At 52.3% G+C, this 230,686-nt stretch carries 202 protein-coding genes, 2 tRNA genes, 2 other RNA genes, 11 pseudogenes and 1 other annotated feature (2 of these 218 cut by a window edge); of the genes and pseudogenes, 78 read left to right on the forward strand and 139 right to left on the reverse strand.

Annotated features, from left to right (window positions below):
- The 9 genes from SBG_RS16660 to bcsR all read right to left on the reverse strand — a co-directional run.
- Window positions 1-1,478 carry the 5' portion of a M16 family metallopeptidase gene (locus SBG_RS16660; RefSeq protein WP_001163192.1) on the reverse strand. It extends 10 nt beyond the left edge of the window, so 1,478 of the gene's 1,488 nt are visible here — the first part of the coding sequence; the start codon lies at window positions 1,476-1,478; its stop codon lies beyond the left edge, outside the window.
- 219 nt (window positions 1,479-1,697) lie between these two features.
- Complete coding sequence (dctA, locus tag SBG_RS16665; RefSeq protein ID WP_000858224.1) at window positions 1,698-2,984, reverse strand: C4-dicarboxylate transporter DctC; 1,287 nt, start codon at window positions 2,982-2,984, stop codon at window positions 1,698-1,700.
- Between the two features lie 157 nt (window positions 2,985-3,141).
- Window positions 3,142-5,148: a biofilm formation regulator HmsP gene (gene hmsP, locus SBG_RS16670; RefSeq protein WP_001266345.1), complete on the reverse strand. Its 2,007-nt coding sequence runs from the start codon at window positions 5,146-5,148 to the stop codon at window positions 3,142-3,144.
- 173 nt (window positions 5,149-5,321) lie between these two features.
- Window positions 5,322-8,864, reverse strand: coding sequence for a cellulose synthase complex outer membrane protein BcsC (gene bcsC, locus SBG_RS16675; protein ID WP_001225177.1), 3,543 nt, complete (start codon window positions 8,862-8,864; stop codon window positions 5,322-5,324).
- Window positions 8,846-9,955: a cellulose synthase complex periplasmic endoglucanase BcsZ gene (gene bcsZ, locus SBG_RS16680; protein ID WP_000988795.1), complete on the reverse strand. Its 1,110-nt coding sequence runs from the start codon at window positions 9,953-9,955 to the stop codon at window positions 8,846-8,848. The genes bcsC and bcsZ overlap by 19 nt, the downstream gene beginning before the upstream one ends.
- Before the next feature lie 3 nt (window positions 9,956-9,958).
- On the reverse strand, window positions 9,959-12,289 hold the full coding sequence (gene bcsB / locus SBG_RS16685) for a cellulose biosynthesis cyclic di-GMP-binding regulatory protein BcsB (protein WP_001080434.1): 2,331 nt from the start codon (window positions 12,287-12,289) through the stop codon (window positions 9,959-9,961).
- Window positions 12,290-12,299: 10 nt separating this feature from the next.
- Window positions 12,300-14,924, reverse strand: coding sequence for a UDP-forming cellulose synthase catalytic subunit (gene bcsA, locus SBG_RS16690; RefSeq protein ID WP_000115101.1), 2,625 nt, complete (start codon window positions 14,922-14,924; stop codon window positions 12,300-12,302).
- Window positions 14,921-15,673, reverse strand: a complete 753-nt coding sequence (bcsQ, locus tag SBG_RS16695) for a cellulose biosynthesis protein BcsQ (protein ID WP_000986111.1) — start codon at window positions 15,671-15,673, stop codon at window positions 14,921-14,923. The genes bcsA and bcsQ overlap by 4 nt, the downstream gene beginning before the upstream one ends.
- Window positions 15,674-15,684: 11 nt before the next feature.
- Window positions 15,685-15,873 carry a cellulose biosynthesis protein BcsR gene (gene bcsR, locus SBG_RS16700; RefSeq protein WP_000282142.1) on the reverse strand — a complete coding sequence of 63 codons (189 nt, stop codon included), beginning with the start codon at window positions 15,871-15,873 and terminating at the stop codon, window positions 15,685-15,687.
- Between the two features lie 244 nt (window positions 15,874-16,117).
- Here bcsR and bcsE point away from each other — a divergent pair, with 244 nt between their 5' ends.
- The 5 genes from bcsE (at window position 16,118) to SBG_RS16725 (ending at window position 21,304) form a co-directional block, all read left to right on the forward strand.
- Window positions 16,118-17,689, forward strand: coding sequence for a cellulose biosynthesis c-di-GMP-binding protein BcsE (gene bcsE, locus SBG_RS16705; RefSeq protein WP_001205755.1), 1,572 nt, complete (start codon window positions 16,118-16,120; stop codon window positions 17,687-17,689).
- Window positions 17,686-17,877 carry a cellulose biosynthesis protein BcsF gene (gene bcsF, locus SBG_RS16710; protein WP_000628706.1) on the forward strand — a complete coding sequence of 64 codons (192 nt, stop codon included), beginning with the start codon at window positions 17,686-17,688 and terminating at the stop codon, window positions 17,875-17,877. The genes bcsE and bcsF overlap by 4 nt, the downstream gene beginning before the upstream one ends.
- Window positions 17,874-19,553 carry a cellulose biosynthesis protein BcsG gene (bcsG, locus tag SBG_RS16715; RefSeq protein WP_000192032.1) on the forward strand — a complete coding sequence of 560 codons (1,680 nt, stop codon included), beginning with the start codon at window positions 17,874-17,876 and terminating at the stop codon, window positions 19,551-19,553. The genes bcsF and bcsG overlap by 4 nt, the downstream gene beginning before the upstream one ends.
- Before the next feature lie 255 nt (window positions 19,554-19,808).
- On the forward strand, window positions 19,809-19,889 hold the full coding sequence (locus tag SBG_RS23495; RefSeq protein WP_231845630.1) for a hypothetical protein: 81 nt from the start codon (window positions 19,809-19,811) through the stop codon (window positions 19,887-19,889).
- Window positions 19,890-20,005: 116 nt separating this feature from the next.
- A complete protein-coding gene (locus tag SBG_RS16725; RefSeq protein ID WP_001154824.1) occupies window positions 20,006-21,304 on the forward strand; it encodes an aromatic amino acid transport family protein in 1,299 nt (432 codons plus the stop codon).
- Between the two features lie 110 nt (window positions 21,305-21,414).
- Here the strand turns inward: SBG_RS16725 and dppF are convergent, their stop codons facing one another.
- The 7 genes from dppF to SBG_RS16760 all read right to left on the reverse strand — a co-directional run bounded on the left by dppF (window position 21,415) and on the right by SBG_RS16760 (window position 30,183).
- Window positions 21,415-22,428 (reverse strand): dipeptide ABC transporter ATP-binding subunit DppF, encoded by a 1,014-nt coding sequence (dppF, locus tag SBG_RS16730; RefSeq protein WP_000103557.1) that lies wholly within the window; start codon window positions 22,426-22,428, stop codon window positions 21,415-21,417.
- On the reverse strand, window positions 22,425-23,408 hold the full coding sequence (gene dppD / locus SBG_RS16735) for a dipeptide ABC transporter ATP-binding protein (RefSeq protein ID WP_001196501.1): 984 nt from the start codon (window positions 23,406-23,408) through the stop codon (window positions 22,425-22,427). The genes dppF and dppD overlap by 4 nt, the downstream gene beginning before the upstream one ends.
- A gap of 10 nt (window positions 23,409-23,418) precedes the next feature.
- Window positions 23,419-24,321, reverse strand: a complete 903-nt coding sequence (gene dppC, locus SBG_RS16740) for a dipeptide ABC transporter permease DppC (RefSeq protein ID WP_000084620.1) — start codon at window positions 24,319-24,321, stop codon at window positions 23,419-23,421.
- Window positions 24,322-24,330: 9 nt separating this feature from the next.
- Complete coding sequence (dppB, locus tag SBG_RS16745) at window positions 24,331-25,350, reverse strand: dipeptide ABC transporter permease DppB (RefSeq protein ID WP_000938840.1); 1,020 nt, start codon at window positions 25,348-25,350, stop codon at window positions 24,331-24,333.
- Between the two features lie 167 nt (window positions 25,351-25,517).
- The gene (dppA, locus tag SBG_RS16750) at window positions 25,518-27,125 is read right to left on the reverse strand and encodes a dipeptide ABC transporter periplasmic-binding protein DppA (protein ID WP_000028042.1); all 1,608 of its coding nucleotides are present in this window, start codon (window positions 27,123-27,125) and stop codon (window positions 25,518-25,520) included.
- Between the two features lie 542 nt (window positions 27,126-27,667).
- The gene (locus SBG_RS16755; RefSeq protein ID WP_001135577.1) at window positions 27,668-29,002 is read right to left on the reverse strand and encodes a uracil-xanthine permease family protein; all 1,335 of its coding nucleotides are present in this window, start codon (window positions 29,000-29,002) and stop codon (window positions 27,668-27,670) included.
- A gap of 56 nt (window positions 29,003-29,058) precedes the next feature.
- Window positions 29,059-30,183: an aryl-sulfate sulfotransferase gene (locus SBG_RS16760; RefSeq protein ID WP_000940801.1), complete on the reverse strand. Its 1,125-nt coding sequence runs from the start codon at window positions 30,181-30,183 to the stop codon at window positions 29,059-29,061.
- 149 nt (window positions 30,184-30,332) lie between these two features.
- Between SBG_RS16760 and SBG_RS23500 the strand changes: the two are divergent.
- Window positions 30,333-30,437 (forward strand): annotated as a pseudogene (locus SBG_RS23500) (LacI family DNA-binding transcriptional regulator); the annotation flags it as partial.
- Window positions 30,438-30,484: 47 nt separating this feature from the next.
- Here SBG_RS23500 and SBG_RS23220 read toward each other — a convergent pair.
- The gene (locus tag SBG_RS23220; protein WP_231845613.1) at window positions 30,485-30,859 is read right to left on the reverse strand and encodes a hypothetical protein; all 375 of its coding nucleotides are present in this window, start codon (window positions 30,857-30,859) and stop codon (window positions 30,485-30,487) included.
- Between SBG_RS23220 and SBG_RS23505 the strand changes: the two are divergent.
- Window positions 30,750-31,271 (forward strand): annotated as a pseudogene (locus SBG_RS23505) (substrate-binding domain-containing protein); the annotation flags it as partial. The gene SBG_RS23220 and the pseudogene SBG_RS23505 sit on opposite strands and share 110 nt — an antisense overlap.
- Before the next feature lie 40 nt (window positions 31,272-31,311).
- On the opposite strand, the gene SBG_RS22150 reads toward SBG_RS23505, so the two are convergent.
- The 11 genes and pseudogenes from SBG_RS22150 to SBG_RS16815 form a co-directional block, all read right to left on the reverse strand.
- Window positions 31,312-31,440, reverse strand: a non-coding RNA gene (locus SBG_RS22150) — RtT sRNA.
- 36 nt (window positions 31,441-31,476) lie between these two features.
- Window positions 31,477-31,610: non-coding RNA, RtT sRNA (locus tag SBG_RS22155), on the reverse strand.
- 33 nt (window positions 31,611-31,643) lie between these two features.
- Window positions 31,644-31,720 (reverse strand) — tRNA-Pro (locus tag SBG_RS16775).
- Between the two features lie 90 nt (window positions 31,721-31,810).
- The gene (gene eptB, locus SBG_RS16780; protein ID WP_001269267.1) at window positions 31,811-33,502 is read right to left on the reverse strand and encodes a kdo(2)-lipid A phosphoethanolamine 7''-transferase; all 1,692 of its coding nucleotides are present in this window, start codon (window positions 33,500-33,502) and stop codon (window positions 31,811-31,813) included.
- 217 nt (window positions 33,503-33,719) lie between these two features.
- A complete protein-coding gene (gene lpfE, locus SBG_RS16785; RefSeq protein WP_000853794.1) occupies window positions 33,720-34,247 on the reverse strand; it encodes a long polar fimbrial protein LpfE in 528 nt (175 codons plus the stop codon).
- 5 nt (window positions 34,248-34,252) lie between these two features.
- A complete protein-coding gene (gene lpfD / locus SBG_RS16790; protein WP_000914406.1) occupies window positions 34,253-35,317 on the reverse strand; it encodes a long polar fimbrial protein LpfD in 1,065 nt (354 codons plus the stop codon).
- A gap of 16 nt (window positions 35,318-35,333) precedes the next feature.
- On the reverse strand, window positions 35,334-37,862 hold the full coding sequence (lpfC, locus tag SBG_RS16795) for an outer membrane usher protein LpfC (RefSeq protein ID WP_000220318.1): 2,529 nt from the start codon (window positions 37,860-37,862) through the stop codon (window positions 35,334-35,336).
- Between the two features lie 22 nt (window positions 37,863-37,884).
- Window positions 37,885-38,583 (reverse strand): long polar fimbrial chaperone LpfB, encoded by a 699-nt coding sequence (lpfB, locus tag SBG_RS16800; protein WP_001082120.1) that lies wholly within the window; start codon window positions 38,581-38,583, stop codon window positions 37,885-37,887.
- An 83-nt stretch (window positions 38,584-38,666) separates the two neighbouring features.
- Window positions 38,667-39,191, reverse strand: coding sequence for a long polar fimbria major subunit LpfA (lpfA, locus tag SBG_RS16805; protein ID WP_024135138.1), 525 nt, complete (start codon window positions 39,189-39,191; stop codon window positions 38,667-38,669).
- A 325-nt stretch (window positions 39,192-39,516) separates the two neighbouring features.
- Window positions 39,517-39,928: pseudogene (locus SBG_RS16810) on the reverse strand (oxalate/formate antiport family MFS transporter); the annotation flags it as partial.
- A gap of 229 nt (window positions 39,929-40,157) precedes the next feature.
- On the reverse strand, window positions 40,158-40,862 hold the full coding sequence (locus SBG_RS16815) for an autotransporter outer membrane beta-barrel domain-containing protein (RefSeq protein WP_000635897.1): 705 nt from the start codon (window positions 40,860-40,862) through the stop codon (window positions 40,158-40,160).
- A gap of 153 nt (window positions 40,863-41,015) precedes the next feature.
- On the opposite strand from SBG_RS16815, the gene tag reads away from it, so the two are divergent.
- Both tag and SBG_RS16825 read left to right on the forward strand, forming a co-directional pair.
- The gene (gene tag / locus SBG_RS16820) at window positions 41,016-41,597 is read left to right on the forward strand and encodes a DNA-3-methyladenine glycosylase I (protein WP_001188433.1); all 582 of its coding nucleotides are present in this window, start codon (window positions 41,016-41,018) and stop codon (window positions 41,595-41,597) included.
- Window positions 41,575-42,015, forward strand: coding sequence for an N-acetyltransferase (locus tag SBG_RS16825; RefSeq protein WP_000619907.1), 441 nt, complete (start codon window positions 41,575-41,577; stop codon window positions 42,013-42,015). The genes tag and SBG_RS16825 overlap by 23 nt, the downstream gene beginning before the upstream one ends.
- On the opposite strand, the gene SBG_RS16830 is transcribed toward SBG_RS16825, so the two are convergent.
- Window positions 41,984-44,317 (reverse strand): molybdopterin guanine dinucleotide-containing S/N-oxide reductase, encoded by a 2,334-nt coding sequence (locus SBG_RS16830; RefSeq protein WP_000180210.1) that lies wholly within the window; start codon window positions 44,315-44,317, stop codon window positions 41,984-41,986. The genes SBG_RS16825 and SBG_RS16830 overlap by 32 nt on opposite strands.
- A gap of 153 nt (window positions 44,318-44,470) precedes the next feature.
- On the opposite strand from SBG_RS16830, the gene SBG_RS16835 reads away from it, so the two are divergent.
- Both SBG_RS16835 and ghrB read left to right on the forward strand, forming a co-directional pair.
- Complete coding sequence (locus tag SBG_RS16835; protein ID WP_000747611.1) at window positions 44,471-45,133, forward strand: OmpA family lipoprotein; 663 nt, start codon at window positions 44,471-44,473, stop codon at window positions 45,131-45,133.
- A 208-nt stretch (window positions 45,134-45,341) separates the two neighbouring features.
- The gene (gene ghrB, locus SBG_RS16840; RefSeq protein ID WP_000804668.1) at window positions 45,342-46,316 is read left to right on the forward strand and encodes a glyoxylate/hydroxypyruvate reductase GhrB; all 975 of its coding nucleotides are present in this window, start codon (window positions 45,342-45,344) and stop codon (window positions 46,314-46,316) included.
- A 49-nt stretch (window positions 46,317-46,365) separates the two neighbouring features.
- Here the strand turns inward: ghrB and SBG_RS16845 are convergent, their stop codons facing one another.
- Window positions 46,366-47,076: a DUF3053 domain-containing protein gene (locus SBG_RS16845; RefSeq protein ID WP_000190519.1), complete on the reverse strand. Its 711-nt coding sequence runs from the start codon at window positions 47,074-47,076 to the stop codon at window positions 46,366-46,368.
- A 437-nt stretch (window positions 47,077-47,513) separates the two neighbouring features.
- Between SBG_RS16845 and SBG_RS16850 the strand changes: the two genes are divergently transcribed.
- The 3 genes from SBG_RS16850 to cueP all read left to right on the forward strand — a co-directional run bounded on the left by SBG_RS16850 (window position 47,514) and on the right by cueP (window position 49,023).
- Window positions 47,514-47,804 carry an HTH-type transcriptional regulator gene (locus tag SBG_RS16850; protein ID WP_000455789.1) on the forward strand — a complete coding sequence of 97 codons (291 nt, stop codon included), beginning with the start codon at window positions 47,514-47,516 and terminating at the stop codon, window positions 47,802-47,804.
- Between the two features lie 286 nt (window positions 47,805-48,090).
- Window positions 48,091-48,303 carry a transcription antiterminator/RNA stability regulator CspE gene (cspE, locus tag SBG_RS16855; RefSeq protein ID WP_000014594.1) on the forward strand — a complete coding sequence of 71 codons (213 nt, stop codon included), beginning with the start codon at window positions 48,091-48,093 and terminating at the stop codon, window positions 48,301-48,303.
- Window positions 48,304-48,483: 180 nt separating this feature from the next.
- Window positions 48,484-49,023, forward strand: a complete 540-nt coding sequence (cueP, locus tag SBG_RS16860) for a copper-binding periplasmic metallochaperone CueP (protein WP_000047151.1) — start codon at window positions 48,484-48,486, stop codon at window positions 49,021-49,023.
- 196 nt (window positions 49,024-49,219) lie between these two features.
- Here cueP and glyS read toward each other — a convergent pair whose 3' ends face one another.
- The 3 genes from glyS to SBG_RS16875 all read right to left on the reverse strand — a co-directional run bounded on the left by glyS (window position 49,220) and on the right by SBG_RS16875 (window position 52,651).
- Window positions 49,220-51,289: a glycine--tRNA ligase subunit beta gene (glyS, locus tag SBG_RS16865; protein WP_001291752.1), complete on the reverse strand. Its 2,070-nt coding sequence runs from the start codon at window positions 51,287-51,289 to the stop codon at window positions 49,220-49,222.
- A gap of 9 nt (window positions 51,290-51,298) precedes the next feature.
- Window positions 51,299-52,210: a glycine--tRNA ligase subunit alpha gene (gene glyQ, locus SBG_RS16870; protein ID WP_001168554.1), complete on the reverse strand. Its 912-nt coding sequence runs from the start codon at window positions 52,208-52,210 to the stop codon at window positions 51,299-51,301.
- A gap of 138 nt (window positions 52,211-52,348) precedes the next feature.
- Window positions 52,349-52,651 (reverse strand): YsaB family lipoprotein, encoded by a 303-nt coding sequence (locus SBG_RS16875; protein ID WP_001241014.1) that lies wholly within the window; start codon window positions 52,649-52,651, stop codon window positions 52,349-52,351.
- A 168-nt stretch (window positions 52,652-52,819) separates the two neighbouring features.
- On the opposite strand from SBG_RS16875, the gene SBG_RS16880 reads away from it, so the two are divergent.
- Window positions 52,820-53,815: an acyltransferase gene (locus tag SBG_RS16880; protein ID WP_001182626.1), complete on the forward strand. Its 996-nt coding sequence runs from the start codon at window positions 52,820-52,822 to the stop codon at window positions 53,813-53,815.
- Window positions 53,816-53,837: 22 nt separating this feature from the next.
- Here the strand turns inward: SBG_RS16880 and SBG_RS16885 are convergent, their stop codons facing one another.
- The 3 genes from SBG_RS16885 to xylA all read right to left on the reverse strand — a co-directional run bounded on the left by SBG_RS16885 (window position 53,838) and on the right by xylA (window position 57,216).
- Window positions 53,838-54,191, reverse strand: a complete 354-nt coding sequence (locus tag SBG_RS16885; RefSeq protein ID WP_000342540.1) for a YiaA/YiaB family protein — start codon at window positions 54,189-54,191, stop codon at window positions 53,838-53,840.
- A gap of 174 nt (window positions 54,192-54,365) precedes the next feature.
- Window positions 54,366-55,820, reverse strand: a complete 1,455-nt coding sequence (gene xylB, locus SBG_RS16890) for a xylulokinase (protein WP_000275405.1) — start codon at window positions 55,818-55,820, stop codon at window positions 54,366-54,368.
- Between the two features lie 73 nt (window positions 55,821-55,893).
- The gene (gene xylA / locus SBG_RS16895) at window positions 55,894-57,216 is read right to left on the reverse strand and encodes a xylose isomerase (RefSeq protein ID WP_001149555.1); all 1,323 of its coding nucleotides are present in this window, start codon (window positions 57,214-57,216) and stop codon (window positions 55,894-55,896) included.
- A gap of 362 nt (window positions 57,217-57,578) precedes the next feature.
- On the opposite strand from xylA, the gene xylR reads away from it, so the two are divergent.
- Window positions 57,579-58,757, forward strand: coding sequence for a D-xylose utilization transcriptional activator XylR (xylR, locus tag SBG_RS16900; RefSeq protein WP_000459828.1), 1,179 nt, complete (start codon window positions 57,579-57,581; stop codon window positions 58,755-58,757).
- A gap of 65 nt (window positions 58,758-58,822) precedes the next feature.
- Here the strand turns inward: xylR and SBG_RS16905 are convergent, their stop codons facing one another.
- A complete protein-coding gene (locus SBG_RS16905) occupies window positions 58,823-59,647 on the reverse strand; it encodes a protein bax (protein WP_015703050.1) in 825 nt (274 codons plus the stop codon).
- Between the two features lie 314 nt (window positions 59,648-59,961).
- Here SBG_RS16905 and SBG_RS16910 point away from each other — a divergent pair, with 314 nt between their 5' ends.
- A complete protein-coding gene (locus SBG_RS16910; protein ID WP_000761328.1) occupies window positions 59,962-61,989 on the forward strand; it encodes an alpha-amylase in 2,028 nt (675 codons plus the stop codon).
- Window positions 61,990-62,162: 173 nt separating this feature from the next.
- Window positions 62,163-63,413 (forward strand): valine--pyruvate transaminase, encoded by a 1,251-nt coding sequence (avtA, locus tag SBG_RS16915; RefSeq protein WP_000144392.1) that lies wholly within the window; start codon window positions 62,163-62,165, stop codon window positions 63,411-63,413.
- Between the two features lie 9 nt (window positions 63,414-63,422).
- Here avtA and SBG_RS16920 read toward each other — a convergent pair whose 3' ends face one another.
- Complete coding sequence (locus SBG_RS16920; protein ID WP_001078826.1) at window positions 63,423-63,896, reverse strand: 4Fe-4S dicluster domain-containing protein; 474 nt, start codon at window positions 63,894-63,896, stop codon at window positions 63,423-63,425.
- 318 nt (window positions 63,897-64,214) lie between these two features.
- On the opposite strand from SBG_RS16920, the gene SBG_RS16925 reads away from it, so the two are divergent.
- A complete protein-coding gene (locus SBG_RS16925) occupies window positions 64,215-64,529 on the forward strand; it encodes a hypothetical protein (RefSeq protein ID WP_015703051.1) in 315 nt (104 codons plus the stop codon).
- 43 nt (window positions 64,530-64,572) lie between these two features.
- Here the strand turns inward: SBG_RS16925 and aldB are convergent, their stop codons facing one another.
- Window positions 64,573-66,111, reverse strand: a complete 1,539-nt coding sequence (gene aldB, locus SBG_RS16930) for an aldehyde dehydrogenase AldB (protein WP_000183982.1) — start codon at window positions 66,109-66,111, stop codon at window positions 64,573-64,575.
- Between the two features lie 168 nt (window positions 66,112-66,279).
- On the opposite strand from aldB, the gene SBG_RS16935 reads away from it, so the two are divergent.
- Window positions 66,280-67,161: an ROK family protein gene (locus SBG_RS16935; RefSeq protein ID WP_001188278.1), complete on the forward strand. Its 882-nt coding sequence runs from the start codon at window positions 66,280-66,282 to the stop codon at window positions 67,159-67,161.
- A gap of 89 nt (window positions 67,162-67,250) precedes the next feature.
- Here the strand turns inward: SBG_RS16935 and yiaY are convergent, their stop codons facing one another.
- From yiaY to SBG_RS16985, 10 genes are all read right to left on the reverse strand, one after another.
- Complete coding sequence (yiaY, locus tag SBG_RS16940) at window positions 67,251-68,402, reverse strand: L-threonine dehydrogenase (protein WP_000741488.1); 1,152 nt, start codon at window positions 68,400-68,402, stop codon at window positions 67,251-67,253.
- Window positions 68,403-68,589: 187 nt separating this feature from the next.
- Window positions 68,590-70,437, reverse strand: coding sequence for a selenocysteine-specific translation elongation factor (gene selB, locus SBG_RS16945; RefSeq protein ID WP_000582408.1), 1,848 nt, complete (start codon window positions 70,435-70,437; stop codon window positions 68,590-68,592).
- Window positions 70,434-71,825, reverse strand: coding sequence for an L-seryl-tRNA(Sec) selenium transferase (gene selA / locus SBG_RS16950; RefSeq protein WP_000206288.1), 1,392 nt, complete (start codon window positions 71,823-71,825; stop codon window positions 70,434-70,436). The genes selB and selA overlap by 4 nt, the downstream gene beginning before the upstream one ends.
- A gap of 96 nt (window positions 71,826-71,921) precedes the next feature.
- Window positions 71,922-72,530, reverse strand: coding sequence for a glutathione S-transferase (locus SBG_RS16955; RefSeq protein ID WP_000766692.1), 609 nt, complete (start codon window positions 72,528-72,530; stop codon window positions 71,922-71,924).
- A gap of 76 nt (window positions 72,531-72,606) precedes the next feature.
- On the reverse strand, window positions 72,607-72,900 hold the full coding sequence (locus tag SBG_RS16960) for a DUF202 domain-containing protein (protein WP_000522068.1): 294 nt from the start codon (window positions 72,898-72,900) through the stop codon (window positions 72,607-72,609).
- Window positions 72,891-73,271: a YidH family protein gene (locus tag SBG_RS16965; protein ID WP_000056964.1), complete on the reverse strand. Its 381-nt coding sequence runs from the start codon at window positions 73,269-73,271 to the stop codon at window positions 72,891-72,893. The genes SBG_RS16960 and SBG_RS16965 overlap by 10 nt, the downstream gene beginning before the upstream one ends.
- The gene (locus tag SBG_RS16970) at window positions 73,255-74,136 is read right to left on the reverse strand and encodes a MurR/RpiR family transcriptional regulator (protein ID WP_000115715.1); all 882 of its coding nucleotides are present in this window, start codon (window positions 74,134-74,136) and stop codon (window positions 73,255-73,257) included. The genes SBG_RS16965 and SBG_RS16970 overlap by 17 nt, the downstream gene beginning before the upstream one ends.
- A gap of 45 nt (window positions 74,137-74,181) precedes the next feature.
- Window positions 74,182-75,045 (reverse strand): aldose epimerase family protein, encoded by an 864-nt coding sequence (locus SBG_RS16975; RefSeq protein WP_000454650.1) that lies wholly within the window; start codon window positions 75,043-75,045, stop codon window positions 74,182-74,184.
- A gap of 9 nt (window positions 75,046-75,054) precedes the next feature.
- The gene (locus SBG_RS16980) at window positions 75,055-76,782 is read right to left on the reverse strand and encodes a sulfatase (RefSeq protein ID WP_015703053.1); all 1,728 of its coding nucleotides are present in this window, start codon (window positions 76,780-76,782) and stop codon (window positions 75,055-75,057) included.
- Window positions 76,783-76,795: 13 nt separating this feature from the next.
- Complete coding sequence (locus SBG_RS16985; protein WP_000088635.1) at window positions 76,796-78,334, reverse strand: PTS transporter subunit EIIC; 1,539 nt, start codon at window positions 78,332-78,334, stop codon at window positions 76,796-76,798.
- 156 nt (window positions 78,335-78,490) lie between these two features.
- Here SBG_RS16985 and SBG_RS16990 point away from each other — a divergent pair, with 156 nt between their 5' ends.
- Window positions 78,491-79,699 carry an anaerobic sulfatase maturase gene (locus SBG_RS16990; RefSeq protein WP_001189517.1) on the forward strand — a complete coding sequence of 403 codons (1,209 nt, stop codon included), beginning with the start codon at window positions 78,491-78,493 and terminating at the stop codon, window positions 79,697-79,699.
- Window positions 79,700-79,741: 42 nt separating this feature from the next.
- Here the strand turns inward: SBG_RS16990 and SBG_RS16995 are convergent.
- A pseudogene (locus tag SBG_RS16995) lies at window positions 79,742-80,113 on the reverse strand (HlyD family secretion protein); the annotation flags it as partial.
- A gap of 519 nt (window positions 80,114-80,632) precedes the next feature.
- On the opposite strand from SBG_RS16995, the gene mtlA reads away from it, so the two are divergent.
- The 3 genes from mtlA to mtlR all read left to right on the forward strand — a co-directional run bounded on the left by mtlA (window position 80,633) and on the right by mtlR (window position 84,453).
- Window positions 80,633-82,546, forward strand: coding sequence for a PTS mannitol transporter subunit IICBA (gene mtlA / locus SBG_RS17000; RefSeq protein WP_000093296.1), 1,914 nt, complete (start codon window positions 80,633-80,635; stop codon window positions 82,544-82,546).
- 171 nt (window positions 82,547-82,717) lie between these two features.
- A complete protein-coding gene (gene mtlD / locus SBG_RS17005; protein WP_000645376.1) occupies window positions 82,718-83,866 on the forward strand; it encodes a mannitol-1-phosphate 5-dehydrogenase in 1,149 nt (382 codons plus the stop codon).
- Window positions 83,863-84,453, forward strand: coding sequence for a mannitol operon repressor MtlR (gene mtlR, locus SBG_RS17010; RefSeq protein ID WP_000983810.1), 591 nt, complete (start codon window positions 83,863-83,865; stop codon window positions 84,451-84,453). The genes mtlD and mtlR overlap by 4 nt, the downstream gene beginning before the upstream one ends.
- 9 nt (window positions 84,454-84,462) lie before the next feature.
- Here mtlR and SBG_RS17015 read toward each other — a convergent pair whose 3' ends face one another.
- Window positions 84,463-84,672, reverse strand: coding sequence for a hypothetical protein (locus tag SBG_RS17015; protein WP_000161230.1), 210 nt, complete (start codon window positions 84,670-84,672; stop codon window positions 84,463-84,465).
- A 290-nt stretch (window positions 84,673-84,962) separates the two neighbouring features.
- On the opposite strand from SBG_RS17015, the gene SBG_RS17020 reads away from it, so the two are divergent.
- The 5 genes from SBG_RS17020 (at window position 84,963) to trmL (ending at window position 89,738) form a co-directional block, all read left to right on the forward strand.
- Window positions 84,963-85,325, forward strand: coding sequence for a YibL family ribosome-associated protein (locus tag SBG_RS17020; RefSeq protein WP_000665690.1), 363 nt, complete (start codon window positions 84,963-84,965; stop codon window positions 85,323-85,325).
- A gap of 260 nt (window positions 85,326-85,585) precedes the next feature.
- Complete coding sequence (gene lldP, locus SBG_RS17025; protein ID WP_001055310.1) at window positions 85,586-87,241, forward strand: L-lactate permease; 1,656 nt, start codon at window positions 85,586-85,588, stop codon at window positions 87,239-87,241.
- On the forward strand, window positions 87,238-88,014 hold the full coding sequence (gene lldR, locus SBG_RS17030; RefSeq protein WP_000636692.1) for a transcriptional regulator LldR: 777 nt from the start codon (window positions 87,238-87,240) through the stop codon (window positions 88,012-88,014). Before lldP ends, lldR begins: the two co-directional genes overlap by 4 nt.
- Entirely contained in the window at window positions 88,011-89,201 is a 1,191-nt protein-coding gene (gene lldD / locus SBG_RS17035) for a quinone-dependent L-lactate dehydrogenase (protein ID WP_000587004.1), read from the forward strand. Before lldR ends, lldD begins: the two co-directional genes overlap by 4 nt.
- Before the next feature lie 63 nt (window positions 89,202-89,264).
- The gene (gene trmL, locus SBG_RS17040) at window positions 89,265-89,738 is read left to right on the forward strand and encodes a tRNA (uridine(34)/cytosine(34)/5-carboxymethylaminomethyluridine(34)-2'-O)-methyltransferase TrmL (protein WP_000932333.1); all 474 of its coding nucleotides are present in this window, start codon (window positions 89,265-89,267) and stop codon (window positions 89,736-89,738) included.
- Between the two features lie 78 nt (window positions 89,739-89,816).
- Here trmL and cysE read toward each other — a convergent pair whose 3' ends face one another.
- The 5 genes from cysE to SBG_RS17065 all read right to left on the reverse strand — a co-directional run bounded on the left by cysE (window position 89,817) and on the right by SBG_RS17065 (window position 93,016).
- A complete protein-coding gene (cysE, locus tag SBG_RS17045) occupies window positions 89,817-90,638 on the reverse strand; it encodes a serine O-acetyltransferase (protein ID WP_001112115.1) in 822 nt (273 codons plus the stop codon).
- A 78-nt stretch (window positions 90,639-90,716) separates the two neighbouring features.
- Window positions 90,717-91,736 (reverse strand): NAD(P)H-dependent glycerol-3-phosphate dehydrogenase, encoded by a 1,020-nt coding sequence (gene gpsA, locus SBG_RS17050; RefSeq protein ID WP_001005876.1) that lies wholly within the window; start codon window positions 91,734-91,736, stop codon window positions 90,717-90,719.
- Window positions 91,736-92,203, reverse strand: a complete 468-nt coding sequence (secB, locus tag SBG_RS17055; RefSeq protein WP_000003372.1) for a protein-export chaperone SecB — start codon at window positions 92,201-92,203, stop codon at window positions 91,736-91,738. The genes gpsA and secB overlap by 1 nt, the downstream gene beginning before the upstream one ends.
- Window positions 92,204-92,246: 43 nt before the next feature.
- Window positions 92,247-92,498 (reverse strand): glutaredoxin 3, encoded by a 252-nt coding sequence (gene grxC / locus SBG_RS17060; protein WP_001273795.1) that lies wholly within the window; start codon window positions 92,496-92,498, stop codon window positions 92,247-92,249.
- Window positions 92,499-92,584: 86 nt separating this feature from the next.
- Window positions 92,585-93,016 (reverse strand): rhodanese-like domain-containing protein, encoded by a 432-nt coding sequence (locus SBG_RS17065; protein ID WP_001156176.1) that lies wholly within the window; start codon window positions 93,014-93,016, stop codon window positions 92,585-92,587.
- A gap of 249 nt (window positions 93,017-93,265) precedes the next feature.
- Between SBG_RS17065 and gpmM the strand changes: the two genes are divergently transcribed.
- The 3 genes from gpmM to SBG_RS17080 are packed head-to-tail and all read left to right on the forward strand — an operon-like array spanning window position 93,266 to window position 97,069.
- The gene (gene gpmM, locus SBG_RS17070) at window positions 93,266-94,810 is read left to right on the forward strand and encodes a 2,3-bisphosphoglycerate-independent phosphoglycerate mutase (protein ID WP_000116586.1); all 1,545 of its coding nucleotides are present in this window, start codon (window positions 93,266-93,268) and stop codon (window positions 94,808-94,810) included.
- A gap of 33 nt (window positions 94,811-94,843) precedes the next feature.
- Window positions 94,844-96,103 carry a murein hydrolase activator EnvC gene (gene envC / locus SBG_RS17075; RefSeq protein ID WP_231845631.1) on the forward strand — a complete coding sequence of 420 codons (1,260 nt, stop codon included), beginning with the start codon at window positions 94,844-94,846 and terminating at the stop codon, window positions 96,101-96,103.
- Window positions 96,104-96,106: 3 nt separating this feature from the next.
- A complete protein-coding gene (locus tag SBG_RS17080; protein WP_001135526.1) occupies window positions 96,107-97,069 on the forward strand; it encodes a divergent polysaccharide deacetylase family protein in 963 nt (320 codons plus the stop codon).
- On the opposite strand, the gene SBG_RS17085 is transcribed toward SBG_RS17080, so the two are convergent.
- From SBG_RS17085 to kbl, 3 genes are all read right to left on the reverse strand, one after another.
- Entirely contained in the window at window positions 97,056-98,090 is a 1,035-nt protein-coding gene (locus SBG_RS17085) for a glycosyltransferase (protein ID WP_000798184.1), read from the reverse strand. The two genes, SBG_RS17080 and SBG_RS17085, sit on opposite strands and share 14 nt — an antisense overlap.
- 295 nt (window positions 98,091-98,385) lie before the next feature.
- Window positions 98,386-99,411, reverse strand: coding sequence for an L-threonine 3-dehydrogenase (tdh, locus tag SBG_RS17090; RefSeq protein ID WP_000645998.1), 1,026 nt, complete (start codon window positions 99,409-99,411; stop codon window positions 98,386-98,388).
- Between the two features lie 9 nt (window positions 99,412-99,420).
- Window positions 99,421-100,617 carry a glycine C-acetyltransferase gene (gene kbl / locus SBG_RS17095; protein ID WP_001213797.1) on the reverse strand — a complete coding sequence of 399 codons (1,197 nt, stop codon included), beginning with the start codon at window positions 100,615-100,617 and terminating at the stop codon, window positions 99,421-99,423.
- Window positions 100,618-100,819: 202 nt separating this feature from the next.
- Here kbl and rfaD point away from each other — a divergent pair, with 202 nt between their 5' ends.
- Genes rfaD through rfaL form a run of 4 tightly spaced genes read left to right on the forward strand, consistent with a single transcriptional unit; the run spans window position 100,820 to window position 105,011 of the window.
- The gene (gene rfaD / locus SBG_RS17100) at window positions 100,820-101,752 is read left to right on the forward strand and encodes an ADP-glyceromanno-heptose 6-epimerase (RefSeq protein ID WP_000587776.1); all 933 of its coding nucleotides are present in this window, start codon (window positions 100,820-100,822) and stop codon (window positions 101,750-101,752) included.
- A gap of 2 nt (window positions 101,753-101,754) precedes the next feature.
- A complete protein-coding gene (rfaF, locus tag SBG_RS17105) occupies window positions 101,755-102,801 on the forward strand; it encodes an ADP-heptose--LPS heptosyltransferase RfaF (RefSeq protein ID WP_000699188.1) in 1,047 nt (348 codons plus the stop codon).
- Window positions 102,801-103,754, forward strand: coding sequence for a lipopolysaccharide heptosyltransferase RfaC (rfaC, locus tag SBG_RS17110; protein WP_001264543.1), 954 nt, complete (start codon window positions 102,801-102,803; stop codon window positions 103,752-103,754). The genes rfaF and rfaC overlap by 1 nt, the downstream gene beginning before the upstream one ends.
- A 39-nt stretch (window positions 103,755-103,793) precedes the next feature.
- Window positions 103,794-105,011: an O-antigen ligase RfaL gene (rfaL, locus tag SBG_RS17115; RefSeq protein ID WP_000958476.1), complete on the forward strand. Its 1,218-nt coding sequence runs from the start codon at window positions 103,794-103,796 to the stop codon at window positions 105,009-105,011.
- 61 nt (window positions 105,012-105,072) lie between these two features.
- On the opposite strand, the gene SBG_RS17120 is transcribed toward rfaL, so the two are convergent.
- The 10 genes from SBG_RS17120 to rfaQ form a co-directional block, all read right to left on the reverse strand.
- Window positions 105,073-106,218: a lipopolysaccharide N-acetylglucosaminyltransferase gene (locus tag SBG_RS17120; RefSeq protein ID WP_000591838.1), complete on the reverse strand. Its 1,146-nt coding sequence runs from the start codon at window positions 106,216-106,218 to the stop codon at window positions 105,073-105,075.
- An 82-nt stretch (window positions 106,219-106,300) separates the two neighbouring features.
- Window positions 106,301-107,110, reverse strand: coding sequence for a 3-deoxy-D-manno-oct-2-ulosonate III transferase WaaZ (gene waaZ / locus SBG_RS17125; protein ID WP_000536024.1), 810 nt, complete (start codon window positions 107,108-107,110; stop codon window positions 106,301-106,303).
- 149 nt (window positions 107,111-107,259) lie between these two features.
- The gene (gene rfaY / locus SBG_RS17130; RefSeq protein ID WP_000582807.1) at window positions 107,260-107,958 is read right to left on the reverse strand and encodes a lipopolysaccharide core heptose(II) kinase RfaY; all 699 of its coding nucleotides are present in this window, start codon (window positions 107,956-107,958) and stop codon (window positions 107,260-107,262) included.
- Window positions 107,959-107,978: 20 nt separating this feature from the next.
- Window positions 107,979-108,989 carry a lipopolysaccharide 1,2-glucosyltransferase RfaJ gene (gene rfaJ / locus SBG_RS17135; protein ID WP_000376881.1) on the reverse strand — a complete coding sequence of 337 codons (1,011 nt, stop codon included), beginning with the start codon at window positions 108,987-108,989 and terminating at the stop codon, window positions 107,979-107,981.
- 17 nt (window positions 108,990-109,006) lie between these two features.
- On the reverse strand, window positions 109,007-110,020 hold the full coding sequence (gene waaO / locus SBG_RS17140) for a lipopolysaccharide 3-alpha-galactosyltransferase (protein WP_000039672.1): 1,014 nt from the start codon (window positions 110,018-110,020) through the stop codon (window positions 109,007-109,009).
- A gap of 11 nt (window positions 110,021-110,031) precedes the next feature.
- The gene (gene waaB / locus SBG_RS17145; RefSeq protein WP_015703056.1) at window positions 110,032-111,105 is read right to left on the reverse strand and encodes a lipopolysaccharide 1,6-galactosyltransferase; all 1,074 of its coding nucleotides are present in this window, start codon (window positions 111,103-111,105) and stop codon (window positions 110,032-110,034) included.
- A gap of 83 nt (window positions 111,106-111,188) precedes the next feature.
- Window positions 111,189-112,112: a glycosyltransferase family 52 gene (locus SBG_RS17150; protein WP_000183406.1), complete on the reverse strand. Its 924-nt coding sequence runs from the start codon at window positions 112,110-112,112 to the stop codon at window positions 111,189-111,191.
- A 54-nt stretch (window positions 112,113-112,166) separates the two neighbouring features.
- A complete protein-coding gene (rfaP, locus tag SBG_RS17155) occupies window positions 112,167-112,964 on the reverse strand; it encodes a lipopolysaccharide core heptose(I) kinase RfaP (RefSeq protein WP_000229816.1) in 798 nt (265 codons plus the stop codon).
- Between the two features lies 1 nt (window position 112,965).
- On the reverse strand, window positions 112,966-114,081 hold the full coding sequence (locus SBG_RS17160; RefSeq protein ID WP_000634271.1) for a glycosyltransferase family 4 protein: 1,116 nt from the start codon (window positions 114,079-114,081) through the stop codon (window positions 112,966-112,968).
- Window positions 114,078-115,148, reverse strand: coding sequence for a lipopolysaccharide core heptosyltransferase RfaQ (gene rfaQ, locus SBG_RS17165; protein WP_071826003.1), 1,071 nt, complete (start codon window positions 115,146-115,148; stop codon window positions 114,078-114,080). Before rfaQ ends, SBG_RS17160 begins: the two co-directional genes overlap by 4 nt.
- A gap of 409 nt (window positions 115,149-115,557) precedes the next feature.
- On the opposite strand from rfaQ, the gene waaA reads away from it, so the two are divergent.
- Together waaA and coaD are read left to right on the forward strand one after the other, a co-directional pair.
- Window positions 115,558-116,835 carry a lipid IV(A) 3-deoxy-D-manno-octulosonic acid transferase gene (waaA, locus tag SBG_RS17170; RefSeq protein WP_000891586.1) on the forward strand — a complete coding sequence of 426 codons (1,278 nt, stop codon included), beginning with the start codon at window positions 115,558-115,560 and terminating at the stop codon, window positions 116,833-116,835.
- A gap of 8 nt (window positions 116,836-116,843) precedes the next feature.
- Window positions 116,844-117,323: a pantetheine-phosphate adenylyltransferase gene (gene coaD / locus SBG_RS17175; RefSeq protein ID WP_001171857.1), complete on the forward strand. Its 480-nt coding sequence runs from the start codon at window positions 116,844-116,846 to the stop codon at window positions 117,321-117,323.
- Between the two features lie 40 nt (window positions 117,324-117,363).
- Here coaD and mutM read toward each other — a convergent pair whose 3' ends face one another.
- From mutM to radC, 4 genes are all read right to left on the reverse strand, one after another.
- Window positions 117,364-118,173 carry a bifunctional DNA-formamidopyrimidine glycosylase/DNA-(apurinic or apyrimidinic site) lyase gene (gene mutM, locus SBG_RS17180; RefSeq protein WP_001114522.1) on the reverse strand — a complete coding sequence of 270 codons (810 nt, stop codon included), beginning with the start codon at window positions 118,171-118,173 and terminating at the stop codon, window positions 117,364-117,366.
- 97 nt (window positions 118,174-118,270) lie between these two features.
- Complete coding sequence (rpmG, locus tag SBG_RS17185) at window positions 118,271-118,438, reverse strand: 50S ribosomal protein L33 (RefSeq protein WP_001051798.1); 168 nt, start codon at window positions 118,436-118,438, stop codon at window positions 118,271-118,273.
- A gap of 20 nt (window positions 118,439-118,458) precedes the next feature.
- Window positions 118,459-118,695, reverse strand: a complete 237-nt coding sequence (rpmB, locus tag SBG_RS17190; RefSeq protein WP_003024071.1) for a 50S ribosomal protein L28 — start codon at window positions 118,693-118,695, stop codon at window positions 118,459-118,461.
- A gap of 216 nt (window positions 118,696-118,911) precedes the next feature.
- A complete protein-coding gene (gene radC, locus SBG_RS17195; protein WP_000447198.1) occupies window positions 118,912-119,577 on the reverse strand; it encodes a RadC family protein in 666 nt (221 codons plus the stop codon).
- Between the two features lie 175 nt (window positions 119,578-119,752).
- On the opposite strand from radC, the gene coaBC reads away from it, so the two are divergent.
- The 3 genes from coaBC to slmA all read left to right on the forward strand — a co-directional run bounded on the left by coaBC (window position 119,753) and on the right by slmA (window position 122,114).
- Window positions 119,753-120,973 (forward strand): bifunctional phosphopantothenoylcysteine decarboxylase/phosphopantothenate--cysteine ligase CoaBC, encoded by a 1,221-nt coding sequence (gene coaBC, locus SBG_RS17200; protein WP_000060542.1) that lies wholly within the window; start codon window positions 119,753-119,755, stop codon window positions 120,971-120,973.
- On the forward strand, window positions 120,951-121,409 hold the full coding sequence (dut, locus tag SBG_RS17205; RefSeq protein WP_000976075.1) for a dUTP diphosphatase: 459 nt from the start codon (window positions 120,951-120,953) through the stop codon (window positions 121,407-121,409). The genes coaBC and dut overlap by 23 nt, the downstream gene beginning before the upstream one ends.
- A gap of 108 nt (window positions 121,410-121,517) precedes the next feature.
- Window positions 121,518-122,114 carry a nucleoid occlusion factor SlmA gene (gene slmA, locus SBG_RS17210; RefSeq protein WP_000818593.1) on the forward strand — a complete coding sequence of 199 codons (597 nt, stop codon included), beginning with the start codon at window positions 121,518-121,520 and terminating at the stop codon, window positions 122,112-122,114.
- Window positions 122,115-122,205: 91 nt separating this feature from the next.
- Here the strand turns inward: slmA and pyrE are convergent, their stop codons facing one another.
- Window positions 122,206-122,847 carry an orotate phosphoribosyltransferase gene (gene pyrE / locus SBG_RS17215; RefSeq protein ID WP_000806166.1) on the reverse strand — a complete coding sequence of 214 codons (642 nt, stop codon included), beginning with the start codon at window positions 122,845-122,847 and terminating at the stop codon, window positions 122,206-122,208.
- A 78-nt stretch (window positions 122,848-122,925) separates the two neighbouring features.
- Window positions 122,926-123,642, reverse strand: a complete 717-nt coding sequence (gene rph / locus SBG_RS17220; RefSeq protein WP_001247076.1) for a ribonuclease PH — start codon at window positions 123,640-123,642, stop codon at window positions 122,926-122,928.
- A gap of 125 nt (window positions 123,643-123,767) precedes the next feature.
- Between rph and SBG_RS17225 the strand changes: the two genes are divergently transcribed.
- Window positions 123,768-124,631, forward strand: a complete 864-nt coding sequence (locus SBG_RS17225; protein ID WP_000621355.1) for a YicC/YloC family endoribonuclease — start codon at window positions 123,768-123,770, stop codon at window positions 124,629-124,631.
- A gap of 66 nt (window positions 124,632-124,697) precedes the next feature.
- On the opposite strand, the gene SBG_RS17230 is transcribed toward SBG_RS17225, so the two are convergent.
- Window positions 124,698-125,600 (reverse strand): LysR family transcriptional regulator, encoded by a 903-nt coding sequence (locus tag SBG_RS17230; protein WP_001050830.1) that lies wholly within the window; start codon window positions 125,598-125,600, stop codon window positions 124,698-124,700.
- A gap of 73 nt (window positions 125,601-125,673) precedes the next feature.
- Between SBG_RS17230 and SBG_RS17235 the strand changes: the two genes are divergently transcribed.
- Both SBG_RS17235 and SBG_RS17240 read left to right on the forward strand, forming a co-directional pair.
- Complete coding sequence (locus SBG_RS17235) at window positions 125,674-126,558, forward strand: HARLDQ motif MBL-fold protein (RefSeq protein WP_001082956.1); 885 nt, start codon at window positions 125,674-125,676, stop codon at window positions 126,556-126,558.
- Window positions 126,559-126,807: 249 nt separating this feature from the next.
- The gene (locus SBG_RS17240; protein ID WP_000924336.1) at window positions 126,808-127,425 is read left to right on the forward strand and encodes a trimeric intracellular cation channel family protein; all 618 of its coding nucleotides are present in this window, start codon (window positions 126,808-126,810) and stop codon (window positions 127,423-127,425) included.
- Here the strand turns inward: SBG_RS17240 and ligB are convergent.
- Complete coding sequence (ligB, locus tag SBG_RS17245; protein WP_000780528.1) at window positions 127,422-129,107, reverse strand: NAD-dependent DNA ligase LigB; 1,686 nt, start codon at window positions 129,105-129,107, stop codon at window positions 127,422-127,424. The genes SBG_RS17240 and ligB overlap by 4 nt on opposite strands.
- 255 nt (window positions 129,108-129,362) lie before the next feature.
- On the opposite strand from ligB, the gene gmk reads away from it, so the two are divergent.
- The 5 genes from gmk (at window position 129,363) to recG (ending at window position 135,387) form a co-directional block, all read left to right on the forward strand.
- Window positions 129,363-129,986 (forward strand): guanylate kinase, encoded by a 624-nt coding sequence (gene gmk, locus SBG_RS17250; RefSeq protein WP_000046963.1) that lies wholly within the window; start codon window positions 129,363-129,365, stop codon window positions 129,984-129,986.
- Window positions 129,987-130,040: 54 nt separating this feature from the next.
- Window positions 130,041-130,316 (forward strand): DNA-directed RNA polymerase subunit omega, encoded by a 276-nt coding sequence (rpoZ, locus tag SBG_RS17255; protein WP_000135058.1) that lies wholly within the window; start codon window positions 130,041-130,043, stop codon window positions 130,314-130,316.
- 18 nt (window positions 130,317-130,334) lie between these two features.
- Window positions 130,335-132,446, forward strand: coding sequence for a bifunctional GTP diphosphokinase/guanosine-3',5'-bis pyrophosphate 3'-pyrophosphohydrolase (spoT, locus tag SBG_RS17260; protein ID WP_000280461.1), 2,112 nt, complete (start codon window positions 130,335-130,337; stop codon window positions 132,444-132,446).
- Between the two features lie 164 nt (window positions 132,447-132,610).
- Window positions 132,611-133,300, forward strand: a complete 690-nt coding sequence (trmH, locus tag SBG_RS17265; RefSeq protein WP_000993817.1) for a tRNA (guanosine(18)-2'-O)-methyltransferase TrmH — start codon at window positions 132,611-132,613, stop codon at window positions 133,298-133,300.
- A 5-nt stretch (window positions 133,301-133,305) separates the two neighbouring features.
- Entirely contained in the window at window positions 133,306-135,387 is a 2,082-nt protein-coding gene (recG, locus tag SBG_RS17270; RefSeq protein ID WP_000016762.1) for an ATP-dependent DNA helicase RecG, read from the forward strand.
- A 35-nt stretch (window positions 135,388-135,422) separates the two neighbouring features.
- On the opposite strand, the gene gltS is transcribed toward recG, so the two are convergent.
- Window positions 135,423-136,628 (reverse strand): sodium/glutamate symporter, encoded by a 1,206-nt coding sequence (gene gltS, locus SBG_RS17275; protein WP_000462244.1) that lies wholly within the window; start codon window positions 136,626-136,628, stop codon window positions 135,423-135,425.
- 226 nt (window positions 136,629-136,854) lie between these two features.
- Between gltS and xanP the strand changes: the two genes are divergently transcribed.
- Together xanP and SBG_RS17285 are read left to right on the forward strand one after the other, a co-directional pair.
- Window positions 136,855-138,246 (forward strand): xanthine/proton symporter XanP, encoded by a 1,392-nt coding sequence (xanP, locus tag SBG_RS17280; protein WP_000115432.1) that lies wholly within the window; start codon window positions 136,855-136,857, stop codon window positions 138,244-138,246.
- A gap of 120 nt (window positions 138,247-138,366) precedes the next feature.
- Window positions 138,367-140,073, forward strand: coding sequence for an AsmA family protein (locus tag SBG_RS17285; RefSeq protein ID WP_000766634.1), 1,707 nt, complete (start codon window positions 138,367-138,369; stop codon window positions 140,071-140,073).
- Between the two features lie 80 nt (window positions 140,074-140,153).
- Here SBG_RS17285 and yicI read toward each other — a convergent pair whose 3' ends face one another.
- Entirely contained in the window at window positions 140,154-142,472 is a 2,319-nt protein-coding gene (yicI, locus tag SBG_RS17290) for an alpha-xylosidase (protein ID WP_000703016.1), read from the reverse strand.
- Between the two features lie 11 nt (window positions 142,473-142,483).
- Complete coding sequence (locus tag SBG_RS17295) at window positions 142,484-143,866, reverse strand: glycoside-pentoside-hexuronide family transporter (RefSeq protein ID WP_000834248.1); 1,383 nt, start codon at window positions 143,864-143,866, stop codon at window positions 142,484-142,486.
- Between the two features lie 287 nt (window positions 143,867-144,153).
- On the opposite strand from SBG_RS17295, the gene SBG_RS17300 reads away from it, so the two are divergent.
- From SBG_RS17300 to SBG_RS17310, 4 genes and pseudogenes are all read left to right on the forward strand, one after another.
- Window positions 144,154-144,248: transfer RNA gene (locus tag SBG_RS17300), tRNA-Sec, on the forward strand.
- A gap of 691 nt (window positions 144,249-144,939) precedes the next feature.
- Window positions 144,940-145,062 carry a hypothetical protein gene (locus tag SBG_RS23415; protein ID WP_306292047.1) on the forward strand — a complete coding sequence of 41 codons (123 nt, stop codon included), beginning with the start codon at window positions 144,940-144,942 and terminating at the stop codon, window positions 145,060-145,062.
- A gap of 118 nt (window positions 145,063-145,180) precedes the next feature.
- A pseudogene (locus SBG_RS23235) lies at window positions 145,181-145,365 on the forward strand (hydroxyacid dehydrogenase); the annotation flags it as partial.
- Between the two features lie 463 nt (window positions 145,366-145,828).
- Window positions 145,829-146,509: a hydrolase gene (locus tag SBG_RS17310; protein ID WP_000106455.1), complete on the forward strand. Its 681-nt coding sequence runs from the start codon at window positions 145,829-145,831 to the stop codon at window positions 146,507-146,509.
- A 112-nt stretch (window positions 146,510-146,621) separates the two neighbouring features.
- Here the strand turns inward: SBG_RS17310 and cigR are convergent, their stop codons facing one another.
- From cigR to SBG_RS17325, 5 genes are all read right to left on the reverse strand, one after another.
- The gene (gene cigR / locus SBG_RS17315; RefSeq protein ID WP_001065342.1) at window positions 146,622-147,101 is read right to left on the reverse strand and encodes an anti-virulence regulatory inner membrane protein CigR; all 480 of its coding nucleotides are present in this window, start codon (window positions 147,099-147,101) and stop codon (window positions 146,622-146,624) included.
- A 100-nt stretch (window positions 147,102-147,201) separates the two neighbouring features.
- Entirely contained in the window at window positions 147,202-147,288 is an 87-nt protein-coding gene (gene mgtU / locus SBG_RS23370) for a magnesium transporter protection protein MgtU (protein ID WP_252997328.1), read from the reverse strand.
- A gap of 12 nt (window positions 147,289-147,300) precedes the next feature.
- Entirely contained in the window at window positions 147,301-147,393 is a 93-nt protein-coding gene (gene mgtR / locus SBG_RS22695) for a protein MgtR (protein WP_001081007.1), read from the reverse strand.
- Window positions 147,394-147,414: 21 nt separating this feature from the next.
- Window positions 147,415-150,141: a magnesium-translocating P-type ATPase gene (gene mgtA / locus SBG_RS17320; protein WP_000131308.1), complete on the reverse strand. Its 2,727-nt coding sequence runs from the start codon at window positions 150,139-150,141 to the stop codon at window positions 147,415-147,417.
- 220 nt (window positions 150,142-150,361) lie between these two features.
- Window positions 150,362-151,057, reverse strand: coding sequence for an MgtC family protein (locus SBG_RS17325; RefSeq protein ID WP_000392692.1), 696 nt, complete (start codon window positions 151,055-151,057; stop codon window positions 150,362-150,364).
- Between the two features lie 510 nt (window positions 151,058-151,567).
- Between SBG_RS17325 and SBG_RS17330 the strand changes: the two genes are divergently transcribed.
- The gene (locus tag SBG_RS17330) at window positions 151,568-152,479 is read left to right on the forward strand and encodes an EamA family transporter (protein WP_000535969.1); all 912 of its coding nucleotides are present in this window, start codon (window positions 151,568-151,570) and stop codon (window positions 152,477-152,479) included.
- Window positions 152,480-152,510: 31 nt separating this feature from the next.
- Here the strand turns inward: SBG_RS17330 and SBG_RS17335 are convergent.
- The 9 genes and pseudogenes from SBG_RS17335 to dagR all read right to left on the reverse strand — a co-directional run.
- Window positions 152,511-153,209: pseudogene (locus tag SBG_RS17335) on the reverse strand (Rpn family recombination-promoting nuclease/putative transposase); the annotation flags it as partial.
- A 125-nt stretch (window positions 153,210-153,334) separates the two neighbouring features.
- A pseudogene (locus SBG_RS23510) lies at window positions 153,335-153,565 on the reverse strand (Rpn family recombination-promoting nuclease/putative transposase); the annotation flags it as partial.
- A gap of 235 nt (window positions 153,566-153,800) precedes the next feature.
- Window positions 153,801-154,544, reverse strand: coding sequence for a 2-dehydro-3-deoxy-phosphogluconate aldolase (gene dagF / locus SBG_RS17345; RefSeq protein ID WP_001186138.1), 744 nt, complete (start codon window positions 154,542-154,544; stop codon window positions 153,801-153,803).
- Complete coding sequence (gene dgaE, locus SBG_RS17350; protein ID WP_000193117.1) at window positions 154,531-155,640, reverse strand: D-glucosaminate-6-phosphate ammonia lyase; 1,110 nt, start codon at window positions 155,638-155,640, stop codon at window positions 154,531-154,533. Before dgaE ends, dagF begins: the two co-directional genes overlap by 14 nt.
- Window positions 155,641-155,643: 3 nt before the next feature.
- Window positions 155,644-156,504 carry a PTS system mannose/fructose/sorbose family transporter subunit IID gene (locus SBG_RS17355; RefSeq protein ID WP_162007803.1) on the reverse strand — a complete coding sequence of 287 codons (861 nt, stop codon included), beginning with the start codon at window positions 156,502-156,504 and terminating at the stop codon, window positions 155,644-155,646.
- Entirely contained in the window at window positions 156,501-157,250 is a 750-nt protein-coding gene (locus tag SBG_RS17360) for a PTS mannose/fructose/sorbose/N-acetylgalactosamine transporter subunit IIC (RefSeq protein WP_000380259.1), read from the reverse strand. Before SBG_RS17360 ends, SBG_RS17355 begins: the two co-directional genes overlap by 4 nt.
- 145 nt (window positions 157,251-157,395) lie before the next feature.
- Window positions 157,396-157,881, reverse strand: a complete 486-nt coding sequence (locus SBG_RS17365; protein ID WP_001284304.1) for a PTS system mannose/fructose/N-acetylgalactosamine-transporter subunit IIB — start codon at window positions 157,879-157,881, stop codon at window positions 157,396-157,398.
- Window positions 157,882-157,891: 10 nt separating this feature from the next.
- Window positions 157,892-158,317 carry a PTS sugar transporter subunit IIA gene (locus tag SBG_RS17370; protein ID WP_000214110.1) on the reverse strand — a complete coding sequence of 142 codons (426 nt, stop codon included), beginning with the start codon at window positions 158,315-158,317 and terminating at the stop codon, window positions 157,892-157,894.
- Window positions 158,318-158,535: 218 nt separating this feature from the next.
- Entirely contained in the window at window positions 158,536-161,334 is a 2,799-nt protein-coding gene (dagR, locus tag SBG_RS17375; RefSeq protein ID WP_001252679.1) for a transcriptional regulator DagR, read from the reverse strand.
- Between the two features lie 195 nt (window positions 161,335-161,529).
- On the opposite strand from dagR, the gene SBG_RS17380 reads away from it, so the two are divergent.
- Together SBG_RS17380 and SBG_RS17385 are read left to right on the forward strand one after the other, a co-directional pair.
- Complete coding sequence (locus SBG_RS17380) at window positions 161,530-161,823, forward strand: YicS family protein (RefSeq protein ID WP_000823308.1); 294 nt, start codon at window positions 161,530-161,532, stop codon at window positions 161,821-161,823.
- 105 nt (window positions 161,824-161,928) lie between these two features.
- Window positions 161,929-163,311, forward strand: a complete 1,383-nt coding sequence (locus SBG_RS17385; RefSeq protein WP_001270492.1) for a glycoside hydrolase family 1 protein — start codon at window positions 161,929-161,931, stop codon at window positions 163,309-163,311.
- A gap of 59 nt (window positions 163,312-163,370) precedes the next feature.
- Here SBG_RS17385 and nepI read toward each other — a convergent pair whose 3' ends face one another.
- The 13 genes and pseudogenes from nepI to ivbL form a co-directional block, all read right to left on the reverse strand.
- Window positions 163,371-164,564, reverse strand: a complete 1,194-nt coding sequence (nepI, locus tag SBG_RS17390) for a purine ribonucleoside efflux pump NepI (RefSeq protein ID WP_001004933.1) — start codon at window positions 164,562-164,564, stop codon at window positions 163,371-163,373.
- A 128-nt stretch (window positions 164,565-164,692) separates the two neighbouring features.
- Window positions 164,693-165,145 carry a DUF1198 domain-containing protein gene (locus SBG_RS17395; RefSeq protein WP_020845598.1) on the reverse strand — a complete coding sequence of 151 codons (453 nt, stop codon included), beginning with the start codon at window positions 165,143-165,145 and terminating at the stop codon, window positions 164,693-164,695.
- A 354-nt stretch (window positions 165,146-165,499) separates the two neighbouring features.
- Window positions 165,500-165,814: a hypothetical protein gene (locus SBG_RS23245; protein ID WP_000147116.1), complete on the reverse strand. Its 315-nt coding sequence runs from the start codon at window positions 165,812-165,814 to the stop codon at window positions 165,500-165,502.
- A gap of 30 nt (window positions 165,815-165,844) precedes the next feature.
- Window positions 165,845-166,501: pseudogene (locus tag SBG_RS23250) on the reverse strand (RHS repeat-associated core domain-containing protein); the annotation flags it as partial.
- A 57-nt stretch (window positions 166,502-166,558) separates the two neighbouring features.
- The gene (locus SBG_RS17405) at window positions 166,559-166,861 is read right to left on the reverse strand and encodes a hypothetical protein (protein ID WP_001030597.1); all 303 of its coding nucleotides are present in this window, start codon (window positions 166,859-166,861) and stop codon (window positions 166,559-166,561) included.
- 10 nt (window positions 166,862-166,871) lie between these two features.
- Window positions 166,872-170,986: pseudogene (locus SBG_RS21150) on the reverse strand (RHS element core protein).
- A gap of 162 nt (window positions 170,987-171,148) precedes the next feature.
- Window positions 171,149-172,540 carry a hexose-6-phosphate:phosphate antiporter gene (uhpT, locus tag SBG_RS17420; protein ID WP_000879178.1) on the reverse strand — a complete coding sequence of 464 codons (1,392 nt, stop codon included), beginning with the start codon at window positions 172,538-172,540 and terminating at the stop codon, window positions 171,149-171,151.
- A gap of 142 nt (window positions 172,541-172,682) precedes the next feature.
- On the reverse strand, window positions 172,683-174,011 hold the full coding sequence (uhpC, locus tag SBG_RS17425) for an MFS transporter (protein WP_000948160.1): 1,329 nt from the start codon (window positions 174,009-174,011) through the stop codon (window positions 172,683-172,685).
- Between the two features lie 9 nt (window positions 174,012-174,020).
- Window positions 174,021-175,523 (reverse strand): signal transduction histidine-protein kinase/phosphatase UhpB, encoded by a 1,503-nt coding sequence (gene uhpB / locus SBG_RS17430; protein ID WP_001091271.1) that lies wholly within the window; start codon window positions 175,521-175,523, stop codon window positions 174,021-174,023.
- Window positions 175,523-176,113, reverse strand: coding sequence for a transcriptional regulator UhpA (gene uhpA / locus SBG_RS17435; RefSeq protein ID WP_000633661.1), 591 nt, complete (start codon window positions 176,111-176,113; stop codon window positions 175,523-175,525). Before uhpA ends, uhpB begins: the two co-directional genes overlap by 1 nt.
- A gap of 205 nt (window positions 176,114-176,318) precedes the next feature.
- The gene (ilvN, locus tag SBG_RS17440) at window positions 176,319-176,609 is read right to left on the reverse strand and encodes an acetolactate synthase small subunit (protein ID WP_001171830.1); all 291 of its coding nucleotides are present in this window, start codon (window positions 176,607-176,609) and stop codon (window positions 176,319-176,321) included.
- A 3-nt stretch (window positions 176,610-176,612) separates the two neighbouring features.
- Complete coding sequence (gene ilvB / locus SBG_RS17445; RefSeq protein ID WP_000168509.1) at window positions 176,613-178,301, reverse strand: acetolactate synthase large subunit; 1,689 nt, start codon at window positions 178,299-178,301, stop codon at window positions 176,613-176,615.
- A gap of 107 nt (window positions 178,302-178,408) precedes the next feature.
- Window positions 178,409-178,507 (reverse strand): ilvB operon leader peptide IvbL, encoded by a 99-nt coding sequence (ivbL, locus tag SBG_RS17450; protein ID WP_024135144.1) that lies wholly within the window; start codon window positions 178,505-178,507, stop codon window positions 178,409-178,411.
- A 521-nt stretch (window positions 178,508-179,028) separates the two neighbouring features.
- Between ivbL and SBG_RS22925 the strand changes: the two are divergent.
- The 4 genes and pseudogenes from SBG_RS22925 (at window position 179,029) to emrD (ending at window position 181,569) form a co-directional block, all read left to right on the forward strand.
- A pseudogene (locus SBG_RS22925) lies at window positions 179,029-179,143 on the forward strand (hypothetical protein).
- A complete protein-coding gene (gene tisB, locus SBG_RS17460; protein WP_000117642.1) occupies window positions 179,140-179,229 on the forward strand; it encodes a type I toxin-antitoxin system toxin TisB in 90 nt (29 codons plus the stop codon). The pseudogene SBG_RS22925 and the gene tisB overlap by 4 nt, the downstream one beginning before the upstream one ends.
- 92 nt (window positions 179,230-179,321) lie before the next feature.
- Window positions 179,322-180,182 (forward strand): DMT family transporter, encoded by an 861-nt coding sequence (locus SBG_RS17465; protein ID WP_077909594.1) that lies wholly within the window; start codon window positions 179,322-179,324, stop codon window positions 180,180-180,182.
- 202 nt (window positions 180,183-180,384) lie between these two features.
- Window positions 180,385-181,569, forward strand: coding sequence for a multidrug efflux MFS transporter EmrD (gene emrD, locus SBG_RS17470; protein WP_000828748.1), 1,185 nt, complete (start codon window positions 180,385-180,387; stop codon window positions 181,567-181,569).
- Here emrD and SBG_RS17475 read toward each other — a convergent pair.
- A complete protein-coding gene (locus SBG_RS17475) occupies window positions 181,511-182,530 on the reverse strand; it encodes a cellulase family glycosylhydrolase (protein WP_043942454.1) in 1,020 nt (339 codons plus the stop codon). The genes emrD and SBG_RS17475 overlap by 59 nt on opposite strands.
- A gap of 256 nt (window positions 182,531-182,786) precedes the next feature.
- Here SBG_RS17475 and SBG_RS23255 point away from each other — a divergent pair.
- Window positions 182,787-182,888 (forward strand): annotated as a pseudogene (locus SBG_RS23255) (D-serine ammonia-lyase); the annotation flags it as partial.
- A gap of 176 nt (window positions 182,889-183,064) precedes the next feature.
- Here SBG_RS23255 and SBG_RS17480 read toward each other — a convergent pair.
- Genes SBG_RS17480 through SBG_RS17490 form a run of 3 tightly spaced genes read right to left on the reverse strand, consistent with a single transcriptional unit; the run spans window position 183,065 to window position 184,291 of the window.
- Window positions 183,065-183,595: a radical SAM protein gene (locus SBG_RS17480; RefSeq protein WP_000147844.1), complete on the reverse strand. Its 531-nt coding sequence runs from the start codon at window positions 183,593-183,595 to the stop codon at window positions 183,065-183,067.
- The gene (locus SBG_RS17485) at window positions 183,592-183,954 is read right to left on the reverse strand and encodes a DUF202 domain-containing protein (RefSeq protein ID WP_001111757.1); all 363 of its coding nucleotides are present in this window, start codon (window positions 183,952-183,954) and stop codon (window positions 183,592-183,594) included. The genes SBG_RS17480 and SBG_RS17485 overlap by 4 nt, the downstream gene beginning before the upstream one ends.
- The gene (locus tag SBG_RS17490) at window positions 183,944-184,291 is read right to left on the reverse strand and encodes a YidH family protein (protein WP_000703172.1); all 348 of its coding nucleotides are present in this window, start codon (window positions 184,289-184,291) and stop codon (window positions 183,944-183,946) included. Before SBG_RS17490 ends, SBG_RS17485 begins: the two co-directional genes overlap by 11 nt.
- 100 nt (window positions 184,292-184,391) lie before the next feature.
- On the opposite strand from SBG_RS17490, the gene SBG_RS17495 reads away from it, so the two are divergent.
- A complete protein-coding gene (locus SBG_RS17495) occupies window positions 184,392-184,841 on the forward strand; it encodes a hypothetical protein (protein ID WP_000402872.1) in 450 nt (149 codons plus the stop codon).
- 71 nt (window positions 184,842-184,912) lie between these two features.
- On the opposite strand, the gene SBG_RS17500 is transcribed toward SBG_RS17495, so the two are convergent.
- From SBG_RS17500 to ibpA, 3 genes are all read right to left on the reverse strand, one after another.
- Window positions 184,913-186,574: a putative transporter gene (locus SBG_RS17500; protein ID WP_001279796.1), complete on the reverse strand. Its 1,662-nt coding sequence runs from the start codon at window positions 186,572-186,574 to the stop codon at window positions 184,913-184,915.
- A gap of 285 nt (window positions 186,575-186,859) precedes the next feature.
- The gene (ibpB, locus tag SBG_RS17505) at window positions 186,860-187,288 is read right to left on the reverse strand and encodes a small heat shock chaperone IbpB (protein WP_001246917.1); all 429 of its coding nucleotides are present in this window, start codon (window positions 187,286-187,288) and stop codon (window positions 186,860-186,862) included.
- 108 nt (window positions 187,289-187,396) lie between these two features.
- Window positions 187,397-187,810, reverse strand: coding sequence for a small heat shock chaperone IbpA (ibpA, locus tag SBG_RS17510; RefSeq protein ID WP_015703064.1), 414 nt, complete (start codon window positions 187,808-187,810; stop codon window positions 187,397-187,399).
- Window positions 187,804-187,877 (reverse strand) — a sequence feature (ROSE (Repression Of Heat Shock gene Expression) occurs in the 5'-region of heat shock genes and acts as an RNA thermometer to modulate expression.). Its footprint overlaps the gene before it by 7 nt.
- 242 nt (window positions 187,878-188,119) lie before the next feature.
- Between ibpA and SBG_RS17515 the strand changes: the two genes are divergently transcribed.
- Window positions 188,120-188,452 carry a YceK/YidQ family lipoprotein gene (locus SBG_RS17515; protein WP_000594824.1) on the forward strand — a complete coding sequence of 111 codons (333 nt, stop codon included), beginning with the start codon at window positions 188,120-188,122 and terminating at the stop codon, window positions 188,450-188,452.
- Between the two features lies 1 nt (window position 188,453).
- On the opposite strand, the gene SBG_RS17520 is transcribed toward SBG_RS17515, so the two are convergent.
- The gene (locus SBG_RS17520; protein ID WP_000809960.1) at window positions 188,454-189,680 is read right to left on the reverse strand and encodes a DUF3748 domain-containing protein; all 1,227 of its coding nucleotides are present in this window, start codon (window positions 189,678-189,680) and stop codon (window positions 188,454-188,456) included.
- Between the two features lie 98 nt (window positions 189,681-189,778).
- Here SBG_RS17520 and cbrA point away from each other — a divergent pair, with 98 nt between their 5' ends.
- Entirely contained in the window at window positions 189,779-190,849 is a 1,071-nt protein-coding gene (gene cbrA / locus SBG_RS17525; protein WP_000399740.1) for a colicin M resistance lipid reductase CbrA, read from the forward strand.
- 75 nt (window positions 190,850-190,924) lie between these two features.
- On the opposite strand, the gene SBG_RS17530 is transcribed toward cbrA, so the two are convergent.
- The 12 genes from SBG_RS17530 to torC form a co-directional block, all read right to left on the reverse strand.
- Window positions 190,925-191,965: a cytochrome c-type biogenesis protein CcmH gene (locus SBG_RS17530; RefSeq protein ID WP_001211604.1), complete on the reverse strand. Its 1,041-nt coding sequence runs from the start codon at window positions 191,963-191,965 to the stop codon at window positions 190,925-190,927.
- Entirely contained in the window at window positions 191,962-192,519 is a 558-nt protein-coding gene (dsbE, locus tag SBG_RS17535; RefSeq protein WP_000828282.1) for a thiol:disulfide interchange protein DsbE, read from the reverse strand. The genes SBG_RS17530 and dsbE overlap by 4 nt, the downstream gene beginning before the upstream one ends.
- The gene (locus tag SBG_RS17540; protein ID WP_000982402.1) at window positions 192,516-194,447 is read right to left on the reverse strand and encodes a heme lyase CcmF/NrfE family subunit; all 1,932 of its coding nucleotides are present in this window, start codon (window positions 194,445-194,447) and stop codon (window positions 192,516-192,518) included. Before SBG_RS17540 ends, dsbE begins: the two co-directional genes overlap by 4 nt.
- Window positions 194,444-194,923, reverse strand: a complete 480-nt coding sequence (ccmE, locus tag SBG_RS17545) for a cytochrome c maturation protein CcmE (RefSeq protein ID WP_001026423.1) — start codon at window positions 194,921-194,923, stop codon at window positions 194,444-194,446. Before ccmE ends, SBG_RS17540 begins: the two co-directional genes overlap by 4 nt.
- Entirely contained in the window at window positions 194,920-195,132 is a 213-nt protein-coding gene (gene ccmD / locus SBG_RS17550) for a heme exporter protein CcmD (RefSeq protein ID WP_000074115.1), read from the reverse strand. Before ccmD ends, ccmE begins: the two co-directional genes overlap by 4 nt.
- Entirely contained in the window at window positions 195,129-195,866 is a 738-nt protein-coding gene (locus tag SBG_RS17555) for a heme ABC transporter permease (RefSeq protein ID WP_000266014.1), read from the reverse strand. The genes ccmD and SBG_RS17555 overlap by 4 nt, the downstream gene beginning before the upstream one ends.
- An 83-nt stretch (window positions 195,867-195,949) precedes the next feature.
- Complete coding sequence (gene ccmB / locus SBG_RS17560) at window positions 195,950-196,609, reverse strand: heme exporter protein CcmB (protein WP_000990021.1); 660 nt, start codon at window positions 196,607-196,609, stop codon at window positions 195,950-195,952.
- Window positions 196,606-197,226 carry a cytochrome c biogenesis heme-transporting ATPase CcmA gene (gene ccmA / locus SBG_RS17565; protein ID WP_000888553.1) on the reverse strand — a complete coding sequence of 207 codons (621 nt, stop codon included), beginning with the start codon at window positions 197,224-197,226 and terminating at the stop codon, window positions 196,606-196,608. Before ccmA ends, ccmB begins: the two co-directional genes overlap by 4 nt.
- 5 nt (window positions 197,227-197,231) lie before the next feature.
- Complete coding sequence (locus tag SBG_RS17570) at window positions 197,232-198,632, reverse strand: cytochrome-c peroxidase (RefSeq protein WP_000724479.1); 1,401 nt, start codon at window positions 198,630-198,632, stop codon at window positions 197,232-197,234.
- A gap of 189 nt (window positions 198,633-198,821) precedes the next feature.
- Window positions 198,822-199,454, reverse strand: a complete 633-nt coding sequence (gene torD / locus SBG_RS17575; RefSeq protein ID WP_000240622.1) for a molecular chaperone TorD — start codon at window positions 199,452-199,454, stop codon at window positions 198,822-198,824.
- On the reverse strand, window positions 199,447-201,999 hold the full coding sequence (torA, locus tag SBG_RS17580; RefSeq protein WP_000790695.1) for a trimethylamine-N-oxide reductase TorA: 2,553 nt from the start codon (window positions 201,997-201,999) through the stop codon (window positions 199,447-199,449). Before torA ends, torD begins: the two co-directional genes overlap by 8 nt.
- On the reverse strand, window positions 201,989-203,173 hold the full coding sequence (gene torC, locus SBG_RS17585) for a pentaheme c-type cytochrome TorC (RefSeq protein ID WP_001230250.1): 1,185 nt from the start codon (window positions 203,171-203,173) through the stop codon (window positions 201,989-201,991). Before torC ends, torA begins: the two co-directional genes overlap by 11 nt.
- 129 nt (window positions 203,174-203,302) lie before the next feature.
- Between torC and torR the strand changes: the two genes are divergently transcribed.
- Window positions 203,303-203,995 carry a two-component system response regulator TorR gene (gene torR / locus SBG_RS17590; protein ID WP_024135146.1) on the forward strand — a complete coding sequence of 231 codons (693 nt, stop codon included), beginning with the start codon at window positions 203,303-203,305 and terminating at the stop codon, window positions 203,993-203,995.
- Here torR and torT read toward each other — a convergent pair.
- The gene (torT, locus tag SBG_RS17595) at window positions 203,968-205,008 is read right to left on the reverse strand and encodes a TMAO reductase system periplasmic protein TorT (RefSeq protein WP_001259559.1); all 1,041 of its coding nucleotides are present in this window, start codon (window positions 205,006-205,008) and stop codon (window positions 203,968-203,970) included. The genes torR and torT overlap by 28 nt on opposite strands.
- A 79-nt stretch (window positions 205,009-205,087) precedes the next feature.
- Between torT and torS the strand changes: the two genes are divergently transcribed.
- Complete coding sequence (gene torS / locus SBG_RS17600; RefSeq protein WP_000106934.1) at window positions 205,088-207,832, forward strand: TMAO reductase system sensor histidine kinase/response regulator TorS; 2,745 nt, start codon at window positions 205,088-205,090, stop codon at window positions 207,830-207,832.
- Between the two features lie 110 nt (window positions 207,833-207,942).
- Here torS and SBG_RS17605 read toward each other — a convergent pair whose 3' ends face one another.
- The 8 genes from SBG_RS17605 to dnaA form a co-directional block, all read right to left on the reverse strand.
- A complete protein-coding gene (locus SBG_RS17605) occupies window positions 207,943-209,070 on the reverse strand; it encodes a DUF4056 domain-containing protein (RefSeq protein ID WP_001259272.1) in 1,128 nt (375 codons plus the stop codon).
- On the reverse strand, window positions 209,067-210,206 hold the full coding sequence (locus SBG_RS17610) for a BamA/TamA family outer membrane protein (RefSeq protein WP_001078026.1): 1,140 nt from the start codon (window positions 210,204-210,206) through the stop codon (window positions 209,067-209,069). The genes SBG_RS17605 and SBG_RS17610 overlap by 4 nt, the downstream gene beginning before the upstream one ends.
- Window positions 210,203-211,225 carry a hypothetical protein gene (locus SBG_RS17615; RefSeq protein ID WP_000747402.1) on the reverse strand — a complete coding sequence of 341 codons (1,023 nt, stop codon included), beginning with the start codon at window positions 211,223-211,225 and terminating at the stop codon, window positions 210,203-210,205. Before SBG_RS17615 ends, SBG_RS17610 begins: the two co-directional genes overlap by 4 nt.
- Window positions 211,226-211,426: 201 nt before the next feature.
- Entirely contained in the window at window positions 211,427-212,239 is an 813-nt protein-coding gene (yidA, locus tag SBG_RS17620; RefSeq protein WP_000985569.1) for a sugar-phosphatase, read from the reverse strand.
- Window positions 212,240-212,401: 162 nt separating this feature from the next.
- Window positions 212,402-214,816 carry a DNA topoisomerase (ATP-hydrolyzing) subunit B gene (gyrB, locus tag SBG_RS17625; protein ID WP_000072048.1) on the reverse strand — a complete coding sequence of 805 codons (2,415 nt, stop codon included), beginning with the start codon at window positions 214,814-214,816 and terminating at the stop codon, window positions 212,402-212,404.
- Between the two features lie 28 nt (window positions 214,817-214,844).
- Entirely contained in the window at window positions 214,845-215,918 is a 1,074-nt protein-coding gene (gene recF, locus SBG_RS17630; protein ID WP_000060087.1) for a DNA replication/repair protein RecF, read from the reverse strand.
- Window positions 215,919-216,065: 147 nt separating this feature from the next.
- Window positions 216,066-217,166 carry a DNA polymerase III subunit beta gene (gene dnaN, locus SBG_RS17635; RefSeq protein WP_000673474.1) on the reverse strand — a complete coding sequence of 367 codons (1,101 nt, stop codon included), beginning with the start codon at window positions 217,164-217,166 and terminating at the stop codon, window positions 216,066-216,068.
- Window positions 217,167-217,170: 4 nt separating this feature from the next.
- Window positions 217,171-218,571: a chromosomal replication initiator protein DnaA gene (dnaA, locus tag SBG_RS17640; RefSeq protein ID WP_000059091.1), complete on the reverse strand. Its 1,401-nt coding sequence runs from the start codon at window positions 218,569-218,571 to the stop codon at window positions 217,171-217,173.
- A 661-nt stretch (window positions 218,572-219,232) separates the two neighbouring features.
- On the opposite strand from dnaA, the gene rpmH reads away from it, so the two are divergent.
- The 9 genes from rpmH (at window position 219,233) to SBG_RS17685 (ending at window position 226,903) form a co-directional block, all read left to right on the forward strand.
- Window positions 219,233-219,373, forward strand: a complete 141-nt coding sequence (gene rpmH / locus SBG_RS17645) for a 50S ribosomal protein L34 (protein WP_000831330.1) — start codon at window positions 219,233-219,235, stop codon at window positions 219,371-219,373.
- Between the two features lie 16 nt (window positions 219,374-219,389).
- Window positions 219,390-219,749: a ribonuclease P protein component gene (gene rnpA, locus SBG_RS17650; RefSeq protein ID WP_000239724.1), complete on the forward strand. Its 360-nt coding sequence runs from the start codon at window positions 219,390-219,392 to the stop codon at window positions 219,747-219,749.
- The gene (gene yidD, locus SBG_RS17655; protein ID WP_001307474.1) at window positions 219,713-219,970 is read left to right on the forward strand and encodes a membrane protein insertion efficiency factor YidD; all 258 of its coding nucleotides are present in this window, start codon (window positions 219,713-219,715) and stop codon (window positions 219,968-219,970) included. The genes rnpA and yidD overlap by 37 nt, the downstream gene beginning before the upstream one ends.
- 2 nt (window positions 219,971-219,972) lie before the next feature.
- Window positions 219,973-221,619 carry a membrane protein insertase YidC gene (yidC, locus tag SBG_RS17660; protein WP_000378273.1) on the forward strand — a complete coding sequence of 549 codons (1,647 nt, stop codon included), beginning with the start codon at window positions 219,973-219,975 and terminating at the stop codon, window positions 221,617-221,619.
- Window positions 221,620-221,760: 141 nt separating this feature from the next.
- On the forward strand, window positions 221,761-223,125 hold the full coding sequence (gene mnmE / locus SBG_RS17665) for a tRNA uridine-5-carboxymethylaminomethyl(34) synthesis GTPase MnmE (protein ID WP_000019087.1): 1,365 nt from the start codon (window positions 221,761-221,763) through the stop codon (window positions 223,123-223,125).
- A 182-nt stretch (window positions 223,126-223,307) separates the two neighbouring features.
- The gene (locus SBG_RS17670; protein WP_000617808.1) at window positions 223,308-224,489 is read left to right on the forward strand and encodes an MFS transporter; all 1,182 of its coding nucleotides are present in this window, start codon (window positions 223,308-223,310) and stop codon (window positions 224,487-224,489) included.
- On the forward strand, window positions 224,458-225,417 hold the full coding sequence (gene yidZ, locus SBG_RS17675; protein WP_000748492.1) for an HTH-type transcriptional regulator YidZ: 960 nt from the start codon (window positions 224,458-224,460) through the stop codon (window positions 225,415-225,417). The genes SBG_RS17670 and yidZ overlap by 32 nt, the downstream gene beginning before the upstream one ends.
- Before the next feature lie 146 nt (window positions 225,418-225,563).
- On the forward strand, window positions 225,564-226,319 hold the full coding sequence (locus tag SBG_RS17680; RefSeq protein WP_000190674.1) for a 4'-phosphopantetheinyl transferase family protein: 756 nt from the start codon (window positions 225,564-225,566) through the stop codon (window positions 226,317-226,319).
- Window positions 226,319-226,903 carry an NADPH-dependent FMN reductase gene (locus SBG_RS17685; RefSeq protein WP_015703068.1) on the forward strand — a complete coding sequence of 195 codons (585 nt, stop codon included), beginning with the start codon at window positions 226,319-226,321 and terminating at the stop codon, window positions 226,901-226,903. The genes SBG_RS17680 and SBG_RS17685 overlap by 1 nt, the downstream gene beginning before the upstream one ends.
- 79 nt (window positions 226,904-226,982) lie before the next feature.
- Here SBG_RS17685 and adeP read toward each other — a convergent pair whose 3' ends face one another.
- Window positions 226,983-228,320, reverse strand: a complete 1,338-nt coding sequence (gene adeP, locus SBG_RS17690) for an adenine permease AdeP (RefSeq protein ID WP_020845639.1) — start codon at window positions 228,318-228,320, stop codon at window positions 226,983-226,985.
- Window positions 228,321-228,488: 168 nt separating this feature from the next.
- On the opposite strand from adeP, the gene yieH reads away from it, so the two are divergent.
- A complete protein-coding gene (yieH, locus tag SBG_RS17695) occupies window positions 228,489-229,154 on the forward strand; it encodes a 6-phosphogluconate phosphatase (protein ID WP_000018126.1) in 666 nt (221 codons plus the stop codon).
- Window positions 229,155-229,248: 94 nt separating this feature from the next.
- On the opposite strand, the gene phoU is transcribed toward yieH, so the two are convergent.
- Window positions 229,249-229,974, reverse strand: coding sequence for a phosphate signaling complex protein PhoU (gene phoU, locus SBG_RS17700; RefSeq protein WP_000377780.1), 726 nt, complete (start codon window positions 229,972-229,974; stop codon window positions 229,249-229,251).
- A gap of 14 nt (window positions 229,975-229,988) precedes the next feature.
- Window positions 229,989-230,686 carry the 3' portion of a phosphate ABC transporter ATP-binding protein PstB gene (gene pstB / locus SBG_RS17705; RefSeq protein WP_000063118.1) on the reverse strand. 76 nt of this gene lie beyond the right edge of the window, so 698 of the gene's 774 nt are visible here — the last part of the coding sequence; the start codon falls outside the window, past its right edge; it ends in the stop codon at window positions 229,989-229,991.

Below are 230,686 nucleotides of genomic sequence, written 5' to 3' on the forward strand. Positions count from 1 at the left end.
GCCGGAATATCCGTCACTTCCGGATGTGCCTCATCCGTTTCAACAGCGGTGGCAGGCGCCGGAGCCATGATGTCATCCCACGTCGCCTTTAGCGCCTTCATATTGAACTCCGGCTCGCCCTGCGGCTGTAGCAAAATTAACGCCATATCCTGCGATAGCTGCTGGCGCAGATTCTGATTGAGCATATCGACGGTCAGGTTATTGAGAAAGCTCTGGCGCAGCTTTTGATATTGTTCTGGCGCGATATCCACCACCTGATTCTGTAGCGAACGCATACGCTGCCCAATCAAAATGTCGGTATCGGTACGGGCATAGGTCGCAAACAGCTTTTGTAGTTCGAGATTCTTCTGCGCTATCAGCGCAGTAAACTCCTCTTCCGGCAGCCCCTTGTCGCGTACCTTTGCCAGCTCATTCGCCACCAGGCTCAAATTAGTATTGAGCTTATCATTAGGCGATTCAATATTGATGGCACACTGCGCGCGTAGAAACAGCACCCGGCAGTCAAACCCCAGGCCAATATCTTTCGCGTTATTTTTGGTTAATGCCTGCTGGATATGCCAGAAGAGCGCTTCGCGCGCCAGATCCGCCTGCCAGTAGCGTAACAGCGCAGCCGATTCGCGAATCGGCTGCCACGGCGTATCCCACATAATGGAGAGACGGTCCTGGCGTACTGCATCGGTCATAATACTTACCGATTCCGCCCGCAGCGGCGACAGCGTTGGCACCGGGGCGGGTATTTCACGTTTACCTTTTAGCGCACCAAACGTTTTATTAATCTGCTCGGCAACGGAACGCGCATCAATGTTGCCGACAACAATCAGCGTCATCGCGTCCGGGGTGTACCATTTTTCATAGAAAGCGTGAATTTTGGCCGCGTCTACTGGCTGCTTTAACGGTTCCGCGGGATCGTGCCCTAATAATGCCGACCCTTTCAGGCGGTAACGCCACCAGCCCTCTTTAGTATCTGCTGGCCACGTCGCGACCATATCTTCGCTGCTTAACGCATGATTCACCGTCTCTGGCGTAATGGTTAATTTACCAGAAACATTCGCCAGATAGGTCAGCGCTTCTTTTAACAAATCATTGCGGTTATTGGGTAGGCTGAGGTTATAGAGTGTGGAATCATAAGAAACGATAACAGGCGGCATGGGACGTTTAGGGTCCATTCCCTGCTGCCATAAAGAACGTGCCTGCGCAGCGTCCAGACCGCCGCTTTGCGTCAGCGCGATACGGGGAATCGCATGGCTGAAACCGCTCTGTTGCGTACTTTCGGTGAGCGAACCGGTATTAACTTGCAGACGAATTTCAATACGATCGCTGGGTCGCTGCGGCGTGGCCAATACTTGCCACTGTAGACCATTGGCCAGCGTCCCCTGTTGCCATGCCGGATCGGGCTGGAGCGCATCTGCCTGCACATAGCCGGCAGTGGCCAACATCAACAGACTGCCTGCTAAGAGTCGAATTTTTGTGCCCTGCATGTAAACCCCTGATCAACAATCCTGGTAATAAAAAGACAGCCCCGGCAGGGATGCCTGAATATGACGTAAAAACACTTCGTGTTAGACCGCAAGAACCTAAAAATGTCACGGAAGAAGTGAAATAATCCCTAAGCATCATGCTGTATGCTTTGGGCGCAGGGGTCAATTATGCGCAAACACCCGCAGTCCTGGAAGGGACTACGGGCATAAGTGGCGAGATTAGGAGGAAATTTCGTGCGTTTTGCCATCCGGCGCACGATTATTAAGCACATCATCCAGCTTTTGGTGATCCAACTCTTTCACCCATTTGGCGACAACTACCGTCGCTACACCATTACCCACCAGGTTAGTCAGCGCACGCGCTTCAGACATAAAGCGGTCGATACCGAGGATTAACGCCAGCCCCGCCACCGGCAAATGACCTACGGCGGAAATCGTAGCCGCCAGCACGATAAAGCCGCTGCCTGTCACGCCCGCAGCACCTTTCGAGGAGAGCAGCAGGACGACCAGCAAGGTTATCTGGTGGAAGATATCCATATGGCTGTTCGTCGCCTGGGCGATAAATACTGCCGCCATTGTCAGGTAGATAGAGGTTCCATCAAGGTTGAACGAATACCCGGTCGGGATCACCAGTCCCACCACCGACTTACGGCACCCCAGTTTTTCCATCTTATCGAGCATACGTGGCAGTGCTGATTCGGAAGAGGAGGTGCCGAGTACAATCAGTAATTCTTCCCGGATATAGCGAATAAATTTAAAAATGCTAAAGCCCGTTATCCGTGCAATCGTCCCCAACACGACCACGACGAAGAGAATACAGGTGATATAGAAGCAGATGATGAGCTGCCCCAGTTGCACCAGTGAACCGACGCCATATTTACCGATAGTAAAGGCCATCGCGCCAAACGCGCCAATCGGGGCCAGACGCATGATCATATTGATAATACCGAAAATGACCTGCGAAAAACTCTCGATGACATTGAAAATCAACTGGCCTTTACTGCCCAAACGATGCAGCGCAAAACCAAATAGCACAGCAAACAGTAAGACCTGCAGGATGTTACCGCTGGCGAACGCGCCAATCACACTGCCCGGAATGACATCCATCAAAAAGGCGATGATGCCCTGCTCCTTGGCCTGTGCAGCATAAACGGCCACGGCCTGGGCATCCAGCGTGGCCGGATCAACGTTCATCCCGGCGCCGGGTTGTACGAGGTTGACGATGATAAGACCGATAATCAGTGCAATCGTACTGACAATCTCAAAGTAAAGCAGCGCAACCGCGCCGGTACGGCCCACCGCTTTCATGCTTTCCATGCCTGCAATGCCCGTCACAACAGTACAGAAGATGACAGGAGCGATGATCATTTTAATGAGCTTAACGAACGCGTCGCCAAGCGGTTTCATTTGTGCGCCCAGTTCAGGATAGTAATGGCCAAGGAGAATACCAATGGCGATTGCTGTCAGGACCTGAAAATAGAGACTTTTGAATAGAGAGGTTTTCATAGGGTGTCCTTGAAGTAAAAACCACAGGTCTTGTAAGGTTATGAGTAACCTGCGGCCTTAAAATAACACCCACACAACATGACAGAAATGCACCAAGATCATAATTGAAACAAAAATGTTAAAAAGTTTGAACTGGCTCGCACAAGCGCGACCTTTTTTAACTTTTGTAATCAGGATTTACGTGCGGCAAATACCGTTCTTCAAAGATATCCGCCGGGACGGGGCGAGCAAACAGGAAGCCTTGCGCCACGTTGACGCCAGCTTGCTCCAGCCACTCACGTTGTGCATCGTTCTCCACGCCTTCCGCAACCAATTGCAAATTCAGGCTGCGGGCCATCAGAATAATTGCCGTCACCATACTGTTATCTTCTGGTAACGCATCGACAAACATTTTATCAATTTTAAGGATATCGATCGGTAACGACTTCATGTGCTGTAGCTGGCGCAGTCCCGCGTAGCCCATGCCAAAATCATCCAGTGCGATACGCACACCTGCGTTTCGTAACGGACGCAGTATGGCGACAGCAGCGTGCGGATCGTCGATACGGCGACTTTCAGTGACTTCAAGAATCAGCGTACCTGGCTGAATACGATAACGGTTTAACAATTCCAGCAGCTCTGACACCATGCCAGGGTGCATCAGTTGTAACGCGGAAAGATTGACGGAGAGCGGCAGCGTTACGCCGCGCTCCTGCCAGGCGGCAAGCTGACGGCAGGACTCTTCCAGCACCCAATGGCCTACCGTGACCATCAGACCACAGGACTCAATGCGCTCAATTAGCCCTTCCGGCAATTCCCAGCTACCGTCCGGCTGCTGCATACGTAATAAGGCTTCGGCGCTTAACACTTTGCCGCTACTCATCTCAACCTGTGGCTGTAGCCACACTGCGAATTGATGATTATCCAGCGCGGTAAGAATATCGCTCTCTTCGGTAAGACGCTGTTGAGCAGCCTCCATCTGCGCCGGATCAAAGAACTGGATCTGATTTTTACCTTTTCGGCGCGCGGTAAATGCAGCGGAAACCGCGCGGCCATAAAGCAGCTCAGCCGTCAGATCGCCATAATACATCGCGATGCCAATACTGCAGCTTGGGCGCAACTGAATACTTTGGATGGGAAGCCGTTCATTAATGATAGTGAGTATTTGCTGACCTAATGTGATGGCGTGCCACGGCTCTTTAACGCCGTGGGCGATAATAGCAAAGTCATAACCGCTGATCTGGGTAAGCACCATGCGCGGCGACAGCACCGATTTCAGTTTTTCCACCAGCGTAAGCAAGAGAATCTCCCGCTGCGTCTCTTTCAGCACACCCGCCGTATCACGCAAAGTTTCACAGGTGACAACGATCAGCGCCGTTGTCTGTTGGCGGGTGACCACCTGCTCAAGTAGCCCCATTAAAAAGGCTTTATTAGGCAGATCGGAAACCGGAAAACGCATCGCGTTATCTGTTTGCTCTTCGCTTTGACGCTGCATCAGTTGCTGGTTGAGGTTATAGCTGCGCACCAGCATCCCGATCTCATCATCCTGGTGCAGGCGCGGCAACGCCAGCTGATGCCCGATAAGTTCCTGCTGCGGTATGTCGTTCAGCTCCCGAGCGATTTTGCGCAACGGATGCACGATCAGGCGATTTACACACCAGGCGATCGCCACCGTCAGCATCAGCGATAAAAGTAAGTAAATGGTCACTAACGTAGACAGCGCGTTCATAACGAACTTGTACATGCGGTACGAATCCGCCTGCAATACAAGGTAGGCCAGAGGCTGCGGGTTAGCCGGTCGCTCCAGCGAATAGACCGGCAGAGAAATTTGTACCGGCAATTCGAAGAGCCGCGTCACCATAACCGGCACGGGACGTTCAGGAATAAAGCGCTTACGTAGCGCCTGGAACTGATTCGGTAACACCACATCGGCGCGACTCACCACCCCCGCCGGTTTTATGCTTTCCAGAATGGTCTCCGCGCCAGGAAGATCCGCTTTTAAAATAGCGGAAGAAAGGGGTTCCCGGACAGATCGCGCGATGCTTTCCAGTTGCGTAGCCGTGTTGTAGCGGTTCTGCTGTACCAAATGGAACAGCAGAACGGTGCAAAAGACAAAAACAAACACCATGACAACGGCCGCAACCATTGCCATCTGTTTAATTGTTAACGAGCGGCTGACGCGCAAATTGACTCTCCCTGGATATCCCGGACTGCCGCCTGAGTATACCCGATTGCAGCGGCATTAAGAGAGGCTGTATCTGAAAAGGACTTTTCTGAATAATAGTTAATTATAGCGCCTGATGGCGCTGCGCTTATCAGGCCTACGGCGCCTGTCAATACACAGGCGGAACTCCATAATTACCAGTCGGCGTAAGGCACTAATGGCTGCGGCGGTAAATCCATATCACCCTGCCAGCCTGCCGCGGAATAACGCACATACAGCAGCAGATGGCTTGGGGTATAGTCTTTCGCCTGCTGAATATCTACCGCTGTACCAATAAACCAGTTGGAAGTCACCCGGCGTTCAACCAGCGCCCGCGCGGTATAACCAAACCCCTGGCTGCTGCCGCCGCCATTGGTCTGGTCACGCGCCTCCTCCTGATAATCCGCCGGAATTAAATTCATCAGTGGATAACGCGGCATGGTCCTGTTACGGGAGTGCGACCAGGATACCGAGCCACCTAACTCCCACGACCAGTTTTCCGTACGCTGCCGCCACATCACCGGCACCGCAAACGACAGATATTCCTGTGGGCTATAATAACCGCCCTGACCCAGCGAATAACCGCTCAAGTCCTTGTCGTAGTGCCAAATCATGTTATTCAGTCCAACGGTAACACGGCGGTTATTCTCATTAATAATCTTATAGTAATAACCCGTCATCCAGCGTACACGCCAGTTATCTTCCACATTTTTACCGCTCAACTGGTCGCCACTAAGCGAGGCCCAGACACCGTTTGCTTCGCCTTTATCATAGCTGAGACTGACGCCACCGCCGTTGGCCCGAACACCGCCCCATTTGGTGCCGGTATTACTGGTGGCATCCTTTTGGCCGCCAAATGCCAGCAGCGAGCTGGAGATCGGACGACGATGCGCGTTCAGGGTATAACCCAACGGCCCAATATCGTCGCTATAGCTGATGCCGCCAACCACATCAACGACATTAAAGCCCATCGGCGTCGTGCCAATATCCCAGCGCCAGGTCTCATTCTGCCAACCGACCGCCACGCTCGCGCCCGTATCAGCCTGGCTGCGGTGTCCGCTACATTTTTCCAGCGTACAGGTGCCCCAGTTGTTATCGTATTTCCCGTCAGCATCCGTTGAGAAGCGGCCAACATCCATATTGACAACATCGGTACGAAAGAACGCCCGGCCGTCCAGCCAGGGCGCATCCACCTGAAACATGGTGGTATGCGCTTTCAGATCGGAGTAACCACCAGTACCGCTCGATCCCCAATAATCATGTTCCAGAGTAACATTCAGATCCTGCTGACGGTACAAATCTGCCGCATCGCTACGTACACCGCGTTTCAGCCAGTCGTCTTTTTCATCGTTACGCGTCAGACGGGTAAAGGTATCGTTATCCTGTGGACGAACCGGCGTAATCGCCGCGGCGACCATCGCCTCTTTGTAGGTTTCCAGCGCCTGCTGCGGCTCGCCCGTTTGCGCCTGAAAACCGGCGGCGTCACGCAATACCATCGCGCTTTCCATTGATGGCGGCTGTGCTTTTGCTTGCGGAACAATGCGGTTAAACATCCGCGCCGCCGCCGCGATATCGCCAAGCTGCAACTGCGCCAGCGCGACACGGCGTTGCATATTAATGGAAGTGATGTGCGCCGCAGGCAAAGCCGCCAGTTGAGTGCGCGCCGCGGCGTTATCGCCCTGCGCGATATCAATTTCTACCCGCCCCAATACGGCATCAACATTACCCGGCTCGCGCGCCAGAACGGCGTCATAGGCGGCGCGAGCCGCCGCATAATCGCCGCGCTGCTGCGCCCAGTCTGCCAGCGTTAATGTAATGCGCGTAGAAGGCGGCTGCTGACGTAACAAGGCTTCCGCTTCGCGTTCTTTACCGCTATCGCGCAGACGGTTGGCACTGTCCAATACTTGATTATTTTGCAGTCGGTCCGCCAGTTCCTGAATATTGCTATTCCACTGGCTGTGCGGCAGAGCATTAAGATGCGCCAGCGCCGCCCGTTCCCGATCGCTGCCGGAAAGATAAAGTCCATAAGCATAGACCTGTTCCGGGTCGTGTGGCTTCTGCTGCGCCAAAGCGCGCATGTACGTGTCAGCCAGGGCGTGCTGTCCGGCCTGCCACAAATCGCGTGATAGCCGGTACGTCACCCACACGCTGCCCGGATCTAATGCCAGACGACGACGGTGCAGTTCTGCAGCCTGGGTCCATTTCCCCTCGCTTTCCAGCGTTTCAGCCTGCTGCGCCAGACGGTCATTTTCCAGACTACGTTCGATATCATCAATACTGCGCCGCTGGCTGGCAGAAAGAGACGCTATAAACGTAGCGGCTTTTTCCGGTGACTGCTGGCGATAGAGGTTCGCCAGCCCGCGCACAGCATTGGTATTGCCGCTATCCATACGCAGCGTCTGCTGGTAATAACGTTCTGCGGCGGCGCTATCTTTACGCGCCATCGCGACATCCCCCAGCCCCAGCACCGCATAGCTGTCGGTGTTGTCCACCGCGCGCGCCTGCTGATAGAAGCGCTCCGCCTGAGCCAGATTATTGGCCTTTAAGGCAGCGTCGCCCTGCTGAATTAACAGCCAGTAGCGATTGACCTTCAGTAGGCTCTCCCACTTATCGCGGCTGCTACTGTGCGGCGCCATGGCCAACGCTTTTTCAAACTGTGCCACGGCGCGGGCGCGATCGCCACGCTGTGAATATGCCTGCCCCAGCGCGCCGACCGCTTCGCTGTCGTCCTGCCTGGCGTTTACCGCCTGCTGTAATTGCGCAATGGCTTTGCCGCCTTCTCCGGCATTCACCGCTGCGATGCCCTGCGATCTGGCGCGAAACGCCGGATCGGCCAACTGTTTTTGCTGTTCGCTAAGCTGGTCGCGGGCGGCAGACACGCTATCGCCTTCGCTAAACTGCGTCAGATAGTCTTGTAACGCGTTTACGCTGGCGTCGCTAACCGGGAGATCTTTTATCTGCTGATACCAGATAGCGGAGGCCGCGCCGCGTCCCGAACTGGATTTCGCCATCTGTTTTAGCACCGCGAATCCCTCATCACGTCGTCCGCTGGCGAACAACAGTTGCGCCAGCGCATTTTGTAGGGTGTTATTACCCGGGCTAACAGCATTGAGCTTCTGTAGCTGATTAATCGCTTCATCACGGCGAGCGGGCAATTTCGCCACGGTCGTCCAGTATTCGACCGCCGGCTCGCCTTCCGGCGGATGGCCTTTAAATAGCTTATCGTAACTGGCGATCGCTTGTTCAGTATGCCCGGTTGTCGCCAGTAAACGCGCCTCCTGCAAAGCCTGGCGTCCTTGCGGCGTGGAGAGCAGCATTGCGGTGCGGGAAGATTGATACGCCGTTGAATCCGGCGCCAGCTGCGCCAGCCGATCAAGCAGCTTCTGCGCCCCGTCGCTATCTCCCTGTCGCAGCAGATAACGAAAACGAGCGGCAATCACCTGCGGATCATTCGGGTCGATCAGCTCCAGCCGATAAAGTGACTGACGGACCAGGTCCTCACGGTGCGTGGCCTCTCCCAACCGAACCTGCTCCAGCAGTTGTTGCTGCGCGGAGGTCGCCGCATCGGCAAGCGGAGTTAGCGCAATACCCAGCGATAATCCTAATAACGCCCGATGAGCCCCCCTTCTGCCGGGTAAAGCCTTTCGACCGCTATCCGGCAAAAAAGAGTGTATGAGACTTAACGTGAACTTACGCATTCCTGGCCCCAGTCAGGTAATAATTCACCTTTGACGGTGAAGCGAAAACGGTGCTGATCCCAGCCTTGTCCAAAGAGAGTCAGTACATAGTTGTAATAGGCGTCGTTGCCAGGAAAATGGTCTGCGACCCGTTGCCGTTGTACGGCCTGGGCATCACGGTTTTGCAGGAAGGGCAGTAAAGCAGCGGAAAACCCGACCGGCCCCGTCCCTTGTGCGTTACCGTTGGCGACATCCACTTTCTCCGGCGGAACGCCGTTTTTCATCGTTAACGTTGCCATCGGTTTAAATCGCGCCAGTAAACGCGCTTTTTGCGGATCACCGTCATGCATCATTCCCGCCCATAAATAGACGCGAATCGCATCGTAGCTACTGATAAGCGTTTTTTCCGGTTTCAACTGCCAGCCTTGCTTTTTTTCATAACGCACCCAGTCCGGCGAGAAACCTTTCGGTGCAGTTTCCAGCAAAAGCCGCAAATTGGTTTCCCGTAGCGTCGACCACGGCGCGCCAAAACGACTGAAGTATTGCGCTAACTGTGGCGGCAGATAACTTGGGTTAAAGCGCCAGCTATTCGCCTCGGCAAAGCCGATTTTGCCAGGCAGCAGCATCGAACCCAACCCCGGTACATTCACAACCTCTTCACGGGCGATGCGTTTTAACAGCGCCGTACCTGCCTCGGTGTAACGTGTCTCTTTCCACAGACGACCGGCTTCCAACAACGACCATGCCATCCAGATATCGCCGTCGGACGCAGAGTTGCTGTCCAGTACCTCCCAGGTGTCGGGATCTTTTTGTCCCCACAGCCAGGCGGGCAGATGTTCATGCAGCGCTCCCTGCGCCAGATTGTTTTGCGTCCAGTTAAACAGTTGCGCAAACGCCGGTCGATCGTTTGCCGCCAGGGCAAAGAACATCGCGTAGCTTTGCCCTTCGGACGTGGTGATTTTTCGCGCGTCGCCCGGATCGATAACACGTCCCTGTTGACTCATGTAATCTTTTTTGAACTGTTCCCAGGCAGGCCATGTACAGGCCGCCTGTGCATTCATTGCCGTCAGCATGACGACAATCGTTATCCATCCGCGCAGCATAGTCATCATGTATCACTCATGGTCAGGGTCGAGACGACGGCGGCTGAGAATACGTAGCAGGCGCCACAATACCCAGGCCAGTAATACCACGCTGATGGCCGCCAGCACCGCTAACAACACCGGATGATTCGCCAGCGCATACCATAGCCGCTCAAACCACGGCAGATGCCCAACGTAATAAACCTCACCTACCCGCAGGCTGTGAACGCCGGATTCGCGGATCACCGAAACGGAACCAAACATCGCAGCGCGTTTACCGCTGTCGTTCATGGCATCGTTCAATAACTGGTAGCCGCGCGGACTGTCAGCCAGCAGAGCAATTACGCTGCGCTGGTCATTAAACGGTGACTGAAAACCTACCACCGCCGCCATCGGCCCACTGGCGGTGACCGTAGCTTGCGCATCTGCCGCGCGATCGGTGTTATCAGGGATAACTGGCGGGAAAGCCGTCTGGCGCGTCGGGGTTTTCACCCAGCTTTGGGTCGCCTGCACCAGCAGATCAATACGCTTATCGTCTTTTAACGTGTCCGGAATAACGCCAATCATCAGCAGATCAGCGTCTTTATCCGCAATCTGAGCGCCATCATCGGTCATTGTCAGATTAATCGCCGGAAAACCGGTCTGCCCGCCGATAGCGCCAGCCGTATTTAGCAATGTTTCTATTTGCGCTTCGGTCGGGTTTTTCGGCATCACCGCCAGTGTGTCAGACAGATCGGCCATCCGGCTGAACGGGAAGCCGGCATTGGCGAACGCGCGTAAATCCGGCATTGCAATAAAGTGATAGTATTTTGAAAAATCGATCGTGGAGTCATCCCCTATCACCACATGATTCGGTACCGGCTGGAAGGTAATACAGTTGTCCACCGAACCGCCCGGCATCGGGTTCATGTACTGGAAGTCAAACCGCAATTGGTTCATCGCCCCCAGTTTTAGCGCCGGAATCGAGACATCCGTTTTACCATCCAACAACCCCTGAAGGACCGGTAAGCGCAGCAAGAGCCGATTGGTTTCCTGCGTACTGCTAAGGCTAAAAGCTTGCAGGAACTGGTTGTTCAGACTGATATCCAGCCGCGAGCTGTCTTTGGTTGGCGGCGAGGTATAACGATAGTTGAGATCCATATCAATACCGTTGCTGCGCAATAAATAGAGATCCGGCGGCAGATTCAACGACACGTTGATTGGCGCGGGCTCCAGCCCGCTCGACTGAAGCTGTTCTTCGTAGGTTTTCAGTTCGCCAAAGGTGACAGGGCGATCGGTACGAACCCAGTTCGGCGCATCGTACGGTTTGCGCGCCAGCAATGGTTTTACATCGTTAACCACGACTCTGGAACCGCGAAAGAGAATATTCCCTTGCGCAATGCCTTTTGCCGCCTGCACCAGATCTTTATCATCGCGGCCTAATACCACCAACAACTTCACATACGGGTTATCCGGATGGTTTATCATCTCGATAACCGGCGCGTTGACCGCAGGATGATTGCGCAGGAAATCAGGGCGTTGATCGTTGGTGGCGAAGACGATCGCATTGCGATCCGGCAAGTGGTTATACAACACCGGGAAGCGCTGGCCGCGCCAGCCCGCCCGTGACCCAAACCAGGACGCGACGATAGAGGCCGCCTGCTGCTGCGCCAGATCCGGCGTGCCGGCAAATACCACTGGCAACGTCACCGGACGGTTATCTCGCGGATCGAAGAACGGTACCGGGAAGTGTGACAGATCGTTGTTTACCGCCAGCGTGTTATAAGTCAGATCCAGGGTACTATTTCGCCCGATGTCCAGCCACAGGGTGCTGCTGGCCGGGTTTTCGCACACATCACGATAATGGCCGACAAACTCCAGACGCACCCGGTTAAAGTCGGTGATAAACAGCGGATTGATAGGCACTTGCGCCAGAGTCTTTTTCCCCAATTGCTCTTTCGTGACTGGCAGTACGCCCATCAGTTCATCATTGAGATAGACCTTAAGCTGCGACTGAACCGGCAGGAGTGACGGCGATGGCGTATATTCCAGATTCAACATCGCTTTTGCCGCCACTTCATCGCTGCGCATACCAAATTCAAAGCCACCGTTAGGGTTAACGCCGCGCAACACCATACTGCCCGGCGGCGGCGCAATTTGCGCAAAAGTCAGTTTTACCTCGCGGGAAGGCATAGCTTGCGCGACGATTGGCGTATCGACGCCAGAGTTCGCCTGTCCTGGCAGCGGAGTTACTGGCGGCTGCGCAGGCTCAGTGGGTTCAGCATTTATCAATGGCGGCGTAGCTGGCGCCGCCACCGTCATGAAAGCAGGAAACGCGCTTAATCCTATTACCGCTGCACAAATCCAGGACAATTTTCTGTTCATCGCATTATCATCATTGTTGAGCCTGAGCCATAACCCGATCCGACGGTAGTATCGCCGCTTGCCGCTCCGGGCGACGCGGAATAAACGATACAATCCAGGCAATTAACGCCGTCAACGACCGGAAAATTACTTTTACTGAAGGCGGTGCGAACTCCGCGAGGTGACGATAGCCACGAAAACCCAGCTTCAGAATATCCAGCAAGCTTTCCAGCGGTTTATCTTCCGGGAAGCTATCTTGCCAAAGCGCCCACGTATCGGCGCGGGCGAAGGTACACTGCACAAAATCAATATGTTGTTTGGTGGTGAGCGGCATCAGTTGCAGCCCAACCTCATTGCCCGTTACGCGCACCACCTGCGTCGGAAAGACGTATTCCTGCTGTCCGCGCTTAAGCAACAGGTTCACTTTCTGCCCTTCCAGCACCTGCGCCTGGCCGTTGATCTTGATTCCCAGCCCGCCGTCGGAAAAGTCATGTACGGTACAGGAGAACAGATGACCATCTTCGCGGGCGATGGCCCCCGGCATGGCAATCTCTACCCGGTGCGCACGCCTGACCTGTTTACTTTCTACCGAAACCGCAACCGCGCCGCCGAGAATCACCAGGTTGTAAAAGACCCATACCAGGCTAACAATGACGGTCAGCATTTCATTCTCCGGACCGTAATAGTACCGCCATATACCTACCACCACGCCGAGTAGGTTAAGCAAGACAAGAAAGATATATGGACGCGAAATCACCCAGTCGACGTACTTCTCTTCCACCAGCCCGCCTTTCGCCGTGACGTTAAATTTCCCTTTGTGCGGATTGATCAAGGCGACCAGAGTCGGCGGCGCGATATACCATGCCAGCACCGTTTCATAAATTTCGCTCCAGAAAGAGTGGCGATATTTGCCCTGAATCTTCGAGTTAGTCAGGCTGGCGTGGATCATGTGCGGTAAGACGAATAGCGCAATCATTAGCGCTGGCGCATAAATGATATAGGCATGGAGCAGCAGAAAGGCCAGCGGCGCGGTCAAAAAGATTAGCCGTGGTATGCCTGACAAGAAATGAAACATCGCATTGAGATAGCACAGCCGCTGCGCCAGTTTTAAGCCTTTACCGAACAGCGGGTTATCGAGGCGGAAAATTTGCACCATGCCTCGCGCCCAACGGATACGCTGCCCGATATGCGCCGACAGGCTTTCCGTCGCCAGCCCCGCCGCCTGCGGAATACGCATATAGGCAGAGGTATAACCGCGTCGGTGGAGCCGTAGCGAAGTATGCGCATCTTCTGTTACCGTTTCGACAGCGATACCGCCAATCTCATCCAGCGGCTTGCGGCGGATAACCGCACACGATCCGCAAAAGAAAGTGGCGTCCCACATATCGTTACCGTCCTGCACCAGTCCGTAAAACAGAGTGCCTTCGTTAGGCGTTTTACGAAAACGTCCCAGGTTGCGCTCAAACGGGTCCGGAGAGAAGAAGTGGTGCGGCGTCTGCATCATTGCCAGCTGTTTCTCTTTCAGGAACCAGCCCATCGTCATTTGTAGAAACGAACGTGTGGGGACATGGTCGCAGTCGAAGATTGCCACAAATTCGCCTTTCGCATGTTTTAGCGCATTGTTGATGTTGCCGGCTTTGGCGTGTTCATGCGTGGTGCGGGCAATGTAATGCACGCCAACGTGCCGGGCAAAATGACGAAATGATTCGCGTCCGCCGTCATCAAGAAGCCAGATATTCAGTTTGTCCTTTGGCCAGTCAATGCCAAGCGAGGCATAAATGGTATTTTTGACAACATTAAGATCTTCATTATAAGTCGGAACAAAAATATCCACCGTCGGCCACTGCGACATCTCCTTCGGCAACGGCACAGGTTGACGATTCAACGGCCACACCACCTGGAAGTATCCCAGTACCAGCACAATCCAGGCGTAAGTTTCCGCAAACAGCAAAATCAACCCGCACACCAGACTAACCGGGTCATCCCAGTTGAGCGTCGAGGTATAGCGCCACCAGATATAACGGCAGGAGACCGTCAGCGACAACACGATGAGCATCAGCGCGGAAAACCGTCCCGGCATACGTCGTACCAGCAGCGCGACACCCCACAGCAATAGCAAAAAGATAAATTGTGACAGCGGGTTAAACGGCTGCGTAATACAGATCAACGCCAGTACCAGCGAAAAAGTCACGATCACGCCCAGAATAATACGTCGGGCGCCTTGACTAACATGTCCCAGCTCTTTTTCGTTTTCCAGGTGCGTTGTCTTTTGACGCACCCGCTCCGGTAAGGTATCCATCCATTGATGATAACGTCCACGAACGCCCTGCAAGCGCGCAAATGACCGCCATCGCGGTTTATGCTGTTCTTTTCCCGACGTTATCATCACCAGCCAAAGGGTCTGAATAAGGTAGCGGGCAGGGTCAAGCGGGCGCGGTCGGGCGGCATTAATATGCGGATAAAGGGCTTTATGCGCGACGCGAATACGCTGCCAGCGCGGGTGCTCAAGCGGGATCATTATCCACGCCAGAATCACCCACAGGCAGCCGAGCGCAGCGCTAAATGGCGACGCGCCGTGACGGCGATACCCTTGATAACGCTCGCTCAAACGCGCACTGACCGGCGGGATAAGCAACCACCGGGAGAGGACGCTCATAGAGCGCTCCCGGCGAACGTTTTGTCGCCCGCATCATGCAGTAAACACCAGTTCGCCAGCGTTAACACTTCTTCGGCGGCCAATGAATCGCTGCGATACTCGCCTAACGGTTGTTTCGACGCCATGCACTCCGCCATCGCTTCATCACGATGGATCGCCATCGGCAACAAACGGCGCTGGCTTTGCAGCCACACCTGATAGAGATCGTCCTGTAACTGGCTGCCGATGCGTAAGTCGTTAATCAGGATATGCGCGCCAGCAGGCAGCGCCTGTTGATGCAGGCGGATATGGCAATTGGCGTCAACGTTAGCGATGACCAGCATATGGTCGCACAATGTGACTAACCGCCGCGTCAGCGTCGACGCGCCATAGGGCAAATCCAGTAAAATCCAGGTGTAACGTCCGCTCGCTTTCAGCGCCTGGATACCAGAGCCGATCCCGTTCAACCTCTCCTGCCAGGTCTGCGGATTTTCCTGCTCTTCCACAGTGAGTTGTCCAAACGGCAGCAGATCGAGCTGTGAGGTATAACGTAACCCGGCATCGCGCCAGTCCTGACCATCCAGCAACGAACGCGCCCATCCCCCCTGATGGACGAAGTCGACGTTAAACGACATGCGCAGCAGGTTATCGGGGCTGGCGTCAATCACCAGCACATTTTCCCCTAAGATTTGTAACGCCCAGGCAAGTGCTGAGGTGATAGATGTGGTTCCCACCCCACCGCGCACGCCCTGCAATCCCAGAATCGCCATTTATGGCTTCCTTAATGTTGTTGCGCAAATTCAGCCAGGAGCGGCCATCTTTTAATCGCCGCCGCCAACTGTTCGCGTTGGGAAATATCGGTATAATCTATTTCGGGTAGTGAAAACGCCTGGCTTAACGCCAGAAAATCATTTTGAAAAGTGTAGCCCAACGTTGGATCGGACTGAGCGCCAGGTTCATCGTTATACATTCTGGTTGCTCCCTTTTAAATATTTCTAACTGGCAGCATTGCGCCCCGTCGTCAATACGGGAGAACGCTCATTTTTCGTCTTTCCGTGGCATCATTTATAATGTGTAAAAATGCAAAGCGCAGAGTTACAGGGCATCCTGCCGGCCAAATTGATTCACATGCTAAATCTGATGCGTTTTAATTTCAATGTTAGGTTTATTTCTGTGCTTTCGCTAGTAAACTGATAAACAGTTAAAATAGTGACATGAGGGACACTGTGGACCCCGTATTTTCTCTCGGCATCTCATCATTATGGGATGAACTGCGCCATATGCCAGCCGGCGGTGTCTGGTGGATTAACACCGATCGCCAGCAAGATGCTATCAGCCTGGTGAATCAAACGATTGCGTCGCAAACAGAAAAGGCAAACGTCGCCGTCATCAGCATGGAGGGCGTTCCTGGCAACGCCATCAAATTAGATGAATCTCACGGACCGGAGAAAATCCGCTTATTTACCATGCCGGATTCAGAAAAAGGGCTATACTTTTTGCCTCACGATTTGCTTTGTTCTGTTAACCCCACTTATTACTTTTTCATTCTTATTTGCGCAAATAACACATGGCGGAATATAACGTCAGAAAGCCTACATAAATGGCTAGAAAAAATGAATAAATGGACGCGCTTTCATCATTGCACGGTGTTGGTTATTAACCCTTGTAATAATAGTGATAAGCAGTCCTCGCTGTTGATGGGTCAGTATCGCTCGCTGTCCGGCCTCGCCAGTTTACGTTTTCAGGGCGACCAACATTTGTTCGATATTGCCTTCTGGTGTAGTGAAAAAGGCGTCAGCGCCCGGCAACAGCTCTTGCTGTGTCAACAGAACGAGCGCTGGACGTTATCCCATCAGGAGGAGACGGCCATTCAGCCGCGTAGCGACGAAAAACGTATTCTCAGCCACGTTGCTGTCCTTGAAGGCGCACCGCCGCTTTCGGAACACTGGGCGCTTTTCGACAATAACGAAGCGCTCTTCAACGACGCGCGCACGGCACAGGCCGCAACGATTATTTTTTCTCTGACGCAAAATAACCAGATAGAACCGCTTGCCCGCCGTATTCATACTTTGCGGCGCCAGCGGGGAAGCGCGCTAAAAATTGTCGTGCGCGAAAATATCGCCAGTTTGCGCGCCACCGATGAACGCCTGCTACTGGGGTGCGGCGCCAATATGGTTATTCCCTGGAACGCCCCGCTTTCACGTTGCCTGACGCTGATTGAAAGCGTGCAGGGACAGCAGTTCAACCGTTACGTTCCGGAAGATATCACCACATTGCTGTCAATGACGCAGCCCTTAAAGCTGCGCGGTTTTCAGCCATGGGATACCTTCTGTGATGCCGTGCATACAATGATGGGCAACACACTACTGCCCGCCGATGGTAAAGGCGTTCTGGTCGCGCTACGTCCGGTGCCGGGTATTCGAATCGAGCAGGCGCTGACGTTGTGTCGTCCAAACCGAACCGGCGATATTATGACCATTGGCGGCAACCGCCTGGTGCTGTTTTTATCCTTCTGCCGGGTAAACGATCTGGATACCGCGTTAAACCATATTTTCCCTTTACCCACGGGCGATATTTTCTCTAATCGCATGGTCTGGTTTGAAGATAAACAAATCAGCGCGGAGCTGGTGCAGATGCGTTTATTATCACCGGAACTGTGGGGAACGCCGCTACCGCTGGCGAAACGCGCCGACCCGGTCATTAATGCCGAACACGATGGCCGCATCTGGCGTCGTATTCCAGAACCGCTACGATTGCTGGATGACACTGCGGAGCGTATATCATGATAACTATCAGCGATATCGTGCAAATTATTCTTTTTTGCGCGTTGATTTTCTTTCCACTGGGTTACCTGGCGCGTCATTCTTTACGCCGTATCAGTGACACGACCCGGCTGTTATTTGCCAAACCTCGCTATGTAAAACCCGCCGGAACTCTGCGCCGCGCAACGAAAGTCAAGGCCGACAAAAAATGACTCAGCATACTCAAACTCCCTCTATGCCTTCTCCGCTCTGGCAATACTGGCGCGGTCTTTCCGGCTGGAACTTCTATTTTCTGGTGAAGTTTGGCCTGCTGTGGGCGGGCTACCTGAATTTTCATCCTTTGTTGAATCTGGTGTTTATGGCATTCCTGCTGATGCCAATACCGAATTATCGCCTCCATCGACTGCGCCACTGGGTAGCCATTCCGATTGGCTTCGCGCTGTTCTGGCATGATACCTGGCTGCCCGGTCCGCAAAGTATTATGAGTCAGGGTACGCAGGTGGCGGAATTCAGCTCCGGCTATATGCTTGATCTGATTACCCGTTTTATTAACTGGCAAATGATCGGCGCTGTCTTCGTACTGCTGGTCGCCTGGCTATTTTTATCACAGTGGATTCGGGTCACGGTGTTTGTGGTCGCCATCATGGTGTGGCTGAACGTTCTGACGTTAACAGGCCCGGTTTTTACGCTGTGGCCTGCCGGTCAGCCAACCAATACGGTAACGACGACCGGCGGTAATGCGGCTGCTACCGTCGCGACCGCGGGCGATAAACCCGTCATCGGCGATATGCCTGCGCAAACCGCGCCGCCGACGACCGCGAATCTGAACGCCTGGCTGAACACGTTCTATACTGCAGAAGAAAAGCGGAAAACGACCTTCCCGGCACAGCTTCCGCCTGACGCACAGCCGTTTGACCTATTGGTGATCAATATTTGCTCACTCTCCTGGTCAGATGTCGAAGCGGCAGGCTTAATGTCGCATCCGCTATGGTCGCATTTTGACATTTTGTTTAAGCACTTTAATTCCGGTACGTCATACAGCGGCCCGGCGGCCATTCGTCTGCTGCGTGCCAGCTGTGGCCAGCCGTCGCATACCCGGCTTTACCAGCCAGCCGATAACGAATGTTATCTGTTTGATAATCTGGCGAAACTGGGCTTTACGCAACATCTGATGATGGATCATAACGGTGAATTTGGCGGCTTCCTGAAAGAAGTTCGTGAAAACGGTGGTATGCAGAGCGAACTGATGAATCAGTCTGGCCTGCCCACCGCTCTGCTGTCATTCGACGGCTCGCCGGTCTATGACGATCTGGCGGTCCTGAATCGCTGGTTGGCAGGGGAAGAACGTGAAACTAATCCCCGTTCCGCCACCTTCTTTAACCTGCTGCCATTACACGACGGCAACCACTTCCCCGGCGTCAGCAAAACGGCAGATTATAAAATCCGCGCACAAAAATTGTTTGATGAACTGGACGCCTTCTTTACCGAACTGGAGAAATCCGGGCGTAAGGTGATGGTGGTCGTCGTACCGGAGCACGGCGGCGCGCTGAAGGGCGACAGAATGCAGATCTCAGGCCTGCGCGATATTCCCAGTCCCTCCATCACCAATGTCCCGGCGGGCGTGAAATTTTTTGGCATGAAAGCCCCGCATGAGGGCGCGCCGATTGATATTAACCAGCCGAGCAGCTACCTGGCGATTTCCGAACTGGTCGTACGCGCCGTGGACGGTAAGCTCTTTACCGAAGACAGTGTGAACTGGAACAAGCTGACCAGCAATCTGCCGCAAACCGCGCCGGTTTCAGAAAACGCTAATGCGGTGGTGATTCAGTATCAGGGTAAGCCCTACGTTCGTCTGAATGGCGGCGACTGGGTGCCCTACCCGCAGTAAACCGAGAAAAGGCCGCAGGTTTCCCCTGCGGCCTGTTTCGGACGCAGGTTGCTATTACGGCGGGCAGACGCTTAACGCGCAGTGCTTCGCAAACGAATATTTTTATTTGTAATAATAAGATTCCGCCTTCCTGAGGCTGGCAGTCAGCCGGGCAATTCTGTAAATTATGCCTCCTCGCGATCGGTCCCGGTGATACCGTAACTCTCATTGAATGTGCCAGAGGAATGGCGATAAGCAGGTATTACCGACGACCTCATCCGTCTTTCAGCGGGACTTGAAGATCCCGACGATATTATTCATGACCTTGAGCGCGCCATCAGAAAAGCAGCATTCTGATGATGTCGTGGTGAACTGCTGTCATCAGTTTCCCGCACCGGGTATCAAGGCACTATAGCCTGGTGATATGCCGCCTTCTTGATGAGAAGTTGTGCATATTTTGGGCAGGGGGCTCTATGCAGGAAGAAACATTACCATTAAATAACAGTAAGGCAACAACCACACCGTTCCCAACGAAATTACCGTTTACAAAATATGACTTTGGTTGGGTACTTTTGTGTATCGGTATGGCGATCGGCGCTGGCACCGTATTAATGCCGGTACAAATTGGCCTGAAAGGTATTTGGGTATTTATTACCGCTTTTATTATCGCTTATCCGGCAACTTATATCGTTCAGGATATTTATCTAAAAACGTTATCAGAAAGCGAAACCTGTGATGATTATACGGATATTATCAGTCATTATCTTGGCAAAAACTGGGGGATTTTTCTCGGCGTAATCTATTTTCTGATGATTATCCATGGGGTATTTATTTATTCCCTGTCAGTGGTGTTTGATAGCGCCTCCTATATAAAGACTTTCGGTCTGACTGAGGCCGATCTGTCACAGTCTATTGTCTATAAAGTCGCGATTTTCGCCGTCCTGGTCGCAATTGCCTCCGGAGGGGAAAAGCTGCTATTTAAAATTTCCGGCCCAATGGTGGTGGTGAAAGTCGGGATCATTCTGGTGTTTGGTTTTGCGATGATCCCACACTGGAATTTTGGCAATATTTCCGCCTTTCCCGCCGCATCGGTTTTCTTTCGCGACGTATTTCTTACTATCCCATTCTGCTTCTTTTCCGCGGTATTTATTCAGGTATTAAACCCAATGAACATCGCTTATCGTAAGCGCGAGGCAGACCGTGTGTTAGCAACCCGCATGGCAATTCGTACCCACCGGATTAGTTATATCACCCTGATTGCGGTGATTCTGTTTTTCTCCTTCTCGTTCACCTTTTCCATCAGCCATGAAGAAGCGGTATCCGCCTTTGAACAGAACATTTCAGCGCTGGCGCTGGCCGCTCAGGTGATTCCTGGCGAAATTATACATATCACCTCAACAGTGTTAAATATTTTTGCCGTTCTCACCGCTTTTTTTGGTATTTATTTAGGTTTTCACGAAGCGCTTAAAGGTATTGTTCTGAATTTATTGGGTCGCGTTATGGATATCAAAAACGTCAACCCACTATTACTGACGTCAGGAATCTGTATCTTTATTGTTGTTACCCTCGTCATTTGGGTCTCGTTCCGCGTCTCAGTATTGGTCTTTTTCCAGTTGGGCAGTCCGCTTTATGGTATTGTCGCGTGTATCATTCCCTTTTTCCTGATTTATAAAGTAACGAAACTGGAAAAATTACGTGGTCTGAAAACCTGGTTGATTTTGTTATATGGGATATTGTTGTGCCTGTCGCCACTATTAAAATTGATTGAATAAGCCGTGCCGCAGATCATTGCCCTGCGTAATACCCGATGGCGCTACGCTTACCGGACCTACATCGTACTTGTAGGCCGATAAGGCGCAGCCGCCATCCGGCATAAATGCCATTAACTTACCGACGTCTGCGGATTCTCGTCCTGGTCGACGGCAAAGCAGGCCACCCGTTGACCGCCGTACTCTTTCAGTTGCGGCTGTAACTGCGTACAGGGTCCGAAACGACGTCGACAACGGGCGTTAAAGGCGCAGCCCGGCGGCGGATTGAGCGGGCTTGGCAGTTCGCCGGTCAGCTTGATACGCTCACGACGATCGTCCGGATTCAGGCGCGGCGTCGCAGAGAGCAGCGCCTGGGTATACGGATGGCGCGGATGACTAAAAATCTGCTCCTTCGTCCCTTTCTCTACACAGCGACCTAAGTACATCACCATTACCTCATCGGCGATATGCTCGACCACAGACAGATCGTGAGAGATAAAGACGTAGGACAGCCCCAGTTCCTGCTGCAGATCCATCATCAGGTTCAGTACCTGCGCGCGTACCGAGACATCCAGCGCGGAGACCGGTTCGTCAGCAATGACCACATCCGGGTCAAGCATCAGCCCACGGGCGATGGCGATACGCTGGCGCTGACCACCGGAGAACATATGTGGATAGCGGTCGTAATGCTCGGTTTTCAGCCCCACCTTCGCCATCATTGCCAGAGCTTTTTCCCGACGCTGCGCTTTACTGAGCGAGGTGTTAATCAGCAGCGGCTCTTCCAGGATCTGCCCTACTTTTTTACGCGGATTGAGTGACCCATACGGGTTCTGAAACACAATCTGGATTTTCTGCCGCCGCAACTTCTGCGCCTGCGGATCATGCTTGAGCAAATCCTGTCCCTGATAATAGAGCTCACCGCCGGTAGGTGTTTCAATCATCGTCAGCAGGCGGCCCAGTGTGGATTTACCGCAGCCGGATTCCCCCACCACAGCCAGAGTTTTACCGCGCTCCAGGGTAAAAGAGACACCGTCGAGCGCCTTTACCAGACGTTCCGGCGAAAAAATCCCCTTTTTCACCGGATAATGTTTTTTCAGATCAATGGCCTGCAACAGCGGCTGTTGCAAGGTGGCCTCATGCGTACTCATCGTGTCGGCCTCCCGGCATCATCAAGGGGGTAATGGCATTTTGATTGACGTCCGCCTGCCAACAGATTCAGGTCAGGCTCTTCAACGCGACATTTGTCCGTCGCATAGGGGCAGCGCGGATTAAGCAGACAACCGTTCGGACGGTCATATTTCCCTGGCACCACACCCGATAACGAGGCCAGGCGTGCTTTGTCCTGGGCAAATTCCGGCAGCGCGCGCAGCAGCGCCTGCGTATAGGGATGGCGCGGCGCACGGAAAATATCGTGTGCATCGCCGGTTTCGACGACCTGACCGGCATACATGACGATAATTTTGTGCGCCGCTTCCGCCACCAGCGCCAGGTCATGGGTGATCAACACCAGCGCCATGTTCTCTTTCTGCTGCAACTCCAGCAGCAGCTCGATAATTTGCGCCTGAATAGTGACGTCCAGCGCGGTGGTCGGTTCATCGGCAATCAACAGCTTTGGTCGACAGGCTATTGCCATCGCAATCATCACGCGCTGACTCATACCGCCGGAAAGCTGGTGCGGATAGACATCCAGACGCGAGGCAGGATCGGGAATGCCCACCTGATTCAACAGGTCAATCGCTCGCTGACGACGGGTTTTCTTGTTCCCGCCCTGATGCACCTTGATGGCTTCCATAATCTGAAAGCCAACGGTATAGCAAGGATTGAGGCTGGTCATCGGGTCCTGGAAAATCATCGCCACTTCAGCGCCCACCAGATTGCGACGTTCCTTCTCGGAAATACGTTTCAGATCCTGTCCGTTAAAGAGCAGGTTTTCCGCCATCACACGGCCTGGGTAATCAATCAATCCCATAATCGCCAGCGAACTGACCGATTTGCCCGAGCCAGACTCGCCGACAATGCCGACCACTTCGCCCTGCTTCACGCTGTAGCTGATGCGGTCGACGGCTTTAAACGGCATACCTTCGTCGCCGAAGTGTACTGATAATTGATCTACATTTAATAACGCCATCTCGAACCTCTTACTGCTTCAGTTTGGGATCGAGCGCGTCACGCAGACCGTCACCCATCAGGTTAAATGCCAGCACCGTCAGCAGGATCGCCAGCCCCGGGAAGGTCACGACCCACCAGGCGCTTTGCGCGAACTGCAGCACGTCAGAGAGCATGGTGCCCCACTCTGGCGTCGGCGGTTGCGCGCCCATGCCAAGAAAGCCCAGGGCGGCCATATCGAGAATGGCGTTAGAGAAACCGAGCGACGCCTGAACAATCAGCGGCGCAAGGCAGTTGGGAAAAATATTGACGAACATCTGACGCATCGCGCCAGCGCCCGCCACACGGGAAGCGGTGACGTAATCGCGGTTTACCTCTACCAGCACGGCGGCGCGGGTCAAACGTACGTAGTGCGGCAGTGCCACAAACGTTAACGCCAGCGCGGCGTTACCAATGGAGGGGCCAAAAATAGCCACCAGTACCAGCGCCAGCAACAGGCTTGGCAGGGCCAGCATGATATCGACAATACGCATGATGATGTTATCGACCAGACCGCCGAAGTAGCCGGCGATAAGACCAAGGACAATCCCCATCACCAGCGACAGGACAACCACCAGACAGCCAACCAGCAGCGACAGACGCGCGCCGTACATCAGGCGCGAGAGAACATCACGGCCAACATCATCGGTGCCCAGAATGTGCGCCCAACTGCCGCCTTCCTGCCAGACAGGCGGCGCCAGCAGCGCATCGCGGAACTGTTCCGCCGGGTTATGCGGCGCAATAAAGTTGGCAAACACTGCAATCAGGATCACAATGACGACATACGCCAGTCCGACAACCGCACCTTTATTGCGTTTGAAATAGTGCCAGAACTCTCGCAACGGCGTCATTGGCACCGGCGCGGCAGTAACGTTATTTTCACTAACCTGTGACATGATGGCCCCTTACTTCTTATGCCGAATACGCGGGTTCACCACGCCGTACAGCAGGTCTACCAGCAGATTGACGAGAATGATCATCGTCGCTACCAGTAACACTCCACCCTGCACCACCGGATAGTCACGGCGTTGCAGCGCATCGATCAGCCAGCGCCCCAGCCCCGGCCATGAGAAGATGGTTTCCGTCAAAATCGCCCCGGCCAGTAGCGTCCCCACCTGTAAACCAATGACGGTAACCACCGGCAGCATGGCATTACGCAACGCGTGCACGATGATGACGCGCATGCGGGTTAGCCCTTTCGCGCGGGCGGTACGGATATAATCTTCGCCCAGCACTTCCAGCATCGACGAGCGGGTCATACGTACAATTACCGCCAGGGGAATGGTGCCGAGAACCATCGCAGGTAGGATCATATGCGCCAGCGCATCGATAAAGTTACCCTCTTCGCCCCAAATAGCGGTATCAATCAGCATGAAACCGGTCAACGGATTGGTATCGTCAAGGAACACCATATCGCTAACACGCCCGGAAACCGGCGTCAGATTCCAGTGTACGGAAACCAGCATAATCAACATCATGCCCCACCAGAAAATCGGCATAGAGTAACCCGTCAGCGCCAGGCCAACGGCAGTATGATCGAAAATAGAACCGCGTTTTACGGCAGCGAGTACGCCAACCGGGATCCCTACGGCGGTGGCGAAAATCATCGCGCAGACACCAAGTTCCAGTGTCGCTTTAAAGCGCGGCACAAACTCGTCCCATACAGGAATACGGCTTTTCAGCGAGATGCCTAAATCGCCATGCATCACTCCCCAGATATAATGGAGATACTGCTGCCACATCGGTTTATCAAGACCGAGTTCAGCCAGCAGTTGCGCATGGCGCTCAGGGGAAATGCCTCGCTCACCCGCCATGATCATCACCGGATCGCCGGGGATCATATGGACAAACGCAAAGGTGAGAAGGGTAATACCGATAAACGTCGGGATGACGAGTCCCAAACGTCGGAGAATGAACTGCAACATAACCCGGATTCTCTCTCAGGACGCACGGCCTGGAACCGTGAGTCGCTATTGCTCACAAATATTATCCCGCTCAAAATGCGTTGCGGAATAAAGCATTACGCCGGGTGGCGCTACGCTTATCCGGCCTACAGAAGGCCGGGGCGTAGCGCTTCCTGCGATGCTTTTAATTATTCGATAGAGACGTTGTCGAAGTGGTGTTTGCCTAATGGATCAACTACATAACCTTTGACTTCTTTACGCACTGGCTCATACACGGTGGAGTGCGCGATGATCAGCGCTGGCGCCTGCTCATTCATCACAACCTGGGCCTGTTTATAAAGTTCAATACGCTTGTTGTGGTCATCGGTCGCACGCGCAGGCTGGATTAAGTCTTCAAACGGCTTGTAGCACCATTTAGAATAGTTGGAGCCTTGTTGCGCAGCATCGCAGCTAAACAGAGTGGCAAAGAAGTTATCCGGGTCGCCGTTGTCGCCGGTCCACCCCATCATCACCGTCTGGTGCTCGCCATCTTTAGCACGTTTGAGGTACTCACCCCATTCGTAGGTGACGATTTTGGCCTGTACGCCAATTTTCGCCCAGTCTGCCTGGATCATTTCCGCCATACGGCGCGCGTTCGGGTTATATGGACGCTGTACTGGCATCGCCCACAGATCGATGGTGAAGCCTTTTTCCAGCCCCGCTTCTTTCAACAGCGCTTTGGCTTTTTCCGGATCGTAGGTGTAATCCTTGATGTCGTCGTTATAGCCCCACATTGTCGGCGGGATCAGGTTTTTCGCGGCAACGCCTGCCCCCTGATAAACCGCTTTGATAATCGCTTCTTTATTCACCGCATAGGTCAACGCCTGGCGAACTTTTACGTTATCCAACGGTTTTTTCTGCACGTTATACGAGAGATAGCCGACGTTCAGCCCAGGTTGCTCCATCAACGTAATATTTTTATCTTCCTTCATTCGGGCGATATCAGCTGGGTTCGGGTACGGCATCACCTGACACTCATTTTTCTGCAATTTGGCGTAACGCACGGAGGCGTCAGGCGTAATGGAGAAAACCAGGCGATCGATTTTCGGCTTCTGGCCCCAGTAGCCGTCAAACGCTTTGTAGAGAATGCGGGAGTCTTTCTGATATTGCATCAGCTGGAATGGCCCAGTACCAACCGGGTTCAGATCCACTTTTTCTGGCGTACCCGCTTTCAGCATGTTGTCGGCGTATTCTTTGGAAAGAATAGAGGCAAAGTCCATGGCTAAATCAGCCAGGAAAGGCGCTTCCGGACGCGTCAGTACAAACTGTACGGTGTGGTCGTCTACCTTCTTCACTTCGCTAATCAGATCCGGCAGGCCCATCCCCTCAAAGTATTCATAGCTGCCGCCAGACACTTTATGGTACGGATTCTGTTCATTTTTCTGTCTGTCGAAAGAGAACACGACATCATCAGCGTTCAGCTCGCGTGTGGGTTTGAATTCTTTACTGGATTGCCATTTCACCCCTTTACGCAGGTGGAACGTATAGATTTTGCCATCCTCACTGATATCCCATTTCTCAGCCAGACCCGGAATGACTTCTGTGGTACCGGTTTTAAATTCAACCAGACGGTTATAAATAGGTACAGAGCTGGCGTCATAGGTAGTACCAGACGTAAAAAGCTGTGGGTTAAAACCTTCCGGCGAGCCTTCTGAACAATAAACCAGGGTTTTGGCCTGTACGCTTGCTGCAACCGTCATTGCCACCAGGCTCAGACCAAGCTTCAGCATCCCTGACTTCTTCAAGGAAATACTCATTCTTCTGCTCCAATTGTGATGTATGTTGTTTTGCCCTTTGCAGTGGCTTTACCGCCCAGCCTTTTTTGTTTTTTACCTGGTCAGGTCAGTAGTGAGAGGGGGATTCCGTTCGCATAAACGACTGAGTTGCAGTGCGGATTCTCCATAAAATGCCCCTCATTCCCTACAATCTGTCAATAGAATGTCAAAACGTCAATACAGGTAACCAGCTTTTACAACAACGGTGAGAATTAACAAACAAAGATTAAAAAAAGTTCAGAAGGGTATTTTCAGCAGAGAAATTTGTGCTACGGGCAGGAAGGCAGAGTTATTCACTTAATACTTTGCAACAATTAGTGATTAACAATTAGTCTTTATTTGCAAAATTTCTTTCGATATGTTGATTATCTGAGCGATTAATGCCACGAACGTTAAAACGCACAGGCGAAAATGCTGAGGTTCTCTGTAAGCAGGGCGAAAAAAAGACGCATCCGGAGAGATAAAAGACAATGGAATATGTCACAGAACGATGAATGAGCAGGCCGTCATGCGGCCTGCTGCGATCACAAAAACGTGTTTTTCACCCTGTTCCGGGTACGTTTTTCACTCCAGTTGAATAATGAGTTCACCAGAATAGCCGTCAACGTCCCTGCCGCCATGCCGTTACCAAAGACCATCTGTACGCCCGCCGGGAAATTCTGATACAGGCCAGGAACCAGAATCGGCAACATGCCCATTGCCAGCCCCATCGCCAGAGCATAGGTTTTACCCGGTGTATGCAACGACTCACGTGCGATCATGTCAATGCCGATCACCCCAATAATACTGAAGACAATGACCGCCGTACCGCACACAACCGAACCTGGCAGACAGGTCGCCAGCCGTACTAACGGCGCAAATACCGCAATCAGAATAAGCATTCCGCCGGCAGCCGCCGTCACGAAGCGTGACTTCACGTTGGTGGTGCGCACTACCCCAATATTTTCACCAGAGGTAATAATCAATGACGTACCAAAAATACCGCCCAGCAGCGACATCACTGCATCACCGCGAATGGTACGTGGAATCGCCTGCTGAACATTCTGCGTGGAATTGACAATTTCTGCCGTCGCAATCGTTTGCCCGGTAGCTTCAGCCATAGAGATCACCGCGTAAATAAGTAACGGCAATGAAGCTGAAAAGTCAAAAATCGGCCACCCGAACGGAAAAAGCTGCGGGAAGCTAAATAACGGGCCGTGATGAATACCGCTAAAATTGGCCTCGCCTAACCCCATCGCCAGCAGGGTTCCTGCCAGGAGGCCGAACATCACCGCCAACTGACGCAAGATACCGCTAAACGCCAACGCGAAGATCAGCGTTATCAGAATAGTCCCCAGCGATAAAATGATACTGGTTGGATGTGCAAATTCAGAGCTACCCGGCTGACCAATAATCAACCCACCGTACAGGCGAATAAGGTTAATTGACACCATCAGCAGCATAATGCCGATAATAAAAGGCGGGAAGTGGTGCAGGCAGCGACGAAAAATCGGCAGAGCCAGAAAATAGAAGAGTGACGTTAAAATCACCGCGCCAATTGCCGTCTGGATATTGGTCTGTAAAGCGATCGCGACAAAAATCGCAATCGGCGCGCCCCCCGGTACCATGATGAACGGCAGGCGTGCGCCCACACCTTTTACACCAAGGCTTTGCAGGATAGCGCCCAACCCGCACATCAGAAAGGTCGCGCTAAGTACCGAGGCGGTCACCGTATCGGTAAAGTGCAGTGCTTTCGCTACCAGAAACACGGAAGTAATAGGGGTGGCGGCCACGACCAGCACATGCTGGAGCGCCAGAAGAAGTGTCGTTTGCCAGGGTAAAGCATCGTTATCCGGCTCAACAAGACCATGTTGCGGCATGATTAGCTCCCATTAAACATCAAAAAATGACCGCCAGCATGTGCTGGCGATCTGCATTATTTCAACCAGCTTATGGCTTCAGCGGCATAGCGATGCGCGCGGAAAGCGCTATTCTGTTTTCCGGGAATAATGCCTTTACTCAAATGCTCCGGATATTCATTAAAGAACGGAATGATATATTCCCACACCGTTTCGCCTTCCGGCGTCACTTCAAACAGACGCCCAAAAGCCGATTCACAGATAAACGTGTTGCCGTTCGCCAGCCGCTGCGCGCTACCCATATAGGGGGAGAAGAAGGCCGGGGGGAAGATATCGCGATATTGCCAGGTGATGGCTTTGGTCTGCGGATCAAACTCCAGCACCGTCGAATGCGGCGAGGTGACGCCAGGGCGCAGATTGCCATTATCAAAGACCAGAATGGCACCATTTTCCATCTCAACCGGCGTATGCTGCTGCGCGACAACGTCCGGTCCCACGTGCCAGACAACCTTTCCACTCTCTTTGTCCACAGCGATAACACCAGAAGTGGTACGCAGGCTCATCAGTACCAGGCCATTACGCGTCACAGATAAGCCGTTGATCATCGGCCAATGACGGCGGTCAAAAATAGCATGTATTGGGAACACTTCCGGGTTCAGGTGTTCCCAGGCATGCCATTCCCATACGACTTCCCCGTTGCGATTGACCTCTTTAACCACATCGCTCTGAATGACGCCATCCGGCGCATCGCGACGCGGATCACCACCAGTAACACGGGCTGCAATATCAGCAGGCAGCGGTGACGCGGCGGTATACAGCAGGTTGCCATTTGTCAGCCATTGCGCATCATGGTGATGGAAGATGTCTTCATAGCGCCACACCACTTCATTATCCGGCGTCACTTCATAAAAATCACCGCCATGCCAAAGATCCCATGCCGGATAGAGATTTGCCGAGGTGCGGTGGCTACCGTTATACCCCAGATTACCGTTCGGCAGCAGTACCGCATCACGCCCGGCGCGAACCGGGAGCTGCCACTGATGCGCCACTTCGCCTTGTTCATCCACCAGGTAGACCCGCCCTTCTGCGGTTTGTGGCGCAAAAAGCGTATAACCGCCGAAGCTCTTTGCTTTATCAGCATACGTAAGGCCAGCCAGACGGCGTCCAAGGGTGAAAGTTGGGTCCTGAGTTAAATGTGCCACATCGCCTCCTGAGGAATAAATTTGCGTCAAAATACTCTATTAAAACGTTTTAATGAAGGTTTTTTTGCAATCTTCAGACAGAAAAGGCAAACGTTATCGTTTGGTAAATATGTTACCCTGTGCAAAAATCCCCGAAGGCCAGGAAACCGATGACTGCTCAAAATAAAAAACGTGCAAAGTTGATTGATGTTGCCCGTTATGCAGGCGTGTCGCCAGGTACGGTATCCAATGCGCTACATAACACCCGCTTTGTCGAGCCGCAGACACGACGACGTATTGAAGAGGCTATTGCTGCGCTCAACTACACGCCGAATATTCGCGCCCGCCAGCTACGAACCGGAAAAACCAATACCATTGCCCTGCTCTCTTCGGTGCCGCTGACGATTGCCTCCGGCGCATCACGGCTGGGATTTATGATGGAGGTTGCGTTAACGTCTGCGATGATGGCACTGGAAAAACAACATGCGCTGATTCTGGTGCCGCCGGGCGCAAATCCGCTGGATGCGGTCAGCTTCGACGCCGCGATCCTGATTGAACCGGCAGAAAACGATCCGCAACTCCAGACGCTGGCGCAAGCGGGCATTCCCTGTGTCACGATTGGCCGCACACCAGGTGCCGGCGTACCTGTACCGTGGGTTGAACTACACTCCGCGGCAACAGCACAGCTTCTGCTCACCCATCTGGAGACATCCGGCGCCAACAAATGTGCGCTATTTGTTAGCAATACGCGACGAACCTCGGTTCTGGAGAGCGAAGCGACTTATCAGCACTGGTGTGAAGGGCGCCAGCAACCCGTCATCTATTACCTTAATGAAAGCGATGGTGAAAATGCTGGCTACCAGGCAGCGCATCAGTTACGGCAGGCACATCCCGACATCGACGGCGTGCTGGTACTGATCGATACCTTTGCCAGCGGCGCGGTGCGTGCTTTTCAGGAGCAGGCCGTGGCCATACCCGGGCAGATGCGCGTGGTCACACGCTACGATGGCATCCGGGCACGCGAATCCCTGCCGCCACTGACGGCGGTGAATATGCATCTTGATGAGGTGGCGCGGCAGGCAATCACACTATTATTTGATGTACTGGCGGGTAAGAAAGTCAGCCACAGCGACGGGATCATGCCGGAACTGGTCGTGCGGGCATCAACCTCCCGGTGACAGGCTCGCCCTGCGGGCCGTTGCTGCCGCAACGTTCTCTCGCTTCGCTCGGGTCGAACCTCTTGCCCCCGGAGGTTCTCATCCTCTTCAGGCTTCAAATGCAAAAAACCCTGCTCGTTGAGCAGGGTTTTGAATTTGGTCGGTGATAGAGGATGACTCGCCACTCCGTGGCTCGCCCTGCGGGCCGTTGCTGCCGCAACGTTCTCTCGCTGCGCTCGGGTCGAACCTCTTGCCCCCGGAGGTTCTCATCCTCTTCAGGCTTCAAATGCAAAAAACCCTGCTCGTTGAGCAGGGTTTTGAATTTGGTCGGTGATAGAGGATTCGAACCTCCGACCCCTTCGTCCCGAACGAAGTGCGCTACCAGGCTGCGCCAATCACCGAATGCGGGCGCATCTTACTGCTCAGCCGAACGCCCGTCAATCCCTTAGTAAAAAAATGACGATCAATCGGCGAGAAAGTCGGCATCCCCCTTACTTCCCGGCGATTTTCTGCCCATCGGGAATATGGCACCAGTTATTGTTCTCGTTAATCCCGCCGTCTGGCGAGGTATACCCCAGACACCCCATTATCGTATCGTACAGTTCCACATGACGACGCGGCACTTTGATCTCCGCCTGCTGTTTCAGGTGAGCAAACATCTGCGCATGTTGCGGATTGGCAAGATATTTATCCGACATCCAGACCAACATCGGAACGCGGAACTGCTCCGGCGGCGCCATGTTGCGCGGCGTACCGTGTAAATGCTCGCGTTCGTTAATCGATTCACCGTGGTCAGCCGCGTAGAACACAATCGCTTTTTTATCCCGTAGTTGATCAAACACGTTGGTAATAAAGTGATCAACATAGGTCACGGAGTTGTCATAGGAGTTGATCATCTGTGCTTTCGTGCAGTTGCTATCTACCCCAATACACTCAGGTTTCCACTGGGCGTAGCTACGTGGATAACGCTGGGTATAGTTAAAATGCGACCCTTTGGTATGCAGGATAATCAGGTGCTTACCTTCCGGATTTTGGGTTAGAGAATTCTGCATCTCATTAATCAACAGCATGTCGTCAACCGTTTTACCGCGATTACGCGGCTCCGCGCCAATCTGCTCGCGGTAAGCGATATTGTCAGCCATAGTGTTGCTGTAGAACCACATCTCGCTCTGCATCGCATACAGATCGGAACTAAAGCCCAGTTGTTTTAATACCGCAAAGACATTCTGTTCTTTTAGCGTGCGCTGTGGATTATCTTCCGCGCCGTCTTCCCGCACAAACATACAGCGTAATGAAAGTTTGGTTGCGGTATCGCACGAATAGCCGCGAAACGCCGCCAGATTTTTTTCCTGCGCCAGCTTCGGCGTGGTGTTACGTTCGTAACCAAAAATACCCATATGGTCCCAGCGCGTCGTCTCGCCAATAATGAACACCACATAGGTATCATCGATATCCTTCGGCGCTACGTAGGTAAACTTCTTCGCCGGGTCGATCAATGAATGATAGTCAGACGACTCATCCACCTGCGCCCAGGCATACAGTCCTAACGCAGATAACCAGTTTGAAGGCAGATAAGAGTTCGCTACCACGCCGCCATAGCTGGGTAAATCAATTCCCGTCGCCCGTTCAACCTTTTTCTGCTGTACATCCAGCAGACGGATAGGCGCCCACACCATTACGCCCGCGAGTACCACCACAGCAGCGCTGCGAAAACGCTGCCCCGGCGTACGTAACTGGCGCAATAATGTATAGCGACAGCGATTACTCCAGATAAAGAGTAGCGGAAGCACGCTCACGGCAATCAGCCATAATACAAAGTGCAGTCCCACCACCTCTTTCGAAAGATCGATATCAGTGGTCATGACGGAGGCAATAATGCCGTAGCCAATCACCACATTGAGAAAAGTCATATAATAACTGGCGCCAGCGGAAAATAGCACCACCAGCGTGGCCAGCACACGCCAGACTCGCCGGCCAAACAGCGAGAGAAGACGAAGTAAAAAGAAGGTCGCCAGTACCGTGGCGCCCAGCTCAACAACCGCAGAGATTCCTTTCCAAACGGTAAATTCTTGCGCATAGCTGCCGAAACGGCGATAAAACACGGCGCAATTCATAAACAGCCCGATATAGAGCGCAAGCAAGAAACTTAATTTCTGCTGCGTCATCGATTTAATGTATCTCATGCAAACAAACCCTGGAAATCGGGAAAAAAACGACCTGTACAACGATTGTTTAATCAAACAGGTAAATATGCAGCTAACGCAGATGTGAGAAAGTCTACAAGCGCGGCTAAGTAGACCACAGGATGAGCGAAAAGTGTCTATAGAGAATGTGATCGGCGATGATTTTTACAAAAAATCAGTAAAAATGGAAAAGGGCCAGCGAACTGGCCCTCAGTGATTACTCGTATACGACGCTAAAATTCACCGTCGCATTTGCCGTACCAACGGTGGCATCCGGTTTAACAGGCACATAGCTGGCGATATAGTTCAGCTTGTTCGTACCATCAAACCAGACGGTGTGTTCTACGGGCGTAGAGTCAGTACTGGAGGGGTATTGCTGCACCCCGCCAGACGTTTTAATTTTTAACGCTACGCCCGTCGCGCCGCCGCTATCCAGGGCAAAAAGCGATGGGTTGGTGGCATCTGCCGTACCGTCCATCGTGACGTAGGCCTTTGTGGCATACTCGCAATCTTTTAAGCCAATGCTAAAGCTTTTCTGGTTCAGCTCTTTACCCACTCTTGCCGGGCGCTGAAGCACCACGGTATCCATATTGACGTCGATACTGTCGCTTTCCAGTTCACAGGTAGCCGCATTAATAGTAATGGTGAAGTGGATATCACCAGCAGAACCGATATTCGACGGTGCCGCCATCACGGAGGCGGTAAGCAGTAAGCACGCTGGCATCAAGGCATGAAGGGTTTTCATCCTGCTTACTCCACATCAATACTCATGGTGGCTATTCCCTCGAACTTCCCGGCGGTCGGCAATTTGCCGGTGGTACTGATGGGGTAAGCCGAAATGGTCGTTGAGGCGGTTCGGTGCGTGCCGTCAACAAGACCCGATACATCCAACTCCTGATTAACGCTGGTGTCATTTGGCACTAAAATATTACCGTTATCGCCCTCAATGACAGCCCCGATATCCGGGTTGCCCATATCGATAGCATTCGAGTCATTGGCGTTTGGCATTCCCTCAATACGCAGGAAGATCTTTACGCCATCGGAAATATTGGTGCACTTAAACTGTAGCTCTTTGGTGAATTTCGTGGCGTTCTTAGCAATTTGCCCCTTGCGATCTTTAAAGTCACTGGCCTTAAAGTCACCAAAGGGTATTTCAATCGTGCTGCCGTTGGAGAGTTCGCAGCCCTGAGGAACAACCACTCGTCCACTGATATAAACCGACGCTAAGGCAGTAGTACCATAGACACCTGGCTTTTTAGTACCGAAAAGGTCCAGAAGTTTTGTGGACGGGATAACCTGCTCACCGACAAACGGGTGAGTTATTTGCAAATTTATTGTTCCAGTACTTCCAGTAATATAATTCCCTGGCTCACAGTCAGTGGTTCCATTTGCTGATTTATTGGACAGATCGGTAAACGGAATAGGGACAAGACCGTTATGATAGATCGTTATCGCACCCGAAAATGCCAAATGACTGTTAATCTGAAAGTACTGATAACCACCAACAACATTCGCTAAAGGCAGATCGCTTGTTGCCTTATAATATTCTGGAGGATAGGGCTCCTTGCGATCGGCTACTGCAGGGCATTCACAGGTTCCCTTATATGACCCCCCCACATCCCATGAATAGAAATTTTCGATAATTGATCCACTCTCGTTCTTTGAGGGGTCAGAAATCGTTTGATCAAATGAGGGGGAATAAACTTTCGTTCCGCCAACCGCTTCGCAAGGCCCCCAATCCGCTGCCGCCGCCTGGCCAGAAAACAGCACCGACCCGCCCATCAGGCCCGCAAACGTCATCAATTTTTTCAACATACTTGTCTCCTCCCTGTTACTGGCAAACGGCATTCGCCATCACTACGCCGGTATTATCCTGTTGTTCCGGCAGCGTAAACGCCACGCGGCATTGCTGTGCCTGGTCTTTACCCCAGTTCACCTGAAGGGCGCCTTTCTCCGGCATCCCGCTGATATAAAGTTGCCCGTCTTCACCCACGATACTGCTGGACTCTTTTTTGGTATCCAGCAACGTGGCGGTCGCACCAAACGGCACCGCTTTGCCATTCGCCTGCGTCAGGTTCATTAGCACGCGATAGCCCACGCGGGTATCGAAGCGGGCACGAACAATTGCGCCGCGCGTCGGCACCACGTTGACGGAGGCGGTATCCAGGTCAACCCGGTTGTTCAGACTGTCGCTTCGCAGTGAGACTTCCGTTTCACGGTACGGAGTGAGGTAAGGCACAACCGCATTACCCATCCAGTCCACTTCCACACCGCCGTTGTTGATCACATGCGCGCCGCGCGCGCCCGGTGCGGAGATAATGGCCATGGATTCACCCAGCGGCTGAGAAAGGGTGATGCCTTCACTATGGGCTATCACACCGCCGCGCAGACCGTAGTTCACCTGCTGGCCGTCACGGTTGTAGTTGTAGCCCAGGCTGGCGCTACCCATGCCACCCTGGTAATCCAGGTTCACGCTGCCGCTGTTACCCTCGCCGTTGCTGCCGTAGCCTTCCTGCACGCTATAGTTCAGGTTGCGGTCTTCCAGCACGGCACCGCTGACGCCCAATTGCTGGTTGGTTCGCCCATGCTGATCGGTCGTGAGGCGGTAGTTACTCCATGCACGTCCCAGGGGAATCGACATGGAGAATGACAGCAGACGATCGCTCTCATCCCACTCCGGGCTTTTCGTCCAGGTGTAAGCAACGCTGTAGCTCACGCGGCCAATACGGCCGTTGTAACCGGCATTCAGCGAACGTTGCTTACCTTCATCGTTCCAGTAATCCTGCTGGGTGACGTTGAAATAGACCGACCCCCAGGTGCCTAGCTGCTGCGTTACGTTGCCCTGAATCTGACTACGTTTGTGGTACTGGCTATACGAGCTGTCCGCATCGCTACGGACATCCGTCGCTTCCTGGAAGGTGTAATAGCCGCTGGTCGAATACTTGTAACCCAGCAGACGGAAATCGGTACCGCTGTTAAAGCTCTTAGAGTAGAGGAAACGATAAGACTGACCTTCCGAATTCTCTTCATTTGCCAGCTTACTTTTTGCCTGGGTTACATCGATGGAGACCGCACCGATATAGCCGAAGTTTTTACCTAATCCTCCCGCCAGCGAATAATAGTCGTCAGAGAAGATTGAACCACCGTAAACGGTAAAGCCATACGGCAGGCCGTACATGGCATCAAGCTGCCCGAATTTCGGCTCGGCGCTGTTATAGTTCCCGGCGCGGTATTCCCCGACGGAAAGGCTGTACTTGAGATGGCCTTCACGCTGGAGGATCGCCACCGCGGAGAACGGCTGAACGAACTTCTGCTCGCTGCCGTCCGCTTCTTTAATGGTGACCGTCAGGTCGCCGCTGTTTGAAGTTGGGTACAGGTCGTTAATTTCAAACGCACCCGGCTGAACAAACGTACGGTAAATAACGTAGTTGTTCTGTTCAACGGTGACTTCGGCGTTACTTTTGGCAATACCCCGGATGACGGGTGCAAACCCGCGCTGGCTGTCAGGCAGCATCTCTTCGTCGGAAGTTAACTGCGCACCGCGCATCTGAACACTGTCAAAAATATCACCGGCGGTGGAGGTATCCCCCAACGTCAGTTGTGATTTCAGCGGTACAATGGCACGACTTAAGGATGTACCAATGTTATCCCATTTGTTGTTACCGTCGTTTCGCGTCCAGGTACTGTAGTTACGTAACCGCCATGCCCCCAGGTTCATACCGCTGCGCAGGTTTAGATAGTAGCTGTCGCTGTTGTAGCTGGTATCACTGTCGTGCGCGTCATAGCTGGCGTTGCTGCCGGAGAAGTTATAATCCACCAGCAAGGCATTCACCCCTTCATCCCACTGCGATTCTGGCACCGTACCGCGCGCTGTCTGCTTCATCGCAGCCTGCGGGAAGCTCATGATCAGGGTCTGGTCTGCAAAATCGAAATGGCTGGCGGCCTGGGGAATAATGTCGTCAAAAGCAACACAGGCTTCAGGCGGCGCCATTTTCAGCGCCGGGAAGCTATCAATACGCACGCCCATATCTTCAAGCTGCACGCGGCTTAAGCACGGCACCAGGGATTCACCCATTTTTGCGCGCTGCGCCTCTGTCGCTGCCTTAAACTCCAGGGTGCGAGACTCCATTTTTTTGTCGTTGACCACCACCGAGACGCGGTATTTACCTGGAAGCTGTTCAGCTTTATTAGATTCATACATTGAAAGGTCGACGTGCTGATCAATTCCCGGCACATCCTCCAGAAAGCGCGGGTTAAATGTTCCCGCATACGCGGGGAGCGTCCCCGCTACCATCAGCGCAAGCGCAGACTGCGTGAAACGCGAGGTCTTATTGCCCAGAGGAAGATGCGTCCATGTCATAATAATAATCCTTTAAAACGTGTTAATTAACGCGCTGTGTCAACATGTCGCCAGCCGTGCCAAAGTCATTAATAATGTTGTATTTAACTTCGCTTACCTTGCCGGTGCCGGCTGGCAGTTCAATATTCAATGAGCCTTTTGCCGGAACCATTCCCGTTTTTTCAATATCACGACCGTTGGCATAAAATTTATTAAACGTCAGGTTAAAGGCAGAGGGGTTTTCCACTTTGATCTGGTTAGCCCCGGCGCTGGTGAACTGCAGTTTGTTCCAGCCGTCCATGCTATTGCCTTTCAGGCCCGCCGGGCGATAGAACAGTTTTAAGCGGGTACGTACGGCGATCTGCAGTACGTTTTTAGCTTCCGCGTCTTCACTTTTAGCAGGAATAGCTTTTACGTTAACCCAATAAACGGACTCGCGATCCTGCGGTAACGTGTTCGTCGTATTAACAATACGTAAAACGTTATTTTTAGTCGGACTTAATTTAAATAACGGCGGAGTGATGATAAAGGGCGTTTTTTTATTACCATTAGCATCATCAATCCATGACTGAATGAGAAATTCATCCGTGGTACTTTTATTATTTACCGTAAGAGAAGCTTCCTTTCTACTACCGTCATAAATAACACGCGTGCTGCTTAATGCCACGCCACCGGCAAAACTGTTTTGAGCAATCAGCGCCACCACCAGTGCTGCGCAAGATATCAAACGTGAGCGGTTCATGATTCTCTTCCTGAGCCTCCGCTGGAAAAATGGCAACGGGGTTTCCGTTGCCATTGTGATTATCTGTATTAACGAAAATTCGATTATTCGTAGGACAGGTTGAAGTCCACTTCTGCGTTACCGTAACCGGTAGTTACATCTGCTTTAGTTGCAACGTAGTTAGCGGTGTAATACAGCACGGTCTGACCAGCAGCCAGCGTAGTGGTGGATTTACCGGTGTTCATTTCAACAAGCTTGTTAGCGTTGTCGTAGATACCGATGCCCACGCCAGTTGCCGCACCTGCTTCAGTGTTAACAGAAACCAGTGTCGCATCGTCTGTATCACCAACGCCATTGAAGCTTACGTTAACTTTGGTGTTAGAGGTGATGTCACAGTCTTCCAGTTTGATCTGGAAAGGCTTAGAAGAAGACTTGTCGCCAATGTTTTTGAAGATATTTTTCTTCACCTGACCCAGCACAACTTCCTGGTTCTGAGAGTCAGTAGAAACAACGCATGGCGCGTCAACAATTTCGCCGGTGAATTTAATGGTGCCGTCACCAGATTCAGCAGCGAAAGCAGAAGTGGAAACAACAGCAAGAGCAGACAGTGCAAAAATAACCTTTTTCATTAAAAACTCCATTTATGATGGTAGATAACAGAACGCATCCTTAGAGTTATCTGCATTCTGTGAGGAAATGGAGTGTATAGAGATGGGTATTGGATTTTATAATTAGTATATATAAAAATAATTTTCAGTTAAGCTTAAAAAGAATAAAAATCAAGGCATTAAAAATGCATCGCGCATAAATATAAACTTTTATTGAGAATAAATTAATATAATTAATATATTATTTCTTCCGATCCATAAAAAAGTTAAATACCTAGCCTTATTTATTAGACGTTTTTTTGGCTACAATTAATTATGTATTTGTGCTAAATAAAAAAGAGCGCCTGATAGCGAATGCCGAGATCAACGCTTTACGTTCCGGGAACCCTTTTACACAGTTAGAAAGCCTTAACAGATAGCCTGCGCCGTCCGCTAGTCCAGCCAGCACACCGGCGCTCAGCCACAGCATCATCAGATTGTTGGAATGCGTCGTTAAAAAGAAGCCAACACCGAACAAAATCCCGGACGCCATGGTGACGCGTTTTACGCCAAAACGTTCCTGCAATTTGGCTGCTACAGAGCAGGCCGGAACTCAACAGGCCAAAGGAAAACGCCCCCTGGCTAATCGGTTCATCCTGCCTGGCGGAAAGCGCGCCATTGAACACGCTCCAGGCATAGACAGAGCCTAATGCAAATTGGGTAATGATGGCGCCGACCAGGGCCAGCCAATGAGTACGCTGATAATCAGAACTTTTCATGGCCGTCTTCCTGCATAAACAAAAGGGAAATTCTCTGCCCACAACCATAACGAAATGCATTTCGGACAAGAGGGAAAACGGCATGAAGTGCCATCAGCACGGAATGAATTGCATTGATTGCGGAATGAATGACGATGCAAACATTCATAAAATTGATTTTTAAACGCTGGTTAGCGCCCACTTCCGCCACAAGCGCTGTTATCACTACGTTTAAATTGTAATTCTGAAGTTAAAATTTGGCGCTTACCCCCATGGTATACAAATAATCGCTATCCGTAGCGCTATTTTCCGCCTGGGAAAACGCCGCATATGCCGCCAGATGTGGGTTAAGCAACATGTCCGCACCCACGGTAACATCCAGCCAATTCCCCTCCTGGCTCGCTGCGGTCATACGGCTCAGCCCGGACTGCGCTTTCCAGATATTCTCCCCGAACTGCTGGTTGTAACTGATCTGTGCCCAGGGACGCACATCGCCAAACTGCGAGTTTACCCGCCAGCCTAGCGTACTGACGCTGGCATGCCATAACGGATCGGTGAAGGCTAATACCGTCGCGCTGTCGCCATATTCGTTATACATTGATGACGTTGAACCATCGTAATGCAGAGCCGCGACCGGACCGGTGGTCACATAGCTGGAAACCGGAAAGTTCCAGCCCATACTGATCCCGCTGGTCGCATCAAGAGGGGTTTCAACCGCCAGGTTCAATACCGGACCCGCCGCATTTTGCGTAGACTGAATGCGTTCGGCCAGGATGTCGTTGTAATTTGGTTGGTGATCGCTGTCCCAGGTATAACGTTCCGTCGTATGCCCGGGAGCGGCTTCAGCGATATATTCTTGTTGCCATGCATACGCTGCATTGATAAAAAACGAACAAGCCATAAGGCACGCCAGACAACGCAATGCCCGGCGACCACGGCGTTTTTTTACAATCATCAACGCGACTCCAGAGTAGAGCCGAATTCGGCGATATTATTGTCATTGAATGAAGGATGTCGGGCATCAGCCCTGTATTAACTATTATCCTTTTAGCGGGTCCGTCAAGGCGGGTGGAAGGAAATTTTCGCGATAACAACAACGAGGAAGTCTATGCAGCGTTGCGGCTGGGTTAGCCAGGAGCCCCTTTATATTGACTATCATGACAACGAGTGGGGTGTGCCTGAAACTGATGGCAGAAAGTTGTTTGAAATGATCTGTCTTGAAGGCCAACAGGCCGGTTTATCCTGGATCACCGTGCTTAAGAAACGGGAAAACTATCGCGCCTGTTTTCATCAATTTGACCCGGTACGCATTGCGACCATGCAGGAAGAGGATATCGAACGTCTGCTGCAGAATGCGGGCATTATTCGACATCGCGGGAAAATTCAGGCCATTATCAGCAATGCCCGCGCCTGGCTTGCGATGGAGCAAAACGGCGAATCTTTCGCCGATTTTGTCTGGTCATTTGTTGATGGCCAGCCGCAAATCACCCGGGCAGCCAGTCTGGACGAGATCCCCACGTCAACCCCCGCGTCCGATGCGCTTGCTAAAGCATTGAAAAAACGTGGTTTCAAGTTTGTCGGTACGACCATCTGTTACGCCTTTATGCAGGCGTGCGGACTGGTCAACGACCACATTACCGGCTGTTTTTGCCATCCGGGAGAAAAACATGATTCGCAAATCCCAGAGTGAAGACATGGCGTCTATTCTGGCGCTGTGGATGAAAAGCACCATTTATGCCCACCCCTTTATTGAAGAACGCTACTGGCATGAGAGCGAAGCGGTCGTGCGCGACGTCTATTTACCCGCCGCGCAAACCTGGGTATGGGAGGAAAATGAACAACTAAAAGGTTTCATCAGCGTGCTGGAAGCCCGTTTTGTCGGGGCGCTGTTTGTTGCCCCCGACGCGTTAAGACAGGGTATTGGTAAAACGCTTCTGGAATTCGTACAGCAGCGTTTTCCACTGCTGAGTCTGGAGGTTTACCAGAAAAATCAATCAGCCGTAAACTTCTACCATGCACTTGGTTTTCGCATTGAAGATAGTGCCTGGCAGGAAGATACCTCCCACCCTACCTGGATTATGAGTTGGCAGGCGGATCAAATGCCGTAAGGGGTAACACCGGGCCGGTATATTTCTCAAACCAGACCAGCGCGGTATTGCCCGCACAGCCGTTCCCCAGCCGCGAACTGGGAAGGTCTTTCGTCAGGATGTTTACCGCGCCATTTTTACATATACCACCCGCGCCAGGTTCAGGGTCCGGCCATGCGCCTTCGTGAATACAGATAACGCCAGGCCGAATCCCTTCGGTAACGACTGCGCCTGCCAGGATCTGCCCACGCTGATTCCAGACACGCACCGTATCGCCATTAACGATTCCGCGCGCCGTCGCATCCTGCGGATGTATCGTTACCGGTTCGCGCCCGGCGACCGCATATCGCTCCCGTAACGAACTGTAATTAAGCTGACTATGCAGGCGGTGTGCCGGATGGGCAGAAAGTAGCTGAACTTGCCCCACTTCCGCGTTTCCATGCCACTCGTCCGGCGAAAGCCACATCGGATGGCCGGGGCAATCTGCGTAACCATAGCTGGCGATGCGCGCCGAATAGATTTCGATTTTGCCGCTGGCTGTTTTTAGCGGATAGCTGACAGGATCGCGCCGAAAATCCGCGAAGCGCACAAACTGCGCGTTGGCCGGGTTTTCCGGCATCTCAAATAAACGGTTAGCCTGCCAGAATGCGGTAAACGGCGGCAGCGTCACCCCCTGGCTGGCACCACGCTGGGCGGCAATATTGTAGAAGGTCTCCAGCCACGCCAGCTCGCTTTTTCCTTCGGTGAACCGCGCGTAACCGCCGGTTTCCCATCGTTCGCTCAGTTCAGCAAAAACGTCAAAATCATTCCGCGCCTCCCATCGGGGCGACACTACCTGCTTCATCGGCGCCAAATGCTGATTGCTATAGTCGCCGGTCATGGTTAAATCGTTACGCTCATAGCTGGTGGTCGCGGGCAGAACAATATCCGCGTGTTTCGCGGCGGCCGTCCAGAAACATTCAGAGATAACGACCAATTCCGGTTTTTGCCACGCACGAACCAGACGGTTAGTATCCTGATGATGGGTAAAGTTCGCGCCGCCCGCCCACCAGATAAAACGAATATCCGGGAAGCGGCGATCCATACCATTGTGTTGGTAAAACCCACCGGGGTTTTCCAGCGCCTCAACAATACGCGCTACCGGTATTTTATCTACCGCATCGACGCCGCCCGGAATGCTGCCCTGCATTGACGCCAACACGGCGGCGCGTCGCGTCGGATTGCCGCCATTAGCAAAATGATAAGAAAAACCAAACCCGCCGCCTGGCGTACCGATTTGCCCAAGCATCGCGGCCAGCGTGACGATCATCCAGTGCTTTTGCTCGCCAAACTGTTGGCGCTGCATTCCCCAGCCAGCCATCAACATGGTGGTGTTATGATGAAATATTTCCGCCAGTTCGCGGATTTTCACCGCAGAAACGCCGCAAATTCCCGCCGCCCATTCTGCTGTTTTGGCCGTACCGTCGGTCACGCCCATAAGATAATCGGCGAAGATGTCATAACCTGTTGTGCATCGGGCAAGGAACGCCTCATCCTGCCAGTCATTTTCCACCAGCGTATGGGCGATCCCCAGCATTAATGCCACATCGGTGCCCATATGCGGGGCGATCCACTCCATCTTATCGCCAAAAAAATCCGCACTCTCCGATCGCATCGGATCGATGCAGATCAGGCGTTTCCCCCTTTTTCGCAGCGCTGCAACATAACCGAGTCCCTGTTCATCCGAAGCGTTCCAGGCAATTTTCAAAGTGTTAAGCGGATTGGCGCTCCAAAGCACCACCACGTCGCTATGTTCCAGCACGACAGGCCAACTGGTCTGCTGTTGGTATACCTCGTTGCCACCCACGACATAAGGCATGATGGCCTGCGCCGCACCGGTGGAATAATCACCAAGATGACCGGTATAACCTCCCGCCAGTGCCATATAACGTTGTAATAGCGTGGCCGCTTTATGCAATACACCGTTTGAACGCCAGCCGTAGGAGCCGGCAAAAATAGACGATGGTCCATAACTTTCGCGAATACGTTTGTGCTGAGCGTGGATCAAGTCCAGCGCCTCATCCCAGCTTACGCGAACAAACTCATCTTGCCCGCGTACGCCTTGCGGGTTATCGGGAGAAGCCAGAAAACCTTTACGCACCATCGGAAAGCGAATCCGTGTTTTGCTGTGTACCTGGTCATGTACAACAGTTTGCAGAGAATTTTCATGTGCCGTCGGGAGTTCGCCATAAGAGGCAAAAATCCGTTCTCCGTCGGTTTCAACACGGACAGGCCCCCAGTGTGCAGCGGTCAATACCGAATAGCGCGATGGTGCGTTGGTCAAAGTTCGCTCCTGAATCATTGGGCTTATTTATTATGCCGATCAATGTTACTTACAAATTTCAGAGTTTTCCCTGGAATTTTCTTCATGCGCAGACGTCATAATCAACCGCCACGGTCGCTGTGGTAAAAAATAAAAAAGTGATAAGGATTTAAGATGAAAAAACGTGTACTTGTGATTGCTGCCATCGTGAGCGGCGCCCTGGCGGTATCTGGCTGCACAACAAACCCTTACACCGGCGAACGCGAAGCAGGTAAATCCGGCATTGGCGCGGGTATCGGTTCGCTGGTCGGCGCTGGCATCGGTGCGCTCTCTTCCTCCAAAAAAGATCGCGGTAAAGGCGCGCTGATTGGCGCGGCGGCTGGCGCGGCGCTGGGCGGCGGCGTTGGCTACTACATGGATGTCCAGGAAGCGAAACTGCGTGACAAAATGCGGGGGACGGGCGTTAGCGTGACGCGAAGCGGCGATAATATCATTCTGAATATGCCAAATAACGTCACCTTCGACAGCAGCAGCGCGACGCTAAAACCGGCAGGCGCCAACACACTGACCGGCGTGGCGATGGTGCTAAAAGAGTATCCTAAGACCGCTGTCAACGTGGTGGGTTATACCGACAGTACTGGCAGCCACGACCTGAATATGCGTCTGTCGCAACAGCGTGCTGACGCCGTGGCCAGTTCGCTGATCACCCAGGGCGTTGAGGCCAGTCGCATCCGTACCACCGGTATGGGCCCCGCAAACCCGATCGCCAGCAACAGTACGGCAGAAGGTAAAGCGCAAAACCGCCGTGTCGAAATTACGTTAAGTCCATTGCAGTAAACTACCGTACCGGGTAACGCGGTATGCGTTACCCGGCCTGCATGATTTCCCTTCAGATCGGATAAATGTCGCAATCCATGCCTCCACCTCCACGACATGGCTACCAGTGGAGTGGAAATCGGCTGGCTGATTATTGCTAAGCAGGTTAATAATAAGTCTGTTCCGGTTAGCGCATTCCGCGCTTTCATTCTGATTTACGGGGAGCCGCATGAAGCCGTCCATCATTCTCTACAAAAGTCTGCCTGATGATTTGCTGCATCGTCTGGAGGCGCATTTTACCATCACGCAGGTACCAAACCTGTATCCGGAAACAGTAACGCGCCACGCGCAGGCATTTGCCCGCGCGCAGGGCCTGCTGGGCGCCAGCGAAACCGTTAACCACGCGCTGCTGGAAAAAATGCCGGCGCTACGCGCAGCGTCAACCATCTCGGTAGGATACGATAATGTTGATGTGGACGCCCTTACTGCCCGCAAAATAGTCCTGATGCACACGCCTGGCGTGTTGACGGAAACCGTTGCCGATACGATGATGGCGCTGATACTGGCCACTGCCCGCCGCGTGGTAGACGTCGCGGAACGGGTTAAAGCAGGTGAATGGACTGACAGCATCGGCCCGGCGTGGTTTGGCATCGATGTGCACCATAAAACGCTGGGTATCGTTGGCATGGGACGTATCGGAATGGCACTGGCGCAGCGTGCGCACTGTGGGTTTACCATGCCGGTTCTCTATAATGCCCGTCGGCGGCATCAGGAAGCGGAAGATCAGTTTAATGCCCGCTATTGTGATCTGGATACCCTGTTGCAGGAGGCCGATTTTGTCTGTGTGATCCTGCCGCTAACGGATGAAACACGACATCGGTTTGGCGCAAAACAGTTTGCCATGATGAAATCATCCGCTATTTTCATTAATGCCGGGCGCGGGCCGGTAGTTGATGAAAACGCCCTGATTGCCGCGCTGCAAAACGGCGAAATTCATGCGGCAGGCCTGGATGTTTTTGAGCATGAACCGCTCCCTGTGGACTCGCCCCTGCTAACCATGCCAAACGTCGTGGCGGTACCGCATATCGGATCGGCAACGCATGAGACACGCTACAACATGATGGCCTGTGCGGTGGATAATTTGATTGATGCGCTGCATGGAAGCATAGAGAAGAACTGCGTGAATCCGCAGGCGGCAGGTTAAGGCGACAGGCCCGATGAGCACATGCCAGCGCTCATCGGGCAGACTGTTATTACTGGGTCGCGTTTACCGCCGCCGTCCAGGCTTGATTAAATGCCTGATGCTGCGAAGCCAACGGACCAATCAGCGCATTATATTGGCTGGCCTGTTGTGACGTCGGGAACTGAATGCCGTTCGCGACAAAACTCACCTGCTCGCCCTGCTGCGCAATATAATCGCCCACTTGTACCAACTGCTGCGTAAAGATCTGTGCCGCCGGGATCAGCGGCTGCAGAGCATCCGCCGGAACGGTGACCACTTTTTTGTAGACCTGATCGAACACCGGTTTCAGGTCATCGGCCTGCTTTAACGCGCCATGTGCGGCATCAGCCTGCAGTTTTGCGTTCTGCAACTGTTGCGCCAGTACGCCTAAGGAACCATTTGCCTGCCGTAGCGGCTCGCGTTGTGTCATATAATCCTGCGGAACGCGGATGGCGTTAACGCTATCGACCACCGGGCGCAAACCGGAATCCATCGCCTGGTTTACCTGCTGCGAGTAGCCGTACAGAATGGCGTAATCAGACACGAACGGACCAAACTGTTTTTTCTGATCGGCCGTCAGCGTTGGTAAACGCTCCCCGCTACGCATTGCTGTATTCTGCAGGAAATCGACAAACGCTTTGCGCTGATCGCCTTCTTTATCAAAACACCCGCTCAGGCTAAACACCATTAATAACGCCATAACAGGCGCAAACCAGCGAGAGCAGGACTTACCTGTCGCCATTGTTAATACTCCTTTCACCCAAAAATGCGCACAACGACACCTGCGTGCCTGACGGCTTACAAGGATAGTCCAGGTCAGGCTTGCAGGATACCCTTTCCACGCGATCTTATAGCGGAAAATTGTGTTTATCTGCCTTAGCGCTCATTTTGTTATTTTTTTGTTAAATTTCCATCTATCACCGCAGTAAAAAGCGCGGCAAGAAAGCTTTCCATCAGGTAATGTAATATTTTTTAATCTTTACAAATGTTTCCTGATATACCGATATATCTTCCTGAATCAAATCGTTAGCGCCCTAAAAGTCGCTTAGCGTAAGTCATCGAAACGACTCGCCGACGCCCCCTCATGGCGAGCCGCCTACCGCCCGGGATTTTCCCGACTATTCTTAATAGGCTTCGATGCATTTCACGATCCCGCTGTGTGATTTACAGGAGTTCTCAATGGAATATAAAGATCCGATGTTTGAGCTGCTGAGCAGCCTGGAACAAATTGTTTTTAAAGATGAAACGCGAAAGATCACCCTGACGCAAAAACCCAATCCTTTTACCGAATTTGAACAGTTACGGAGAGGAACAGGGCTAAAAACAGATGAATTCGCCAGAGCGTTGGGCGTAACGGTTGCCATGGTTCAGGAATGGGAATCGAAACGCGAAAAACCCACGCCAGCAGAACTCAAATTGATGCGCCTGATACAGGCGAACCCACGAATAAGTAAGCAGTTGATGGAGTAATTTTTACGACTTTCTGTTTTAACGGTCCTGCGTAAGGGCCGTTTCCCCCGCTCACTCCCCGCTAAGAGAAATAAAGTAAAATAAAAGTTGCATCGCCCGGCATTACATGAGTTAATAAGCTCAACGGTTTGACGTACAGACCATTAAAGCAGTTTAGTAAGGCAGTCCCCTTCAAGAGTTATCCATTAGATACCCCTCGTAGTGCGCATTTCCTTAACGCTTAAAAAATCTGTAAAGCACGCCATCACGCCGAAAGGCACACTTATTTTTTAAAAGGTAATACACTATGTCCGGTAAAATGACTGGTATCGTAAAATGGTTCAACGCTGATAAAGGCTTCGGCTTTATTACTCCTGATGACGGTTCTAAAGATGTGTTCGTACACTTCTCCGCCATTCAGAACGATGGTTACAAATCTCTGGATGAAGGTCAGAAAGTTTCCTTCACCATCGAAAGCGGCGCCAAAGGCCCGGCAGCTGGCAACGTAACCAGCCTGTAAGCTTTACTTTAAAAGCTCAGAATTCAGGATCCCTGCCAACTGGCGGGGATTTTTTTATTGCACATTTCCACTTCACCTCTCCCTTATAACTTTGCATTACTTTACCCAGTGTCCCTTTGACCTTTCCCTTAGGGGAACCCCTATAGTAGACAAGGATATTGTTCACAAGGAATTGAAGTTATGTCGAAATCATCATGGTTATTACTTTTGGGGTTATTCACCAGCGGCTCCGCGCTTGCGGCGTCTACCGAATCCGCTTTTCTGGCACAACACGGTCTGGCAGGAAAAACGGTTGAGCAGATCGTGGATACCATTGATCAAACGCCGCAGAATCGGCCTTTGCCTTACTCTGCATCCATTACCAGTACCGAGCTAAAATTATCTGACGGCGAGCAGATTTATACCCTGCCGCTAGGCGATAAATTCTATCTCTCTTTTGCGCCCTATGAATGGCGGACACATCCCTGCTTTAACCACAGTCTTTCCGGCTGTCAGGGAGAAATGGCAGATAAAACCTTTAAGGTGAAAATCACGGATAACAAAGGTGACGTCATCCTTGATAAGCCCATGAAAAGCTATCAAAACGGCTTTATCGGCGTATGGCTACCGCGCAATATGGAAGGTACGGTTGAAGTAAGCTATAACGGCAAAACGGCGTCACATGCCATTTCTACCAAAGATGAGAGCCAGACCTGCCTGACGGAATTGCAGTTACAGTAATTGCGCCCACGTTGATGCCCGGTAGCGCTTTGCTTATCAGGCCAGGAGCTGATGCAAACAGTAAACAGGGTGCATTGAGACTGCATCACGCCAAAAGAAAGGTGGGGAATGACTCCCCACCCCAATACTCTTACCGTGTAATATCACAGACTAAACAACCCGCCCACAGGCAAGTGTTTAGTTATTAGCATAACGCTTACTGCAACAGCGAAATATCCGCAACCTGCAGGAACAGCTCACGCAGTTTCGACAACAGCGTCAGACGGTTGATACGTACGTCTTTATCGTCCGCATTTACCATCACATTCTCAAAGAACGCGTCTACCGGCTTGCGCAGGGAGGCCAGTTCAATCAGCGCATCCTGATAGCGACCTTCAGCAAAGTATGGCTGCAGCTTATCACGCAGCACCACCAGGTGTCGGGCCAGCTCCATTTCCGCTGCCTCTTTCAGGACGGAAGCGTGAACGATGTCATTCAGCGTTTCGTCAGACTTCGCCAGGATGTTAGAGACGCGCTTGTTCGCCGCCGCCAGCGCGGACGCCGCTTCCAGGGTACGGAAGTGCGAAACCGCCTTCATACGGGCGTCAAAGTCCGCCGGACGAGTCGGACGACGCGCCAGCACCGCCTGAATGGTGTCAACGCTGTAGCCTTCGTCCTGATACCAGGCGCGGAAACGGCCCAGCATAAAGTCGATGACATCATCCACTACGTTGGCATTGGTCAGCTTATCGCCGTACAGACGCACGGCTTCTTCGGTCAGCGTTTGCAGATCCAGGTTCAGGTTCTTCTCAACGATGATACGCAATACGCCCAGCGCAGCGCGACGCAGCGCAAACGGGTCTTTGTCGCCTTTCGGATGCTGTCCGATACCGAAAATACCCGCCAGGGTGTCCATCTTATCAGCAATCGCGACCGCACAGGCCACCGGGTTAGACGGCAGGTCATCGCCAGCAAAACGCGGCTGATACTGCTCGTTCAGCGCCACGGCAACATCTTCCGCTTCACCATCATGACGTGCGTAGTGCATCCCCATCACGCCCTGAGTGTCGGTGAACTCGAAGACCATGTTGGTCATCAGGTCGCACTTGGACAGCAGACCCGCACGCGTAGCATGATTCACATCCGCGCCAATCTGCCCGGCAATCCAGCCCGCCAGCGCCTGAATACGATCGGTCTTATCGCGCAGGGTACCCAGTTGCTGTTGGAACAGCACGGTTTGCAGACGCGGCAGATGATCTTCCAGACGTTTTTTACGATCGGTATTGAAGAAGAACTCGGCATCCGCCAGGCGCGGGCGCACCACTTTTTCATTACCAGAGATAACTTGCGTCGGATCTTTGGATTCGATGTTAGCGACAAAAATAAAGTTCGGCAGCAGCTTGCCGTCATCGGCATACACCGGGAAGTATTTCTGGTCGCCTTTCATGGTGTGAACCAGCGCTTCAGCCGGCACCGCGAGGAATTTTTCTTCGAATTTCGCGGTCAGCACCACCGGCCATTCGACCAGCGAGGTGACTTCTTCCAGCAGGCTTTCGCTCAGATCGGCCTTACCGCCGATCTTACGCGCCGCGTCTTCAGCATCCGCTTTAATTTTCGCTTTACGCGCTTCATAGTCAGCAACGACTTTGCCGCGCTCCAGCAGGATTTGCGGATACTGATCGGCATTGTCGATGGTGAACTCCGGCTCGCCCATAAAGCGGTGACCGCGAATGACGCGATCGGACTGAATGCCCAGAATGGTTGCCGGGATCACCTGATCGCCCAACAGCAGCGTTACGGTATGCACCGGACGCACGAAATGCACGTCAGACGCGCCCCAGCGCATCAGTTTTGGAATCGGCAGTTTAGCCAACGAGGTAGCGACCATGTTCGGCAGCAAGGCTTGCGCGCTTTCGCCTTTTACATGGGCGCGATACAACAGCCACTCACCTTTTTCGGTTTTCAGGCGCTCGGCCTGGTCAACGGTGATCCCGCAGCCGCGCGCCCAGCCTTCAGCCGCTTTGCTGGGTTTGCCTTCAGCGTCAAACGCCTGAGCAATCGCCGGGCCGCGTTTTTCGACTTCGCGATCGGGCTGGGATTCAGCGAGATGAGCTACCTTCACCGCCAGACGGCGCGGGGCAGCAAACCATTCAACGTTACCGTGCGCGAGGCCAGCGTTATCCAGCTCCGCAGTGAAGTTCGCAGCAAAGGACTCCGCCAGGCTGCGCAGGGCTTTTGGTGGCAGCTCTTCGGTGCCAATTTCCACCAGGAAAGTTTTCTCAGACATGGCCGCCTCTTATTTCTCTTTGTTGCACATCGGGAAGCCAAGAGCTTCACGGGAAGCATAGTAAGCTTCTGCCACTGCTTTGGTCAGGGTGCGAATGCGCAGGATATAGCGCTGACGTTCGGTCACCGAGATGGCTTTACGCGCATCCAACAGGTTGAAGCTATGGGCGGCCTTCAGAATACGCTCGTAGGCCGGCAGCGGTAGTGGGTTTTCCAGCGCCAGCAGTTGCTGCGCTTCTTTTTCATACTGCTCGAAGCAGGTGAACAGGAAATCCACATCAGCGTATTCAAAGTTGTAGGTGGATTGTTCCACTTCGTTCTGATGGAACACGTCACCGTAAGTCGTTTTACCCAGCGGGCCATCGCTCCAGACCAGATCATACACGCTGTCTACGCCCTGAATGTACATCGCCAGACGCTCCAGACCGTAGGTGATCTCACCGGTAACCGGTTTACACTCCAGACCGCCCACCTGCTGGAAGTAAGTGAACTGCGTCACTTCCATGCCATTCAGCCACACTTCCCAACCCAGCCCCCAGGCACCCAGCGTCGGGTTTTCCCAGTTATCTTCTACGAAGCGGATATCGTGAATCGTCGGGTCCATACCCAGCGCTTTCAGCGAACCGAGGTACAGTTCCTGAATGTTTTCCGGAGACGGTTTAATCACTACCTGGAACTGATAGTAATGCTGTAAACGGTTCGGGTTTTCGCCATAACGGCCATCGGTTGGACGACGCGAAGGCTGTACATACGCCGTCGCCATCGGCTCTGGCCCCAGCGCACGCAGGCAGGTCATTGGATGAGAGGTTCCCGCGCCAACTTCCATGTCCAATGGTTGAACAATGGTGCAGCCCTGGCGAGCCCAGTAATCCTGTAAGGTCAGGATCAAGCCCTGGAAGGTCCTGGTATCAAACTTTTGCATATTATTTCGTGCTGGATACGTGTGGATTTAAAGGAAGGAGCCAGTATACCCGCTGGATGCGAGATATACAGTATGAAACCGGTTTGTTTAGCGAAAATTGACGGATTTCACCGCATCACACGTCAAGAGATGCGGCTTTTAGCGCATTGAAAGATGTAAAAACTGCCCATCCGCATCAAAAGAGCAGACAAAACTCTCTTTACGGAAGGTATTACCACGCATCTCATAGCTGCCCTGATACTGTTCAAAGCCGGTAACGTCTATTTTCTGTGCGCCAGTGTTGTAGCGCTGCGCCGCCTGCTCTTTACACAAGGCTTCCATATCCAGCGTACGCGTCGGGCTAATTTTACTTTTCTGGGCCTTCTGTGGCGGCGGTTGCGTCGCGGTGCATCCCACCAGTCCGAGGACTATCATCACAGAAAGGAAATACTTCATTGCCATTTTTTTTACCGTCTGGTTTGCGGGTCAGTCTTATTATTATTAAGGTTTGTGGGTAACAGACGCATTGTGCGAATCTCCTTACGCCATCACAAGATGTAGCGTAGAAAGTCAGATTTTTCCAGTGAACTACCGCACTGGCCCCCTATTGAAACGGAAGCTGAGGAACTGATGCAGCCCAAAATTTACTGGATTGATAATCTGCGAGGGATCGCCTGTTTAATGGTGGTGATGATCCATACCACCACGTGGTACATCACCAATGCCCACAGCATCAGCCTGTTAAACTGGGATATTGCAAACGCTCTTAATTCTGCGTCGCGTGTTAGCGTTCCCCTATTTTTTATGATTTCAGGCTATCTTTTTTTTGGCGAGCGCAGCGCGCAATCGCGGCATTTTTTACGTATCGCCCTCTGCCTTGTCTTTTATAGCGCCGTCGCCCTGGCTTACATTTCACTTTTTACCTCGATTAACGCCGAACTCTCATTAAAAAATTTGCTGCAAAAACCCGTGTTCTATCACCTGTGGTTTTTCTTTGCGATTGCGGTGATCTACCTGTTATCACCGTTAATACAGGTAAAAAACGTGAGTAGAAAAATGCTTCTGACGCTGATGGTGGTTATTGGCATTATTGCTAATCCGAATACTGTGCCGCAAAAAATCGCCGGCATTGAATGGTTGCCCATCAATCTGTATATCAGCGGCGATACGTTCTATTACATTCTGTACGGCATGTTGGGGCGCGCCATTGGAATGATGGAGACGCAAAAGCAATCACTGACGCTTATCTGCGCCGTTTTGTTCGCCATCGCGGTATTTATTATTTCTCGCGGCACATTGCATGAGTTGCGCTGGCGAGGAAACTTTGCCGATACCTGGTATCTGTATTGTGGACCAATGGTATTTATTTGCGCCGTCTCACTGTTTACTGTGGTTAAAAATACGCTGAATGCACGGACACTGCCCGGGCTGGGCCTTATCTCCAGACACTCGTTGGGGATTTATGGTTTCCACGCGCTGATTATCCACGCGTTACGCACCAACGGACTGGAATTAAAACGCTGGCCGCCATTGGATATGGCATGGATTTTTACCGTGACAGTGATGGGAAGCCTATTGCTTTCCATGTTGTTACAGCACATTGATAAGCGGAAATGGGTTAGCTAAATGATAAGGATAGCGCCAGCCATCATTTATCATCACTATAGGAAGCGTAAAGGTCGGTACCGTACATACTGAATCCCAACGCCACCAGACACAGTATTTTCAGCTCACCTGCCAGCGCCAGGTTAAATATGCCTACCGCAACCATACCGGCGCCCAGCAATAGCAAGTATTTACAGCGAGAAAGCAGGCGATCGTTACCGGTATATTCCTGGCGAATTAAAATGGGAAAACCGCACATTACCATAGCCGCAAAAAAATAGCCCTTTTCGCTTAATGTATGGCAAGCAGGCCATAGCCCAATCAAATAGACCACCGCACCGACGACTAATATCCCTAAACCAAACACTCTTTTTCTACACGCTGCGTTATCGTCCATATCACTCTCCTTGTGGTTGAGTGAGACACATTAAGCGAAGAAATAGCGATGAAAAAGACGTCTGTGCGGCAATACTATAAAAATCAGAAAACACATATACTTAATAGAATATGATTCAATAAAATCAATATACATGATGAATGCCTTTCAGCCAGTGCCGAAAGGCATCCTGACTTACGACATCAACGGTAACAACTGTTGATAGAGTTGACGGAAGGTTTCACGGCGCTGTTGATACATCGCATGACGTTGCGTATCAGGGAAGTGCGCCTGCTCCAACGGTAGCTGCGGCAGTATCTCCGCCAGCGATTTCTCAGGATTGATCGCGATTTGCGCCAGACGCGCCGCGCCCAGCGCCGGCCCCACGTCGCCGCCAGTACGATAGTCAAGCTGCAACCCACTAATATCGGACAGCATCTGACGCCAGTATTCACTACGCGCCCCGCCGCCGATAAGCGTCACGCTGGCGGGTTTGTCGCCGCAGGCGTGAACCACATCCATGCCATCCGCCAGAGCATACCCCACACCTTCCAACACCGCCCGCGCCAGTTCCGCCGGGCCATGCTGATGCGTCAGGCCAAAGAAAACACCTTTGGCCTGCGGATTATTGTGTGGCGTGCGTTCACCGGAAAGGTACGGTAAAAACCAGATCGGATCGGCGCAATCGTCTGCCTGCTGCGCAGCGGCAATCAGCGCAGGGACGTTTACCTGCCCGGTGAGTTTAGCCGCCCAGTCCAGACAAGAGGCAGCGCTCAACATCACGGACATTAAATGCCAGCGTTCCGGCAGCGCATGGCAAAAACTGTGTACTGCGCTTTCTGGCTTGCTAAGGAAGCCTTCACTCACGGCAAAATAGACGCCTGACGTGCCGAGCGAGAGCATTGCCTGGCCGGCATTGATCATTCCCACACCGACCGCGCCTGCCGCATTGTCGCCGCCGCCTGCCACTACAGGCACGGATGCCATTCCCCATGCGTCGGCTACTTTCGGTAGTAGCGTTCCGGTGATATCACTCCCTTCAAATAATACTGGCATCTGCTGTCGGTTTAAATGGCAGGCGTCGAGCATGACGTCGCTCCAGTCACGACGTGCGACGTCCAGCCACATCGTCCCCGCCGCATCGGACATATCGCTGGCGAAATCGCCCGTCATCCGTAAACGTAAATAATCTTTTGGCAGCAGTACCTTATCAATCTGGCGGAAAATATCCGGTTCATGCCGTTGCACCCACAGTAATTTCGGCGCAGTAAAGCCCGGCATCATCAGATTGCCGGTAATTTTACGCGATTGCGGCACCCGTTGCTCCAGCAGGGCGCACTCTTCGCCGCAGCGTCCGTCGTTCCACAAAATCGCCGGGCGCAGCACCTGTTGCCGCTTATCCAGTAGCGTCGCGCCATGCATCTGTCCGGCAATGCCTAACGCTCTTACCTCGCGCAGTGAATGCTGCTGTCCTAACGCTTTCATGGCGCGATCTGTTGCCTGCCACCACTGTTCAGGCTCCTGTTCAGACCATAAAGGATGAGGACGAGAAACCGTCAGTTTCTCCGTCTGCGAGGCCACCACTTCGCCTTGCTCATTGAGCAAAATGACCTTTACGCCCGAGGTACCCAGATCGATCCCGATATACATTGCGGTGACTCCTTTAACAAAAACGCCCGGTGGCGTTACGCTTACCGGGCTTACCAACGTCTTCAGCAATCCATTACTTATCGAACAGGTAATGGTTGACCAGATTTTCCAGTTGTTCCTGATGGCCGCTTTTGTGTACCGGCGCCAGGTTATGCTGCTCTGCATACTGCGCAATGTCGGTCAGGGACATCTGCCCTTTCAGGATCTGCTGGCCCAGCTCGCCGTTCCAGCCAGCGTAGCGTTTAGCCACGCGCTGATCGAGTTGACCATCTTCAATCATACGCGCCGCAACCTTCAGCGCCAGCGCCATGGTATCCATCGCGCCAATATGGCCGTAGAACAGATCGTATTTATCGGTACTCTGACGGCGAACCTTGGCATCAAAGTTCAGACCCCCGGTGGTGAAGCCGCCCGCTTTGAGGATTTCATACATCACCAGCGCATTTTCTTCGACGCTGTTCGGGAACTGGTCAGTATCCCAACCCAATTGCGCGTCGCCACGGTTGGCATCCACGGAACCAAACAGACCCAGCGCGATGGCCGTCGCAATTTCATGGTGGAAAGAATGACCTGCCAGCGTCGCGTGGTTCGCTTCAATGTTCAGTTTGATCTCTTTTTCCAGACCAAACTGTTTCAGGAAGCCGTACACGGTTGCCGCATCGTAATCATACTGGTGCTTGGTCGGTTCCTGCGGTTTCGGTTCAATCAGCAGTGTGCCCTGGAAGCCGATTTTGTGCTTATGCTCAACAACCAGCTGCATAAAGCGGCCAATCTGCTCGCGCTCCTGACGCAGGTCGGTATTCAGCAACGTTTCATAACCTTCGCGTCCGCCCCACAGCACGTAGTTTTCGCCGCCCAGCTTGTGCGTCGCGTTCATGGCGGTAACCACCTGCGTCGCCGCCCAGCTAAAGACTTCCGGGTCCGGGTTAGTGGCGGCGCCTGCGCCGTAACGCGGATTAGTAAAACAGTTCGCCGTGCCCCACAGCAGTTTCACGCCGCTTTGTTCTTGTTTCGCCGCCAGTACATCCACCATCTGTGCGAAGTTGTTTTTATACTCTTTCAATGACGCGCCTTCCGGCGACACATCCACATCATGGAAGCAGTAGAAAGGCACGTTCAATTTGTGGAAAAATTCAAACGCCACGTCCGCTTTGCGCTTCGCCAGTTCCAGCGCTTCACCCGGCTGCTGCCAGGGGCGGTTAAACGCTCCCACGCCAAACATGTCCGCACCGTTCCAGCAGAAGGTATGCCAGTAACAGGCCGCAAAACGCAGGTGATCTTCCATACGTTTGCCTAAAACCAGCTCATCGGGATTGTAATGACGGAATGCCAGCGGGTGAGTCGATTGAGGGCCTTCGTAGCGAACGCGATCGAGTTGGTCAAAATAAGCCTGCATAGTGAGCTCCATAATCAGATAATACGGTAAGTAAACGACATAGCGTCATACTGGAATTTCCTGATTTATTGCTCAATTACGTTATTTCACACCGCCATTAAGAGAATACCCAAATGTGCTCTGGCTCTCAAAAAAGCGTTGAAAATTGCAGAAGAAAAAAGCGATCGCGATCGAATCCTGGGAAATAAACAAAAAACCGTAATACACAGATAAGAAATGAGAATTGTCATCCACCGTTGGCTATGATGAATTTCGCATAACGCTTCAAGCGCGAAATAATTTACCATCATTCGCCAGGCCGTTATGTCAGCCGTTTTGGTAGTATCCACGAGTTCAGATTCACTTTTGCAGGATATATCCTCATGTTTGATAAACGTCACCGCATCACTCTGTTATTTAACGCCAATAAAGCCTACGACCGTCAGGTAGTAGAGGGGGTAGGTGAATATTTACAAGCCTCACAATCCGAATGGGATATATTTATTGAAGAAGATTTCCGTGCGCGTATTGACAACATTAAAGAGTGGTTAGGCGACGGCGTTATTGCCGATTACGATGATGACGATATCGCGCAATTATTAGCCGATGTCGAGGTTCCGATTGTCGGGGTCGGCGGTTCTTATCATCTTGCTGAAAACTATCCTGCCGTTCATTACATCGCCACTGATAACTATGCGCTCGTTGAAAGCGCTTTCCTGCATTTAAAAGAAAAAGGCGTCAATCGCTTTGCGTTTTATGGTCTGCCCGCTTCCAGCCGCAAACATTGGGCGGCGGAGCGGGAATACGCTTTTCGCCAGCTCGTCGCCGAGGAAAAATACCGCGGCGTCGTCTATCAAGGGCTTGAAACCGCGCCGGAAAACTGGCAGCACGCACAAAATCGCCTCGCCGACTGGCTTCAGACGCTACCGCCGCAAACCGGTATTATTGCCGTGACGGATGCCCGCGCCCGTCACGTATTACAGGTCTGCGAACACCTGCATATCCCGGTGCCGGAAAAACTTTGCGTCATCGGTATTGATAACGAAGAGTTAACCCGTTATCTGTCGCGCGTCGCGCTTTCTTCCGTTGCCCAGGGCGCGCGGCAAATGGGCTATCAGGCAGCGAAACTGCTTCACCGTTTACTGGCACATGAAGAGATGCCGTTACAGCGCATCCTGGTGCCGCCGATGCGTGTCATTGCACGCCGTTCAACCGATTATCGCTCCCTAACCGATCCCGCGGTTATCCAGGCGATGCATTTTATCCGTAACCATGCCTGTAAAGGCATTAAAGTTGAGCAGGTGCTGGACGCGGTTGGAATTTCACGTTCAAATCTGGAAAAACGTTTTAAGGAAGAAGTGGGCGAAACGATACATGCGGTGATCCATGCCGAAAAGCTGGAAAAAGCGCGTAGTTTATTGATTTCCACCACGCTGGCGATAAACGAAATTTCGCAAATGTGCGGCTATCCGTCGCTACAATATTTCTATTCAGTATTTAAAAAGGAATACGATACCACGCCGAAAGAGTATCGCGACCAGCACAGTGAAGTGTTGTTGTAATTGCCGGGCAGCGCTTACGGATCGCCTGGTATGCCGGATAAGCGTAGCGCCATCCGGCACATAAATTACATATGCGCGGCGATCAGACGCTGGTTGTCCTGATACATCGCGAACAGGTAATTGTTATAGCGTGTCCCCTGGGTGGAGTACCCCTTCAGTTTATGAATCATCGCCGTGGCGGTGACTTCCTGATCCGTCTTACGCAATTGAGCACGCGATTTGCGGAAAGAGGAATAAGCCGGATGCGTGTTCAGATTATTAACATACGCGTTCACCGACTCCTTAACCGAAGCAAATTGCGAATAGCCTTTTACCTTACCCGGCGTATTGGTACAGCGCCCTTTCATGCATTTCATACCGAACAGGTTATTGTTGCTCCGCGCCAGCTTAGAGGTTCCCCAGCCGCTTTCCGCTGCCGCCATCGTCGCCACCATACTGGTTGGGATAATGTCGACGCGTTCCAGCAAGGTATTCCATGGGATACGACGCGTGTTGCCAGACCAGCTAACCTTATAGCGCTTCGTGATATCTTTCATACGCGCGCGTTCAGACGGCGACCAGCGATTCTGGTACTGTTTTGAGATCAGCCAGTTACGGTCCGCGGTAATTGCGGCATTTTGGCTGGTAATGTAAGGCATAACGGTCCGGAGAAACGCTTTTTTTCTGGGGGTTCCGGAAGGGTATTGTCGCAAATCAGGAAGTGAACTGCTCTTTGCACTATTGCGAGAATACTCTTGTTTACTGCTAACCTTCTTATAACTTGTCTCGATTACGTGGGACTTTTGACTCGTTTGCGTTGTGTGCGTCTTTGCCAGCACCTCACCCGAAAATACGATGGTGAGTAACATAAGAATCATTGCCCCATATCGTCGTATGGGAGTCAATATCATTAGGTCTCCTGGTCGGATTGATACATTCCAACACCTTTTATTTTTCACGAAGTTAAGATACGAACCTCAAATTCTAGCAAAAATAGGCTCAAAAAGCACCTCAGGGAATAATCTTAATCCGAAACTATGACGCACATTAACGATAACTAAAGGAAGTAATGCCAATTAAATGTGGTACTTATCACAAACAGACACATTTTTTGCGCCTCGTCGCTCACCCTCGCATCTCCTCCTGCACGCCACCCGGTTTGGGAGGAGTTTATTCCCCTGAAAAGCAGGCAAACTGCTGAATCTTGCCCACCAAGGATAGCGTGATGAAACTAGCTGCCTTCGCTCTGACGCTGATACCCGGTATCACAATCGCCTCATCATGGACCTCGCCAGGCTTTCCTGCGTTCTCGGCGCAGGAAGCAGGCCGCTTTACCAGTCAGGCCACGTTAACCAAAGGTACACGTGCTTTAACGCTGCATATTAACCAACAGTGCTGGCAGCCCGCCGACGCCATCAAACTCAACCAGATGTTGTCGTTAAAGCCTTGTGAAGGCACGCCGCCGCAATGGCGTCTGTTTAAAGACGGCGACTATACGCTAACGGTAGATACCCGCTCCGGCACGCCAACCCTGTTACTATCGATAAAAACGGCACCAGAACGCACAACGCAGCTTGCCCGCCAGTGCCCCGCCTGGGACGGTTTGCCGCTCACGCTGGACGTTAGCCAAACTTTTGCGGAAGGGACCGTAGTACGTGATTATTACAGCGGTCAAACCGATACCGTACAAAACGGGCAAATCACGCTGCAGCCTGCCGACAGCCATGGGCTCTTATTGCTTGAACGTGCGGAAACCCACGTGTCAGCGCCTTTTAACTGGCATAACGCCACCGTCTACTTTGTGCTTACGGATCGCTTTCGCAACGGTGATCCGACCAACGATCACAGCTATGGCCGCCACAAAGATGGTATGCAGGAGATTGGCACTTTCCACGGAGGTGATTTACGCGGACTCACAGGTAAACTGGACTATTTACAGCAATTAGGCGTGAATGCCTTATGGATAAGCGCGCCATTTGAACAGATCCACGGCTGGGTCGGCGGCGGGACAAAAGGCGATTTTCCGCATTACGCCTATCACGGTTATTACACTCAGGACTGGACGACGCTGGATGCTAATATGGGTAGCGAAGCCGATCTCCGCGCTCTGGTCGACGGCGCGCACCAGCGCGGCATTCGCATTCTGTTTGATGTAGTAATGAATCACACCGGTTATGCCACGCTGGCAGATATGCAAGAGTACCAATTTGGCGCGCTCTATCTCTCGGATACGGAACGGCAAAAAATCCTCGGCAATCGCTGGACGAACTGGCGCCCTGCTGCCGGGCAAAGCTGGCACAGTTTTAATGATTACATCAATTTCAGCGATAATGCTGCCTGGGAAAAATGGTGGGGTAAAAAGTGGATCCGTACCGATATTGGCGATTACGACAATTCGGGATTTGACGATCTGACCATGTCACTGGCGTTTTTGCCCGATCTGAAAACAGAATCTACCGTGCCCTCTGGCCTGCCAGTGTTTTATCAAAACAAGCCAGATACTCGCGCCAAAGCCATCGCAAATTATACGCCACGCGATTATCTGACCCACTGGCTCAGCCAGTGGGTGCGTGACTACGGCATCGACGGCTTTCGGGTCGATACGGCGAAACACGTTGAGTTACCCGCCTGGCAACAGCTTAAAACCCAGGCCAGCGCCGCGCTGGCCGACTGGAAAAAAGCCAACCCGGTGAAAGCACTCGACGATGCCCCCTTCTGGATGACCGGCGAAGCATGGGGCCACGGCGTCATGAAAAGCGATTATTATCGCTATGGTTTCGACGCCATGATCAATTTTGATTATCAGGAGCAGGCGGCGAAAGCCGTCGATTGCCTGGCGGAGATGGGACCGGTCTGGCAGCAAATGGCGGATAAGCTCCAGGATTTCAACGTATTAAGTTACCTATCTTCACATGATACGCGGCTTTTCCGCGAGGGCGGTGATAACACGGCGGAACTGCTACTGCTGTCGCCGGGCGCGGTACAGATTTTTTACGGTGATGAATCCGCTCGCCCCCTCGGTCCTACCGGCTCCGACCCGCTGCAAGGCACCCGTTCAGATATGAACTGGCAGGACGTGAGCGGAAAATCGGCCATGACTGTCGCTCACTGGCAGCGTATTAGCCAGTTCCGCGCCAGACATCCCGCCGTCGGCGCAGGTCAGCAAACTACGCTCACGCTAAAACAGGGGTACGGCTTTGTACGCCAGTATGGCGATGATACCGTGATGGTCGTCTGGGCGGGCCGCCGGTAACGTTGTAGTAACCGGCACCGTCGCGTGCCGGTTATCCCATCAAAATAAAAAACCACCTTTAGAGAAATAGGTAGCATAAAACATCAACACCACCGCCCTCCTCCTATTTGCGCCCCGCCATTTGTAGCGTTATGGTTATCCACTTTGACAGACGCTTCGATAGATCACCCGCTATGACATTTTCACTTTTCGGCGACAAATTTACCCGCCATTCGGGCATTACCCGCCTGATGGAGGATCTCAACGACGGTTTACGCACGCCAGGCGCCATCATGCTAGGCGGCGGCAACCCGGCGCATATCCCTGCCATGCAGGATTATTTCCAGACGCTACTGACAGAGATGGTAGAAAGCGGCAAAGCCGCTGATGCGCTTTGCAATTATGACGGTCCACAGGGAAAAACGGCGCTACTGACAGCACTGGCTGCGCTACTGCGTGAAACGCTGGGATGGGAGATCGAACCACAGAATATTGCGCTGACAAATGGCAGTCAGAGCGCGTTTTTCTACTTGTTTAATCTCTTCGCCGGACGCCGCGCCGACGGCAGTACGAAAAAGGTACTCTTCCCGCTCGCGCCGGAATACATCGGCTATGCGGACTCCGGTCTGGAAGACGATCTTTTCGTCTCGGCGCGCCCCAATATTGAGCTGCTGCCAGAAGGTCAGTTTAAGTATCATGTTGATTTTGAGCATCTGCACATCGGCGAAGAGACGGGGATGATTTGCGTCTCGCGCCCGACCAACCCGACCGGTAACGTCATCACCGACGAAGAGCTGATGAAGCTGGACAGGCTGGCGAATCAGCACAACATTCCACTGGTGATTGATAATGCGTATGGCGTGCCATTTCCGGGAATTATCTTTAGCGAGGCTCGCCCGCTGTGGAACCCGAATATCATCCTGTGCATGAGCCTCTCGAAGCTGGGGCTGCCCGGCTCCCGCTGCGGCATTATTATCGCCAATGTTAAAACGATTACCGCCATTGCCAACATGAACGGTATTATCAGCCTGGCACCCGGGGGAATAGGCCCGGCCATGATGTGTGAGATGATTAAACGCAACGACCTGCTGCGCCTGTCAGAAACGGTGATCAAACCTTTCTACTATCAGCGCGTTCAACAAACGATCGCGATCATTCGCCGCTACTTGTCTGAAGAACGCTGCCTGATTCATAAACCAGAGGGCGCAATATTTTTGTGGCTGTGGTTTAAAGACCTGCCGATTACGACCGAGCTGCTCTATCAGCGCTTAAAAGCACGCGGCGTGTTGATGGTGCCGGGTCATTACTTCTTTCCCGGGCTGGATAAACCCTGGCCGCACACCCACCAGTGTATGCGAATGAACTACGTACCTGAACCGGACAAAATTGAAGCGGGCGTAAAAATTCTGGCAGAAGAGATAGAACGCGCCTGGCGTGAAGGCTAAGAGCCGTATTCAGATCGGTTGAGCATGGAGACGTTGACGCTGCACGTATGGGGCATCAACGCACTGCAACGCCCGGGTTGGGCAGGCTTGTACACATGCCGGCCCCGCTTCCCGATGCCAGCAAAGATCGCACTTAATCGCCTGCACGCCTGACGCGGACGCCACCACCGTCATCGCGCCAAACGGACAAACCAGCATACAGCTTTTACACCCGATACAGCGCGCCTGTTCCACAAAGATATGTCCCCGGTCACGGTGAATAGCCTGCACCGGGCACACATTCGCGCATGGCGCGTCTTCACACTGATGACAAGCCGTCGCCGTGGTGAAGCGATTTTCTTTTATCACCCGGATACGTGGAATAAAGCCCGCCGCCGTCACCGCCGCGCTATTCTGCTGTTCCTGATGCGACACTACGCAAGCGACCTCGCAGGTACGACACCCAATACACACCGACGCATCCGCCATAATAAACCGGTTCATTGTTCTCCCCCTGCGTTAAAACGTCAGAATGCCAGAGAGCAATTCCCCGACGCTTTGATCCCACTACGGAAACGGACAAATTTTGTCAGATGCCTGATAAAACCTGGCGCTTCCAGGTGGTGGGCGTCTGTACGACAATACGCCACTTCCCGCCTGTCGCTGACGTTTATCCCGTGGTTTAACTGGGCAGTCTGGGTTAACGAGTGGTAACGACCTGCCGGAGAGTGTTCAGCGGAAATCACCCAACAGCATTTCTCTAAAGGTAAAAATAGGGGTAATGTACCTCCTGATTAATGATCTTTCATGAAAGAGGCGACAATGAACAACACGGACGATAAACCGCAGGTCGAGGTTAAGCGAGTAAAAGCATGTATCATCTACCGGTTAATGTTGATTGGCTTTGGGATCCCTATGGTGGGCTTTAGTTTCATTTGCGGTGTAATGGGCATTTTTGGCTATGACATGGTGAAATGGAACAATCAAACGATTCACGGTTTACTCGCCTTGCCCACCGCGCTATTCAGCGGCTTGTTCGTTAGCGTACTGATGACCGTGTTTCTGGGGTCAATCGCCTGCTTAGGTTTATGGATCTACAGCCGTTTTCGCCCCTTGCAGGTTAAAGTGTTAGATTAAGTTCCTCCTGTCGGGCGCTTCTGCCCGGCAGGAGCATTCTTCTTTAAAACAGCCCCAGCGGCTTATCGGAATAGCTGACTAACAGACATTTGGTCTGCTGATAATGCTCCAGCATCATTTTATGGGTTTCACGACCGATACCGGACTGTTTATATCCACCGAACGCCGCATGTGCCGGATAGGCGTGATAACAGTTGGTCCACACACGGCCAGCCTGAATTCCCCGGCCCATTTTGTAGGCCAGGCTGCCGTTACGACTCCAGACGCCCGCACCGAGGCCATACTGCGTATCGTTGGCGATTTCCAGCGCCTCTTCCATGGTTTTAAAAGTGGTTACCGCCAGTACCGGGCCAAAAATCTCCTCCTGGAAAACGCGCATATTGTTCTTACCAGACAGGATGGTGGGTTCGAGGTAATAGCCCTCTTTAAGCTCACCCTCCAGTTCCTTGCGTCGTCCGCCGGTCAGAATATCAGCCCCCTCTTTTTTACCGATATCGATATAATTAAGGATAGTTTCAAGCTGCCCGTGGGAGACCTGAGCGCCCATTTGCGTCCCACTATCTAGCGGGTTCCCACTGCGGATGCTCTCTACCCGGCGAATAGCCCGTTCCATAAAGCGTTCATAGATGGATTCCTGTACCAGCGCGCGGCTTGGGCAGGTACATACTTCACCCTGGTTAAAGGCAAACAGGGCAAATCCCTCCAGCGCTTTATCAAAGAACGCATCTTCTTCATCCATAACGTCAGCAAAGAAGATATTTGGCGATTTGCCTCCTAACTCCAGCGTGACCGGAATAATATTCTGGGTGGCGTACTGCATGATCTGTTGGCCAACTTCTGTCGAACCGGTAAACGCCACTTTTGCGATACGCTTCGAGGTCGCCAGATATTCGCCAATCTCACCGCCCGCGCCGTTCACCACGTTAACGACGCCCGGCGGTAGCAAATCGCCAATGACTTCCATTAACAGCAGAACGGAAAGCGGCGTCAGGCGTGCTGGCTTAAGCACCACGCAGTTGCCAGCAGCCAGCGCCGGCGCCATTTTCCAACTGGCCATTAACAGCGGAAAGTTCCATGGGATTATCTGTCCTACGACACCAAGTGGTTCATGAAAATGGTAGGCCACGGTTTCACTATCAACCTCGCTGATCCCACCCTCCTGGGCACGTATACAGGAGGCAAAATAGCGGAAATGATCGATCGCCAGCGGCACGTCGGCGGCGCTGGTTTCACGAATCGGTTTACCGTTATCCCAGGTTTCCGCAGTTGCCAACAATTCGAGGTTTTGCTCCATTCGATCAGCAATCTTAAACAAGATAGCGGCGCGATCCTGCACCGACGTATGCGCCCATTTATCTTTCGCCTTATGCGCGGCGTCGAGCGCCAAATCGATATCTTTTTTACTGGAAGAGGCGACTTCACACAGCGGCTGGCCGGTCACTGGCGTCAGGTTTTGATAATATTCGCCCCCGGCGGGCGCAACCCAGTCACCGCCGATAAAGTTGTCATAGCGGGCTTTTAACTTCAGTGGGTACCCATATTCACCTGGATGAATACGTGTTGAAGGGGGATTGTTCGTCATGACCAACTCCTTATTGTAAAGGTACTCCACAAGGGTAGACGGTACTGGTGAATTTTTCGCCAATGGTTTCCCGCTTTACGACAGCAATCACGAATTACTTTCCTTTACGTTTCTCCGTCTGGTTTTAGCCATACTAAACAGGTGCCTGTTTAACGTACGGAGAACACTATGCAGCAATATATCGGTATTGATGTGGGAGGAACTCACGTCAAGTATGGCGTGATTAACAGTGACGGCGAAGAATTAACCCATCATCAATTCGATACGCCAGAGGATGCCTCGACATTTACCCGCAAATGGCAAGAGGTGGTGGCGCGTTGCCAACAGGACTATGACATTGCGGCGATCGGCGTCAGCTTTCCGGGCCATATTAATCCCCATAATGGTCATGCGGCGAAAGCGGGCGCGCTGGCATATCTGGATAACGTCAACCTGATGGAATTATTCAGCGGCCTGACCGATCTGCCGCTGGTTGTGGAGAACGACGCCAACTGCGCGGCGCTGGGCGAAATGTGGCGAGGTGCCGGGCAACATTATGAAAATCTGGTCTGTATTACCATCGGAACGGGCATTGGCGGCGGTATTATCGTCGGGCGGGAACTGTATCGTGGCGCACATTTCCACGCTGGTGAATTCGGCGTCATGCCAGTGGGGAATAACGGCGAGAGTATGCATAAAATTGCGTCAACCAGCGGATTAATGGAATCTTGCCGCCAGGCGCTGGCGCTGCCTGCCGAAGAAATGCCGCCTGCGGATGTGATCTTCGAACGAATGGCCACCGATGTTCATCTACGCGAAGCGGTTAATGACTGGGCGCGTTATCTTTCACGCGGTGTCTACAGCGTGATCTCAATGTTTGATCCTGGCGTGGTGCTGATTGGCGGAGGAATAAGCGAGCAGGAAAAACTCTATCCATTACTGGCGCGGCATCTTGAGACGTTTGAAATGTGGGAGGCGTTACAGGTGCCGATTCAACCCTGCCAACTGGGCAATCAGGCAGGCAGACTGGGCGCCGTCTGGCTGGCGCAACAGAAGCTCGACCGAAGCTAACGTTATTATGCCAGATGGCGGCCTACGCCTTATCTGGCCTACAGCGTATATACAGGCCCGGTAAGCGGCAGCGTCACCGGGCAATCGCATTACATTGCTGCGCGATAAATTTCCATAATCTCGTCGTGAGTCGCCTGAATCGGATTCGTCAGACCACAGGCATCTTTCAGGGCATTCGTCGCCAGAACCGGGATATCCTCTTCTTTCACGTTTAGCTCGCGCAGTCCTGCCGGAATGTTGACTTTCTGCGATAGTTGGCGAATGGCTGCGACGCACGCCTGCGCGCCCTCCGCCTCGCTCATGCCTGACACATCGACCCCCATCGCCGCTGCGCAATCACGCAAACGAGCCGCCGCCACCTGGCTGTTGAACACCTGCACGTGCGGCAGCAGAACCGCGTTACATACGCCATGCGGTAGATTGTAGAAACCGCCGAGCTGGTGTGCCATCGCATGAACGTAGCCCAGCGAGGCATTGTTAAACGCCATTCCCGCCAGGAACTGAGCATAAGCCATCGCTTCACGCGCCTGGACATTACTCCCCTCTTCAACCGCCACGATCAGGTTTTCCGCAATCATCGTTACCGCTTTTAGCGCACAGGCATCAGTAATTGGCGTTGCCGCAACGGAAACATAGGCTTCGATCGCGTGGGTTAACGCATCCATACCCGTTGCCGCCGTTAGCGACTTCGGCATTCCTACCATTAACGAGGAGTCGTTGACAGAGAGCAACGGCGTAACGTGTTTATCGACAATAGCCATTTTAATATGGCGCTCTTCGTCAGTGATAATACAAAAACGGGTCATTTCAGACGCGGTACCCGCAGTCGTGTTTATCGCAATCATCGGTAACTGCGGTTTAGCGGAGCGGTCAACCCCTTCATAGTCGCGAATATCGCCGCCGTTCGCCGCGACCAACGCGATACCTTTTGCACAATCATGTGGGGAACCGCCGCCCAGCGAAATAACGCTGTCGCAACCATTTTCTTTCAGGAGCTTCAATCCAGCCGCCACGTTACCGGTAGTGGGATTAGGCTGCGTACCATCATAAATCACGCTAAAAATATCACGTTCCTGTAGCGCTTTCTGAATATCACCTGCCATCCCTAATTTTGTCAGCACGGCATCCGTGACAATTAATGTACGGCGAAAACCATATTCCGCCATCATATTCATTGCGTCTTTTAATGAATCAGCACCAATTACATTCACGGAAGGAATAAAAAATGTGGAAGCTGCCATCGTATTGTCCTTAATTACCAGAAATAAGGCGCAAAGAATACGAGCGAAATTATCTTCAAAATATGATCGCGATTGCTATTTTAAGATCCCAGAAAAGTAAAAAGCACATTAGGTTCATTTCCTGATGTGCTTTTTATAAATCAACTCAATAATTGTATTGATTCATTTCTTATTTAAATTAAAGATGTCATTCCTTTTCGGGAAATAATAACGCATCGCGTAAGAGATGGTCATTTCCCCGGCGGCGCGTAAATCCAATCCGGTCGAAATATTCAAGGATTTGAATAGCCAATTTCCGTCCTACATTAAGTCTGTCGCGAAAATCCGCCGCGCAGGTCGATCCTCTCTCTTGATCCAGTTCGCGGATCATATTGGCGAAAGCAACAATCCGATCGTTACGGTAATACCGATCTTTTACGATCGCGGTGATGATGCCTTGCTGTGCCGCCTGCCGCAGCACCAGTCGCATCAATTGTTCCTCCGTCCCGGTCTCTTTCGCCAGATCGCGTACCCACCAGGGCTCATCGCCAAACAGTGGCTCGACATTTTGCCAGACAGCCTGCTGCTCAACACTAAATCCCGCTTTATGATCCGGCAGGTGCAACCAGCCATGATGGCTGTGAATCAGGCCATCGTCACGCATCTGCTCAATTAACATCAGCACCAGCGCTTCATCTTCCATCGGCAAGGCCATACGACGTAAACGCTCGCGTCCCGGCCCTGGTTCATCGCGGTGCTGTTCATGATAGGTCGCCAGCGTGTCGAGAATTTTACGCTGCCAGCGTGCAGCGACTGGCGCACTTAACAGACTGTCTCCGGCCTGGATAAAACCATGTTGTTCAATAAACTGATGCATTCCGAGGGCATTGAGCTGGCGCGCCCAGCCGAAATCCGCCAGACTGACCGCGCCACGCTCAAGATGGATGGCCAGCGCCGCGCCATCATCCTGCGCGGCGGCAAGCGTTGAAAGCCACCGCAAATAGTCTGGCTTACGTTTACCGCGACGCGGCGCGTTGAGCGTCACCACGCGCGCGCCGGCAAGGGTGGCGCGCGCAGAAATATCACGCAGCACCAGCCTGTCGTTATCCGTAACCCATAGTGGACTATCAAACACCAGTTCCGCCAGCGAGCCTTCCAGTAACGAGACGCGTCCGGTGACGTGACGGGCGGCATGGTGAATATGCAGCGGCTGCCACTGGCTGAGTGGAGTGTGCTCCTCCAGCGAGACAATAACGCGCGTTGCGGCCTCCGGTGGCGCATCAGAAAGCAGCCAGTCGCCGCGGTTAAGCTGCTCTTTTTCAGCATCACCAGCAATATTGAGCGCAATACGTTGCCCGGCGTGCGCATGGTCGGTGGGCTGATTTTGTGCGTGTAGGCTACGCACCCGCATCGGTTTATTTACTCCGGTTAACCACAGCGTATCACCTACCTTCACCTCACCGCTCAGCGCCGTACCGGTCACCACCAGCCCCGCCCCTTTTACCGTAAATGCACGGTCGATAGCCAGACGAAAGCGATGCTGCTCAGCATGCAAACGTGCAGGAAGTTGCTGTAAATGAGCGCGAAGTGCTTCAATACCGCGTCCTTCATTGGCAGCAGTGACAACGACAACAGCATTGGCAAAACCATAGTTATCGAGCGTTGCCAGTACCTCTTCACGTACCGTATTGATACGCGCCTCGTCCACCCGATCGGCTTTGGTCAATGCGACAGTGAGCTGCGGATTACCCGTGAGTTGCAGGATCTGTAAATGCTCGCGCGTTTGCGCCATCACGCCATCATCGCAGGCCACCACCAGCAGCGCATGGTCAATCCCGCCGACGCCCGCCAGCATGTTGGAGAGAAATTTTTCGTGTCCCGGTACGTCAATGAACCCCAGCACGCGTCCATCCGGCTGCGGCCAGTAGGCATAGCCAAGATCGATGGTCATGCCACGTTTTTTTTCTTCCGGCAAGCGGTCGGCATTGACGCCAGTAATTGCCTGTAGCAACGTCGTTTTACCGTGGTCTACGTGTCCGGCAGTTGCAATAATCATTTCAGCATCATCTCCATAAACCGGCTCTCGTCTTCAAGACAGCGCATATCCAGCCATAAACGGCCATCATAAATTCGGCCAATGACCGGTACAGGCAGCGCACGCCAGTGGGCCGCCAGCGCCTCAAGGCGGCTACCGCGCCCGTCATGCGGGGTAAAGGTTATCGCGGCGCTGGGGAGGCGATCTACCGGTAACGAACCACTGCCAATTTGTGACAGACAAGGCTTCACTTCCAGCGAAAATTCAGCGCCATAACGTTCCGTCAGTCGCGCCTGTAACCGCTGCGCCTGCGTCTGAATTGACGCTTCGCGACGGGTTAACTGGCGTAGCGTCGGCAGTTTTTCCGTCAACACTTCTGGATGCAGATACAAACGTAGCGTCGCCTCCAGTGCCGCCAGCGTCATTTTATCCGCGCGCAGCGCGCGTTTCAGCGGATGGTTTTGCAGGTGGGCAATCATCTCTTTTTTACCGACAATGATCCCGGCCTGTGGCCCGCCTAATAACTTGTCACCAGAAAAACTCACCAGGCTGACGCCTGCGGCAATTAATTGTTGCGGCATGGGCTCTTTGGGTAAACCATACTGACTTAAATCCACCAGCGAACCGCTGCCCAGATCCGCGACTACCGGGATATCCAGTTCCCGCCCGATTTCCGCTAACTCCGCTTCCTCAACCGTTTTGGTAAAGCCTTCAATACTGTAATTACTGGTATGCACTTTCATCAACAGAGCGGTATTTTCATTTACCGCCTGACGATAATCCTTCGCGTGCGTCCGGTTGGTGGTGCCCACTTCATGCAGCGTGCAGCCAGCCTGACGCATCACATCAGGAATACGAAACGCGCCGCCGATCTCCACCAGTTCACCGCGGGAAACCACCACCTCTTTGCCGCTGGCGGTTGCCGCCAGCATCAGCAATACCGCTGCCGCATTATTATTGACGATGCAGGCATCTTCTGCCCCAGTGATACGGCATAGTAATTCTGCCAGCGCGCGATCCCGATGACCACGCCCGGCACCGTCAAGATCATATTCCAGCGTCACCGGCGAGCGCATCGCCTGCGTCACGGCATCGATCGCCTCTTCCGCCTGCAATGCACGCCCAAGATTGGTGTGCAGTATCGTACCCGTCAGGTTAATGACCGGACGCAGAGCGCTTTGCGTTGTTTTCTCCAGCCGCAAGGTCGCCTCTCGCGCCCAGTCTGTGCACCAGCCGGGAAGGGTCTGCGTATTCCGTATGACGTCGCGCGCGTCGTTGAGCATCCCTCGAAGCAGCTCAACCACCTGGGTATGGCCATACTGATCGCGCAGAGAAAGGAAGGCGCTATCGTGCAATAAGCGATCGATAGCAGGAAGCTGGCTATAGAGTGTACGCGTTTCGGTTGTCATGAAAATGCCTGGCTGTTGGTGACCCTCTCCGCTCTGGAGAGGGATATTGACATGGGGGATTGTAACGTGAGTTTGCTCAGGCGGACATAATTCGCGTCAAGCCTTCGGCGCTTCAGTGCGGGCAAAGCTTTCGCGTTGAAAAAGTGTTTCGACCAGTTTGACCAGGTGGGGGCGACCAACGCACCAGCCCGGCGCGACCCGCCGGAAGTTGAGATAGCCTACCGCACAGGCAATCGCGATAGTCGCCAGGTTCACCGTATCCGTTTTTAGCGTCCCGTCGGTCAGATAACCTTCGAGCGTATCCAGGCTGCGGTTGATTTTTTCCCGCTGGCGCAGCAGTTCCGTTTCCGATTGCTGCGCCGCCGGACGCGCCTGTTCGCGTACAGAGACCAACGCGGCATCCATAATGCCGTCTGCCAGCGCTTCAAGCTGGCGAACTTTAAGCGCGGCCAGCGGATCACGCGGGAGCATGGCCGGCGCGATATCCAGCAGTTCAATATATTCCGCGATGATCGGCGAATCGAACCAGCACTCCCCTTTCTCGGTCACCAGCGCAGGCACTTTACCCAGCGGATTGTATTGCGCAACGCCGTTATCCGCCTCGTAGGGAAGTTCGTTAACAAATTCGAAGGTGATACCCTTTTCCAGCAACATAACCGAGATTTTGCGCACAAAAGGGCTGGTGTAGCTACCAATGAGTTTCATGCCGTTTCCTTTTTGCCAACCAAAAATTAAGCGAATCCCTCCCAGCGGGTGGGTAAGGGTCTTCAGCAAGTATGGCTCAGCCGACAATAAAAAGGCGGAAAATGAAGAGCAATCCCAACGCCAGACTGCTGCCAACGACAGAGAATGAGACGTATAGCTGATTTTTACAGCGTTGATCTACCAGGATAAGGAGTGCGCAACTGAGCAATAAGAGCCCCGCTGCTGCATAAGGCCATTCCCCGTAATAAAACCAGCCGCGCAGAGCCAATAAAGCGGGAACCAGCATCGAAAACGCAGTACGTCGCCAGGACAGTTCGGTACGTTCAGGTTGTAAACCGGGATCGCGGATGTTGTGCGCTTCTAACCCCACAGCATGACCCCAAGTAATAGCGCAATGAAGATAAGAAACAGAGATAAAGCGCAGATAAAAAGACTGTAATATAACTGCCGCTCAAGTCGCATTGCATACTCGTTATGTCGCCAGCGACGCCACGCCAGACCACCAAGTACCGCCCCGGCAGCGACAAGACATAACGCCAGAGAGTGCCTTAAAAAAGGAGAAGAAAGCTGTGGAGAAAATTGATCAACACCGACCGCGCCTGCCATCAATGCCAGCGCCGTGCGAATCCATGCTAAAAAAGTACGTTCGTTGGCAAGGGTGAACCGATAATCGGGTTTTTTACCTACCAGCCACCATTTACCCGCAGGTTTAGGAGCAAAGTCATTATCCTGAAGACTCACGTTTAATCCTTTCTTTCATCAATATTTCTTTAATCGATAATCCGGTCATACCGCTATCGCGTAAATTGTGGCGCGTAATCTCGGTACATAAGAACTCAATAATAAAAAGCTGTGAAATACGCGTAGAGATAGAATCGCCCTGCATGGGGCCTGCTTCGCCGCTGGTCAGCCAGAATGAGCTGGCAAGCTCGGTAAGCAGTGAATGGGGGCTGTGCGTAATCGCCAGCGTATAGGCCCCCTTTTTTTTCGCGAGACGAAACGCATTGACCACTTCCGGCGTCTCACCAGAGTGTGAAAATGCCACCACCAGGTCATCGCTCTTCAGGTTGGCGAGTTTCAATGTCATGGTGAAGCGGTCGGTGAACGCTTCTGAATCAATGCCCAGGCGATTCATTTTGTCACGGGCCTCAAGCGCAGCCAGCCCTGACGCGCCAAATCCCACAAACATCACCCGCCGGGCAGAAAGAAACCGTTCCACCACCGGCTTGACGATTTTCATATCCAGCATTCCGAGGGTTTCTTTAGCCGATGTTTCAATCGTCAAAACAATCTTCTGCGCCACATCATTACGCGAATCATCAAGGAAAATGTCCGGAGAAGAGGGTAACGATAAATCATTTTCCGCCAGCAACTCCCGCTTCAGATCCGCCTTCAGATTAAGCAATCCACCGTAGCCAACCTTTTTGCAAAAACGCACGATAGTCGCCTCGCTGACGCCAATTTCCTGCGCCAATTTTTTAACCGGGAACTGCACCACAAGTCCCGGCTGTTGCAGGATATAACCGGCAATTTTTGCATCGGTCTCCCCCAGGCTACCGAGAATATTGGCAAGATATACGCGCACGTTTTCTTTGTTTACACTCATTACGGGCTCTCCTGACCGCGAGATAAGTCAGGTAGTTTATCCCGCTTATTGCCCGGTGTCTGCCGGGAACCTGACAGAGACCCAATGGCGATGTTGTGCCCCAGAATGCAACCACTGGAAACCGCGTTTCTGCGCAACCTGCCCATCAAACTGCGGATCGTCGGTCGTACCGGCTAACGCCTCAACGCAGAGTAAATCTACGCCGGGGACACTCCACAATGCCAGCCACGGTGAGCTGGCAGCAAACACTATCTGCGCATTTCCCTTAGGTGAAACCACCACACATTGACTCCCCTCACCCGGCGCAAAATAGATAGCCCCTTCAGCAAATGTGTGAGGCTGGAGGTTGTATACCGTCGTTACCACTGGCTTTTCCGGGAGTGCCAGCGTTCGATTCACGGCAGGAAACGGCCCCCGACAAGGCGTGTTGAACCGCACCTGCCAGCCTGGTTCGCTGGCAACCGACAGCGCAAACCCCGGATGCCAGCCCAACGAGTACCCCCACGACTGGTTGTCCTCGTTGCTCACCGTCCAGACCACATTCAGCCCCTCTTCATCCAGGGTCCAGTCAATCTGAATACGCCACTTGAAAGGCCATACCTCTCGCGTGACATGATTATCACTGGCCTCAAGGCGCAGGTGCGTAGCATCATGCCCCAGACAATGAAACCGTTGTTGGCGAAGAAAACCATGTGCGGAAAGCGGAAAAAAGTGTGCACCCTGCCATAACCCGCCGTGAATCAACTGTCCCACCACCGGAAATAACTGCGTCGCCGAGTTATTCCATATACCGGGTTGAGGTTGCCACATCCAGTGGCGCTGGTGATGTTTGTCCCAGACCAGAGTCAGCTCCGCGCCGATGTCTTTGACTCTCATCTGTAAGCGGGCATTTTCTAAACACCATTCCATATCGGTGCCTCAGGCAATACGTAATAACAAACGTGTCTGATAAATCATCGCGCGATGCTTATCACCACTGAATAAGGTATCGATAAGGCAATAAATATCTGCCTCCTCAACCGGTTTATCATGGCTTAGCGGGAGTTCATCCGTCGCGCTATTGCGTATCAGAAAAGACAAAGCTTCAGCCACGCCGGGATGCGTACATTCATAGCCGTTACATTTTTGCTTCTGGCGACAGGCGAAAGCCGCATCACGCTCTGGAGAAAGCGGATCCAGTTCAAAACGCGTATACAGCTCCGGCGGCGCATCATGCTGCTGCATCAGCGGGATAATGGCGCTGGCATAGCGATGAGATAACGCTTCATCATTCAGCGGATGATCTTGTTTGGGATCGTTCTTAAGGTTGAACAATTTATCGCCAAACCGCCACGGATTGAGATAGCCAAAGGTCGCGGCTATTTGCATCACCTGTGCCCCCTGGGTGAAATCAAAGCCGGGGTGAATACGAATATCCTTCAGCTCATCAATTTTGAACGGACTATCAATGCGCGTTGGCATCAGCGTGTATTCATACAGATTCGCTTTATTCTGTTCACGCGGGCATCGCATATAAACGTACTCGCCGTCGGTAATGTTGATATGCCCACCGAAATAACCAAACAACGCATAATCCCGTATCGGCTCATCATTTTCGATGGTGGGACGAAGCGGTCGTCCGGTCATGGTTGCCGGTCTGGGTACCTCAAAATATTCCAGCAATGTGGCGGGGATATCCACGGTTTGTGCCAGCGCCTGGCGTCGGACACCGCCTGTATTGCTTCGCGGATCACGGATGAAAAATGGCGTATTGGCAATCTCGTTATACACCGGCATGATGTTTTTACCCCACCATTGATGCTCCCCCAGTAAAAAACCGTGGTCGGTGCAGACAATGAATAGCGTGTCATCCCACAAATTGAGCGCTTTAAGCTTATCCATCACCTGGCCAAGATAATCATCACACATGGTGATCAAGGCTTGATAGAATTTGCGGGCCTTTTCATCCTCCTTTCCGCCTGGCGCACCGCAGTAATAGGGAACCCAACCGTCAAAGTCCTCCGGCTTACAGCCATATTGCGTGAGGTATTTTTCCGGCACAAAAAAGGGCTCGTGGGGATCAAAACATTCCATCTGCAAAAACCAGTTATCCTGCTCACAGTTGGTTTCAAGAAACGCCATCCCGGCGCTTATCGTACGATGGGTAAAATGTTCCTGTTGAGTTGGCATGGCCGCGCGATTGATCAGATCCTGGGTCATGCGCCCGGCGCGGCGGCGGAGCGTCTCTTCATCTTCATTGCCCTGCCAGCGAATCACCGGTTTCTCTACCTGGCCTTTCCAGCAGTCGCCTTCCTGACCACGAATAAATTCAAAAGTGGAATAGCGCGTGTGGTAAGTTGCTCCGCCATCTCGCCAGTAGTGCTTATGGTCAGTCACCATGTGGGTATGCACGCCATGCTGACGCAGCGCCTGCATCGCGGAAAAGTCAAACGGCTCCAGCGGCCCCCAACTACGATGCAGAAAGTTGTAACGTCCCGTATGCAGTTCACGGCGGGCTGGCATGCAGGGCATACTACCAACATAAAAATTGTCGAACTGCGCAGACTCCTGAGCCAGGCGCGTAAAGTTAGGGGTGATCGCATCGCCGCCATAGGGGGCCAGATGATTACGCGTCAGGGTATCGAACATCAACATTACTGCTTTCATAAGACATCTCTCTTTATGAACCGATAAACTCTTCAACTTCGTTTTTAATCAGCGTGACATGTGGTCCATACACGACCTGTACCCCCTGGCCGCGAATAAAGGCACCTTTACTGCCCAACTGCTTGAAGCGTTCCAGATTAACTTTCTCCGGCATATTCACCGTGATACGTAAGCGAGTTGCACAACAGTCAACGTCCGCAATATTGTCGCGACCGCCTAACGCTTCAACGATACCTGCAGCGCGCGAGTTAGCATCCATCTCAGCGGCGACAATCTCTTCAGGCTCATCTTCCCGACCCGGCGTTTTTAATTGTCGCCACTGGATCAGAAAACGGAACGTAAAGTAGTAAACGCAGAACATGACTACGCCCAGAGGGATCAGCATGATCCAGTTTGTTTTGGCGTTGCCTTGCAGTACGCCGAAGAGCAGGAAATCAACCAGCCCGCCAGAGAAGGTCTGTCCAACGGTAATTTCGAGCATATGCGAGAACATAAACGCGAAGCCGGTCAAAACGATATGTACTCCATACAGCAACGGTGCGCAGAACATAAACGCGAACTCCAGCGGCTCGGTAATACCGGTGACGAATGCGGTTAATGCGGCAGAAAGCATCAGGCTGGCAACTTTTCTTTTATTCTCTGGTTTTGCGCAATGATAGATGGCTAATGCTGCCCCCGGCAGACCAAACATAAAGTCGGCAAAGCGCCCGGCCATAAAGCGCGAAACACCGATGTAATACTGCGTAACCGAAGGGTCGGCCAGTTGGGCGAAGAAGATTTTTTGCGTCCCTTCCACCATGTGACCATTAACCATCAATTCGCCCCCGACGCTGGTTAGCCAAAAAGGCATATAGAAGAGATGATGAAGACCTAGTGGAATCAGGCACTTAAGTATCATGCCGTAGATCAGCGTACCGAGATAACCGGTACTTTCGACCAGAATGCCGAGGTGAGAAATGCCAGCCTGAATATGCGGCCATACCCAAAACAAGACAATGCCAAGAAAAATGGCGAAAAATGAGGTCATGATAGGCACAAAACGTGAGCCGCTAAAAAAGGCCAGCATATTCGGCAACTGAGTTTTACCATACCGTCCATGTACCCATGAGGTGAGTAAACCACACATCACCCCACCCAGAACGCCGGTTTGAAGGGTAGTGATGCCCAACACGCTGGCTTGTCCCGCTGCGGTCAAATTCTCGCTGGCCAGTGTGCCGGTCAAAAGCAATAACGCATTAATTGCCTTATTCATCACCAGAAAACTCAGAACGGCAGCCAGCCCGGCGGTGCCTTTATCACTACGCGCCAAACCAACGGCGATACCTACCGAGAACAATAGCGACAAATTGTCAAAAACTACGCTGCCACACAGGCGCATAATGGTAAAAATCGCCTGGATTATCTCGTTGTTTAAAAAGGGGTAGGTCGAAACCGTAATAGGGTTGGTAAACACACCGCCAAATCCCAGTAACAGCCCTGCAGCGGGGAGGATGGCGATCGGCAACATAAACGACTTACCCAGATTCTGTGCTCCAGAAAATAACCTGCTCATACGAATCCCTGATAGTGGCAAATGAAGTTTTAATTTCATTGTTATCGTGATTTAATGAAATTATTGTTCCGATCATTTGCTCGTTTTGTCAACGAGAGACGCCCAAATAGTGATATGCGTCACCAAATATTTTCTGGCACCGTAACGGAGAGTTGTATGCAACGCCCTTTTCACCTGATGGCAAAACCCGTTAGTTATCAGTGCAATATCGCCTGTGATTACTGCTTTTATCTTGGTAAGGAACATGGCACGCTCAAGCCGCCACGACCACAACGGCATATGGATGCAAAAACGCTGGAGCAATACATCCGACAGTACATTGCGGCGCATCCGGGTAATGACATTGAATTTACCTGGCAAGGCGGCGAACCGACTCTGGCAGGACTGGACTTCTTCAGGCAGGTCATTGATCTACAGCAACGGTTTGCTGCAGGAAAAACGATCCGTAACAGTATCCAAACCAATGGCGTATTGATTGATGAAGCCTGGGCGGCCTTCCTGGCAGACCATCATTTTCTGGTCGGCGTCTCTATTGATGGACCGGCTTTTCTGCATGACAGATACCGCAAAACACGCAGCCAGCAATCAGTCTTTGAGAAGGTGGTTAATGCGATAAAGATACTGAATAAACACCGTGTTGAAGTGAACATGCTGTGTGTGGTGAATAATGTTACCGCTGAACATCCCATTGATATTTATAAATTTCTCACTGAAGAGCTTGCCGCCACGTTCATTCAATTTATCCCGGCGGTTGAGCAGTTACCTCTGACTGAAAAGTACGGAGAGCTGTTATACCCACAATCTTTAGCGCAACGCGCGGTGACGCCATGGTCCGTTTCCGGCGTACAGTGGGGCCAGTTTATCATTGGCGTATTCAATGAATGGGTACGCAAAGATGTAGGTCGCGTGTATGTGCAGCTTTTTGACAGCGCGCTGGCTGCCTGGCTGGGAGAAAAACCGTCGCTCTGCGTCATGCAGTCAACCTGCGGCTTTGGCCTGGTCGTTGAACAAAATGGCGATGTCTACAGTTGCGATCACTACGTTTACCCTGAGCATCGTCTGGGAAACCTACGCCGTGATGATTTAGCAAAGATGGTCAACAGCAAGCAGCAGCGCAAATTTGGTCTGGCGAAAGCGCTGGTTGCCGCCGAGTGTGATCGCTGCGAATGGCGCTTCACCTGCCATGGCGGTTGCCCAAAACATCGTATCCACCCTGCGGGAGATCGCTGGCATAACCATTTATGTGAAGGTTATAAAGCAATATTCAGCCATATGGCTCCTTATATGCAATTCATGGCGGCGCAAATCCAACGTCAACAACCGCCTGCCGCCATCATGGATATTGCAGCTGATTATTTAAAATAGCCACGCCGGGAGGAGATCTCCCGGTACAATTATGCATAATAATCAATGATATAAATAGAAGTAGTGCATCCAACCAGTCATACGTAGCAGGACTTTGCGCATCACGGAAACATGCGCAAAATGGTCTGAATAGACGGCAATCTGGGCATAAATACCGTCCGGTAGCGCATCCACATCGGCGTGAGGATCAAGCGCAATCGTGACCAGCACGCCGTCGGTACCGGGAAGCACCGTCAGCGACTGTAATACGCTCTGCGCCTGGTAAGATTCTCCAGGCACCACAGGCAAGATGCTGGCCAGCTTGCCACGAAATATCTACCCTCGTAGGGCGTTAACTACCACTGACGCCTCATCGCCGGATTGCAATCTTAACAGCGAATTTTGCCGGAACTGGGCGACGATTTGCCGTTCACGCTACTAAAAGTTTGCTATGCAGGCAGCCACCGACTGGATGGGCTGAGATGTTGAACATAGGCGGCAATGTGCATTTTCGCCATAACACCCCATAATTATTTTTAGCCAAAAAAAGCACACTATCACGCTTCAGAAAATCCTGAGGGAAGAGCCTGCCCTGGATCTCATTCACTGGTCACGCCCGGAAAATATCTTGTGATTAACATCACAAAAACTCAACAAAGCCTTAAAAATAAAACGTGATGTAATTCACAAAAAATCGTCATTTAACACCGGTTTTCGCCATGTGGCGGTATTTTGTACAACATTATTGTGATGGTGGTCACATCAATTACCTCTCTACCCCCTATATTTGTGCGATCTAAATCACACAAATTATCCCTGTCTGGACAGTTGAACGATTCAGTGACAGATTGCGCAGTATCTACACTACAGGGTCCGGCTAACCTCTGCCGCTACATTAACAAAACCTCGGGCTTTTTCAGCCTGCGCGACAGCAACATAAGAAGGGGTGTTTTTATGTCATCCGATATTAAGATCAAAGTGCAAAGCTTTGGTCGATTCCTCAGCAATATGGTGATGCCAAATATCGGCGCGTTTATCGCGTGGGGTATTATCACCGCATTATTTATTCCAACAGGGTGGTTGCCTAACGAAACGCTGGCGAAGCTGGTCGGCCCGATGATCACCTATCTACTGCCGCTGCTGATCGGTTATACCGGCGGCCGCCTGGTAGGCGGCGAGCGCGGCGGCGTGGTGGGTGCAATCACCACCATGGGCGTTATCGTCGGCGCAGACATGCCAATGTTCCTCGGCTCGATGATCGCCGGCCCGTTGGGCGGCTACTGCATTAAGAAATTCGACAGTTGGGTAGACGGTAAGATCAAGTCCGGTTTTGAGATGCTGGTGAACAACTTCTCCGCTGGCATTATCGGTATGATCCTCGCCATGCTGGCGTTCCTCGGCATTGGCCCGGCGGTTGAAGTTCTTTCCAAACTTCTGGCCGCAGGCGTTAACTTCATGGTGGCGCACGATATGCTGCCGCTGGCGTCCATTTTTGTTGAACCGGCGAAAATCCTGTTCCTCAATAACGCCATTAACCACGGTATTTTCTCGCCACTGGGTATCCAGCAATCCCATGAAATGGGTAAATCCATCTTCTTTCTGATTGAAGCGAACCCGGGGCCAGGGATGGGTGTTCTGCTGGCGTACATGTTCTTCGGTCGCGGCAGCGCCAAACAATCTGCAGGCGGCGCGGCAATTATCCACTTCCTGGGCGGTATCCACGAAATTTACTTCCCATATGTGTTGATGAATCCGCGTCTGATTCTGGCGGTGATTCTCGGCGGTATGACTGGCGTATTTACTCTGACCATCCTGAACGGCGGTCTGGTCTCTCCGGCTTCTCCTGGCTCTATCCTGGCCGTACTGGCGATGACGCCGAAAGGCGCTTACTTCGCGAATATCGCGGCAATTGTCGCGGCAATGGCGGTTTCCTTTGTGGTCTCTTCCATCCTGCTGAAAACCAGCAAAGTGAAAGAAGAAGACGATATTGAAGCGGCTACCCGTCGTATGCAGGACATGAAAGCGGAATCCAAAGGCGCTTCTGCGCTGGCGACTGGCGATGTCACCAACGACCTCAGCCATGTACGTAAAATCATTGTCGCCTGTGATGCCGGTATGGGTTCCAGCGCCATGGGCGCAGGGGTGCTACGTAAGAAAGTACAGGATGCGGGTCTGAGCCAAATCTCGGTCACCAACAGCGCTATTAACAACCTGCCGCCGGATGTGGATCTGGTCATCACCCACCGTGACCTGACTGAACGCGCGATGCGCCAGGTACCGCAAGCGCAGCATATTTCGCTGACCAACTTCCTGGATAGCGGCCTGTACACCAGCCTGACTGAACGTCTGGTTGCTGCACAGCGCCACACCGATAACGAAGTAAAAGTACGTGATAGCCTGAAAGATAGCTTCGACGAAAGCGATAACAACCTGTTCAAACTGGGCGCGGAAAACATCTTCCTGGGACGTAAAGCCGCCACCAAAGAAGAAGCCATTCGCTTTGCCGGTGAGCAACTGGTGAAAGGCGGCTACGTTGAGCCAGAATATGTTGAAGCGATGCTGGACCGTGAAAAACTGACCCCGACCTATCTGGGTGAATCCATCGCGGTGCCGCACGGTACGGTAGAAGCAAAAGATCGCGTACTGAAGACCGGCGTGGTGTTCTGTCAGTATCCGGAAGGTGTACGTTTCGGTGAAGAAGAGGATGATATTGCGCGTCTGGTGATTGGTATCGCCGCTCGTAATAATGAGCACATTCAGGTCATTACCAGCCTGACCAACGCACTGGATGACGAATCCGTTATCGAACGTCTGGCGCACACCACCAGCGTTGATGAAGTGCTGGAACTGCTGGCAGGTCGTAAGTAAGTCCCCCAGGCCGGATAAGGCGTTTACGCCGCTATCCGGCAATGTCCCGGGGGCGCTATGCTTACCGGGTCTATGGTGTAAGGTTTCCTCTCCCGCAAGGGAGAGGGTTAGGTTGAGGGAAAGGCCTCACCCCAGCCCTCTCGGGTAAAAACATTAATGAAGGTTAATACTATGAAAGCATTACATTTTGGCGCAGGTAATATCGGTCGTGGCTTCATCGGCAAATTGCTGGCTGACGCGGGGATACAACTGACGTTTGCGGATGTCAATCAAGTGGTACTTGACGCCCTGAATGCCCGTCATAGCTACCAGGTTCATGTTGTGGGTGAAAATGAGCAGGTAGATACCGTCTCCGGCGTTGACGCGGTCAGCAGCATCAGTGATGCGGTTGTCGATCTGGTTGCCCGGGTTGATTTAGTGACCACCGCCGTCGGCCCCGTGGTACTGGAGCGCATCGCCCCGGCCATCGCCAAAGGGCTGGCGAAGCGTAAAGCGCAGGGCGTGAATGCCCCGCTGAATATCATTGCCTGTGAAAACATGGTGCGCGGCACCAGCCAACTGAAAGGCCACGTAATGAACGCTCTGGCAGATGGTGATAAAGCCTGGGTTGAAGAACACGTCGGCTTCGTTGACTCTGCCGTTGATCGTATCGTGCCGCCTTCCGCTTCAGCCACGCACGATCCGCTGGAAGTGACGGTAGAAACGTTCAGCGAGTGGATCGTCGACCAAACCCAGTTCAAAGGCGCGCTGCCAGCCATCCCGGGAATGGAATTAACCGATAACCTGATGGCATTTGTCGAACGTAAACTCTTCACGCTGAACACAGGTCATGCTATAACCGCGTACCTCGGAAAATTGGCCGGTCATCAAACGATTCGTGATGCGATTCTCGATGAGAATATCCGGGCAGTGGTCAAAGGCGCGATGGAAGAAAGCGGCGCGGTGCTGATCAAACGCTACGGTTTTGATGCCGATAAACATGCGGCATATATTCAGAAAATCCTCGGTCGTTTTGAAAACCCGTATCTGAAAGATGACGTCGAACGCGTGGGTCGCCAGCCGCTGCGTAAACTCAGCGCGGGCGACCGATTGATCAAACCGTTGCTCGGTACTCTGGAATATGGCCTGCCGCATGTGAATCTGGTGAAAGGTATTGCGGCGGCGATGCATTTCCGTAGCGATGAAGATCCGCAGGCGCAAGAGTTGGCGGCGCTGATTACGGAAAAAGGTCCGCAGGCCGCACTGGCGCAAATTTCCGGACTGGATGCCAATAGCGATGTGGTGGCGGAGGCGGTTAACGCATATAACGCAACCAAATGATGCAAACCCCGGCGCAGGTTAGCCTGCGCCCGAATAACAGATTGTCAGATATGCAGGCAATAATGGAACAAACCCAGGCCTTTGAAAATCGTGTGCTTGAGCGTCTGAATGCTGGCAAAACCGTACGGAGTTTCCTGATTACTGCCGTCGAGTTATTGACCGAGGCGGTGAATATCCTGGTGCTTCAGGTATTTCGCAAAGACGATTATGCCGTAAAATACGCTGTGGAACCCTTGCTGGATGGCGACGGGCCGCTGGGCGATCTTTCGGTACGTCTGAAACTTATCTATGGTCTGGGCGTGCTGAGTCGCACCGAGTATGAAGATGCGGAGCTGTTGATGGCGCTGCGTGAAGAGCTAAACCATGACGGCAATGAATACGCCTTTACCGACGATGAGATCCTCGGACCGTTTGGCGAGCTGCATTGCGTCCTGGCGCTGCCGCCGCCGCCGCATTTTGATACATCCGATGCAGCGTTATACGCCATGCAAATTCAGCGCTACCAGCAGGCGGTGCGTTCAACGATGGTCCTCTCCCTGACTGAGCTGATTTCTAAAATCAGCTTAAAAAAGGCCTTTCAAAAGTAAGCCCTGTCACTATCCCCTTTCTTCTTCTTTTGGTCGGTACAGCCGCCGGTAATATTCCAGGCGCTGCAAATAAACAGGCGCACTCTCTAACGGAACTTCAGAAGGCACAGTATTACGCGGCGGCGTCTTATTCAAATATTCACGAAACGCCTGGCTGGACGCCATAAAATCGACGGCTTTATCAATAAGACGTGGAACGTTCTCACCTATTTTTGTCATGATAAATCCTCCATGTATGACCCGCGTCTGTTTCCCGCGGCCGCTTATTTGAGTTTAGGATCGATTTGACATTGTCATTGAGGAAAATGTGCTTAAGCGCTTTTCTTGCCAACAAAAAGGCACTTCGTCTTTTCTTTCAAGAAAATATTTTTTCTTATCAATGAGATAATCAAATAATTAGCGATATAATACTTCCTGTAATTGATTATCTTTACGCCATGAGTTGTGAAGAATAACCCACTGCGCGCATACTATAGGGTATTCATCCCATTTCTATCAGAAGCTATCCTATGAAAGAAGTCGAAAAAAACGAAATTAAACGCCTGAGCGATCGTCTTGACGCTATTCGCCACCAGCAAGCTGGTCTGTCGCTGGTTGAATCCGCTGATAAATACGCTGAACTGGAAAAAGAAAAAGAGACGCTGGAAGCAGAGATTACCCGACTGCGTGAAGTACACAGCCATAAACTCAGTAAAGAAGCGCAGAAGCTAATGAAGCTGCCGTTTCGCCGCGCTATCACCAAAAAAGAGCAGGCCGATATGGGCAAACTGAAAAAAAGTGTCCGTGGCCTGATCGTGGTACATCCGATGACCGCGCTGGGCCGCGAAATGGGGCTCCAGGAGATGACCGGGTTTAGTAAAACAGAATTCTAAACGTTGACCGGGCAGCGTTTCGCTTACCCGGTTCCTTCCCTTTTATTGGCCCTACCACTTCTCCCTAAATCCGGTCTTTGGTTCACATTTCATTAAATTAACACCACACTAGCGTTGCCAATAAATAACATTTGGTTAACCATTCGTTGTCATTATCCATACACAACAATATTGGCAGGACCACTTTTACACATAATGTGACGTCAACGAGATGAGCAAAGATTCATCCCATTATGCACGTGGTTCTCAGGAGACCTGCAATGAATCTCTGGCAACAAAATTATGACCCGGCGGGTAATATCTGGCTTTCCAGCCTGATCGCATCGCTCCCGATCCTGTTCTTCTTTTTCGCCCTGATTAAGCTCAAGCTAAAAGGCTATGTTGCCGCCTCATGGACGGTGGTTATCGCACTCGCCGTAGCATTACTGTTCTATAAAATGCCGGTAGATCACGCTCTGGCATCGGTCGTGTATGGCTTCTTCTACGGACTATGGCCAATCGCCTGGATCATTATCGCCGCGGTCTTCGTGTATAAAATTTCGGTGAAGACCGGCCAGTTTGACATCATCCGCTCGTCAATTCTCTCGATTACGCCCGATCAACGCCTGCAAATGCTGATTGTCGGTTTCTGCTTCGGCGCATTTCTTGAAGGCGCGGCAGGTTTCGGCGCGCCGGTAGCGATTACCGCCGCGCTGCTGGTCGGTCTTGGCTTTAATCCTCTGTACGCCGCGGGTCTGTGCCTGATCGTCAACACCGCGCCAGTGGCATTTGGCGCGATGGGCATCCCGATTCTGGTTGCCGGCCAGGTCACGGGCTTGGACAGCTTTGAAATCGGTCAGATGGTCGGTCGCCAACTGCCGTTCCTGACCATTATCGTGTTGTTCTGGATTATGGCGATCATGGACGGCTGGCGCGGAGTAAAAGAAACCTGGCCTGCGGTCATGGTCTCTGGCGGTTCATTTGCTATCGCTCAGTATCTCAGCTCCAATTTCATTGGCCCGGAGCTGCCGGACATTATCTCTTCACTGGTGTCGCTGGTGTGCCTGACGCTGTTCCTGAAACGCTGGCAGCCGGTGCGCATCTTCCGCTTCGGTGATATGGGCGCGTCACAGGTCGATCAGACTTTGGCCCGTACCCGCTATACGACAGGGCAAATCGTTCGCGCCTGGTCGCCGTTCCTGTTCCTGACCGCAACGGTGACTCTCTGGAGCGTGCCGCCGTTCAAAGCCCTTTTTGCCCCGGGCGGCGCACTGTATGACTGGGTAATTAATGTTCCGGTGCCGTATCTCGATAAACTGGTTGCCCGTATGCCGCCGGTCGTACACGAAGCGACCGCCTACGCCGCGGTGTACAAATTTGACTGGTTCTCTGCCACCGGCACCGCGATTCTGTTCGCCGCGCTGTTGTCTATCGTCTGGCTGAAGATGAAACCCACCGCCGCCATCCAGACCTTTGGCAGCACTCTGAAAGAACTGGCGTTACCGATTTACTCCATCGGCATGGTACTGGCATTCGCGTTTATCTCGAACTATTCCGGACTCTCCTCTACGCTGGCGTTAGCGCTGGCGCATACGGGCGGTGCCTTCACGTTCTTCTCGCCGTTTCTCGGCTGGTTGGGCGTCTTCCTGACTGGCTCGGATACCTCATCAAACGCGCTGTTTGCCTCCCTACAGGCGACTGCCGCACAGCAAATCGGCGTTTCTGATGTGCTGATGGTAGCGGCGAATACAACCGGCGGCGTAACCGGGAAGATGATTTCGCCACAGTCTATCGCCATTGCCTGCGCGGCGGTAGGACTGGTGGGGAAAGAGTCCGATCTGTTCCGATTTACTGTCAAACACAGCCTGATCTTCACCTGTATGGTGGGCGTGATCACTACGCTTCAGGCCTATGTCTTAACCTGGATGATTCCGTGATTGTGATGCCAAAACGCCTGTCAGACGAGATTGCTTCTCGCGTGAGGGCGCTGATTGAAGAACAAAACCTGGAGGCGGGCATGAAATTGCCCGCCGAGCGCCAACTGGCGATACAGCTTGGCGTGTCACGCAACTCTTTGCGCGAAGCATTGGCGAAGCTGGTCAGCGAAGGCGTGCTGGTTAGCCGTCGCGGCGGTGGGACCTTTGTCCGCTGGCAGCATGAAGCCTGGTCTGAACAAAATATTGTGCAGCCGCTGAAAACGCTAATGGCAAATGATCCAGACTACAGTTTTGACATTCTGGAAGCCCGCCACGCCATTGAGACCAGTACAGCCTGGCATGCCGCCATGCGCGCCACTGCCGCCGACAAAGAGAAAATCAGACTCTGCTTTGAAGCGACGCTCAGTGAAGACCCGGATATCGCCTCCCAGGCTGACGTACGCTTTCATCTGGCGATCACAGAGGCCTCGCACAATGTCGTATTGCTGCAAACCATGCGCGGTTTCTTCGACGTACTGCAATCCTCCGTCAAACAAAGTCGCCAACGTATGTATCTCGTTCCGCCCGTATTCTCAAAACTGACGGAACAGCATCAGGCGGTGATGGACGCTATTCTGGACGGTGATGCCGACGGCGCGCGCAAGGCAATGATGGCGCACCTCAGTTTTGTCCACGCCACGATGAAACGATTTGATGAAGACCAGGCCCGGCAGGCGCGCATTACCCGCCTGCCCGGTGACCATAATGAGATGACCAGGGAGAACAAATCATGATTATTTCAGCAGCCAGCGATTATCGCGCCGCAGCTCAGCGCACGCTGCCTCCTTTCCTCTTTCACTATATTGACGGCGGCGCCTACGCGGAATACACCTTGCGCCGGAATGTGGAAGATCTGTCGCAAGTCGCTCTGCGCCAGCGCGTGCTGAAAAATATGTCTGACCTGAGCCTGGAAACGACTTTATTTAACGAAACATTGTCGATGCCGGTCGCATTAGCACCGGTGGGGCTGTGTGGTATGTATGCCCGTCGTGGTGAAGTACAGGCCGCCGCCGCCGCTGATGCAAAGGGCATTCCATTCACCCTTTCTACCGTCTCCGTCTGCCCGATTGAAGAAGTCGCGCCAACCCTCAAGCGCCCAATGTGGTTCCAGTTATACGTACTGCGCGATCGCGGTTTTATGCGCAATGCGCTTGAACGTGCCAAAGCCGCGGGATGCTCCACGCTAGTCTTTACTGTGGATATGCCGACGCCAGGCGCGCGCTACCGCGATGCCCATTCCGGTATGAGCGGGCCAAACGCGGCGATGCGCCGTTACTGGCAAGCGGTTACCCACCCGAAATGGGCGTGGGATGTCGGTCTGAATGGCCGTCCGCATGATTTAGGCAATATTTCTACCTATCTTGGCAAACCGACCGGCCTTGAGGACTATATTGGCTGGCTGGCGAATAACTTCGATCCCTCTATCTCATGGAAAGACCTGGAGTGGATCCGCGAATTCTGGGACGGCCCGATGGTGATCAAAGGGATCCTCGATCCGGAAGATGCCCGCGATGCAGTTCGCTTTGGCGCTGACGGTATCGTGGTGTCCAACCACGGCGGCCGCCAGCTCGACGGCGTGCTCTCTTCCGCCCGCGCCCTGCCCGCCATCGCTGACGCGGTGAAAGGCGATATTGCGATTCTGGCGGATAGCGGAATTCGCAACGGTCTGGACGTTGTACGTATGATTGCGCTGGGAGCCGATACGGTTCTGCTGGGTCGGGCGTATCTCTACGCGCTGGCAACGGCGGGGAAAGCTGGTGTCGCCAACCTGCTGGAGCTGATCGAGAAAGAGATGAAAGTCGCCATGACCCTGACTGGCGCGAAATCCATTAGCGAAATCAGCCAGGATTCGCTGGTGCAGGAACTGGGGAAAAACCTGCCCGCCGCGCTGGCACCGATGAGCAAAGGCAATGCCGCCTGAACGTCTGGCGCGTGAGAGCCCGGTAAATTTCTGCTATTCTGCCCCCGCATTTAAGGGGGCATCATGCTTAACATCGTACTCTTCGAACCAGAAATCCCGCCGAATACCGGCAATATCATTCGTCTTTGCGCCAATACTGGCTTTCGTCTGCACATCATCGAACCGATGGGATTCACCTGGGATGATAAGCGGTTACGCCGCGCAGGGCTGGATTATCATGAATTTGCCGCCGTGCAACGCCACCACGACTATGCCGCTTTTATCGCTGCTGAAAACCCGCAGCGCCTGTTTGCCCTGACCACTAAAGGCACACCAGCTCACAGTGCGGTGAGCTATCAGGATGGCGATTATTTAATGTTTGGCCCGGAAACGCGTGGACTGCCTGCGAGCATTCTGGACGCTCTACCCGCTGAACAAAAAATTCGCATTCCGATGATGCCAGACAGCCGCAGTATGAATTTATCAAACGCGGTGTCGGTGGTGGTGTACGAAGCCTGGCGCCAGTTGGAGTATTCCGGCGCGGTATTGCGCAGCTAATATTTGCCGGATGCGGCTACGCCTTATCCGGCCTACGGTTTGCCAGGCCCGGTAAGCGCAACGCCACCGGGCAAAAAATCAGATGCCGTCACCGTATTCGAAGGTATGGTGTATCCCGTTGAAATGCTGGTCCATATCCATCGACGGCTTATCACTGCCCGGTTTACCGACAATACGCGCCGGAACGCCAGCCGCGGTGGTGTGCGGCGGGACAGGCTGTAAAACGACAGAGCCTGCACCAATTTTCGCGCCGCGCCCCACCTCGATATTGCCGAGAATTTTCGCACCCGCGCCAATCATCACGCCTTCGCGGATTTTAGGATGGCGATCGCCGCTGGTTTTTCCGGTACCGCCCAGGGTGACGGATTGCAGAATCGACACATCATCCTCAATAACCGCCGTCTCCCCCACCACAATACCGGTAGCGTGGTCGAGCATAATTCCGCGGCCAATTTTTGCCGCCGGGTGAATATCCACCTGAAAGGAGACCGAAACCTGGTTTTGCAGGAAGATAGCCAGCGCGCGGCGGCCTTTATTCCACAACCAGTGACCAATGCGGTAGGCCTGCAATGCATGAAAGCCTTTCAGATATAACAGCGGCGTAGAATATTTATCCACCGCCGGATCGCGAGTGCGCACTGCCTGAATATCGCAGGCAGCCGACGCGATCATTTCCGGGTCGGCGGCATAGGCTTCTTCAACCACTTCCCGAATAGCGATAGCGGGCATGATGGGCGAAGCCAGTTTATTTGCCAGCATATAGCTCAGCGCACTGCCCAGATTTTCGTGTTTAAGTAGCGTGGCGTGATAAAAACTGGCCAACATAGGCTCGCAGTCAGCCAAAGCGCGGGCTTCAGCTTTAATATTGTTCCAGACGATTTCCAGTTCTTCACACGGCATGGCTTACTCCAGGCGGACAGAAAACGACCAACCCGTTCTGTGCGGGTTGGGTCGTTTTATTCAAACAGTTCCTTACGGCTAGTGGCGACTCAGCTCTTCCTTGCGGGCGCGACCTAATAGCGTTAATGCTGCCTCGCGCGCGTTTTTTCCGCAATACAATACTTGATAAATTTCCTCGGTTATTGGCATTTCAACACCAAACCGGTGGGCCAATTCACGAACTTCTTTGGTATTGCGATAGCCTTCGACCACCTGGCCAATCTTATCCTGCGCGCCTTTAACGTCCATACCCTGGCCAAGCATCATGCCAAAACGACGGTTGCGCGACTGGTTGTCGGTACAGGTCAGCACCAGATCGCCTAAACCCGCCATCCCCATAAAGGTGGCAGGATCGGCGCCAAGCGCTGCGCCAAGCCGCGACATTTCGGTTAACCCACGCGTGATAAGCGCTGTACGGGCGTTTGCGCCAAAGCCAATGCCGTCGGATATACCCGCGCCAATCGCAATCACGTTTTTTACCGCGCCGCCTAGCTGCACGCCGATAAAATCAGAATTGATATAGACGCGAAAACTTTTTCCGCAGTGCAACAGTTGCTGGAGATCGTCGGCAAAGATCTCATCGGTTGAAGCCAATGAAATTGCCGTCGGCAAACCTGCCGCCAGTTCTTTAGCGAACGTCGGGCCGGAGATCACCGCCAGCGGAATTTGATCGCCTAACGCCTCGCGAGCGACATCCTGCAACAGGCGTCCCGTTTCCGCTTCCAGGCCTTTGGTCGCCCATACCAGACGCGCATCCGGACGCATTAGCGGTTTAATCTGCCGCAGTACATCGCTAAAAACATGGCTTGGCACAACCACCAGAATATTACGACTGGCCGCCAGCGCGGTCGCTAAATCGCTTTCCAGACGCAAGGTATCGGGGAAAGGCACATCGGGAAGGAACGCGACGTTACAGCGATCGCGCTCAAGGGTTGCGATGTGTTGAGGGTCATGGCCCCACAGAACCACCTCATGGCCGTTTCTTGCCAGGGTGATAGCAAGTGCGGTGCCGTACGAGCCGGCACCGATGACTGTCATTGACGCATTACTTTCGTTCATCAGGCATCCTGATGTTGTTCAGTACCTTCGCCAGCCTGCTGCTGCAAATAGTTCATGAACAGCGCATCGAAGTTGACCGGCGCAAGGTTCAGTTGCGGGAACGTACCACGTGAAACCAGGCTAGTGATGCATTCGCGGGCATACGGGAACAGAATGTTCGGGCAGTATGCGCCCAGGCAATGCGCCATCTGGGTACCTTCAATACCACTGATAGAGAAAATACCGCCTTGCTGAACTTCGCACAGGAACGCAGTTTCTTCACCCAGGGAGGCCGTCACAGTAACACGCAGCACAACTTCATAAACGTCATCCGCCAGTTGGGAAGACGCCGTATCAAGATCAAGTTTAACCTCTGGCTGCCAATCTTTCTGGAAAACATGCGGTGCGTTTGGCGCTTCGAAAGAAACATCCTTGGTATAGATACGTTGGATCTGGAAAGCCATTTCAGTGTTATTTTGTTCTGACATGTGTAAAACCCTTTAGTGTTGTCCTTAAATACTTGAGTACGCCTTAACGCAACAGCGGATCCAGTCCACCACGCGCATCCAGCGCATACAAGTCGTCACAACCGCCAATGTGCTGTGCATCAATAAAAATTTGCGGAACCGTCGTACGGCCACTACGTTTGATCATCTCTTCACGCTTCACGGCGTCGCCGTCAATCGCAATTTCCTGGAAACTCACGCCCTTACTGTTTAACAGCGCTTTTGCACGATGGCAAAATGGGCAGGTTGCTTTGGTGTAGATTTCAATGTTGGCCATGACTTCGCTCCTGTTTTTTTACCCGATAGATATCATGTCGAAGCAAGGGCAAGTCATTCCCCTTACGCCATGAGAACGTCGGGTACTTACTTACCGCGCACCAGAGGCAGATTCTCGCCGCTCCAGCCTGCTACGCCTTCTTTCAATACAAACACCTTCTCAAAACCTGCTTTCGTCAGCGCATTAGCGGACTCCTGGCATTGCATACCGGAACCGTCGACCACGATAATTGGCTTGTCTTTGTGCTTGTCCAGTTCGCCAACATTGTTGGCTTTAATGTCGCTCGGCAGCAAGTTGGTTGCGCCAGCGATATGGCCTTTACGGAAATCGTCACGCTGACGTAAATCCACCACCACGGCGTCCTCCTTATTGATAAGGCGCGTGGCTTCGCCACGTGTAATCACCTTAACTTTCGAAGTCAGACCTTTGAACGTGGTAAATAAAACCGCCACCAGTAACGCAATCCAGGCGATACTCAGTATGGGATGGCGGCCAACAAATTGCATAATTTCTTGCATGGGGGGTAACAACTCCCGACGTAGTGATTAAAAAAACCAGGAAAGGAGTATACCTGCGCAGTGGCGCAAATACAGCCAGAGCGTGCACTGGAATGCATTTTTGCGGGGCGCTACGAAAAAAAAATCGCTCCGTTACTCGCCTTCTCACGCCTGCGTTCTCCCTTTCTTTGATCTTCTGAGGCTATTTTATCGATTCAGCTGTAGTAAAATTACGCAATTATTTTGTCTATTGAGTATGAGGTTGTCGCAATGTCGGTTTCTAAAAAACCTATGGTACTGGTGATTCTGGATGGCTACGGCTACCGTGAAGAACAGCAGGATAACGCCATCTTAAACGCCAAAACCCCGGTGATGGATGCTCTGTGGGCAAAACGTCCACATACCCTGATTGATGCATCCGGTCTGGAAGTGGGTCTGCCTGACCGCCAGATGGGCAACTCCGAAGTGGGCCACGTTAACCTGGGCGCGGGCCGTATTGTTTATCAGGATCTGACGCGTCTGGATGTTGAAATTAAAGAACGGACCTTTTTCGCAAATCCGGTGCTGACTCAGGCGGTAGACCAGGCGAAAAATACGGGTAAAGCGGTTCATATCATGGGCCTGCTGTCTGCAGGCGGCGTTCACAGCCATGAAGATCACATCATGGCGATGGTAGAACTGGCCGCTGAACGTGGCGCAGAAAAAATTTATCTGCACGCCTTCCTCGATGGACGCGACACGCCGCCGCGTAGCGCTGAAACGTCGCTGAAAAAATTCGAAGACAAATTTGCCGCGCTGGGCAAAGGTCGCGTGGCCTCTATCATCGGTCGTTACTACGCTATGGACCGCGACAACCGTTGGGATCGCGTTGAACAGGCGTACAATCTGTTAACCCTGGCTCAGGGCGAGTTCCAGGCGGACACTGCCGTGGCTGGCCTGCAGGCCGCTTACGCTCGCGATGAAAACGACGAGTTCGTTAAAGCGACCGTTATTCGCGCCGAAGGCCAGGCTGATGCGGCAATGGAAGACGGCGACACGCTGATTTTTATGAACTTCCGCGCTGACCGCGCTCGCGAAATTACCCGCGCTTTCGTTAATACAGACTTCGACGGTTTCGCACGTAAGAAAGTGGTTAACCTGAACGTCGTGATGCTGACCGAATACGCTGCTGATATCAAAACCGCGGTTGCTTACCCGCCAGCCTCTCTGGCAAACACATTCGGCGAGTGGATGGCGAAAAACGATAAAACCCAACTGCGTATTTCCGAAACGGAAAAATATGCGCACGTGACCTTCTTCTTTAATGGCGGCGTGGAAGAGCCGTTTGCCGGTGAAGAGCGCATCCTGATCAACTCGCCGAAAGTGGCCACTTACGACCTGCAACCAGAAATGAGCTCTGCAGAATTGACTGAAAAATTGGTTGCGGCGATCGAAAGCGGCAAATACGACACCATCATTTGTAACTATCCAAACGGCGACATGGTTGGTCATACCGGCGTGATGGAAGCGGCAATCAAAGCGGTGGAAGCGCTGGATCACTGCATTGCGCAGGTGACAAAAGCGGTTGAGTCCGTAGGTGGACAACTGTTGATTACCGCTGACCACGGTAACGCGGAACAGATGCGCGATCCGGCGACAGGCCAGGCGCATACAGCCCACACTAACCTGCCGGTGCCACTGATTTATATTGGCGAGAAAAGCGTGAAGGCAGTCGAAGGCGGTAAACTTTCAGACATTGCGCCGACCATGTTGTCGCTGATGGGGATGGAAATCCCGCAAGAGATGACTGGTAAGCCGCTGTTCATCGTGGAATAATCCCTCCCCATGAGGGGAAAGGCGATTAACACCATTCAACAGGCCGTGAAACCAAGAAAGTTTTCAGTCAGGCCTTTGTTCTACGCCAGCGTACTTAGCGCTGGCGTATTGTTGTGCGTCTTTTCCGCCCACGCGGATGACCGCGATCAGCTCAAATCCATTCAGGCCGATATCGCTGCAAAAGAACGCGCCGTACGCCAACAGCAACAGCAGCGCGCCAGCCTTTTGGCGCAGTTGAAAGCCCAGGAAGAAGCTATTTCAGCCGCGGCGCGTAAGCTGCGCGAAACCCAAAGCACACTGGATCAGTTAAACACGCAAATTGAGGAGATGAACGCCTCAATTGCCAAACTGGAGCAGCAAAAGGCCAGCCAGGAACGCAATCTCGCCGCGCAGCTGGATGCCGCTTTCCGCCAGGGTGAACACACCGGTATCCAGCTTATTCTTAGCGGTGAAGAGAGCCAGCGCGGGCAACGCTTACAGGCCTATTTCGGCTATCTGAACCAGGCGCGCCAGGAGACTATCGCCGAACTGAAACAGACGCGCGAGCAGGTCGCCTCGCAAAAAGCCGAGCTGGAAGAGAAGCAGAGCCAACAACAGACGTTGCTGTATGAACAACGCGCTCAACAGGCGAAACTGGAGCAAGCGCGTAATGAGCGTAAGAAAACGCTTGCCGGGCTGGAATCGTCAATTCAGCAGGGTCAGCAGCAGTTAAGTGAACTACGCGCCAACGAATCACGCCTGCGCAACAGTATCGCGCGGGCGGAAGCGGCGGCCAAAGCGCGAGCGGAGCGTGAAGCACGCGAAGCGCAGGCGGTACGCGACAAGCAGCAAGAGGCCTCGCGCAAAGGCACCACCTATAAACCAACCGAAAGCGAACGTTCGCTCATGTCCCGTACAGGCGGCCTGGGCGCGCCTCGTGGCCAGGCATACTGGCCGGTACGCGGTCCGATATTGCATCGCTATGGCGAACGGCTTCAGGGTGAGCTACGTTGGAAGGGGATGGTTATCGGCGCGTCGGAAGGCACCGAGGTTAAAGCCATTGCTGACGGCAGGGTGATTCTGGCGGACTGGCTGCAAGGCTATGGCCTGGTAGTGGTCGTAGAGCATGGTAAAGGCGATATGAGCCTTTACGGCTATAATCAGAGCGCACTGGTCAGCGTAGGCGCGCAGGTGCGCGCCGGACAACCTATCGCCCTTGTGGGCAGTAGCGGCGGTCAGGGTAGGCCATCGCTCTATTTCGAAATTCGTCGCCAGGGTCAGGCGGTCAATCCACAGCCGTGGTTGGGAAGATAAGTTTTGCCTCAGTTTCGTCGCACCATTCTCACGCTGGCCACGTTGCTGGCGTTTACACATCCCGCTTTTGCCGGCAAGCTCGCCATCGTAATTGATGATTTTGGCTATCGCCCGCATACGGAAAACCAGGTTCTGGCGCTGCCGCCGAACATCTCCGTTGCCGTATTGCCTAACGCCCCGCACGCGCGTGAAATGGCGACCAAAGCACACAATAGCGGACATGAAGTACTGATCCATCTGCCGATGGCGCCGCTAAGCAAACAGCCGCTGGAGAAGGACACGCTGCGCCCGGAGATGAGCAGTGATGAGATCGAACGCATCATCCGCGAGGCGGTCAACAAAGTACCGTATGCCGTCGGTCTTAATAACCACATGGGCAGCGCAATGACGTCCAGCCTGTTCGGTATGCAAAAAGTGATGCAGGCGCTGGAACATTACAATCTCTATTTTCTCGACAGTATGACCATTGGCAACAGCCAGGCGATGCGCGCAGCATCCGGTACGGGTGTGAAGGTCATTAAGCGTAAAGTGTTCCTCGACGATACTCAAAACGAGGCGGATATCCGCCGTCAGTTCAATCGCGCTATCGAACTGGCCCGTCGTAACGGCTCCGCTATCGCGATAGGTCACCCGCATCCCGCCACGGTTCGCGTGCTACAGCAGATGGTTTATCATCTGCCGTCAGATATCACCCTGGTACGCCCGGGCAGCCTGCTCAACGAACCGCAGGTGGATACGTCCCGGCCCAATCTGACGCCGCAGAAAATTGACGCGCCGCGTAATCCCTTTCGCGGCGTGAAAGTGTGTAAGCCGAAGAAACCACTGGAACCCGTTTACGCCACGCGCTTCTTCAGTGTCATCGGCGAGAGCATTACACAAAGTTCAGTGGTCGCCTGGTTTCAGCATCAGTGGCAAGGCTGGGGAAAAATCGCAACGCCTAAAAACGTGAGCGCTAAGACAGATTGAGCGCCTTACGGGCAATACGACGGTGTGACAAGGTTTTGTCACGCCATCGCCAAAGCCGGAAAGACCAGAGCAGCGTCTGATACGCCGCTTTCGCGCTGCGAACGTTAATCATCATCCGTTTATACATGCCAGAAGTAAAAATCTCGGCAATCATACGCTGGCGGGTCAAAATATCGGCCTCTTTACGTACTGCATGACAAACGCGTAACGCTTCCCAGGTAATTTGCTGGCGAAATTCAGGGTAAATTGGAATACGACTGGCATAATTACGGTTTAGTTTTTCTAATAAGCGCGTAATTTTAATATAATGTCGCTGATAATTAAGATTTTTACTGCCTTGCCTTTGCAAACGGCTGACTGAATTATCATGCAGGAAATATTTATATAACGATTGCTCAGTATAACGTACACGCGTGGCATTAAACATGACTTCCGTCGACCATACTATGTCCTGATGATGCAGACCGGGAACGAAAGTAATATTGTTATCGGCAATCAGCGCACGCCGATAAACCCCCATCCAGACTACATGCGTCCAGCGCCGCGAGGCCAGCGCCATACGCAACCAATCCGGCCCACTTAAGACGTCGGTTGAACGCAGACGATTGGTTGGAATAGATTGCCAGACGTGTCCGGTTTTCCGTACACACCAGTCGGCATTGCACTGTGCAACATCCAGATTATCTTTAAGCGCCATGGCCATCAGCGTTTTGTACATTTCCGGATAAACAAGGTCATCTGCATCGACAAAAGCAACGTAATCGCCGGTCGCTGCTTGCAGCCCAAGATTACGGGCGACAGACGCGCCAGCATTGGCCTGATGAAGCAACCGAACATGCGGGTACTGTTCTGCATAATATTTTGCAATTTCAACGGAATGATCGGTTGCCCCATCATTTACAATGATAATTTCCAGCGCCGTCCACGTTTGTGCGATTAACGACGCCATGCAAGCATTAAAATCAGCTCCCGCATTATATAACGGAATAATAACACTCAGTTTGGTTTTACTATTTTTCATAACGATTACCAGAAAAACCTGAATTTACCCTGCCTTTATACGGAGGCTCTATTAAGAAACTATTAAGCCGCCAACATTTATTTTTGTAGCAAAAAGGCAAGAACAGGATTCAGGGTAGAGCGTTACATTAATGAGAAAAATAAGAATAAAGCGCAATTACGAATGATTGATGATTATGACAATTCTTTACGACTTTCCAGATTCTCCTTAATAAAAAAGGCCAGTGGATGACCACCAACCTTTTACGGTAATACGTATACCTGACCCAATAAACATTATCAGGCCTCTAAGCGTATTAATCCCAGCTCAGGATGACTTTTCCTGACTGGCCTGAGCGCATGGCATCAAAGCCTTTCTGGAACTCATCAATTGAGAAACGATGGGTGATAATTGGAGACAGATCCAGACCGGACTGGATTAGCGCCGCCATCTTATACCAGGTTTCGAACATCTCACGACCATAAATGCCTTTAATGAACAACCCCTTAAAAATGACTTTTGTCCAGTCGATAGACATATCTGACGGCGGTATACCCAGCATCGCAATGCGGCCACCATGGTTCATGGTATCCAGCATGGTACGAAATGCCGGCGGCGCGCCGGACATCTCCAGACCGACGTCAAACCCTTCGGTCATGCCCAACTCCGCCATCACATCGGTCAGGCTCTCTTTCGCCACGTTAACCGCGCGGGTGACGCCCATTTTACGCGCCAGCTCCAGACGGTATTCGTTGACGTCGGTAATGACAACATGCCGAGCGCCAACATGTTTCGCTACTGCGGCGGCCATCACACCGATCGGCCCCGCGCCCGATACCAGCACATCTTCACCAACCAGATCAAAAGATAGCGCCGTATGCACCGCGTTACCGAACGGGTCGAAAATAGAGGCTAAATCATCAGAAATGTTATCCGGGATTTTAAAGGCGTTAAACGCAGGAATGACCAGATATTCTGCGAAGCAACCGGGACGGTTCACACCTACGCCCGTAGTATTGCGGCACAGGTGGGTGCGACCACCGCGACAGTTGCGACAATGACCACAGGTAATATGGCCTTCTCCGGAAACGCGATCGCCGATTTTAAATCCTTTCACTTCCTGGCCAATGCCGACCACTTCACCGACATATTCGTGCCCCACGACCATCGGAACCGGGATGGTTTTTTGCGACCATTCATCCCAGTTATAGATGTGAACGTCAGTACCACAGATGGCTGTTTTACGGATTTTAATCAGCAGATCGTTATGACCGACTTCCGGCTCCGGAACGTCCGTCATCCAGATGCCTTCTTCCGCTTTCAGTTTGGATAACGCTTTCATCTCACATCCTCAGGCAATCACGCCCAGTTGTTTACCAATACGCGTGAACGCGTCTACCGCACGCGTAATTTGCTCAGGCGTATGCGCCGCAGACATCTGGGTACGAATACGCGCCTGACCTTTTGGTACGACCGGATAGAAGAAACCGGTTACGTAAATGCCTTCTTTTTGCAATTCGCGGGCAAATTTCTGTGCAACCACCGCATCTCCCAGCATCACCGGGATAATCGCGTGATCCGCCCCTGCCAGCGTAAAACCTGCGGCAGACATCTGTTCGCGGAACTGACGGGCATTTGCCCACAGGCGATCGCGCAGTTCGCCGCCGTTTTCTACCATCTCCAGCACTTTAATCGACGCCGCGACAATCGCCGGGGCCAGGGAGTTGGAGAACAGATAAGGACGCGAACGTTGACGCAGCCACTCCACCACCTCTTTACGCGCCGCGGTATAGCCACCGGACGCGCCGCCCAGCGCTTTACCCAGTGTACCGGTGATGATATCGACACGCCCCATCACGTCGCAGTATTCATGAGAACCGCGGCCATTTTCCCCCACAAACCCTACCGCGTGAGAGTCATCGACCATCACCAGCGCATCATATTTGTCCGCCAGATCGCACACGCCTTTCAGGTTAGCGATAACGCCATCCATTGAAAACACGCCGTCGGTGGCGATCAGTACATGACGCGCGCCAGCTTCACGCGCTTCTTGCAGACGCGCTTCCAGCTCCTGCATATCATTGTTTGCATAGCGGTAGCGCTTCGCTTTACACAGGCGAACGCCGTCAATAATAGACGCATGGTTCAGCGCATCGGAGATAATGGCGTCTTCTGCCCCCAACAACGTTTCAAACAGACCACCGTTAGCGTCAAAACAGGAAGAGTACAGAATCGCATCTTCCATACCGAGGAAAGTGGCCAACTTTTGCTCCAGCTGTTTATGACTGTCCTGGGTACCGCAGATAAAGCGTACCGAGGCCATGCCAAACCCATGGGAATCCATTCCTGCTTTCGCCGCCGCAATCAGTTCCGGGTGGTTTGCCAACCCCAGATAGTTATTGGCGCAAAAGTTAATGACGCGGCTTCCATCCGCCACGGTGATATCCGCCTGCTGTGCAGACGTGATAATGCGCTCTTCTTTAAACAACCCTTCCGCCCGGGCGGTTTCCAGATCGTTGGTTAACTGTTTGTAAAAATCCCCACGCATTGCGATTCTCCAGACTGGGCAAATTTCAGCACATATTACCCAAAGCTATACGTTGATACGAGATGACGCATCATCACTTCTTTAAAATGCAGCATAAATCACGCGTATCCTCACGGGTTATCAGTGAATGGAGGAATAGTGATATGATGAGAGCATTCATGTCTGAGGCAGTCTCGGACACCTTAATTCAAAGGTTACAGTTATGATCATCGTTACAGGCGGCGCGGGCTTTATCGGCAGCAATATCGTTAAGGCTCTGAATGATAAAGGTATCACCGATATTCTGGTGGTAGATAACCTGAAAGACGGCACCAAGTTTGTGAACCTGGTGGATCTCAATATTGCTGACTATATGGATAAGGAAGATTTCCTGATCCAGATTATGTCCGGCGAGGAACTTGGCGATATTGAGGCTATTTTCCATGAAGGCGCCTGCTCTTCCACTACCGAGTGGGATGGCAAATACATGATGGATAATAACTATCAATACTCCAAAGAGCTGCTGCACTATTGCCTTGAGCGCGAAATTCCGTTCCTGTATGCCTCTTCTGCCGCCACCTATGGCGGTCGCACCTCCGATTTCATCGAATCGCGCGAATATGAAAAACCGCTTAACGTATACGGGTACTCCAAATTCCTGTTTGATGAATACGTGCGCCAGATCCTGCCAGAAGCAAACTCCCAGATTGTCGGTTTTCGCTATTTCAACGTCTATGGACCGCGTGAAGGCCATAAAGGCAGCATGGCAAGCGTTGCATTTCATCTGAATACGCAATTAAACAACGGCGAAAGCCCAAAACTGTTTGAAGGTAGCGAAAACTTCAAGCGTGATTTCGTCTATGTGGGCGATGTCGCTGACGTTAACCTGTGGTTCCTGGAGAGCGGTGTTTCGGGCATCTTTAACCTGGGCACAGGCCGTGCGGAATCCTTCCAGGCCGTCGCCGACGCGACGCTGGCGTATCATAAAAAAGGTAGCATTGAGTACATTCCATTCCCGGATAAGCTGAAAGGGCGCTATCAGGCGTTTACGCAGGCGGATTTGACGAATCTGCGTAATGCAGGTTACGACAAACCCTTCAAGACCGTCGCCGAAGGGGTAACGGAATATATGGCCTGGCTGAACCGCGACGCGTAAGTATGAAAATTTTGGTCATAGGCCCATCCTGGGTAGGCGACATGATGATGTCGCAAAGCCTCTACCGTACGCTCAAGGCGCGCTATCCTCAGGCAATAATCGACGTGATGGCACCCGCGTGGTGTCGTCCATTGTTATCGCGTATGCCAGAAGTCAATGAGGCTATCCCCATGCCTCTGGGCCACGGCGCGCTGGAAATTGGCGAACGCCGCAAATTGGGTTATCGCCTGCGAGAAAAACACTATGATCGCGCGTATGTGCTGCCTAATTCGTTTAAATCCGCGCTGATTCCTTTCTTTGCCAACATTCCACATCGAACTGGCTGGCGTGGCGAAATGCGCTATGGACTGCTCAATGATGTGCGCGTGCTGGAGAAAGAAGCCTGGCCACTGATGGTGGAACGCTACGTAGCGCTGGCTTATGACAAGGGCGTGATGCGTACAGCAAAAGATCTGCCACAGCCACTCCTTTGGCCGCAGTTACAGGTCAGTGAAGGTGAGAAATCGCTGATATGCAGCGAGTTTTCGCTATCGACGGAGCGTCCACTGGTAGGTTTCTGTCCCGGCGCGGAGTTTGGCCCGGCGAAACGTTGGCCACACTATCACTACGCTGACCTGGCAAAACAGCTTATCAATGAAGGCTATCAGGTTGTACTGTTTGGCTCGGCAAAAGACCATGAAGCCGGGAATGAAATCCTGGCAGCGCTGAATAGTGAACAGCAGGGATGGTGCCGTAATCTGGCGGGGGAAACCCAACTGGAGCAGGCCGTCATTCTGATAGCCGCCTGTAAAGCCATTGTCACTAACGATTCCGGACTGATGCACGTCGCGGCAGCGCTCAACCGTCCACTGGTCGCGTTGTATGGCCCCAGTAGTCCGGACTTCACGCCGCCTCTATCGCATAAAGCTCGCGTAATTCGTCTGATTACGGGTTATCACAGAGTGCGTAAAGGCGATGCGGCGCAAGGCTATCACCAGAGTCTGGTCGATATCACACCGCAGCGAGTTCTGGAAGAACTTCATTCCTTGTTGTCGGAAGAGGACGTTTAATGCGCGTTTTGATTGTTAAAACGTCATCGATGGGCGACGTGTTGCATACCCTGCCTGCGCTAACCGACGCACAACACGCGATTCCAGGAATTCAATTTGACTGGGTTGTCGAAGAAGGGTTCGCGCAAATACCATCCTGGCACGGCGCCGTCGATCGCGTCATTCCCGTCGCTATTCGCCGCTGGCGCAAGGCCTGGTTTTCCGCGTCGGTCAAAGCGGAACGCAACGCCTTTCGTCATGCGCTACGTGCATATCACTATGATGCGGTTATTGACGCCCAGGGGCTGGTAAAAAGCGCCGCGCTGGTGACACGTCTGTCGCAGGGGATAAAGCACGGTATGGACTGGAGTACAGTCCGCGAGCCACTGGCCAGCCTGTTTTATAACCGTAAACACCATATCGCGAAGCAACAACATGCTGTTGAACGGACGCGCGAGTTGTTCGCCAAAAGCCTGGGATATGATAAGCCACAGACGCAGGGCGATTACGCCATCGCAAAACATTTTCTGCTTGACCAGCAAACGGTCGGCGCTCCATATGCGGTATTTTTACATGCCACGACCCGCGATGATAAGCACTGGCCGGAAGCCAACTGGCGTGAGCTGATTAGCTTGTTGGGCAATGCCGGGCTCCGGATAAAACTTCCCTGGGGAGCACCTCATGAAGAAGCCCGCGCTAAAAGACTGGCCGAAGGCTTTGACTATGTGGATGTATTACCGCGCATGAGCCTGGAGGAAGTCGCCAGAGTGCTGGCTGGCGCAAAGTTTGTTGTATCGGTTGATACCGGCCTGAGCCATCTCACCGCAGCACTCGACAGACCGAATATTACGCTATATGGCCCAACGGATCCTGGGTTGATTGGCGGTTATGGGAAGAACCAAATGGCATGTTGCTCGCCAGAAAAAAACCTGGCGAATTTAGATGCTACAAGCGTATTTGGAAAGATTACTTAAAGAGACGCTGTCTCACCCCAAACCTATTGTGGAGAAAAGATGCTAACCACATCATTAACGTTAAACAATAAAGAGAAATGGAAGCCTACCTGGAATAAAGCGCTGGTTTTTCTTTTTGTTGCCACGTATTTTTTGGATGGTATTACGCGTTATAAGCATTTAATAACAATACTTATGATTATAACCGCGATATATCAGGTTTCACGCTCACCGAAAAGTTTTTCACATCTCTTCAAAAGTAGCGTATTTTATAGCATAGTGCTATTATCGTTAGCCCTTGTCTATTCTGTGTTCATTTCACCGGATATGAAGGCCAGCTTCAAAGAATTTAAGAATACGGTGCTGGAAGGATTTTTATTATATACTTTATTGATTCCTGTCTTATTAAAAGATGAAAACAAAGAAACGATTGCAAAAATCGTACTTTTCTCTTTTCTTACAAGCTTAGGGTTACGTTCACTGGTAGAAATTGTTCTTTATATTCAGGACTATTCCAGGGGAGTGATGCCATTTACAAACTATGATCACCGGCATATATCTGACTCAATGGTATTTCTCTTTCCGGCTCTGTTGAATATCTGGCTATTCAGAAAAACGTCGCTCAAATTGGCTTTTTTCGCGCTAAGCGCCGTCTATCTGTTCTTGATGTTAGGTACATTGTCGCGTGGAGCATGGCTGGCAGTTTTAGTGGTGGGTGTTTTATGGGCGATATTGAATCGCCAGTGGAAGCTAATGGGAGTTGGCGCGGTTTTACTGGTTATTGCAGGTGCGCTGGTGATCACTCAGCAAAGCCATAAACCGGATCAGGAGCGGTTACTTTATAAATTGCAACAGACGGATAGTTCATATCGTTATACGAACGGAACCCAGGGCACCGCGTGGATACTGATTCAGGAAAATCCTGTAAAAGGCTACGGCTATAGCAATGATGTTTATGATAGTGTCTATAACAAACGCGTGGTCGATTATCCAACGTGGACGTTTAAAGAATCTATCGGCCCGCATAATACTATTCTTTATATCTGGTTTAGCGCCGGCATATTGGGTCTGGCGAGCCTGGCCTATTTATATGGTGCTATTATCAAGGAAACAGCCAGTTCCACCTTTAAAAAAGTAGAGATAAGCCCCTACAATGCTCATCTTTTATTATTCCTATCTTTCGTCGGTTTTTATATCATTCGTGGAAACTTTGAACAAGTCGATATAGATCAATTAGGGATAATTACTGGTTTCCTGCTGGCGCTAAGAAATAAATAAATGAATAAAATGCGCTGATACTTATCAAGGTATTAGCGCGTTTTCCACAGTAAGTATTAAATTATTTATCAAACCAACTGGTCATTTGCTCTTCAAAACGCTGCGCTACGTTTTCCCAACTGTATTTTGAAAATACCAGTTCTTTTGCATTTTTTGCAATCTGATGGCGTTCCTTATCAGCAAGCGCACGGTTAATATCATTAATAACACTGTGGCTCGACATCGGTTCCGCGAGGTGATAACCCGTTATACCATCTAACACGAATTCGCAAATCCCCCCTTTTTTACTGGCAAGGACTGCTTTTCCAGCCGCCATCGCTTCTACAGCCACCATGCAAAACGCCTCTTCAACCTGAGAGGGAACAATAACCAGATCGGCGATATGGTAGAAATTATGCATGTGCTCAGGCGATTGCCCGCCCACCATAATACAATCAGTGCCAATATCCTTTGCAGCATCCAGAACTTGCTTTTGATACTCTGCTTTTTCCCCTTTGCGGCTTGCATACGGGTCGCCAACGACCACAAGTTTAAGATCGCTTCTCAGGGTACGTAATTGTTTAAACGCTTGCAAAAGCAATAAGATGCCTTTATCGGGCGAAATTCTCCCGGCATATAAGAGAACAGTGGCATCTTCCGGAATATTTAGCTGCTGACGAAGATTATCTTTCGGATTTCTGGTATAGGTTTCAGCGCAAAAACCGTTAGGGACGATACAAACATCAGCAGCGGGCAACCTTTCTTCATAAAACGCTTTAAGGAACTGGCTGGGCACAACAATTTTCGCATCATTATCAGGAAGTTCTGGTTCAAAGGCGTTATGCATGTGCATAACCAGTTTTGCATTCGGATTGCGCTCTCTAATCTGTCGGTAAAGTTTCATACTATTATGCACAACAATAACACTATCTTCCTGGGTAGTGACTTTGTCTCTAACATTAAGAACACGCTGGGAATAAGGTAAAGGATCGAGGCGAGTCCATTTCTGGAAAAGGCGCTTATAAATTTTACTAAATCCAATATAATGAATATCACAGTTGTCGTTTACTCTGTAATATTCAGGGTAACCAGAATTCTTTATGCAAGCAATAGCGTTAGGTATTGATAGTCGCTTAGCAACCTGGTATATCCAGGTCTCTACCGCAGCCGCACTACGTGGAGGAATTGAAAATATAGGAGTAACAGTAAATATGATTTTTTTAATCATAATAGCTTTAATCCGGAACAGTTAAGCCTTATGGAAAAAGAAAGCGTGCTAAAAGCAACGCAAAATGGCAATTTTTTAGTATTTAGACGATCTTATCGTAATATATCTCATCCTCAAGATCTGAGGCTTTAATATACGGGATAATATCATAATGAATCGCAGTATCATCTGATAAATTAAAGATATTTAAATCACTGACATTTTTTCTCATAAAAGTAAAAAATGGTAGTATTTTAAACAAATCTTTACTCAATTCAGACGGCATAGGATTAGAGGCTTCATCATAGAAACGTGGGCAACTGCCCGTTAAGTCAAGCCCGGAACATATAATACGTTTGTATTTTAGGGAATACGCAACCTGAATAGCTGTATACGCAATAGTATGACAAGAACAATAACCAATACTAATGTCTTTACAAAACCCGGTCAATCTGCCTCTTTTTGAGAAAGGAACCGAAATAAGTAATGACTTATGAATGCGCCTGAGAAAATTAAATTTAATTTTCTTTAAAAAGCCCCCTTTCTCGCGACGGTAAAAAGAGCGAATAATTAAACAGTTTTCTTCAATATATTTTTTATCTTCTGCTGTAGCCTGTTCGTAAACATCAAGGTTGACAATAGTAAACTGACTATGGCTACTAAATTTATAAAAATCCTCGCGTCGGTTATGAAGAAACCGAACGTCCGTCAGAAGATACAAAAAGGGTTTGACGTTATTGCTGAGCAAATAGTTGACAGAGCCATTTACTGCAATGACATCTTTCACTCGTAACAAGGACAGCGGCGTCTTTCTGGAGGTTGGGCCAGAAAGAAAAATAATACAATCTTCAGCCGTTCTTTTCGCAATAAGTTGCAGAACATCGGCGTGAGTTATAAAGTTAACGCTGCCCATAAAAAACTCGTATGCTTATCATGCAACCTATAAATAAAAGTTATGCTTAATTAGTAAAATTACATCTTAAATTCTCTTCAGTATGTCACAACGTTACAGCAAATTAAAGCCAGCTGATCCCTTAAATTAAACTAAACGTGCTACATTGCTCAGCGCTTTTCCTTACCTTTAATACGGCGAAGGAGATTTCTGATTTTTTTCTTATAAATCAATAGGTAAAATCCGATATCTTTTACGTTATTTTTGATATCATAATGTCTTTCTAAATCAATACGATCCTTTGCTTGTCGTTGTCGTGAAGGTCTTTTTCCGGACAAATCGATAATTCTGATTTCACCACCTTGAAGAATAAAGTTGCCTTTATGGGGATCGCCTGAAACCATACCATGCTTATGCAAGGAAACTATTGATTGCTTAATCTTATTTTTCACCTCATCAGAAATTTCCGGCATATCAACAAGTTCAATCCCTTCGATATATTCAATCAGCATCACGTATGTTTTTACATAGCGTAATGTTTTAATTTCCGCCAGAAGATAAAAATCATTAAGTGCTTTAAACCCTTCACGCCGGACACGATCGGTCTGGCGAAATAATTTCTCGTAGTAATCTCCTTTTACCAGCGATTTGAAAAAGCGTTCAGTATTTTTTACTTTTGGACTAAATACTTTAAGGATATATTTGCCATACGCTGTATCAATCAATACAACTTTTGTATCTTCTATATTACGAAAAACTTTGAGCACCTGAAGATTATAAGATAAAAAGTCTTTAAATATATCAATGTATTTTTCACCATCTTTTTTGACAAAAACGGTATAGTTTTTAATCTTTTTTTCAATAATCATAATAAGATTTAGGGAGGGAATTATTTGTGGAAAAGTTTACGGTAGAGATAAGCGCTTCCTGCCAGAAAGCCTTTGAAATAATGCCCCTGCACGAAAAGATGTTTGTATCGTTTTTTAAATTCAATTATTGTATGAGCATCTTTTGCAGGATGATCCTTCCATGGTGAATGAAGACGTGCATTTTTATAATACATAACTGAAGGATAGTTTGCCCAGGCATGCCACGGCTTTGTGGCTCCTGTATAATGAATTAAAATAGTACTATCATTAATTATGTTGCTGTATTTATTATGTGTTCTGTCATTTAACTCACTTTTGATAGTATAGATAGTATTATACTGTCGCGGCAGGAAAATAACCTTATTATGCAGCAAAATATTTAAAACATCCTGATCGGGGTATTTAAAGGAATCTGCCTCTTTACCCGCCAGCAGTAAAAATGCTTTTTCTGTTAAATCATTCTCTTTCCATAACGTCAGGTTAACGAAGACGACACCAGAATTAAAATAATCGCCTTGCAAATTAAATGCTCTTAACCTCTCATTTACCTTATTCTGGATTGAATCAACATCTTTAACAACCGCAGCAATTTTTTCTGTCAGATCAAGTCTTAACAATTCTTGCAAAGAGCCTTTACATACAACATCAGCATCTAAATAGAGTAATGTATTTACCTTTTTACTGAGATAATCGAAAGCGAATAAACGGAAATACATTGCTCTCGACCATACCTTTGTTTGAGGTAACACCTCAAGACTGTCAACTTTAATAAGATAAAGAGCTATCTTGATATGATACTGTACAGCTAAACGCTCTATATCCTTAACAAAGCTTTGCGAGTAAGAGTCACAAATAATATGAAAAGCAACAGGAATATCATTATTTAATAATACCGAAGCAATTGATACCCCTACACCATCAAGATAGTTTTCGTCAACACCATAAGAAACATTTAATATGTGGTCATCACTATTATTGCTTTCATCAAAAACTTTATACTCAGTTATTTCTATCTCAGGGAATGAATCCATTACATCACCTATAGTTTTTATTCAAGGATTTTACGTTTAAAGTAGGCTATATAATAACCTATACCCGAAGTATACCGTTTTTGGTTAAACATATGCTTCGCCGCATAACGTAATTGATGACTAGTGACTGGATTTAAAAGTGCAGAGTTAGACCATGGTGAGTTGCTCTTCGCCTGTAAAAAGTATTGTGAAACAGAATAAGCCCCCCAACTATGCCATGGTTTTGTTGGCCCTATATAATGAACAAAAACAGTATCAGCATTAACTGGGTTAATAACTGAATCTTTTAATTCATAATTCAGGCTAAATTGCGTATTAAATTTTTTATCAACAAAACGTGCTTTGTTTACTAATAATATATTTAACACATCCTGATCAAGATGCGTTATGCGCTGTACCATCTCAGGATCTTTCAACATTTCTATCGCTTTCTGCGAAATATTTTCAGCTGCCCAGGCAGGTATATTAATGAGTATAAACCCAGCATTAAAATAACCAGAAACCAGTCCTGGTGTAGCCAGACTAACCGAGCGCTTAGTCCACCATTCCAGTTCGCCTTCAGCTACGACCGCCGCAATCTCATGCTCTGCGAAGCTAAGATCAATAAGTTCCTGAATGCTTCCCTTACATGCAATATCAGCATCCAGATAAAGCACTCTATCTGTTTTGTCTGAAAAATAGTCGGCGATAATGAACCTAAAATAGGTTGCGTAAGTCCAGTTTTTTGTGCTGGGTAATGATTTCAATCGTTCACAATCGATTAAATAGACAATGATTTGCGTAGCGTACTGTTTTGCCAATGCGTCAAATCGCAGCCTATCTTCGGCACCAAAGGAATCGGTAAAAACATGGAAAGCTAACGCCTTCGCTGGGTTAGCAAGGAGAATCGATGCAATAGATACACCACAGCCAAAAAGAAAGTTTTTATCAATCCCGTAAGCTATATTGAATTTATCCGCATCACTATGTTGTGCGTAATTATAATCTAAAGTCTGTTGAATGACTTCTTCTTCAAAGTATTTTTTGCTCATAGTGATCACTTTTATATTTTCGAGAATATCGCATTTTTGAAATTTTTAAAATATGAAGTATCGTAAAACTTCTCAATTGTGTCTGGGATAATATCATGCTGATATTTTATTTCGCCGGAAATAACTTGATTCAAATATCCTACAAAATCATCTATAGCGCCCGGAGCGTAAAGCTCACCATTCAAACCTGGTTTAATCATATCGCGCGGACCGGACATACAATCGGAACTTATGCATGGAATTCCGTATGACATCGCCTCCAGCAACGTCATCGGAAATCCCTCAAAGGCAGAGGTGAGTAATAACGCAGTGGCATTTTTTACTTTTAGCTGTACGACTTCCCATGGCGCGCTTTGCCAGCCATACCAGATAATACGCTGATCAATACCAAGCTCTCGGCTATAGGCTTGACACTTTTCGAAATCAGAACCATCACCAATAATATGTAATTGCCATTCACCTGCTGTACGGGATAAACCATCAAACAAATCTTTAATTCTTTTCTGACCTTCGAATTTAAGACGCCCGACATAGAGAAATACAGCGGGATTATCGTGTTCAGGTGGCGGAACAATGATAGTTTTGATAGAAACAGGATTATACACAACGCTAATTTTTTGCGTTGAAATGCCACGTGTTATCATCTGCTCTTTAATACCATTACTAATGGCCAAATGATAATCCGCATACGTTATACATTCTGCATGTTTTTTATGGTCAAGCGAGAAATGCGGCCATGAGAATAGGGTAAAACGCTTACCACTTTTTTTTCGCGCTTTATGAGCATAAAGGCATGAGATGACATCAATACATATCACAATATCCGGTGATGTTTCTTTCAACCATTGACTAAAGTTATAAATATGCTTAGCCCGGCGAACAAAGCTTAATTTTATATTTGAAAATGATGATGCATATTTAATATCTTTTAACCAAGTTTTATCCATTTTGTCATTACGACAAAAGAAAAACATTTCACAGTTAATTTTCGGCGTGCTACCCTCAAACGTATGGATAACGTTACTAATAACGGTTTCCATTCCCCCAAAACCAGATACTGCTTCGCCAATAAACGCTATTTTCAATGAACCCACCATTTTTTGTCACTGATGTCATCTGGTCATCTTTATTTTTATATTTTGTAAGAATAAAACCATCAACACTATATTTATACTGAGATATGGTTAAAATCAAGCTCCAGTCCATGATTAAAAGCATCTGTTAATAAAGGGCTGATTAGTTTATAATTTTTAACAGCCGAAATATTATTTAAATTATACTGAACTGTACTATTAAAGCCATATAACTTTAATTCCAGCCCTTGCTCAAGATATTCTAAAATAATATCCTCAGCTATCATTTCAGATTTAACATTTAATACGTCATCAAATTCATGAGAATCATATCGAGGGTGAGGTATATATATATCGATGTCTTCTCTCTTAATAAATACCTGAAGATGTTGAAGAAAAAGGTTCTCATCTTCTTTATTTTTTAATGCGTCAATATATACGGTCCCTAATAATATTTTTTTCAAACCCCTATTTTTATCGGGAGTAGCTGTATGATGCACCAATATAATTTCTTCTGTGTTTTTAATGATATTTTTTTTATCAGGGAATAATGTATAATGTTTTTTATCTAACTGTAACACCTCCTCTTTATGATATTTTCGCCCCATCGTTTTTCTTATAAATTTTGATGCTGTGCTTATATGCTTATCTTTGTACATTATACTTTTTCGATTAATATTATTTGTACCATCATCAAACGTTTTTATTTCAGAGAAAGAAATACACGATAAAATATGATGTACAAGAGGAACATGAAAGTTAGCAAAGAAAACTGTATGATATTCTCTGGCATACTTTTCCATGATTTTTTTAGCATACCGAGTTCTTTTAAGCGTTTTAAATGTCGAAAATTTTGCTACCTGCGGGACGATATCTGAGTGCCGACATAACGGCTGAATTATTTTTAAATAGTACTGGTTTTTTACGTTATCTATATCGCCAATAAATAAAAAATCAACTTTTTCCAACTGCTCTTTTTCTATTATTGACCGTGCAATCAGCAATTGCAAATTAGTCATGCATATGAATAGAAACATATAGCCTCTAAGCTATTTAAAAATCTACTTTTTATATTAAAGATTTTTTCTTATTGTTCTTTCTTTAATTCTGGACGCTTTAATATCCGCCTGATGAATCAACTCCGATTCTTTCCGTAGAATCTCACGTAAGGGTAGCAAGAAATACTCCCGCATAAAACGAAAAATATCTCGTTGAGTCAGGCCAATATTCATGGAAGAAAAATAAAGGCCAATTAAATCTTTGTCACGCCAACGCAGCGGAACGTGCTCACGTATTTGCGCTCGATGCAGGTCGATGACGGAAATATTTAAATCCTCTTCGTGCCCGGAGAAAGGCAAATGTAGAAGAAAATGACAAATATAACAGTCGCGATGGTTAATTCCCCCGGCGTGCATTTTACGCACCATTGTCGCCACGCGTTTAATTATCATCCGCTTCACTTGTACATCCGGTGGATCAACATCCCAGTCAGCACAATAATCTTCGAGGCTAATAGTAGGCGTCAAATCTTCGGTAATAATAAATGATGTTCTGGTTAGCGGATTTAAACCTTTTTCACCAAAACCAACGCCGTGCATCGTATCTACACCTAACTCACGCAGACGGTGAATCGCATGCCATTCTCTGTCCGCTCCCAGAACAGGCATACGCAACGAAATCAGATTCTTCACAATTTCTTTCAGTGACGTGCCTTTATGCCATTTCAGGAAATAGCTTTTACCAGCCAGCTCAAATCGCAAGGTTCGCCGCGTCTCGAGTTCTCTGAACACCTCACCCTGCAATTTTTTCACTTCCTCAAAAGCATCTTTGCCACGCCATAGTGTGGTTAACGGCGCTTTCAGCTCAACCATCTCAATCACCTGTAATAATATCCGCGGCCTTCTCCGGCAAGCTATATAAATCCTGAGTATCGGCATAATGCCGCGCATTTTCTGCCCAGGCGCTACATAAGGAAGGCTGTGTAAGCGCTTTGAGTAAAATCTCATTTAGCGCTTCCTGGCGGAAAGGTTCTGCAATCGCTTCGCCACAATTTGCATCAACAATATAGTGCGCATAACCACATACCGCAGTGGTTAATACGGGCAAACCAGCAGTAATGGCTTCCAACAAAACAATACCCGCTGCTTCCTGATAGGCTGGATGGAGTAAAAGGTCAGCCGCCGCCATTAATTCTGCGATATCATTACGGCCAGAGAAAAAATGCACATTAGCGCCGACGCCACTTTTTTCAGCCAGTGCCGCAAATTTTTTCGGCTTATCCTGTCCGACAACATAAAGCACTGTATTATTCCGTAAAGATTCAGGCAACGATGCGAGCGCTTCAATAGTGCGATCCACTCCCTTACGAGTAAAATCAGACCCTACCTGTAACAGCAGTTTTTGCTGTTCTGAGATACCATTTTTCTGCCGATAAATTTGACGGCTGTTAGGGATCTGTTGATTATATTTTCTGTCGGGGTAAATTCCAGGAGGAAGAATATGAAAACGCTCCGCTTCAGTCTGATAATGTTTTTGAAAGTCAGCAATCTGCTTATTCGTCAGCATCAATAACTGCGTACGCTTGCCATGCTCAAACGTGGCGCGTTCAAAAGCAGCATAATGTCGATAACGTGATGTCAGACGATAGAAAAAGCCTTTTTCCTGCGCGACCTTTTCGGCATAACATACGTCCGCGGCATAATATACATCAAGGCCTGGCATTTTATTGAAGCCAACAACCCTATCGACTGGATGGTCGCACAAATGGTGTTGCACCCAGGCGTAATATTCTGCGTTACGGCCGTGGTTCGTCCGGGATTTAACAGGCACGCGGATCAATTCAAACTTATCCGGACATTCCCCTTCCCATGTCTGGGTATAAACACGCACCTGATGACCACGCGCCGCAACAGTTTGGGCAATGCGCATAAAATCACGTTGCAGACCGCCGAAAGGGAAATATTTATATAAGCAAAAGGCAACTATCATACCTGGCTATCCAAATCTATGGGGTGTGCCTCACGCGGCAGCATTTTTTCCGTCGCGGCAATAACATCTTCAGCCGGAATAACAGAAAGGTATTTTTTATTACGATCAAGTTCATGCCGTTCAGGCATAGGGTGATAGTTACCTGCCCAAAACTGAATAATGTCGTCGGTCCAGGGACGCCAGAATACATGATCCGTCGCGCCAAAAAGGCAAATAACCGGGGTTTTGACTGCGGCGGCGATATGGCCTGGAGCCGAATCAACCCCGATGAACAGAGCTGCATGATCAATCAATGCGCCCAGTTCCGGAAACCGAGTTTTACCCGCCAGACCTGTAACCGGTTTTGTTTCGCACCCGCGGGCAATATCATCTACACAGGCCATCTCGTCTGCGGCCGGGCCTGACGTCAATACAACCTGGTAACCACGGCGCTGTACGGCATCAATAACGCGGGAGAATTTATCGTTATCCCAGCACTTAAAACGCTGCCGTGCTGTAGGTTGAATAACAATATATTGCCGGGTCACACCAAGCTTTTTGAGCTGCTGTCGCATATTTTCCCAATGCTCCGGACGATAGCTCATGGTGGTTTCCGTGACATAGTGCTTTAGCCCTAACGGTTTTAGGGCAGACAACGTGCGCTCCACAGCGTGTTCCCCCGCGTACGGTACTAAATGCGTAAAGCTTTTTTTCCATAAAGCAGACTGACGATTGCCAAAATCCTGTGAGATCTTTATTCTGGCGTCTAAAAAACGCACAATAAGCGCCACACTCCATTGATCGGTGAGATTGATGACCAGGTCATAGTGATTAGCACGCAGTTTTTTGACCAGTGATAGCGCGTTTTTAATCTTCTCTTTTGTTCCCGTGCCTTTGTTACTGATGCCGTAGAGTGCATTAATCTCCGGATTTTCCGACAATATCGGTATGGTGTTCTGGTAAAGAAGCACATCGATTTTTGCATCGGGATAATTCTGCTTCAGCGTACTGATGACAGGAGTAGTCAGTAACATATCTCCATGAAAACGCATTTTTATAATCAGAATTCTTCGAAACGGCTTTTCCACAAGCGACTCTTTGGTTGAGATTGTCCGGATAAATAAGCAGAAAAAAGCACGCTACCGCCCCAGGCTTCACAGCAACCCGATGGCTAATACCGCACTCATCTTAGATGCGCTAGTGTAACACTTCTTTCGCAGCAATCCGATATGAATAAATTTTAGACACAATCATTTTTTTAATTATAAATTCAAAGAGATATTAATTTACCCCCCTCATTTGAAAGGCCATTCCAAATCCCCGGGAGCGATGAGAGCAGCAAATTTCAATGAATTGCGTAAAAATGCAAAAATAATGAAGTTATGCTCTACGCCTCCTCGCTTCCAGGCCAATTTGGTGCAAAAACGGGAAAAGTAATGGTAAAGCCCCGGCTAAATACATAGAATCCCCAGCACATCCATAAGTCAGCTATTTACTATGCTCGAATTGCTTTACACCGCCCTTCTCTACCTTATTCAGCCTCTGATCTGGATACGGCTTTGGGTGCGCGGGCGTAAAGCGCCGGCCTATCGTAAACGCTGGGGTGAACGCTACGGATTCTACCGCCGTCCGTTGAAGCCGGGCGGAATCATGCTGCATTCCGTCTCTGTGGGCGAAACTCTGGCAGCCATTCCATTGGTCCGCGCTTTGCGTCATCGCTATCCCGACCTGCCTATTACCGTAACAACGATGACGCCGACCGGTTCGGAGCGCGTCCAGTCCGCCTTTGGCAACGATGTTCAGCATGTTTACTTGCCTTATGATTTGCCCGATGCGCTCAATCGCTTCCTCAATAAGATCGACCCTAAGCTGGTATTGATCATGGAAACGGAGCTATGGCCGAATCTGATTGCCGCTCTGCACAAACGCCATATCCCACTGGTTATCGCTAATGCGCGGCTTTCCGCCCGCTCCGCCGCGGGTTATACGAAACTTGGCAAGTTTGTCCGTACGCTTTTGCGCCGTATCACTCTGATTGCCGCGCAAAACGAAGAAGACGGCGAACGCTTTGTGGCGCTAGGTGCGAAAAACAATCAGGTCACTGTCACTGGCAGCCTGAAGTTCGATATTTCGGTCACCCCACAGCTGGCGGCCAAAGCCGTTACGCTACGTCGCCAGTGGGCACCGCACCGTCCGGTCTGGATTGCCACCAGTACCCATGATGGCGAAGAGAGTATCGTACTCGCCGCTCACCAGGCGTTATTACATCAATTCCCGAATTTATTACTGATTCTGGTGCCTCGCCATCCGGAGCGTTTCCCGGATGCTATCAACCTTGTGCGTCAGGCAGGGCTAAGCTATATCACTCGTTCATCGGGGGAAGTCCCGTCCGCCAGTACTCAGGTCGTGGTTGGCGATACTATGGGCGAATTGATGTTACTCTATGGGATTGCCGATCTCGCCTTTGTCGGCGGTTCACTGGTTGAACGTGGCGGCCATAACCCGCTGGAAGCCGCCGCGCATGCGATTCCGGTACTGATGGGCCCACATACCTTTAACTTTAAAGATATTTGCGCCCGTCTGGAGCAGGCGAGCGGACTCATCACCATTACTGATGCGGCTACGCTGGCAAAAGAAGTTTCCTCTTTACTGACCGACGCTGATTATCGTAATTTCTACGGACGTCACGCAGTTGAAGTACTGTATCAAAATCAGGGCGCGCTCCAGCGTCTGCTGCAACTGCTGGAACCTTATCTGCCACCGAAAACGCATTGAGGGCTGTCATGCAAAAACGGGCAATTTATCCGGGTACGTTTGATCCGATTACCAACGGTCATATCGACATCGTGACGCGCGCGACGCAGATGTTTGACCATGTCATTCTGGCTATCGCCGCCAGCCCTGGTAAAAAACCTATGTTCACCCTGGATGAACGTGTGGCGCTGGCGCAAAAAGCGACTGCACACCTTAGCCATGTAGAGGTGGTCGGCTTTAGCGATCTGATGGCCAATTTCGCCCGCGACAGACAAGCCACTATCCTGATTCGCGGTCTGCGCGCTGTGGCGGATTTTGAATATGAAATGCAGTTAGCGCACATGAATCGCCACCTGATGCCCCAACTGGAAAGCGTTTTCCTGATGCCCTCAAAAGAGTGGTCGTTTATCTCGTCGTCGTTGGTTAAAGAAGTAGCGCGTCATCAGGGCGATGTGACCCACTTTCTGCCAGATAATGTGCATCAGGCGCTGATGGATAAGTTGAAATAAGTGTTGCCCGGTGATGCAACGGCTTGCCGGGCCTGGCATTTTACTTCTGACAGTGACGGCAATAGAAGGTCGCACGCTGTGCATGTTTCGTTGCGGCTATCGGCGTACCGCATACCCGACACGGCTCGCCTTTGCGACCGTACACCTGTAACTCCTGTGCAAAATAGCCCGGTTTTCCATCGCTTTGCAGAAAATCCTTCAGCGTTGTCCCGCCTTGTTCAATAGAGCGCAGCAAAACGGCTTTAATCACCCGTGCCAGCAGGTCGCACTCCTCTGTCGAGAGTGACGACGCCAGGCGGTCAGGGTGAATACCAGCGGCAAACAGCGACTCGCTGGCGTAGATATTCCCCACGCCGACCACCAGCTTGTTATCCATCAGCCAGGGTTTAATCGCCGTCTTCTTCTTCGCGCATTTCTGCTGCAAATATTCGCCATTAAACGCATCGCTTAGCGGCTCTGGCCCCAGGTGCGCCAGCACGTTATGCCCTTCCAGTTCTTTGGTCCAAAGCCAGGCGCCAAAGCGGCGAGGATCGGTATAGCGCAGGATTTTGCCGTTGCTCATCACCAGATCGACATGGTCATGTTTTTCCGCCGGCAACGATTCCGACAGTATTCGCAAGCTTCCCGACATTCCCAGATGAATGATTATCCAGCCGTCAGGCAACTCCAGCAGCAGGTATTTAGCACGGCGCTGAACGCTAAGGACAGGCGTATCGCTCAGACGATAAATTTCGTCTGAAACCGGCCAGCGCAGGCGCCCGTTGCGGATATGGGCGTGCAGTATAGTGGCGCCAACCAGATGGGGCTCAATACCCCGACGGCTGGTTTCTACTTCTGGTAATTCAGGCATAGCATCTCCGGCGGTGTGGCAGGTCTCATTAATATGGGGACGGCCAGAAAACAAAAAACCCCGCCGAAGCGAGGTTTTTGTTACATCAAAGCGAGAATTATTTGATTTTCGCTTCTTTGTAGATAACGTGCTGACGAACAACTGGATCGAATTTTTTCAGTTCCAGTTTTTCTGGTTTAGTACGTTTGTTCTTCGTAGTGGTATAGAAGTGACCAGTACCAGCAGAAGAAACCAGCTTGATCTTCTCACGAATACCTTTAGCCATGATTTATTTCCTCTTAGTACTTAGTACTTTTCGCCACGGGCACGCAGTTCAGACAGAACTGTTTCGATGCCTTTTTTATCGATGACACGCATACCTTTAGCAGATACACGCAGGGTGACAAAACGCTTTTCGCTCTCAACCCAGAAACGGTGAGAGTGCAGGTTAGGCAGGAAACGGCGTTTAGTCGCGTTCAGTGCGTGGGAACGGTTGTTACCGGTCACCGGACGCTTGCCAGTAACTTGGCAGACTCGGGACATGTCTATTCTCCAAAAATCAAATTAGCTCGAGCTTCGTATGGGGTATTGGCGCCTCGTCAGGCTGTAAAGCCCGGTCACGACGGTTCTAAGTGAACCCCCGATTGCCAGGCCCAAATGCCAAACCCGAGATTCTCAAAGGTGGCGTAGTATACGCTGACCCGGCGATATGCTCAAGTCCCGAACAGACAAAGATCCCGATGGATCGCGCAAACTACGCTAAATCCATCCACGTTCAGCGAAAGAAACATATTCTCCGCGCCCAATCACCAGGTGATCAAGTACACGGATGTCCATGAACTGACAGCATTTTACTACGCGCTCGGTGATAAGTTTATCCGCTTTGCTCGGCTCCGCGCAGCCTGAAGGGTGATTATGCGCCAGAATAACCGCCGAGGCATTGAGTTTAATCGCTTCCCGAACAATCTCGCGCGGATGCACCTCAACGTGGTTAAGCGTTCCGGAAAAAAGACGGCTATGCTGAAGCACCCGATGCTGAGCGTCGAGGAAGATCACCAAAAAGATCTCACGCTCCTCACCCGTTAGCTGGCTTTGCAAAAATTCCCGGGTCATTTCTGGACTGAGCAACGCATTTTCTTCATGCATACGCACGCTGTAATAACGCCTGGCGAGTTCTGCAATTCCTTTCAGCTGCGCGAACTTCGCTATACCAATGCCATTCACGCCGCGAAACTGCGCAAAGTCCGCTGAGAGCAGACCATACAGTGACCCAAAGCGCTGCAATATCTCTGCCGCCAACGTCATGACATCTTTTCCCGGTGTGCCGGTACGTAAAAAAAGCGCCAACAGCTCCACGTCGTTAAGGGAGCCAATGCCGGATTTGAGCATTTTTTCACGCGGTAATAGTTCGTCAAACGTCTCCATCCGCGCACCTCCTTTTTAAGCAGGCGGCATAGTGGCACAGCCTTTGGAGGAGATCGACGCCGCCGTTTTGTTCTTGCGTAGCGCCTCGCAAAGTGGATCACAGGCAGAGGCACGACGCCGTCGAGATTGTGATAAAATGGCCGCCCTCCGAAGCCACCTAACAGGAAAGATCATAATGAGCCTGGTCGGTAAGAAAATTGTTCTCGGCGTCAGCGGCGGTATTGCTGCGTACAAAACACCGGAACTGGTGCGCCGTTTACGTGAGCGCGGCGCTGACGTACGCGTGGCAATGACCGAGGCGGCAAAAGCCTTTATTACCCCCCTGAGCTTACAGGCCGTCTCGGGCTATCCCGTGTCAGACAGCCTACTGGACCCTGCCGCTGAAGCCGCAATGGGGCATATTGAGTTGGGAAAATGGGCCGACCTGGTTATTCTCGCGCCCGCAACAGCGGATCTAATCGCCCGCGTAGCAGCTGGTATGGCCAATGATTTAGTCTCTACCATCTGCCTGGCGACGCCAGCTCCGGTTGCCGTTCTTCCGGCCATGAATCAACAAATGTATCGCGCCTCTGCCACACAGCATAACCTGGACGTACTTGCCTCTCGCGGCCTGTTAATTTGGGGACCGGATAGCGGCAGCCAGGCGTGCGGCGATGTAGGTCCGGGCCGTATGCTGGACCCACTGGTTATCGTCGATCAGGTCGCTACACATTTCGCTGCCGCCAACGATTTGCAACATCTTAATATCATGATTACAGCAGGCCCGACACGCGAACCGCTCGACCCGGTGCGTTATATTTCCAACCACAGCTCCGGTAAAATGGGCTTTGCTATTGCGGCGGCGGCGGCGCGGCGTGGCGCAAACGTCACGCTGGTCTCCGGTCCGGTTTCGTTATCAACACCGCCTTTTGTACAACGCATTGATGTCATGACCGCGCTGGACATGGAAGCTGCGGTTCAATCTGCTGTTCAGCAACAGCATATTTTCATTGGTTGCGCCGCCGTAGCTGACTATCGCGCAGAAACTATCGCCAGTGAAAAAATCAAAAAGCAGGCGACGCAGGGTGATGAATTAACAGTAAAAATGGTTAAAAATCCGGACATCATCGCCGGGGTGGCCGCACTCAGCGACCATCGACCCTATGTTGTTGGGTTTGCCGCGGAAACAAATAATGTGGAAGAATACGCCCGGCAAAAACGTATCCGCAAGAACCTTGACTTGATCTGTGCAAATGACGTTTCACTTTCAAATCAAGGGTTTAACAGCGATAACAACGCATTACATCTTTTCTGGCAGGATGGAGATAAAGTCTTACCGCTTGAGCGAAAAGAACTCCTGGGCCAATTATTACTCGACGAGATCGTGACCCGTTATGATGAAAAAAATCGACGTTAAGATTCTGGACCCGCGTGTCGGTCAACAGTTTCCGCTGCCGACTTATGCTACTTCTGGTTCTGCCGGACTTGACCTGCGCGCCTGCCTCGACGCTGCCGTAGAACTGGCGCCTGGCGCAACAACGTTGGTGCCCACCGGTCTGGCTATTCATATCGCCGATCCGTCACTGGCGGCGGTCATGTTGCCGCGCTCGGGTCTGGGTCATAAACATGGTATCGTGCTGGGCAACCTGGTCGGACTGATTGATTCCGATTACCAGGGGCAGCTGATGGTGTCGATCTGGAACCGTGGTCAGGACAGTTTTACCATTGAGCCGGGCGAACGTATCGCGCAAATGGTGTTTGTTCCGGTCGTTCAGGCCGAATTTAATCTGGTGGAAGCGTTTGACGCTACCGAACGTGGCGAGGGCGGCTTCGGCCATTCCGGCCGTAAGTAACTATTTGCGCATCCCAATAATGTCATAAACTCGCCGCAAACGCTGTGTTTGCGGTTATAGCGTGGATGCTCGCCTGGCAAGTGCTTATTTTCAGGGGTATTTTGTAACATGGCAGAAAAACAAACTGCGAAAAGGAATCGTCGCGAAGAAATACTTCAGTCACTGGCGTTGATGCTTGAATCCAGCGATGGGAGTCAACGCATCACGACGGCAAAACTGGCAGCTTCAGTCGGCGTTTCCGAAGCGGCGCTATACCGCCATTTTCCCAGCAAGACCCGCATGTTCGATAGCCTGATTGAGTTTATCGAAGATAGCCTCATTACCCGTATCAACCTGATTTTAAAAGATGAAAAAGATACCAGCGCGCGGTTGCGGCTGATTGTGTTGCTCATTCTGGGTTTCGGCGAGCGCAATCCTGGCCTGACGCGCATTCTTACCGGCCACGCACTGATGTTTGAGCAGGATCGCCTGCAGGGGCGCATTAACCAGCTTTTTGAGCGCATCGAAGCACAGCTCCGTCAGGTGCTGCGAGAAAAAAGAATGCGTGAAGGCGAAGGTTACGCCACGGATGAGACTTTGCTGGCAAGCCAGCTGTTAGCCTTCTGTGAAGGGATGCTTTCGCGGTTCGTGCGTAGCGAATTTAAATACCGCCCAACGGACGATTTTGACGCACGTTGGCCACTGATGGCCGCCCAGTTGCAGTAACCGGTAATGTGTCCGGTGGCGCTACGCTTATCTGGCCTACAAAATTACCGTAGGCTGAATAAGCGCAGCGCCATCCGGCGTTCTCGCTCTCTTACACACCAAACGCTTCGCGGTAGGCCCGTACCGCAGCCAGATGCTCCGCCATCTCTGGCTTCTCTTCCAGATAAGCAATCAGGTCTTGCAGGGTGATAATTGAGATCACTTTACAGCCATAGTCGCGCTCTACTTCCTGAATTGCGGAAATCTCGCCGCGGCCACGCTCCTGACGATCCAACGAAATCAGCACGCCAGCAAGCGTTGCCCCGTGAGCGTGAATAATCTCCATCGACTCGCGAATCGCCGTCCCGGCGGTAATCACGTCATCCACCAGCATCACGCGGCCCTGTAACGCGCTACCCACCAAATTTCCGCCTTCACCGTGGTCTTTCGCCTCTTTACGGTTAAAGCAGTACGGCAGATCTTTATCGTGGTGTTCCGCCAGCGCAACCGCCGTCGTTGTCGCAATCGGAATACCTTTGTACGCAGGCCCAAACAGCAAATCGAATTCAATACCGGAATCTACCAGCGCTTCAGCATAAAAACGGCCTAACAACGCCAGATCACGCCCGGTATTAAACAGCCCGGCGTTGAAGAAATAAGGGCTTTTGCGCCCGGATTTCAGCGTAAATTCGCCAAACTTGAGTACCTGTTTGTTAAGCGCAAACTCAATAAACTGGCGTTGATACGGCTTCATGGATTCGCTCCTTTTCTTACTTTCATCATTAACAAATTTACAGACAAAAAAAAGGCGACTCATTCGTCGCCTTTAATATCAATTTTCTAGCGCCGCCTTCTGCGTCGCGACAATGGATTCGATGCCCCCCCGGGCCAACGCCAACAAAGTGAGAAGTTCTTCATGGCTAAACGGCTCGCCTTCCGCGGTACCCTGTACCTCTATAATGCGGCCATCTTCGGTCATCACAACGTTCATATCGGTTTCAGCGGCAGAATCTTCGATATATTCCAGATCGCACAGCGCTTCGCCATTAACGATACCAACGGAAACCGCCGCCACCATGCCTTTCATCGGATTGGTTTTCAGCTTACCGTTTGCAACCAGCGTGTTCAGCGCATCCGCCAGCGCAACACAGGCACCGGTAATAGACGCCGTACGCGTACCGCCATCAGCCTGAATGACATCGCAGTCCAGCGTGATGGTAAATTCGCCAAGCGCTTTCAGATCAACCGCCGCACGCAGCGCACGCGCGATCAGACGCTGAATTTCCATAGTACGGCCACCTTGCTTACCCTTTGCCGCTTCACGCGCGTTACGGGTATGTGTCGCACGGGGCAACATGCCATACTCAGCAGTGATCCAGCCCTGGCCCTGGCCTTTCAGAAAGCGCGGGACGCCTTCTTCAATGGAAGCGGTACACAACACTTTGGTATCTCCAAATTCGACCAGCACCGAGCCTTCAGCGTGTTTTGTATAGTTACGGGTCAGGGTTACGGGACGCACCTGATTAGCGCTACGGCCTGCTGGACGCATATTGAGATCTCCGGCTTAAAACGAATGTGGCTGCGCATTATACGGACTTCCGATGGTTATTCCTATCCTGACAAGGTCTGGATAGCTATAATCCTTCCATCTCTCCTTTAAAAACGGGAACGTCTATGATCCGCAGTATGACCGCCTACGCCCGGCGTGAAATCAAGGGTGAATGGGGTAGCGCGACCTGGGAAATGCGCTCGGTAAACCAGCGTTATCTGGAAACTTACTTTCGTCTGCCGGAACAGTTCCGTAGTCTTGAACCCGTCGTGCGCGAACGTATTCGGACACGTCTGACGCGCGGCAAAGTCGAATGTATGTTGCGTTTTGAACCCGATGTGAGCGCACAGGCGGAACTTATCCTCAATGAAAAGCTCGCGAAACAATTAGTTAGCGCCGCAAACTGGGTCAAAATGCAGAGCGACGAAGGGGAAATCAATCCGGTTGATATTTTGCGCTGGCCTGGCGTGATGGCCGCCCAGGAGCAGGATCTGGATGCGATTGCCGCAGAAATTTTAGCCGCGCTGGACAGTACGCTGGATGACTTTATTGTGGCGCGTGAAACGGAAGGTCAGGCGCTAAAAGCGCTGATTGAACAACGGCTGGAAGGCGTCAGCGCCGAAGTAGCGAAAGTCCGTGCGCATATGCCGGAAATTTTGCAGTGGCAGCGTGAACGGCTGGTCGCCAAACTAGAAGACGCACAAGTACAGTTGGAAAACAACCGTCTGGAGCAAGAACTGGTCCTGATGGCGCAGCGCATTGACGTGGCGGAAGAGTTGGATCGTTTGGAAGCGCACGTCAAAGAGACGTACAACATTCTGAAGAAAAAAGAGGCGGTAGGCCGCCGTCTGGACTTCATGATGCAGGAATTTAACCGTGAGTCGAACACCCTGGCATCCAAATCCATCAACGCTGAGGTAACCAACTCCGCCATTGAATTAAAAGTATTGATCGAGCAAATGCGCGAGCAGATTCAGAACATTGAGTAAGACTGGCATTCAATATGCCATAGAGCCCGCTTTATGCGATGCAGTCCATATTGCGGGCTTTCACGTTTATTGATAGTACATTTTTAATTTCCGGCGAATAGCCTCGATAAAACGTCGTTTCCATTCCACCGTTGAAACCCGGTATTGCATAAAAATCGCGCCTTCTGCCTGCTCTCCGGCGAGCGGCAGGACAAAAAGTCCACGCTTATCAGATAAATTTTCATACCAGGGACACGGTACAATAGCCATCAGCGGCGCAGACTGGACAGCAGGCACAAGCTGGCTGTAATCATGACAAACAAACGCCAGCGGCCGTTCAAACCCGGCGCGAGCCTGCTGCCTGTCCAGTTCGTTACTCTCTTTTGTCCACGGCAGACAGTATATGTGCTGATAATGCTGTAGCTCATTAAAATGCAACGTGTTGGCATTCTCCAGACGTGAACGTAGCGGAGTTCCATAAAGCGCAATCAGACGCGTAGCTCCTATCCGTTCGTAATGCAGGGCGCTGACCTGCCTTTGATGGTCGCCAACCGCCAGCACCAGATCGACCGTACTATCCAACAGTTCATCACGCCAGGGGCGGCGGGCAAAAGGAATGCACTCAATCACTGCCTGATGAAAGTGACCTTTTTCTGCCAGTACAGGCGTAAGCAACGCGTTCAGAGCAGGTGGCAGAACCACCCGAAAGCAACGGGAGCCGTTCTCTTTTTCGCCAAATAACTCCTCATTAAGCGAAACAAATACAGGTGTTAGCTTATCACGTAGCGCCAGCGCATAAGGCGTAGGGACCTGGCGATTCCCTTCCCGTCGAAACAACGGATCGTCTAGCGCATCGCGTAATCTCATCAGAGCATGACTCACCGCAGAAGGCGACAAGGCCAGCTTTTGCGCTGTTTTACCCGTAGAACCCGTTTCCAGCAGCACATACAGTACTTTTAACAGGTTCATATCTATTTGCAGCAAATTCATTAAACGTCTCTCTTATTGAACCTGGCTAAATTACTGCCAGGTATACTGCGGGCGCTTCAATCAGGAGAACATTATGAATCGCTATGCATTATTCTTTGTATGTATATTTTCAGCATCCGCACTTCCCGCAATGGCAGCATTAGATCCTTCACAAGCCTTATCTCCCGCGCCTCCCTTGTCACTGTTTAAGGCGTGGGCTAACCCTATGGAGCCGTTTCAAATCACGGAAGGCGTGTGGTATGTCGGCACAGAAAATCTCTCTTCTATTCTGCTCACCACCCCAGCTGGGCATATCCTTATTGATGCGGGGATGGATGAAAGCGCACCGCAAATTAAAGCTAATATTGAAACGGCAGGATTTCGCCTCACTGACGTGCGCTATCTGCTGAACAGCCATGCGCGGTTGGATCAGGCGGGGGGCATGGCACGTTTGAAAGCGTGGAGCGGCGCACAGTTGGTCGCCAGTCAACCCAATGCCGATCAGATGGCGAGGGGCGGGCGGCAGGATTTTGCACTTGGCGATGCACTACCCTTTCCCCCTGTCACGACCGATAAAATTATCCGCGACCGGGAAAGGATCAGCCTCGGGGGAATAACCGTAACAGCGTTATTCACACCAGGCCATCTTCCCGGCTCAACCTCATGGCGCGTGACGCTACGCAATGGCAAGACGCTGATTTACGCCGATAGTCTCGCCACGCCTGATTATCTCCTGATTAACAACAAAAATTACCCAAACCTGGTGACTGATATCCAGCGTAGTTTTAAAACACTGGCCGCCCAGCATGTTGATATTTTTATTGCCAACAAAGGCGATCGCTTTGGGCTGCAGGAGAAACGACAGAAACTTCACAACGGCGATACACAAGCCTTTTTTGATCCCACTGGCTTGCAGCAGTATGTGAAACGCTCGCGTCAGCGCTTCACCATGCAACTGACTACACAGCAACCACAATGAAATAATGAACCGGTGGCACATTTCGTGCCACCGTTTACATAATTTATCTAAGCCAAAAAAGAAAAACACCTCATAAACCAGCCTCTAAAAATAACGCCCAATTCATTGATATTTTTAATGAATAATTATTTACTATAAAAATGAAAGCATTAGTTAAACTTATTAATTACATAATACCTTAGAAAATCTCAATCGTGATACAGCGCACAAATCGTTAATCTTCGCTCCCATGAAATCAGGGGGGAAATCATGCTGTTGCACGTTCTTTATTTAATTGGCATCACCGCCGAAGCCATGACGGGCGCACTCGCTGCGGGCCGTCGCCGCATGGATACATTCGGCGTAATTATTATTGCTACCGCCACCGCGATCGGCGGAGGCTCGGTTCGCGATATTTTGCTCGGCCATTACCCGCTTGGTTGGGTGAAGCATCCTGAGTATGTCATTATTGTGGCGACAGCCGCCGTATTAACCACTATTGTTGCTCCTGTGATGCCCTACTTACGCAAGCTTTTTCTGGTACTTGACGCGCTGGGGTTGGTGGTATTTTCCATTATTGGCGCTCAGATAGCCCTTGATATGGGCGAAGGGCCAATTATTGCCGTGGTGGCCGCTGTCACTACTGGCGTCTTTGGCGGCGTACTTCGCGATATGTTTTGTAAGCGCATCCCGTTGGTGTTTCAAAAAGAGCTATATGCTGGCATCTCGTTCGCTTCAGCGGTTCTCTACATCGCGTTACAACATTACGTCACTAATCCGGATGTCGTCGTTATCTCTACGCTACTGTTTGGTTTTACTGCAAGATTATTAGCGCTACGTCTGAAACTTGGTCTGCCGGTATTTTATTACCGCCATGAGGGACACTAAGGCCCGAACCCTGGAATACGCTGAGTAGCCAGCCATCTGCTCAGCGCGTTAATCTGAGGATTATCCTGCCAGGCGATAATTTTCCCGACACGACGCTCGCCTGTCGCAGGCAACTGCCGCCAGTGCTGCTTTGTTTGCGTCAATAACTGTTCCCATGAACGAACGCCGCTGGCCTGCAAGGCGGCCTGCGTTAAAGGGATATCCATCGCCATTATCCAGCGGGAAAAGGGTTGTCGGCGCGCCAGATTAAATTGCCGCCATATCTGTTCACTTTTTTCCTTAGCAAAACCGGGAGTGCTTGCTATTTGTGCAGGCGTCAGGGCAAGCCAGGAGAAGATATGTTCAAAGCGATGCGTCTGATGCAAAGCCCGCCAACGCGCTTCTCCCATGCCATCCAGCCCCAGGACTGATCTTGAGCCCAGCCATACCAGCCTGGAGATAAACTGTTCCTGACACGCTGCCGAAGCATAAAAGCAGGTCAGTGAATTGAAATCATGACCAGGAGGCACAGGCTTACTCCGCTCACGACTCCGCCAGACGACCTCATCAAGCCGGGGAATACCTTGCCCGGCCAGACTCACCAGGATCTGATCGCCTGGCGCGATATCCCATGCCTGCCAACGTTTGACAGAACCAATATTGACCCGCTGAACCCGCTTATCATCCAGCATAACGGGGACAAGCGACGCTACCACAGCAATTTTACCGCTTTTCCCTACCGAGAACTGAATAGCACTCACTTGCGCAACCTGTGCTACCGGCGGATATTTCCATGCTGCCAGCCAGTCGCCCTGTCCGGGCTGCCAGTGATGTGACGCGGGTTCTTTAGCCATGCGTATCACTACGCCATCCGTAACAAAAGGTAGAGCTGATGTCAGCCATAACTGACGCGCCTGTTCGACGTCGTCGGCGCTTTTCACCGCCCTGGAATATTTCTGCGTCAGGCTGAATCCGGCCTTAGTGAGCTGATTTAATCTTTCAGACATGGTTGTCGGACCGTCCGGCCACGCCCAAATAAAAATACCTAACGAATTAAGCGCCGGGGCGTTATCCTGGCGCATTAACATTCCTGCGACTTTCGAGCGAGCATTCATGCCCCCCATTCGTTGCTGGATATGCCCCTCACGCTGTAGAAAAATCTCCCCTTGCAAAACCGCGTTGGCAAGCGCGCCTCGTGTTGTCTGCGGTATTGCAGGAATGTGATAAATTTTTTGCGTCCAGTCTTCGCCTTGTAGCCCATTGCCCCGGCTGATAGCTCGCGTTAGTTTACCGTTCTGATAAACCAACGTTACCGCTACGCCATCTACTTTTGGTTGAACCCAAAGCCCACTGCGCCCACGCATCCACTGCGCTAGCGCCTGTCGGTCCGCGAGTTTGCGCACGCCCGTATGCGCAACAGGATGCGCTGTTGCGCCGCTTATTGGCGGCAAGCCTTGTTCTGGCGAAACATCATCGCCAACACAGCGTTGCCACTGAACCAGTCTTGCGCTGAGCTGGTCGTACACACTATCGTCAACCGCGCTAACACCTTGTTTCCAGTAGATATCATTCCAGTCAGTAAGCTGTTGCTGCAAACGAGAGATTTCTTCAGTCGCTCTTGCTGACGGCCAGTCCGGGCAAACCGCTCCGCTTTGGGCGTGCCACAATAACATCCCCCACGCCATGCTTTTCCATAATTTCATCACGACCTCCCTTGTAGATTGCCGGCAGGTATAACGCGTCATTGCATAAAAACCGAGAGGTAAAAACGTATCATACAAGTCGCTTTCCAGATTTTTGGGCGGGTTGCAGCAACAACGCGATAAAAGCGGAAAAAAGTACGCAAAATGCAATAATCTGGCGCAAAAAGTGTGACAAAGACTACGTCACATAACGGCGATGTGTATAATAAGCCCGTATCAAGACTCTATTTCGATAATCACATACGTAAGATACTCATGGCTCAAGGTACGCTTTATATTGTTTCAGCCCCTAGTGGCGCGGGTAAATCCAGCCTGATTCAGGCTTTATTAAAAACCCAACCGTTGTATGACACTCAGGTTTCCGTTTCACATACCACGCGCGCGCCGCGTCCGGGTGAAGTACACGGTGAACACTATTTCTTTGTGAATCATGATGAGTTTAAAACTATGATTGGCAGAGAGGCGTTTCTGGAGCACGCGGAAGTGTTTGGCAATTACTACGGCACCTCTCGTGAAACCATTGAGCAAGTGTTAGCAACTGGGGTCGATGTTTTTCTGGATATCGACTGGCAGGGCGCTCAGCAAATTCGTGAAAAGATGCCGCAAGCACGCAGTATTTTCATTTTACCGCCGTCAAAGATCGAACTGGATCGCCGTTTACGCGGTCGTGGGCAAGATAGCGAAGACGTCATTGCAAAACGAATGGCGCAAGCAGTTGCAGAAATGAGCCATTACGCCGAATATGATTATCTTATTGTGAATGACGACTTCGATACCGCGCTAAGCGACTTGAAAACTATCATTCGCGCTGAACGTTTGCGCATGAGCCGCCAAAAGCAGCGTCATGACGCTTTAATCAGCAAATTGTTGGCAGACTGAACCCACTTTCAGTATCATGCCCAGTCATTTCTTCACCTGTGGAGCATTTTAAGTATGGCACGCGTAACTGTTCAGGACGCTGTAGAGAAAATTGGTAACCGTTTTGACCTGGTACTGGTCGCCGCGCGTCGCGCTCGTCAGATGCAGGTAGGCGGAAAGGATCCGCTGGTACCGGAAGAAAACGATAAAACTACTGTTATCGCGCTACGCGAAATCGAAGAAGGTCTGATTAACAACCAGATTCTCGATGTCCGCGAACGCCAGGAGCAGCAAGAGCAGGAAGCCGCTGAATTACAAGCCGTTACCGCTATTGCTGAAGGTCGTCGTTAATCATAAAGCGGGTCGCCCTTGTATCTGTTTGAAAGCCTGGATCAACTGATTCAAACCTACCTGCCGGAAGACCAGATTAAGCGTCTTCGGCAGGCGTATCTCGTTGCACGTGACGCTCACGAGGGCCAGACACGTTCAAGCGGTGAACCCTATATCACGCACCCGGTAGCGGTGGCCTGTATTCTGGCCGAGATGAAACTCGACTACGAAACGCTGATGGCCGCGCTCCTGCATGACGTGATCGAAGATACCCCCGCCACCTATCAGGACATGGAACAGCTTTTCGGTAAAAGCGTTGCCGAACTGGTAGAGGGGGTGTCGAAACTTGATAAGCTCAAGTTCCGCGATAAGAAAGAGGCCCAGGCCGAAAACTTTCGCAAAATGATTATGGCGATGGTGCAGGATATCCGCGTCATCCTCATTAAGCTTGCTGACCGTACCCATAACATGCGCACGCTGGGCTCACTTCGTCCGGATAAACGTCGTCGCATTGCCCGTGAAACCCTCGAAATCTACAGCCCGCTGGCGCACCGTTTAGGTATTCATCACATTAAAACCGAGCTGGAAGAGCTGGGTTTTGAAGCGCTGTATCCCAATCGTTACCGCGTCATCAAAGAAGTGGTGAAAGCGGCGCGCGGCAACCGTAAAGAGATGATCCAAAAAATCCTCTCTGAAATCGAAGGGCGTTTGCAGGAAGCGGGAATTCCGTGTCGCGTTAGCGGTCGCGAGAAACATCTCTATTCCATCTACTGCAAGATGGTGCTCAAAGAGCAACGGTTTCACTCGATCATGGATATCTATGCGTTTCGCGTTATCGTCCATGACTCCGACACCTGCTATCGTGTGCTCGGCCAGATGCACAGCCTTTATAAACCACGTCCGGGGCGTGTGAAGGACTACATCGCCATTCCGAAAGCGAATGGCTACCAGTCTTTACACACCTCGATGATTGGCCCCCACGGCGTTCCTGTTGAAGTCCAGATTCGTACCGAAGATATGGATCAGATGGCAGAGATGGGGGTCGCGGCGCACTGGGCCTATAAAGAGCACGGTGAAACCAGCACCACGGCGCAGATCCGCGCCCAGCGCTGGATGCAAAGCCTACTTGAGCTGCAACAGAGCGCCGGTAGTTCGTTTGAATTTATCGAAAGCGTAAAATCCGATCTCTTTCCGGATGAAATTTACGTTTTCACCCCGGAAGGACGCATTGTTGAACTGCCCGCCGGCGCCACGCCGGTGGATTTCGCCTATGCTGTGCATACCGACATCGGTCACGCCTGCGTTGGCGCGCGTGTCGACCGCCAGCCTTATCCGCTATCGCAGCCACTTAGCAGCGGTCAGACCGTCGAAATTATTACCGCGCCGGGCGCCCGACCAAACGCCGCATGGCTCAATTTTGTCGTCAGTTCCAAAGCGCGCGCTAAGATTCGCCAGTTGTTGAAAAACCTCAAACGTGATGATTCCGTAAGCCTGGGGCGCCGTCTGCTTAACCATGCTTTAGGCGGCAGCCGTAAGCTGGCGGAAATTCCGCAGGAAAATATCCAGCGCGAGCTGGATCGTATGAAGCTGGCAACACTTGACGATCTGCTGGCGGAAATCGGTCTCGGCAACGCGATGAGCGTAGTGGTCGCGAAAAATCTGCAGCAAGGCGAAGCCGTGGTGCCGACCGTTGCGCAATCGAATCATGGCCACCTGCCGATTAAAGGCGCGGATGGCGTACTGATCACCTTTGCCAAGTGTTGTCGTCCAATACCTGGAGACCCGATCATCGCTCACGTCAGTCCAGGTAAAGGGCTGGTGATCCACCATGAATCCTGCCGTAATATCCGTGGCTACCAGAAAGAGCCAGAGAAATTTATGGCGGTCGAGTGGGACAAAGAGACGGAGCAGGAATTCATTACCGAAATCAAGGTGGAAATGTTTAACCATCAGGGCGCTCTGGCTAACCTGACAGCGGCGATTAATACTACCACCTCCAATATTCAGAGCCTGAATACTGAAGAGAAAGATGGTCGCGTCTATAGCACCTTTATTCGCCTTACCGCGCGCGATCGCGTACACCTGGCGAATATCATGCGCAAAATCCGCGTGATGCCAGACGTCATTAAAGTCACCCGAAACCGAAACTAATTTTTTATACAAAATCATTCGCCTTGTTCAAGGCGGCAAGCGAATGACAAATCTGCCGGGAGCAGATTTGAACGCTGCTTGTAGCGGCCCTGTAAGGGGCGAGGTCCAGGGAGGGCCGAGTAATCCGCAGCGACTACAGAGGCAATTTGAAGGATGAAGTGTAAATGAATGCACAACGTTATGCGCGGATATGTGAAATGCTCGCCAGGCGTCAGCCCGATCTGACGGTCTGCATGGAGCAAGTCCACAAACCTCATAACGTTTCTGCCATCATTCGTACCGCAGATGCCGTTGGTGTCCATGAAGTCCATGCTGTCTGGCCAGGTAGCCGTATGCGTACCATGGCCTCGGCGGCGGCGGGCAGTAACAGCTGGGTCCAGGTAAAAACGCACCGCACCATTAGCGATGCAGTAGCACATTTGAAAGGACGGGAAATGCAGGTTCTGGCGACCCATCTTTCTGACAAGGCCGTGGATTTTCGCGAAATAGATTATACGCGCCCGACCTGTATTCTGATGGGGCAGGAAAAAACCGGTATTACTCAGGAAGCATTAAACCTGGCGGATCAGGATATCATTATCCCCATGATCGGTATGGTGCAGTCGCTGAATGTTTCCGTCGCCTCCGCGCTCATTCTTTATGAAGCCCAGCGCCAGCGGCAAAACGCAGGCATGTACCTGCGTGAAAACAGCATGTTGCCGGAAGCTGAACAGCAGCGTTTGCTGTTTGAAGGCGGCTATCCGGTGCTGGCGAAAGTCGCTAAACGTAAAGGTCTGCCCTATCCCCTGGTGAACCAGCGAGGCGAAATCGAAGCCGATGCTGACTGGTGGGCGACGATGCAGGCGGCAGGATAAGCGCCATGTCGGGCCGCTTGTTAGACGCTGTCCCGCTCAGTACGCTAACGGGTGTTGGCGCGGCGCAGAGCGGCAAACTGGCGAAAATCGGCCTGCATACCGTTCAGGATCTCCTGTTACACCTTCCCCTGCGTTACGAAGACCGAACGCATCTCTACCCCATTGGCGAGCTACTGCCGGGCATCTACGCCACCGTTGAAGGTGAAGTACTGAACTGTAACGTCACTTTCGGCGGTCGTCGGATGATGACCTGCCAAATCAGCGACGGCTCCGGTATTCTCACCATGCGCTTTTTCAACTTTAGCGCGGCCATGAAAAACAGTCTGGCGACGGGGCGACGCGTGCTGGCCTACGGCGAAGCGAAGCGTGGCAAATACGGCGCAGAGATGATCCACCCGGAATACCGCGTACAGGGCGATCTCAGCACGCCGGTACTTCAGGAAACGCTCACCCCCGTCTATCCAACCACCGAGGGTGTGAAACAAGCGACACTACGTAAGCTCACCGATCAGGCGCTGGAACTGCTCGGCACGTGCGCCATTGCCGAACTACTGCCACCGGAACTGGCGCAAGGCATGATGAGCCTGCCGGAGGCGTTACGTACGCTGCATCGCCCGCCGCCAACGCTCCAGCTCGCCGATTTAGAAACCGGCAAACATCCGGCGCAGCGGCGCCTGATTCTTGAAGAGCTGCTGGCGCACAATCTCAGTATGCTGGCGCTTCGCGCAGGCGCGCAGCGTTATCATGCTCAGCCGCTGAGTACCAATGACACCTTAAAACATCAACTGTTAGCGTCATTACCCTTTAAACCCACCAGCGCACAGGCACGGGTCGTAGCAGAGATCGAACGCGATATGGCGCTTGACGTCCCCATGATGCGTCTGGTTCAGGGCGACGTGGGGTCTGGTAAAACGTTGGTTGCCGCACTTGCCGCCTTACGCGCTATTGCCCACGGTAAACAGGTCGCGTTGATGGCGCCGACCGAACTGCTGGCAGAACAACATGCGAATAACTTCCGTAACTGGTTTGCTCCGCTCGGGATTGAAGTCGGCTGGCTGGCCGGTAAGCAAAAAGGTAAAGCGCGAGTGGCACAGCAAGAAGCTATCGTCAACGGACAGGTGCAAATGGTCGTGGGCACGCACGCTATTTTCCAGGAACAGGTACAGTTTAACGGCCTGGCGCTGGTTATTATCGACGAACAACACCGCTTCGGCGTTCATCAGCGTCTGGCATTATGGGAAAAAGGCCAGCAGCAGGGCTTTCATCCACACCAGTTGATCATGACCGCAACGCCCATTCCGCGTACCCTGGCAATGACGGCTTATGCCGACCTGGATACCTCGGTGATTGATGAACTGCCGCCGGGCCGTACACCGGTCACCACCGTTGCCATTCCGGACACTCGCCGCCATGAAATTATTGACCGCGTGCGCAACGCCTGTACAACCGAAGGCAGACAGGCCTACTGGGTATGTACGCTGATTGAAGAATCCGACCTGCTGGAAGCACAGGCGGCGGAAGCGACCCGGGAAGAGCTCAAGCTGGCGCTGCCGGAGTTAAATATCGGTCTGGTACATGGGCGCATGAAACCGGCAGAGAAACAGGCGGTGATGGCCGCCTTTAAGCAGGGTGAATTGCATTTACTGGTCGCGACGACCGTGATTGAGGTCGGCGTTGACGTACCGAACGCCAGCCTGATGATCATTGAAAACCCGGAACGTCTGGGGTTGGCTCAACTTCACCAGCTCAGAGGCCGCGTCGGGCGCGGCGCGGTTGCCTCTCACTGCGTACTGCTTTACAAATCCCCGCTGTCAAAAACCGCACAAAAACGGCTTCAGGTTCTGCGTGACAGCAATGACGGCTTTGTGATTGCGCAAAAGGATCTGGAGATTCGCGGCCCGGGGGAACTACTGGGTACTCGCCAGACGGGAAATGCTGAATTTAAAGTTGCTGACTTACTGCGTGATCAGGCCATTATTCCGGAAGTTCAGCGCATCGCGCGCCACATTCATGAACGTTACCCACGACAGGCAGCGGCGCTGATTGAACGCTGGATGCCAGAAACAGAACGCTATTCTAACGCCTGATAAGCGCGGCGGTTTTGAAGCCGCCGCACAGATGATTATTGCGCAAAAATCGGTAACAGCAGATACAGCTTAATCACCAGCGCATTGACGATATCAATAAAGAACGCACCGACCATCGGTACCACCAGAAACGCCATATGCGAGGGTCCAAAGCGGTCGGTAATCGCCTGCATATTGGCAATTGCGGTTGGTGTTGCACCCAGACCAAAGCCACAATGACCGGCCGCCAGCACTGCCGCATCGTAGTTTTTCCCCATCATACGCCAGGTGACGAAGATGGCGTACAGCGCCATGAATACTGTCTGTACCACCAGAATCGCCAGCATTGGCAGCGCCAGAGAGGCCAGCTCCCAGAGTTTCAGGCTCATCAGTGCCATGGCCAGGAATAGTGACAGGCTGACGTTACCCAATACCGAAACGGCACGTTCAAACACGCGATAAAAGCCCGCCAGCGCCAGACCATTACTGAGGATCACCCCAACAAACAGCACACAAACGAAGACAGGAAGTTCAAGCACCGTACCGGCCAGTAGCTGCGCTACGATTTTGCCAACGGTCAGGCAGATAGCAATCAGGGCAATGGTTTCAATCAGCACCAGAGAGGTGATCATACGACCTACATCCGGCTTTTCAAAGGCCGTCGGCACAGCCTGATCATCAGGCATTCCATCCGGTGTTGTAGAATGTTTTACCAGATAACGGGCGACCGGGCCGCCAATCAACCCGCCCAGTACCAGACCAAAGGTCGCACATGCCATCGCAACTTCAGTGGCATTGGTAAAGCCGTAACGCTCAATAAACAGCTTACTCCACGCCGCACCGGTACCATGACCACCGGAAAGCGTAATTGACCCGGCAATCAGTCCCATTAACGGGTCCAGCCCCAGCAAGCTTGCCATGCCAATACCAATGGCGTTCTGCATCAACAGTAAGCCGACCACGACGATCAGAAAGACCCCAACGACGCGCCCCCCTTTCCGTAGGCTGGCAAGGTTGGCGTTAAGGCCAATCGTTGCGAAAAACGCCAGCATTAGCGGGTCGCGCAGCGTCATATCGAAATTCACTTCCCAGCCGACACTTTTTTTCAGCACCAGCAGAGCAATCGCCACCAGTAGCCCACCAGCCACCGGTTCCGGAATCGTATATTTCTTCAGTAAGGAGACCGACTGGACCAGCTTGCGCCCCAGTAGCAGCACCAGCGTTGCGGCGACAAGGGTCGATAAGGTATCGAGTTCAAACATTTAACGCTCCTGTAGTACGCTTTGACATGTGCGCACAAATCATTTCCTGAGTCAGTTTTTTAGCTCTTTGTGAGTTGTCGGCATGGATTTTAAGCAGAAAAAGGCAAAAAGTTATATAAAAAGGTGCATTTATCTTTTTTAAATATTAAGAATATTCGCTAGCAATCGTTTGCTTTTGCTATCCGGTCAGATAAAATCACCGCTTTTCCACCATGAGAATGCCCTGATGTCCGTGAACGCCATCGAGCCGACAGATGCGCAACCGGTTGCGCAGACGCAAAACAGCGAGTTGATTTATCGTCTTGAAGATCGCCCGCCGCTCCCTCAAACTCTTTTTGCCGCCTGTCAGCATCTACTGGCGATGTTTGTCGCCGTCATCACGCCTGCGCTGTTAATCTGCCAGGCGTTGGGTTTACCAGCGCAGGATACACAGCACATCATTAGCATGTCGCTATTCGCCTCCGGCGTAGCCTCTATGATTCAAATTAAAGCGTGGGGGCCGGTAGGTTCGGGGCTGTTATCCATCCAGGGGACCAGTTTTAACTTTGTCGCCCCACTGATTATGGGCGGTACCGCGCTGAAAACCGGCGGCGCGGACGTACCGACAATGATGGCGGCGCTGTTCGGCACGCTGATGCTGGCAAGCTGCACCGAGATGGTACTCTCCCGGATTTTACATCTGGCGCGCCGGATTATCACGCCATTAGTTTCCGGCGTAGTCGTGATGATTATTGGCTTGTCGCTGATCCAGGTGGGGTTAACATCCATCGGCGGCGGCTATGCCGCTATGAGCGATAACACCTTTGGCGCACCGAAAAACCTGCTGCTGGCCGGCGTCGTCCTGGCCATTATTATCCTGCTGAATCGGCAGCGTAATCCCTACCTGCGGGTGGCTTCTTTGGTTATTGCCATGGCGGCAGGCTATCTTCTGGCCTGGTTTATGGGCATGTTGCCTGAGAATAACGCGCCAGTCTCACAGGACATCCTGATGGTGCCGACCCCGCTGTATTATGGTCTGGGCATTGACTGGAACCTGTTACTGCCGTTGATGCTGGTCTTTATGATTACCTCGCTGGAGACTATCGGCGATATCACCGCCACCTCTGATGTCTCCGAGCAGCCGGTATCCGGCCCCTTGTACATGAAACGGCTAAAGGGCGGCGTGCTGGCTAACGGTCTTAACTCGTTTGTGTCTGCGGTCTTTAATACGTTCCCGAACTCCTGCTTCGGGCAGAATAACGGCGTGATTCAGTTGACCGGCGTCGCCAGTCGCTATGTCGGTTTTGTTGTCGCGCTGATGCTGATTGTGCTCGGCCTGTTCCCGGCGGTAAGCGGTTTTGTACAGCATATTCCGGAACCGGTGCTGGGTGGCGCTACGCTGGTGATGTTTGGCACTATTGCCGCCTCCGGGGTACGTATTGTCTCTCGCGAGCCATTGAACCGCCGTGCAATTCTGATTATCGCTCTGTCGCTGGCCGTAGGGCTTGGCGTCTCTCAACAGCCGCAAATTCTGCAGTTCGCGCCGGAATGGGTGAAAAATTTACTCTCATCCGGGATTGCCGCTGGCGGTATCACGGCCATTGTTCTGAATCTGGTACTCCCGCCAGAAAAACCGTAAACACTATACAGCGGCGACCCGCTTTGCCGCCGCTGTAACGCTCTTTCACCATTCCTGTCTTGAGGATTGCACGTAAATCGTGCATAAAACCCCTATGTGCATTTCACGGGATGGAAGACCATGAAATTGATCGGGAAGGTACTTCTCTACGTGCTGGTCACCTGCTTAGTGGTGATTTTCGGCTTTTATTTTCTGTTGCAAACGCGCTGGGGCGCGGATCAGGTTAGCAACTGGGTATCAGAGAACAGCAGTTATCACTTGACGTTCGACGTGATGGATCACCATTTTTCCGCCCCATCTCATCTTTTGCTTGAGAATGTGACCTTTGGCCGGGATGGCCAGCCTGCCACTTTGGTCGCCAAAACCGTGGATATTGGCCTGAGCATTCGCCAGTTAACTGCACCTCTGCATGTCGACACAATTCTATTGCAGGACGGCACGCTGAATATTTCAGTGCAAACCGCGCCCTTCCCGTTTGAGGCCGACCGTCTGCAACTTCGTAATATGGCTCTGAATAGTCCCGGCAGTGAATGGCGATTAAGCGCCCAGCGCGTTAACGGCGGCATTATGCCCTGGCGACCAGAAGCCGGACAGGTATTAGGTAATCAAGCACAGGTTCAACTAAGCGCGGGGTCGCTGACCTTAAACGATGTTCCCGCCACCAATGTGCTTATTGAGGGCAGTATCGACCATAATCAGGTGATGTTAAACACAGTTGGCGCTGATATGGCGCGTGGAGCGCTAACCGGCGTTGCCCGGCGTAATGCTGACGGGAGTTGGGTTGTTGAAAACCTGCGGCTGAATGATATTCGGCTACAAAGCGATAAATCCCTGAGCGAGTTCTTTGCGCCGCTGACCACGATTCCCTCCTTACAGATTGGCCGTCTTGAAGTGACGGACGCCAGCCTGCAAGGACCAGACTGGGCCGTCACCGATCTTGATCTGAGTTTGCGCAATCTGACTCTGCACAAAGAAGACTGGCAAAGTCAGGAAGGTAAATTATCGATGAACGCCAGCGAGTTTATTTATGGCTCGCTGCACTTTCTCGATCCCATTCTGAACGCTGAGTTTTCTCCACAGGGCGTGGCATTGCGTCAGTTCACCACCCGCTGGGAAGGCGGTATGGTCAGAACCTCCGGCGCCTGGTTACGTGAGGGTAAAGCACTCATCCTTGACGATACCGCTATCGCTGGTTTGGAGTATACGCTGCCGGAAAACTGGAAGCAGTTATGGATGAAACCGTTGCCCGGTTGGTTGAACAGCCTGACGCTGAAAAAATTCAGCGCCAGCCGTAATCTGATAATTGATATCGATCCGGCCTTTCCGTGGCAAATTACCGCCCTGGACGGATACGGTGCGAACCTGGGCCTGGTGCAGAATCATCAGTGGGGTGTATGGAGTGGAAACGCGACGCTTAATGCCGCAGCGGCGACCTTTAACCGTGTAGACGTGCGCCGACCGTCGCTGTCGTTGACGGCCAATGCCAGTACGGTCAACATCAGCGATCTGAGTGCGTTTACCGGGAAAGGAATACTGGAAGCCACCGCCAGCATATCGCAACTTCCGCAGCGTCAGACGCAGATCAGCCTGAACGCACGCGGCGTACCGATGGACGTATTGCAACAATGGGGATGGCCGGCCCTGCCGATGAGCGGTGATGGCAATATTCAACTCACCGCCAGCGGCAATATTCAGGCCGATGCGCCGTTAAAGCCTACGGTAAACGGACAATTACACGCGGTGAACGCGCAGAAACAGCAGGTGACGCAAACGATGCTGGCGGGCGTAGTGTCCAGTGGGGACGTTACTGCGCCGCCTGCACAATAACAACAGATGGCCCGGAGGCGCTAACGCTTACCGGGCCATCTGTAAACCGGATAAGCGCAACACCATCCGGCAATGCCGACTTAAAGCGTAATCACCAGCGTATTCCCTTGCGGCGTGACTACCACGCCCTGTTCGCTCCCCGCATATGAACCGCATTTGATACCACTAATCTGAGCCACATTACGCAAACACAACGTCCAGTTGCGCGCTTCACCTTCGCCGCTCACCGTAATAGTGTTGCCGCTACGTTTCGCCTTCAGCGTAAAGATCGTTGAGCCATCCGCCGCTGGCACTTCACACACCGCTTCGCGTCCGTCTTCCAGATGGAAGAGCTGGAACGCAGTGCCCTCATGCCAGGCATAATCGGGCTTCTGGCTATTATTCCCCAACGCCAGCAGCGTGTTGTCACGCACGTATACCGGCAGGCTCAGGAAGTCATGCTGCTGTTTATGCCAGCGGCTACCCTGCACTTCATCATTGCGCCACAGGTGCGTCCAGCACCCCTGTGGCAGATAAAACTGCACGTCGCCCGCTTCAGAGAACACCGGCGCAACCATCACCGCATCACCCAGCATGTACTGGCGGTCAAGATAATCGCACGCCGGATCGTCCGGGAACTCCAGCATCATTGCACGCATCATCGGCGTTCCCTGCACGTTAGCGAGTGCCGCCTGCCGATACAGATACGGCATCATCCGGCATTTCTGCTCAGTAAAGTAGCGCACTACATCGCAGGACTCGTCATCATAGGCCCACGGCACCCGGTAGGATTTGCTGCCATGCAGACGACTGTGGCTGGAGAGCAGCCCGAACGCGCACCAACGTTTGTAAACGTGCGCTGGCGCGGTGTTCTCAAATCCACCGATATCATGGCTCCAGAAGCCAAAACCAGACAGCCCAATGGATAGCCCGCCGCGCAGGCTTTCCGCCATCGACTCATAGTTGGCGTAGCAGTCACCGCCCCAGTGCACCGGGAACTGTTGCGCACCCACCGAGGCGGAACGGGCAAATAACACCGCCTCTTCAACGCCTACGGCCTCTTTCAGCACGTTCCATACCAGTTCGTTGTAGATGTAGGCATAATGGTTGTGCATTTTCTGCGGATCGGAGCCATCGAACCACTTCACATCCGTCGGGATTCGCTCGCCAAAGTCGGTTTTAAAGCAGTCGACGCCGATATCCACCAGCCCTTTCAGCTTGTTGGCATACCACCGGCAGGCTTCCGGGTTAGTAAAGTCATAAATCGCCAGTCCGGGCTGCCATTTATCCCATTGCCAGAGGGAACCATCCGGGCGCTTAAGCAAATACCCCTTCTCTTTCAATTCATTAAAAACAGGCGATTTTTGCCCAATATACGGGTTAATCCATACGCAGACTTTAAGCCCTTTTTTCTTCAGCCGGCGGATCATGCCTTCTGGATCGGGGAAGGTCACCGGGTCCCATTCAAAATCACACCACTGGAAGGCCTTCATCCAAAAACAGTCGAAGTGGAAGACATGCAACGGCAAATTGCGCTCGGCCATGCCGTCAATAAAGCGGTTGACCGTCGCTTCGTCATAGTTGGTGGTAAACGAGGTGGTCAGCCACAGACCAAACGACCAGGCAGGCGGCAGCGCCGGGCGACCAGTGAAGCGGGTGTAGCGGTTAAGCACCTCTTTTGGTGTCGGGCCGTCGATGACGAAGTATTCCAGATATTCGCCCTCAACGCTGAACTGCACTTTGGAGACTTTCTCAGAGCCAATTTCAAACGACACGCACTGCGGATGATTCACCAGCACGCCGTAGCCGCGATTAGTCAGATAAAACGGAATATTCTTGTACGATTGTTCAGTACTGGTGCCGCCATCGCGGTTCCAGGTTTCGACGGTCTGACCGTTACGCACCAGCGCGGTAAAGCGCTCGCCCAGCCCGTAGACGGTTTCTCCTACCCCCAGATCCAGACGTTCGAACATATAGTTGCGACCGCTGTTGGCATCCTGTACGTAACCGTTATTTTTCAACTGGCTGCCGGTAATACGCTCACCGTTGCGCAGAAAATCCAGTGACCAGAGTTCGCCTTTGGTCACACGAACGCTCAGGTTGCCGCTTTTCAGCTCGGCAAACCCGGCGTTGTTCTGTATCTCGACCTGCACGTCCTGTAATACGTTCAGCGGATAATGCGGGCCGTTATCCAGCGCGCCCTGAAAATGTTCCATTCGTACGCCAATCACCCCTTCCTGCGGGGAGAAAAAGCGCAGCGTAAACAGCGGAGTATCTAACTGCCAGGTCCGTTCACGCACGTCGCGCGGCGCGGCATAGACCACCATCTCATTACCCTGCTGTTCCACGTCGAACACCTGAATAGGATGAATGAGAGTAAGGCCAGGCTGGATCAGCCAGTTTCCGTCGCTAATTTTCATGGTCTGTTCCTTTAGTTCTGAATTTCTTTACGCATAAATTGTTGCTCGTTGCGATGGGCGCCCTGCGCCAGCTGTTCCATGATGTTTTTCAGGAATGGCGTTTTCAGGGTGTAGTAGCGTTTGGCGATCACGGCGCTTAGCAGATAGCAGATCGCCGGAACGAGGGTAAACAGCGCGATAATAATGCTGATGGTGGCGCTGTTTTGTGTTTTTGCCGCCGCGTCGTAGCCACCGCCGGCCAGCATCCAGCCAATCAGCGCGCCGCCCAGTGCCAGGCCCAGCTTCAGCACAAACAGCGTGCCGGCAAAGCTGATCCCCGTCAGGCGTTTGCCGTTGCACCATTCACCGTAGTCAACGGTGTCAGACATCATCACCCATTGGATAGGTGTGACTAACTGGTGCAACACGCCAATCACGAAGATAAAGACAAACATAGCGATCGTGGCGTGCATCGGTACGAAGAACATCGCCACACTGATTACTGCGAGTAAGGCGTTGGTCCACCAAAAAACGCTCACTTTACATTTCCAGTCGGTTAGCGGTTTCGCCAGCGCCGAGCCGATCAGGTTGCCGACGCAATAGGTGGTGAGGAACGCGACAAACACCTCCGGTTTTCCCAGAATCCAGGTGACGTAATACATCATCGCCCCGCCGCGCACGCAAACCGCCAGAATATTCAGGATGGTGAGCAGGCCAACGATACGCCATTGATCGTTGTGCCAGATATCGTGCAGATCTTCGCGCATGGAGGTCTGCGTCGCAGGTGCTTCTACACGCTCTTTAGTGGTGAAGAAACAGAACGCCAGCATCAGGAATGCCACCACTGAGAGCACTGCAATGCCCCCCTGGAAACCCAGCGCCTTATTCTCACCGCCGATCAGCTTCACCAGCGGCATCATCAGCACGGTAGAAAGCATGCCACCCGCCGTGGCAAGTACAAAGCGCCAGGATTGCAGCGAAATGCGCTGCGTCGGGTCGTTAGTGATAACGCCGCCCAACGCGCAGTAAGGGATATTCACCACGGTATACAGCAGGGTCAACAGCGTGTAGGTAATAGCGGCATAAATCATTTTGCCATTCAGGCTGAGATCCGGCGTACTGTAGGCCAGAACACAGACGATACCAAACGGTAACGCGCCAAACAGTACCCATGGGCGGAACTTGCCCCAGCGCGAGCGGGTACGGTCGGCCAGCAGTCCCATGCAAGGGTCGGAAATGGCATCCAGTGCACGTGCCAGTAAGAACATGGTGCCAACAAAACCGGCGGGAATACCAAAAATATCGGTATAAAAAAACATCATGTATAACATGACATTATCAAAAATAATGTGGCTGGCGGCATCGCCCATGCCGTAGCCAATCTTCTCCTTTGCGGAGAGAATTTCACTTTTCATTACGCATCCTTAACGCTCACAACGCTCGCTGATACCGGTTACAGTTCTTGTAAACCATCCCTGCAAGCGAGAATATTCCGATATTTGATTATCAGATTACGATTCTTGTTTTCTGTGATCAGAGTAGCGCCAAAAAATGTGATGAAATGTAACTAATGGATTTTGTGGAGATTTATATGAAACCGATCATGGCAAAACGAAAGGGAAGTTAAAAAAGCGTGCGGGGGGATGTGGAAAGCGCAGGAAGTAGCTATAATGCGCCCGCCTCCATGTAGCAATCGAGGCGCGGAAGATCGTCGTCTCCGGTGAGGCGGCTGGACTTCAAATCCAGTTGGGGCCGCCAGCGGTCCCGGGCAGGTTCGACTCCTGTGATCTTCCGCCAAAATATTTCTCTTGTACCCGCCATTGGCCCTTTATGCCTGAACAAACTTTTTTGTTATTAAGGCTATAGATAATAAGAAGAAAGGCGAAGAGAGAAAGTGAAGTGTTACTTTATTAATTACCGCTTATCCAGTATTGCTCTGATTGCATGATGATACCGTACGAGTAATATCTCTTTCTTAGCGCTATTATCAATAAAAGGTAGCTTATTTATCTTGTGGCTCAATACCTAATCTTTCTAACTCCTTCCTGCCCAAAGTTTTGAGCCAGTTCCCCAGACTTATCCCTGTATCTTTTGCCGCTGCCTCAAACTGCGCCTTTAATTCTGGCGTAATACGTGCTTAAAAATCCTTAATTTTCATTAGCTTGACTTGTTTTGATCGCGTTTAGTCGTTAACATATACATGCCCGCAAGAACAAGATATCTCCATTCAGGAACGTCCCTTAACACAATAACCTGAGTTTGAAACGTCCTTATCAGGTACTCGTAATACCGGGCGAGAGCTAACCTCACCAACTATCAAGGAGTTGATGATGGCTAACTCGCATTCTACTTCAGACTTACCGATTGCTAAAACCGAGCGTTCGTTCCTTATGGGATATCGACCGCAAAGAAGGGATAACAGCACGCCAAGCCTGACGCTGTCGGGAAAGAGGCTGCACGAAGCCGGGTTTGAAAGGTTAGCGTAAAAGTGATGGACGGGGGCATTGTCCTGATGGCCTGGGACGACCAGAAGCAGAAGCTGCTTAGCGGACAGCAAGAAACGCAGCAGAAACTGAAAAGGATTGAAAAGGCGCTGCCATTCGCGGTTTGATATCACCTGTCGTTTTGCTTCATCTCCATCAGAGCGTAAGCCATTCCGGAAACGAACCACATATACCGGAAGATTGAGTGGATTACAGCGTTGTAAGTCAGAGGCAAACGGAGGCAACATGACAGATAAATACTTAACCCCCCGGCAGGCGAATTTCTTATGTTTGCCAGTGGTGACGGGAAAGTGCGTGTTGAATGTCGTTTTGAAAGCAATACGCTGTGGCTCTCTCAGGGAATGCTCTGCGAACTGTACGGTAAAGTTAAAGCTGCCATCAGCGGGCATATAAAGAACGTACAAGGCGATATTTTTTCTACAATATTGTTCAGCCGACATCACCCTAATCAGTAGCCATACTTAATATAAACACGCTTATCATTTAATATTTAATCTACACTTTATATTCTTTAAATAACACTAAGCTAATACTTAATTAAACTATTTCAAATTTATACCAAATAATTTTAAAGCTATCTATCAGAAATAATTGGTAATAATATAGCTTGTTTTTTCAATCAATAATCCTCATTTAAATGTAAAACAGAAACATTTATTCATAATATGAATATTGTTGTGAAAGCAATTTAGCGTGAAAGTAAAACGACTGAAGGTGATGCCGATGAATAATCCTTCAGAAAGAGCTCAACACGGTAATCCAGTATCGGCAACGGATTATTGTCATCAGCATAAAAACGGAAATCGCTCCGGCGATTAATGACTTTAACACTGGTAATGATTATCAGTGAAAAGCAACAACAAGGAATGAATTATGTCTACACCCGCCAATTTTAACGGCCAACGTCCTGCCATTGATGCCAACGACGCAGTAATGTTGCTGATTGACCACCAAAGTGGACTGTTTCAAACCATCGGCGACATGCCGATGCCGGAATTACGCGCGCGCGCCACGGCACTGGCTAAAATCGCCACATTGTGCAATATGCCGGTAATTACCACCGCGTCCGTACCGCAGGGACCGAATGGCCCGCTAATTCCGGAAATTCATGCGAATGCGCCCCACGCACAATATATCGCCCGTAAAGGGGAAATTAACGCGTGGGATAACGCCGATTTTGTGCAGGCGGTAAAAGCGACAGGGCGTAAAACGCTGATCATCGCGGGTACAATTACCAGTGTCTGCATGGCTTTCCCGGCCATCAGCGCCGTCGCGGAAGGGTATAAGGTATTTGCTGTGATTGATGCATCCGGTACGTACAGCAAAATGGCACAGGAAATCACCATGGCCCGAGTGGTGCAGGCTGGCGTAGTACCAATGGATACCGCTGCGGTAGCATCTGAACTGCAACGCACCTGGAATCGGGAAGATGCCGCAGAATGGGCGGATGTGTATACCAAAATATTCCCGGCCTATCAGCTACTGATTGAAAGTTATACCAAAGCGCAGGATGTCATAAAAAATAATGAACTGCTGGATTCTCAACGCGCATAAATAGCGACATGAAAACACCAGATAGCCCCATTTAATGGGGCTATTTCCTATATCCTGTTTATTCTGCCTACAACCAGGTCGTCGGACACCGAATTATCGGACTACGACACATTTAATCAAACACACCATTAATAATCGCCGTGACTACCGCAGTACTGAGCGCGATCAGCACCAGGTTATCCCCAACAATTTTCCACTCATAGCCCGGATAATAAGGTAATTGTCCCAGCATAGACGCCGGTACCGTTTTTTTAGCGATTCCCGGCGGCAACGGCTTTCCTCTCGCCAGATTTTTCGCAATCCCCGGCGGTAAAGATGGATAACCCGTCAGCCCTAAATTCACTGCCAGTTGCCTGGCGACAGCGTAGCTAATGTCCGAGTCGACGTGATCCGGTTTACTACCATTTTTACGGTGTTCCGTTTTTTGCCCGGCGTTTCCTTTATGTCCGTTACCGTTATTACCCTGATTAGCCACGTTATTACCATGTCCGCCGCCATTGCCATTTCCCGGATTCGCCAGCACAGGCGTAGCGCTCAGGGAAAACGTCATCAACGTTGCCAGGACGACGGTTAAACTACGACGATTGTTCATGATATTGCCCTTCTGATGGGGATATCATGAAAATAGCGCCCCGCCATAAAAAGAACAACCACGTCGATGCTTATTTTAAGCGGGGTTCACCAGCAGTCGCTTATCGTATCCAGATAGTCAGTAAAATCAGGATGATTGCTATCAGGACAACCTGAAAAAAGATTTTGTCTAACCCTCTTTTTTGCATGGCATCACCTCGTTATAAAACGATTTGCCAGAGGGCTAAAAACAACACCAACAGGCTAATCAGTAAAAATATCAGCGCGATGATTTTATCGGGTAAGCGATTCATCTGTGCGCTCCTCATACATCCCTAAAACCATTGGCCAAAACGTTTGATATAAAAACGCTTCATGCCTTGCGCCACCAGGCAATAGCTCAATAATGTCACCACCAGCCACGGGAAGTAGCTCATCGGCAGCGGTTCCAGTCCAACCATCGCGCCTAAAGGTGAAAACGGAATATAAATCCCTGTCGCCATGATCAGGCCGGTTGTCAACAACACCGGCAGCGTCGCCCGGCTTTGTATAAAAGGTATTTTTTGCGTCCTGAGCATATGCACCACCAGCGTTTGTGAGAGCAAGCCCTCAATAAACCAGCCGGACTGAAAGAGCGCCTGCGCCTCTACGTTATTCGCGGCAAATACGTACCACATTAGCGCAAAGGTTGTGATATCGAAAATAGAGGACGTTGGGCCAATCCATAGCATAAAGCGACCAATATTTTTCGCATCCCATTTACGTGGCTTACGCAGGAACTCTTTATCCATTTTGTCCCATGGCAGCGATAGCTGTGAAATGTCGTACATCAAATTCTGGATCAATAGATGAATTGCCAGCATCGGTAGAAACGGAATAAACGCGCTGGCTACCAGCACCGAAAAAACATTGCCGAAATTAGAGCTGGCGGTCATATTCAGGTACTTAATGATATTGCCAAAGGTTTCGCGCCCTTTGATAACGCCTTCCTCAAGTACCATGAGATCTTTTTCCAGCAGAATAATATCTGATGATTCTTTGGCAATATCGGCAGCGCTGTCGACCGAAATACCTACATCCGCATCACGAAGCGCTGGCGCGTCATTAATCCCGTCGCCAAGAAAACCAACGGTATGACCATTTTTCTGGAGCGCTTTTAAAATACGCGTCTTTTGCAACGGCGTTAGCCGGGCGAATACTGCACGTTTCTCCACTTCAGACGCCAGTTCAGCATCTGACATCGCCTCAACCTGGGTTCCGGTCAGAATATCATGCGTATCAATTCCCACTTCCAGACAGATACGCGCCGTCACGACAGGATTATCACCAGTGAGAACTTTGACCGCCACGCCGTTATCCCGTAACGCAGAAATGGCTTTTCCGGCGCTCTCCTTTGGTGGGTCGAGAAAAGTAAGCATCCCCTCAATCGTAAGTGCGGTCTCATCCTCCGTACTTAATGTCGGGTTGATATCACATCCTTCCAGCTTACGTGTCGCTATCAGCAATACGCGAAATCCCTGCGCATTGTAATCTTCGGTTTTCGCCAACAGTAACTCGCGGCGTGTTTCTGTTAGCGCCACCACACGATCGCCTTCGCGAAGATGGGTGGCCACCGTCAGCATCTCTTCGACTGCGCCTTTGCAGATTAAACACTTATCACCATGTTGCACATCTTCTACCAGTACGGATACCCGACGACGTACAAAGTCGAATGGCAGTTCATCGCGTTTAACGAAGCGCGCTTTTGTCGATGGTGCGATGCGACCCTCGCCAAAACGCAGTATCGCGCGATCCATCACATTTCGGGCGCCGCTCTGGCTGCTACTATTCAGCCAGGCCAGCATCAATACCCGGCTGCTTTTTACACCGCTCACATCCAGATGATGCTCCAGAAAAATATTGTCCTGGGTTAAGGTGCCGGTTTTATCCGTACACAACACATCCATCGCGCCGAAGTTTTGGATAGCATTCAGACGCTTGACGATCACTTTGCGCCGCGACATCGCAATCGCACCTTTTGCCAGGTTGGAACTGACAATCATGGGCAACATTTCCGGCGTTAGCCCTACCGCTACCGCCAGCGCAAACAGTGAAGCTTCTACCCAGTCCCCCTTACTCAACCCATTGATAAGCAGAACAATTGGAACCATGATCAGCATAAAGCGTATCAACAACCAGCTCACGCTGTTGACCCCTCGATCAAAAGCCGTCTGGGTACGTGTACCGACAATGGATTTCGCCAACGAGCCGAACCAGGTACGGCTTCCCGTTGCCACAACGACCGCCTGCGCTCTGCCGCTGGTCACATTGGTTCCCATCAGACAGATGTTACCCATGTCCAGTAAACTTTTATTTTTATCAGCCAGTTGCTCGCTGTCTTTGCCTGCCACATCAGCCATGACGTCATATTTTTCCACGGGTAATGATTCACCGCTAAGAATTGACTGACTGATAAAGAGATCGCGCGACGCCAGCAACCGGACATCCGCAGGCACCAGATCGCCCGCCGCCAGGAAAACCACATCACCTGGGACCAGCTCTTCAATGGGAATCTCTTCCTGCACCGCGCCTATATTGCCCGGCCCACGACGCAACACCGTAGCGGTGGTGCGAACCATCTTTTTCAGCGCCTGCGCTGCTTTGTTAGTGCGAAACTCCTGCCAGAAACGCAATAACCCGCTCAAACTGACCATCGTCAGAATAATCAATACGCCAGTGAGATCGGTCTCTTCGCCACGGCGTAACGGGAGCCAGTAATCCGTGATGAAACTGACCCCTGCCAGTGCCATCAGAACGTAAATAAACGGGTTATTGAATGCCTGCAGAAGCTGAACCAGCGCAGGAGGAACTTGCTCATGCGCCACTTCATTGCGCCCATACACTTTCAACCGTTCGCCGGCCTCTTCTGTCGTGAGGCCCTGACGATGGCTGTTCAGCCGCGCCAGTGTCTGCTCCGGGCTATGAAAAGCTTCCGCTTCGATCGGAAATACTTTTTTATGCTGCTTATCATTTTCTGACGCCGGGCGATTGAGTTTCCGGTTTTCAATGTTCATGTCAGTCATGATGAATCCCCAAAATTAAGGTGTAGTGTTTCCTGCATATCACGCCCAGGGAATAGTAAACTCACAATTTGAAGGTGAATGCCCTGGGAGAATTATCTATGCATAAAAAAGGCTATTGCTTACTCACTATTTTGAGTGGGTTTTATTTTATAGAATCGGGAATATCCATCATTCCCCCCTTATACGCCTGGCGTAATGTTGAAATTGAATAAAAAAACCATTATTGACTATCAATACTCCAGTGAATTGCGGTGATATTATCGTTATCACCTATTCTGGATATAATCAGTTCTCGCGTTTTACGATAATCAGCATGACCAACGAGCTCGGCACGGATTTCTTTATAGCCCTGTTCCTGAGCGGGGACCGAACCTAACCCTTGTAAGCAGATCGCGGCCTCTTTTACGATATTCAGTAACCACTGACGAACCGCGCTCTCATCTTCTTTATTACAGGTTACTTTCAGGATATAACGTTTTTCTTCCTCTGCGGATATCGGGAGTTGATTTATACGCTGCGCCGCTTCACGCAATAAAATATTGGCGCAAAGAATAATGATCGTCGCCGCCAGCGCATTTTTGAACTGCCCTAAGCCGCATAACACGCCGATGCCTGCCGAACACCATAGCGTTGCCGCAGTGTTCAGTCCGCGCACATTCATCCCTTCGCGCATGATGACGCCCGCCCCCAGAAAGCCGATACCTGAGACAATCTGCGCTGCAATTCGCCCTGGGCTGTCTGGCGATGTCGTCATGGAGCTCAGAATAAAAACAGCGGCGCCTGTCGCCACCAGCGCATTAGTGCGTAATCCCGCCATACGTTGACGCCATTGTCTTTCTGCGCCAATCAGCGCGCCCAACAGCATAGCGGCCAGTAAATTTAAAATATAAGGAAACATTAACATACGTTCCTCCATTTTTTCTGGAAGAATAAGTACGTGCTATATTTAGCACACGACAAATTTCTGCCCTGAGGCAATTAGCGTCGTGTTGACGGTGGAGGAAATAAAGCGTGTTTAAACATGAACATGACGATGACCCTCGCGACAATGCGCGTGTTGTAACATTATTGGGATGACAATCGTCACAAGGGGAGATTGCTGCCCACCGGTTCGGCAAGCAGCGCAGGAATAGCGTGCGTTAACTTGCCAGATGATTTACGTAAAAGTGACTGTCCAACGTATTACTCCTGCATGAATTTGCGCTTATTATAGTCAGCCAATATGTTCCGTAAAGTGCAAAGGCGAGTTTAGTGACGTTCTGTTTAAGTTTGTTTGATATTTTTTCTTATGACAAAAAAATGACAATATTATGTCGATAACAAGCTCGTCTGAAATCATTAAACAATAAATTCCTGCTTAATACCGGTGATAGCTCTGTTATGATGCCTGCACGTAAAAAAAATAAAACAACATGACGAGGAAAAAATGGGTTCCACCAGAAAAGGGATGCTAAACGTCCTGATTGCCGCCGTATTGTGGGGGAGTTCAGGGGTTTGCGCGCAGTACATCATGGAGCAAAGCCGTATGTCGTCACAGTTCCTGACGATGATACGTTTGTTATTCGCCGGGCTGATACTGGTGACATTCTCCTTTATGCACGGCGATAAGATATTTTCAATTCTTAAAAACCGCAAAGATGCTCTGAGTCTGCTGATTTTCTCCGTGGTGGGCGCGCTCACCGTTCAGCTAACCTTCCTGCTCACGATTGAAAAATCCAATGCCGCCACCGCGACAGTACTGCAATTTTTATCGCCGACCATTATTGTAGCGTGGTTTGCATTAGCGCGAAGAACACGGCCAGGCATTCTGGTTTTAACCGCCATTCTTACATCGCTTATCGGCACCTTTTTACTGGTGACTCACGGCAACCCCACGTCGCTGTCGATCTCTTCCGCCGCTCTGTTCTGGGGTATTGCCTCTGCGTTTGCCGCCGCCTTTTATACGACCTGGCCATCCAGACTGATTGCCCAATACGGCACGCTGCCAGTGGTCGGCTGGAGTATGTCCTTTGGCGGCCTTATTCTGCTGCCCTTCTACGCTAAAGAAGGAACGCACTTTGCGGTGAGCGGCAGCCTGATTCTGGCCTTTTTCTACCTGGTGGTGATCGGTACGTCGCTGACGTTCAGCCTGTATTTGAAAGGCGCGCAACTGATTGGCGGTCCTAAAGCCAGCATTTTAAGCTGTGCGGAACCGTTAAGCAGCGCCCTGCTATCGCTACTGCTGTTGGGCATTAGTTTTACCTTGCCGGACTGGCTGGGCACGCTGCTCATTCTCTCGTCAGTGGTCCTAATCTCCATGGATTCCCGCCGCCGTGCGCGAACCGCTTTACGCCGTTGATAATCACGATGACCGGGCGGAAGAGAAAAGTTTAATGGCGCTTTGCCTTAATCTCTTCGTCAGAAAGCCCGGTAATCATCAGCACCCTCTCCCGATCGATCCCCTGTTCCAGCATCGTATGCGCAATACGCAAGGCCTCCTCCTGCTTACCTTGATGTATGCCTTGTTGCACGCCTTCACGCTTACCTTTTCTGCGCCCCGATTCTCGTATTCTGTCTACGATCGTCATTAATCTCTCCTTGTGTTGGGGAACACGACGCGCCACCTCGCGGATAAACTTGCCAAAACGAGGCGTGCTGCCATGTTGTATTAGCAAATAATTAAACAGCGCTTTTAGCTGACTGTCATTAGCGTCTCCCGTAATCAGAAGTACCGCTAAGCGCTCGACCAATCCCATCAGGTCGCGCTGACGTATATGCTTTTGTACCAGCTCCAGCATCGCGATACGTCGGTGCTGCATAATCTCGTTATCCGGCACCACCGTAATGTCTACCAGTGGAAATGCCGTCGCATAAAGCTGACGCGCCAGTGCAGGATCGTCAAACTCATCCAGCCAGCACAGCGAAAAGGGATACGGGCTTTTCGCGCCATGGTAAAACAGCATGGGAATCACCAGCGGTAACGTTTTATGGCCAGCATCCAGATGGCGCTGCATCTCGGCAGTGGCGTAACGCATTAACCGAAACGCCATATGCGCGTCCGGCGTACTCTGATGCTCTATTACGACATATACACTTCCTCCTTCAAGCTGCCTCTTTGTTGGCTGCGCTCAGAAATCCTGGTCACATAGTTATCTATGCTCCCGGGGATTTCTTCCCTTGCCGCCGCGATGCATCTTGAATGATTTTGTGTATAGATATAACCGTCGCCTTCACACGTTTTTAGCGACCAAAGGACATCGGAATAAAACGCGCGTGAATTTTTCTCGATAAAACTGTCCGGCGCCAGTTTCAACGTCGTCAGATCGCAACGTATTCTTAGCGAATGGGGAAGATGGATATTGAGAAAATCCCGCGCGGTATCCGGATGGCGTAAAAACGTTTTGAATACCGCATCATGAGGCGTGGACGTGGGACTTTTTTTCATGGCGATCCGTCACCTGAGGAATAAGATGACGCCACTGTACTCGCCAAAAATACAGACAGCATTCAGGAAAATTTAACCCTGCGAGGAGGCTCGAAAGGGAATAACTGACGGTTGCAATACGTACATTTTTGCCCAGCCTGCTACGCATTATCGCCCGGTAGCGTAACGCTGACCGGGCCTACAAATACACGTCATCTGTAGACCTGGTAAACGCCACGCTCTTCGGCGATAAACCTCACACCAGCGCTTTGACTATCTCCATCAACCGAATGACGTCTTCAGGCCGCGTATTGCCGGTTTGCGGGTCGATAATCGAACTGTAAACGTGCGGCATCACGCGCGGCACGCCGGCTTCCAGGCAGGTTTGCAGGATAATACCGAAATTATCCAGTGAGATACCGCCGGTCGGCTCGATGAGCGTCATGCCGTGGCGGGCGGCGGTTGTCGCCAGCGCATATAATTCCGGTAACGACTTTTCGCCGCCCATCGGGAAAAACTTCGCCGCATGTGCGCCCATATCCAGCATCATGCGTACCGCCGCATCACACGAAACACGAGCGGGCGTTCCCTGGCTGCTACTGACGCCGGTGGAAATCAACACCTCGCCCGGCGTTCCCGTCGGGCTGACCAGGGCGTTAATATGTGTTTGCTCGCCGCCTGTCGCCGCCAGCGCGCCTGCCGCAAAACCGCAACCGGTAAAGGTCTGGTTGACATGGGCCGGATGGGTATGGGCGGCAATCATCGCCGCTTTGTAGTACTGCGCCGGGTCGCCTGCGCCCAGACCCACTGAGATAGACGGCACCTCCGCCATCCAGCGTTTCACCTCCGGCACGCCCTCTTCTACCGTAGCGAACTGCGCGGAAAGTACGCCAATGACCGCATGGCCTTCGGCGGCTTCATAGATAGCCTTCGCGTTGGCGATATCCTTTGCCAGCACGTTAATAGCCACCCGCTGACGATAAAAATTAATCTGCTGCATGTTCTGCAATCTCCCTGAGTCGCGCCACAATCAATGCCATTTCCCCTTCGGCTACCGTGCGTGGATCGAGGCTAAAAACCCCTTGATGAAGCTGATATTTGCGGGCGTAAATCGCTATCTCGCCGCCGCGCAACTGCGCTTCGACGTCCTGCGCGTTCAGCCCCAATTCAGATGCGTTCACCCGCACACGAATACGCCAGATTGCACGCCCGGCCTCATCCTGTTCGATATCGGCATAAAGCCCATGGATGGCGGAAATCGCTTCCGCGACCGGCTGTAACTGTGCTGCGGTCACGGTCGTCTGGCCCTGGTGGTAATTCTCCAGCGCATACACCAGCCCAACCATGTTTTCCTTGCCGATTTTCATCGCCCTGGCAATCCCCTGGTGCTGCGCTTTGCAGGCGGCAATCCACGTTTTCTTACCAGTGATAAAGCCGGAGGTTGGCGCATTAAAGGCTTTCGCGCCGCTATAGATAACCATATCCGCGCCGCTCGCCACCCAGCCGCGCAAATCTTCTTCGGCAGCGGCATCAACAATCAACGGCAGGTGGTTGGCCTGCGCCACCTGCACAAAGTCATCAATGCTCAGCATCCCTTTTTGCACGCAATGGTGTGATTTCACATACAGGAGCGCGGCGGTATTTTTAGTCATGGCGCTTTCCAGTTGCCAGCGGGCCGCCAGATTGCTCGACCCCACTTCCACTATGCGCCCGCCGCCAAGACGAATGGCGCTGGTGACTGGCGCGCCGTAGTCCACATTCTGCCCGCGCAGCATCACTACCTCATTGGCCATACCGGTACTGTCCGGCATCAGAGCCACGCGCGCCCGATCGCCGTGGGTGATGGCGGCAGCGACGGCAATGGCAATACCCGCCGAGGCGCAGGAAGTGATATAGCTGTCCTCGGCCCCCGTGTAGCGGGACACCAGTGCGCCGGTTTTCTCCACCAGCGCATCAATCTCGACAAAGGCGGAAGCCGCGCGCGCGGTGGCCTGCATAACCTCCGGCGCGACACTTGAGACGCCCAGGATCGTCATTTTGCCGCAGGCATTAATGACCCTTTTCAGCCCCATCTGTTGATAAATATTCTGCGTCATGGTTTACAATACCCCCAACAGCGAACAGACCACGCTCAGCGCGACAATTGAGAGCAGGATGGTGGTGTAGCGTGGCCCTTTTTTCACCAGATAGAAGTAGATGGCAAAGACCGCCGCCAATGGCAGTAAGCCCGGCGCAATAGAGTCCAGAATTTGCTGAACCACCACTTCAGACCCTTTCAGGGCGCTGATTTTTAACGGCGTGGTGATTTTGACGTAGCTGGCGGACAGCGCCCCCATCATGATCAGCCCCAGCACGTTCGCACCGTAGATCAGTTCCTTGATTCTTCCTCCTTGCAGCAACCCGATAATCGAATCGCGCCCCAGAGTGTAGCCTTTGTGTACCATGCCATAGCTGATCGCCAGCGTGATCGCCGGATAAAGAATCAGCGGGATAATACCGCCCATCGCGCTGCCATTTGCCGCGAACGGAATAAAGATCGCTATCAATAGCGGCATTACCGCTGCCCAAATAATGGAATCGCCCATGCCGGCCAGCGGCCCCATCAGGCCGGTTTTAATGCCAGTGATAGACGAATCGTTAATCGGCTCGCCGCGCGTTTTTTGTTCTTCCATTGCAATGGAGATGCCCTGGATCACCGCGCCGAAAGTTTGCTCGGAGTTAAAGAAGTTAAGGTGGCGTTTTAACGCCTCTACCTGCTCCTCTTTTTGTGGATAGAGTTTTTTGATGATCGGCGTCATCGAGGCGCAAAAAATCAGGCTTTGTAAGCGCTCATACGAGCTGGAGACTTCAGCGCCCAGCCAGTAGATAAACCAGGCTTTGGTAATATCTGCTTTGGTCAGCGCCCCGCTTTCCCGCGCGCGCTCGACCAGTTCATGTTGCATTACGTCGCTACTCATTATGCTGCTCCTTCATTTTTCGCCAGACCTTTAATCAGGAAGGCGACACAGGTGCCAAAAATTGCCATCGCCATGATGTCCACCTTGAGGTAAAGCACCGCGAAGAATCCACCGATAAACCACGGCAGCAGGCTTTTTTTACCGATCACCATAATGGTGATGGCAAAACCCAGCGCTGGCAGAATTCCGCCCATGATTTCAAAGGAGTGGGTTAACCAGTGCGGCATCAGTTTGAGGAAGCTTTCCACCACATCCTGGCCAAAGTAGTTGGCGGCAAAAACCACGGGAAAACGCAGAACCAGTCCCAGTAATGCCGGATAGAGGAAAGCGCAGCGCATGATCCCGGCCATATTGGCGGTTTCCGCGTGCTTATCCGCCATATGCACCCAGGCAGCGTTCAGCGTGCGCCTGAGCTGATCGAGAAATACGCCGATCACCCCAAACGGTATTGCCAGCGCGATTGCCAGATTTGGGTCCATGCCGGCCTTCACGGCGATAGGAATGGAGATACAGGCCGCCAGCGCCGGGTCCGACGGTACGTTGCCGCCCGGCGTTGAGGTCACGCCCAAATAAACGAGCTGCATCCCGGCGCCAATAATCATCGCCGTCTGCATATTGCCCAGCAGCAGGCCGACAAACACGGCAATCACCACCGGTTGTAGCAGCATGGCGGAGAAGGTGTAGCCAAGACGTAATCGGGCAAACCAGTAATACAACCCCATCAGGCTTGCAAAGAGTAAGGTATCCATAGTGTTATCCTATACACTTCATCCTTCAGGCTGCCTCTTTGTTGGCTGCCTTCGCTCACCCCAGTCACTTACTTTAGTAAGCTCCAGGGGATTCACTCAGTTGCCGCCTCGATGCATCCAGAATGATTTTGTGTCTATTAAAGGGTTAGAATTTTTTCAGGATATCGTCCAGCGACTGCGGCTTATCTTCCGGGATGGTCTGGAAGAACACCTGAATGCCACGATTTTTCAGGTCGTTAAGAATGCCAACGTCTTTTTCATCAAGGGTGATATTCTGGAATACGGCCTTACGGTTTGGCCCCCCGCCCAGACCGCCAACCTGAATAGTGGTAACGTCAAATCCCTGTTCAACGGCATCCTGAATCGCAGCAAGAGAGGGGAAGAGCACCAGCACTTTGCCGTCGCCAAGCTGATTTTCTTTCCACGATGCGGCAAAGCTCTGGTTGCTATAGCAATCCACTTTGATGCTCGGCGGCGCCGCCATCAGATAGATATTTTTCATAAACGGATCGGCATCCAGTTCATCACTCACAACGGCTATCCGGTTCGCCTGAGATTGTCCGACCCATTTCGTGACAACCTGCCCATGAATGAGACGGCTGTCGATACGGCATAACACGATATTTGCCATGATATTTTCCTTATAGTGATTGTTGTAGCTGGCGCACATGGGCGACCACATCCAGGCAGCTGCTGCGCCCGGCCTCAACTAACTCGTCTACACAGGCGGTTAGTCTCCCTTGTTCACGCCTGTCCAGCGCCTCCAACAGCAGCGACGCATTCAATCCGGCAATCACCGCGACCGGATAATCGGCGCTCAGCCGCGCCGCGACATTGGACGTCGTGCCGCCGACAAAGTCCGTCAGGATCAGCGAGCCTTCCGGCAGGGTTTTCACCACGGCCTCGACACGTTGATAAAACTCGCCCAGCGTATCGACAGGCATCAGCGCAATTTCCGTCACGCCTTTGATATCGCCCGTGACCATACGCAGGCTGTTGCAAAGCGATTGTCCCCAGCCGCCATGCGTCAGCAATAGAATGTGGGGCAACGGTTGTGTGGTAGTCAAAATGGCCTCCTGGCGCGATTACATGAGAACACCGGCATATATTGCCCGGTGGCACTGCGCTTACCGGGCCTACAGGACGCTCCCGGTAGGCCGGATAAGGCATTTACGCCGCTATACGGCATAACGCATCATCAGAAGAGCAAAGGCTGTGCCAGAATTTGTGTCACGCGAGGAAGAAGAAAGGTCTGGCGAGGCGCGAAGCCCCGCCAGTAAAAGGATTAGCTATAGAGCAGTTCGTAGATATAAAAATATTCCGCATCCGATAAGCGGATGGCATAAGCCTCTTCTATCGGCTGAAAGGCCGATTTAATGACACTAAACGCATTAATATCGAGATCCGGCTTGTTTTCCAGCGCCATCTGTAACGGTTTTCGGTTAATCACAATACGCTCTACCATACAGCAGCAGTGGATCAGGAAGCGCAGTGTCACCTGACGGCCTGGTTTCAGTGAAAGTGCAGAGGTCAAATGGTTAAAAACGCCTTCCATTTCTTTCAGAATACGCTGCGGGTTGAGCACCGAAATATGGTTAATAATACTCTCCATCGTCAGCGCGCTGATAAAGCGCATCGCGCTACGCTCCATCTCCAGCCGGCGTTCAGCACTGGAGAGATCGGGCGTTAACAAACTTAATACCAGCTCCGGCCCCTGCTCGGAGAACAACTCTTCCAGTGAGATAAACGGAATATCCGGCAGTCCCGGCTGGAAGGTGCCGACAATCCCCGCCAGCCGCTCGCTGGCGTTCAACGCCTGTTGAACGCGCTCCAGACTGCGCACCTCGTTATAATCAAGGATCACCATTCTGGTGTCCTGCGACATCAATTCGCCAAAACTTTCTTCCAGTACTTTCTTGATTTTTTCCGCCGTCCCCATGCCGGTAATACAGGAGATCACCAGCACTTTACCGCCACTCTCCTGTTGCGGCGTACAAAGCTGGCAGGGGACATTTTTACTCTCCAGGAGGGCCGCCAGCTGCGGTAAGTCGCTGGTTTCATAGCTTAAATCCAGCCCTACCTCCAATAGAGTGGTGAGCGTGATATTCGGCATAAGCAGAACATCTATCTGGAATAACTTACTGATCGTGCTACCGAAATGGATCAATGAGCCGATGTCCACCAGCAGAATAAGCCGCCGATATTGTCGGATCTGAATGAGCCGGGTCAGCGTTTCCAGCGTGTCATGTACCGACTGCTCAAAGGGCATATCTATAGCGCTGAATAACTCGCGCTCCAGCACGCGATTGACATACTGCGCCTGACTCGTGGCGGTGGTTGCGCCGTGAGCGATCAAAATGACCCCGCAATCCGGGCTGGCGTCAATGCGTTGGCGATAGTGGCGACACTCTTTCAGGAACAGGCATAGCCAGACCACTTCCGTCGCCGGACACTGAATATGCAGCAATTCATTGATTTTCCGGCACAGCAACACGGCATTGTCATATTCGTCTTTGCAACGATCCAGAATCAAACTGGAAGAGTAAAGTTGCGGGATCAGGCCACGCTGCACATAGCCTATCAGCGCCAGGAAGTGTTTACGTAGCGGGTTAACCAGATTCTCCGGTAGCGTAAAGCCCAGCACCTGCTCCACACTGCCAATCAGCAACGTCACGCGCTCTTCAATTTGATCACCATAGCGCGGTGGATGCGCCACGCTGTCGCGGCTGTAGAGACCATATTCAAAAATCGAACTGAGTTTATTTTTCAGGATAGCCAGCGTCTGGGCTGGTGGAACATTACTGTTGCGCAGGTTGACATATTCACGCGTCAGGAAGCTGTAAAAGAGATCGCTCTCTTCAATTTCGGCCCCGGTCGCCAGCGAGGTTTTTAACGCCGGCAGCGTACGCGCATCTACGCTCAGCCGCGCTTTGCCGTCAAACAGGGTATCCACCAGGAGCCGTTGTTCCGGCGTCGGGTTAACCGGCATATCCGCCAGCCGTTTATCCAGCTGTAGCGTGTCGCTATGTTCGGTCATTCCCGATGCCCACGCCTGGGCGCACAGAAACTGGATATCGCTTTTAAGCTGACCGATGTTGCCTTCCAGAGGTTTATTCAGTAACCAGAGCAGTAATGTTTTATCAATGCTAATTGTGCGTTCTATTTTGCGGCTTTCCCGCTGCAAGAAACCCACAATCAATTCGATTTGTTCTTCTACAGAGCGCTGGCGAATACCCGGTAAATCAATACTCACCTGAATACGCCGCTGGAAGGTACGTAACAGCGCCGAACCGACCGGCTCCGTCGTGGCGCAAATCAGGCGTACTGAAATTGATCGTGGCTGGCTACTCACGCCAAGCGGACGATACTCGCCTTTATCCAGAATCGAGAACAGTTTCTCCTGGCCTTCATACGACAGGCGATGTACTTCATCAAGCAACAGATAACCGCCGTCAGCCTGTTCCACCAGACCCGTTTTATTTTCATTCGCCCCGGTAAACGCCCCCTGCCGATGTCCAAACAGATGCGAGGAGAGAAGTTCCGGGTTATGGGCGTATTCCGCGCAGTTAAAGTAGACCAGCGGCGGGATAGCGCCGCTCGACTGCTCACAGGCGAAGCGGTGCATCAGTTCCGCAAAAAAGGTTTTACCGACGCCGGACGGCCCGGTGAGCAGAACATGTAAACCGTGTGGATAGAGTACCGCCGCGCGGCCTTTTTCCACCGCATCGCGCAGGCTGCGATCGTAACCAATCAGACTGGAAAACGGATCGTCTGGCGCGTAATGCGCTTCATGCGGCAGCACATCCGCAACCGTCCGCACTTCGCGTTCAGACTCCTCCAGTTGGCGTCCCAGCAACGTTTCCAGCGCCTGGCGATGCAAAAAATAGACCGGGCGGCCACGGCTTTTGATCGCCAGACCGTCATTCCATAACTGATTGAGATCTTTACTGACGGAATTACGCGCCAGCCCAAGATTAAAACCTATCGCCTCCGCCGTAAACGCTGTCTCCTGCGCCAGATCGGCAAGACATAGCCCGCGCGTAAGGCGTTCCAGCTCTCCCAGTACGATCTCAATACGTCTCATTACACTACCGCTTGCGAAATAAAAGAATGTTCAGAACATACACTATTCTGTTACGCAAGACAGTGAGGGGCAGAGAGAAACTACTTTCCCCCCTTTTGTCTGAGTTCAGCGCTGGCTGATAACACGCCTCAATGAGTGAACTCCGCACGGTCTACACTTACTCTTGAAAAAGTGCAAACCGACAGGACTCCTCTCATGAAACGTAAAATACTTCTGCTTATTGCCTCGCTTGTCACACTACCGGGCGTCACGTATGCCGACTCTCCGTTTAGCTCGCTTCAGACGGCGCATGAAAAAAACACGATATTAAAAGACCTACGTAAAATGTGTACGCCAAAAGGCACGCTAACCGATGAAGCCTGGGAGAAAAAAATCATGGCAGGCGAGGGGAACCAGCAACATATTCGGGAGGCGATGATCGCGATAGAGCGTAACAATCAGCATAACTACTGGCAGGCTCTCGGTAAGGTGGAATGCCCGGAGATGTAGCACACCTTTTCCGTTTTTTGGTCGCGAAAATGCGTACTGTAACCGGTTTCTGTTCGACGAAACCGCGTATTCTGGAGCGAATTTACGCGTTCAAGGAGTACGACAATGCGATACCGTTTTCCCGATAACTTCTGGTGGGGCAGCGCCTGTTCAGCGTTGCAAACCGAAGGGGATAGCTACAATGGCGGTAAAAGCCAGACCACGTGGGATGTGTGGTTCGAACGCCAGCCTGGTCGTTTTCACCAGGGCGTCGGCCCGGCGGAGACCTCAACCTTTTATCGTCACTGGAAGCAAGATATCGCTCTGCTGAAACAGTTGAAACACAATAGTTTCCGCACCTCGCTAAGCTGGGCGCGTCTCATTCCAGACGGTGTGGGCGAGGTGAATCCGCAAGCGGTAGAATTCTATAACAACGTTATCGATGAGCTGTTGATGCAAGGCATCACGCCATTTATTACGCTATTCCATTTTGATATGCCAATGGTTATGCAGGAGAAAGGCGGCTGGGAAAATCGCGACGTCGTAGAGGCATTTGGCCATTATGCGCAAACGTGTTTTACGTTGTTTGGCGATCGCGTGAAGCACTGGTTTACGTTTAACGAGCCGATTGTGCCGGTGGAAGGCGGCTACTTGTACGACTTCCACTATCCCAATGTGGTGGATTTTAAACGCGCAGCCACAGTGGCATACCATACCGTACTGGCGCATTCGGCCGCCGTTCGCGCGTATCGCGCCGGGCGCTACGACGGTGAAATCGGCGTGGTGCTAAACCTGACGCCGTCCTACCCACGATCGCAACATCCCGCCGATGTGCAAGCCGCGCATCATGCGGACCTGCTATTCAACCGCAGCTTCCTCGACCCGGTATTAAAAGGCGAGTACCCGGCGGATCTGGTGGCGCTGCTGAAAACCTACGACCAACTGCCCACCTGTCAGCCAGGCGACCGTCAGCTTATTGCCGACGGCAAAATCGATTTACTGGGAATTAACTACTATCAGCCGCGCCGCGTGAAGTGCCGTGATACGGCAATAAATCCGCAAGCGCCGTTCATGCCGGAGTGGTTATTTGATTACTATGACATGCCGGGGCGCAAGATGAATCCTTATCGCGGTTGGGAAATTTACGCCCCGGGAATTTACGATATCATCACCAATCTGCGGGATAATTACGGTAATCCGCGCTGTTTTATCTCTGAAAACGGCATGGGTGTTGAGAACGAACAACGCTTTGTGCAAGCGGGACAAATTCACGATGATTACCGAATTGAATTTGTCTCTGAGCATCTTAAATGGCTACATAAAGGCATTAGCGAGGGCTGTCGCTGTCTTGGCTACCATATGTGGACATTTATCGATAACTGGTCATGGCTGAACGGCTATAAAAATCGCTATGGTTTTGTACAACTGGATTTGACCACCCAAACGCGCACGGTGAAAAAAAGCGGAGAATGGTTTGCCGCCACCGCAGAGCATAACGGTTTTGATTAATCTTTTGTGAGCGCCGGATGATGACTGACATCTTATCCGGCCCACAAATGGCAATAATATCAACTCATTGACGTAATACGCACTTTCGCCGCCACGACTAACGCCGTCAACAGCATTAGGCCACCGGAAAGCGCCAGCGGCGAAAGCAATCCAAAGTTATCGAGCGCATAGCCGCCCAGCGCCGCACCACAGGTATTCGCCAGTTGAATCACCGCCACCTGAACAGAGCCCGCTTTTTCCGCCTGATCGGCAAGGGAGCGGGTGATCCACGTTGACCAGCCCACTGGTATCAGCGCAAACGCCAGTCCCCAGATAATCGCTATGACCGCCGCCACGGTTTTGTCACTTCCCCACACGATGAGCGTCAGCGCGCTCAGCGCCAGTATCAGCGGCGCACCGGCCAGCGCCAGTTTTACCGAACGTTTCAGTACGTAAGATGAGAAAGAGGTACCAACGAAGCTGGCAATGCCAAAACTTAGTAACACCAACGTCAGCCCATCAACGTCAAAGCCCGCCAGATTCATATAGACCGGGCGAATATAGGTAAAGAAAGCGAACTGTCCGGCAAAAGACATAAAGATGGCGATCATCCCGGCCATCACACCAGGGCGTTGCAACAGACTGAACATATTCTGTTTTTGGTGAGAAGGTTCGCCCGGCAGCGACGGCAAAGATTTTACCACCCAGATGACGCACAGTATGCCCATCACCGCAGCGGCGTTAAAGACATTACGCCAGCCGATAATGCCGCCCAAAAAACTGCCCAGCGGCGCGGCGATCACTAACGCGATGGAGACCGCGCCAAAAATTACCGACAGCGCTTTCGGTACGGTACGCGTGGGAACCAGCCGCATAGTTAGTGAGGCTGACATCGCCCAGAATCCGCCCAGCGCCAGCCCCAGACAAGCGCGACCCAGCAATAGCAACGTAAAGCTGTTAGCAAAGGAGACCATCAGACAAGAAGCCGTCAGCAAAACGGCAAACAAAATAACGACATAGCGCCTGTCCGTCGCCTGAATAATCTGGGTAATAAACAGACTGGAAAACATCGCCACAAACGCCGTGACAGTAACCGACTGACCGGCGATACCCTCGGAAATGCCCAAATCCTGCGCCATCGGCGTCAACAGGCTAACAGGCAAAAACTCAACGGTAATCAGGCAGGCGACACAAAACGCCACGGCAAAGACGGCTGACCAGTTAGGTCTGGCAACCTCATCTGCGCGGGGTTTTTCTGTGAGATTTTCATTCATTGTTATTACCTGCGTGTTTTATTGGAAAAAGCCACGCAGTGTAGCATTACAAAATGTGATCTGATTAACGTTTTAGCAACTATTTACCGATGACGGCTTTCGCCTTATCCGTATCACCCATCATGATATCAATGCAGCCAGTGGACGCCCTCTTCCGGCTGAAAAAAGGCGTTATAGCGCAATTGAAACGCGTTGATCTCCTGCATATCGGGTTCCATTTCGCGCAAAAAGCCCAGCGCCAGGCGCACCTGCGTATCGGTGATCGGCGCGGCTAAACGCGCTTTTTGCAGCAACCGATGCCATCGCTGCAAATTTTGATCGCCACTCTCGACAATCACGATTTGCCAGATCAACAACACCTGAGCGGCATTTTGCAAATGCGACTCATCAGGGCGATGCAGATACTGTAAAAATTCACCGCCTGCCGTTTTACCCATCTGATCAACCATCGATTCTATCGGCACGACATCAATATTCAGGCGTTCGCTCAGGCGGCGAATCGCACGGCGGGTATCCGATGTCAGCACCCGGAACCCCACAATAAACACCACGACAAACGTGGCAAGAATCAACCAAATCATGCGTATATCCGTCACCAAACAGGATACCCATCATAACGACAAATTTATGGCTGTCGACATTCTGGCCTGTCAGAATGTGATTTATAAAACCAAAGCATACATATCATGAAATCTGATATCAGGACGCTCGACCTGAATTTGCTCAGAGCGCTGGATGCCCTCACCGACGAGCGAAAAGTTACCCGCATAAATTTTGAAATAAAATAGTGTCATTTTTTATAGTAAACGCTAAATGAATAATTTAACCAGATGTTGAATCACTTTTCTGTGAATGAAATGGGTGGTAAAGTAGCAATGCAGCCTAAATTGATAATATAAATATATCAGAGATAAAAATTCTCACCAGAAAACGGCTCATCGTTTTACACCTTCAATTTTTTCGTACTCACCCAGAACCTTACTTACAAAGTCTTGACGATTATTTACTATAAAACCATAGTTATCATTTCCATATTGTTTACTTCCTTTCGGAAATAATAAGTTATCTGGTTTATTTTTGACTATATCGACTGCTTTTTTCGTTATTTCATCGTTATATTTTTCTTTATTACAGGTATAATCATTAGTTTTAGGTTCACTAAATAACCCACTATCACCACCATAGCCGATATTAGTGCCATCATCAAAGAATATGTGTGCATGGAAAATACCAAGATCGAGACCTGTCATGCCATTTGTCCTGAAACCTCGCGAACCTTTAAGGGATCTTGTACAAATTTGAGCTAAGCCTGGTGGATCTATAAATCGAATTGGATTAAAAGGATACGGATATAAATGCCATCCCCCTTTCAGCCCTATCGGATCCTGAGTGATATACCGTCCCTGTCCCGGGTTGTAATAACGGTGCCGATCGTAATACAGCCCCGATTCTTCATCCTCAATTTGTCCCGGCAGACGAATGAGCTGCTCCAGTCCCTGCAGATTAACCTCATTCAGCGGTTTTCCCCATTCGTCATAGTCTTCCCGTCATACAGTTTCACCGCCTGTACCTATCAGCGCCAGCGGCAGTCCGCGATGGTCTCAGTGATACAGATGGATTTTTCACTTCGGGATATATTCCGGCTCCATCAGGTTTGCCATCCACTCTACCGTCAGCCCACACTGCGCCAGCCACGCACGGCTGGCTTCGCTGAGTTCCCCGCGCTGTAGCTCCGCTTCCAGACTATCCACCAGAACCACCAGTTCCGGCGGGAAGGTTACGTTTGCCTCCTGCTGAAACTTCTCCGCCAGCGTGCGGCGGGCTGCTTTTAACAGCTCTGAGGTTTCTGTTTCAATTCTGACCAGCGGTGTGAAGGTGCCCGGCAGGTAAATGGTCTGTATGCGCTGTGTGTCAGTTTCGGTGGTGGTCAGCTTGTCGCGCCCGTTGTACTGCCAGCACTCAGCAGCTTCACCGTTCATCATGCACGTTTTTTATTAGAAAGAGGATTCCAGACCGCAATCATAATTTTTTGCCTGCCGTATGTAATTTCGAACATCATTCGCCATGAGTTGGTCTGGGTCTAAATATGTTAATTTAATCAATAGTGCTAACTCATTTCTATTCGGAACGCGTTTTAACCACCAATGAAAAGCTCCATTGCGATCGTGTTCTGAGCCTTGCTCATCCCCATCTTGATAGTATTTTACTTGCATGAAATAAAGTTCATCAGGGTACATGTTATAGATTTTCCACTCAATTGGAAAATTCATTTTTTTTAAAAACTCATCTTTATTCATTTCTTGTTCCTTATATGGCTGGCGGGGTCAAATCTCCCCCCATGTCTTCATAAATTTGACATGATACTAATTCTCCACGCTGACACATTTCACCTACTACGTCTCGAACCGACATGTAATCACCAAGCACTCCCAGTAATTTACCATATTTAAATATCTGCTTTTGTCTTTCGGATAATATTTTTTTAGCCTCATCGGTTAGTTTCTTACAAAAATATTTCTGTTCTTTAGACATCTTTTCCGCATCCGCTTGTGATAGAGGTTTCCAATTATCGGTACTCAACCGCGGCCCATCATTTTTACCTAGATGAATATGGTCTGGTGAGTGGTCTGGGCGAAAACTTGTGGCCTCAGGACCTGGATTCGCATGAACAGATGTATCTCCAGAAGCTCCTTCTATTCCTTTACTTATATTTATTAATCCTAGAGGATCCATGCCTGTTACCGGATTTAGTGAATATGAATAAGGATTCCATCCCCCTTCCAGCCCAATGGGGTCCTGAGTAATATATCTTCCCTGCGACGGATCATAGTAACGATGACGGTTATAGTACAGCCCCGTCTCCTCATCATACTGCTGCCCCGGCAGACGGATGAGCTGTTTCATGTTATGTGGATTATTCTCACGCAGCACATTCCCCCATGCATCATATTCCGCAGACCACTCCACTTTCCCCTCATGACTGACCAGCGCCAGCGGCAGGCCCCGGTGGTCGCAGTGGTACAGATGGATTTTTCTCTGCGGTATGTATTCCGGCTCCATCTGGTTTTGTATCTGCTCCGGCGTCAGTCCGCACTGTGCCAGCCACGCCCGGCTGGCTTCGCTGAGTTCTCCGCGCTGTAGCTCCGCTTCCAGACTATCCACCAGAACCACCAGTTCCGGCGGGAAGGTTACGTTCGCTTCCTGCTGAAATTTCTCCGCCAGCGTGCGACGAGTTGCTTTTGACAGCTCTGAGGTTTCTGTTTCAATTCTGACCAGCGGCGTGAAGCTGCCCGGCAGGTAAATGGTCTGGATACGCTGTGTGTCAGTTTCGGTAGTGGTCAGCCTGTCGCCGTCCCAGCCGTACCATGTCACTTCCGGGGTTTTATTCAGGTAAATATATTCCTCTCCGCTGAGGCTTCCGCGCTCACGTCGGCTTTTCCACACCCGTTTTCCGATGCGGCGGCCCAGCGGGTCATACAGGTAGCGGCTTTCCAGAAGCGTGACACCCTGTTGTTCGCAGCGATAGTGGCACAGACGGTGCTGGTTATCGTAGTGATAATGGTGGCTGTGGCTGCCGCCATCGCGGATTCGGCGTTCATCCTTTTCCGCCAGCCTTCCGTGCGCGTCGTGGTGGTAAAAATACTGCACGTCTTCGCCGATGCGGTTATCCCTCCACATCGAGGGAAGCGCCGGGTACTGTTCCCGGTCTGTAATACGGTTGCCCGCCGGGTCGGTGGCGTAGCGCCGCAGCAGGTCGTTGTGGCGTGCGCTGATGAGCCGCCCCGCGCCGTCATAGCGGTAGTCTTCCTCCTGATGCACGCCACGGATGCGCACAAGCTGACCGTTGTCGTTATAACCGTATCCCGGTTCAGCACCGGGTCACTGAACGTGTGGCTCAGTAGCTGCCCGGTGGCACCGTAGAGCGTGTTCTGCTCATAAGCGCCGGAGGTTCGCTGTGTCTCCCGGTGCAGGCGGTCGCGGGTGAAATCGACCAGCGGCGTGTTGCCGGGCTTCACCCCGGCGATATAGCCGGAGCCGTAAGTGAGCCATTCCACCGACGGCAGATGGTCGGGGGTGGTGCGGGTCGCCAGCCCCTTCAGATAATCGTGTCTGGTGACGTGCTGCCACAGCAGTTCCCCCGTTTCGGGATGCTGTACCGTCTGGCGCTCAAGGTTCATCCGCCCCTGTTTATCGTATTCATACTGCACGGCGACGCGGTGGCCGTCACTGAGATGGCTGATTTCGGTCAGCCAGCCGCGCCCGTTGTACTGCCAGCGCTCCGCCTCTTCATCATTCACCGTTCTGTATGCCAGCCGGCCTGACGCATCGTAGTGCCACAGGGTGATGAGGTTTTCATCCTCGCTGCGGACAAGCTGTCCGGTGATGCTGTACTGGTAACGCTGCGTCCTGCCGTCGAAGCCTGTTTCCTGCGCCAGCCTGTCCGGCAGGTCGTAAGTAAAGGTGGTGTCAGCCCCGTTCTCATTAACAAGCCGGGTGACGCGCCCGGCAGCGTCGTATTCCATCTTCCGCGTCAGGCCGCCTTCTGTGGTGCTCACCGGATGTCCTGCGGCGTCATAGCTTATGGTTTGTCTGCTGCCGTCCGGGTAGACCACGGTGGTCAGGTCGCCCGCCATACTGTACTCATAGCGGGTTTTGTGGCCTGCGGCATCTTTCTGGCTGACAAGTCTGCCCCGTTCATCATAAGCGCGGTACTGGCTGAGGCCTTCTTCCTGATGAAGGGCCGTGGCCTGCCCGAAGCGGTTGTATTCATAGCGGGTCCGGTAGCCGGAGCAGTCGGTCAGGGTCAGCAACTGCCCGTAGCGGCTCCACGTCATCTGTTTCCGGCTGCCGGTGGCGTCTTCAATGGCAGAGGGCAGTTCGTTGTCCGGGTCATCATAAAAATAACGGGTAATATCGCCGTGACGGGATTTCTCCTGCGTCAGGCGACCCAGAGCATCAAACGCCTGCTGGCTGCGCAGGCCGTCAGTGCCGGTGGTGGAGATGAGCTGGCGCTGGTCGTTATAACTGAACCGTACACTCCTTCCGTCAGGCGTGACAATTTCCGTCACATTCCCGGAGCCGATATTCAGCCGGAACTCGGTTTTACGCCCGGCAGCGTCGGTCTGTGCGACAAGCCTGCCCGCGTTATCAAATTCCCGCGTAATCGTACTGCCGCCGGCTTTTTCTTCCTTAATCACCCGTTTCAGTCCACCTTCACCTTCGGTATGCAGTACCTCGCGGCGGTTCAGACTGTCGGTAACTGTGATGACGTTTTTTTCATATTCGTACCGGTAGCTCAGGCCCGCCGGATTATGCTGCTCCGTCACCCGCCCGCTGGCATCATAGCGGTAGGCGGTCTGCGGGCGTCCGGCGTACTGGTGTGCGGTCATCCTTCCCGGATGTTTATCATCGTAAGTGAAACTGCGCACCGGTGTATCGCTGCGGTCGTACACTGCCGACAGCTCACCGCGCGGGGTGTACGTATAGCGGGCCAGCGGTAACGCCGGGAGGTTATCCGGGTATGCCGGGTCGTGCGTCAGCCACACCGCCTCAAGGCGAATACCGCTGTCTGCGCCGTAACCGGAGACCGGCATCGTCTGCGGGTATTCCGGCGCGCTGATACCGGAAACGGTCGCCTGTTTACGCGCTGCCTCCGCCCGCTGCGCCTGCGTGGTCAGCCTCAGCCGGAAGCGGCGGCCTGCGCCGTCGGTGACCGCCGTGATGTTTCCGGCAGATTCGCCGTCCGCGTCCCGGTGAAAGATTTGCGTGCGCCCGAAGCGGTCAGCCAGCCCGGTCAGTACCCGGTACGGCGGCAGCGGAGCGGGTAAGGGTTCCTCTGCTCCCGGTACGCGCGCAGACCAGCCCAGAATCCACCACGGCCCCTGTGCGCTGCTGGTCGCCAGATAAAGATGCGGACTTAACCGCAAATCTTCCGGCAGGGCCTGCCACAGCACATGCAGCACATTGCTCTCATGCAGTTTAGCCACGCCGCCACGGGCCAGCCACAGGGACTCGCTGCGGCTGAAGGCGGTTTCACCGGGCAGCAGCGGCTCAAAGTGAATGCTGCGCCCGCCGTCATCGTTAATAATCAGCTCATCATCGCGAAGCTGTAAGCGGATATCGAAGGGGGCTTTCCAGCCGGGGCCGAAAATACCCACTGGCGCAGGGGTTCTGGTCTGCCAGCTGTTGTATGAGCGCGAGAGCATAAACGGTAACGGCCCCGGCAGGGCGAAATCGGTTTCACCGGGCAGGACCTTGGCCCCCAGCAGCGGGTTCACCGGATTGCCGGAGGTTCTGCCGCCGGGACACACCGAGCAGGCCACGCCCGTTGGCGCGCCAATCATCACCCCCGCCGCCCCCTGGACTACCGGGCCTCCATACTGCGTCATGTCGCCCTGACGCGCCGCCGGTTTTCCGCTCATTGCCATATCCTAATGTAAATCATCAGGTTACATACCTTACGCCTGACAACCGGAAGGAACAGGGAGGCGGGCGGGATATAACGTAGATTCGGAAAATATTTAGGGTTTGAACACAAAAAAGCCCAGCGTTAAGCCGGGCAAAACGTTACCAAATGCACACATTTAAGCGATATTGACTTGCTGAATTTTTTTCTCCCGGCGGATTTTGCGCTCTTCCATCACGGCGACCATCGCCATCAGACAGATACAGCCGATCGCGGCAGCGTCCAGCGCGGCGAAGGTGCCCGCCCAGCCGGTCAGACCAAAAACCGGCGTGCCGTCGGCAATCATGCCCAGCCCCAGCTTGGCAAAGCTATCGCCAATAAGATAAGCGAAGGTTCCCTTGATACCGTCCGCAGCACCGATGGCTTTTTTCGGTACAAAGCCGACTGCTGCCACGCCGATTAATAGCTGCGGCCCAAACACCAGAAAACCGAGCGCGAACAGCGAGGCCAGATAGATGTACTGGTTGCTGGCGTGCTGATAGACGCCCAGGGTGGCGATGATCAATGCCAGAGCCACGCAGGCCACCAGCGCGCGACGACCGTTCGCCAGGTCAGAGAGCCAGCCCCATAGCAACGTGCCGACCAGTGCGCCTACTTCAAACAGGGTAAACCCCTGAATCGCCACCTCTTTAGAAAGCTTCAGCTCCTGGAAAGCGTAGACGGTGGACCACTGGTCGATACCAATACGCACCACATACAGGAAGATATTGGAGAAGCACAGCAGCCAAATCACTTTGTTTTTCAACACATATTCAACAAAGATCTGCCACTTGGTCATCTCGTTTTCTTCGGTCTCTTTGTCCTCTTCGCTGATCTCTTCACCAAACAGTTCTTCAGCTTTACCCAGCCCGTAAGACTCCGGGGAGTCGCTGCCAAAACGCAGGCCGATAAAACCGACAATCAGCGCGATAATCGACGGGAAGATAAACATGCCGATGACGTGACCGTCGAACAGATAATTAGCGCCAAACAACGCCACACCTGCCGCGCCCGCGCCGCCGAGGTTGTGGGAGATATTCCAGAAGCCGAGGAAGGTGCCGCGTTTACGACGCGGAGTCCATTTGGTGATGGTCGAGTAGCTGCACGACCCGCCGGTACTCTGGAAGAAACCGCTCAGGGCATAGAAAGCGATCATCAGAAACAGACTGGTTGATCCCGCGCCCATGCTGGCGCTGAAACCGAGCATACAGATAGCGGAGAGGATCAACATAAACGGTAGAAACTGCTTGGTATTTTTACCGTCAGCGTAGTAGGAAACCAGCGTTTTCCCCACGCCGTAGGTGATTGAAAAGCCCAGACCAATCATCCCCAGCTCGGTCATGCTCAACCCGTAGGTAGAGATCATGTCGTTCTGCGCGATGTTAAAGTTTTTGCGGATCAGGTACATGGTCAGGTAGCCGATAAAAACCACCAGGTAGGACTGCATGAACGGCTTGAACCACATTTTACGCCGCACATCGAGCGGCAGATCCAGGGTCGGCTTGCGCACCTGGTTTAAGAAGGCCAGCATGGATTACTCCTGAGCTAATTTTTATACCTGCGAATGGCAGGCATTGTAAAAATCCACAGGAAAAGTGGCCTGCGACAGCGTCCAGGCAAAACCGGGAAAATTTCTTAGTTTTTCCCCATTCAACACAAAAAGGTGAGGTACATCACGCTTCATTGGCCTCGCGTGGGGCCTGGGCATTCAGAAACGGCAGCAGCAATAGCGCGGAGATACCCGCTGCAATGGCGATGACCGCGAAAAAGCCGCTCCAGTGCCACACTTCCAGCACTTTCGCCAACGGCCAGCCAGAGAGCGACGCCCCAAGATAGGCGAACAATCCAACAAAACCTGTCGCTGCGCCCGCCGCTTCTTTATGCGAACACTCCGCCGCCGCCATGCCGATGAGCATCTGCGGACCAAAGACAAAAAAGCCGGTGGTGAAGAAACAAGCCGCCTGCATCACATAGCTGGCGAACGGCATCAGCCACAGCGACCCAACAGAAAGCAAAATCCCGGCGGCAAAAATGAGGTTCATCGGCCCACGGTTGCCATTAAACAGCTTATCCGAACCCCAACCGGCCACCAGCGCGCCGATAAATCCCCCCAACTCAAACATCGATACTGCCGTGTTGGCCGTCACTAAATCCACGCCCAGCGTCTCGGACATATACAGATTGCCCCAGTCATTGATCGCCGCACGCACTACATACACCAGCACATAGCACAGTGAAAGCAACCAGATATAGGGATTCAACAGCACATATTTAGTAAGAATCTCCTTGCGGCTTAGCCCCGCGCCTTCTTGCTGCTGGGCTATCTCCAGCGCGTCGTGCCGCCAGTCGCCTACTGGCGGTAAACCCATCGCCTGCGGGCGGTCGCGCAGCCGCCAGCAGATCACCATGCCCACCGCGATGGCAAGCAGCCCGGCCACCACCATTCCGGCTCGCCAGCCATAATGCAAAGCGACAGCGGCCATAACGACAGGAATCAACGCCCCGCCAACGTTATGTGCAGTGTTCCATAACGCCCACCAGCCGCCGCGTTCGGTACGTGAGTACCAGGCGGTGAGCAAACGGGCGCAGACCGGCGATCCAAATCCCTGGAAAAAGGCGTTCAATGCCCATAGCAGGGCAAAGGCCCACAGCGAGGTCGAGAAGCCGAACAGAATATTCACCACGCCGGTCGCGATAAGCCCGATCCCCATAAAATAACGGGCGTTAGAGTGGTCGCTGATGATGCCAGAAACAAATTTCGATATCCCGTAGGTGATATAAAACAGCGTCGCCAGCAGGCCGATATCACTGCGCGTCAGAATGCCGCTGGCCAGAATTTCCGGCGCGGCGGCATTAAAACTTTTCCGGGTGAAATAGAACAGCGCGTAACCCAACCAAATGGTCATCAGAATGTGCCGCCGCCAGTAGCGATAGCGAGCGTCGATCTCGTGTTTATCGGTGATGAGCGGCGCGTTGGCCGGAGCTTTTAAAAATGAAAGCATGGTCTTTCCTTAAACGTAACGCTGTGGCAACGAGACGCTCACCCGCGTACCATGGGTACAAGAGATGGTTAGCGTCCCGCCGAGCGCCGACACGCGTTCGCGCATTCCGGTCAGGCCGAAGCCCTGCTGGTGAGAGCCCGGCGGCAGGCCGCTGCCGTCATCCTCAATTACCAGCATTAGCCGCTCATCCTGCTGCCAGCCCTGGAGCGTCACCGCGCTGGCATTGGCATGTTTTACGATGTTATTCAGCCCTTCCTGACAGACGCGAAACAGCGTCACGCGCTGACTTTCACTCAGCGCCGTTTCGTCAATTCGCCAGTCGAGGTGACTGACAATACCGCGGCGTTCCAGCTCCATTTCGCGCAGTAGCGAACGGATGGCCTGCGCCAGCGTTAAGTCGTCTAACTGGCGCGGGCGCAAGCGCCCCAACAGCCGACGCACGGCGTCATAAACGCCCAGCGAAAGCTGCTCGATAAGCTGCCCGCTCTGCTTCACGCCGCGGTTATCCGCCGCCAGCCGTTGCACGATGCCCGCCTGAGTACGAATCGCGGTAATGGTCTGCCCGATGTCATCATGGAGTTCACGCGCCACCTCGCGGCGCACGCTCTCTTCTGTCTCCAGCAATCGCTCCGCCAGCCGATGGTTGCGCGCCAGCTCCTTTTGCAGCGACTGATTTAACTCACGTAAGCGCTGAATACCTGCGCCAAGCAGTATCCCGGTCAAACTTTGCGCCAACAGAGAAAGTAATAAATCGACGGGATGATCATGCCAGGTCTGGCTGGCGAGCAGCGCGATAGCGTTCATCAGTGTGGCAATGAGCGCGCCCTGCCAGCCATAATGCCAGGCGAGCGCGATAATCGGCAACGCCAGGCAGAACGGCGTAAAGCGCGAAAGTTCAGCGGGTAAACCCAGTTGCAGCCACAGACTGACGATAAACAGCAGCAGATACCCGATCAGATGCCGCCCGCGCCAGTTGACTGGCTGTGATACCAGCGACGGCCCCAGCGGTAACCAGGTGGTGCTGGTGAGATAGTGCCAGAAGACCAGGCAGATGGGGGCCAGCGTCAGGCCGCCTGTGAGGGTCAACAGCAGCGCGTTCCATGCCGCTTCCCCCTGCCCCAGCCAGGGTAAAGATTGCAGGAGCGCCGCGGCAGTGAGCGCCACGCCCTGAAGTAATAGCGTGCGCCAGTCGCGCTGATAGCGGTAACGCGAGATCAGGGCCACGGGCAGCAGTGTCAACAAGCTACCGATCATCAAAAGTGGCAGATGGGCCAGCGCCACCTCCTGCGCCAGCCAATAAATCAGCAGCCACTCCGCGCCCAGCAATACTGGCCAGTAGCCGCGCGGACATTGCAACATGAGTCCCAGTCGTAAACCAAACGGAAAGAGTAGCACCGCCAGTTCCGGACGTTCCACCAGGTGCAGGCTGATGCTCCACAGGCAAAACCACGCGGCGGAGAAGATAAAAAAACAGGCAACAACAGTAATTAAGCGAGAAAAAAAGGTATTCATCACCAACCGTCAAACATGCGGTGCGCCAGTTCTACGTCATTGTTGACGCCTAATTTTTCCAGCAGATTCGCCCGGTGAACATGTACCGTTTTTGGCGACAGACCCAGCTCAGCGGCTATCTCTTTTACCGCCATGCCCTGCGCGAGTTTTTCCGCCACCTGACGCTCGCGTTTCGTCAGCGGATCTTGCCGCCCTGCCGCCAGTTTCACAGCAATATCAGGGGTTAAATAGCAGCCGCCGGTCGCCACCGTATGCACGGCGGCGATCAGCTCATCCGGGCTACAGCGTTTAGAAAGAAAACCCCGCGCGCCGGCGTTCAACGCCTGTTCCACCAGCGCCGGACTGTCGTGCACCGAGAGCATAATAGTCGCCATCCCTTTTGGCAGCTGACTTAACAACGCCAGTCCGGAAATATCTGGCATTGAGATATCGCAAATGCACACCTGCACGCCACGCCCCGGTAACCCAGCTAACGCCTCACGTCCGGAACCAAATTCAGCGACAACCTGCAGGTCAGGTTCCAGCCCCAGTAGCTGTGCAAAGCCGGAGCGGACGATAAGGTGATCGTCAATAAGGGCAACGGTAATCATGGGTGTGGTCCTGATGCTTGAAATTGCCTGAGGCAGGCCTACAGGCAGAAGCCGTTGTAGATTGGTAGGCCGCCATCCGGTCAAAGCGCCTACCTTAACGATATACATTTCATCCTTCAAGCGGCCTCTACGTTGGCTACATCTGTTCTCCCCGGTCACTGACTTGAGGTAAGCGGCCAGGGATACTCAGACTTTCCTCGCCGAGTTACTCAAAAAAGACGGCAATTTTATTGAACATGGTGGGATCAGACTGATTTCGCACTACCTTCGCGACATCTTCCAGTTTATCTATCTGGCTTATCATCTGCTCAAGCCGCTGGTCGTCGTTGACCAAAAGCCAAATACGGCTCTGGTTACTGCCCTGAATCGGCAAACAGAGAATACCCTCAACGTTGAAAGCGCGCCGGGCGAACAGTCCGCAGACGTGGGTCATCACGCCAGGATGATTGCGAACGGTCAGTTCCAGAATAACGTTCTCATGTGATTGTTTCTGCATGGCTTATTCCCCCACCATCTCGGTATTGGCCGCGCCCGGCGGCACCATCGGATACACCTTTTCTTCTGCATCAATACGCACGTGGATCAGCGCTGGTCCTGGACGACTAATGATGGCCTGAAGCGCCGCCTGTGGATCGGCTTCATTATTCAAATCGCAGGTTTCCAGACCAAACCCGGCGGCAATCTGCATAAAGTTAATACGTCCCGGATAGGTCGCCGCAAAGACCCCCTGTTTATAGAACAGACTCTGTTGCTGATGCACCAGTCCCAGCGCGTCGTTATTCATCAGGATAATTTTCACATCCAACTGGTTTTCGCTGGCAGTAGCCATCTCCTGAATATTCATCATCAAACTGCCGTCGCCGGAAAAACACAGTACCTTTTTGTCTGGATTCGCCAGCGCCGCGCCAATTGCCGCGGGCAGACCGAACCCCATGGTGCCCAACCCGCCAGACGTCAGCCACTGACGCGGACGGTTGAGCGGATAAGCCTGCGCGGTCCACATCTGATGCTGACCTACGTCAGTGGTAATAATCGCGTTGTCGTCCACACAGGCGGCGACGGCGTTAATCAGTCCATAGTGGTTAAGGGGGTTGTTTTCCTGGGGAATACTACAGGGGAATTCTTGCTGCAAGTCCGCAACCAACTGATGCCATGCTTCCCGCGACTGCGCCTCAATATGGGGCATCAACTGCGCCAGCACCTCATCAACATCGGCCTGAATCGCCACATGCGGCTGCTTAATCTTGCCTAACTCCGCGCGATCGATATCCACGTGGATGATTTTGGCGTTCGGACAAAACTGTTCCGTTTTGCCAATCGCCCGGTCATCAAAACGTGCGCCCAGAACAATCAGTAAATCGGCCTCTTGCAGAATAAAATTGGTACTGCGCGCGCCATGCATCCCCAGCATTCCTAACGACAGCGGATGCGCCTTAGGCAACATTCCCAGCGCCATTAAGGTCATCGTCGTCGGCAGTTGCGCTTTTTCCGCCAGTTCGCGCACGCGCGCCGGCGCATTAATCACGCCGCCCCCCAGATACAGCACCGGGCGCTTCGCCGCGTTAATCATCGCGGCGGCCTCGCGGATACTCTCCGCGCTAAACTCTGGCGGGGGGGATTTTTCCGCCGGCGACGGCAACGCATCCAGCTCAATTGTCGCCGTCTGCACATCTTTAGGAACGTCTATCCACACCGGGCCGGGACGCCCCGACTGCGCCAGACGAAAAGCATCGCTCATCACCTGAGGCAACTCATTGATATTTCTGACCAGATAGTTGTGCTTGGTGATGGGAATAGAGATACCGTAGGTATCCACTTCCTGAAACGCGTCAGTACCGATCATGGACGCCGGGACCTGTCCGGTAATGCAGATTAACGGGATAGAGTCCAGACGCGCATCGGCAATGGCCGTGACCAAATTGGTCGCGCCGGGTCCGCTACAGGCCATGCAAACGGCGGGTTTTCCCTCTGTTCGCGCCATACCCTGCGCAATAAACCCCGCGCCTTGTTCGTGGCGCGCCAGAATATGACGGATTTGCGTGCTTTGGCTTAACGCGTCGTAAACGGGGAGGATCGAGCCGCCGGGAATGCCGGTAACGATACGGATCCCCTGGCGCTCCAGAAAATGAACAATAAATTCCGCGCCCGTAAAGCGCTTAGTTGTAGATGTTGTGCCCGAACTTGCCATGCTCCATTCCTTTTATTCTGGGCCGACATTCCGGGAGGGCGTCTTAAACGAAAAACCCCGCCCGGTTTACGCCGGCGGGGTTTTGGAATCGTGTGTTGTTCCGGACCCTACGGCGCATTGCCGACGACCACCACCACACGCACGACGACCGCTGCGCGAGATGGCGCAGTTTTTAGTAGGGTCGCATTCAGCATGGAAGGGTTCATTAGGGGCCTTGTCTGTTTGTCATTAACAAGTTTTATACAAGCACAGCGCTTTCAACAAGACAACGAAAAATTTTTCATCTGCGAAAAAATGCGCCAGCGATCACATTTTCCGACCAGGGTACACACTTTGAGCGCAGGACTGATAAGCGTAACGCCATCAGGCAATAAACGGGATTAATGATCCCACTTTCCTACAGGCCTGAAAACAAAAAACCCCGCCGAAGCGAGGTTTTTACGGTGTGATGCGGGTGGTAGCCGCGAAACACACTGTGTTATGTCAACAGCAGAAGTATACGCGTTCTGTACAGAACGCGCAATTTCGGCGCGAATTTTGATGAATTTGAGTATGGATCAGAAGCGCTATTCTGTCCATAAATTACTGTTCATTTATACAGTATTTAACTATAATCTCTTTGTCACAATGTGTTATGCGGGGGCCGCATCGAAAACCGGCGCAACGAAGTCCTGGCTGAAACGGGTGGTGCCGTCAGCGCCTTAACCCCGCGTGAGCACACTGTGTTATGTCAACACGCACAATATTCCCCGCAAAAGGGATGGCGTGCGCAACAGCTGACAACAGGCAGCGGAAAGGTACGTTAGCTGGCAGTGCTCCTTAACCACAGGAGACGCGTATGAGCGTAGTGGATATCACCATTCTTATCCTGAAACTCATTGTTGCAGCACTGCAACTGCTTGATGCCGTTCTGAAATACCTCAAGTAATTCAGATTCAAGTCGCACCAAAGGGGAGCGGGCAACCGCTCCCCTTTCACGTTATCTACTGGTCTTCCGCTTCCCGAATATGTTACGTTTTTATGACACCCTCAACGACACCTGACACCATGACCCTTTCCGTTTTTTGCATTTTGCTGTTCGCCGCATTACTACATGCCAGCTGGAACGCCATTGTCAAAGCGGGAAACGATAAGCTCTACGCCGCGATCGGCGTCAGCGGTTCTGCGGCAGTCATGGCATTAATCCTTTTGCCTTTCTCGCCGCAGCCCGCCCATGCCAGCATCCCTTTTTTAGCGGCCTCCACCGCGCTCCAGGTGGTGTATACCGTCCTGGTGGCGAAAACGTATCAGGTTTCGGATATGAGCCAGACCTATCCCCTTATGCGCGGCACTGCGCCGCTGCTGGTAGCGCTCATTAGTGTTCTGTTTCTTGGCGACAGCCTTTCGTCAATGGCCTGGATCGGTATCGCAGTAATCTGCATGGCCATACTCGGGATGGCCTGTAATGGCCGCGCCAGCTCTCAGCGCGGTATCGTGCTGGCGTTAATGAATGCCTGTTTTATTGCCGGATATACTCTGGTAGACGGTACTGGCGTACGGCTCTCGGGGACGGCGCTGGGCTATACGCTATGGTCGTTTTTTCTCAATGGTGCCTGCCTGTTAACCTGGGCGATGATTGCGCGGCGACGGGAGGCGTCTCGTTATCTGGCGCAACAGTGGAAAAAAGGCATTTTTGGCGGAATTGGCACCATGGGATCTTATGGACTGGCGCTATGGGCCATGACCCAGGCGCCACTGGCGGTGGTCGCCGCCCTGCGTGAAACCTCAATACTGTTCGGCGCGTTGATCGCCTGGTTGTTGCTTAAAGAGAAAGTAGCCGGGCTACGTCTGGTGGCGGCAGGCGGAATTGCCGTCGGGGCGATTTTACTTCGTCTGGCATGATTGTCGAATCAGGATCGCGGCATAATAAATTCTCGGCAACATTTGTTGCCGCTTTTGTTTACATATCCTGCCGTTCCCTCGCTTTCCATTACAGGCCGCTATCTGGCCTTCTTTTTCTGGTGTGGTAGATTCCTCTCGCATTTATGGGAATGCGCAGCAAGTTATTCTTATTTTTTCTTTTTTTTGAAAAGTAATCAGCAAAATGAAAAGGCAGAGAAACGTCAATTTGTTGTTGATGTTGGTGTTACTGGTGGCTGTAGGGCAGATGGCGCAAACCATTTATATTCCCGCCATTGCCGATATGGCGCGAGAATTGAACGTCCGGGAAGGGGCCGTCCAAAGCGTGATGGCCGCTTATCTCCTGACCTACGGCGTTTCGCAACTGTTTTACGGCCCGCTTTCCGACAGGGTTGGGCGCCGCCCGGTCATCCTTGTCGGCATGTCTGTTTTTATGGTCGCAACCCTGATAGCCATTACCACGCATAGTCTGACGGTGTTGATTGTCGCCAGCGCCATGCAAGGAATGGGAACTGGCGTTGGCGGAGTAATGGCGAGAACGCTCCCGCGCGACTTGTATGAAGGGACGCAGCTTCGTCACGCCAATAGCCTGTTAAATATGGGCATTTTGGTCAGTCCGTTGTTAGCGCCGCTGATTGGCGGTCTGCTGGACACCATGTGGAACTGGCGCGCCTGTTACGCTTTCTTACTGGTGCTTTGCGCTGGCGTCACCTTCAGTATGGCGCGCTGGATGCCGGAAACCCGCCCTACCGGCGCGCCGCGTACCCGGCTAATCACCAGTTATAAAACGCTGTTTGGCAACGGCGCCTTTAACTGTTATCTGCTGATGCTAATCGGCGGACTGGCTGGCATTGCGGTCTTTGAAGCCTGTTCCGGTGTGCTGATGGGGGCAGTATTAGGACTCAGCAGCATGGTGGTAAGCATTCTGTTTATTCTGCCGATTCCGGCGGCGTTCTTCGGCGCCTGGTTTGCCGGACGCCCGAATAAACGCTTCTCAACCCTGATGTGGCAGTCGGTCATTTGTTGTCTTCTGGCAGGCCTGATGATGTGGGTTCCCGGCTGGTTTGGCGTGATGAACGTCTGGACGCTACTCGTTCCCGCCGCACTGTTCTTCTTTGGCGCCGGGATGTTATTTCCACTGGCCACCAGCGGCGCGATGGAGCCTTTTCCATTCCTTGCAGGCACCGCAGGCGCGTTAGTCGGCGGGTTGCAAAATATTGGTTCCGGCGTACTGGCGTGGCTCTCGGCGATGCTGCCGCAAACCGGTCAGGGCAGCCTGGGGCTGTTGATGACCCTAATGGGATTACTGATCATGGCGTGCTGGTTACCGCTGGCATCGCGGATATCGCATCAGGGCCAGACGGTTTAATCGTCTCCTTGCCCGGCTTTTTGCCGGGCGTTTCACATTCCGGCGCGATCATCGCGTTAAGCAACGGCTCCGGCGCCGGACGCCATGCTCCTTCTTCGCCATCGTAAAACTGCGTATCCGCGTTTATTGCATACGGAATTTGCGCTTTCTTCAGTTCACAGGCCATAAACCGGGCAAACGCAAACTGCGAAGCGTCAGGCGTGGTTTTTATCGATTCTCCCGGCGCCCATCCGCCCACCCAGCTTGCATGGCCAGTCTTATGCTGCCAGCGAACCGCGGCGTTAATCCGCGCCCGAATCGCCGCTTTTTCCGCCGCAGTGCCTGATGTCCATGGATATTTGCCGCCGCTTTTCAACGGTCCCCACGGGAAGATGTGCCATTCCGCCAGGACATAGTTTTGGCTTTGCGCCGGTAGTTTGAGCGCGGGCAAATCCTCTGGCGCGGCACGCATTCGTGGGGCAACGAAAATCATACGCTGCGGGTCGATAGCGTGAACCAGACGAATCGTTTTGTCATATACCCGATTCAGCGACGCCATATTATGGTTGAGTTTGTCGGCAGGCTCATAAATAAGGTCGAATCCCAGAAGCGGGGATGTCCGGCCAAAATAGCGCGCAACCACGCTCCACCAGTTGATCACCGCTTTTTCATTACTGGCGCTGGGATCGGTTTTATACTCATCCGCCTGATAGGCAATAATGGGAATGACGCCATAGTACTCACAGGCTTCCACCAGCTTACGCAGATGAATGAGCCGCGCTTCCGTGGGCTCACCCGCTACGCGGATACGAACATGGGTTAATCCCTTCGCCTTAAAATCCCGCACTACCAGCGGATCAAATTCGCGAATACCCTGTTCCGTACGCGCCCAGTCAACATCCATCCCAACGCCGAGCTGCTGCACATAGTGTGAAGCTGTCAACGGCATCGGTTTTGCGCAGGCAACCGCGCTGGTCAGCATAAGTGAGGCAACAAGCGGCTTAAACACGACGCTCCCTAAAATTTTTACGACGGTGATAGCACGTATTTAGCATATTCCCTCCTGGCAGGTGTAGAGACAAAGCGTAATAAATCTTCACACCTGTTCCTGCAACCCGCGAATAATCGCCTCGATTTTCGGCCACTGTCAACCTGGCAAAACAATAAGCGTAATCCGGGCTGCAGTCGGGCAAAATCGCCTCATCCATAAAAAATGGGGCGTAAGCTGCGCCGACGGTGCGGTTGAACAAGGCCGTAAAGCAACGCAGTCCAATCCCAACGGTTCCTTTATTGATGATGAAAATTCCCGCACGTTACTTCTGGGCTATGCAGCGTCTGGCGGTGGGCCGTGTTTCGGGCTTTGGTGGTCGGGCAACGAGGGCATGGTACCGGAGACTGAAATGGGACTGTAGCTGATAAAAGGTACGCTAATACTTTACTCAGCCCGAATAAGACGCTACGCGCCGCCACCCGGCAGATACTGCCTGAGGGCGCTGCGCTTATCAGGCCTACGGCTTTACCGCAGCATCGCCATCAACTCTTCCGGTGAGCGATGTTGTTTCAGCAAATCTCGCATCACCCGCATATGTGGCGAGGTGTAGTTAAAAAAAGCCTGATAGCCCTCGCAAAGCCGATTCCTTCCCCGACTATCCCGATGCTCCGGGCATCCGCCGCGACAAAAGCGCAAAAAAGAACACATCTGACATTCAGCACTTAACAACGTCGTGTCCGGCGTTTCAGCATACTTCCGGCGTTCGCACCAGTGCTGTAGCGTTTCATCAAAAATGCGAACCGAGATACGCTGAATATCTTCACGTACCCAGATATCAAATACGCTATTTAAAAACCGCCCCCAGTCTGCTGAACACAGGGAATCCGCGGTCAAAACACCGTTCCCGTCGGATTCCAGCAGCGGGATAAAATGGACATAGCGAAGGCCGAGCCGTTGTAAATTCCGGTACAGTTGCTGAGGCTGCTGGCTATTCTGGTGATTTACGATGATCTGAATTTGGTCATTAGTCACGACAATGTCCTGACGTCCTGTCATATAAAATCCCCGATAAAGGCGATAAGTTGGCGAATATGGGTAACAGCAAACAGGATAGCGAGCGACAACACCGCGAGAGAGATCAAAAATTTATCACGTACGTTATGAGTTTCGGAAAAATCGCTATGCGCGACATCCATTAGGTTACGACTAAGGGTATAACGCCAAAGGATCACCGCCACTATTGCCAGAACGCCGATTGACACCCAGAACAGCACGCCCGCCTGATGCCAGTGATGCTTGACGGCTAACGCCATTAACGCCCCGTATCCCAGCAACGTACGAAACCAGGCCAGCGATGTACGCTCCGGCTGGAGCCCGGGGTCGTTCTGCCGACGAGCTTTACGACTAGCCGGCATAGAGTACCAGCCCCATCACAATCACCGCGACCACCATCAAAATAATGCTGATGATCAACAGACTGTGGGTATAAGGTAAATCCTCTTTCAGACGCATGGCTTTTTCATTACGTAGCCAGCGCAAATAACCATAAATCGCCAGACCGCCTGCTAACAGACATAGCAGCAGCGCCAGCAATTCACGAATCACCGGCGTGGCAAAATCCGGGGCAAGCTGGTCGAGGCCAACACCAGCCGCCAGAAATCCCAGCGAGGTGCGAATCCAGGCCAGAAAGGTACGCTCATTTGCCAATGAAAAGCGGTAATCCGGCGCTTCGCCAAGGTGGGAAATCTTCATTACGGCTCCTTTTGATGTAACACTCGTCTCAAACCACTTTCAGAATTTCGCACATTTTATTGCTGATATGCTTTACATCCTCCGGGACAGGGAAGAACAAATGGAAATCATATCGCAAAATAAATGTAGTTCGCTGGGAATGTTTTTCGGCGCAATAGCACTCATTCTCGGCATTTTTCATTTCAATTACGGCCCTTTTTCTGCACCGCCGCTGATGCTGGAAAGCACGGTTGCCGAAAAGGTGTCCGCCATTAAAAATGGCATTATTGCCGGAATGAAAGATGAAAAACCACCTGCCGCAGCGAAAAAAAATGCAATAAATATAGATAACCTACTGAAAACAGGAGGTATTACGCTTGCGGTGATTGCGCTGGGTTGCGCTTTTATCGGCGGAATGCGTAAGGAAAATAGCTGGGGTATTACTGGCGCGATACTCTTTGGCGGTGGTACGCTTGCGTTTCACGCTCTGCTGTTTGGGTTCGGCGTAATATGCAGCTTGTTATTGTTAATTCTTGTTTTTTACTGTTTGACGAACGGCCATTTGCTGTAGCCTTGTGAAACGTTGTCCGGCCTGAATCTGATGCAGTACGCAGGCCGGATAAGCAACGCGCCATCAGGCGCCTATCCTATTCCCCAGAAAATCACCGCCAGCAGTTGCGGCGTAATAATGCGCAGAAACATGACTAACGGATAGACGGTCGCGTAAGAGAGCGCCGCCGCGCCGCTGGTGGCGTGCAGATTGTTAGCAAATGCCAGAGCAGGCGGATCGGTCATGGAGCCAGCCAACATCCCGCACAGTGTGAGGTAATTCATTTTGGCAAAAATTCGCGCCAGCAAACCGACGGTAATAAGCGGAATCGCGGTAATAAAAATACCATAGCCAATCCAGCTTAACCCTTCGCCCTGCGTCAACGTATCGACAAAGTCACCGCCGGATTTAAGCCCGACAACCGACAGAAATAAAACAATGCCTAACTCACGCAGCGCGAGGTTGGCGCTCGGCGGCATAAACCAGTACAGCTTACCGATACTGCCAATACGCCCCAAAATCAGCGCCATGATCAGCGGCCCACCGGCCAGCCCCAGTTTTAACGCGACCGGGAAGCCCGGCACAAATAACGGAATCGACCCAAGCAGAACCCCTAATCCGATGCCGATAAATACTGGCAGCATCTGCACCTGCTGGAGTTTTTGCTGGGCGTTGCCGACCATATCGGCTACCGCATCAATCGAGGCGGGTCGTCCCACCAGATTGAGAATGTCGCCAAACTGTAGGCTGGCGTCGCTGCTGGCGACCAGTTCAACGCCCGCGCGATTAAGGCGAGAGATAACGACGTCATAACGCTCTTTAAAGCGCAGATCGCGAATACGTTTGCCCAGCACTTTTTCGTTGGTAACCACCACACGTTCGACGCGTAAATCCGTTCCTCGCGTCGACAGCGAGGTATCCACCTCCTTGCCGATCACCAGTTGCGCGTTATGCAAGTCAGCGGCCTGGCCGACGAGGTGCAGCAGATCGCCCAACTGGATAATCGTCCCCGGCGACGGCACCATCAGTGTTTCGTCGCGTTTCAGGCGCGAGCAAATGATTTTATCGCTGTTCAGGATCGGCACATCCTGAATCGCCATATTATTGAGATTCGGGTTCTCGACACGGATATTTATGGTTTGAATCAATGAATGGCCGTTAGCGAGAGACGATTCATGCTGCTGCGCTTCTGCCTCGACGTTAACGCGAAAAATTAACCGCATCAGCCACATGGTGAGCAATATACCGCAGATGCCAAACGGGTAGGCCATGGCATAACTCATCCCCATCTGATCCACAAAATCTATTGGCGTTCCCAGATCGCGCAGAATTTGCTGACCCGCCCCTAATGCGGGGGTATTAGTGACTGCGCCGGAGAAAATCCCCAGCACCACGGGCAGCGGAATAGAAAAAATTTTATGCAGAATGGCGGTGACCAACCCGCCGATAATCACGATCAGAACGGCAAACAAATTCAGACGCAGCCCTGAAACGCGCAGCGAGGCGAAAAACCCGGGCCCCACCTGTATTCCGATGGTATAAACAAAAAGAATCAGGCCGAACTCCTGAATAAAGTGCAGCATATCGCTGCTTAACGTCACCCCTGCCTGATCGACAAAGTGGCCGACGATAATGCCGCCAAACAGCACGCCGCCAATACCCAGACCGACACCGCGCACTTTGATGTTGCCGATCCATAACCCGACAACCGCCACCAACGCCAGAACGCTGACCGTTAATGCGATATCACTCATCTTCTCTTCCCTGTGAGTAACATTTCAATTTATAGGGATTATGACTGAAGCGTTAAAGCATATATATAGCATGACGCACATTCTCATGTTACAAAACCGCCCTGGCGCCTTTACTTATCGCCTCTGGTACTCATGATGTTGAACGCTGGCAAAATCGAAAGCGGTGTCGGCGAGATATTTATTACGCTCTTTCATGCGTACATTCCCCAAGGCTTCCCCTTAAGTGGAGTGTTTAAGCGCACAAAAAAGCCCCGTCATCTCTGACGGGGCAAGGCAAGGAGCTAATTAGCTATTTAATGCGGAGCGTTCGTTAATAGCGATACGCTGCGGAGGAATGGTTTCCGGTTCATTGCGGGTTAAGTCAATATGGAGCAGGCCGTTGGTAAACGTTGCGCCGGAAACTTCCATATTTTCAGCCAGCGTAAAGCTCAGGCTGAAAGGCTGCATGACCAGCCCCTGATGTAACCATTTCGGTTCTTTTTCCGGCTGTTCTGGCGTGCCTTTTACCGTCAGACGCGTGCCTTCCAGTTGAATATCCAGATCTTCCTGACGGAAACCGGCTAGCGCGAGGGTGATACGATAGTGGTTATCGTCGCTTTTTTCGATGTTATAGGGCGGGAAGCTCTGGCTTTCACCGCTGTTTTGCAACGCATTGGCCAGCTTGTCAAAACCGATCCATTGACGCAGAAGTGGGGATAAATCGTAGTTACGCATAATCATTTCTCCTTCTAAGAAGCGAGTTTTACTTTCACACTTCACGTGTGAATATGCTCCCTGACGGCGAGCATGGGATAACAGACCGCACAATGCGGTCTGACGGAATTAGTTAATTTCGATACGGCGCGGTTTGTTCGCTTCCGGAATCACGCGCTCGAGTTCGATATATAACAACCCGTTGACCAGGTTTGCGCCGCGAACGTGGATGTTCTCCGCTAACTGGAACTTACGTTCAAAATTACGCTCGGCAATGCCCTGATACAGGTAAGAACGTTCTTTCTGGTCGTCCGCATGAGCGCCTTTTACTACCAGCAGATTATCCTGAGCAGTAATTTCCAGTTCGCTTTCAGCAAAGCCCGCAACGGCAATGGCGATGCGGTAATGGTTTTCATCTACCAGCTCAACGTTATACGGAGGGTAGCCACCATTACTCTGGCTCTGGTTATTTTCGAGCAGGTTGAACAGGCGATCAAAACCAATAGCAGAACGGTACAGTGGGGATAAGTCGAAGTTACGCATAATCATTAGCTCCTGAAATCAGCGAGAATGTCAGACCTTCCATCATGGACAGGCCAATATTGCCAGAACACCCATCAGGCGTGCTCTTCTCTTTACTACGTCTTAAAAATGGGTCTGATTACGTACTTTTCAAGTGTTTTAATCCGACTTTTTTTTGCAGTTTATTGGCTATTGCATAGACTGGTTTGGACAGCACTGTTTGTTAAAGTGCGATGACTACCACAGTGCCACGTGCTGGTGATGTTATTTTTAGCAACGGATCGCTATAACTCATCATGCAAACACCGACAATCAATAGATGAATGGGTCATGATAAAAAACGTGTTGTTAACGCTGATGATATGGAATGGGATGCTTTTATTAGGCGGTTGTTCAAGCGTCATGTCGCACACTGGCGGTAAAGAAGGCACTTACCCTGGTACGCGCGCCAGCGCTACGATGATCGGTAATGATGAGACAAACTGGGGCACAAAATCATTGGCGATGCTGGATATGCCATTTACCGCCGTACTGGATACGATTCTTCTGCCGTGGGATCTTTTCCGCAAAGACAGCTCGGTAAGATCGCGCGTTGAGAAAAGCGAGGAGGAGACGAAAATGACCAATGCCGTCATCCCCCCGGCCAGAATGCCCACTCCCTGATTTATCGCCCGGTTTCCGTCACCCATAGTTGGCGGAACCCTTTGACCTCTTCCATCCACGCGATGTGTCGCCCATCCGGTGAAAAAACAACTGCATCCGCGGAAGGCGGATTGCCGTGTCTGTCGGTTAAAAAATCGATCTTCCCACTTTGTGCATCGCAGCAGGCAATCCGGTTTTCCAGCACCATCCCCAGCCATTTCCCCGACGGGTGCCAGTTAAACGCTGATCGTACGCCGGACGTATGATGCGTTAACTGCCGGGGCGCGCCTCCCTGTGGCGACATCAGCCACAATTGCGCCACGCCGTTATCGTCCCGCATCAAAAAGGCAATCGCCGTCGCCTGCGGATTACCGCGGACCCAATGACGCGGTACGTTAGTAAGCCCCGGATAAGCACGATGATGCGTAAACGTCAGACGCCTCTGTACCACGCCCAGCGGCGGCGACGGCAGGGTTGATTCGGTTCCCGCCAGCGGTGTGTCGCCGACCTGTTTCCAGCCGTATTCATCACGCGGTAAATCAACAATAAATAATTCAGGCACTTTTTCGCCCGTCAGCGACAGCGTATCGCCAATAAAAGCAATTTGCCGATTGCCCACCCAACCTTCTTCATAGGCGCGGTTAATGTCATCGCTGCCAGGTCTCGGCGCAGGCGTCGTGCGGCTCACCAGCACGCACCAGTGGCTACCGCTGTATTCGCGCGGATGTTGAACCGGCACCGTTACCGGCCCATACGGCGCGGCAACGCCGACATTGCGCAGATCCAACGCCGGATCGCGCTCATGCAGAACGTGGTCATTATAGGTAAAACTCACTAGCTCGCCGTTCGGGCTAAACACATGGACATGGCTGCCGCCGCGCAGCGCGCCGGGAGTATATGGCGCAGTAATATCCATCGCATCGAGGTTAGTCACGCCCCCCGGCGTTGCAATAACGCCCCGGCGGTGGTGAAAATCATAATGCCACGTCTCATCAGGGTTTTCAGGGCCATGAATAAACACATAGTGATTGTCGGCAGGATGCACCGTCACCACGCCGACATGCGCGCCCTGCACGGCGCGATAAATCACCTCCACTTCACCGGTATGCACATTGACACGCTCAATGGTCTTGCCCGTAAATGACGCGCCTGAAGGCCGTACATCAAAGACCAGCCACTGGCTGTCAGGCGTCCAGGTATTGGTATTAGTAAGCTGGTGATGACGTGGCGTAAAGGTGATTTGCTTCATGGGAGGTCCTGATACGAAACGATGACATCATCATACTTCACACGGGCTTCACTTTCAGGCTTTAGCGTATCGTTATTTCAATCACGGCGAATGGAACGATGGAACATTTTGATGTAGCGATTATCGGCCTGGGCCCGGCCGGTTCCGCACTGGCGCGGCGGTTAAGCGGAAAGATGCGTATCGTGGCTCTGGATAAAAAACGTCAGTCCGGCACCGGGGGCTTTACAAAGCCCTGCGGCGGTTTGTTGGCGCCAGATGCTCAGCGTTCTTTTATTCGTGACGGCATCACCCTGCCGGTAGACGTTATTGCTAACCCACAAATTTTTAGCGTTAAAACGGTGGATGTGGAAGCGGCGCTGACCCGTCACTACCAGCGCAGCTATATCAACATTAACCGCCACGCTTTTGATTTATGGATGAAGTCGCTTATCCCTGATGCGGTGCAGCTCTACCACGACAGTCTGTGTCGAAAAATCTGGCGTGAGGACGATAAATGGCACGTTATTTTTCGCGCCGACGGGTGGGAACAGCAAATTACCGCCCGTTACCTGGTTGGCGCTGACGGCGCGAATTCACTGGTGCGCCGTCATCTGTATCCGGGACATCAAATTCGTAAGTATGTTGCTATTCAGCAATGGTTTACAGAGCAGCATCCGGTACCGTTTTATTCCTGCATCTTTGATAATAATGCCACCGATTGTTATTCCTGGAGCATCAGTAAAGACGGTTATTTTATCTTCGGCGGGGCTTACCCAATGAAAGACGGGCAGCAGCGTTTTGACGCGCTGAAGAAAAAGATGGCGGACTTCCATTTTCGCTTCGGCGCTCCGGTAAAAAGTGAAAAATGTACCGTCCTGTTTCCATCACGCTGGGCAGATTTTGTCTGCGGTAAAGAAAATGCATTTTTGATCGGCGAAGCGGCAGGGTTTATCAGCGCCAGCTCGCTGGAAGGCATTAGCTATGCGCTGGATAGCGCAGAAATCCTTAATAATGTCCTGAAGCAGCCTACAACCGACCCCAACGCGGCCTGGTGGCGGGCAACCCGGAAGCTTCGTCTCAAGCTGTATAGCAAAATCATCAAGAGCCGCTGTTTAACCTCGCCAGGGTTACGAAAATTGATCATGCAAAGCAATATCGCGCACATTCCGCTCAATGATACGTCGACGTAAGCTTTACCCGATAAGCACTCGGGTATAGGCAGGCCGGATAAGAGGCTTTACGCCTCCCTCCGGCGCCTTCCACGCTTACCTGCCCTGCTGCGCCATCGCCTGCCGGATACTGCGCTCAATCACCGCGCGCCGGGTATCGTCTGCCGGCAGCAGTTTCAGCATCATCTTCCAGGCCGCCACCGCCTCGCCAAAGCGCTGCTGCTCAAAGGCGTTAAACGCATACAGGCTTAACACCCGCACGCTGGCGTGGTCACTTCTCACCAGCTGGCGCAGCAACTCCCCGCCGCGCCGGTTATCCTCCGGGTCGGACGACCGCGTCAGGGCTTCAGCATAGCCTGACGCCGCATCGCTGTTTTTCGGATCCAGGCGGTAGGCGTTCGCATAAGCCTCTGTGGCGGTACTGGCATTACCCAGTACCATACCGGTGCGCCCCAGCATGAGCCAGCCCTCAACGTTGCCGGCATCCTTTTGCAGGCGGGTCCGCAGCCCCAGCGCCAGCCGCGCCATCTCCTCTTCATCCAGCGGCTGCGCCTGCGGGTCCAGCGCCCGCGCCAGCAGCCCCGGCGTCTGCGCCGTTGCCTGCTGCCAGTTCCTGACCTGCTGATAGCTGCCGGTCAGGGAGTAACTGGTGGCGGCCACCCCCAGCGCGATAACCACGCCCGGAAGATACATCCCCACGCCTGCGCGTGGTCCCGCCGCAGGAATGCCGCCGGCAAAGACGTCCTGCCGGATACGTACCCGGCGTCGCGTCCGGGCGAAAATCACCCAGCCGCCAGCGCCCGTCGCCACCAGTGGCAATACCCATAACAGAACAGTCAGCGGAGTTAATGGCGGATCATAAGTAATGAAGTTGCCGTAGCGGGCCACCATATAATCGACAATTTCCTGCCTGCTCCTGCCTTCCTGCATCAGTTCATAGACTTTTTGCCGCAGGTCGGTCGCAATCATGGAATCAGAGTCCGCAATGCTGTTGTTCTGGCATTTCGGGCAGCGCAGCTGCTCCGTGAGCTGGCGGAACTGCTGCTCCTGCGCCTCGTCTTTAAACGGCATCACGTCGATGGTTGCCAGCGCTGACCCGGAGATAACCAGCATCAGCACGCCCAGTAAAAACCTCATTGCGCGGCCTCCCGGCTGTATTTATCCCACAGCGGTTTCAGTTCACTTTCCCATACCCGGGCGTTCAAATCGCCGGCATGGCGATAGCGGATAATCCCGTTGCCGTCGATGAGGAAGGTTTCCGGCGCGCCGTACACGCCCAGGTCCAGCCCCAGCATCCCGTCGCTGTCAGACAGGCTCAGCGCATACGGGTTACCTAACTCCTTTAACCAGACGATGGCCTTTTGCCGGTCATCCTTATAGTTAAGCCCGACCACCCGCACGCCCTGCGCTGCAAGCTGGTTAAGGTACTGGTGTTCAGCGCGGCAGGTGGGGCACCAGGTCGCCCAGACGTTAAGCAGCACCGGTTTCCCCTGCGTCAGCACCTCCGCCTGATAGTACCGGCCTGGTGTCTCCAGCGACTCCAGGCGGAACGCCGGCACCGGCCTGCCAACCAGCGCCGATTCGAGATGCGCCGGATCATCCCCCTCAGCGTTGCGCGCTAACTGCCACAGCAGCGCCGCGGCAATCAGCAGAAAAATCAGTAACGGCAATAACAGTACGTTGCGTTTCATACGGCCTCCGGCGACGGTTTACGGCGGCGGTAGCGCGGGTCCGCCAGGCACAGCAGCCCGCCCAGCGCCATCAGTATGCCACCAGCCCAAATCCAGCGAATAAACGGTTTGTAATACAGGCGTACGGCCCATGCGCCGTTATCCAGCTCCTCGCCGAGCGCGGCGTACAGGTCGCGGGTCAGCCCGCCGTCAATCGCCGCCTCGGTCATCACCATCCGGCTGGTGTTGTAGAGGCGTTTCTCCGCATGGAGCACCGCCTCCGGCTCCCCGTCGCGCGTCACCCCGATAATGGCCACCCCGCCGCGGTAGTTGGGCCCGGTGATGTCCCGCACCTCCCGGAAGGTGAACCGGTAGTGGTGGATATCCACGCTGTCGCCCGCCCGCATCCGCACGTCCCGCTCCACGCTGTAATTCTGGCTGAAGGCGATGCCGGTAATCGTCACCGCCAGCCCGAGGTGCGCCGCCACCATCCCCCAGTAGCTGAGGGGCGTTTTCGTGCCGCGGGACAGGCGCTGTACGGCTTCGGCCACCGCCAGCACAACAATCCAGCAGGCCATCGCCATCCCCACCGCCGTCATGGCGATGATGTTATCTTCCAGTAGCCATGGCAAAAGTACCGACAGCGCCAGGGTAGTGACAACGGCAGCCAGCAGCAGCGTTCTGATTTTACGTGGCCTGTCACGGCCCCAGCGCACCAGAGGCCCAATCCCCAGCAGCAGGGCAAACGGCGCCATCAGCCAGGTGAACATGGTATTGAAAAACGGTTCGCCAATCGAAATGCTGCCCAGCCCCAGCTGTTTGTGTACCAGCGGCAGCAGCGTGCCCAGCAGCACCACCAGCATGGCGGCCATCAGCAGCACGTTATTAGCCAGCAGCAGCGACTCCCGCGACCACAGGGCATTGTTTACCCGGGAACGCACCTTATGTCCGCGCGCGGCGAACAGCAGCAGCGAACCGCCTGTCACCAGCACCATAAAGGCGAGGATGAACATGCCGCGCGACGGGTCGGAGGCGAAGGCGTGGACCGACACCAGCACGCCCGAGCGCACCAGGAAGGTGCCCAGCAGACAGAGCGAGAAGGCGCAGATGGCCAGCAGCAGCGTCCACGCCTTAAAGCTGGCGCGCTGTTCGGTGACCGCCAGCGAGTGTATCAGCGCGGTGCCTGCCAGCCACGGCATAAAGGAGGCGTTTTCAACCGGGTCCCAGAACCACCAGCCGCCCCAGCCGAGCTCGTAATAGGCCCATGCGGAGCCGAGCACGATACCCAGCGTCAGGAAAATCCACGCCGCCAGCGTCCAGGGACGCGAGAAACGGGCAAAGGTGCTGTCCAGCCGCCCGCTCAGCAACGCGGCAATGGCAAAGGCAAAGGCCACCGAGAAGCCGACATAGCCCATATACAGCAGCGGCGGGTGGAAAATCAGCCCCGGATCCTGCAGCAGAGGATTCAGATCGCGCCCTTCCACCGGAAAGTCCGGCAACGTGCGGGCGAACGGGCTGGAGGTAAAGAGGATGAACAGCAGAAACCCGGCGCTCACCATCCCCATCACCGCCAGTACGCGGGCCACAATATCCGGCGGCATGGACTTGCTGAACAACGCCACCGCAAACGTCCAGCCGCTCATCAGCAAGACCCATAACAGCAGCGAACCTTCGTGCGCCCCCCAGGTGGCGGCCACCCGGTACCAGACAGGAAGCTGCGTGTTCGAGTTGCTGGCGACGTAGAGCACCGTGAAGTCGTTAACCACAAAGGCGTGTACCAGCACGGCAAACGCGCCCGCCACACAAAGAAACAGCAGCCAGGAAAACAGCCTGGCTGACGCCATCATGCGCGCATCGCCGCGCGCCACGCCCCATAACGGATACACGGACAGCAGTAACGCCACCCCGAGCGCCAGGCACAGCAGCCCGTTGCCGGCTTCAGGCATCATGATGATTTATCCTTATAAACGCCCTGCGGACGGCGGTGGTTTTCCTGCATCGCTTTTTCCACCTCGGGCGGGGTGTAGTTCTCGTCGTGTTTGGCGAGCACCTCCTGCGCCTGTATGTGGTTACCCTTCTCCAGTGTGCCCTGCACCACCACGCCCTGCCCTTCGCGGAACAGGTCCGGCAGAATGCCTTCATAGCTCACCGTCACCGCCCCTTCGGCGTCATAGATACTGAAATTCACCTTCAGCGAGTCCGGGTCGCGCCGGACGCTGCCGGGCATCACCATACCGCCGACGCGCAGGCGCTGGCCGGTTTCCGGCATCTGCTGCGTTTCGCGCTTACCGTAAAGGATTTCGCCCGGGGTATAAAACAGGTCGATGTTCGAACGCAGCGCGTACAGGATAAGCGCCAGGGTCAGAGCCAGGCCTGCCAGGATACCGCAGGCTATCCATAACCGGTTTTTACGTCGGATATTCACGCGGCCTCCCGTTGCGCCTGCGCCGCACGCATCCGGGCTTCCCGGGCGCGCTGCTGCGCCACGCCGCGTAAAATGGCGCGGTGCTGAAAAAAGGTATGCAGGACCAGCGCCGCCAGCGGGACCACGGTCATTGCCACGGCCAGCCAGACAAAAAAGGCGTACCCGCCCATGGCGAAAAACTCGCTCCACGATGAAAATGCCGGACTCACTGGCGCCCCCTTTTCAGTATCAGTTCGCTCACCCACGGGCGGCGTTTTTCCATCATTAAAATCAGGTTGCGCATACGCATCAGCGCAAGCGTCATGAACAGCAGCAGGCAGCCGGCTATCGCCCAGCGCAGCGGCGAGCGCATCGCCGGGTCGATGCTCTGCTGCATCCGCGTCGACCCCTGATGCAGCGTGTTCCACCACTCAACGGAGTAATGAATGACAGGCAGGTTCACCACGCCAATCAGCACCAGGATCCCCGCCGCACGCCCCGCCAGTTTGCGGTCATCAAAGGCCTGCCACAGGGCAATAACGCCGGCGTAGAGGAACAACAGCACCAGCTCCGAGGTCAGCCGCGCATCCCACACCCACCAGGTGCCCCACATTGGTTTTCCCCATGCGGAACCGGTAACCAGCGCGATAAAGGTAAACACGGCGCCAGCCGGCGCCATCGCCGCAACGGCAAGGCTGGCCATTTTCATCTGCCAGACCAGCCCGGTAAACGCGGCGACAGCCATCGAGGCGTAAATGCCCATCGACAGGATGGCCGCCGGAACGTGCAGGTAGATGATGCGGTAGCTTTGCCCCTGCTGATAATCCGCCGGCGCAAAGCCAAAGCCCCAGACCCAGCCGATGCCCAGCGCAACCGCGCCGGCCACCGCCAGCCAGGGGATGAGCCAGCCACAGATCTGATAGAGCCGGGGAGGCATCGCCAGTTGATGAAGTGTTTTCCACATAGTTCAGTCACCAGACTCCATTAATGAACATTCATTTTGCCGGAGGGGCGGCTTCGCCCTGCGGCCTGTAAATCCTGTGCACATTACTGCACGCTGACCCGTAACGCCGCCGCCGTGGCAAAGGGGCTTAACGTGGCGCTGCCTGCCAGCAGCGCCCCCAAAACCGCCAGGTAGCCGTCAGCGGGTAAATGCATCGACGCCGCCTCCATCGCCGCGGTGGCAAAAATCAGCACCGGGATGGCCAGCGGCAGGACCAGGACGCTCAGCAGCACACCGCCGCGTTTCAGCCCCACCGTCAGCCCGGCGCCCGGCGCGCCGAGGAAACTCAGCGTCGGGGTGCCGAGCAGCAGCGTCAGCGCCATCATTTTCCAGCCGCCGGTATCCATCCCCAGCAGCAGCGCCACCAGCGGGGAGAGCAGTATCAGCGGCAGGCCGGCCACCACCCAGTGCGCCAGCACCTTTGCCAGCACCACCGCCGGCAGCGGCAACGGCAGCAGCATCAGCTGCTCCAGGCTGCCGTCCTGCAGGTCGTCACGGAACAGGCGCTCCAGCGCCAGCAGGGAAGCCAGCAGCGCCGCCACCTGGATAATTCCCGGCGCAATCCGCGCCAGAAGCTGCGGCTCCGGGCCAACGCTCAGCGGAAACAGGGTGATGACAATCAGAAAGAACCACAGCGGATTGGCGATTTCGGCGCGGTGGCGAAACGCCACACGCAGTTCGAGGCGGAAGATGCGCCACATCATTGCCCGGCCCCCTCAGTGGCCAGCGCAATACGGCGGATTTTATCCGCGGCAGCGTTTAACGGCTGGTGGGTGGTCAGCATGACGCTCCCGCCCTGCCCGACGTGCTGCGCCATCCGCCGGGTGAGCCGTTCCACGCCGTTAACATCGATGGCGGTGAACGGTTCATCAAGGATCCAAAGCGTGGCACGGGTCAGCCAGAGACGGGCCAGCGCCACCCGGCGCTGCTGGCCGGCAGAAAGCTGATTCACGGGAATATCTTCGTATCCGGCGAGCCCGGCCTGCGCCAGCGCCTCCAGACACTGCGCCGTGTTGCCGTCGTGATGATAAAAGCGCAGGTTTTCCAGCGCGGAAAGCCGGGTTTTTATCCCCGGCTGGTGGCCAATCCACAGCAGGTTCTGGTGATAGCTGTCGCGCACGCGGTGCAGGGGTTCGCCCTGCCAGTACACCCCGCCGCTGTCGGGGCGCGCCAGCCCGGCAAGCAGGCGCAGGAGGGTGGTTTTCCCGGCGCCGTTGCCGCCGGTAATTTGCACCCACTCCCCGGCGCCCACGGTGAACGACAGCCCGCAAAACAGCGTCCTCTCGTCCCGCTCGCAGTGCAGTTCTCTGGCTTCAAGCATCATCGTCATTGCGCATATTCAGGCTGATAGGGCGTATAAACACCAGTCAGGCTTTCCAGGAAGGCGACGATATCGTCAATATCGTTTTGTGGCAGATCGGTGCCAACCTGATAGCGCAGCATCAGTTTTACCGCGCCATCCAGCGTCGGTACATCACCCCGATGGAAATAAGGTGCCGTTAACGCCACATTGCGTAAACCCGGAACTTTTTGTCGTAATTTATCGCGTACCTCTTTAGTGACGTTCATACGACCAATATCCGCCGCTGTAATTTCACCAAAATTAAAGTCACGTTTTAATCCTAACGGTTCAAAGGAACGCCCCCCCAAAATGATACCGCCGTGACAGGTCGCACATTTATTCTCTTTAAATAATTGATAACCGTGTTTCTGTTGCGCGGTCAGCGCACTTTCATCTCCACGTAACCATTTATCAAAAGCAGAGTCCGGTGTTATCAATGTTTTTTCAAATTCAGCAATCGCATCGGTAATATTTTCCCCGGTAAATCCTTGCGGATAAACTGCCTGGAAATCTTTTTTCAATACCGGATCTTTATCAAGCTTGCTAATAATTTCATCCCAGGATTTAGAGGCCATTTCGATGGGGTTTAACGGCGGTCCGCCGGCTTGTTCTTGCAGGGTCGCAGCGCGACCATCCCAGAATTGCTCAATATTAAAGACCGAGTTGAAGACCGTCGGCGCATTTATTGGTCCTACCGCACCGCCAACGCCAATTGAGGTTTTTCTGCCATCTACACCACCAGCATTTAACGCGTGACAATGCGCACAGGATATTGTGCTGTCCCCGGATAAACGTTCATCATGATAAAGACGGAAGCCTAAATCGACTTTTTTAGCATCGACAGGGATATTGCGCGGAATAGGCTGAACGGGCTCATTCCGGTGCGCTGCATCGGTATCGGCGCTGGCATAATGACGTTCACGCTGATCGGCTATCCAGGTCAGAATGTCAGTACGCTCTTTATCGCTAACGCCCCCGGCCCAGTGCAGCGCGACATAGCGGGTTGGCGGCATAGTCTGATGTTGCATAACCCATTCAATTTTATTTAGTTCGCTTTGCGGCACCGGCGTATCTGCAATCAGGGCGGCACGGACTGCCTCAAGGTTAAACGATTTATAGCCGAGCTGGATATCGTAATCCATTAGCTGCTTTGCCACCGGAAAAGAGGAATAAAAAGGTAATTCAGCGGAAGGCGTATGACAATAATCACATCCTTTCTCCCTGAAATAGCCAAGAATTTTATTATTTTCTCCCACCACAGATGCCTGCACATCGCTTTTTTTACTGCGTTGTTTGTCGTAATACCATACATACCCGGACAAACCTAAATAACATAACAGCCCAACGGTGATAACCGTTGTCGCATAGAGGGTAATTTTTTTCATATCATTATCCTTATGGGGTATTGCGGCATGATTAATTAAATTTTATTTTTTTACTCATGAGGCCCGTCAATACTAAATGCAAACCCATTGTGGATATTGATTGGTATCAATAATTACAATTGACCAAACCTATAGATATGATAACCCCCGGCTATCGTAAGCGTTTTTTTGCGATACGTATCACTTATTTCATTTTGTAGCCACAACGCGCAAATCCTCTTTTCCATCATCAAAACGAACGATAGCCAACAATAATTGACTTAACGCAGCATAAAAACCATAGGGATCATGCTTAACGCAATTATTTGTAAATTCCGGAAGCCACTCCAGTAATGACGATAATGTTTTCTGACGTAATTTATTCATTCTGCGTTGTTGGAACGATTCACCTAACGAAAAATGTAAATGGCTCAGTAATTCCAGATAAATGGCCAGATGATCGGCCGGTTCTTTAAAGTCGTCGTTGACGTCCATCCCGGCGTCAAGCAATAAATGTTTAATCATGCCGGGGTCCTGCTGCGGGTAGTGCGAGGCATAAGGCAATGCCGCTTTTTTATCCGTCAGCAGAAATAACCCGCAAAAATCTGCCGCCAGTTCCAGTTGCGCATCCTGGCGTAGACTAAGCGCGGCAATTTTTTGTTCGACCAACGCCACCGACGCCGCCAGATCTGGCTGGCGCTTTAATAACGCCAGCCAGTCCGCGATCTCCGCGGACTGTAATTGCCTTAACCCTTCCTCATCGACTTCCCGGAAAAAGAGCAACGCCAGCCATGCATATACACAGGCATACTGTTCCTGGGCAAGCGTTATTTGCTTAACCATGTAGATCCCCCTGCGATGCGGGGACATATTCACACTGCGCGACCATCTCCACAGGGCCGTTAAACGCCGTGACGTTATCAACAGGGCCGGTATATTTTTCAATTTCTACCAGCGTAGTATGTGCGCTGGTCGCCTGTGCGAGTTGCGACGTACCGATATCCAGTGTTAATACGTTAGGGTTGCCATACTTACACAACGCATTAATTTTCCCCCCTTTATCAGGATCGTACCATGCGCCTTCATGAATTCTCGCCACGCCCGGCGCGTACCGATCGGAAACTACCGCTCCCGCCAGTACCTGCCCACGCGCATTGAATACCCGCACGATGTCGCCGTTACGGATCCCGCGTGCGCTGGCATCCTGTGGATTAATAAAGACCGGCTCCTTGCCACCAACAGCGTAGTGTTGGCGCAATGTTTCCGACTCACACAATTGGGAATGCAGGCGGTAATCAGGGTGGACGGACTGTAAATGCAGCGGCCAGCGCTGCGATCCCGGCCCACCATGCGAACGTTCGATTTTTTCAAACCACATCGGATGGCCCTGACAATCGTCATATTTCATGTCGGCGATCGTTTTGGAGTAAATCTCGATCAAGCCGCTTGGCGTTCCCAGCGGTTCCAGGTCCGGATCTTCGCGGAAGGCCTGATGGCGCACAAACATTTGCGGATGCTCAAACTCAATGTACTCCTGCTGATTCCAGAACACCTCAAAAGTCGGTAAGTGGATACCGCGGCCTTTCCCCTGCTGACTCCCTTCCTGCCAGATGCGCTTCAGCCACCCCATTTCATCCAGACCTTCCGTGAACGCTGCTTCACGGTTAAAGCGGCGGCAGAGATCGCGGAAAATGTCAAAGTCGTTACGCGCTTCAAACTGTGGCGGAACAACCTGTTTCATGGCAATAATGCCGCGGTTGGAGTGGTTGCCGAACTGATCGAGGTCGTTACGCTCAAATTGAGTGGTAGCCGGCAAGACGATATCCGCAAAGCGGCAAGTCGATGTCCACTGGTTATCAATAGCGATAACCGTTTCCAGCTTGCGCCATCCCTCAATCATGCGGTTAATTTGTTGGTGCCGATGGAACGGGTTGGTCCCGGCGAATACGCACATTTTCAGCGATGGTAATTTAACCGATTTCCCGTTCCAGTTAATCACTTTCCCTGGCTCGAGGATGGCATCCATAAAACGCGCAATAGGAATGGTGCTGCTGTAACCTTTGTAATCGGTGCTGTCGTGTACTGGCGGAACGGTCGTCGAACCGGAGAAGCCGCTTAAAATGATCCCCTTACGGCTCGGCGTACCGGCGCCGTTATAGTGCCAGCCAAAGCCAAAGCCGCCGCCCGGTAAACCAATCTGCCCCAGCATTGCCGCCAGCACGACCACCATCCATGACCATTGTTCGCCATGCTGCATACGCTGTACGCACCAACCTGCGATGATCTGCGTTCTGTCGCCCGCCATCTGCCGTGCCAGCGCGCGGATGGTGTCGGCGTCAATACCGCACAGTTTTTCCGCCCAGGCGGCATCTTTAGGTTGCCCATCTTTCTCACCGAGCAAATAGGGGAGAAACTGTTCAAAACCGACGCAATAGTTAGCGAGGAAGTTTTTATCGTACAGTTTCTCACTGTACAGAGTATGCGCCAGCGCCAGCTGCAACGGAACGTCCGTCTGCGGGTTAATGGCAATGTGTTTAACCTTATCGCGCCCCAGATAATCATGCGTGGAAGTGACGACCGGGTCGATGCTGATAACCGAGATATCGCCGCTGGCGACCTTCTCTTTTAATTGTTCATAGTACTGATAGACATCGTGATCCGGGCACCACCAGTTCGCCTGCTGGTTTTTCACCATATCCGATCCCCACAGCACAATCGTTTTACTGTTCTGTAAAACAAGAGGCCATGACGTTTGCTGTTCGTACACTTCCATTGAGCCGACCACGCGCGGCAGAATCACCTGCGCCGCGCCGGTGGAATAGTCCCCTCCTGTGCTAACGCTATTGCCATGCAGCGCAATGGCGCGCGCCAGCATCCCGGAGGCGTTATGGAACATACCGGTAGATTGCCAGCCGCTCGCCGTCAGTAACGCACTCGGCCCATAGGTTTTCTGCACCCGCTCCAGCTCCTGATAGAACAGATCCAGCGCCTCATCCCAGGAGACCCGCACAAAACGATTATCCCCACGCTGCGAGGTGTCGCTTTGATGACCTTTGCGCATCCAGTCGACACGCACCATCGGGTAGCGGATACGCGCCGCATTGTGAACATGATCGGGCAGGCCGGCGATCATTTTGGACGGATATTTATCCTGTTCAAATGGTTTTGCCGCCACAAAGCGACCTTCGGCTACCGTGGCGCGAATCGCCCCCCAGTGGGAACCCGTCAGGATACCTTCTTTCGTCGCGGCGCCAGGCGTCACGGCATCCGCCGCATGAGCGCTGCGAGGCGTCAACAGTGACGGCCCCAGCATTCCTGCCACCGTCAGGCCGCCGAGTTGCGCCAGAAAACGACGACGTGAGACGTATAACGTGTCCTTATTTTTCATTGTTTTCTCCCTTATCGCTGTGCGGCGTAGTGGTGGTATCAGACGCATTCATCTGGAGATATTTCAACAAGGTACGTTCTTCACGCTTATCCAGACTGGTAAAACCGATCATGCCATTGAGCGTGCCGATCCAGCCGTTAGCGTCGAAGTGCGCTTTATCCGGCGCGCCATGACACTGGTTACAGGTTCCGTTATAGAGCGAATCCGCGTAGGCCCAGATGGGTTTAATATCATTCACCATATCGCCTTTTTGCATCCATGCGGTCGCCTGTAACTTGCTCCACTCGGTATTGGTTGCGGCAACGGTCGTTTTTTCCAGCGTTTTCACATGCTGTTGCACATCACCACGAATCGAAGCGACAAAAATACGTTTACCGGGCAACTGCGTCAGTACGCGCTGGCGACCGTCCGTCTCCGTCCAGCCTTCGACTTGCACCTGCAGCCAGTCCCCGTCCCGTTTAAGGACTTTCACTTCAGAAGCGGGTAGCAGCGAACCAGCCGGTTCTTTATCACCTTTAGCGGCGTAAATCGGCTTGATATCCAGCGAATAAAGCGTATCGCCGTCATTATGCGTACTGGCACTGGCGCGCAGTTCTTCAAATTGTTTGCGGAAACCGCTGCTCATATCCGGTAGCTGATGGGCAATCCCTTTATGGCAGTCGATGCAGGATTGATTTTCTTTCGCGGCGATTTTCATTTGCCGCGCTGCTTCCGGGTTCTGTTTCGCGTGATCCATTGCGTCGTAGTTATGGCAGGAGCGACAGGTCGCGGAGTTATTCTCTTTCATACGCGCCCATTCACGCTCGGCAAGCTCGGCACGTTTGGCTTCAAATTTTTCCGGGGTATCAATCGAGTGGGCGATAAACGTCTGGTAAAGATCGTTACTGGCTTCCAGCTTACGTTTCACCATGCCGGGGATATCTGGGGGGATATGGCAATCGTGACATTCCGCGCGTACGCCAGAGGCATTCTGGAAATGGACGGACTGTTTATATTCCTGATACACCGGCTGCATACTATGGCAGCTGACGCAAAACTCTGTCGAACTGGTCAGTTTGATACCGACGTGAGGTAACACAATCAGCGCGACACCGATCACAATCCCGACAATGACCAGCGCCAGTATCGACCAACGGGCGCTTGGCCTGAGTAGCGCTCTCCAGAGTTTTCGCATAATAGCCCCTGTAATTATATGGTTTAATGCGCAGATCTTATTCCGCAAATATGAACAGCGTCACTGGTCAGGATGAACGGGATACGGCAATATATGAACAGATATGAACAGAAAGAGATCGCGCGCAGGATGTCACATCACATTGTTATTGTTGAGGATGAACCTGTTACTCAGGCCAGATTACAGGCCTATTTTGAGCAGGAGGGGTATCGCGTTTCGGTGACCGACAGCGGCGCGGGCCTGCGCGACATCATGGAGCATGAGCACATTTCGCTGATTCTGCTGGATATCAATCTTCCCGATGAAAACGGGTTGATGCTGACCAGATCACTACGCGAACGCTCCACGGTGGGCATCATTCTGGTGACGGGGCGTTGCGACCAAATCGACCGCATCGTCGGGCTGGAGATGGGCGCGGACGACTACGTCACCAAGCCGCTGGAACTGCGCGAGCTGGTAGTGCGGGTGAAAAATCTTTTATGGCGCATCGATCTGGCTCACCCCACGCCGCAAAGCGTCAACGAAAACTGCTATGTTTTTTCCGGTTATTGCCTGAATGTCATGAACCACACGCTGGAATACAACGGTGAAACCATTAAGCTGACGCGTGCAGAATACGAACTGCTGCTGGCTTTTGTCACTAACCCAGGTAAAGTACTACATCGAGAACGCCTGCTGCGGATGCTTTCCGCCCGCCGCGTAGAAACGCCGGATCTCCGCACGATTGATGTATTGGTTCGCCGCTTACGCCACAAAATTACACCAGAGCTACTGGTTACCCAGCATGGCGAAGGTTACTTTTTAGCCTCAGATGTGTATTGATACAGATAGACAGGCCGGAAACCAGGCGGCGATAGCGAACGGCGAACGCGCGCGCTGTCAGCGTTTTTATGCGTCAAAATAAGTACCGGCGGACTAATGTTTCCAGGCACGGACTGACCCTGTAAGACCTTAATCGCCTGCGCTATTGCCAATTCTCCCTGCCAGGCCATCTGATCGCTGAGCGCCATCAGGATATGGCCGCGCTTTAAACCGCGATAAACCTGATGCGTCAGATAAAACGAAACGATGGTGAGCGGCGACGTCAGGTTCCGTCCTTCCCCCATTGCCGCCTCCGCCGCTATTGCCGACCCGGCGACCACATTGGCGTCCGGATGGCGCTCCAGCATTTCCTGTAACAAGTTACGCTGTACTTCAATATCATTATCGCCCCAGGCGATATCCACGATGTTAATGGCGCTGCCTTTAATCGCCTGCTGAAAACCCGCGACCATCTCCTGGCTTCCGCCGGCTTCATCCGGCCCAGGGAAGAGTAAAACGTTAAGCGTTTTTCCTTTGCTCCACTGCGCCAGGTAACGTCCTGGCAGGTAGCCCATCTGAAACCACGGCAAACCGACACGGGTCGCCACTCTGGCGTCATGAATCATATTCACCAGTTCAATAACCGGCAAATGACCGGCATACCGTTCCAGCTCCGGGAAACGGTCGGTACTGCTGCCAAGCAGAATCGCATCAGCACCCCATTCCCGGCATTGCATCATTTGTTGCTGCTGAGTCGCCAGTTGTCGATAGCCGTTCGCTTCCAGCACTTTTAAATCAACGCCATAGACGTTAGCTGCTTTCTGCATCCCATAATTGACGGACAGCCAGTAAGAATCTTTCAGGCTGGGGTATAATGCACACAATTTCCAGGGTTTAATGGCATTGACTGACGTTTGCCGCCACGGAATCGCCCGATCGGCACGCGTCCAGTGCAACAACCCGGTTCCGGCTAACGCCGTTTCTACATTCGAGACGATGATTATCAAAAAAAAGAACGAAATAAGCGTGCGCATGATAGCCCCATCATCAACAAGGTTTTATCCTAATGGTTTTCCTTACGGCAACTCAACCCATTTCACCTGCGGCGCATAAATGTCAACGCCTTCACTAACCCGCAGATTATGGCTGGCTTTTGCCCTGATGGCGGCGCTCAACCTGCTCAGTACCGTGATTGGCTGGATAGGCCTGCGCGTCATTAGTCAGGTGGAGCAAACCAATACGCAGGCACTAATCCCGACGATGAATATGGCCAGACAGTTAAGCGAAGCCAGCGCTTATGCGCTTTTTTCCGCACAAAATCTGACCAATGCCGATAGCAAGGGCGTCTGGCTTGCCCAGGGGAAGATGCTGAAAGCGCAAAGCCTTAAAATTAACCATCTTTTGCAGGCATTAAGCGAGCAGGGGTTTAATACCTCGGCCATCGCCCGGCAAGAAAAAGAGATTGCGCAAACGCTTGGACAACAGGGAACACTGGTCGGCGAAATTCTCACGTTGCGCACGCAGCAACAGCAGCTAAGCCGCCAGATTGCGGAGGCGGCGGAAAATATTGCCGCTCAGGCCCACGGCCAGGCTAATAATGCGGCGACATCCGCAGGCGCCACCCAGGCCGGTATTTACGATCTGATTGAAAGCAATAAAGGGGACCTGGCTGAGCGCGCGCTTGACCGGTTAATTGATATCGACCTTGAATATGTGAATCAGATGAATGAGTTGCGGGTTAATGCCCTGCGGTTTAAGCAGCTTATTGTGACCTTAAAAGATGCGCAAGGGTTGAGCGATGCCGATAAAACCGATGAAAAACTTAATCAGCTGGTTAAAATTTTATCCCGTCGCCAACAACGTATAGAAGATCCTACCGTTCGCGCTCAAATCGGCGACGCCCTGGCGCAAATAAGCCAGTACACCACACTGGTTTCTCTGTTCCGCAAGGAAAACGCGATCCGTGGCCAGCTTCAAACGCTAATGGAAAACAACCTCTTCCAGTTTACCCGCTTCAGTACGGAAGTATCGCAACTGGTCAATGCCATCGAAAAACGTAATGAGGCTGGGTTAGCGCGCCTTAAACATGCCAGCCAGAGGGGGCAAATAGGGTTAATAATTTTAGGCATTCTGGCGCTGTGCTCATTAAGTTTTATCCTTTGGCGAGTGGTTTACCGTTCCGTATCCCGCCCGCTGGCCCAACAAACGCAGGCCCTGCAGAAACTTCTGGAGGGCGATATCGACTCGTCGTTCCCGGAAGCGGCTGGCGTCAGCGAACTTGATACCATCAGTCGCCTGATGGAGGCATTTCGCGCTAATGTACGCAAACTGGACCATCATCGTGAAGATCTGGCGGAACAGGTACGGTCGCAAACGGCGGAGCTTCATGCGCTGGTGCTGGAACACCGGCAAGCACGTGCCGAAGCGGAAAAGGCCAACAAAGCGAAATCGACGTTCCTTGCCGCAATGAGCCATGAAATTCGCACGCCGCTTTACGGCATCCTTGGTACGGTGCAATTGCTGGCCGATAAGCCGCTTATGGCAAACTACCGTGACGATTTACAGGCCATTAATGATTCAGGTGAGTCGCTACTGGCGATCCTTAACGATATCCTTGATTACTCGGCGATTGAAGTGGGCGGGACCAATGTCTCCATCAGCGAGGAGCCGTTTGAACCGAGACAACTGTTGCATAGCGCCCTGCATTTAATGCACAGTCGCGTTCATCCTCAGACCGTGGAGTTAATCGCCGACGTTAGCGACCAGCTACCCTCAACGCTACAAGGCGATCCGCGCCGGATACGCCAGATTGTGATAAACCTTTTAAGTAACGCCGCGAAATTTACCGATCGCGGCAACATTGTGCTGCGCACGTTTTGCAATGCGCAGAACTGGTTCATTGAGGTTGAAGATACCGGATGCGGTATCCCTGAAGCGAAGCTGATGGATATTTTTAAACCGTTTGTTCAGGCGACAGGACGCCGGGGCGGGACGGGACTGGGACTGGCGATTAGCGCCAGCCTGGCGCAAGCGATGGGCGGGACGCTAACCGTCACCAGTACGCTTCATATTGGCAGTTGTTTTCGTTTACAACTGCCGATTCACCACCCCAGGCCCGCGAACAACAATGTGTTCAGGGAAGCGATAAATCTTAACGGGTTACGCCTGTTGCTGATTGAAGACAACGCTCTGACGCAGCGTATCACCACCGAAATGCTTACGGACAAAGGCGTAACCGTCGCGCTTGCTGAAAGCGCGACCAGCGCGCTACGCTGTTTAGCCGAAGGCAAGACCTTTGACGTTGCGTTGGTGGATTTCGATTTACCGGACTATGACGGCTTAACCCTGGCGCAGCAGTTGATGAGTCAGTATCCCGCCATGAAACGCATTGGTTTTAGCGCGCATGTGATAGACGATAATCTTCGTCAGCGTACCGCTGGTCTTTTCTGCGGGATCATTCAAAAGCCCGTTCCCCGCGAGGAGCTTTACCGCATGATAGCGCATTATTTACAGGGCAAATCTCACCACGCGCAGGCGATGCTGAACGAACATCAGCTTACCGGCGATATGGCGGCTGTCGGCCCGGAAAAACTCCGGCAATGGGTCGCGTTATTCAAAGAAAGCGCGCTGCCTTTAGTCGGGGAGATCGAGGCGGCGCGCGCCATAAATGACGACATTAACATTAAGCGGCTGGCGCATAAGTTAAAAAGTAGCTGCGCCAGTCTGGGGATGACGCAGGCAACCGAAGCCTGTCGGGAGCTGGAAATACAGCCATTTAGCGGTATTGATATCCGCACTGTCGTAATGCAGGGACTGACGGCGCTTGACGCATGGATAGCCGGTCATCCTTCGCCATAATGGCTTCCGGCTCGCCAAACGACGCGTTTCACATCGCCAGTTATCACGGTATAAAACAGTACGTCGAGGATGGAAGAGGGGAATAGCCTACGACTACCGCTACTGCCTGTTTAATGATTCTGTGTTTTTTCGTCCTGTAGCCGCGCCTGCTCCGCCAGGGCGGCAAAATCTTTTTCGCTGTAATAGTGCGCGGGAGGCGGTAGCTGCGCCATATCCTCGCTGGGCCACAATTGTAGTTGCGCCAGCGTGCTAAGCGGGATACCGCGCCAGCGATGGGGCAAGCTCAGCGGCAATAGCGGCGTTATCTCGCCAGGAACCGCGGTCGGCAGGCGGTTATCCCCCATCTGATAATTACGATGCAGCACCAGATATTTTTCTGGTACGCGCCGCTGGCTGTTCCACCAACGGCCATCAAGCATATCAAAGTGAAAACGGGTGATCTGCGCCGGCTGCGCTGCCAGCTGCGTCAGCGCTTGCCGCAGTGCCGTTTCCATCGCCGTGTTGTACATCTCTTGCGTTTTCGTCTGGCCGCCGACAATTAAAGATGCCGCCAGACGGGCTCCTGCGAGGTTAGAATAGAGATCTTCCGGCGAAAAGGCCGATACTCCCTCAGAAAATCCGCGAACGGACTCGAAACCGTACCATTGGGCGATTTCGTGCCACTCCGCCACCTGGAACGCCAGATGCGCCGACAGCCAGGCGGCCAGCGTGTAACGCTCGCGTGCATCGACCGGAGGGATAAAAGCAGTAAAGACCAGACGCCGTTCGGCCAGTTCCTCGCCCAGATTCAGGGTAAAAGCCTGCCCCAACTTTGGTAGTAGTTGGCTGAAAATATACACTGTCATATCAGCGGTATCCCGCACATGTGCGGTGTCGATGAATCCGCCACGCAAGGTATACACAATACCGTTATTCTCACCGCTAAGGCCGGTAAGGTTTGCCACGCCCGAATACAGATGGTCGTTGTACTGATGATGCCCCAGCGAATCCACCGTCACGACGTTATTTAACTCATAGAACGGAACCGGCAGTCCCAACAGCTCGGCATGCAGGTCGTAACCAAAAGCGCAACACGGACGCAACCCCTTTGGCAGCGGCTGCGGCGGCATCGTCGGCCAGGCCTCACTGGCAGCAGGCATTGGGGGAGTGGACAGATAGAGCGTCAGTGGTACGGCGGCGCGGGCGCTCTCCGTCAGAAACAGCAGCGCCAGAAAAATAACCCGAACGATGGTCCTCAAAATGCTTCTCCTACCTGAAAATAAAAACCGCTGCTGCCTTTGCCCACGCCGTAATCCAGCCGCACGTTGACGCGCGGCTTGAACTCAAAGCGATAGCCCCCGCCCGCAGAAGGCAGCCATCGCCCGTCATCCAGATGGTGCAAAGACGATCCCATGGTGCCCGCTCCCACCCAACCGACAACGCCATGCCGCCAGCTCAACTTATGGCGATATTCCAGTTGGCCGCTGATGGCGTTTTTATCGCGATAGCGCCCTTCATAATAGCCGCGCATACGATGGTTGCTGCCCAGCAGCGGCAGCATATTCCACGGCACGTCGCCCTGGGTAAAGGCGCCGTCAGCTTCCCAGGCCAGCACATCTTTATCATCAACGGCGTGGTATTGACTGTAGTGCAACTGGTATTCATCAAACCGCGTATCGCTACCGACGTCCGGCGCAAAGTGGGTATAGCGAAGGGTGGCATACTGTCCTTTACGTGGGTTAGGCATAAAATCACGGTCATCCCAACTCATTTCAACGCTACCGCCGTTACTCAGTGAAGAACTGCCCTGCGCTGTATGTTGAATTCTGGGCAAATCGTCCTCATCGATTTGCGCGGCGTGCTGTACATCCAGCGTCCAGCCAACACCAAGATAGATATTGTTGACCAGCCGAAGATACACCATGGGTTGCAGATCCAGCACCTGCGCGGTATAGGCCTGCTTATGACTGTCTTTATCACCAGCAGCAAAGCCTTGTCCCCAATAGTACGTGGGCGTGTCGCTCAATGCGCCAGTGAGGAAGAAACGCCAGCGATCTTGCGCGAAAAAGGCGTAATTTTGCAGGCTTACGCCGAAAGCCCCCGTAGAGCTAAAATAGCCGCTCAGCGACAGCGTGGATACCTGGCTAACATTATCGGCAGGATCGGGGCGATACATACCGACAATAGCGGTACCGATGCCCAGCCCCAGTTCAGGGGTATAAAATGGCCCGGGCATTACTCCCCAATTGACGCCTTTGGCGGCATCGTAAGTATCGCTATCCCCCATTTGCTGTAGCCAGCCGTCCACCTGACTGCGGCTGGGCAGCGCCGCCTGCGCCACGCCGGACAGCACACCGGCGACGCAAAGCAACAGCCGGCAATGGCAGCGGTTCAAAAGCGGTACTCACCGGCCACAAAGAAGCTATTGCGCTCAGCAAAGCCAAACTCAGTGGTGATATTGAAATGGCGGGTTATTTCATACTGGGCGCCCAGCAGCACGTTCCACGGTGATTGCAGATGTTGTTTGACGTCAAAGCGGCCATTATTGTTATAGTTAGCCATATGCACCAGCCTTTGTAGCGTCGCTGACGGCATGGTCAGGTCGTTGAGGCTGCCTTTAAATTCCTGCTGCACATCCTGATACATGCTACCGACCCAAACGTTTAGCTTGCCCGACGGCAGATGCATCTTATCTATACCCGGGGTGGTAAAACGGTATCCAACGCGAGGTGAGACGGTAAAGGCGTCAATGCTGCCATCAAGAATATCGAACTGGGTCTGGGTGTAGTTAGCATCAACAGCGGTAAACCAGTTACCTACGCCGCCAACCAGCGTGGTGCCGATACCATAGGTAGTGCCTTTAAAGTCGAGTTTAAACTTGAGGTTTTGCAGATCGGTGGGATGAAAAACGTGACCATTTTTCGCCATCAACCCAACACCAATTTGCGAAACAGAATGACCATCGGTATAACCCACCAGGCCGTACACATTCATAAACGGCAGCAGCCAGGCATCCAGCTTGACCGTTTCGGTCTTGCTCTTTTCACGGGTATGACCGACATTAATTTTAAAAGCGTTATCTAATGGAATACCCCCATTGGGGCCTAAAGCCAGACCATTAAAGTTGATGCTATCAACGTTAATATTCTGCCCAATATTCATGTAGTTGATATTGAGGCCAAACGGCTCGGGAAGCTCATAGCCACGCTTTCGGGCTTCATCCCCCAGAAAAGGCAACACGGAGGTACTGGCAGGCTTTGCAACCATCGTTGTCGCGACTGGCGGTATGGCAGCAGATGGGGCGTCATCCTGATAGCTATAAACAGGCCACAGGTTCGCCGGGGGGCTGGTGGCCGCCCAGGTAGAAAAAGCCATAGCGGGCAGCGCCAGCAGCAAAAGGGAGCGTTTTTTCATAATAATGAAGCGTTTATTCTGGCGAGAAGCGCCGCCGGATCGAAAGGAGGAGGGAGAATATAGCAACCGTCGCCTGGCGGGAGGGATTTCTGTGCGGATTAATCTTTTGAAATAAAAAACTATTTTCTACAACGTCTTTGTTGCAAGGCATTGAGTTCATTAGTGGAATAATCGGCCCGACGGCGATCGGGCCGGAGTGAATCAGGGCAGAACATATTGTTCAATCGCCCAGGCAACGCCATCTTCAAGGTTCGATTTAGTCACAAAGTTAGCCACCTCTTTCACCGATGGAATGGCGTTATCCATTGCCACGCCCATATCGGCGTATTCGATCATCGCAATGTCGTTTTCCTGATCGCCAATCGCCATCACCTCCTCTGGCTTAATACCCAGCGCCTCGGCCAGCGATTTTACGCCGGTGCCTTTATTGACCCGTTTATCGAGAATTTCGAGGAAGTACGGCGCACTTTTCAGCACGGTATACTTTTCCTTCACCTCTGCCGGTATACGCGCAATCGCCCGGTCGAGAACGGCAGGCTCATCGATCATCATAACTTTCAGGAACTGGGTGTTCGGATCCATCTTCTCCGCTTCACAAAATACCAGCGGAATAGTCGCCACATACGACTCATGCACCGTGTAGTAGCTGATATCGCGGTTAGCGGTATAAAGCGTATTTCGGTCTAATGCGTGGAAGTGAGAACCCACCTCACGGGACAGTTTTTCCAGGTAACGGTAGTCATCATAGCTGAGCGCCGTTTGCGCAACCGTACTGCCGTCCCCCGCTTTCTGCACCAGAGCCCCGTTATAGGTAATGCAGTAATCGCCGGGCTGTTCCATATGAAGTTCTTTCAGGTAACTGTGCACACCCGCATACGGACGCCCGGTGGTCAGCACTACATTTACCCCTTTTTCACGCGCGGCGGCAATCGCGTTTTTAACCGCCGGAGAAATGGTGTGATCGGGTAGCAGAAGGGTGCCATCCATATCGATAGCGATGAGTTTAATAGCCATGAAATCCCCGCATTAAATGAGTCCTGACTCATGCTAACGCGATTCGGCACAAAAAACAGTATGAAAAGAGGGATGGGAAGGGGAAACATGTTTCCCCTTTTGCTATGACATAACGGTAAATTGCCGGATGGCGGCTAACGCCTTATCTGGCCTATAAGCTGATTAAATATCAATGTTCGCCGCTTTCAGGGCGTTTTCTTCAATGAACGCACGACGTGGTTCGACAGCATCGCCCATCAGGGTGGTAAACAACTGGTCAGCGGCAATCGCATCTTTCACCGTCACGCGCAGCATACGGCGGCTTTCCGGGTCCATGGTAGTTTCCCACAGCTGATCCGGGTTCATTTCACCCAGACCTTTATAACGCTGGATAGCCAGGCCGCGACGCGACTCTTTCACCAGCCACTCCAGCGCCTGCTCAAAGCTGGTTACCGGCTGACGACGCTCGCCGCGTTCGATAAACGCGTCTTCTTCGATCAGACCGCGCAGTTTCTCACCCAGGGTGCAGATACGACGGTATTCTGCGCCAGTGACAAACTCATGATCCAGAGGATAATCGGTATCCACGCCGTGCGTACGCACGCGAACGATAGGCTCGAACAGATTCTGTTCCTCATTCACATGAACATCAAACTTCCACATGCTGCCGTGCTGCTCTTTCTCGTTCAGCTCGGTGATCAGCGCGTTCACCCAACGGGTTACCGTCTGCTCGTTGGAAAGATCGGCTTCGGTCAGCGTTGGCTGATATACCAGTTCTTTTAGCAGCGCTTTCGGGAAACGGCGCTCCATACGACCAATCATTTTCTGCGTCGCATTATACTCAGAGACCAGCTTCTCTAACGCTTCGCCCGCTAATGCTGGCGCACTGGCGTTGGTATGTAGCGTTGCCCCATCAAGCGCGATAGCGATCTGGTATTGATCCATGGCTTCATCGTCTTTGATGTACTGTTCCTGCTTGCCTTTCTTCACTTTGTACAGCGGCGGCTGAGCAATGTAGACATGACCACGTTCAACGATTTCTGGCATCTGACGGTAGAAGAAGGTCAACAGCAGGGTGCGAATGTGCGAGCCGTCGACGTCCGCATCGGTCATGATGATGATGCTGTGATAGCGCAGTTTATCCGGGTTGTACTCGTCACGGCCAATACCGCAGCCCAACGCGGTGATAAGTGTTGCCACTTCCTGTGAGGAGAGCATCTTATCGAAGCGCGCTTTCTCAACGTTGAGGATTTTCCCTTTCAACGGCAGAATTGCCTGGTTCTTGCGGTTACGTCCCTGCTTCGCAGATCCGCCCGCCGAGTCCCCTTCCACAAGGTACAGTTCGGACAGCGCCGGGTCACGTTCCTGACAGTCCGCCAGTTTGCCCGGCAGACCGGCTAAGTCCAGCGCGCCTTTACGACGGGTCATTTCACGGGCACGACGCGCCGCTTCACGGGCACGTGCCGCATCAATAATTTTACCGACCACGATTTTCGCGTCTGACGGGTTTTCCAGCAGGTATTCGCTCAGCAGTTCGTTCATCTGCTGTTCTACCGCCGATTTCACCTCAGAAGAGACCAGCTTGTCTTTGGTCTGCGAGGAGAATTTCGGGTCCGGCACCTTCACGGAGACCACGGCAATCAGGCCTTCACGGGCATCGTCGCCAGTGGCGCTGACTTTGGCTTTTTTGCTGTAGCCTTCTTTGTCCATGTAGGCGTTCAGAGTACGGGTCATCGCCGCACGGAAGCCAGCCAGGTGTGTACCACCGTCACGCTGCGGGATGTTGTTGGTAAAGCAGTAAATGTTTTCCTGGAAACCGTCGTTCCATTGCAGTGCGACTTCAACACCGATACCGTCTTTTTCGGTAGAAAAATAGAAGATATTCGGGTGGATCGGCGTTTTGTTCTTGTTGAGGTACTCAACAAACGCCTTGATGCCGCCTTCATAATGGAAATGGTCTTCTTTACCGTCGCGCTTGTCGCGCAGGCGGATAGAGACGCCGGAATTCAGGAACGACAGTTCCCGCAGGCGTTTTGCCAGGATCTCGTATTCAAACTCGGTGACATTTGTGAAAGTTTCCAGGCTCGGCCAGAAACGCACCATCGTCCCGGTTTTATCAGTATCGCCAGTCACAGCAAGCGGTGCTTGCGGAACACCGTGCTCGTAGATCTGACGATGAATTTTGCCATCCCGCTGGATAACCAGTTCCAGTTTTTGCGACAGGGCGTTGACTACCGAGACACCTACGCCGTGCAGACCTCCGGACACTTTATAGGAGTTATCGTCAAATTTACCGCCCGCATGCAGAACCGTCATGATGACTTCTGCCGCCGATACGCCCTCTTCCGGGTGGATCCCGGTCGGAATGCCACGGCCATCATCCGTTACGGACACGGAATTATCGGCATGAATGGTCACGACAATATCTTTACAGTGACCTGCGAGCGCTTCGTCGATAGCGTTATCTACCACCTCGAATACCATGTGGTGCAGACCGGTGCCGTCATCCGTGTCGCCGATATACATACCCGGGCGCTTACGCACCGCATCCAGTCCTTTCAGGACTTTGATACTGGAGGAGTCATAAGAATTCGACATCAACGTTTCTCGCTCATTTAATCTTGGGTTAATCTGTTATTTTACCTTTTTCTACGCTGAACATCTTCGAATTTTTGTCCGACATGTCCAGAACGTGTTCAGCGCTAATTGCGCTGACAAAGACCTGCGATTGCGTAGCTTTTAAGCGACTGGCCAGCAGTCCGCGACGCGCATCGTCAAGTTCAGAGGCAAAATCATCTATCAGGTAAAGGCAGCGCCGCCCGCTTTCGCGGGTAAGGAACTCGCCCTGCGCCAAACGTAAGGCGCACATTAACAACTTTAACTGCCCGCGCGACAGGGTATCCTCCACCGGTGCGCCGTCGGCGCGAATGCGGAAATCCGCTTTATGCGGCCCATGCGCGGTATAGGTCAACATACGATCACGCTCAAAACTGCGTTCGAGCACGTCCGCATAGTCCGTCTCTTTCTCCCAGCCGCGCTGAAAGGAGAAAGTCAGAGTGAACTCGGGTAAAAATTGCTGGCAGGTATCCGCCATGTCCTGGGCGATAGCGCTACTGTACTCCGCCCGCCAGGCGCTGATTTGTTCCGCCAGCGGGATGAGTTCTTTATCCCACGGACGCAGTTGTTCGTAACGGTTGACCTGACGCAGCGCGGCATTACGCTGCTTCAGTAGCCGTTTCAGGTTGCTCCAGGCGGTGAAAAACCCGGCTTCGTTATGAAAGCATCCCCAGTCAAGGAACGCTCTTCGGTATTTGGGGCCGCCATTGAGTAAAGTAAAGCCCTCCGGGGTAATCAGCTGCATCGGCATTAAATGCGCCAGCTCCGCCACTTTATGACCATCAGTGCCGTCGATACGCACTTTGCTATCGCCTTGCTTATCCTTGGTTAAGCCGATCGATGTCTCACGCTCCTCGCCCTGCAAGCGCCCATGAAGGACAAACGCGTCCTGCTCATGACGAATCACACGGCCAATTTGCAAGCTGCGAAACGCCCGGCCGTGACCGAGCGTATAGATGGCTTCCAGAACGCTGGTTTTGCCGCTGCCGTTAGCGCCAACCAGAAAATTAAAGCCGGGGGATAAAGTGAGATCCGCATTTTCTATGTTGCGGAAATCTTTAATTAAAAGGCGCGTCAGTGACATATCAGGGTTTCTTCGGGCCAGGGTGTAATCGGCGCAGCCAGTTTCAACGCGGACTGCGCGCAGACCCTGGAGCGTACACGAAGTACGTGGCAGGGGCGAGCACAGCCCAGGTTGAAAATGGCAAGTAAGATAGCCCGATATTTTTCACTACAGCCTCATGGGCATAACAACGTAGGCTGCGGATTGGGATGCCGCATCTTCAATCTGTACGCTCGAGACAGAGTCAGTCAGCATAATGCGTACGGTTTCGCACTTCAGCGCATTCAGCACATCCAGCACATAACTGACGTTGAAGCCTATCTCCATCTCCGTCCCGCCGTAGCTCACGTCCAGAATCTCTTCCGCCTCTTCCTGCTCCGGGTTATTGGCGGTGATTTTAAGCTGATTTTCACTCACATACAGTCGCACTCCGCGGAATTTCTCATTCGAGAGGATCGCCGCGCGGGCAAACGCCTGCTTGAGAATATCGCAGCCCGCTTCCAGATGCTTATCCGGGTTCTTCGGCAGAACGCGGCGGTAATCCGGGAATCGCCCATCTACCAGCTTGGAGGTAAAGATAAAATCCCCCACGTGCGCGCGGATATTGTTGCTACCAATCTGTACACGCAGTGGATTTTCACCGCCGTCAAGCATACGCATCAGTTCAATCACGCCTTTACGCGGTACGATCACTGAATGGCTCGGTAAAGAGGCCTCCAGCGGCATTGAACAGACCGCCAGACGGTGGCCGTCGGTCGCGACAGTGCGCAGTTCGCTTCCTTCCGTTTCAAACAACATACCGTTCAGGTAGTAGCGCACGTCCTGATGGGCCATCGAAAACTGGGTGGCCTCAATCAGGCGTTTCATCGTCGCCTGAGGCAGCGTGAATTCCACTTCGCTTTGCCAGTCATCCAGATTCGGGAAGTCTGCTGCCGGTAAGGTAGACAGCGAAAAGCGACTACGGCCAGAACGCACCAGCATCCGATCGCCCTCCAGCTGAACGGCGATTTCCGCCCCTTCCGGCAGGCCACGGCAGATATCAAAGAATTTCCGCGCCGGCACGGTCGTAGCGCCGGGTTCATGCGGCTGAGAAAGCGTAACGCGCGCGACCATCTCCATTTCAAGATCGGTGCCGGTCAGAGAAAGCGTACCGTCCGCTACCTGGAGAAGCAGGTTACCGAGAATCGGCAGCGTAGGACGTCCCCCCAGCGGGCCGCTGACCTGCTGAAGCGGTTTTAATAAATGTTCACGTTCAACGGTAAATTTCATAGGATCACGACGACAATGTTCTGATTAAATTAGAGAAATCTTCTTTGATATCGTGGCTTTCTTCACGCAGTTGCTCAATCTTGCGACAAGCATGAAGTACGGTAGTGTGATCGCGCCCGCCAAACGCATCGCCGATTTCCGGCAGACTGTGGTTGGTGAGCTCTTTTGCCAGCGCCATAGCCATCTGGCGCGGACGTGCTACCGAGCGAGATCGGCGCTTAGAAAGCAGATCCGCAATTTTAATTTTGTAATACTCCGCCACCGTCTTCTGAATATTGTCGATGGTGACCAGTTTTTCCTGCAACGCCAGTAAGTCGCGCAGCGCTTCGCGCACAAAGTCGATAGTTATCGCCCGGCCAGTAAAGTTGGCATTGGCAATAACGCGATTCAGCGCCCCTTCCAGCTCACGCACGTTAGAACGTAGACGTTTGGCAATAAAGAACGCTACCTCGCCTGGCAGACGAATATCGTTTTCGTCCGCTTTTTTCATCAGGATCGCCACACGAGTTTCCAGTTCAGGCGGCTCGATCGCCACCGTCAGTCCCCAGCCAAAGCGCGATTTCAGACGATCCTCAACGCCGTTGATCTCCTTAGGATAACGATCCGACGTCAAAATGATCTGCTGATTGCCTTCCAGCAAAGCGTTAAAGGTGTGGAAAAACTCTTCCTGCGATCGTTCTTTATTAGCGAAGAATTGGATATCGTCGATCAGTAACGCGTCAACGGAGCGGTAGTAGCGTTTAAACTCTTCAATAGCATTGTTTTGCAGGGCTTTTACCATATCCTGCACAAAGCGTTCAGAGTGCATATACACTACTTTGGCGTTGGGCTTGCGCGCCATAATGCCGTTGCCTACTGCATGCAACAGGTGGGTTTTACCCAGCCCGGTACCGCCATAGAGAAATAACGGGTTATAGGCGCCGCCAGGATTATCCGCCACCTGACGCGCCGCCGCGCGCGCCAGCTGGTTGGATTTACCCTCGACGAAATTATCAAACGTATGTTTAACGTTGACGTTGGAGCGGTAGGTTGGCTCAGCCGGCGCCGGCACGTTATCCCAGCCCGGACGGGCCGCAGGTGCTACACGCTGCGGCTGCGCCATTGCTGTCTGCGCGGGCGCGACAACATTATGCACAGGCGTTTTCAGGGTTTGCGTAACGGGCTTTGTTCCCACTTCAAAACGCAATTGTGGGGCATCCGCGCCGCAGAAGGAGTTAAGTAATCCATTAATATTATTAAGGTACTTATCCCTTACCCAATCGAGCACAAAACGGTTTGGCGCATACAAAGCCAGCGTGTTATCGCTCAGTTCCGCCTGCAACGGGCGTATCCACATACTGAATTCTGTGGCTGGTAACTCATCCTGCAATCGGGCAAGACACTGCTGCCAAAGCGAAAGTGACACGGCGGACTCCACTCGAACAAAAGTCGATAAATGACAAAGGCTGATACATTAATGATTGTTGGCGCGCGTCGATAAGACCCTGCATGAAGGGTGACGCACGAACCGCTGTCTGCGGTTTTCACGGGATCTTTCAAACGATCGCGACTTCACGTGCCCTGAAAGATTTCGTGTTCATGCCTGACCAGGATCGTTTGAAACGATCAGGACCGCGGATCATAGCCTAAACTGAGCAAGAGATCTTCTGTTTCTCACAGATTCTTCCCGATTTATCCACAGGATGATCCAAGAATGGATAAGTGTAATCGATCCTGGTGAACTCCTGTACGCTTTCGCGCGCATATTGAAAAAATTAATACGTAAAGGTGACCAGGCGCCTAAATGATCGCATAAAGATCCAGAGCGATCCTTGCGCTTTACCCGGCAGTCCGTATAATTCTCCACCCGTCGCGCAATGCCCGTCATATGGCGTCAACGCTGCTTATTTTCCGCACAAAAAGGCGTGGAAAATCGCGGGAAAATAAGGAAAGAGAATTGACTCCGGAGTGTACAATTATTACAATCCGGCCTCTTTAATCACCCACACTGTGGCGTAAGTCGTTCAAAGTTTGTTCGGGTATACGCAAAAGTCAGTGAATTTATTCAAGTTTAGGTAGAAATCGCCATGAAACGCACTTTTCAACCGTCTGTACTGAAGCGCAACCGTTCTCACGGCTTCCGTGCTCGTATGGCTACTAAAAATGGTCGTCAGGTTCTGGCACGTCGTCGTGCTAAAGGCCGCGCTCGTCTGACCGTTTCCAAGTAATAAAGCTAACCCCTGAGTGGTTAAGCTCGCATTTCCCAGGGAGTTACGTTTGTTAACTCCCGCTCATTTCACATTCGTCTTCCAGCAACCTCTACGGGCTGGCACGCCGCAAATCACCATCCTCGGCCGCCTGAATTCGCTGGGGCATCCCCGTATCGGTCTTACCGTCGCCAAGAAAAACGTTCGACGCGCCCATGAACGCAACCGGATTAAACGTCTGACGCGTGAAAGCTTCCGTCTGCGCCAGCATGAGCTTCCTGCAATGGATTTCGTGGTGGTGGCGAAAAAAGGGGTTGCCGACCTCGATAACCGTGCTCTCTCGGAAGCGTTGGAAAAATTATGGCGCCGCCACTGTCGCCTGGCTCGCGGGTCCTGATAGCCCTTATTCGGGTCTATCAACGCCTGATCAGTCCGCTGCTTGGGCCGCATTGTCGTTTCACGCCAACGTGTTCAAGCTACGGAATTGAGGCATTGCGCAGGTTTGGAGTGATAAAAGGCAGTTGGTTGACGGTGAAACGCGTATTAAAATGCCACCCTTTACACCCTGGTGGTGACGATCCCGTCCCGCCCGGACCATTTGATACCAGAGAACACTAACGATGGATTCGCAACGCAATCTTTTAGTCATCGCTTTGCTGTTCGTGTCTTTCATGATCTGGCAAGCCTGGGAGCAGGATAAAAATCCGCAACCTCAGACTCAACAGACCACGCAGACAACGACCACCGCAGCGGGTAGCGCCGCCGACCAGGGCGTACCAGCCAGTGGCCAGGGGAAACTGATTACGGTGAAAACCGATGTGCTTGATTTGACCATCAACACCCGTGGTGGTGATGTCGAACAAGCCTTGCTCCCGGCTTACCCGAAAGAACTGGGCTCCAGCGAACCGTTCCAGTTGCTGGAAACCACCCCGCAGTTTATCTATCAGGCCCAGAGCGGTTTAACCGGTCGCGACGGCCCGGATAACCCGGCGAACGGTCCGCGTCCACTGTACAACGTCGATAAAGATACGTTTGTACTGGCCGACGGTCAGAACGAACTGCAGGTTCCGATGACTTATACTGACGCTGCAGGCAACACGTTTACCAAAACGTTTGTCTTTAAGCGTGGCGATTATGCGGTTAACGTGAACTACAGCGTGCAGAACGCCAGCGAAAAACCGCTGGAAATCTCCACTTTTGGTCAGTTAAAGCAATCCGTCAATCTGCCGCCTCATCGCGACACTGGCAGCAGCAACTTTGCGCTGCATACCTTCCGCGGCGCGGCATACTCCACGCCGGATGAGAAGTATGAGAAATACAAATTCGACACCATTGCCGATAACGAAAACCTGAACGTCAGTTCTAAAGGCGGTTGGGTGGCAATGTTGCAGCAGTATTTCGCTACCGCATGGATTCCGCGTAACGACGGCACCAACAATTTCTACACCGCCAATCTGGGCAACGGCATTGTCGCTATCGGCTATAAAGCGCAGCCGGTACTGGTACAACCAGGCCAGACTGGCGCGATGACCAGCACCCTGTGGGTCGGCCCGGAAATTCAGGATAAAATGGCGGCAGTTGCACCGCACCTGGATTTGACCGTGGACTACGGCTGGTTGTGGTTCATCTCTCAGCCGCTGTTTAAACTGCTGAAGTGGATCCACAGTTTCGTAGGTAACTGGGGCTTCTCTATCATCATCATCACCTTTATCGTTCGCGGCATCATGTACCCGCTGACAAAAGCGCAGTACACCTCTATGGCGAAGATGCGTATGCTGCAGCCGAAGATTCAGGCAATGCGTGAGCGTTTGGGCGATGATAAACAGCGCCAAAGCCAGGAGATGATGGCCCTGTATAAAGCGGAGAAGGTTAACCCGCTGGGCGGCTGCTTCCCGCTGATCATCCAGATGCCTATCTTCCTGGCGTTGTACTACATGCTGATGGGCTCCATTGAACTGCGTCATGCGCCGTTCGCACTGTGGATTCATGACCTGTCCGCACAGGACCCGTACTACATCCTGCCGATCCTGATGGGCGTAACGATGTTCTTCATTCAGAAGATGTCGCCGACCACCGTGACCGACCCGATGCAGCAGAAGATCATGACCTTTATGCCGGTCATCTTTACGGTGTTCTTCCTGTGGTTCCCGTCAGGTCTGGTGCTGTACTATATCGTCAGTAACCTGGTAACCATCATTCAGCAGCAACTGATTTACCGTGGTCTGGAGAAGCGTGGCCTGCATAGCCGCGAGAAGAAAAACTCCTGATTCGGTGTAGGCCGGATAAGGCGAAGCCGCCATCCGGCAAGGCGCGCCGGTCAGCCTGATGGCGCTAACGCTTATCAGGCCTACAATCAAAAGGCGGTCATGTGACCGCCTTTTTTTATTGCAACAAAGTTGAGACTAACCATGAGCCATAACGACACTATCGTCGCCCAGGCAACCCCACCGGGACGCGGTGGCGTCGGTATCCTGCGTATTTCCGGTTTGAACGCTAAAGAAGTCGCTCAGGCAGTGTTGGGCAAGCTGCCTAAACCGCGTTATGCCGACTATCTGCCGTTTAACGATGCCGATGGCACCACGCTGGATCAGGGGATCGCACTGTGGTTTCCCGGTCCCCATTCCTTCACTGGCGAAGACGTACTGGAGTTGCAGGGGCACGGTGGCCCGGTCATTCTTGACCTGCTGTTAAAACGTATTCTGACGATCCCAGGCGTGCGGATTGCCCGACCGGGCGAGTTCTCTGAGCGAGCGTTCCTCAACGATAAACTCGATTTAGCCCAGGCAGAGGCGATTGCCGACCTGATCGACGCCAGCTCTGAACAAGCGGCGCGTTCGGCGTTAAACTCGCTGCAGGGCGCGTTTTCTTCACGGGTTAACCACCTTGTGGAAGCACTTACTCACCTGCGCATCTATGTGGAAGCAGCCATTGATTTTCCGGATGAGGAGATCGACTTTCTCTCTGACGGCAAAATCGAAGCACAGCTTAATAGCGTAATAGCCGATCTTGATGCCGTCCGCGCCGAAGCGCGTCAGGGCAGCCTGCTGCGTGAAGGGATGAAAGTGGTAATTGCCGGACGCCCGAATGCCGGGAAATCCAGCCTGCTCAACGCACTGGCGGGCCGTGAGGCGGCGATCGTCACCGATATAGCGGGTACGACCCGCGACGTTTTACGCGAGCATATTCATATCGACGGAATGCCGTTGCATATCATTGATACCGCCGGGCTGCGTGTCGCCAGCGATGAGGTGGAGCGCATCGGTATTGAGCGCGCCTGGCAGGAGATTGAGCAGGCCGATCGTGTACTGTTTATGGTAGATGGCACCACGACGGACGCCGTTGACCCTGCCGACATCTGGCCTGACTTTATTGCCCGTCTACCCGCTAAACTGCCGATCACTGTGGTGCGTAATAAGGCGGATATCACCGGTGAAACGTTGGGTATTAGTGAAGTAAATGGTCACTCACTGGTTCGTCTCTCCGCACGTACCGGCGAAGGCGTGGACGTACTGCGCAGTCACCTCAAGCAAAGCATGGGGTTTGAGACCAATATGGAAGGCGGCTTCCTGGCCCGCCGCCGTCACCTGCAGGCGCTGGCGGAAGCCGCAGAACATCTGCAGCAGGGCAAAGCGCAGCTACTGGGCGCCTGGGCTGGGGAACTTCTGGCGGAAGAGCTACGTTTAGCGCAACAAAGCTTAAGCGAAATCACCGGCGAGTTTACCTCCGATGACCTGTTGGGACGAATTTTCTCCAGCTTTTGTATCGGCAAATAACGTTGTGTTGCCCGGTGGCGCAATGCTTACCGGGCCTACAGAACCCGTAGGCCGGATAAGACGTTTACGCCGCCATCCGGCAACAATAATTTCCCATGCGGAAATCACTGTTGTCCAAATGGCAACTCGTCTCACATAACGTCGCCCCGTATTCTTAGCGCCACGCTGAAAGTGAGGACGCTATGATTCGTTTTTTAATTTGCAGTTTTGCCCTGGTTTTACTTTATCCTGCCGGTATTGATATGTATCTGGTCGGTTTACCCCGTATCGCCGCTGATCTAAACGCCAGCGAGGCGCAGCTGCATATCGCTTTCTCGGTCTACCTCGCTGGAATGGCGACGGCGATGCTGTTTGCCGGTAAAGTTGCCGACCGCTCAGGGCGTAAACCCATCGCCATTATCGGGGCGATAATTTATATCCTTGCATCATTGCTTTGCGCTTCGGCAGAAAGCGGTACACCTTTCCTGGTGGGGCGTTTTATTCAGGGTGTAGGCGCTGGCTGCTGCTACACGGTGGCATTCGCGATTCTGCGTGATACGCTGGATGATCGTCGACGGGCAAAGGTACTGTCGTTGCTGAACGGCATTACCTGCATCGTGCCGGTACTCGCCCCGGTGATAGGACATCTGATAATGCTCCAATACCCGTGGCAAAGCCTGTTCTATACCATGATCGGCATGGCTGTGGCGGTTTGTCTGCTGTCGGTGTTTGTCCTGCGGGAATCACGCCCGGCAGCACCGTCGCCCTCTGCGAACCCCGCTGAGAATACTGAATCCCTGCTAAATCGTTTCTTTCTCAGCCGCCTGGCCATTACCACTCTTAGCGTGTCGGTGATCCTTACCTTTGTGAACACTTCTCCAGTGTTGCTAATGGAAGTCATGGGGTTCAATCGAGGCGAGTACGCGACCATCATGGCAATGACCGCTGGCGTCAGTATGGCCGTTTCGTTTTCAACGCCGTTTGCTCTGAGCCTCTTTAAGCCTCGCACCTTAATGCTGGCCTCACAGGGCGTGTTCCTCGCCGCAGGGGGTGTATTAACCCTGGGCACGACTCATACCGTTACGCTGATTGGGATAACTCTGGTTTGCGCGGGTTTCTCGGTAGGATTTGGCGTGGCCATGAGCCAGGCGCTGGGGCCATTTGCGCTACGTGCCGGTGTGGCCAGCTCGGCGTTGGGCATTGCTCAGGTCTGTGGTTCATCGCTATGGATTTGGCTGGCAGCCATACTCGGTATCCATGCGCTGAATATGCTGATCGGGATTCTGATTGCCTGTAGCATAGTGAGCCTCTTGCTTATCCTCTACATTACCCCTGACAGGTCGGTCTCCGGGCATGAAGAAATCTATCACCAGTCTCGATCTTAATTTACTGTTATGTTTACAGTTACTGATGCAGGAGCGCAGCGTCACCAAAGCTGCAAAACGGATGAACGTCACGCCGTCAGCGACCAGTAAATCTCTGGCGAAACTTCGGGCCTGGTTTGACGATCCGCTGTTTGTAAATACACCGCTGGGCCTGACGCCGACACCGCTAATGGTCAGTATGGAGCAAAGTCTGGCGGAGTGGATGCAGATGAGTCATCAGTTGCTGGATAAACCGCATCACGAAACGCCTCGCGGATTAAAATTTGAGCTGGCGGCGGAGTCGCCGCTGATGATGATCATGTTTAATTCTTTGTCGAAACAGATTTATCAGCGCTATCCACAGGCCACCATTAAGTTTCGCAACTGGGATTATGATTCCCTTGATTCCATTACCCGTGGGGAAGTCGATATCGGGTTTACCGGTCGTGAAAGCCACCCCCGCTCACGCGAACTATTAAGCCTGCTGCCGTTGTCAATCGACTTCGAGGTGCTGTTTAGCGATCTCCCTTGCGTCTGGCTACGGGAGGATCATCCGGCGCTACGCGAAACGTGGGATCTGGATACGTTTTTACGCTACCCGCATATCAGTATTCGCTGGGAGCAAAGCGATACCTGGGCGCTGGATGATGTCCTGCAAGAGATGGGACGCAAACGCCATATCGCCCTGAGCCTGCCGGGGTTTGAGCAATCACTCTTTATGGCCGCCCAGCCGGATCACACCTTGCTGGCAACCGCACCGCGCTACTGTCAGCATTACAATCAGCTCCACCAGCTACCATTAATAGCGCGCCCCCTGCCTTTTGATGCACAACAGCGGGAAAAGCTGATGGTGCCGTTTACCCTGTTATGGCACAAACGTAACAGCCATAACCCCAAGATAGTATGGCTAAGGCAGGCTATTAGCGCGCTTGGTCGTCGCCTTATTTAACGACATAAGTTGCCCTCTCAGGCAAAAGCATCACCGTTTAATTAAAGAACCTTCTGAAATTGAATTTTTAGTGCGTAAAACCTATCCATAATTTACGTTAATGTTACTCTCGTCATTATCACGGCCCATTAATCACGGAGCGAAAAATGGCGACACACTTTGCCAGAGGGATACTTACGGAGGGACAACTGGTTTCCATTCGTCTCTCTTCGCCTTGCCATATTGAAGCCAGAAACCTGCCCGCTCACCGACGGACGCGCTTTCTCGCCTCCAGAGGTCTTCTCGCCGAACTCATGTTTATGCTGTACGGAATTCGCGAACTGCCGGAAATTATTATTCAGGCGAAGGGTAAACCCGCGTTTCGTGACAAAAATCTGCCAGGCTTTTCTATCTCCTACGCCGGAAATATGGTTGGTGTGGCGTTAACGACCGAAGGCGAGTGCGGTCTGGATATGGCGTTACAGCGTACCACCCGTGGCTTTCACCGCCCGAGCTCACTGGACCGATACCCTTTCTCCCGCAACGAAGTTTTATGGGTAGCCAACCAAAACGATCCCAACGAAGCGCGCGCGCAGCTCATTACGTTGCGCCAGAGCGTGTTAAAACTCACCGGCGATGTCATGAATAACGATCCGCAGGAACTGCAACTTTTCCCCGTTGCCGGACGTCTGAAGTGCGCGCATGTCACGCAGCTGGAAGCCGTGTGCGATGCGGAAGATGTGCTGGTGTGGTCCGTTGCCGTGACGCCAGCGATGGAAAAATTAAAGGTGTGGGAGTTCGATGTAAAGCAGGGCTGGAAAAGCCTGCCCGATATCCAGACGCGCGCCAATGAGCCAACGGGTCGCCTGATGCGGTTCGCTCAACTATCCGCCGTCAAATCGTATACGCTTAATCGTTCATAATGAAAAAAGGGGCACTTATGTCTGAAACGCTGAATGTGGTTACCTTGCTGGGCAGTTTGCGCAAAGGTTCCTTTAACGGGATGGTGGCGCGTACGCTACCGAAAATCGCGCCGGCAGGAATGAATGTATCGCCGTTACCTTCCATCGGGGATATTCCGCTGTATGATGCCGATGTCCAGCAAGAAGAAGGGTTTCCGGCAAGCGTAGAGGCGCTGGCCGGGCAGATTCGCAACGCCGATGGCGTGGTCATTGTGACACCGGAATATAACTATTCAGTACCGGGCGGTCTTAAAAATGCTATTGACTGGTTATCCCGTCTGCCTGAGCAGCCGTTAGCCGGAAAACCCGTTCTGATTCAGACCAGTTCCATGGGGGCGATCGGCGGCGCGCGCTGCCAGTATCACCTGCGTCAGATTCTGGTGTTCCTCGACGCAATGGTAATGAATAAGCCGGAATTTATGGGTGGGGTAATTCAGAACAAAGTGGACGCGCAAACAGGGGAAGTGATTGATCAAGGTACGCTCGATCATCTGACCGGTCAGCTTAGCGCATTTGCTGACTATATCCAGCGCGTTAAAGCCTAATCCCAAAATGCCCGGTGGAGACGCTTACGCGTCTTACCGGGCATACACCTGGCTAGATAGCCATTCGGCAATACAATGTTTAATGTGCGTCGATAAACACAATCTTTAGCACAAACAGCAGCGCAACAATCACCACGCACGGGCTGAGATCGCGCAGGCGCCCGGTACCGATTTTCATCACGCAGTAAGAGATAAAGCCCAGCGCGATACCTTCGGTAATTGAGAAGCTGAACGGCATCATCACCGCCGTGATAAAAGCAGGAACGGATTCCGTTAAATCTTGCCACTTCACACGCGCCAGGCTGGAGGTCATCAGCACCCCGACGTAAATCAGCGCACCTGCTGCCGCGTAGCCCGGCACCATCCCCGCCAGCGGCGACAGGAAGATCACCAGCAGAAATAACAACCCGACCACCACGGCAGTGAGGCCGGTACGTCCACCCACGGAGACGCCGGAAGAGGATTCAATATAGGCGGTAACAGAAGACGTACCGATAAATGACCCGGCAACAGAAGAGACGCTATCAACAAACAGCGCCTGCTTCATGCGGGGGAATTTACCCTTCTCATCCGCCAGTCCTGCTTTATCCGTTACGCCAATCAGCGTGCCTGAGGAGTCAAACAGGTTTACCAGCATAAAGGAGAAGATCACACCTGCCAGCCCCAGGTTCAGCGAACCGGCCAGATCAACATGGCCAATCACCGTTGATACGCTCGGCGGGGCGGAAACAAGGCCGTTGTAATGCACATCGCCCAGCATCCAGCCCAGCAGCGTGGTCACGATAATGGAGACCAGCACAGCAGCATGAATATTACGCGATGCCAGAATAGCGATGATAAAGAAGCCCAGCACGCCCAGCAGTACGCTGTGCGAAGTCAGGTTGCCGATGCTGACCAGCGTTTCCGGGTTAGCCACGATAACGCCCGCGTTTTTCAGCCCCATCATGCCGATAAATAAACCAATACCGCTGGTAATACCGACACGCAGGCTGACGGGAATGTTAGCGATCATCCAGTAACGCACGCGGAAAATGGTGAGCAGCAACAGCCCGATTGCGCCCCAGAAGATCGCCCCCATTCCCACTTGCCACGGCAGTCCCATCGCCTGAACAACGACAAAGGCGAAGAAAGCGTTCAGCCCCATCGCTGGCGCGAGCGCCACCGGCAGATTGGCGAACAGGCCCATCAGGATACTGCCAAAGGCGGCAATCAGACAGGTGGTCACAAAGACGGCGCTGGTGTCCATGCCAGCTACGCCCAGAATTTGCGGGTTAACAAAAACGATATAGACCATCGTCAGGAAAGTTGTGAAACCGGCGATCACTTCGGTCCGTGCCGTTGTGCCATGTTCGCGCAGTTTAAACACGCGTTCCAGCATACCCTGACCAGAAGCCTGGGTGGTGTGTTGTTGACTCATTATCAATTTCCGGAGAAAGGAGGGAAAATTCGCCGTTATCCTATACCAAAATGCGGCACCTGGCGCAGTTGTGTGGTAATTTTTTTCACTCAATTTGTTAGTACGGCAACGATTGCGTCCCCTTATTCAGCATTACGTAAACGTTAAACTTGTTAAAATGGAAATGACATGTCCCATATCGAAGCGGTATTTTTTGACTGCGATGGTACGCTGGTCGACAGTGAAGTGATTTGTTCGCGCGCCTACGTCGCCATGTTCCGGGAGTTCGACATTACGCTCGATCTCACAGAAGTATTCAGACGCTTTAAAGGCGTAAAGCTCTATGAAATTATCGATATCATCAGCAAAGAGCATGGCGTTGCGCTGGCAAAGGCGGCACTGGAACCTGTGTATCGCGCTGAAGTCGCTCGCCTGTTCGATTCAGAACTGGAAAGCATTGTGGGCGCGAATACACTACTGGAAAGTATTAAGATGCCAATGTGCGTGGTATCTAACGGGCCGGTCAGTAAAATGCAGCATTCGCTGGGCAAACTGGGCATGTTGCATCATTTTCCCGATTTGCTGTTTAGCGGTTACGATATTCAACGCTGGAAGCCCGATCCAGCGCTAATGTTCCATGCGGCGAAAGCCATGAACGTAAACGTCGAAAACTGTATTTTGGTCGATGACTCTTCGGCAGGCGCGCAGTCGGGAATTGCGGCGGGCATGGAGGTATTTTATTTCTGCGCCGATCCGCATAACAAGCCGATCGATCATCCTAAAGTAACGACTTTTACCGATCTGGCGCAGCTACCGGCTCTGTGGAAAGCGCGTGGGTGGGATATTACGCGTTAATACTTTGCCTTGTGCCGGATGGTGCTAACGCTTATCCGGTCTACATCCTCTGTAGGCCCGGTAAGCGTCGCGCCACCGGGCAAAAGAATGAGGTTTATTCTTTCGGATCCTTTCCGGCCAGCAGCTTATCCAGCTCATCGCCACCAACGTGACGGAAATCCTGCCCTTTCACGAAGTAGAAGATGTATTCGCAGATATTCTGGCAGCGATCGCCGATACGTTCGATAGAACGAGCGCAGAATAACGCGGTGAGTACGCTTGGAATGGTACGTGAATCTTCCATCATGTAGGTCATGAGTTGACGGACAATCCCTTCGTATTCCTGGTCAACTTTTTTGTCCTCACGGTAGATGCGTACTGCTTCATCCAGATCCATGCGCGCGAACGCATCCAACACGTCGTGCAGCATTTGGACCGTATGGCGGCCCAGCGACTCAAGGCTCACCAGCAGCGGCTGGTGCTGCTGGGAGAATTTTTCCAGCGCGGTACGGCAGATCTTATCCGCCACGTCGCCAATACGCTCCAGCTCAGCGATAGTTTTGATGATCGCCATCACTAGCCGCAGATCGCTCGCTGTTGGCTGACGCTTAGCAATAATACGCACACAGGCTTCATCAATAGCGACCTCCATCATATTGACCTGATGGTCACCTTCTACCACGCGCTTCGCCAGCTCCCTGTCCTGGTTGTGCATCGCGGTGATAGCGTCAGAAAGTTGCTGCTCTACCATACCGCCCATGGTCATTACCTGAGTACGGATGCTTTCCAGTTCGGCGTTGAACTGGCCGGAAATATGTTTATTAAGGTTCAGACTGTCCATGACGCACTCCTGAATTAACCGTAACGACCAGTGATATAGTCTTCTGTTTGCTTCTTCGCGGGCTTGGTGAACAGATCGTCCGTATTACTGAACTCAATCAGTTCGCCCAGATACATAAACGCCGTGTGATCGGAGCAACGCGCCGCCTGCTGCATATTGTGGGTGACGATCACCACGGTGTAGTCCTGCTTCAGCTCGGTGATCAGCTCTTCAATACGCCCGGTGGAGATCGGGTCCAGCGCCGAGCACGGTTCATCAAGCAGCAGTACTTCCGGACGAATGGCGATACCGCGCGCAATGCACAGACGCTGCTGCTGACCACCGGAGAGAGAGTACCCGCTCTGGTGTAATTTATCTTTGGTTTCGTTCCACAATGCGGCCTTGGTCAACGCCCACTGCACGCGTTCGTCCATATCGGCACGAGACAGCTTCTCAAACAGACGCACGCCAAACGCGATATTGTCGTAGATGGACATTGGGAACGGGGTCGGCTTCTGGAATACCATGCCCACTTTGGCGCGCAGCAGCGCAATATCCTGGGTATTGGTAAGAATATTGTCGCCATCTAACAAAATTTCGCCTTCCGCACGCTGCTCCGGGTAGAGCGAGTACATCTTGTTGAAGGTGCGCAACAACGTCGATTTCCCGCAGCCAGAAGGCCCGATGAATGCCGTCACCTGGTTCTTTGCGATATCCAGGTTGATGTTTTTCA

Origin of the sequence: Salmonella bongori NCTC 12419 (assembly GCF_000252995.1) — a bacterium.
Taxonomy (GTDB): Bacteria; Pseudomonadota; Gammaproteobacteria; order Enterobacterales; family Enterobacteriaceae; genus Salmonella; species Salmonella bongori.

Coding starts and splice junctions, on each gene's coding strand:
- dctA (WP_000858224.1), bottom strand. CDS start 2,984: ATGAAAACCTCTCTATTCAAAAGTCTCTATTTTCAGGTCCTGACAGCA.
- bcsC (WP_001225177.1), bottom strand. CDS start 8,864: ATGCGTAAGTTCACGTTAAGTCTCATACACTCTTTTTTGCCGGATAGC.
- bcsZ (WP_000988795.1), bottom strand. CDS start 9,955: ATGATGACTATGCTGCGCGGATGGATAACGATTGTCGTCATGCTGACG.
- bcsB (WP_001080434.1), bottom strand. CDS start 12,289: ATGAACAGAAAATTGTCCTGGATTTGTGCAGCGGTAATAGGATTAAGC.
- bcsA (WP_000115101.1), bottom strand. CDS start 14,924: ATGAGCGTCCTCTCCCGGTGGTTGCTTATCCCGCCGGTCAGTGCGCGT.
- bcsQ (WP_000986111.1), bottom strand. CDS start 15,673: ATGGCGATTCTGGGATTGCAGGGCGTGCGCGGTGGGGTGGGAACCACA.
- bcsR (WP_000282142.1), bottom strand. CDS start 15,873: ATGTATAACGATGAACCTGGCGCTCAGTCCGATCCAACGTTGGGCTAC.
- bcsE (WP_001205755.1), top strand. CDS start 16,118: ATGAGGGACACTGTGGACCCCGTATTTTCTCTCGGCATCTCATCATTA.
- bcsF (WP_000628706.1), top strand. CDS start 17,686: ATGATAACTATCAGCGATATCGTGCAAATTATTCTTTTTTGCGCGTTG.
- bcsG (WP_000192032.1), top strand. CDS start 17,874: ATGACTCAGCATACTCAAACTCCCTCTATGCCTTCTCCGCTCTGGCAA.
- SBG_RS16725 (WP_001154824.1), top strand. CDS start 20,006: ATGCAGGAAGAAACATTACCATTAAATAACAGTAAGGCAACAACCACA.
- dppF (WP_000103557.1), bottom strand. CDS start 22,428: ATGAGTACGCATGAGGCCACCTTGCAACAGCCGCTGTTGCAGGCCATT.
- dppD (WP_001196501.1), bottom strand. CDS start 23,408: ATGGCGTTATTAAATGTAGATCAATTATCAGTACACTTCGGCGACGAA.
- dppC (WP_000084620.1), bottom strand. CDS start 24,321: ATGTCACAGGTTAGTGAAAATAACGTTACTGCCGCGCCGGTGCCAATG.
- dppB (WP_000938840.1), bottom strand. CDS start 25,350: ATGTTGCAGTTCATTCTCCGACGTTTGGGACTCGTCATCCCGACGTTT.
- dppA (WP_000028042.1), bottom strand. CDS start 27,125: ATGAGTATTTCCTTGAAGAAGTCAGGGATGCTGAAGCTTGGTCTGAGC.
- SBG_RS16755 (WP_001135577.1), bottom strand. CDS start 29,002: ATGCCGCAACATGGTCTTGTTGAGCCGGATAACGATGCTTTACCCTGG.
- eptB (WP_001269267.1), bottom strand. CDS start 33,502: ATGAGATACATTAAATCGATGACGCAGCAGAAATTAAGTTTCTTGCTT.
- lpfE (WP_000853794.1), bottom strand. CDS start 34,247: ATGAAAACCCTTCATGCCTTGATGCCAGCGTGCTTACTGCTTACCGCC.
- lpfD (WP_000914406.1), bottom strand. CDS start 35,317: ATGTTGAAAAAATTGATGACGTTTGCGGGCCTGATGGGCGGGTCGGTG.
- lpfC (WP_000220318.1), bottom strand. CDS start 37,862: ATGACATGGACGCATCTTCCTCTGGGCAATAAGACCTCGCGTTTCACG.
- lpfB (WP_001082120.1), bottom strand. CDS start 38,583: ATGAACCGCTCACGTTTGATATCTTGCGCAGCACTGGTGGTGGCGCTG.
- lpfA (WP_024135138.1), bottom strand. CDS start 39,191: ATGAAAAAGGTTATTTTTGCACTGTCTGCTCTTGCTGTTGTTTCCACT.
- SBG_RS16815 (WP_000635897.1), bottom strand. CDS start 40,862: ATGATTGTAAAAAAACGCCGTGGTCGCCGGGCATTGCGTTGTCTGGCG.
- tag (WP_001188433.1), top strand. CDS start 41,016: ATGCAGCGTTGCGGCTGGGTTAGCCAGGAGCCCCTTTATATTGACTAT.
- SBG_RS16825 (WP_000619907.1), top strand. CDS start 41,575: ATGATTCGCAAATCCCAGAGTGAAGACATGGCGTCTATTCTGGCGCTG.
- SBG_RS16835 (WP_000747611.1), top strand. CDS start 44,471: ATGAAAAAACGTGTACTTGTGATTGCTGCCATCGTGAGCGGCGCCCTG.
- ghrB (WP_000804668.1), top strand. CDS start 45,342: ATGAAGCCGTCCATCATTCTCTACAAAAGTCTGCCTGATGATTTGCTG.
- SBG_RS16845 (WP_000190519.1), bottom strand. CDS start 47,076: ATGGCGACAGGTAAGTCCTGCTCTCGCTGGTTTGCGCCTGTTATGGCG.
- SBG_RS16850 (WP_000455789.1), top strand. CDS start 47,514: ATGGAATATAAAGATCCGATGTTTGAGCTGCTGAGCAGCCTGGAACAA.
- cspE (WP_000014594.1), top strand. CDS start 48,091: ATGTCCGGTAAAATGACTGGTATCGTAAAATGGTTCAACGCTGATAAA.
- cueP (WP_000047151.1), top strand. CDS start 48,484: ATGTCGAAATCATCATGGTTATTACTTTTGGGGTTATTCACCAGCGGC.
- glyS (WP_001291752.1), bottom strand. CDS start 51,289: ATGTCTGAGAAAACTTTCCTGGTGGAAATTGGCACCGAAGAGCTGCCA.
- glyQ (WP_001168554.1), bottom strand. CDS start 52,210: ATGCAAAAGTTTGATACCAGGACCTTCCAGGGCTTGATCCTGACCTTA.
- SBG_RS16875 (WP_001241014.1), bottom strand. CDS start 52,651: ATGGCAATGAAGTATTTCCTTTCTGTGATGATAGTCCTCGGACTGGTG.
- SBG_RS16880 (WP_001182626.1), top strand. CDS start 52,820: ATGCAGCCCAAAATTTACTGGATTGATAATCTGCGAGGGATCGCCTGT.
- SBG_RS16885 (WP_000342540.1), bottom strand. CDS start 54,191: ATGGACGATAACGCAGCGTGTAGAAAAAGAGTGTTTGGTTTAGGGATA.
- xylB (WP_000275405.1), bottom strand. CDS start 55,820: ATGTATATCGGGATCGATCTGGGTACCTCGGGCGTAAAGGTCATTTTG.
- xylA (WP_001149555.1), bottom strand. CDS start 57,216: ATGCAGGCTTATTTTGACCAACTCGATCGCGTTCGCTACGAAGGCCCT.
- xylR (WP_000459828.1), top strand. CDS start 57,579: ATGTTTGATAAACGTCACCGCATCACTCTGTTATTTAACGCCAATAAA.
- SBG_RS16905 (WP_015703050.1), bottom strand. CDS start 59,647: ATGATATTGACTCCCATACGACGATATGGGGCAATGATTCTTATGTTA.
- SBG_RS16910 (WP_000761328.1), top strand. CDS start 59,962: ATGAAACTAGCTGCCTTCGCTCTGACGCTGATACCCGGTATCACAATC.
- avtA (WP_000144392.1), top strand. CDS start 62,163: ATGACATTTTCACTTTTCGGCGACAAATTTACCCGCCATTCGGGCATT.
- SBG_RS16920 (WP_001078826.1), bottom strand. CDS start 63,896: ATGAACCGGTTTATTATGGCGGATGCGTCGGTGTGTATTGGGTGTCGT.
- SBG_RS16925 (WP_015703051.1), top strand. CDS start 64,215: ATGAACAACACGGACGATAAACCGCAGGTCGAGGTTAAGCGAGTAAAA.
- aldB (WP_000183982.1), bottom strand. CDS start 66,111: ATGACGAACAATCCCCCTTCAACACGTATTCATCCAGGTGAATATGGG.
- SBG_RS16935 (WP_001188278.1), top strand. CDS start 66,280: ATGCAGCAATATATCGGTATTGATGTGGGAGGAACTCACGTCAAGTAT.
- yiaY (WP_000741488.1), bottom strand. CDS start 68,402: ATGGCAGCTTCCACATTTTTTATTCCTTCCGTGAATGTAATTGGTGCT.
- selB (WP_000582408.1), bottom strand. CDS start 70,437: ATGATTATTGCAACTGCCGGACACGTAGACCACGGTAAAACGACGTTG.
- selA (WP_000206288.1), bottom strand. CDS start 71,825: ATGACAACCGAAACGCGTACACTCTATAGCCAGCTTCCTGCTATCGAT.
- SBG_RS16955 (WP_000766692.1), bottom strand. CDS start 72,530: ATGAAACTCATTGGTAGCTACACCAGCCCTTTTGTGCGCAAAATCTCG.
- SBG_RS16970 (WP_000115715.1), bottom strand. CDS start 74,136: ATGAGTGTAAACAAAGAAAACGTGCGCGTATATCTTGCCAATATTCTC.
- SBG_RS16975 (WP_000454650.1), bottom strand. CDS start 75,045: ATGGAATGGTGTTTAGAAAATGCCCGCTTACAGATGAGAGTCAAAGAC.
- SBG_RS16980 (WP_015703053.1), bottom strand. CDS start 76,782: ATGAAAGCAGTAATGTTGATGTTCGATACCCTGACGCGTAATCATCTG.
- SBG_RS16985 (WP_000088635.1), bottom strand. CDS start 78,334: ATGAGCAGGTTATTTTCTGGAGCACAGAATCTGGGTAAGTCGTTTATG.
- SBG_RS16990 (WP_001189517.1), top strand. CDS start 78,491: ATGCAACGCCCTTTTCACCTGATGGCAAAACCCGTTAGTTATCAGTGC.
- mtlA (WP_000093296.1), top strand. CDS start 80,633: ATGTCATCCGATATTAAGATCAAAGTGCAAAGCTTTGGTCGATTCCTC.
- mtlD (WP_000645376.1), top strand. CDS start 82,718: ATGAAAGCATTACATTTTGGCGCAGGTAATATCGGTCGTGGCTTCATC.
- mtlR (WP_000983810.1), top strand. CDS start 83,863: ATGATGCAAACCCCGGCGCAGGTTAGCCTGCGCCCGAATAACAGATTG.
- SBG_RS17015 (WP_000161230.1), bottom strand. CDS start 84,672: ATGACAAAAATAGGTGAGAACGTTCCACGTCTTATTGATAAAGCCGTC.
- SBG_RS17020 (WP_000665690.1), top strand. CDS start 84,963: ATGAAAGAAGTCGAAAAAAACGAAATTAAACGCCTGAGCGATCGTCTT.
- lldP (WP_001055310.1), top strand. CDS start 85,586: ATGAATCTCTGGCAACAAAATTATGACCCGGCGGGTAATATCTGGCTT.
- lldD (WP_000587004.1), top strand. CDS start 88,011: ATGATTATTTCAGCAGCCAGCGATTATCGCGCCGCAGCTCAGCGCACG.
- trmL (WP_000932333.1), top strand. CDS start 89,265: ATGCTTAACATCGTACTCTTCGAACCAGAAATCCCGCCGAATACCGGC.
- cysE (WP_001112115.1), bottom strand. CDS start 90,638: ATGCCGTGTGAAGAACTGGAAATCGTCTGGAACAATATTAAAGCTGAA.
- gpsA (WP_001005876.1), bottom strand. CDS start 91,736: ATGAACGAAAGTAATGCGTCAATGACAGTCATCGGTGCCGGCTCGTAC.
- secB (WP_000003372.1), bottom strand. CDS start 92,203: ATGTCAGAACAAAATAACACTGAAATGGCTTTCCAGATCCAACGTATC.
- grxC (WP_001273795.1), bottom strand. CDS start 92,498: ATGGCCAACATTGAAATCTACACCAAAGCAACCTGCCCATTTTGCCAT.
- SBG_RS17065 (WP_001156176.1), bottom strand. CDS start 93,016: ATGCAAGAAATTATGCAATTTGTTGGCCGCCATCCCATACTGAGTATC.
- gpmM (WP_000116586.1), top strand. CDS start 93,266: ATGTCGGTTTCTAAAAAACCTATGGTACTGGTGATTCTGGATGGCTAC.
- SBG_RS17085 (WP_000798184.1), bottom strand. CDS start 98,090: ATGAAAAATAGTAAAACCAAACTGAGTGTTATTATTCCGTTATATAAT.
- tdh (WP_000645998.1), bottom strand. CDS start 99,411: ATGAAAGCGTTATCCAAACTGAAAGCGGAAGAAGGCATCTGGATGACG.
- kbl (WP_001213797.1), bottom strand. CDS start 100,617: ATGCGTGGGGATTTTTACAAACAGTTAACCAACGATCTGGAAACCGCC.
- rfaD (WP_000587776.1), top strand. CDS start 100,820: ATGATCATCGTTACAGGCGGCGCGGGCTTTATCGGCAGCAATATCGTT.
- rfaF (WP_000699188.1), top strand. CDS start 101,755: ATGAAAATTTTGGTCATAGGCCCATCCTGGGTAGGCGACATGATGATG.
- rfaC (WP_001264543.1), top strand. CDS start 102,801: ATGCGCGTTTTGATTGTTAAAACGTCATCGATGGGCGACGTGTTGCAT.
- rfaL (WP_000958476.1), top strand. CDS start 103,794: ATGCTAACCACATCATTAACGTTAAACAATAAAGAGAAATGGAAGCCT.
- SBG_RS17120 (WP_000591838.1), bottom strand. CDS start 106,218: ATGATTAAAAAAATCATATTTACTGTTACTCCTATATTTTCAATTCCT.
- waaZ (WP_000536024.1), bottom strand. CDS start 107,110: ATGGGCAGCGTTAACTTTATAACTCACGCCGATGTTCTGCAACTTATT.
- rfaY (WP_000582807.1), bottom strand. CDS start 107,958: ATGATTATTGAAAAAAAGATTAAAAACTATACCGTTTTTGTCAAAAAA.
- rfaJ (WP_000376881.1), bottom strand. CDS start 108,989: ATGGATTCATTCCCTGAGATAGAAATAACTGAGTATAAAGTTTTTGAT.
- waaO (WP_000039672.1), bottom strand. CDS start 110,020: ATGAGCAAAAAATACTTTGAAGAAGAAGTCATTCAACAGACTTTAGAT.
- SBG_RS17150 (WP_000183406.1), bottom strand. CDS start 112,112: ATGACTAATTTGCAATTGCTGATTGCACGGTCAATAATAGAAAAAGAG.
- rfaP (WP_000229816.1), bottom strand. CDS start 112,964: ATGGTTGAGCTGAAAGCGCCGTTAACCACACTATGGCGTGGCAAAGAT.
- SBG_RS17160 (WP_000634271.1), bottom strand. CDS start 114,081: ATGATAGTTGCCTTTTGCTTATATAAATATTTCCCTTTCGGCGGTCTG.
- waaA (WP_000891586.1), top strand. CDS start 115,558: ATGCTCGAATTGCTTTACACCGCCCTTCTCTACCTTATTCAGCCTCTG.
- coaD (WP_001171857.1), top strand. CDS start 116,844: ATGCAAAAACGGGCAATTTATCCGGGTACGTTTGATCCGATTACCAAC.
- mutM (WP_001114522.1), bottom strand. CDS start 118,173: ATGCCTGAATTACCAGAAGTAGAAACCAGCCGTCGGGGTATTGAGCCC.
- rpmG (WP_001051798.1), bottom strand. CDS start 118,438: ATGGCTAAAGGTATTCGTGAGAAGATCAAGCTGGTTTCTTCTGCTGGT.
- rpmB (WP_003024071.1), bottom strand. CDS start 118,695: ATGTCCCGAGTCTGCCAAGTTACTGGCAAGCGTCCGGTGACCGGTAAC.
- radC (WP_000447198.1), bottom strand. CDS start 119,577: ATGGAGACGTTTGACGAACTATTACCGCGTGAAAAAATGCTCAAATCC.
- coaBC (WP_000060542.1), top strand. CDS start 119,753: ATGAGCCTGGTCGGTAAGAAAATTGTTCTCGGCGTCAGCGGCGGTATT.
- dut (WP_000976075.1), top strand. CDS start 120,951: ATGATGAAAAAAATCGACGTTAAGATTCTGGACCCGCGTGTCGGTCAA.
- slmA (WP_000818593.1), top strand. CDS start 121,518: ATGGCAGAAAAACAAACTGCGAAAAGGAATCGTCGCGAAGAAATACTT.
- pyrE (WP_000806166.1), bottom strand. CDS start 122,847: ATGAAGCCGTATCAACGCCAGTTTATTGAGTTTGCGCTTAACAAACAG.
- rph (WP_001247076.1), bottom strand. CDS start 123,642: ATGCGTCCAGCAGGCCGTAGCGCTAATCAGGTGCGTCCCGTAACCCTG.
- SBG_RS17225 (WP_000621355.1), top strand. CDS start 123,768: ATGATCCGCAGTATGACCGCCTACGCCCGGCGTGAAATCAAGGGTGAA.
- SBG_RS17230 (WP_001050830.1), bottom strand. CDS start 125,600: ATGAATTTGCTGCAAATAGATATGAACCTGTTAAAAGTACTGTATGTG.
- SBG_RS17235 (WP_001082956.1), top strand. CDS start 125,674: ATGAATCGCTATGCATTATTCTTTGTATGTATATTTTCAGCATCCGCA.
- SBG_RS17240 (WP_000924336.1), top strand. CDS start 126,808: ATGCTGTTGCACGTTCTTTATTTAATTGGCATCACCGCCGAAGCCATG.
- ligB (WP_000780528.1), bottom strand. CDS start 129,107: ATGAAATTATGGAAAAGCATGGCGTGGGGGATGTTATTGTGGCACGCC.
- gmk (WP_000046963.1), top strand. CDS start 129,363: ATGGCTCAAGGTACGCTTTATATTGTTTCAGCCCCTAGTGGCGCGGGT.
- rpoZ (WP_000135058.1), top strand. CDS start 130,041: ATGGCACGCGTAACTGTTCAGGACGCTGTAGAGAAAATTGGTAACCGT.
- trmH (WP_000993817.1), top strand. CDS start 132,611: ATGAATGCACAACGTTATGCGCGGATATGTGAAATGCTCGCCAGGCGT.
- recG (WP_000016762.1), top strand. CDS start 133,306: ATGTCGGGCCGCTTGTTAGACGCTGTCCCGCTCAGTACGCTAACGGGT.
- gltS (WP_000462244.1), bottom strand. CDS start 136,628: ATGTTTGAACTCGATACCTTATCGACCCTTGTCGCCGCAACGCTGGTG.
- xanP (WP_000115432.1), top strand. CDS start 136,855: ATGTCCGTGAACGCCATCGAGCCGACAGATGCGCAACCGGTTGCGCAG.
- SBG_RS17285 (WP_000766634.1), top strand. CDS start 138,367: ATGAAATTGATCGGGAAGGTACTTCTCTACGTGCTGGTCACCTGCTTA.
- yicI (WP_000703016.1), bottom strand. CDS start 142,472: ATGAAAATTAGCGACGGAAACTGGCTGATCCAGCCTGGCCTTACTCTC.
- SBG_RS17295 (WP_000834248.1), bottom strand. CDS start 143,866: ATGAAAAGTGAAATTCTCTCCGCAAAGGAGAAGATTGGCTACGGCATG.
- SBG_RS17310 (WP_000106455.1), top strand. CDS start 145,829: ATGTCTACACCCGCCAATTTTAACGGCCAACGTCCTGCCATTGATGCC.
- cigR (WP_001065342.1), bottom strand. CDS start 147,101: ATGAACAATCGTCGTAGTTTAACCGTCGTCCTGGCAACGTTGATGACG.
- mgtU (WP_252997328.1), bottom strand. CDS start 147,288: ATGCAAAAAAGAGGGTTAGACAAAATCTTTTTTCAGGTTGTCCTGATA.
- mgtR (WP_001081007.1), bottom strand. CDS start 147,393: ATGAATCGCTTACCCGATAAAATCATCGCGCTGATATTTTTACTGATT.
- mgtA (WP_000131308.1), bottom strand. CDS start 150,141: ATGACTGACATGAACATTGAAAACCGGAAACTCAATCGCCCGGCGTCA.
- SBG_RS17325 (WP_000392692.1), bottom strand. CDS start 151,057: ATGGAGGAACGTATGTTAATGTTTCCTTATATTTTAAATTTACTGGCC.
- SBG_RS17330 (WP_000535969.1), top strand. CDS start 151,568: ATGGGTTCCACCAGAAAAGGGATGCTAAACGTCCTGATTGCCGCCGTA.
- dagF (WP_001186138.1), bottom strand. CDS start 154,544: ATGCAGCAGATTAATTTTTATCGTCAGCGGGTGGCTATTAACGTGCTG.
- dgaE (WP_000193117.1), bottom strand. CDS start 155,640: ATGACGCAGAATATTTATCAACAGATGGGGCTGAAAAGGGTCATTAAT.
- SBG_RS17360 (WP_000380259.1), bottom strand. CDS start 157,250: ATGGATACCTTACTCTTTGCAAGCCTGATGGGGTTGTATTACTGGTTT.
- SBG_RS17365 (WP_001284304.1), bottom strand. CDS start 157,881: ATGGCAAATATCGTGTTATGCCGTATCGACAGCCGTCTCATTCATGGG.
- dagR (WP_001252679.1), bottom strand. CDS start 161,334: ATGAGACGTATTGAGATCGTACTGGGAGAGCTGGAACGCCTTACGCGC.
- SBG_RS17380 (WP_000823308.1), top strand. CDS start 161,530: ATGAAACGTAAAATACTTCTGCTTATTGCCTCGCTTGTCACACTACCG.
- SBG_RS17385 (WP_001270492.1), top strand. CDS start 161,929: ATGCGATACCGTTTTCCCGATAACTTCTGGTGGGGCAGCGCCTGTTCA.
- nepI (WP_001004933.1), bottom strand. CDS start 164,564: ATGAATGAAAATCTCACAGAAAAACCCCGCGCAGATGAGGTTGCCAGA.
- SBG_RS17395 (WP_020845598.1), bottom strand. CDS start 165,145: ATGATTTGGTTGATTCTTGCCACGTTTGTCGTGGTGTTTATTGTGGGG.
- SBG_RS23245 (WP_000147116.1), bottom strand. CDS start 165,814: ATGACAGGTCTCGATCTTGGTATTTTCCATGCACACATATTCTTTGAT.
- SBG_RS17405 (WP_001030597.1), bottom strand. CDS start 166,861: ATGAATAAAGATGAGTTTTTAAAAAAAATGAATTTTCCAATTGAGTGG.
- uhpT (WP_000879178.1), bottom strand. CDS start 172,540: ATGCTGGCCTTCTTAAACCAGGTGCGCAAGCCGACCCTGGATCTGCCG.
- uhpC (WP_000948160.1), bottom strand. CDS start 174,011: ATGCTTTCATTTTTAAAAGCTCCGGCCAACGCGCCGCTCATCACCGAT.
- uhpB (WP_001091271.1), bottom strand. CDS start 175,523: ATGAATACCTTTTTTTCTCGCTTAATTACTGTTGTTGCCTGTTTTTTT.
- uhpA (WP_000633661.1), bottom strand. CDS start 176,113: ATGATTACCGTTGCCCTTATTGACGATCACCTTATCGTCCGCTCCGGC.
- ilvN (WP_001171830.1), bottom strand. CDS start 176,609: ATGCAGAAACAATCACATGAGAACGTTATTCTGGAACTGACCGTTCGC.
- ilvB (WP_000168509.1), bottom strand. CDS start 178,301: ATGGCAAGTTCGGGCACAACATCTACAACTAAGCGCTTTACGGGCGCG.
- ivbL (WP_024135144.1), bottom strand. CDS start 178,507: ATGAACCCTTCCATGCTGAATGCGACCCTACTAAAAACTGCGCCATCT.
- tisB (WP_000117642.1), top strand. CDS start 179,140: ATGAGCGTAGTGGATATCACCATTCTTATCCTGAAACTCATTGTTGCA.
- SBG_RS17465 (WP_077909594.1), top strand. CDS start 179,322: ATGACACCCTCAACGACACCTGACACCATGACCCTTTCCGTTTTTTGC.
- emrD (WP_000828748.1), top strand. CDS start 180,385: ATGAAAAGGCAGAGAAACGTCAATTTGTTGTTGATGTTGGTGTTACTG.
- SBG_RS17475 (WP_043942454.1), bottom strand. CDS start 182,530: ATGCTGACCAGCGCGGTTGCCTGCGCAAAACCGATGCCGTTGACAGCT.
- SBG_RS17480 (WP_000147844.1), bottom strand. CDS start 183,595: ATGACAGGACGTCAGGACATTGTCGTGACTAATGACCAAATTCAGATC.
- SBG_RS17485 (WP_001111757.1), bottom strand. CDS start 183,954: ATGCCGGCTAGTCGTAAAGCTCGTCGGCAGAACGACCCCGGGCTCCAG.
- SBG_RS17490 (WP_000703172.1), bottom strand. CDS start 184,291: ATGAAGATTTCCCACCTTGGCGAAGCGCCGGATTACCGCTTTTCATTG.
- SBG_RS17495 (WP_000402872.1), top strand. CDS start 184,392: ATGGAAATCATATCGCAAAATAAATGTAGTTCGCTGGGAATGTTTTTC.
- SBG_RS17500 (WP_001279796.1), bottom strand. CDS start 186,574: ATGAGTGATATCGCATTAACGGTCAGCGTTCTGGCGTTGGTGGCGGTT.
- ibpB (WP_001246917.1), bottom strand. CDS start 187,288: ATGCGTAACTACGATTTATCCCCACTTCTGCGTCAATGGATCGGTTTT.
- ibpA (WP_015703064.1), bottom strand. CDS start 187,810: ATGCGTAACTTCGACTTATCCCCACTGTACCGTTCTGCTATTGGTTTT.
- SBG_RS17515 (WP_000594824.1), top strand. CDS start 188,120: ATGATAAAAAACGTGTTGTTAACGCTGATGATATGGAATGGGATGCTT.
- SBG_RS17520 (WP_000809960.1), bottom strand. CDS start 189,680: ATGAAGCAAATCACCTTTACGCCACGTCATCACCAGCTTACTAATACC.
- cbrA (WP_000399740.1), top strand. CDS start 189,779: ATGGAACATTTTGATGTAGCGATTATCGGCCTGGGCCCGGCCGGTTCC.
- SBG_RS17530 (WP_001211604.1), bottom strand. CDS start 191,965: ATGAGGTTTTTACTGGGCGTGCTGATGCTGGTTATCTCCGGGTCAGCG.
- dsbE (WP_000828282.1), bottom strand. CDS start 192,519: ATGAAACGCAACGTACTGTTATTGCCGTTACTGATTTTTCTGCTGATT.
- SBG_RS17540 (WP_000982402.1), bottom strand. CDS start 194,447: ATGATGCCTGAAGCCGGCAACGGGCTGCTGTGCCTGGCGCTCGGGGTG.
- SBG_RS17555 (WP_000266014.1), bottom strand. CDS start 195,866: ATGTGGAAAACACTTCATCAACTGGCGATGCCTCCCCGGCTCTATCAG.
- ccmB (WP_000990021.1), bottom strand. CDS start 196,609: ATGATGTGGCGCATCTTCCGCCTCGAACTGCGTGTGGCGTTTCGCCAC.
- ccmA (WP_000888553.1), bottom strand. CDS start 197,226: ATGCTTGAAGCCAGAGAACTGCACTGCGAGCGGGACGAGAGGACGCTG.
- SBG_RS17570 (WP_000724479.1), bottom strand. CDS start 198,632: ATGAAAAAAATTACCCTCTATGCGACAACGGTTATCACCGTTGGGCTG.
- torD (WP_000240622.1), bottom strand. CDS start 199,454: ATGGTTAAGCAAATAACGCTTGCCCAGGAACAGTATGCCTGTGTATAT.
- torA (WP_000790695.1), bottom strand. CDS start 201,999: ATGAAAAATAAGGACACGTTATACGTCTCACGTCGTCGTTTTCTGGCG.
- torC (WP_001230250.1), bottom strand. CDS start 203,173: ATGCGAAAACTCTGGAGAGCGCTACTCAGGCCAAGCGCCCGTTGGTCG.
- torR (WP_024135146.1), top strand. CDS start 203,303: ATGTCACATCACATTGTTATTGTTGAGGATGAACCTGTTACTCAGGCC.
- torT (WP_001259559.1), bottom strand. CDS start 205,008: ATGCGCACGCTTATTTCGTTCTTTTTTTTGATAATCATCGTCTCGAAT.
- torS (WP_000106934.1), top strand. CDS start 205,088: ATGTCAACGCCTTCACTAACCCGCAGATTATGGCTGGCTTTTGCCCTG.
- SBG_RS17615 (WP_000747402.1), bottom strand. CDS start 211,225: ATGAAAAAACGCTCCCTTTTGCTGCTGGCGCTGCCCGCTATGGCTTTT.
- yidA (WP_000985569.1), bottom strand. CDS start 212,239: ATGGCTATTAAACTCATCGCTATCGATATGGATGGCACCCTTCTGCTA.
- gyrB (WP_000072048.1), bottom strand. CDS start 214,816: ATGTCGAATTCTTATGACTCCTCCAGTATCAAAGTCCTGAAAGGACTG.
- recF (WP_000060087.1), bottom strand. CDS start 215,918: ATGTCACTGACGCGCCTTTTAATTAAAGATTTCCGCAACATAGAAAAT.
- dnaN (WP_000673474.1), bottom strand. CDS start 217,166: ATGAAATTTACCGTTGAACGTGAACATTTATTAAAACCGCTTCAGCAG.
- rpmH (WP_000831330.1), top strand. CDS start 219,233: ATGAAACGCACTTTTCAACCGTCTGTACTGAAGCGCAACCGTTCTCAC.
- yidD (WP_001307474.1), top strand. CDS start 219,713: ATGGCGCCGCCACTGTCGCCTGGCTCGCGGGTCCTGATAGCCCTTATT.
- yidC (WP_000378273.1), top strand. CDS start 219,973: ATGGATTCGCAACGCAATCTTTTAGTCATCGCTTTGCTGTTCGTGTCT.
- mnmE (WP_000019087.1), top strand. CDS start 221,761: ATGAGCCATAACGACACTATCGTCGCCCAGGCAACCCCACCGGGACGC.
- SBG_RS17670 (WP_000617808.1), top strand. CDS start 223,308: ATGATTCGTTTTTTAATTTGCAGTTTTGCCCTGGTTTTACTTTATCCT.
- yidZ (WP_000748492.1), top strand. CDS start 224,458: ATGAAGAAATCTATCACCAGTCTCGATCTTAATTTACTGTTATGTTTA.
- SBG_RS17680 (WP_000190674.1), top strand. CDS start 225,564: ATGGCGACACACTTTGCCAGAGGGATACTTACGGAGGGACAACTGGTT.
- SBG_RS17685 (WP_015703068.1), top strand. CDS start 226,319: ATGAAAAAAGGGGCACTTATGTCTGAAACGCTGAATGTGGTTACCTTG.
- adeP (WP_020845639.1), bottom strand. CDS start 228,320: ATGAGTCAACAACACACCACCCAGGCTTCTGGTCAGGGTATGCTGGAA.
- yieH (WP_000018126.1), top strand. CDS start 228,489: ATGTCCCATATCGAAGCGGTATTTTTTGACTGCGATGGTACGCTGGTC.
- phoU (WP_000377780.1), bottom strand. CDS start 229,974: ATGGACAGTCTGAACCTTAATAAACATATTTCCGGCCAGTTCAACGCC.